Below are 230686 nucleotides of genomic sequence, written 5' to 3' on the forward strand. Positions count from 1 at the left end.
TTTCATCAGATTCTATATAAAAGCGTCCATTATCATTAGTAATGGTCCCTTCAGAAGAGTCTTTAAAAATAATATTGGCAAAAGCTACAGGAGAACCTGTTTCATCCACAACAATACCTCCAACCTTTGTTTGGGAAAAAGCAAAAAAACAAGACGAGAAGAAAAAAATAAAAAGGAAACTTTTCATGTTTTGATATCTGTAGCATTAGGAAATCCACAAGTGGAGTTTCAAAAGTGCATGGTCAATTTGGTTTAAAAGTATTTTCTTATCAAAAACTATTCCTTAAAAAAAGCCTCGTCAACTTTTGTTGAAGAGGCTAATATACTTTACAAATATAAGTCTGTTATTTATATAACACTTTCTTAACAGCTTTGATCACATCTTCATGGTTTGGTAACCATTCAGCTAAAAGCACCGGGGAATATGGTGCAGGAGTATCTGCTGTGTTTATTTTTACAACAGGTGCATCCAAATAATCAAATGCCTTGTCTTGAACTTGATATGTAATTTCAGTAGCAACATTACCAAAAGGCCAAGCTTCTTCCAAAACTACCAGTCTATTGGTCTTCTTGACTGAAGTTAAAATCGCGTCATAATCCATTGGGCGAACAGTACGCAAGTCAATAATCTCACAGCTTATTCCTTCTTTTTCCAACTCATCTGCAGCCTTATATGCTTCTTTTATAATTTTTCCAAAAGAAACAATGGTAACATCGGTTCCTTCTCTTTTAATATCCGCAACACCTATCGGAATTGTAAATTCTCCTTCTGGCACCTCTCCTTTGTCGCCGTACATTTGTTCCGATTCCATGAAAATAACTGGATCATCATCACGAATTGCAGATTTCAGTAACCCCTTAGCATCAGCTGGGTTAGATGGCACAACAACCTTTAATCCTGGGCAATTGGCATACCAACTTTCAAAAGCTTGGGAATGTGTTGCCGCCAATTGTCCCGCAGATGCAGTAGGTCCCCTAAAAACTATGGGACATGGAAACTGGCCTGCAGACATTTGTCTAATCTTGGCAGCGTTATTTATGATTTGATCAATCCCTACCAAAGCAAAGTTAAAAGTCATAAACTCAATGATTGGTCTGTTTCCTATCATTGCAGAACCCACACCAATACCTGAAAAACCTAATTCAGAAATAGGAGTATCAATTACACGTTCTGGTCCAAACTCATCAAGCATTCCTTTAGAAGCTTTATAGGCTCCATTATACTCTGCAACCTCTTCACCCATTAAGTATATGGTATCATCTTTTCGCATCTCTTCGGACATTGCCTGTTGGATAGCTTCTCTGAACTGTAGTGTTTTCATTAAGTAGTACTAAAAAGTTTAGTTAACGTGCATTAAAAAATGCAAGCAAAAATAGCAAAATATACAAGAACAATACGCTCATAAAAACCAAAAAAAAGAACAAAATTTATTATGCATGCATAATAAATATCAGATTTTTATGGCTATCTTTGATGCGTTAAACGTAAAGAAAATATGAAGATTTTAGTTTGCATTAGCAACGTACCGGATACCACTTCTAAAATCAATTTTGCCGAAGGGGATACCAAGTTTGATACAAACGGCGTACAATTTGTTATTAATCCCAATGATGAGTTTGGATTAACAAGGGCCATGTGGTTTAAAGAAAAACAAGGAGCTGCAGTGCATGTGGCTACTGTAGGTGGAGCACAAACTGAGCCCACAATACGTAAAGCTCTTGCCATAGGGGCAGACGAAGCCATACGAATAAACGCAGAACCAACCGATGGTTTTTTTGTTGCAAGACAATTGGCCGAAATAGTAAAAAATGGCGGATACGACCTAGTCATTGCCGGTAGGGAATCCATAGATTATAACGGCGGTATGGTTCCAGGAATCTTGGCCACACTATTGGACATGAATTTTGTAAACACCTGTATTGGTCTTGAAGTTGATGGCACTAGTGCAACTGCCATGCGTGAGATTGATGGCGGAAAAGAAAAAATAAGCACTACTCTTCCTTTAGTAATAGGAGGACAAAAAGGATTGGTTGAAGAAAGTGATTTACGTATCCCTAACATGCGTGGAATAATGATGGCTAGAAAAAAAGCATTGAATGTGGTTGAACCAATTGATGCGCCTAAACTTACCCATGATCAAAAATTTGAGAAACCTGCTGCTAAGGGACCTGTTACATTGGTTGATGCCGATAATGTAGGTGAGTTAGTAAATCTGTTGCATAACGAAGCTAAGGTGATTTAAGAATTAGAATCTATAAAATATGTCAGTATTAGTTTATACCGAATCCGATAAAGGAAAATTTAAAAAAAATGCATTAGAAGTTGCTTCTTATGCCCATAAAGTAGCGCAAGAACTTGGAACAAATGTTACCGCCGTTACTATCAATGCAGATGATGATGCCTCACTTGGTAATTATGGCATATCCAAAGTGCTCAAGGTTTCCAATGAACAATTAGGCACCTTCAACGCCAAGGCTTATGCAAACACTATTGCACAAGCTGTAGAAGCGGAAGGCGCCAAAGTAATTATTATCAGCTCAAGTGCAGACACTAAGTTTTTGGGGCCTATCCTAACTGCAAAATTAAATGCTGGATACGTACCTAATGTAGTGGCCGCTCCAGATAGCACCTCTCCTTTTGTAGTAAAAAGAACGGCTTTCAGTAATAAAGGTTTCGCCCACACTGAAATCTCTTCAGAAACTAAAATCGTTGGAGTCTCAAATAATGCTTATGGTGTTCATGAGAATAATGTTTCAGCGTCAGTAGAAAGTTTTGACCCTACCCTTGGTGATTCAGACTTTACCACAAAATCAGTTGAAATAGATAAAGTTGTTGGTAAGGCCACTATTGCAGATGCAGATGTGGTTGTTTCAGGAGGTCGAGGACTCAAAGGTCCAGAAAATTGGGGCATGATTGAAGAATTGGCAGAAATACTTGGTGCTGCAACCGCTTGTTCCAAACCTGTTTCAGATTTAGGCTGGCGTTCTCATGGTGAGCATGTTGGACAAACTGGAAAGCCCGTAGCCAGTAATCTATATATAGCCATTGGTATCTCTGGAGCTATTCAGCATTTGGCTGGAGTAAGCGCTTCAAAAACCAAAGTAGTCATCAACAATGACCCTGAGGCTCCGTTCTTTAAGGCCGCAGATTATGGGATTGTTGGCGATGCCTTTGAGGTGGTACCGAAACTCATCGAAAAATTAAAGGAATTTAAAGCCCAAAACGCTTAATTTTTGTTAATTTGCCCTTTGCAAGGGGCTGTTCAGATAACTGGTATTGCCGCTTATTTGAACAGCCTTTTTTGGTTTTAGGAAGATAATATGAGCTTAGTACGATTAAAAATAAAGGGGATATCTTACAGCCAGACACAAAACGGCGCGTATGCTCTTATTTTAAATGAAGTTGATGGAGATAGAAAACTTCCAATTGTTATTGGTGCCTTTGAAGCGCAATCCATAGCAATTGCCCTTGAAAAAGAAATAAAACCTCCCAGACCTTTGACGCATGATTTGTTTAAAAACTTTGCCGATAGATATGCTATTGTTATTAAACAAGTTATAATTCATAAGCTTGTAGATGGTGTTTTCTATTCGAGCATTATATGTGAGCGGGATAAGGTTGAAGAAATTGTAGATGCCCGCACAAGCGACGCTATTGCCCTGGCGCTTCGCTTTGATGCCCCAATTTTCACCTATAAAACGATATTGGACAAAGCAGGAATCTTCCTTAAATTCTCTTCAAAGGAAAATGAGGAAAACGAAGATGATGATGATAGTATAGTAGTAGATGAAATTCTCCAAGAAGGTGAAACAGTGGAAATAGAATCCGGAGCATCATCACAAGGATATAGAGAACTTACCCTAGAAGAGCTATACAAAGAATTGGATAAAGCAGTTGCCAATGAAGACTACGAAAAGGCTGTTAAATTAAGGGACGAAATTTCCAAGCGCAAATAAACCTTTTACATGGGTAAGAAAACCAAAAGTTTCCTAATACTTTTATTATTTATCTGTGTCTCATCTTATGGACAAAACACCTTGCCCGTAGACTCTATTAACAGTGTAATAGGCACAACCATAATTGATGACATCACCGTTCAAGAAACACCACAGTTAATTGCTAATCAAGGATTTACTTTTACCACATTGTGGAGGGGAGTATTGGGAATGGCAGTATTGATTTTCATCTCATTCCTTTTCAGTTCCAATAGAAAAGCCATTAACTGGAAAACGGTGGGAATTGGTCTTGGATTGCAATTATTAATTGCAATAGGGGTACTTAAGGTTCCTTTTGTACAATATGCGTTTGAAAAAATTGGACAGGTCTTTGTAAGTATTCTGGATTTTACCCGAGCAGGAAGCCAGTTTCTCTTTGAAGGTTTGGTTGTGGATATGGATACCTTTGGGTTCATTTTTGCCTTTCAAGTATTGCCAACAATCATTTTCTTTTCTGCATTGACCTCCGTCTTATTTTATATGGGGGTGATACAAAAAGTGGTCAGGGCATTGGCATGGTTACTAACAAAATCCTTAGGTATTTCTGGTGCAGAAAGCCTCTCTATAGCAGGAAACATTTTTTTAGGGCAAACTGAAGCACCATTGCTTATCAAAGCCTATTTGGAAAAAATGAATAAGTCGGAAATCCTTTTGGTCATGATTGGTGGCATGGCTACAGTTGCTGGCGCTGTGTTGGCAGCTTACATTGGATTTTTAGGTGGGGATGACCCTGCGCTGCGCTTGATTTTCGCCAAACACTTATTGGCTGCTTCTGTGATGGCAGCCCCTGGAGCTATCATAATTTCAAAAATTCTATATCCGCAGACGGAAAGTATAAATACTGAAGTAAAAGTATCTTCTGAAAAAATAGGTGCCAATTTTTTGGACGCCATTGCCAATGGAACTACTGAAGGTTTAAAACTAGCCATGAATGTAGGTGCCATGCTATTGGTTTTTGTTGCTTTTATAGCCATGATCAACGGAATCTTAGGTTGGGTTGGTGATGTAACCACCCTTAACACCTTGATTGCAGATAATTCGCCCTATGACAGTTTCTCTCTAGAAGCAGTGTTGGGAACTGTTTTTGCGCCATTAATGTGGCTCATTGGTGTAGCAAATGAAGATATCATGCTCATGGGACAGCTGTTGGGAATTAAACTTGTAGCCAGCGAGTTTGTGGGTTATGTTCAGTTGGCAGAGTTGAAAACCATGACCAATAATTTACACTTTACCTATAACAAGTCCGTAATTATGGCCACTTATATGCTTTGTGGTTTTGCCAATTTTGCTTCAATTGGTATTCAAATTGGTGGAATAGGTTCGTTGGCGCCAGGTCAACGTAAAACTTTGTCTGAGTTTGGTATGAAAGCTGTTTTGGGCGGTTCATTGGCCTCCCTCCTATCCGCAACCATTGCAGGAATGATTCTAGGGTAAGTATTCCAATCCGTTGATAAAATCTTTATAAGTCAATCAACATTCTTTTTACATAACTTTATTCTTGAAGTATTTTAGACAGATTTAATTTTTCTGTCGCATCGAGCGCAGTCGAGATGTCTTTTAAAGATTTCTCCATGTTGTACTTGTTCGAAATGACAAGAATTTAACGGATTGATTTTTAGAATAAAAAGATGACAGTTTGAGTGAAATCCTAAAAGGATTTTGCATCGAAAACAAGTCTTTTACCAAAACCTTTTTCTCGATACAATTTCAGTATGCTGAAATCACTCGAAATGACGATTTGTAGAACGAAAGAATATGAAGCAATACCACGACTTACTAAAACATGTATTGGAACAGGGGAACCAAAAGGGCGACCGTACCGGAACAGGAACAAAAAGTGTCTTTGGCTACCAAATGCGATTTGACCTTTCCGAAGGCTTTCCTATGGTGACCACCAAAAAGTTGCATTTAAAATCTATTGTACATGAGCTCCTCTGGTTTTTAAAGGGAGATACCAATATTGGTTATCTGCAAGAAAACGGTGTACGTATTTGGAACGAGTGGGCAGATGAAAATGGAGATTTGGGCCCTGTGTACGGACATCAATGGCGCAATTGGAACAGTGAAGAGATTGACCAAATAAAAGAGGTTATTGCAACCTTAAAAAGCAATCCCAATAGCAGGCGTATGCTAGTATCCGCTTGGAACCCCAGTGTGTTGCCAGATACTTCGGTGTCCTTTTCCAAAAATGTTTCCAATGGTAAAGCAGCTTTACCACCTTGCCATGCGTTTTTTCAGTTTTATGTGGCGGATGGTAAATTGTCTTGCCAATTGTACCAACGTAGTGCGGATATCTTTTTGGGCGTGCCCTTTAATATTGCCTCCTATGCCTTGTTTACCATGATGATGGCTCAAGTTTGCGGATATGAGCCTGGGGATTTCATCCACACCTTTGGTGATGCCCATATTTACAATAACCATATGGAGCAAGTGGAACTCCAGTTAAGTCGAGACCAAAGACCATTGCCCAAAATGCGCATTAATCCTGCTGTAAAGGATATTTTCGAATTTACTTTTGATGATTTTGAGTTGGTGAACTATAATCCGCACCCGCATATTAAAGGGATTGTGGCTGTATAAATCGTATATAATCATACTTTTGGATGCGTTGTGATGTATTCGACTTGCATAAAGGTTGCATGTGATTTTTGCCTAACAAACCAAATTACTTTGATAATTTTCAAAATATGCTTTTTAGAACCCTTTTAGTATTTTTCACTTTATTGACTTTTAATTCACTTTTTTCACAAAAATGTCGGGTAGAAGACGACCCATTCTCTGATGAGAGAGTAGTTTCTTTTAACTATAAAAACAAAACCGTTTTTCTAGAATCGAAAAACAATGAAGTTCGTCTTGATATTGAGTTTTACTATTGGGGAGAGAAAAGTTATGTGTTTGAAAAAGGGGCAAGTCTTTTTTTAAAACTTGAAAACAAAAAAACACTAGAACTTCTATCTTCAAATGAAGCCAGTAGCACACTAGCACAATCTGGGAATATTGCTTTTACACCTAGTGGAATTCAAAACAGTGACGGACGAAATTATAGTATATATATGTTTTCATTTACATTGAATTGGGAGCAAATAAAAAAATTGGCGAATTCTGAAATAACTCATTTAAGAATACCTGACATTGATAAAAGATATATCGATAAAAAAGCAAAAGGAAGAATAAAGAAAAAGACAGTTGCTATTAAAAAAGGAGCTGAATGTATGATTTCTCATTTACAAGGGTGACAAAAATTTAGCGCAACAAGAAGTATAATCAATTACTTCTAATTTCCAAAAACGTAAATCCTTGCTTATTTATTAACTTCGAGCTACGGCGAAAAAGTGTCCTACAAACGTTTTCCGCAACGAAATCATAACTCAATCATTTAAAAACCAATGAGACTAAAATTTGGAAACATCTTTGTTCTGGCATACTCTTGTTTGTCATTGTTTTTCGTTAACGGTTTTGCTCAGGAAAAACCACATCCAAACATTATATTGATAATAACCGATGATCAGGGCTATGGTGACCTTGGTATTACAGGAAACCCACATGTACAAACCCCGGTGATAGACAAATTTGCTACCGAAAGTGTTCGTTTCAACAACTTTTATGTCTCCCCGGTATGCGCCCCAACCCGTTCAAGTCTTTTGACAGGGCGCTATTCCTTGCGCACAGGTATAAGGGATACCTACAATGGCGGCGCAATAATGGCATCAAGCGAGGTTACCATTGCCGAAATGCTAAAACAAGAAGGTTACAAAACAGGGGTTTTTGGCAAATGGCATTTGGGTGATAATTACCCAAGTAGACCAAATGATCAAGGTTTTGATGAATCCTTGATCCATCTTTCTGGTGGAATGGGGCAAGTTGGTGATATCACCACATATTTTAAAGGTGATAGGAGTTATTTTGACCCCGTACTGTGGCACAATAACAATAAAGAAGCCTATAACGGTTATTGCTCGGATATTTTTACAGAAGAAGCTATAGCGTTTGTAGAAAAAAATAAAGATTCGCCCTTTTTCTGTTATCTCTCTTTTAATGCTCCACACACACCTTTACAAGTGCCGGAAAATTATTATCAAAAATATAAGGACATTGACCCGGCATCTAACTTTGAGGATGATAGCAGGCCCTTTTCAAAAATGACAGAAAAAGATAAAGAGGATGCCCGAAAAGTGTATGCCATGGTATCAAACATTGATGACAATTTGGGCAAACTCTTTAAAAAACTGGATGATTTAGATATTTCGGATAATACACTCATTATTTTTATGACTGACAATGGCCCGCAACAAACCAGATATGTGGGTGGTATGCGTGGTCGCAAAGGAAGTGTTTACCAAGGTGGGGTCCGGGTACCATTTTATATTAAATATCCTCCATCTTTTGAGAAGGATATCGATATTGAAACCATGACCTCCCATATTGATGTTTTACCAACAATAGCGAAGGTTTGCAATGTTGATTTACCCAAAGAAAGAGCAATTGACGGTAAAAGTCTGCTGCCATTAATTATGAAAAAAGACGTTGATTGGATAAACCGACCATTGTTTTTTTATTGGACAAGACGTTTTCCAGAACCTTATTTTAATATGGCGTTACAAAAGGGAAATTATAAACTGGTTGGAAAGACAAATTATAATGCTCCAACCAAGGACTTTGAGCTCTTCAACCTTGTAAAAGATCCTTACGAACAAAATAATATTATATCGGAAAATAAAAATCTGGCAAAAGAGCTAAAAGCAGAACTTGATGGAATCTATAATGAATTGATAACTTCCGAAAATCTAATTAATCAACCCCGTATTATTGTTGGAAGCAAACAGGAAAACCCCACAATTCTGAATAGGAACGATGCTGGTGGACAACGCGGAATTTGGGATCAAGAAGAAATATATGGCAAGTGGAGGGTCAGCATGGAAAAAGGGCATTATAACATAAAAATTAAGTTCATTAAGCCCGTTAAAGCAAATGGCAGGATGTATATAGAAGCCAATACCTTGGTCAAACAAATGGTAAACAAAAAAGAGGATACTGACATTATTGAGATGAAGAACGTCTTCTTTCCTAAAATGGACTGCGACTTGATACCCTTCTATGCTATCAACTCAAAAAGAATATTCCCATTTTGGATTGAAATGAAAAAGATAGATTAAACCCCTTCCTGTAAAAACAACTATAGATAATCGAGCGGAAAGTAGTACTTTAGGAACACATGCAATAAACAAAATATCAAACTGATTTCTCCTCTGAAGATTTTAAGTTAAACAACTGCAACCCATACCCGAAAATTAAACTAATCATGTATCGAACATTTACATATTTTCTTGTCCCGATTGTAATGTCTATTCTGTTATCCTGTAAAGGGAATGAACAAGAGCCAACAGTCCCCCCAAATATTCTGTTCATCATGTCAGATGACCATGCCTATCAGGCCATCAGTGCCTATTCTGACCAACTCATACAAACACCAAATATTGACCGTCTCGCAAAAGAAGGGATGCTCTTTACAAATGCAAGTGTGACCAATTCTATTTGTGCACCTTCACGTGCCACTATACTAACGGGAAAACATACCCACCTCAATGGCAAAATCAATAACATCATGCCATTTGACACTACCCAAATTACTTTCCCACAGTTGTTTCAAAAGGCAGGTTACCAAACAGCGATGTTTGGCAAACTACATTTTGGAAATAATCCTAAAGGAGTTGATGACTTTATGATTTTACCAGGGCAAGGAAGTTACATCAACCCAGAATTTATTACTCAGAAAGGCGACACTACCATAATTGGATATGTGACTGATATTATCACTGATATTACTTTGGAATGGCTGGATAAAAAACGAGATACAACCAAGCCCTTTATGTTGATGTACATGCACAAAGCACCCCACAGAGCTTGGTGGCCAAGTGCTGAAAAAATGAAGGAGTTTTCAAAGAAATCCTTCCCTGAACCAGAAACGCTTTTTGATGATTACACAAACAGAGGCACTGCCGCTAAAACAGCGGAAATGAATCTACTTTATCATATGGACTATACACAGGATTCTAAAATTATGCCTGAGACCATCGAAGAGATGGGGGTTGTTGAGCCGGTTATTCCACCAATCATATTTGACGGGGAATATGCGCTAAAACAATCTCGTAATAGAATGACAAAAGAACAAAAAGCCCTATACGACCCTCTATTGGATGCCATCAATGCCGATTTCAAAGCCAATTGGAAAGGGATGACCAATAAGGAGAAAATGAGTTGGAAATACCAACGATACATGCAGGATTATTTGGCGTGTATATCATCTGTAGATGATAATGTAGGTCGAGTCTTGAACTACCTTGATGAAAATGATTTGACTAACAATACTATGGTCGTTTACACCTCCGATCAGGGCTTTTATCTTGGTGAACACGGATGGTTCGATAAGCGTTTTATTTATGATGAGTCTTTTAAAACACCATTGTTGATCAGGTGGCCCAACCAAATCAAAGCTGGTATCACCAATGAAGAAATGGTACAAAACTTGGATTTTGCCCAAACGTTTTTGGAAGCCGCCCAAGTAAAAGCACCAGCTGACATGCAAGGTGAATCTTTAATGCCGCTTTTAAAAGGAGACTCTCAAGGGTGGAATCGTGAGGCCGTTTATTACCACTATTATGAATATCCAGGGTGGCACTCCGTAAAAAGGCATTATGGCATCGTTACTAAGGATTATAAGTTAGCACACTTTTATTACGATATAGATGAATGGGAATTATACGATCGCAAAAAAGACGTGCATGAAATGAAGAATGTTTACGGAGATCCTGAATATAAAGATGTGGTTGTGGAACTAAAAAAAAGACTAGCTAAACTAAGGGTCAAATACGGAGATTCAGATGAGTTGCAGCAAAAATATTTGGACATGACCAAAAACACCAACTCAAATATCAGTGAGTCAGAATTAAAAAAACCGAAACACTAAAAAACCTAGCTGTAGAAATAGTAATGTATTACAAGCAAGCTAAAATGTAACCTTCAGTTACATTTTACAAAAATTATAGCCGAATCTAAGTAGATTGAAGGTTTTTTGCTCGCTACTACGTTCTATTGTCTTGATAGGAAAGTGCAATGCAATCGGGCTACCATTCTTATACTAGCCATTAGCAACAATTGAAAGAATAGAATTCAAAACCTAAATTTTAAGGATATGTTAGAAATGCGTCCTATTTGTGAAAATTGCAGAAAATCACTTCCTAATGAAAGTGATGAGGCAATGATCTGTACTTATGAATGCACTTTCTGCAAAGATTGTGTAGAAAATATTTTAGAAGATGTTTGCCCTAATTGTGGCGGTGGCTTTACCAATAGACCTACTAGACCAACAAAATGTATTACGCAGAATTGTGTCAAAAACCATCCCGTTAGCACAAAAGAAATTTACAAACCAATTGACAAAGAAAAATTTAAAAGAATTTATGACGAATTTGTCTATTTAGAGCCTAGAAAAAGATAAACAACTGCTAACATTCTATATAGCAAATAGGGCGCTTTGGTTAACAAAAGTTCAGTCTTATTCGCAAAGACCGACAAATTTTTAAATTTGGCTTTAGTTTCACCTGAAAAATATCACAGACAACTGCCAAATTTTTTATACTAGACCATTAGCATTTATTAGAATGAAATCCCTAATTGAAAATATTATTCAGCAATATCAAGAAGTCCAAAATGGAAAATTATGGATAGGCAGCACATTTACCAGCAAATTGAATCAAGTTGATGAAAGCATGGTTTTTACAAGACCAATTACAGGCTTGCACAGTATTGCAGAAATAATTTCCCATTTGACATTGTGGAGAAAAGAGACAATCTTGAAAATTCAAACTGGAAGGGGAAGCAAAACAGATGATTGCGAGGAAAACTGGTTGCCCAATGACAAACTCGAATTATTGGGTTGGCAACACATCAAATCTGATTATGATAAAACTCTGACTAAATTGATTGATTTATTAAAATCAAAAGACGACAAATTTCTAAGTGAGGAATATTTTGATACCGATTTCAAGGGAAATTATAAATATAGTTTTGTAATTAACGGAATGCTACATCACGATCTTTATCATTTAGGACAACTTGGAATAATCATAAAATATTTGAAAGAAAATACAGTCCATCAGAAGCGTTAACCCAAATTGCCATAAAACCACATTTTGGATTTCCCTTTTTGGGGGAAAGTATCTTCTCTACATAAAACAACAGTTCCGCGCCCAAATCCAAGATACATTCATCTTTTGTTTTGGGTTGTAATAAATTATGTCTTTTGCTTAACTTGTTCTACTAGAAACTTTAGCATGAACCTAGACATACTCCAACAACCCTTTCCTTTAAGCAAGGCACAAATCGATTTTTACAAGGAAAATGCCTTTATAAAGATTAAAGAAGTATTGCCACCAAAGGTGATTGCCCATATCAATACCGTAATATCTGCCAAAGTGAACGAGCTGAACACACAAACTACTGATCTTAAAGAGCGCGACACTTATGGCAAGGCTTTTTTGCAGATTTTTAATTTATGGACCCAAGATGAGCAGATTAAGGAAATCATGTTTAGTAAACGGTTGGCACAACTAGCTTCTGACCTTATGGAAGTGGATGGCGTGCGCATGTACCATGATCAAGCCCTTTTTAAGGAAGGTGGCGGAGGCATAACCCCTTGGCATGCCGATCAGTATTATTGGCCATTGTCCACTGAAAAAGTCATTACCGCTTGGATTCCCTTGCAAGGAGTACCCATGGAAATGGGTCCGCTTGAATTTGCCGCTGGTAGTCAAAACATTTTAACCGGAAGGGATTTATCTATCAGTGATGAAAGCGAAACCTTAATTGGTGAAAAATTACGATTGACGGATTGCACTAAGATATCTGAGCCTTTTGATATTGGGGAAATCAGTTTTCATTCCGGGTGGATTTTCCATCGGGCGGGCGCAAACAACACCAATCAAACCAGAAAGGTGATGACGGCCATTTATATGGACAAGGATATGATCTTAAAACAACCGGAAAATGATGGCCAAATAAATGACTGGAAAACATGGTGTCCAGGCGTGAAAATTGGTACTATTATAGATTCTCATCTAAACCCCATTCTTTTTGAGCAATAAAGCATACTAGGAAATCCTTTTGATTTTGTTTCTTAACCATTTATCTTGACGAATCATTACCAACCGCTTCCTATGAAAAAGCTACTTTTTTTGGGTTTTATTTTTTGCTTTCATACTGCTATTGCACAACAACAGTATAGGTACAAAGTTAACGAAGTGGATGAACTTCCTATTATTAGCAAAATCGAATGCCAAATTCCTGCTTCGCTAGAATGTTTCACCCTACAGTTAAATGCCCATATCGCGACCAACTTTCAGTATCCTGCAGAAGCCCTAGAAAAGGAAATAACCGGAAAAGCATATGTGCAGTTTTTAGTTGACTCTTTGGGAATGATTTCCAAAATTCAAGTCAGATCCATGGAAAAATCTTTTGAAGAGGAGAGTATTCGAATCATGAAGACTCTACCTCAAATAGTTCCTGCTAAAAAAAATGGAAAACCTGTTGCATTTTCTCATAGTTTTCCCATAGTGTTCAACCTGAAAATGGAAAAAGAGCCTGTATTGGAGAGAATTCCGCCAATAGCCTGTGAAGACGCTGCTGTTCCTCCAGTTTTTATTGGGTGTAGAAAATCCAAAAATGGAAAAAAATGCTTTGAGGAAAAGCTTTTTGAGCTTGTCACCAAGTCCAAAAAACTTTATTTAGGGGATGGTGAAAAATTTAGCGGTAAAGTCAGCGTCTATTTTGAAATCAACAAAGACGGAATTATTTCAAACGCTATTGCAGTAACCACCTTTTCGGAAGCCAAAAAAGCTGTTGAAAATTATCTTACCTCAAAAGAAGTAATACTAGAGCCTGCAAAAAACAAAGAACAACTACCTATAGATTCTTATTTTAAAACTGATTTCAATTTACTTGCGGTTGGACGAACATCTAACCGCTGATGATCAAAACTATGAAAAAGGAACTCTCACTAATTTGTTGTCTGTTTTGCTTTTCCTTTAGTAATGCTCAATCACAGATTGAGTATTTTCCGCAAGAACAGCTGATTCATCCAAATAATTCAACGGAGCAAAATCATAACACCTATTTGTTCAATGATGTAAAAAACAAAATGATCTCCATACTATCTCAAAAAAAGAATTTATCAGCTTTTAAGAAATATAGAAATGATACTATCAACTTTGTTCTGGGTTTTATAGTAGATACCCAAGGCAGGCTAATTCTAGAAAAAAGTGATTTTAATTGTAGCAAGTCAAAACTATTGCAAAAGTTTGATGATGACATGAAAGAAATATTGGCATCGCTTCCAAAATTTGAAATAATCAACAGAAAGCCTGAACCCGTAATCTCCCATCACTTTCTATACTATCGGTTTGCGTTACAGGGCAAAAAAAGTCCAGTTTTAGAATATATTCCTAGTGCAGATGAGTATTTAGGAGGAGTTATTCAAGAAATTCCCATTTTCCCAGGCTGTGAAAATCTTTCACAGGAAGAAACGGCCCAGTGTCTTCAAAGTATGATGGAACAGCATATTGCCAAAAATTTCATTTATCCAAGTGATGCCTATGAAAACAGGATATCTGGGACAGTAAATGTGGTTATGGACATTACTGAAGACGGGATAACTGAAAACCTACGCGTTCTGGGAAGACCGCATGGATCATTGCGAAAAGAAGCTTTTAGGATAATAAAACTTTTGCCCAAAATGCAACCTGGTAAGCGCAATGGAAAACCAGATGAGTTCACGTATTCCATACCCGTGATATTTCAACTATAAAAAAACACCCAAGCTTTCACTTGGGTGCTTAACAAACAATTAAACAAAGTCACTTATTTTCTTTTTCATGTTTGTTTAATGTGGAAGTTCCCTAGTCACTTTTATGGAGTTAGAAAGGTCATAAAAGCCATCCAAGTCAGCAACGTTCATTCCAGCTTCCAATCCTGTTAGTCCTTCCTCATAGGTAATATGCCAGATAAAGCATATTCCAACACCCGCAGCATCAAAATCTACACCTTCAACTGCATCAATTGTTGGTGGTAAACCTAGAATATTATTGTATTCATCTGTAATCACCCAGCCTTGTTTTGATCCAGTCAAATTGGAGTCATCTAAATAAATTCCACTTACCATATCTGGAGTACCATCCACTTTAAATAAAAATGGACCTCCGCCAATATACCCTGCATTTAATGCATTTCTGTTCACCGTTACAAAGTTGGAAAGCGCAAAATTACCTGACAGGTCATTCAAGTTCTGTCCACCTTCCAATCCGGACAATTCACCAGAGTAGGTCAAATGGAATATGTAACAAGAACCTACGCCTGCTCCATCAAAATCTACTCCTTTTACAGCATCCAAAGTTGGGGGCACTCCCAAAATATTTTTGGAATCGTCCGTAATCACATAGGTCTGTACGGCCCCGTTAACTTCTAAGTCATCCAAAGCAATGGCACTTACCATATCCGGTGTACCATCCACAACAAAGTTATACGGTCCTCCAGAGAGGGTGCCAGCATTCAATGCATTTCTGTTGACCGTTACAAAGTTGGAAAGCGCAAAATTACCGGTCATGTCATTTAAGTTCTGTCCACCTTCCAATCCAGCTAGCTCGCCTGAGTAGCTCAAATGAAAGATATAGCAAGAACCTACTCCTGCGCCATCAAAATCAACACCTTTTACAGCTTCCAAAGTAGGAGGAATCCCCAAAATATTTTTAGAATCATCAGTGATTACATAAGTTTGTGCATCACCAGTAATTCCAGAGTCATCCAAGGCAATAGCGCTTACCATATCTGGGGTGCCATCTACAACAAAGTTGTACGGACCTCCAGATAAAGTTCCCGCATTCAATGGGTCTCGGTTGACCACTACAAAGTTTGAAAGGGCAAAATTACCAGACAGGTCGTTCAGGTTCTGTCCACCTTCCAATCCAGATAATTCTCCTGAATAGGTCAAATGAAAGATATAGCAAGATCCTACACCAGCTCCATCAAAGTCAACACCCATCACAGCTTCCAAAGTCGGAGGTATTCCCAAAATATTTTTAGAATCGTCCGTAATCACGTAGGTCTGTGCATCACCGGTAAGCATTGAATCATCCAAGGCAACAGTGCTCACCATATCCGGTATACCATCTACAACAAAATTGTATGGGCCGCCCGACAGCATTCCCGCATTTAAACCATTTCTGGTAACGGTCAACGAATTGGAAAGGTCATAATCACCAGCTAGGCCACTAGTATTTAAACCAGCTTCCAAACCTTGAAGGCCATCTTCATAAACAATATGCCAAATAAGACATACCCCAGCTCCGGCTTCATCAAAATTTACGCCTTCTACAGCTTCCAATGTTGGTGGAAGTCCTAGAATATTTCCAGACTCATCTGTAATTACATAACCTGTATTACTCCCAACAAGGTCATTGGCATCTAAAGTAATTCCGCTTACCATATCCGCAATTCCATCAACAGTAAAGGTAAAAGGGCCACCAGATAGTGTACCTGCATCTAGCACAATGGGATTATCATCATCGGTATCTCCTTTACAGGAAACCAACAGTATTCCAATGCCCATTAGCATCAATAATGATTTTAAGTTGCTCATTTTCGTGTGTTTTTAAATTGTTCCACAAATGAAGGGGGAAGATGTTGCAGAAGTATCACATAAAAATCAAAATTCATTACGTTCTGATTATCAGGTATTTAATATAAAAACATAGTCTTTTTGTAAAGATTTGCGCCAAAAACAGACTTCTTAAGGAGTATCCGATCAAAAAATTGTAGAAAACGGTGAACTTTCCGTGATACTTTACCTTTTAATTCGTTGCATCATGAAAAAAGTACTGATCGTTGAAGACGATATTGAAATCGTTCGTCTTTTGGAAATACATCTTAAAGATTTGGGTTGTCAAGTTTTGACGGCTGATAGAGGAGATGTTGGATTACGAAAGGCCATCAACGAAAATCCAGACCTTATTATTCTAGACGTAATGCTTCCGGGAATGGACGGAATTGAAATCTGCCAGAAGATTAGAGCGAACAATATTAAATCACCAATTATGATGCTTACGGCCCGTTCTGAAGAAATAGATAAGGTATTGGGATTGGAAGTAGGCGCTGATGATTATTTGACCAAGCCCTTTAGCGTTCGTGAATTTATTGCACGAGTGAAAGCTATTTTCAGAAGACAGAAGATGGATATTATGGAGCCATCTTCGGAGAAAAACGCCAAATTGATGGAGTTCGACATGCTTTCTATAGATATAGATATGCGCAAGGTGCTTTTAGATGGCAAGAAAATAGAGCTTTCTCCCAAAGAATTTGAACTCCTGGTGCTTTTATCCTCTAACCCCGGAAAAAGCTATGATCGTTCAAAATTATTGAACATGATTTGGGGGTACGATTTTAAAGGGTATGAACATACTGTGAATTCCCATATTAACCGTCTACGCTCCAAAATTGAACCAGACATGAGCAATCCTAAATTTATTTTGACCACATGGGGGGTAGGATATAAATTCAATGAAGAACTTATGGAGGCCTAACCAAACCGCTACAGATGAAAAACAATATACTTTCCGTTAGATTTATCCTAAAACTCACCCTCTCATTCCTTGCTATTCTATTGCTTGCAGGTATTGGGTACACCATTACGTCCATATATCTATCTAACAAATATTTTTATGAGACCACCCAGCGCTTACATGCCAATCTTGCTCAAGATCTTATTGAGGAGAAATTTAAGGATACGCACCCTTTTGATTCTACTGGAACGGTAAACAAAGCCCTTTTTGGAGACATCATGCATGATATGATGGCCGTGAACCGCGCCATTGAAGTGTATCTATTGGATAATTCTGGAAATGTACAGTACTCTGTTGTCCTTGACCATGACGCTCCTGAGACCAAGCAGAAAAAAGTGAATCTAGAACCAATAAAAAGGTTCATCAATGAAAAAGGGAGTAGTTATACAATAGGTGATGATCCAAAGGATTTATCCAAACAAACCATTTTTTCAGCAGCCCATTTTAACAAGGATGGCCATGAAGGCTATGTATACATTATTCTTGCTGGAGAGGATTTTTTAGCTACCCGTAGCGATTTGTTCAATAGTTATTTTATGCGTTTGGGCCTTGGCGGGTCTGTATTAACGTTAGTTTTTGCCACCCTCTTGGGCATACTTGCTATTTGGTACCTCACCAGAAGCTTAAGGAAGATTATCTATGCCGCCAAGCGGTTTCAACAAGGCGATTTAGAGTATCGGATAGAAAATGCTGAAAAAACAGATCTGGCCAATGTAGCTAGCACCTATAATAGCATGGCTGATACCATTTTATCTGATATTGAAAAAATAAAGTCCGTTGAGCAATTGAGACAAGAATTAATTGCCAATATTTCCCACGATTTGCGAACACCACTATCCATAATACAAGGCTATATTGAAACACTTCACATGAAAAACGATGAGCTTTCTGCTGAGGAACGGGCCGAATATCTAAAAACCGTTACCCGCAGTAGTGAACGTCTTTCCAAGTTGGTCTCCCAGCTTTTTGAATACTCAAAGCTGGAGGCCAACCAAATTCAGCCAGAAAAAGAACCTTTTTTAATTAGTGAATTGGCCAATGATATTCACAGAAATTATTCTTTATTGGCAGAACAGAAAAACATTGATTTAAAACTGTCCATGGCAAAGAGTGTTCCATTGGTTTTTGCTGATATCTCCCTTGTAGAAAGAGCTATCCAAAACTTGATGGACAATGCGTTAAAATTCACCCCAAAAGGCGGAGAGGTTACCGTAAAAATTGAAGCAGAGAATGACCATGTAGAAGTTATAATTCAAGATTCTGGTCCAGGAATTAAAAAGGATAACCAAGCCCTGATCTTTGAGCGTTACAGACAGACCAAAGTTGGTCAGGAAAAGGAGGGCACAGGTCTAGGCCTCGCTATTGTAAAGAAAATAATGGAGATACACGATAGTAAGATTAAGGTGTTCAGTAAACCAAATGAAGGTACTTCCTTTAGTTTTAGTCTTCCAGTTTATGCGGTAAACTAGACCTTATTTTTTATCTTTAAGGTGTAAAACATTTTTATGATTCTTACCGATTCCCTTTTGGATTTCTTTTTGGAAACCAGAAAACATTCCGAAGATATCTGTCAACCTTTAGAAATTGAAGATTACGTGGTTCAACCGGTAATAGATGTAAGTCCACCAAAATGGCACTTGGGCCACACCACGTGGTTTTTTGAAGAATTTATTCTGAAGCCCCATGCCAAGGATTACACCCTATTTGATGAAGATTTTTCTTTTGTTTTTAATAGTTATTATGAGACTGTAGGAAAAAGAGTGGTCCGATCAGATAGGGGAAACTTATCCAGGCCATCCGTGAAAAAAGTCTATGAATATAGGAAGTATGTTACAGAGGGCATTAAAAAGTTTTTAGCAACTGATCAAAACGAAGAGATCAATGCGGTATTAGAAATAGGAATCCATCATGAAAAGCAACATCAAGAATTATTATTGACAGACATCAAATATATTCTTGGAAACAACCCTCTTTTGCCTGAATATTCCAAAGAATTTGAAGACCATCCAATAGAAAACCATCGACAAGACTGGATTGCTGTAGAAGAGGGTGTTTATGAGATTGGACATAATTCATCTGATTTTTGCTACGATAATGAATTGGGAAAACACAAAGTGTACCTACATTCATATGAAATTTCCAATAAATTGGTCACCAATGGAGAGTTCATAGAATTCATTGAAGCAGGAGGCTACCAACGTTTTGATATTTGGCATGCCGAAGGATGGGATTGGGTGAGTCAGAATCAAATTATTGCACCGTTCTATTGGCATAACATTGATGGAGATTGGTACAACTACACAGCTCAAGGCCTTCAAAAAGTAAAAGTGGATGCTTCGTTAACGCATATCTCCTATTTTGAGGCTTTTGCCTATGCACAATGGAAAGGACTTAGGTTACCCACTGAGTTTGAATGGGAAGCCGGACAAGCATTTTTTCCGTGGGGCAAACGTTGGGAGTGGACAGAAAGCGCTTACCTTCCCTACCCCAATTATCAAAAAGCAGATGGTGCATTGGGTGAATACAACGGCAAGTTTATGGTTAACCAAAAAGTATTGAGAGGAGGCTCCGTAGCAACACCCACAAAGCATACAAGACATACCTATAGAAATTTTTTTCACCCCCAATTAAGATGGCAATTTACCGGTTTAAGGTTAGCCAAGTAATTACGACATAACCACTATGCAAAACAATGAAGTCACAACCTTTACCTCAACTTTTGAGCAAGAGGTTTATGAAGGGTTGACCACATATCCCAAACATTTGTCTTCCAAATATTTTTATGATGAAATAGGCGATAAATTATTTCAAGATATTATGGCTATGCCCGAATATTATCTCACGGATTGTGAGTTCAACATTCTTGAAGAAAACAAGACCGAAATCGCAGAACTTTTTGGAAAAAATGATGAACCTTTTAGTCTGTTTGAATTAGGCGCGGGAGATGGAAAAAAGACTAAAATCTTGCTTCGCCATTTTACAGAAAAAAATATTTCTTTTGATTATAGGCCTATAGACATTAGCCAAAATGCACTTGATCAATTGGAAGAGTCCTTGGGGCAAGAAATTCCAGAAGTAGAGATAAACACATTACAAGGCACGTATTTTGATACTTTAAGGGATATTGGAGATGCTAACGAACGAAAAAAAGTAATCCTATTTCTTGGTTCCAATATTGGTAATCTATTACATCCACAAGCTTTGGAATTCTTAAGAAATATGAAGGATTCCATAAATGATGGGGACCTAATTTTTATGGGATTTGACCAGAAAAAAAACCCACAGACCATATTGGATGCCTATAATGACAAAACTGGTATTACCGAAGCTTTCAACAAAAACATTCTAGCCCGCATCAATAAAGAAATGGGCGGGAGTTTTAATCTGGACAAGTTTTCACATTGGGAAGTTTATGATCCAGAGACCGGAACGGCCAAAAGTTATTTGGTATCAAAAGAAGAACAAAACGTTTGGATTGAAAGTTTGGAGTTGGAAATACGTCTTAAAGCTTGGGAAACCATCCATACCGAAATTTCTCAAAAATACGATGATGCTATTGTAGAATGGTTGGCGGAAAAAGCGGACCTCAAAATAGTAACGGAATTCACAGATTCTGAACAACAGTATAAAAATTACGTTTTTAAAAAATAATTTATGAAAGCAATTTGGAATAACACCGTAATAGCAGAAAGTGATGACACTGTGGTTATAGAAAATAATCATTACTTTCCTGAGGAGAGTATTAAAAAGGAGTTTTTTAAACCTAGTGAAACCCACACAACATGTCCGTGGAAAGGTGTTGCTTCTTATTACTCAATAGAGGTAGATGGAAAGCAAAATACTGATGCTGCTTGGTACTACCCAGAAACAAGCGAACTCGCAAAACCCATTAAAGGAAAGGTCGCTTTTTGGAAAGGAGTCACCATTGAGGCCTAAACTTCAATGGCGACTTTAAAAGTTTTATAGTTCTAAAACAGCATTTTCTGTCCCAGCATAATCGTTCCATTGAAAACGATCAGCTTCGGTATCATTAATATATGATCCGTCTACCAAGTATCTAAACTCGTAAGTGTTTTCTTTTGGAAGTTCAAACGTTCCTTTAAAAGTTCCGTTTTTTAGCTTTCTTAAAGTACTTCCCTTTGGGTTCCAATTATTGAAATCGCCAACTACAGCTACTTTCTTTGCTTCTTCTGCAGGCACAGTGAATGTAACTTTACAAACAGGCTTGCTCTTAAGGTATTGTTTTTTTATTGCCATGGTATTTTTCTTTTTAAAATCAGACACAAAACAATACATAAAACAGCTTACTTACAATAAGTTACGTTCGATTTATCATATTGATAAAATGCGCCTAACAATAGGGTTACATCTACAAAATTAGTGTTTGATTTTTCAAAAAAAATGATATTTATCACTTAGGATTTGAGCATATCCGCAATTGCATCAATCTCGTTTTCTGTATTGTAGAAGTGAAAACTTAAGCGAATACCATCACCGCGAAGCGCACAAACAACATTTTGACTCTCAAGCTTATTAAAAAGCTGCTTATCTCCCTTTATATTAAAGATGGTGCTATGCAGGTTTCTGTCCACCACATTTTCCTCTAAAAGATTCAATGCTGAAAATTCTGCTTTGGCTTTGGATGATAATTTTTCCATTTGGGCTGAAATGTGATTCATACCAATGTTTTCTAAAAAATTCAACGAAAATTGCAGACTTCCAAAATTGAATGAATCCAAATGTCCTGGTTCTAAATATTTACAGAAAGGGATATCATTTCTTTTGTCAATTTCTCTATCTACAGAGCCATTACCAATAAATTTAAGATCAAAACGTTCTTTGGCTTCTTCTTTGACCAAAACAAAACCATTTCCATAACCGGACAACAACCACTTGTATGCACTTGCTCCCAAAACATCTATACCAGAATCTTGAAAATTGAATTCTTGAGTACCACAAAATTGAGTGCCATCCACGATAATCAATAGGTTTTTAAAATCGTTTTTTAACTTCTTCAGAAAATTTAAATCTATCTTGACACCGTTCACCCATTGTACAATACTTAGGGCAAGAACATCAATTTTTCCAGTTTGCACTTTTTCGTAGATTCTCTCTTCTAGTTTTTCATCAATTTCAATATATTCTCTATTAAAATCCCTCGTCTCAAAAGGCCAATTTAAAGAGGGATAATCGTCCTTTAAAAGGAGTATATTTTGCTTCTTTGTTAATCCCTCTAAAAGCATATTAAGGCCTAGGGTAAAGTTGGGCACCAATGCTACATTTTCCGTTTTACAACTAAAAAATTTACCCACAGCGTCTCTTACATTTGACATATTGTGAAAACTCTTCATTTTCATCTCGCTCCCCCCTATCAGATAATCCAAATCATGTTCTTGTCTCCATTCTAACAAGTCTTCATACAACAGGCCAGTTGCTGCAGTATTGGCATATATGCATTGCTTTAAAACAGGGAATTTCTTTCTTAAGTTTTGCATTGATAAAATTTTGGATGTAATTCAATTATATTTGCCTATAAAGATAGCCATTCAATGTTATCAAGAAAGAAGGAACAAAACCCAGTTGATATAGAACAGCATGAACTTTTGGAAAATGCCCAAAAGCGAATTCGTCAAAAAAAAAGACTGTTTTCCCATTTTGTAATTTTTCTAATAGGCAGCATTTTTCTTGTCCTCATCAATAAAATCCTAAAGTACGGTGAAGCCTATGATTGGTTTATTTGGGCCATTCTTTTATGGGCCTTTTTGTTCATAATGCATGCATTCAATGTTTTTGTTACCAATAAATTTATGGGGCAGAAATGGGAGCGACAACAACGAGAAAAGTTGGTAAGCAAACAAAAGAAACGTATTGCAGAAATTCAAAAGGAAATTGATACTGATTTTCCACTTTCCAAAATCAATAAAAAAAAAGATTTGTGAGGCAATTGATTATTATTGCGGCAGCAGGAGAAAACAACGCCCTTGGCATAAACAACGATCTTCCCTGGCACCTGCCTGATGATTTTAAGCGTTTTAAGACCTTGACCACTGGACATAAAATAATTATGGGCCGTAAAACTTTAGAAAGTTTCCCAAAGGCGCTCCCAAATAGAGAACATATTGTAATTACACGGGATAAGAACTATACCCCTAAATTTCCCTGTACCATGGCTCATTCTATAGAAAATGCCATAGAATTGATAACTGATGAAGAATCTGCATTTATTATTGGGGGAGGTGAAATTTATAAACAGGCAATGGAATTTGCCACGGATATCGAGTTAACCAGAATCCATGATTCTTTTGAAGCTGATACTTTTTTCCCATCTATTGATACAAATGAGTGGAAGCTAGTTAACGAAGCGTATCATCCTAAAGACAAGAAACACCAACACGATTTTACGTACCTCACCTATCGTAGAAAGTGAAGATTAGAAGTCTAGATGGAAAACTTCAACATTAGCACCATCTACCAAGTTTTTAAGGACCTTCACATTTGAATTGGATAAAAATATGTGTTTTGTATTATTCCCTATTTTGGAGGATAGCTGATTTTTAATCAATATGGTATTTGTTTGTCGTGCCACAGCCTCTCCAGAATCTATTATTGTCACCTTTTGGGGAAGTAGGCCCTTAAGAATAGGTATCAGGTAAGGGTAATGTGTACAACCTAAAACAAGGCAATCAATGTCTTCCTCCAACATTGGATCCATATACTTCTTTAAAAGTTCTGTTGTTGTTTTTGAATAGACCTCCCCTGCTTCAATCAATTCGACCAAACCCGTACCCTCTTGTTCGAGTACCGTAATTCCTTCGGCAAAGATTTTTGAGGTACTATGGAACAAACTACTAGACAGGGTGCCCTTGGTTGCCAAAATACCTACTTTCTTGGTCTTTGTATGGAGCGCCGCCGGCTTTATAGCAGGCTCTATTCCTATGAACGGAACTTTATACGTTGCACGTAAATAATCAATAGCGTTTGTGGTAGCAGTGTTGCAAGCAACTACAATTAACTTGCACTTTTTTTGAAGTAAAAACTCCGTGTTTTTTATGCTAAGATCTAGAATCTCCTCTTTTGATTTAGCACCGTATGGTGCATTCTTGCTATCTGCAAGGTAGATGGTGTTTTCAGTGGGAAGTAACTTTTGTATTTCCTTCCAAATGGATGTTCCTCCAACACCTGAATCAAAAATCCCAATGGGTTGTTGCATGTTCAAAAATAGACACTAATATTAGAAAATAAAAAACCGCTTTATCTAGTAGAGAAAGCGGTTATAATATTGTAAGAGTAAAAGTGTTAGAAGCCTAATTCTTGTTTTACTGCTGGTAATAAATCTTTTCCTTTGGCTACGATAAGACTAAGTCCAGGGCTAGCATCTACTACATAGTCAAAACCTTGTGCAGCAGCAACTTTTTCAATAGCAGTTTTTGCTCTATCAGAAATAGGAGCAAACAATTCTTGTTGCTTCTTTTGCATCTCTTGAACTGCAGCTTGCTCTGCTTCTTTAATGTTTTTCTCAAACCCTTGAAGCTCAACTGCTCTTTTTTGGTTTTCTTCTTCAGATTTTGAAGTAGCCTCGTTAGAGTATTGGGTATATTTATTTTGAAGCTCAGTCATAGAACTCTCTATATCCGCTCTGTACGTTTCTTGTAATTTTTTTAGTTCGCCTTGCGCTGCTTTCATCTCCGGCATTTCAGACAATAATTGCTGCACATTGATGTGGGCAACCTTGCTCTGCGCATTTACAAAACCAGTAGCCGCCACAAATAAGACTAGGGCTACAGCAATCTTCTTTACATTTTTCATGATTCTAAGTTACTATTTGAATGTTAATTTTAGTGTTTCAATATTTATTGTTGTATTGAATCCTTTTGTTGTTCTTGCGTTTTTTTCCTTTCTTCTAATTTTCCTTTTCGCTTGGCCTCGCGCTCTTCCAATAATTTTTTTCTTCTTTCTTCGTATGCCTTCTTCCGCTCTTCTCTAAGTCTTAACTGCTCAGTTCTTCTATCTTCAATTTCTTTAGTCTTAGCATCTCTGGCATCTTCAGCTTTTGCTTGCCGCTCTTTTAACGCCTCACTTATTTCCTTATCGGCTTCAACCTCTTCTTCTTTAAACTTGTCTAAGCGGCTCTTTTGCTGTTCCTTTTTATTGGATTTGCTCACCTTTCTGGTCCGAGCTATCTCCCTTAAAACCAAGTCACTGATATCGTGTCTTTTTTCGGAGTACAACATTACAACATCTGCCGATTTATCAAAAATAAAATCGTATCTTTTATTTCCACCAATTTTTTGGACTTCGTTAAAAACTTGGTCTTGTATTGGCTGAATCAAAAGTTGTTTCTGCAACACCAAATCTCCTTGTGGACCAAAACGATCCTGTTGATAGTCCAGCATTTCTTTCTCCAAAATCTGGATTTCCTCTTCACGTTCAGCAATTAACTCGTCCGTTAAAAGCACTTTCTCCGCCATTAAATCCTTCTTTATCTGCTCAACAACACTTTGTTTAAGCTCAATTTCCTGCTTCCATTTCTGGGCCTTGGTATTTAATTGTTCTGTTGCGTCTCTATATTCCTCAACATTTTCAAGGATATACTCCATGTCCACATACCCAATTCGTACTCCTCTTTGCGAGAAGCCATAAAAGGAAGACATCAAAACAACTAATGACAAAAGAACTTTGGTATTCATTTTTGATTCCGCTTTTTACTAAGAAAATATCGTGCCAAAATAACTAAATAATTTAAAATGAGCTATTTAGAAATTACAAAAACAGTGTTTTTCTTCTGGTTAAAACTGTTGCCCGATGATGAAGTGCGTTTGCCAGCCGCTTGGTCCAACCGACCCTGGTCTGGCATCTGTATCAAAGCCATACCCAAAATCAATACCCAAGAGACCAAATGCCGGCATAAAAATACGTAGCCCCACTCCGGCAGATCTTTTTAATTCAAACGGATTATACTCATTAAAATTGTTAAATGCGTTTCCTGCTTCCAAAAAAGAAAGCGCATAAATGGAAGCTGAAGGTTTCAATGTAAGAGGGTAACGTAATTCTAAAGAGAATTTGTTATAAATAGTACCACCATCTTGCTCCTGTCTGTTTGTTATTGGATTTGTAATAAAAGGAGTCAAAGAACTGTTTTCATATCCTCTTAATTGAACTACATCTCTTCCATCCAGAGTAAAGTTCCCTAGACCATCTCCACCAACGAAGAAACGTTCAAATGGCACGTTACCTATATCATTATTGTAGCTCCCCAAAAAGCCAAATTCTGCATTGGAACGCAATACCAGTTTATCAACCAATCTTGTGTACCAGTCACCTTTAAATTTTATTTTGTAGAATTCCAATAGTTTAAAGCGTTCTTCTTCCAATCTTTCCAACTCATCACTTAGCTCTTCAAATTCCAGCTGTTCTTCAATGTTCGCTGGGGTTGCACCAATCTCAAAAAGCCTTTCTGTGGTCTCGTCGATAGTAGTCCTTATTTCTTTAAAGTTCTTGCCACTAAAAAGTGAATATGGCGGAGTAAACTTTGCTGTAAGTTCAAAATTTGATCCTGTCAACGGAAATATTCTACTGGGACCTTGTGAACTTCTTGATATTCCGAAAGTATAACTTAAAGAGTTGGAACTACCATTACCAAAATTGAAAAGTCCATTATTAAAGTCGTTGAAATCATATAACTGGTAGCTCAAAGAATGGGAAATTGTAAAGAAATCATCTGGCCATTGTACTCTTTTAGCAAGCCCCGCTGAAATCCCTGTTATTGAAAATCCTCTATCTCTATCAACATCCAATCTACCCTGATTGTTAAAATTGGTAGCGAATTGCTGAGTTCTTGACAATGAAAAGTTAAACCTAACAGGTTTTCTGCCACCTAACCATGGTTCTGCAAAATTCAAACTATATACACGGAATGTTCTACTCGCTTGTAAACGGAGTGCAAACGTCTGACCATCTCCCATAGGAACTGGTTTGTAGGCCTCACCATTAAAGATATTTCTTAATGAAAAATTACTAAAAGACAGACCCAGAGTTCCAATAAATCCGCCACCGCCGAAACCGCCTTGCAATTCTATTTGGCTAGAACCAGATTCCACCAAACTATATTTTATATCTACCGTACCGGCATTGGGGTCGGGGTTTTGAATGTCTGGCACTATTTGCTCAGCATCAAAAAATCCTAATTGTCCTAATTCCCTAATACTACGTACAATATTATCCTTGCTGTATTTCTGTCCGGGTCTAGTACGTAGTTCCCTAAAAATTACGTGGTCATTGGTTTTATCATTTCCAGATACGGTAACATGATCTAAGAAGGTTTCTTTACCTTCTATAATACGTATCTCAAAATTGATCGTATCATTTATTGCAGATACTTCAACTGGGTTAATACTTGAAAACAAGTACCCATTGTTTTGATAGAGGTTGGTTAAATCCTCACCATCGGGTTTTGTATCATCGGCTATTCGTTTTTTAAGCAATACTCCATTATACGTAGCTCCTTTACGAATACCCAAGACCTGACTCAACTGCCTGTCCGTATACACTGAATTACCAACAAAGTTGATATCCCCAAAATAATATTTATCCCCTTCTTCAACGCTTATTTTTAAATCGATGTTGTTTTCATCAACTTTCACAAAAGTGTCAGATAAAATTCGTGCATCTCTATACCCCCTCTCGGCATAGGCATCCACCAGACTGGAAAGATCTTCTTTGTAATCAGCTTCTATATATTTGGATTTCTTCCAAAAGCGGTAAATCTTTTTCTTCTTCGTTTTCTTTAATGACTTTGCAAGTCTTTTGTCCGTAAGCTTTTCGTTCCCTTCAAATACTATTTTCCGAATTTTAACCTTGTCACCCTTTTTTACATTGATGACCATACTTTGTGTATTGGTACCAGATGTATCCGCAGCCGTGGCTATATTTACTTTAGCATTTAAAAAGCCTTGCTTTTTATATTTGTTTTGAAGGTAATTTTTAGTGTTGGCAATTAAACTCTCAGTGATTTTTTTCCCCTTTTTAAGGTCTGTATCATTTATAATGTCTTCTACCTTTCGTTTTTTAACGCCATATACCGTAACGTTTGAAAGTGTTGGTCGTTCTAAAATATTTAACTCCAAAAAGATTTTGTCACCTTCTATTTTGGTGTAGTAGATTTCAACGTTGCTGAACAACTCTAAGCTCCATAACTTTTTTATAACGGCGCTAATCTCATCTCCAGGAATGGTAATTGCTTGTCCCACCCGAAGACCGGTATAGGTTTTAACCGTTTGTTCATTATAGCTTTGTAGACCAGTAACCGACAACCCGCCTAAAATATAACTCTTCCCATCTTCAAAGGAAGTATCCTGAGAAAAGCTTTGATTGGTGAAGAGTAGTAGAAGGAGTAGTTTTAGGTATAGTTGGGTGGAATTTTTTATATCCTTAATTGAGTTGTTCGCTAGTTTTTCCAAATCGTCGTTCTCTATTTTGGTAACTTAATATTGCTTCTACCAAATGATGCTCACTAAAATCAGGCCAAAATACATCAATAAAATATAATTCAGCGTATGCAATTTGCCAAAGTAAAAAATTACTTATTCTACGTTCCCCACTGGTACGTATGAGTAAATCTACATCTGGTAAAAAATGCGAGTAAAGATGAGTATTTATAACGGTTTCGTCAATATTTTCGGGTGAAATTATATTATTTTTAACTTTGATGCTTATCTCTTTTATGGCTGTTTTTATTTCTTCCCTAGAGCCATAGCTAAGGGCCAAAGTAAGCATCATGCCAGTATTGTCAGATGTTTTTGAAATAACTTCCGCAAGTTGTTTTTGGGCTTTAGAAGGCAAAGAATCTATATTACCAATTGCATTTAGCCTAATATTATTTTTATTGAGTGTCTTTAGTTCTTTACGTAAAGAAGCCACTAAAAGTTTCATTAAGGTTTCTACTTCTAGTTTGGGGCGATTCCAGTTTTCCGTGGAAAAAGCGTAAAGTGTTAAAAATTGTATTTGAAGTTTTGCGCAGTTCTCAACGGTTTTTCTTACCGCCTCCACTCCATTCTCGTGACCAAAAATTCTGAGTTTACCGCGTTGTTTGGCCCACCTACCATTACCATCCATGATAATGGCAACATGTTTTGGAAGCTTATCCGTGTTTACGTCCTCTAATGTGTGCATTTTTATTCAAAACAATCCTGGCAGGGTTTACGCCCAAAGGTATACGTTAACGTAAAACCTGAAAAGACATACCAGTCATCGCTTAAAATATTTCCAAATCTAAATTGCTCAAAATTAGAACCTTCAGGATTGCTTCCATCCAAATTGTCTGTAAACGTGTACCTAGCCCCAATTTCAGCACCAAGAATCAAGAATTGATTTAATCGATACTTTGCCCCTACCGTCATAGGAATTGCAAAACTACCTTCTTTTTGGTTAATATCCTGCACTTGGAGGGCATCAAAATAATTAAAATCATACCTAAAGTAGGTAAGACCTGTGTAAAGATAAGGGGTAAAGGCCGGTCCAAGCTTGTGAAGATTGTATTCAACAAAGTTAAATTCAATGCCTGCGGAGGCCTCCAAAACAGAATTATCTATTACATATCCGCGTTGTTCTCTTGAAGATTTGCTGGATTTGGAGTCATCAGCTGTAAAGCTTCCGTACATTACACTTGCACGCCATGCATATCTTTTACTTTTATTCCACTTAAAAATACCTCCAAAAGCTGGTCCGGAGGGAAGTATGTAGTTTGTTCTGCCAACATCACCAATTACATTGGCTCCGCCGGCAAAAACACCGATCTCATAGGTCTGGGCATTCACCTTAACCACAAAGCACAAAAAAATAGCCAAAACTATTCGCATACTATCTAAAAGTTATACATGTTAGAGGTAAAGGAAGGTCTATAGGGTATACTGTTATAAATGTTCTCTTTTGTTAAACAGTTTTTAGCTTCTTTTATTGTTTTTGATAGGTTCAATTACGTTTATCTTGTCCCCAAAGCAATTTATTGCGAAGTGTTTTAAAAAAGCTTTCCGAATTGTACTCTATCATTTTAATTGTAAAATCTGATTTTTTAACAATAATTTCCTTGCCGTTGGGGATACTTGCAATCCTAGAATCCAAGGAAACCAAATGGTTTTCTTCCCGTCCAGACACTTTTAATCTTATATAGGTATCATCTGAGATTACTAAAGGCCGTGCATTAAGGTTATGCGGCGCAATTGGGGTTAGAACCAATGATTTTGCCGTTGGGGCAATCACCGGCCCCCCACAACTTAATGAATATCCTGTGGAACCAGTTGGTGTAGAAACTATTAATCCATCTGCCCAGTAGGATGTTAAATACTCATCGTTCAAATAGGTTTCTACCGTTATCATAGAAGTGGTATCCTTTCTACTAACCGTAATCTCGTTTAAAGCAAAATTGATGTTTCCAAATTCATCCAAATCAGAATTTAAATCAACCTCCACCAAACTTCTCTCCTCTATTTTATAATGTCCCGCAACAAATTCAGTTACTATTTTTCTGACATCCTCTTTTTTAAATGTGGATAAAAACCCTAATCTACCGGTATTTACCCCTACTATGGGAATCCCCAAATCTTTTACGTAAGTTACTGCCCTGAGCATAGTACCGTCACCACCAAAGCTTATAAACATATCAAAAGAGCTGTCTAAGCCAGAAGTCTGGGAAAATATTCCGTAATCAAAATTTAAATTGTATTCAGAAAAAAGTCCAATAAACTCTTCTACAACATAAACAGAAGCATTTATCTTTTGAAGTTCCTCCAAAAGTTCCATGACGAAGGTTTTATCCTGCTCTTGAAAAGCTTGACCGTAAACAGCGACTTTCATCTTAAACGTTAAGGTATTTTTCTAAATAATCTGACCGTTGCTTTAAATCTTCCAAAAACTGGTCATCACTATTTCCATAAACTATTGTGTAGTTGTACCTTCTAAAAGTTTGCGCCACTTCATTAAGATTTAGCGTCCCTACCTTTAAAGTTATTTGCACTACATCATTTTGGGAATCGGTAATAAAAGCCCCCAGTAAACGGGCATTGTTACTTTCCACTATTTGAGCTATTTCACTAAAAGAATAGTCCTTTATTCCTGTTGCAATGACAAGAATTCCCCCTGGTTCTTTAAAAAAAGGAGTATTTATAAAAAAAGCGACAATATCCTCCAAATCATAATAACCAATTATTACTTGATTTTCATCTAATACAGGAAGTACGTTTGCCTCGTTTCTAGAAAACATTTCCAACAAATCTAACCAAGCGGTATCTTTTGTTACCGAAAAAGTTTCCAACTCCAATCTCCAATCTTCTATCTTTTTGGCTGGCTCAAAACATGCAAGATCGTTTTCAGACAACAAACCAATGTAAATTCCATTTTCAGTAACCGCAACATGGGAAAAAGTGGTTTCCTCAAAAAACTGGATAACCTCCTTTAAGGTCTCAGACACCTCAAAAATGGGTACAGTAGTGATTATTTGATTTTGGATTTGCATTACATTTCTATTAAGCGCAAAATACTACTTTTAAATCGCAAAAGGCGTGCCTAATTCTTATTTTTGACATTCAAAAAATAGAATCCTATGACAAAATTAAGCGTCAACATCAATAAACTGGCAACATTAAGAAACTCAAGGGGTGGTAACATGCCCAATTTGATTAAATCTGCCAAGGATATTGAGTCTTTTGGGGCACAAGGCATAACCATTCACCCAAGACCAGATGAGCGGCATATTCGCTATAAAGATGCTTATGACCTAAAAGATATTGTCACCACGGAATACAATATAGAAGGCAACCCAATTCCAAAGTTTGTGGACATGGTTCTTGATATAAAACCAACGCAGGTCACCTTGGTGCCAGATGCCGAAGATGCAATTACTTCCAACGCTGGATGGGATACCATTAAACACAAAGATTTTTTGGCAGATGTAATCAAAACCTTTAAAGCTAACGGAATTCGTACTTCCATCTTTGTTGATGCAAATGTAGAGATGGTTAAAGGAGCAGCCCAAACAGGTACAGATAGAATTGAACTATACACAGAAAGTTTTGCTAAAGGATTTTCAGAAGGAAAAAAAACAGAAAGCATTCAATCTTTTATTGATGCGGCCAAAATGGCCAATGAAATGAATTTGGGCATCAATGCCGGTCATGATTTAAGTTTGGATAACATCAAATTTTTCAAGGAACATATTCCCAATCTATTGGAAGTTTCCATTGGTCACGCACTTATTTGCGAATCCCTTTATTTGGGACTGGAAAACGTAGTCAACATGTACCTGCATAGATTAAAATAATGGAACTACTACATTCAAAAATTTTGGGCGAAGGGAAGCCGTTATTAATTCTTCATGGTTTTTTGGGGATGTCTGATAACTGGAAAACTTTAGGAAATCAATTTGCGGAAAATGGCTACCAAGTTCATTTAGTGGATCAACGTAATCATGGAAAAAGTTTTCACTCAACCAATTTTGATTATGAATTGATGAGCGAGGATATTTTATACTATATGGATTCCCATAAAATTGATATTGGTGATTTTATTGGGCATTCCATGGGAGGCAAAACTGTAATGCAGCTAGCCACCGCACATCCAAAACTTGTAACTAAATTGATTGTTGCGGATATCTCCCCAAAATACTATCCTCCACATCATCAACCTATTATTGATGCTCTGGGAAAATTGGATTTTGCAAAAATTTCAAGTAGAAAAGAGGCTGACCAAGAGCTTTCCAATTATTTGACCGATTTTGGAATACGTCAATTCCTTTTAAAAAACCTCCATTGGGTAGAGCCAGGGAAATTGGGTTTACGTTTCAACTATGAGGTTCTCAAAAATAAAATGGATGAAATTGGAGAAAATATAAGTGCCACCGCAAACTATGAAGGTCCTACCCTATTTTTAAGAGGAGATCGTTCAGAATATATTATGCCCAATGACTTTCCTGAAATAAAAAGACATTTCCCAAATGCTGACATTGAAACTGTTGACAATGCTGGTCATTGGCTCCATGCAGAGAACCCAAAACAATTTTTTGAAAAGACGCTTCGCTTCCTAAATTCATAAAATTCAACCCTTTTTATTATGCATGCATAATTTTTTTATCCATTTAATTGTCTGTATAACAAATTTGACATAGTTTTGGTAATACAGGTTTAACTAAAATTTAACCTAAACTAACTCTAACAGATTTTAAAGATGAAAAAGTTTTATGCCCTGCTCCCCTTCTTAGGCTTATTCTTGATAGCATGTTCAGATGATGACGCCCCCCTTACAATGACGCCAACACCAGACCCGGTAGTTTATACTTCTGGATCTGCAGATTTTACAAAATATGTATCCGTAGGAAATTCACTTACAGCGGGATTCTCAGACAATGCCCTTTTTACGGCAGGCCAAGAAGCTTCATTTCCAAATATGCTAGCATCAAATTTTGCTTTAGCAGGAGGCGGAGCCTTTGAAATTCCACTTATGGCGGATAATTTAGGAGGTGCTACGATAAATGGACAAACAGATGCCAACATGGATGGTTCACCTGATATTGGCAATAGATTAATTTTGCAATTCACCGCAGATGGACCTGCCCCAACTCCAAAGGAAGGAACGGGCACAACAGAAATCACAACTAAATTATCTGGACCTTTTAATAATATGGGAATTCCAGGTGCCAAGAGCTATGAGCTTTTAGCTCCAGGGTATGGTAGCTTGGCAGGTTTGGCCGTAGGAGCAGCTAATCCTTATTTTGTTCGTTTTTCTTCTGCTGAAGATGCATCTGTAATTGGAGACGCAGCTGCCCAAGCTCCATCTTTCTTTTCACTATGGGCAGGGTCAAATGATATTCTGCTATATGCAACCAGTGGTGGTTCCGGAACTAATCAATTAGACCCAACGGTTAGCCCGGCATTGTATGCAAGGAACGATATTACAAATCCTCTGGTTTTGACTGGAGCTTTAGATGGAATGTTACAAGCACTCACAGCGGGTGGGGCAAATGGGGTGATTGCCAATATTCCAAGTGTTACTGATATTCCATTTTTTACCACAGTACCGCACAATCCTGTTCCATTGGATGAGGCAACCGCAGCACTTTTAAATGGTGCATATGCAGCTTACAATGGAGGTATTGTTGGAGCTTTTGCTTTTCTTGTTGGTCAATCGGCCATCTCGCAGGAAAACGCTGACCTTGAAATAGCCAAAAGAACTATTTCTTTTGCCGCAGGAGATACCAACGCAGTTGTGCTGATAGATGAAGATTTAACCGATTTAACTGGCATCAATGCAGCTCTTATTAATATGCGCCAGGCTACAGCTGATGATTTAATGGTATTGACTTCAAGGTCGTTCATTGGTACTTTGGCCAACCCTGCTGACCCCACATCTATAAATGGCGTGGCTATACCCTTGGAAGACAAATGGGTTTTAACCCCTGAGGAACAAACAGCAGTTGCTGATGCATTGACCGCATATAATGCAACAATTTTAGCATTGGCCACCCAATATGACTTGGCTTTTGTTGATGCAAACGCGCTCTTAGCAGAGTTAAAAGCCAACGGTTTCCCGCAGGCAGATGGCAGTGTGGTCACATCCACCTTTGGAACAGGAGGAGGTTTTTCTTTAGATGGGGTTCATCCTGCACCAAGAGGGTATGCTATACTGGCCAATGCCTTTGTAGCAGCTATTAACGAAAAATATGGTTCCAATTTACCAGGTGTAAATCCATTGGATTATACCGGGCTATATATTGATTAAACCACACTTAATTTCATTATATTAAGGGCACCGTAACAAGCGGTGCCCTTTTTCATTATAACAAATCATCTCATATGAAACTAATTTTAAAACTGCTCTTAAATGCGCTAGCCGTAGTTATACTTTCGTATGTTCTACCTGGCATAGGCGTAGACTCTTTAACCACTGCCCTCATTGTTGCTTTAGTACTAAGTATACTTAACGTTGTGGTAAAGCCCATACTGGTTATTCTTACCTTACCTATCACCATAGTTACATTAGGTCTTTTCCTGCTGGTCATTAATGCAATTATCATTCTTATTGCAGCTGATTTCATCTCTGGGTTTCAAGTTTCCAGTATTTGGTGGGCCATCATTTTCAGTCTATTACTTTCATTTTTACAGTCTATTCTACACTCAATTATAAAAGAGGATAAAAAGAAATGATTGTGTTCGGTGACCAACACTTTAAAAAAGTTGTTGTCATGCAGAAAATGCATTACTTTTGCCACCCATTTTTGAATAGGAAAATTAAGTAGGAGATGAATATCACAAAAGAGCAGATTGACGAGCTTAATGCGGTTGTAAAAGTTGCCATAAGTAAGGATGATTATCAAGATAAAGTAGAGAAAATCCTAAGGGATTATAGAAAGCAGGCCAATATTCCTGGTTTTCGCAAAGGTCAAGTTCCCATGGGCCTTATAAAAAAGCAATACGGTAAAGCCGTTTTGGTGGATGAAGTAAATAAATTGCTTCAAGACAATCTAAACAAATATCTAACCGAAGAAAAATTGGATGTTTTAGGTAATCCTTTACCAAAACAGCAAGACAATTTTGATTGGGAAAATGACAACCTTGATTTTGAATTTGAACTAGGTTTAGCTCCTAGTTTTGATGTGCAGGTAAAAACTAAAAAAGCGGTTACACAATATAAGATCGTTGCGGATAAAAAGATGATCGAAGAACAAGTAGATCGCATCCAAAAACAATATGGTAAACTAGTTTCAAAAACTGAAGTTGGAAAATCAGATGAAGTAACTGGAACTTTTATAAATGAGACAGAGGAAATAGAACACAAGACCACTGTTGAACTAGATAAAATCAAAAGCAAAAAAGCTATTGATGCCCTTGTAGGTAAAAAAGTTGGAGAGACTGTCTCACTTAAGACAAAGGGTCTTTTTAAAGAGGATTATTTACTTTCAAGTGCTCTTGGAATGGACAAGGAAAAAGCAGAGAAGCTAAATATTGAGGTTTCCTTAAACATTGAGGAAATCAATGAACGTGAACCTGCCGTACTTGACCAAGAATTGTTTGATAAGTTGTTTGGAAAAGACAATGTAAAGACTGAAAAAGAATTAAAAGAGAAAATCAAGGAAGATTCCGAAAAGCAGTTTGAGCAACAATCCGATCAAAAATTATTGAACGATATTACCGAAAAGCTGATAGATAACACCAAATTTGATTTGCCAGCTGAATTTCTACGAAAGTGGATTCAAGTAAGTGGTGAAAACCCACTATCAGATGATGAGGCCAAAGAAGAGTTTGATAAATCAGAAAAAGGGCTTCGTTATCAACTTATTGAAGGTAAGATAATTCAAGAAAACAATCTTCAAGTTCAAATGGATGAGTTGAAGGAATTTTCAAAAGGTTTCATCAAATCTCAAATGGCACAGTATGGTCATTTAGACCCTCAAGAAGAGGAATTGGAAAACATTGCCATGCGTGTAATGAGCAACCAAGACGAGGTAAAAAGGCTTTCAGAACAGCTGATGAGCCAGAAGTTATTGGACTTCTACAAAGAAAAGGCAAACCTAAAAGTAAAAGAGGTAACCTATGACGACTTTGTTAAAGAGGCCTATAGCTAATCTTGAGCTAAAAGAAATTTAAGTATCTTTACGGTGCCGAAAAGTTTAATTTTCGGCACCTTTTTTTTAAGCAAAATCGAAGAAAATCCTATGGATTACGGAACAGAATTCAAAAAATACGCTACCCAGCACCATGGAATAAACAGTATGTACTACGATCAAATCATGAGCAGTATGTACCCCATGAACATGACACCCAATATTATTGAGGAAAGACAACTTAATGCTATTGCAATGGATGTTTTTTCTAGATTGATGATGGATCGTATTATATTTTTAGGAACGGGCATCAACGATCAAGTTGCCAACATAGTCCAAGCGCAATTACTCTTTCTAGAAAGTGCAGATGCTGTCAAGGACATCCAAATTTATATTAATTCCCCAGGAGGAAGTGTTTATGCCGGATTGGGAATCTATGATACCATGCAATTTATTAAACCAGATGTAGCTACCATTTGCACAGGTATTGCAGCATCTATGGCCGCTGTACTTCTTTGTGCAGGACAAGCTGGAAAGAGAAGTGGATTGACCCACTCTAGGGTTATGATTCATCAACCCCTATCTGGAGCTCAAGGCCAAGCAAGTGATATTGAAATCGCAGCAAAAGAAGTCCTTAAGATAAAGGATGAATTGTATCAAATCATATCAAATCACTCAGGACAAACCTTTGATAAGGTATATGAAGACAGTGATCGTGATTACTGGATGAAGGCGGAAGAGGCCAAGAAATATGGTATGATTGATGAAATTTTGGTAAGGGATAAGTCCTAATTCCGAACAAAGAAGTTAAAAAACAATGTTTTAGTATAAACCAAAACATGTTTTTTTACGTTATTAGTGGTTCAACTTTATGTGTTGATTATATATGGCAAAGGAAAATTTGGAATGTTCATTTTGTGGAAGAAAGAAGCCAGAGACCAATCTTTTAATAGCTGGTCTTGATGCTCACATATGCGATAGATGTATAGAACAGGCCCATAGTATCGTTGCGGAGGAGTCTAAACAATCTAAAAATCAAGATCTTTCATCTGAATTGGTATTAAAGAAACCCATGGAAATCAGGGATTTCTTGAACACTTTTGTAATTGGACAAGAACGTACCAAAAAGGTAATGTCCGTTGCGGTTTATAATCATTACAAAAGACTTTTACAAGCCAAAGGCAAGGATGAAGATGTAGAAATTCAGAAGAGTAATATTGTTATGGTAGGACAAACAGGGACAGGTAAAACCCTAATTGCCAAAACTATAGCAAGAATGCTCAATGTCCCCTTAGCCATTGTAGATGCTACCGTACTAACAGAGGCAGGATACGTAGGTGAGGATGTGGAAAGCATTTTAACACGATTGCTACAAGCCGCTGATTACAATTTGGAGAAAGCAGAAAGAGGCATTGTCTTTATTGATGAAATCGATAAAATTGCCCGTAAGAGCGACAATCCATCAATTACCAGAGATGTGTCTGGAGAAGGGGTACAACAAGGGCTTTTAAAGCTTCTTGAAGGAACTGTTGTAAATGTTCCGCCAAAAGGAGGGCGTAAGCACCCTGATCAAAAATTTATAGAAGTAAATACTGAAAACATTCTTTTTATTGCTGGAGGCGCTTTTGATGGTATTGAACGCATCATAACTAAGCGATTGAACATGCAAGCTGTTGGTTATAGTGCATCCAAAGCTGAGGACAGATTGGACAATGAGAATATCCTTCAATACATCATCCCAAAAGATTTAAAAGATTTTGGACTTATTCCCGAAATAATAGGAAGACTTCCAGTGCTTACTCACATGAATCCTTTAGATACAAAAACGTTACGAGCTATTCTTACTGAGCCAAGGAATGCCATCATAAAGCAATATGAAAAATTGTTTGGAATGGATGGAATTACATTTAGCATCACTGAGCAAGCATTGACTTATATTGTAGAAAAGGCCGTGGAGTACAAATTAGGTGCAAGAGGTCTTCGTTCTTTATGCGAAGCAGTATTCACAGATGCCATGTTTACATTACCAAGTAGTGATGAAAAAGAATTTAAGGTTACAAAAGCCTACGCTGAGGAAAAACTCTCCTACGAAACCATTAAAAAATTAAAAGCAGTCTCTTAGACTGCTTTTTTGGTTACTTTTTCTAGAAGATCTAAACAAACTTGCGAAATTATCTTTTCGTCAGAATACAATTGGTGACCAAAATTTGGTATCACATTTAAATCCATTCCAACTTCCTTTTCCCAAGAAGAATCAGGTCTAAATTCATCTCGCTCTCCAAAAATTAAATGTAGTGGAGCATCTGGTTTTTCATCTTCCAATCTTATTCTTGTTGGTGATATGGCTGTTAGCGACTTCATGGGCAGTCCTTTTAAAGCAGCTTTCCAAGCTATGGTTCCTCCTGTACTAAACGCTAGATAGTGACTAGCTTCCGTCTCTTTTTTAAGTAGATGGGCAACCGCGGTATCAATGCCTCCACCAACAAACGCTTTATGAATATTTTCTTCTGTAGTAACTGGAACATCTATATTTCCTAACTGCTGACAATCGTAAAAAACAATGTCATAGTACTGTTGCAAGTATCCAAAATAAGAGGTAATCCAAAGGCCTTTTTTTACGCCCCACATGTCTGATAAGACAACTAATTTTTCTGCCATAACTTTATTTTGTTTGGTTATCAGTTTATATTAAGATCTGGGGAACTCAAAATTTCTGAATCAAACTTCAATCATTAACGGGTAAAATCCATATTTATTTGTCCAAAAGAAAAATTTGTTCGACGAACGGTGAAGTTTTACGAAAACGTTTTCGTAAAATCTAAGGGATAGTTATTTGGTTTGCAAATTCATCTGAAGGAGTTCTTCAATGTATGCTCGTTCATTGGATAACCTTGGAATCTTATGCTGCCCGCCCAATTTATTTTTGGATTTAAGCCAATCATGAAACAAATTCTGTCTGGCTATATGCACTTTAGGCATTTTTAGGGTAATGTTATTGTATCGCTTTGCCTCATAATCCGAGTTCAAAGATTTAAGGGCGTTATCTAAAAACTCTGTAAAATAATTAACGTCTTTGGGTGGTTTTCTAAACTCAATGATCCATTCATGTGCCCCTTTTTCATTTCCAATCATAAAAATAGGAGCTGCTGTATAATCCATAATTTCCGAATCTGTCTTTTGGCATATTTGCCTTAGAGCCTCTTCTGCGTTTTCTATAATAAGTTCTTCACCAAAAGCATTGATATGGTGCTTGGTTCTCCCAGTGATTCTAATTCTGTAGGGACTTGTGGAAGTAAACCGGACCGTATCTCCAATCTTGTATCTCCATAACCCTCCATTTGTAGTAATAACCACCGCATAGTTTACACCTTCCTTAACATCCCAAAGCGGAATCGCTTTCTCTTTATTCCCATAGGAATCCATTGGGATGAACTCATAAAAAATACCGTAGTCCAACATCAACAACAAATCCTCAGAGTTGTTCCTATCCTGAATGCCAAAAAAACCTTCAGAGGCATTATAGGTTTCATAGTAGTTAAAATTCTTCCGTGGTAATAATTTTCGGTATTGATCTTTATATGGTGCAAAACTCACACCACCATGAAAATAAACTTCCAGATTTTCCCAGATTTCAAACAAGTGATTCTTTCCCGTCTTTTCCAAGACCTCATTCAATAATACCAACATCCAAGAGGGAACTCCTACCAAGCTGGTGACGTTCTCATGGATACTTTCTTCAATAATGGCTTCTAATTTGGATTCCCATTCGCTCATTAAAGAAACCTTACTACTTGGTGTGCTACTGTACTCTGCCCATAAAGGCATATTATCAATTAAAATGGCCGAAAGGTCTCCAAAAAAAGTTCCATTATCCTCATAAAGCTCCTTACTGCCGCCCAGTCTAAGGCTTTTACCATTAAACAATTGGGAATTCTCATTATTATTTAGGTACAGACAAAGTAAATCTTTACCTGATTTGTAATGGCAGTCTTCTAAAGCCTCTGCGCTTACTGGAATAAACTTACTTTTTGCATTAGTGGTACCACTGCTTTTGGCAAACCATTTTATAGTCGTGGGCCAAAACAGATTTTGCTCACCCTTACGTGTTCTTTCAATCATACCTGCTACCTCTTCATAACTTACAATAGGAACTCTATTTGCAAAGTCTTCATATTTGTCTATGTCCGCGAACCCGTATTGCTTACCTACCATGGTATCTTTGGAATAGTCAACCAAATGCCTAAGCACCTCATCTTGTACATCCAAAGGATACTTCAGAAAAAGTTCTATTTGGTGATAGCGCTTCTTAAGTAGCCAAGAAGCGATGGAATTAAACAAAGGTATTGGCATTTTTAGGTATCTTTAACCTAGAATATTGTTAGGTGTATTAGCTAAAATAGGCTATCTAACTTTCATTTTCAAATCAGCTTAAAAACATATCTATTCCATCATGCTTTACGAAGGAGTTCTGCGCAAAATGCAAACCGAGATAGGAAATCCAATTCAATACTTTTTGGTTTTTGAAAATGATTTTCTAAACATGAATCAATTATTGAATAAAGAAATACAAATTGATTTTATAAAATTTCAATGTCTTAATTGCGGTAAGGAAAGACCCATTTACCGTATGGGGTTCTGCAAATCCTGCTTTTACGAAACACCCTTGGCAGGAGACTGGATCATGAAACCAGAGTTGAGCACTGCCCATTTGGACAAAGAAGATCGTGATTTGGAATATGAAAAAAAGGTGCAGCTTCAACCACATATTGTTTACTTGGCCAATTCTAGCAATGTTAAAGTCGGTGTTACCAGAAAAACCCAGGTGCCCACCCGTTGGATCGATCAAGGTGCACATGAGGCCATAGAAATTGTGGAAGTTCCCAATAGATATTTAGCCGGAATTACAGAAGTGGCTTTAAAAGATTTTGTAAGCGATAAAACCAGTTGGCAAAAGATGCTTACCAACCGTATTGAAGATGTGGATTTGGTGGAATGGCGTGATAAATTAAAATCCAATATTCCTGAAGAAGCTTCAGAATATTTTTTGGGCGAAAATACCGAGACGCACCTAGATTTTCCCGTGTTACACTACCCAGAAAAAGTAAAAAGCTTAAATCTGGATAAAACTCCATCCTATAAAGGTGTCTTAAAGGGTATCAAAGGACAATACCTCATTTTCGAAGACAGCACTGTTTTTAATATACGTGGGAATGAGGGATATTATGTTGGATTAGGAGTTAGCTGAATATAATGTGAAAAACTAAATTGAAACCGTGAAAACAAATACCGCTCTTTATATTTTGCTTTTCATAAGTTTCTTAACATACGCACAAGAAAAAACAAACCCTAGTAAAGTTCTTTTCGACCCAGGTAACATATCAACCAAACATGTTGAATATGGTGCCACTTTTACCCAAGACGGTACCGAAATGTACTTTGCTCGCAGCATGCAACAATGGGGCAAAAATGATATGAAAAGTAGTATCTATCACTCTTTTTTTGATGGAGAAAAATGGTCCAAACCCCAAATAGTATCATTTTCTGGAACATATGATGATAGTGACCCTCACATTACCTCTGATGGTAAAACCATCTATTTTATTTCAAAAAGGCCATCTTCAGAAAACACAATTTCATCAGACATTTGGATAGTAAAAAGAACATCCAGTGATAACTGGACAGAACCAGAGCGCATGCCCAACCCAATAAATTCAGAAAAAAGCGAATATAGTCCCTTTGTGGACATGTGGGGTAATTTATACTTTGCTTCAAATAGGCCTGGCGGATATGGACAGGGGGATTTGTATATGGCTCCTAATGAGGATGATAAACTTAAAGCACCTGTCAATCTTGGCAGTGTTTTAAATTCTGATACTGGAGAATGGAATTTGGGAGTGAGTGCCGACGGTAAGACCTTAATTTTTGAAGCATCACAAAGAAAACAGAATGTCTCTGCCTATGGTGATCTGTATATCAGTTTTAAAAAGAATAATTCCTGGGCCATTCCACAAAATATCGCGGAATTAAATACTTCTGGAAGCGACCTATATCCATTTCTGACAGACGATTTGAAGTGGTTATATTTTACAAGTAGTGATAGCTTAAAAAGTACGGATACCAATATTTACTTTACAGATTTCACTCCTATTCTTAAGAAATATCAAAAAAGAGCCTTAAACCATTAATTTATGGGACTGATTATTAAAGAAAAAAAACATTATTTGACCAGACTCCCAATATGGTTGGTCATAATTGTATTAATTGGTTTTTCACCTACACTTATTGGGCTATTAGGAGCTTGGATCACCAAACTCAAAACAGGTCAACCTTGTCATGGAGGAGGTTGTGAGTGGTTGACGCTTTCATGGCTAACAATAATCACATTGCCCATTTCAGGTCTGCTATTGCTCGTTTTCTTAATTATAATATTGATTGACTCCTTAAACTTATCCAAGAGCAAATAGTGCTTTCTAGCATTTAGCAGAACTTTATGGTCAAAACAAATTGTTGCTAAATATTTTAAACTAATCCACTGTATCCTTTTTCTTTTTACCAAAAAGTCCACCCAAAACAGAGTTTACAGCTTTTTTCGTCGGGTCTTCTTTTTTTGCGGAAGAATCAACCGTAATGCTATCTTTCTTTGTACCTCCCAATAAAGAACCCAGGGCCTCCTTTACACCAGATGATTGTGTTTTGGTAGAGTCTTTATCATCATTCTTGAACACATCAGAGAGCAGGTCCTTTGCTGTATCCTTTCCTTGGTTCAACAGCTTTTGTTTTTGAATATCTACCAACTGCTTCGTCAATTTAGAAACTCCGGAACTTAAATCCGTGCTTACAGTTGGGCTTGCATAGTTGCCACCTATATTCGCAACAACAGGAATGGTCAGTTCCTCCAAACTGGAATCATCCATTTGGGCGATAAGATTGTTTACTTCGCTTCCCAAATATTTAGCAGGTACATCTAAAGTAGCTTTATACTGTAATTGCTTATCAAACGTATGGCTGCCATCTACGTTTACGGCTATATCTTTATAGTTTATGGTAAATGGCTTCACTTTTACGGAACCATTATCAAAACTCAGTACCGTTTTTAAATCGCTTAAGTCTAAATCTTTAGTATTCAAAAAACTTAGTTTACTGTCCAATGCAGATAATAAGGGAGCATTCTTTGCATCTACTTTTGTAGAAAGTAACTCTGCAAGCAAACCTCCGGAGACTGTTGCCAAATTCGGCGTAAAATCCTCTTTTAAGTTTCCTGAAATTTTAACGTCAGAATTCAACTTTCCTTGAAGCGCATTTGCTAAAGGCGCCAATACTTTGAACAAATCCAACGAGGAGAACGACTCACTTATATTAAAGTTGTTCATTCCCAGGTCCATATTAAATGTAGAGATTTCCTCTTTTGTTGACACCGAGCCGGTGACACCCAGGGTACCACCAAACAGGTCGGATTTTAAATCTTTTACGGTAGCTGTTTCATCCTTAATAATCAGCGTTCCTGCAACATTCTTCAAAGTTAAGTTATCATATAGCACTGTGTTCGCTGTGGCATCAACGGTACAATCCAAGAAAGATGGAATCTTGATTCGCTCGTCTGCTCCCGAAGGAGAAGTCTCCCCTGCCCCCGCCTCACCATCGGCGCCATTTTCCTGGACCATAAAATCATTTAAAGCAAATGTATTGGAGTTAAGTTTAAAATTCCCTTCCACATTTTCATCATTGAACATAAATCCCAGCAAATTGGTCAACGTTCCTGTAGTATTAAAATCTGTACCTCCCGTTTTTCCTTCAAAAGAATTTAAGGTTACAGTTTGCGGATTAAAGGTCACCGCTGCAGCATTTACAACCACGGGGTTCTTTAATTCTTCAGAAGCGTATTCAAAACCTGTGAGTTTCATAGTGCCACTGGTCTTTGTGTTCTGATATTGCTTTTTTTCTAATGAAGCCATATCAAAGGCGGTAGTGACATCAGCATTTAAAATTCCTTTAAGATCGTAACCTGCGGGTATTGGATACGCTTGTGAAATATTTGCAAGGTTTATCTTTCCATCCATATGGGCATTCACTTTGGTGTTGCCCAATAAATCCCTGATTCTGGAATTTAGATTGAATTTGTCTTGGTCAATGGTAAAGGATAACTTCTTAATATCAACATAAGTATCTTCTGTTATCCCTGTCGTGTTGTTGATTTCAGTATCTATAAAAACATTACGGACAGATTTTGGAAGATCTGGGTACTTGAAAGAAGCGTTTTCAGAATTTATTTTGATGTTGAAGGTTGGAATATGTGTATCATCCACAATTCCCTTAAACTGTCCATTAACCTCAAAATTCCCGGTGGTTTGAACGTCTTCAATATTCTTTGAATATGCCTCTGGAATCACCGCTAAAAAATTCTTGAAATCCGATGATGGGGTTTTAAAGGTTATATCCACTTCTTGATTCTCTTCATTCACTTGTATAAATCCATCAAAAACTAGAGATAGTTGGTTTACCAGGGCCTTATTTTCCAAGAAGGAGTATTTGTTATTTTTTAAATCGATACCAATGAGTGCATCCAAAAACAGTTTGTTGTTGTTCAAATATTTGGTGCTGTCCATTTCAAAAGAAACCAAAGCATCAGTAAGGGTTTTTAACTGGGAGTTTTCTAAAGAAAGGTCACCCGTTCCTGAATGGTTCATTTCAGAAATCAACAAGTGCATTCCCGTAGCAAAGTCATCATAAATGATTTCGGTATTGGTGATTTCGTAAGCATCCAATGCCAAGGTGAAGTTGTTGGATGTTTCTTCTGATGAAGTTTCTGCATTACTCTCATCTTCTTGTGCTATATCATAATTAGCATTTTCCGCTTCATCAACTTTAATATGAAGCTTTGCTTTATCAAGTTTTAAGCTTTTAATGACTATTGGTTCCTCGGCAGTTTTAAAAAGTTCTTTAATGGACATTTTTAACTCAATCTGTCCCGAAGCAAACAATGTATCACCTTCAAAAGGAGCTTTGTTGACCAATGACGTGTTGGTAAGTTCAACATTTGCGTTGGGAAAGCTTTTGAGCAGACTTAAACTAGCTTCTTCAAAATCCAATGTTGCATTAATGCTGTTATTGACCTTATTCTTTATAATATCTGCGACTTTGCCTTCCAGAAGTAATGGAAGAGCAATTATTAAGGCAATAAAAATAAGTAGGGTTATTCCAGTAATCTTTAGGACTTTTTTCTTCATACTTGAATATTTTGAAACAAAATAAAGAAGAAGCTTTTAATCCAAACGGATTTCCTCCCCTATTTTTAAGTTAAATCTTTTCCTTAATAGATATACGAAAAGATAGAGCAAAGGGGTGTCCAAGAGGGCAATTAAAATTTTAAAGACGAATCCGCTAATGACCAAACCATAGAATTTATCCCATGGCAGTACTCCAAAAGCGCACAGCAGGCCTACTACTGTCACAGTATCCACAAGTTGTGATGAGAAGGTAGAAAAATTGTTTCGGAGCCATAACATTTTGCCTTTGGTGAGCTTTTTCCAAAAATGATAAAGTGAAATGTCTATGTATTGCGCAAAAAGATATGCCAACATGGATGCCAACACCCCAAGTGGTGACAAACCAAAGACTTTGGTGAAAGTCTTGTCATCAATACCAGAATCCGCTATTGCAGGAACTTCATTGGCAACAAAAATAATGAGCATTGAGAATACTGAGGCAAATATACCAGCCGTAACTACCTGATTGGCCCTTTTCTTTCCATAGATCTCAGAAATTAAATCGGTGATTAAAAAGGTGATTGGATAGGGAAGAATACCAACGGACAATTCAAATAACGGAGCTCCAAAAATGGTAACATCTCCAAAGGGTTCCCAATAGAAAAACTTTTGAAAAATAAGGTTAGACACCACCAAAGAGGTGATGAACAATGCACCCAAATAGAGATAAATGGAAAACGCTACTCTTTTGTCGTTTTGCGTCATCCGGCTACTTAATATTTAAACTGAAAGGCATTTTGGCTTGAATTCCCTTTTGTTTTGTAATCTGCTTGAATTCTTTTAAAAATTGATAGGCTTCCGTGCCAATTTCTTCTTGGATCAAAGCTTCTCCTATTTTTGATTTTGCTCCACCCAAATCTTCCATGAGGCGTGCAAAATCAGACTTATATTTTGGGTATTTTCTAATTCCGTAGGAATCTAAATCTACCATTTCTGCTGCTGCTGCAATAGCATCATCCAAACTTCCCAATTCATCAATAAGTCCATTTTCTTTGGCATCCACACCGCTCCAAACCCTGCCTTGCGCCAAGGAATCTACTTCCGCAACGGTCATATTTCTTCCTGCTGCTACCCGTTCTAGAAAAGTTTCGTACGTATCTTCTATTCCTTCTTGAACTACACTTCTGAATGAATCGCTCATGGGTTCAAATAGGGAATAGTCTATAGAATTCTTGTTCGTACCTACCTGCTCTGCATTTATTCCAATTTCGCTTGCCAATTCATTTATATTGGGAATTGTTCCAAAAACACCGATAGACCCAGTGATGGTAGTTGGTTCAGCAAAAATTTTATCTCCAGCAACTCCAATGTAATATCCGCCTGAAGCAGCTACATTTCCAAAGGAAACCACAACAGGTTTTACCTTTTTCGCCAATTCAACCTCTCTCCAAATTATATCAGATACCAAAGCACTTCCGCCTGGTGAATTTACCCGCATTACTATAGCCTTTACACTTTCATTTTCCACAGCTTTTTGCAGCGCTCTTGTTAACAACCCCTGTCCTATGAAATCTTTGCCACCTTCCCCGTAATAAATTTCTCCTTGGGCATATACCACTGCAATTTTATCCTTCCCTTTTAGCAATCTTTTTTTGCTTGCTACCTGAATATAATCTTCAAAATCCACATAATTAAGCTCTCCATTTTCATCCATTCCCATTCTGTTCTTAAGGAGCACTTCATATTCATCAAAATATACTTTTCCATCAATAAGACCGGACTTAACCGCATATTCTGGCGTTCTGCCGCCCAGAGTATCCGCAATCATATTCAACCTTTGACCGCTCATACCTCTTGAGGTTCCAATTTCACCTAACATTACATCCCAAATAGACGTAATCAACTCTTGTATCTGAGTCCTATTTTCTGGACTCATTTTGTTCGCCAAATATGGTTCTACGGCACTTTTGTACTTTCCATGACGAATCACTTCCATTTTAACACCTGTCTTCTCTTGCAGATCCTTAAAGTAAAGGACCTCTGTGGCCAATCCTTTAAAGTCCATGGCACCAACTGGGTTTAAATACAATTCATCTGCCACAGTAGCCAAATAATAATCTTTTTGGGTATAAAAATCAGAGTGGGCGTAGATGAATTTTTCGCTGGATTTAAAATCCAAGAGTGCCTTTCTTATCTCTTGTACTTGTGCAAGTCCCGCTTGCACAAAGCTTGTGGTTAAGCTAATTCCCTTGATTTTATCATCTGCCTTGGCCACTTTTATAGTGTGTAAGATATCGTCAAGGCCAACCTCATCATCCCATAATCCGGCAAAAGGGTCTGTTTCATCCTTACCAACATAATCCTTAATGGGTTCTGTAAAACTCAGCTCCAAAACAGTGTTATCCTTTACAACCACCCCGTCCTCTGCATTACCAATCAAAGCCACGAATATGAAGAACATTCCCATCAATATTCCGAACGCTACCAAACATCCTAAAATTGCAGCCAATAGATTTCTCAAAAAATTCATTCAAAAAAAATTTTATTATGGCTCAAATATAACCATTGTTGTATTGTTTTGTTTACTTTGTTTCTCTGATTATGAGTCAAAAACAAAAGGCATATCTTTCTTTGGGCAGTAACTTGGGCAACCGCTATCTGACCCTACAAAAAGCAATATTCAGCATCCAAAAGAAAGCAGGAGAGGTTCTGGCCTTGTCATCTGTTTACGAGAATCCAGCAGTTGGTTTTGAAGGTGAAGATTTCTTGAATGCCTGTATGGTTATCATTACGGAGCTACCTCCTACCGAATTGCTCAAAACCCTTCTTCAAATTGAACGAGATTTTGGCCGAGAACGAAACACTCAAGACAATTACCAGTCCAGAACATTGGATATTGACATTATTCTTTATGGAAACGAAATTATCCATACCTCAGAATTAGATATTCCGCACCCTAGAATGGATAGCAGGAATTTTGTCTTGAAACCATTGGCGGATATTGCCCCGCAATACTACCATCCCTTTCTTAACAAGGACATTCGGAATTTGTTACAGGAGTGCAAAGACCGAAGTAAGCTTATCAAAACTAAACATAGACTATTTAAAAATCGATTTGAATTGTTTTCAAAGCTTCAATTCATTTCCATTGAAGGTAATATTGGGGCCGGAAAAACCACTTTATGCAAAATGATTGCAGAAGATTTCAATGCAAAACTAGTCTTGGAGCGTTTTGCGGATAATCCCTTCCTTCCTAAATTTTATGAAGATCAAGCACGATATGCTTTTCCGTTGGAAATGTCTTTTTTGGCGGATCGCTATCAACAGTTTACCGATGACACTTCTCAATTTGACCTTTTTAAGAGTTTTATGGTAAGTGACTATGATATTTTCAAATCCTTGATTTTTGCCAAAATCACCCTGCAGAAAGAAGAGTTTAGCTTGTACAGAAAAGTTTTCAATTTCATGTACAAAGAAGTAAGAAAGCCGCAGATTTATCTTTATCTCTACCAGAATACCGAACGACTTTTAGCAAATATTAAAAAAAGAGGAAGGGATTACGAGCAAAGTATTGATGCGACCTATTTAGAGAAAATAAACCAGGGGTATATGGATTTTATAAAGGGGCACCCAAGCCAAAATAGTATGATTTTGGATATGAGCGATTTAGACTTTGTAAATAATAAATCTGATTATGAATCCATTTTAGAGCAGCTGGATGAGCGAATTCTTTTGTTATAATTTTATGAGAATTTTAGGAAAATGTTTGGATATAACGAATGGTTTTATTTTATTAGACCTCTCTAATGGAGAAACTAACTAACTCAAACTATATGTTTAGCCCTGAAAATTCAGGGCTTTTTTTGTTTTTAAGAGGTTATTTTTGACCAGATGTCCCATACTACGACTCCAGTACTTACAGAGATATTCAAAGAATGCTTTGTGCCAAATTGTGGAATCTCCAATACCACATCACTTGCTGAAACCACCTCTTGAGACACTCCTTTTACCTCATTCCCAAAAATGAGCGCCAAGATTTCGTTTTCATTGATTCCAAACTTATTCAGCATAATAGCATTTTCAGCTTGTTCCACTGCAATTGTCTTTACGCCAACGCGTTTTAGTTCCTCAACCAGTTCCAAGGTACTTTCTCGATACTCCCAGTCCACACTATCTGTTGCTCCCAGAGCGGTTTTCCTAATGTCTTTATGCGGAGGGGTTGCGGTAATACCGCATAAATATATCTTTTGCACCAAAAAAGCATCTGCAGTTCTGAATACAGAACCAATGTTGTTAAGACTACGGATGTTATCCAGAATAATAATTATAGGAGATTTTTCAGCTTCCTTGAAAGCTGCTATATCCAGACGCTCCAATTCGCTGTTTTCTAGTTTGCGCATCATATTTTTCAACTAAAACCCTCAAAATATCAACAAAAATTTTTGAAACATTTGGAAAGCGTTACATTCGTTCTAACCTGATTATTGACAAAAATAAAGGAATAATATCGCTTTGGCAGCTACAACAAAAACAAAGAAAGTAACACCTTTAATGCAGCAATATAATGCTATCAAGACCAAACATCCTGATGCTTTATTGCTTTTTAGGGTCGGGGATTTCTATGAAACTTTTGGAGAAGATGCCATAAAGGCCTCCAAGATATTGGGTATTATCCTAACGCACAGAAACAACGGTGGGGACAAAATGGAGTTGGCCGGTTTTCCACATCACTCTTTAAACACCTATTTGCCCAAGCTTGTAAAAGCGGGTCAGCGAGTTGCCATCTGTGATCAGTTAGAAGACCCTAAACTAACCAAAAGTATTGTAAAACGTGGGGTTACTGAGCTGGTTACGCCTGGGGTTGCATTAAATGATGATATTTTATCCGCCAAAAGCAATAACTTTTTATGTGCCATACACTTTGGCCGCAACAAGTTTGGAATTTCTTTTTTGGATATTTCCACGGGAGAGTTTTTAACCTCCGAAGGGTCTGCGGAGCAAATGGACAAATTGCTGCAGAATTTTGCGCCAAATGAGGTTTTAGTCTCCAAAGCCCATAAAAAAGAATTTTTAGAGCTTTTTGGAACCCGGTTTCATAGTTTCTTTTTGGAGGATTGGATTTTTCAAGAAGATTACGCCAATGAAAGTCTAACCTCTCACTTTAAGACTAAGACCCTTCAGGGTTTTGGTATCAACCATTTAAACAGTGGTATTGTTTCTTCAGGAGCTGTATTGCATTATTTGTCTGAGACGCAACATAGACAATTACAGCACATCAATAAAATACAAAGGATCGCGGAAGAGGAATACGTTTGGATGGATCGGTTTACCATCAGAAACCTAGAGCTCTATCAATCCAACAACCTTAATGCCATTACGCTTATAGACATCATTGACAAGACCATTTCCCCAATGGGCGGAAGGCTGTTAAAACGTTGGCTGGCACTTCCTTTAAAAAATCTGGAGAAGATTCAGCAACGCCATCAAGTCGTTTCTTATCTAACAGCCGAGGAAGAAGAGCTTGAAAAAGTACAACACTGGATAAAACAAATGGGCGATTTGGAGCGCTTGATCTCTAAACTGGCCACGGGAAAAATAAACCCCAAAGAAGTCGTTCAATTAAAGAACTCTTTGGAGGCGGTTGCCCCCATTAGACAACTAGCCCTGAAAAGCTCCAATGCATCTTTAAAAACCATTGGGGAGCAATTGGATGCTTGTGAACTGTTACGCTCAAAAATTAAAGAAGTCCTCAATGAAGAAGCTCCCATAAATCTCCAAAAGGGAAATGCCATAGCCCAAGGGTATTCTGAAGAATTGGATGAACTTCGTGGTTTAGCCTTTTCTGGCAAAGATTATCTGGACAAAATGTTAGCGCGGGAAACGGAATCAACCGGAATTACTTCGCTTAAAATTGCTTCCAACAATGTTTTTGGCTACTATATTGAGGTACGCAATACCCATAAAGATAAAGTGCCGGAAACCTGGATCAGAAAACAAACACTGGTCAATGCGGAACGCTATATTACCGAAGAACTCAAAGAATACGAAGGCAAAATCTTAGGTGCCGAAGAACGTATTTATCAATTGGAACAGCAATTGTTTGAGCAACTTTTGGTTTGGATGCAGGAATACATAGCCCCTGTTCAAAAAAATGCCTATTTAATAGCCCAATTGGATTGTCTTTGTGGTTTTGCCCAATTGGCGAAGGAAAACAATTATGTTATTCCTGAAGTCAACGACTCCACAAAACTTGAAATAAAAGATGGACGGCATCCTGTAATTGAAAAACAGTTGCCTTTGGGCGAAAGTTATGTTGCCAATGATGTTCTCCTAAATAGAGATGAGCAACAGATCATCATGATCACTGGGCCCAATATGAGTGGTAAATCTGCCATATTAAGACAGACGGCCCTCATAGTGCTTTTAGCGCAAATGGGAAGCTTTGTACCTGCTGCTGCAGCCAGCATTGGTGTTGTGGATAAAATATTTACCCGTGTGGGTGCCAGTGACAACATTTCTATGGGAGAATCTACTTTTATGGTAGAGATGAATGAAACAGCTTCTATCCTAAACAATCTTTCTGAACGCAGTTTGGTACTGCTAGATGAAATTGGACGTGGGACGAGCACTTATGATGGCATTTCCATTGCATGGGCCATCTCAGAGTACCTACATGAGCATCCTGCCCGTGCAAAGACCTTGTTTGCCACACATTATCACGAACTTAATGAGATGACCACCACTTTTGGTCGAATTAAAAATTACAATGTTTCGGTAAAGGAACTGAAGAACAATGTGCTTTTCCTTCGGAAACTGGTTCCCGGTGGCAGTGAACATAGTTTTGGTATTCATGTGGCAAAAATGGCCGGAATGCCCCAGCAGGTAATTCAAAAAGCCAATAAAATACTTCAAAAGCTGGAAAAATCGCATTCCAGTGAGGAAATGACAAATAAATTACAGGCCTCCCAAAACGAAATGCAATTGAGCTTTTTTAATTTGGATGACCCTCTTTTAGAAGAAATAAAGGAAGAAATTTTACACCTGGACATTGATACGCTCACTCCTGTTGAGGCACTTATGAAGCTTAATGAAATTAAACGTTTGTTGAGTAAAAAGAAAACAGCATCCTCTTAAAAAAGTTCTTTCTATTTTATAGAAATGTATTAAATTTGCATCCGCATCGGCAAAATATGTTGTTTGCAAATGTTCTTTAAAATGCGAAAATAGCTCAGCTGGTAGAGCATCACCTTGCCAAGGTGGAGGTCGCGGGTTCGAATCCCGTTTTTCGCTCAAGACGCTGGTTGACAGCGTTTTTTTATTTAAGTCCTGCTCGAGTGGTGGAATTGGTAGACACGCCGGACTTAAAATCCTGTGGGCATTAGCCCGTGCGGGTTCAAGTCCCGCCTCGAGTACAAAACCCTGCAAATCAATTGATTTGTGGGGTTTTTGTTTTTATAAATCCACTTTACAAATTTATGCCGATTTCCTCAAGCTAGGCATTCATCAATCAAAACCATGCATGTGTCAATTTCCTTCAAGTTAAAAGGGGCATATACACTACTTTTTTGATTCTAATAGAACTTTTATAAGGATATGAAATTAAATCGATTATTCTCCGCAGCCATAGTTATCCTAACACTATGTTCGGTTTCTTGCTCCACAGAAGATGGGTTGGATGGAGTTAAGGGCGACCCTGGTACTATAGGAGAAACTGGTGCAACCGGTATCAATTGTTGGGATACTAATAGTAATGGCGCAAACGATGACAATGAGGACATTAACCAAGATGGGGAATTCAATGCCTTTGATTGCAGGGGAATGGATGGTGCTGATGGAGCGAACGGAGTTGACGGGGAAAATGGAACAAACGGAAACAACGGGGAAAACGGAGTTGACGGGGTTGGTCTTGAAGACATGATCAAATTCGGATTTATTGAGGTTGAATTACAAGGAACCAGACCAGACGGTGATGCCTTTACAGATAATCAGATTTTTAGATATACCCCTGTCGATGGAGATGATATAGACACATACAACAGTGTAGTATCTAACAATCAAGGGAATGATATTGTATACCAATTTGAATTACGCCGTTTTTTAAGTACACCTGATGAAGTGTATCAGATTGCCTTTGCTGATATTTCATTATCCATAACCAAACCAGGGCAACTTCCATTAGTCTTTAATCAAGCTTCTGTACAAATAAATAACTACGCAGTTATCGGAAATGACAATAAATACTTTGTTTTGGATGATCAGTATGAAGATAATGGTGCCGGGGTCACTGATTTTGTGCTTTCAGATGTATCCTTTGATACCGTCACGAATAATCTCCAATTTTCCTACTCGTTTACCGTCGATGCTGCAAACAACGATTCTAATAACGAACTCAACATATCCGGTAATGTAGATGTATTTGTTTTGGAACTGATAAATTAAGGTTGATTTTTACTGAGATTGAATTTTATACTCACTTTTTTCCAATCCAAAAAGCCAAGGTTTTTCATACTGATTTTTTACACTTTATACTCTTAAGCATTACTTGATTGTTAAACTCAAAATCCTACCGAAAAATTCAAAGTAAGCATAGTTTCTTAAATACAACACATTCTTATAATGTGGCATATTGAGATTGAGCATCTATCAATTCAAACTAGTCGCACATCAATTTTGTCCAAGTTTCTATATAAGGTCAAATTATTTTTGTCACAAATAACAGTACAACCCTTATTAAAACAATACTTATGAAATCACTTAGATTAATAACCTTGACAATACTTGCCTTAACAATTTGTATGGCTTCCTGCTCTGGAGAAGATGGAAGAGATGGAATCAATGGAATGAATGGAGAAGATGGAACTAATGGAGTCAATGGAGTTGATGGCACCAATGGAATAGATGGTGAAAACGGGGTGGGTTTTGACGAACTGACCAAATTTGGATATGTTACCATGGAGATGCAAGGCACAAGACCAGATAATCTTGCATTTATAGATTCTACTTCATTCAAGTTTTTCCCGGTTGGCGCAAATTTTCTTCAAGTTGTTCCACCTGATTTTCCCACAAACTCAGTTCGTTTTTCTCAACAGGGATCAGATACCTTTCATGAATTTGGTATGGCTCGCTTTCTTAGTGCTCCAGATGATTTTTATCAAAATACCGGCCTAGGGTTATTTCTAAATGTTAAGAATTTAGGGCAACCTACGCAGAGTATAGAGTTTGCCTATATAAGTATTGTCAATTACTCCGTAATAGGAGATGACAATATGTATTTTGTAATCAATGACGGATTTTCAAGCACTCCATTTCTAAATGCTGAATTGGCCGATTTTGAATTTTCCAATATTGCCTATGACGCCACTACCCAAATCCTTACCTTATCATATTCGGTTTCAGTTGTTGCACTTAATAATAGTAGTGGTAATGACTTAACTATAACTGGAACAGCAGATGTGACCCTTTTGGTACCAATCACCCCATAAAACACATACATACCAAGACTATTGAATGGTCTTACTGATGATTAACATAAAAGCCAAGGTTTTACCTTGGCTTTTATGTTTTATGTAGTTAACTGCTTAACAAAGTGACATTAAAAGAACCGAGAAATAGTAAAGCGTAAAAAGCTATCTTCCTTAAAGTTTCCTAAAATTAATTCGTCATCCGCAACAGAACTGAAGATTCTAGTTTCTATTTCTGCACGCCAATTAGAACCAAAGCGTCTAGAGGCCTCCAAGCTAAAAATCTTGCTACTAGATTCTAAATCGGCAACTCCTCCAATTAATATAGATGTATCTTGAATATCATTAAAGGCCAATCTGCTCCCAAAGAAAACATCATTTTGCAGCGCATTCAAAGACAATTCATCCCTTTCATCATAAAGGTATTCCCCTAACAAACCAATATCTAATCCATTTCCATCAATATTACTGAACGTATATTCCAATCCTGCTACCAGTGCAACAAAATCTTGGGCATCCGCATTCCTATATATGGATTCAATCTTCCATAGAAAAGCATCATGGGTAATCTGCACATCTATCCCTGTTTGATTTATTACTGGATAAAAGGACTCAATGTTACCAAACGGGTCAAAAATAAAGAGCGGTTCACGCCCAGTTCCATAAAAATGGGAAAGCCCTACATCAAAAATTCCAAAATAATGTTTCCAGCGTACGGCAAAATCCTGTCTCCATTCTTTAGCCCCGCTTTCATACCCTATATCATCTTGATCAATGACAGTCCCAAAACGTAATCTTCCTTTTTCTCCCGTAAAAGTGCGTTTTCTGTTAAAGGGCAAATAGAAAAAATCAAAGGTTCCCATTTTATTGGTAATGTAACTGTACTGAACCATAGGTTGGCCCAATTTTTCTTCACCATCAAAGGTTTCAACAGCATCCGTTTGGTTTATAATATCTACCAAATGATTGCTTTCCGCTACACCCCAATAGATTTTTTTAAGGCCCACACTAAGTTCCCAATTGCTTTTTGCTTTTTGGTAGTAAAGCTCTCGCACATCCCAATGGGTACGTTCGTCATCTCTATCTACTCTAAAAAAGCCAGTAAAATTGATGCTTTCATACCCTTTATTCCATTCTATTGAATAATCTGGACGAAGGGCAATGGATGGATAATGGTCCAACTGTCCGGCAAACTGGGCATCGTTGACAAAATAACGATACCCCGCCTCTAGTTCCAATTCAAATTCCTGATCTGGCTTGGCCATTTCTTTTTGTTGGGCATTGGTTATAAATATGCCCACACAAAGTATAACTGCGAAAATATACAGCTGTTTATTCATTCTTATACCTGTTCAAACATGGTTAAAAAAATCAAGGCCAAGGTATTTACAAGCTTAACACTATCACACCCTAAAGCTCATTTAAAGAGAATACCCTGGCTTTGATACTTTACAATACAATTGATTTGGAACGGACTAGCTTCCTGCTCTTTTTAAAGCTACTTCTGTAAAATCCTCTTCAGCTAGTTCCGCACCAAAATTGTACTCTCCAAATTTTAATAGAGTTTCCTTGTTACTTTGGTGATTGACCATAGTGAGCGTTGCAGCTCTCCAGAATTTATTCTTGTAAAGCTTATAATCACTGTAAGTCAATGTTTTTAGCAATGCATTTTTTCTGTCGTAGAATTCAATTTTCTCCAACCTATAGCCCTTGTTCTTATTGTAGGTTACAATTCTTCTTGTGTAGCCAGATTTAAGGTCCGTTGGATCTTGTTCTACCATCAAAAGGTCACCCTCTTCCTTTACAAACTTATAGGCATACTTCTCTATCTCTTGAGAAGACAAATCCTCGTAGGCAAACTCACTACCTACAAAAGGACCTGATTTGTTGTTAGAAGAAATTCTCTTCACCCTTTTAATAGAGGGCAAGTACAACCATTGATCATCTGCCCCTATTTTATGGGTAAACGTCAGAGTCGCCGTTCCCTTTACATCTTTTGGGCTTTCAAAAACAATTAAAGATTTATCACCATCCGCAGTTAATTCTAGGGTACGGTTGGTTAAAAAACGCTCACTTGTCTGCCCATTTTTGTTTTTTAGGGTCATTTTCAAGTCCACAATTGAACTTCCAAATCCTTCATCCGCTTTTTCAGCTGCTTTAGCGATCTGTAATCCGCGTTCTTCATTTGATTGTGCAGTAACACCTGTGATTGCAAGTACTAAAGCTGTTATTGGGGTAAAAAACTTTACTTTATTCATTTTGTATAATTGTTTGTGTTTATAATTTTTATTTATCCAACTGCACTTGCACTTTGGATGTTTCCATAGTTTCTTCTTTTTCTTTACTGGCCAAAATCAATAAAGAAGGCAAGAGAATAAAATCGATAATCAATGCAGCTATAATGATGATTACCGTAATTCTAGCCATATAACTGTTTAATGCAAAAGAGGACGTTGACAACACAATAAAACCTGCCAATAGCACCACGGTAGTCGTTACCAAAGCTTTGCCTACAGTTTCAAATGCATAAATGATCGCGGCTTTAGCATCATAGCCAAGCTCTCTTCGAGCACGTAAAAATTTACTCATAAAATGAACCGTATCATCCACAATAATTCCCAAAGTCATACCAAAAACAATCACCATTCCCGTATTGATGGTTCCTTTGAGCAGGTACCATAATCCAAAACCTACCAACACCGGAGCAACATTGGGTATAATACTTAATAACCCAAGTTTAAAATTCCTTAAGGCAATCATCAATACCAGGGAAATAAGAATGAGCGCAATAATGTTTCCTTTAAACATACTATCCGCCTGACGGAAACCTAGTTTGGAAAACATTAGCGTTGGACTTACAGCAAGCGCGTGCATGGATTCAGGCGTGTTATCCTTCAACCAATTTTCTGATCTCTCCGCAAAAGCAATCATTTCTACACTTGAATTGTTCTGAAGGGTAACAGTAACTCTAGATTCCGATTTATCTACATTGATTTGATTGTTCAGATCCAGACCAAAAGGAAGCGAAAGCTCATAAAGCAAAAGATATTGTGCAGCTTCTTCCCTATTCTCAGGGACTTTGTAAAAAGATTGATCGTCTCCATGCATTGAGCGATTTACTCTCCTAGCAACTTCACTAAATGCATTTACATGAACTACCTCTGGTTGGTCTTCCAACCAATCTTCAAATTCATTAAGTTTTTGCAGATATTGAGGATTGTTGATTCCTCCACTTTCTCCACTACCCACAGAGAATTCTACATTGTAGAACCCCGTTAGGTTCTCGTTAATAAAGTCACTGTCTTGTCTAAATTGAACAGTGGTATCAAAGTATTCCACAAACTCATCGTTGAACACATTTTTCCTCGCCAAAAAAGTAAGCATTCCAATGACCACTATGGAAATCACCGTTAGCTTAACGGGTTGTCTAACCACGAACATCCCCAAGTTAGTGTACCAACCTATTTTAGCTTCTTTTTGCTCCTTTACCTTTTTAGATTTCCAGATTGGAAAAATAGCCATCAATGCGGGCAATGTAGTAGTGGAAAACAAAAAGGCCATACACATACCAAAAGCGACTATATTTCCTAGATCCCAAAATGGAGGTACATCTCCATAGTTTAAGGTTAGAAACCCAATAACGGTGGTTAAACTGGTAATGAATACTGGCATAAAGTTCAATCGCATGGATTCAACCAAAGCTTCTTTCTTTTCCAATCCTTCCTTACGAACTTTTTGTAAGTATGTAATTAGGATGTGAATACTGTCTGCAACCGCCAAAGTCAATATCATCGTTGGAAAAACGGCCGAGGGTGGTGTCAACTTAATACCATTTAAACCAATAAAGCCAACAGCACTTATAATAGAGAATAGGACAACAAACAAAGTAGCTAGCGTAGCGAAAATATTTCTGGTTAACACCAATGTGACAACAACAACAATCAGCAACATTAACATGGTAAGCATTAAATCTTTTTGGGAGGATTCAAAAAATGCAGTGTTCAACGGAACCAATCCAGTGGTATACACATCGAATTCTGGATGCTTTTCTTGAAACTTGGAAATCATCTCTCTGGTAGCGATAGTTACTTCTGGAATTTCGGCAGCACTATTTTCTCCCGGAAGGCGAACCGTTACATTAATAGCGGTAACACTTCCTTCTACATTGATAATTCTATGAACCAATAAGGGTTCTTTAAGTGCCTTTTCCCTAATCTCAAGAATTTCAGCATCAGTTTTGTTCGCTGAGTCATAGGAAAGATCATCTACATAAAGGTCATCTCCTTTTGCGCTTGTATGCTGAAAGTTCGTTACCGCATCTACTCTAGAAGAGTAAGGAGTGTTCCAGGCTTCTGCGGTTAATTCCTCTATGGCAATGAGGTTCTCTCTGGTAAAAATATTACCGTTTTTAGGTGCTAGGACAACAATTATGTTATCATCTTTTGTGTATTTTTCTTGAAGTGCATCAAATGCTTCCAGTTCTGGATTAGACTCACTAAAAAAAACATGGTAGTCACCATCAAATTCCATTTTTCCTTGAGATCCAAGTCCCATGGCCAATAAAATGGTCAATAGCAGTACGGGCCATTTGAATTTAATTACAAAATTGGCCCAGTTCTTAGCAAATGCATTGGTCGCATTTTTAGTTTTTTGGATTGCGTTCATTTATTTAAGGTTTATTAAGATGTTTTGTTTTAGACGATTTACGTTGTTTTAAATTGGACAATTATTTTTCATTTTTTATTTAATAGTTGGCTGGTCAACTTTAAAATATAGTAGACGATACCATATTTTTGTTTAAATGCCTATAATTAATAGATGACTGGTCATCTATTAATTATTTCAAAAAAAATTACTTAAGTATAAGTGTTCGTATCATTTTCATGAAATTATCAATAGGATACGAACTATCGAGTTCTTTCATGGATATCATGGCCCCTCTTCCTGCATCTTCCATAAAGGCAACTAAATTAGTTGCTTCAATCTCAGAATCAATTTCACCATTTTCTTGTCCCTCAATAACGACTTCTGTTATATAGGAGTTCACAAGTTCAGTCTTCACCTGCACAGCCAAACGAATTTCTTCGTTGTGTTCTGCCATTTCATTCACCATGTTACATCCCAAACATCCCATTTTACAGTCAAACTCCTCCTTCAACACTTTAGCGCGATGCTCATAGAAGTTTAAAATTCGTTGTTTAGGGGAAACTGCCTTGTTCTTAAGAATCTCCAATGCTGGAGGAAACATAGTGTCAAAATATTTACCAATGGCTTTAACTGTAAAATCCTCTTTACTTTTAAAATAGAAGTAAAAAGAACCCTTAGGAACTCCGGCTGCCTGAACAATATCGTTTACACTGGTAGCATTGTACCCTTTTGACCAGAGGATTTCCATCCCTTTTTCAAGGAGTGCATCACTCTTCTGTTCGCCTTTTACTGTTTTAATTTCCATTGAGGAGTCAAATATATGACCAGTCGTCTAGTTTGACAAAAATCTATTCAAACTTTAACAATTTTATTGGATTTCAAGTACTTCCTCAAAAAACTTTTCTGTCTCCATTTTAACCGAAGCCAAATCTTTAGAGGTTATAGAAGAGGTCATTACATGATCTCCAACATTTGAAAAAGCAATTTTTCTTTTTAAATTGGTTGCTGTTCCAAGTCCCCCATACATTTTTAACATGGCAGATACAGATACTACATTGTCCTGTATAGAATCATTTTTATAAAAATATCCCAGAAAGACCGGTTGTGTCACTTTTTTAAAAGTCTCTGGGACCATAGTATTGTCCACTAAGGCTTGCAAGTGTGTAAGGGCCTCTACCCTATATTTGCTTGTCCAGTATTTTTTCTTCGTATCGCTAGCTTCAAATTCATGGTAGTCACTCTTTTTAACCGCTTTGGCCAAATGTACTCCCCATGGGCCGCCTAATAGCTTTGCATTTTTATCGTAAATCTCAATATTTGGCGAGTACAAAAGAATTCCAGCAATATCTGCATCACCTCCGGCAAGATGCAACGCCAGAGTACCTCCAGTTGAAGTGGCCATTATAATCACCTTGTTTCCTAATTGCTTTGCTACAGCAATAGCTTCTTTTGCTGAATCCAATACTTCATTGGCTGTTAAATTGAGCATTGGCTCCTCTTCATTTAATCCGTGCCCTGCCAAACGAGGTAAATATAAATTACAGCCATACCGCTTAGCGGTTTCAATATGCAACGGGTTTCCTTCCATCCTGCTTGCAGACCATCCATGAAGGTAAACAATGCTATATTCTGTTTTTGATGGGATGCTATCAAACCAAATAATTTGCGCATCGTTTTCAGGTTTTATGTTGGCAATTGCCCCTTCTTTTGAATTAATCCATTTTTCCAACTGAACCAAATCCGAACTTACAACAGGAAGTGTTTTATCCAAGTTTGGTTTTTCCACTCTAGGACCCAAAAAATAAATAACAGTAATAATCGCAATGGCAAGGACAAGTCCCTTGAGTGTTTTAAAAAGTATTTTCATTTGAATATTTTTATGTCAATGACACCCCAAAGGATGGATTTTTTAAGGAGTAACATAAATATACTATTTTAGACAGATGTACATTTACCTTTCATGTCAAAACTAAAGATTCTTCTTAAAAACCTAGGGCCAGGGTTATTATTTGCAAGTATGGCCATAGGCACTTCTCATTTAGTACTATCAACCAAAGCAGGCGCACAATATGGCTGGGTTATGGTTATTCCTATAGTATTGGCAAATGTATTAAAATACCCTTTTTTTGAGTTCGGGATACGTTATACTTCAGTTACCGAAAAAAGCTTGGTACAGGGTTACTTAAATTTAGGAAGAAAATATCTTTGGATCTACGCTTTTGTGACCATTGTCTCCACGTTCACAATATTAGCTGCTTTGTATGTAGTTACTGCGGGACTCTTCATGAATTTGTTCAGTATTTCAGGAATAGGTGTAAGCACAATAGCATTATGCCTCTTTGTTTTTATAAGTGCAATTCTCATCATTGGAAGATATCGATTTTTAGAAAACTCTTTGAAAGCTGTTATTTCTATTCTGTTTATTGCTTTGGTTATAACCACGGTTCTAGTGTTACAAAAAGGTCCCGTACCTAATATTCAAGAATACCAAAGACCGGGGATTTTCAATGAAGTGGGGATTCTTTTCTTAATTGGACTTATGGGTTGGATGCCCACGGCTGTTGAAGCTTCAGGATGGGTAAGTCTTTGGAGCATGGAAAGTTTAAAGACAATGAAGGAAAAGCCATCTTTAAAGCTTGCGCTTCAAGAATTTAACGTGGGATACATCTTAACAGCCGTGTTAGCGATTTTCTTTTTGATTATTGGATGGATGACCTTATATGGTACGGGAACCGAGCTTAGCGGAAGTGCTGTGGTTTTTGCCGATCAAGTTGTAAGCTTGTTTACGGTTCATATTGGCAATTGGGCATATATTCTAATCGCAGTAGCTGCTTTTGCCACCATGTTCAGTACTTGTATGACCGCTCATGATGCTGTATCCAGAGTAAGTATAGATGTTCTTGAGAAGCTTTTCCCCCATAAAAAAGAACTTAAAAACAAAAATGCTTTTGTTTTTGCTGTAGTCATAATGGCCTTGGTTAATTGGGTGGTTATTTCTGTATTTGGCGCCAATATGGCCAATCTTGTAGCCTTGGCCACATTTGTCTCATTTGTTATGGCCCCGCTCATTGGATGGATGAACCTTAAAACAGTTATGGGTAAAGACATACCAAAAGAATATAGGCCTAAACTGGGTCTACAAATATTAACGTACCTAGGAATATTCTTCTTATCCCTTTTTGCGTTATACTATTGTTGGGTTGTATTAAATTGATGTTGTTTATTCAAAAAGAACATTGTCGTTAAGAATTACAATCAATGATCTTTGGTTTTGCTTGTGTAATACTTCCAAACAGAAAACTCCGTTTGTACAATTATTCAAAATTTTGTCCTCACCATAACCAATGGAATATAAAATATTGGAAGATGGTACTCCATTTTGAACCAAATATTTTTTAATAGCGTCTGAACGACTTTGAGTCAATCTAAAATTTGTACTACTACCTCCCCTGCTATCTGTATAGGTTTCTATCCTAAGCTGTACGGATGGGAAATCCTGTACAAATGCCACAACCTTATCAAGTTCTGTTTCTATTTCTGGGGTAAGTTGGGATAGGCTTCTTCCAAAGAAGAATTTTTTAAGTTTTACTATGGCTTGCCCTTCTTTCTTTTCTACCAAATCATCATACTCAGAAATTTCAACATCATAATTTATGATTTCCACTTCCCGTAAATCCTCTTCTGTAAAGCGTTTTGCGAAGTTCGAATAACGCTCTTTGGACGATTCCAAAACCAATTCCTTTCGCCAAGGAATCTCTAATCTATAACTTCCTTTTTCATCAGAATAGGTCTCGGCCAATATAGAACCATTTACATCTTGTAAACGAACCGCTACCTTATCTACCAACTCAGATTTTCTATTACGTTTTACAACTTTTCCTTTCAACGTAATTGTCTTAAGACCAGGTTTTTTATCAACCTTAAAACCATATAGATCATCCTTCCCTTTTCCTCCCGGTCTGTTTGATGAAAAATACCCTAAAAGCCCGTCTCCTTCATTCCTCATGATTAAACCAAAATCATCATCCGAAGAGTTTATACCTTTTCCAAGATTAATGGGAATGCTAAATGCACCTACATCAATGTTTGACTTGTAAATATCCATTCCTCCAAGTCCATAAAAAACATCTGAGGAAAAATAAAAACTGTCTTCAAAAATATACGGGGCAATTTCATTCCCAGCTGAGTTTATTCTAGGTCCCAAATTTATTGGAGCTGACATAATCTGACCCCTATTGGTATGCACAAAGTAAATGTCCGTACCCCCAAAACCTTCATCAAAATTGGCTGAGAAATAGAGCTTTTCGGTCTTTTCATCGTAAAAAGGATAATAAAAAGAAGTACTCAAATCTTTAAGCAACAATTGAAACCTACCATCTTTTACCTGCATCCCTATCGCTAATGCGTTTTTTCCATTCCCATCAAAAGAGAGTTCCCCATCCTCGGTATTTGACAACACATAAAAGATACTTCTCAATCCCTCTGAATAATAAGGTGTTGCTTTATGATAATTAGAGCTAGTAATCCCGGTAAAAGGCTTAGCGGCTAAAATTTGACCATTGCTTTGCAACCCTGCTTCATATATGTTTAAATATCCTTCGCCAGCTGGAACATATCTTCTCTTTGTATCCTGTAATCTGCCGCTTGAAAATAACAACTGCCCTCCATAAAACGAAGGTGAAAAATCTGATTGTGGACTATTGCCGTTTAAGTTAAAGATTTGAAAATCCATCTCGCCACCTACATTACTATCCTCCAACAGTTGAGTATTAAATTCCAAATTCTGTAAAAATTCTTTTTGAAAACTCGCAGACATGGTAGCTAAAAATGCTTCTTTTTTCTCTTTATTGGCAGTTTTGGATAAGCTCTGTAGCATTTTATTGAAATGATGGTTGCTCATCAAAGTATCTTTCTTGTACAATGAAAGGTAAGCGTCTGAAGCTTTTTCAAAATTATTTGTCTTGAAGTAAGCATCGGCTAAATTCAGAAATTGTTGCTGCGTTAAGGTGCCTTTTGCTATATCCAGCTCATAAGCACTTATCGCCTTCTGATAGTCATACTGGAAAAAGTAATCGTCCCCTTTTGATTTTTTACTTTGGGCAAAGCAGATGACCATACCTAAAAAGTATACCAGTAGTGCAGCGTTTATTTTTTTTGCTAGTGCCATATTAGAAAAATCTTGGAGAATCTATCTGTTTTGGTTTACCTTTTAATTTTTTGTCTTTACTTTTTGCTTTGGAATTTCCGCTTCCAAAACCACCTCGTCCAATATAAAATTTCAGTATTGCCTCATGTGAGCCTCCACTAAACTCTCCCAGTCCATTTGTATTGTAATCATACGAATATCCTAAAAACAATCCGTTAGAAACCTGAATACCAGCTAAACCACTAACTGCATTGTCAAATCTATATGAAGCTCCTATAGTGAGTGCATCTATAAACTGAAAATTTGCAGATAAATTTACGTTAACAGGAGATCCTTGAAGGTAGTTCACCAAAAATGCTGGCTTAAACTTGGTCCTGTCTGATATCTGAAAAACATATCCTCCAATTACATTGAACTGCATATTATCCTCAACTATGGTTGCTACTTCATCATTGTACAATCCATTGGTTAAAAAATTGGGGATGGAAAGCCCCATGTACCAATCTTCTTCATAAAGGAAAAGTCCTGCGCCAACAGTTGGGTAAAAATCACTTAAATTTTCACCAATAATCGTTGGGTCAGATGGGTCTACAAAAGTACCTTCAGAATAATCCAAACTTAAAAGAGATCCTCCAGCGGACAGCCCAAAAGACAGTTTTGTTATATCTGAAACGTTGATTTGGTAAGAATATGCCAGATTGATAAATGTTTGTCTTGAAGGTCCCAACTCATCATGTACCACATTAAGACCAAGTCCAGTTTTTTCATTAGCAAATGGAACATTCACACCGAACCGCATAGTAGTAGGTGCTCCAGGAATATCTACCCATTGCGCTCGGTACAGACCTGCCAACTCAGGAGACTCAACCGTTCCTACATAGGCTGGATTAAAACTTCCAATATTATACATGTACTGTGTATACTGAGGTTCTTTTTGAGCCATACCAACACTCATAATTCCAATGAGAGTTAGAGCAAGTATTCCGTATGTTCTTAAACCAATTTTATTTGGCATGTTTCATTTATCTTATTATTTGAATCCACCCTTTTACTATTTCGCTTCCATCACCTACAAGATCCAATATATAAAAGTAGGTGCCTTTTGGCACATCACCACTACTACCTGTTCCATCCCATGTGCTATCATAGCCCTGCATCTCAAAAACGCTATTTCCATAGCGATCAAACACCTCTAGTTTATTATTTGGAAAATCATTGTTAGGATCAATAAACACCAGTGTGTCATTTATACCATCTCCATTAGGTGAAAAGATATTACACAAGGTCCCTGGGTCCTGACACGGGCTTTGATTAACTTGAACAGAAACTGTTGCTGTATCATTAGAACTTACGGCATCAGTTGGAAACGAAGAAGCTATAGTTACTGTATTCTGAAGTTGCCCAGAAGTGGTAACCGTAACTGTAATTTCCAAGATGACACTTTCTTCGGGAATTAATTCAGCAATGGACCACATTCCACTAACTTGATCATAAAGCCCTTTTGATGCCGTATGTGAAACATATTCAAATCCATCACCAATCAAATCATTGACAAGAATATCCAACACCCTATCCATTGTTGTGTTCTCAAGGGTAATAGTAAAGGTTATATTGCTTTGCAATAATGGTGTATCATTATCAACTTCTTTTGTAATTGCCAAATCAATAGCTTCAGGGTTACAAGCTGGAGTCAAAAAAGGATCGCAACTATCTAAAGGGTCCGTTGCATTCTCTGGAACCGCCGTTGTACTTGGGTCATCGACCACCAACACTTCTTCACCATCCGTTAAACCATCACCATCTGTATCAGGATTGTTAGGGTTTGTACCTAAATCATTTTCTTCTCCATCTGTTAAACCGTCATTATCCGAATCTACAATACAATTGCTTACTGAAACTGTTACTTGTACCGAACTATTCACACAAGGTGCCACCGCACCATTTGTAGTGTATTCAAATACATAACTACCAGAAGGTAAACTTTCAAAATCCACATTATTATCTGAACCTATTGATAGAGTTCCTCCAGATAGATCAGTAATAATTGCCCATGTTCCCAAATCTTCACCCGTTAGCGTATCATCTAAGTCTATAACCGTTGGTCCTCCATTACCCGCAGCATTACAAGCAATTGTATTAGTTGGGGTTCCTACAGACGGGGTTTCATTCACTGTTGCTACTACTTCTATCCTTTCAGTGCTACAATTATTGGACGTAGCCTCAACAAAAAATGAGGTGGTTGTTGAAATGGTCGGCGTTTCAAACAAAGGCCCGCTGCCCAATACGGCTCCCCCGGTTGCAGTTGCATACCAGTTGAGGGTAATATCGTCGGCCACTGTAGCAGTCAATATCAACGTTCCTTCTCCACATATGGAGTCGCCTGAAGTACTGTCTATATTGGGTGTAAAAAAACGTTCTAAAGATACTGTCAACACGGGGCTAGCGCAATTATTTCCTGCATCAAAAAAGAAACCAAAATAAGATCCTGGAGCCGCCACAATATTGCTTATGTGTGCATTAGTCGCCAAGGGATCAGAACTAGTACTCCAAGTAAGCACACTTCCAGCAGGTGCTGAATTGGTTACATAGGCATTTAAATCGGCAGCGACAACATCACAAAACTCGATAGGTTCAGAGCTATCAAGCACAGGGGCCGTATTTCCTGCATTACAAGGAATTGCGCAATCTATTACGGTAACAGTTAAATCAACTGTTTGGTCAACACAAGGAGCTGTTGCCCCAGATGTTGTATATGTAAAGGTATAATCACCTAAAGGCTGTCCATTAAAGTTTACAATATTGCTAGCGTTAATGGTAATTGAAGCTCCTCCCGGACTGCCAGTTAAAGACCAGTTGCCTGCATCTGCCCCTGTTAATTGGTCATCCAAATCCACCACGCTATCCCCTTCACCTGAATTATCGCAAGTAGCAATGTTTGTTGTTGTACCTGGTGAAGGTGTTGCGTTTTGTGTTAGTGTAACACTGAAAGTAGCGCTAACGCAGTCATTCAAAGCATCATAGAAAAATCCAAAATAAATGTCAGCTGAACTTACCGTGCTTGTTGGCAGATAATCTCCTGTTACACTTGTATCTGAATTAGTACTCCATCTTAAGTCTGATCCTACAGGCGGAATACTTGCAGTATAAGCATCCAAGTCTTGTGTAAATGCATCGCAAAAAGTAATTATTGAACCGCCAATAAAAGTTGGTGCTACATTTCCCGCAGCGCAAGTATCATCATTATTTATCGTTACAGTTGCCGTATCTGATATATCAATTGTTAATGCAGTAGCTCCTAGATTGCTCATTGAAATAGTCAATGTTTCATCTAATTCTATGACGGCATCCGCCGTTGGTATTATTACAAAGTTCTCAATTTCTCCTGCAGTACCAGCAAAAGTAAGAGTCTGTAAAATTCCTGTATAATCTGTATCAGCTAAAGTAGCTGAACCATCAGCAGAAGAAACCTGTACCGTAAAACCTCCTTCAACTGCATTGTTCAACGTTGCTGTAAGTTGGATAGCCCCGTTATCTTCACTGCCATTGACATCTGCAATGGTAACAGCTGCTACATCATCATCGGCATTGTCAACAGATACCGTCTGGTCGGCAAGTGGGTCGAAGGCGTCATCACTGTTCGCATCATCGACACTAACCGTTATATCATATGTCTGGGTGCCGTCGACAAGAGCATCATCGATGCCCGTGACAGTGACCGTCTGAACATCACCAAAGTTTCCAGGGGTAAAGGTCAACGTGCCAAGGTCAACGGTGCCCTCACCAATATCGCCAGAAGTCACCGTAAGGACAACGTTCGTCGCAGGGGCATTGTCCAGAACAACCGTGAAAGTATCCGTCGTGCCCGTCTCAGAGGTGCCCGTAGCACCACCGCTCTCAACTATCGTAAAGCCGGGGACAGCTAAATCATCATCGGCATTGTCAACAGATACCGTCTGGTCGGCAAGTGGGTCGAAGGCGTCATCACTGTTCGCATCATCGACACTAACCGTTATATCATATGTCTGGGTGCCGTCGACAAGAGCATCATCGATGCCCGTGACAGTGACCGTCTGAACATCACCAAAGTTTCCAGGGGTAAAGGTCAACGTGCCAAGGTCAACGGTGCCCTCACCAATATCGCCAGAAGTCACCGTAAGGACAACGTTCGTCGCAGGGGCATTGTCCAGAACAACCGTGAAAGTATCCGTCGTGCCCGTCTCAGAGGTGCCCGTAGCACCACCGCTCTCAACTATCGTAAAGCCGGGGACAGCTAAATCATCATCGGCATTGTCAACAGATACCGTCTGGTCGGCAAGTGGGTCGAAGGCGTCATCACTGTTCGCATCATCGACACTAACCGTTATATCATATGTCTGGGTGCCGTCGACAAGAGCATCATCGATGCCCGTGACAGTGACCGTCTGAACATCACCAAAGTTTCCAGGGGTAAAGGTCAACGTGCCAAGGTCAACGGTGCCCTCACCAATATCGCCAGAAGTCACCGTAAGGACAACGTTCGTCGCAGGGGCATTGTCCAGAACAACCGTGAAAGTATCCGTCGTGCCCGTCTCAGAGGTGCCCGTAGCACCACCGCTCTCAACTATCGTAAAGCCGGGGACAGCTAAATCATCATCGGCATTGTCAACAGATACCGTCTGGTCGGCAAGTGGGTCGAAGGCGTCATCACTGTTCGCATCATCGACACTAACCGTTATATCATATGTCTGGGTGCCGTCGACAAGAGCATCATCGATGCCCGTGACAGTGACCGTCTGAACATCACCAAAGTTTCCAGGGGTAAAGGTCAACGTGCCAAGGTCAACGGTGCCCTCACCAATATCGCCAGAAGTCACCGTAAGGACAACGTTCGTCGCAGGGGCATTGTCCAGAACAACCGTGAAAGTATCCGTCGTGCCCGTCTCAGAGGTGCCCGTAGCACCACCGCTCTCAACTATCGTAAAGCCGGGGACAGCTAAATCATCATCGGCATTGTCAACAGATACCGTCTGGTCGGCAAGTGGGTCGAAGGCGTCATCACTGTTCGCATCATCGACACTAACCGTTATATCATATGTCTGGGTGCCGTCGACAAGAGCATCATCGATGCCCGTGACAGTGACCGTCTGAACATCACCAAAGTTTCCAGGGGTAAAGGTCAACGTGCCAAGGTCAACGGTGCCCTCACCAATATCGCCAGAAGTCACCGTAAGGACAACGTTCGTCGCAGGGGCATTGTCCAGAACAACCGTGAAAGTATCCGTCGTGCCCGTCTCAGAGGTGCCCGTAGCACCACCGCTCTCAACTATCGTAAAGCCGGGGACAGCTAAATCATCATCGGCATTGTCAACAGATACCGTCTGGTCGGCAAGTGGGTCGAAGGCGTCATCACTGTTCGCATCATCGACACTAACCGTTATATCATATGTCTGGGTGCCGTCGACAAGAGCATCATCGATGCCCGTGACAGTGACCGTCTGAACATCACCAAAGTTTCCAGGGGTAAAGGTCAACGTGCCAAGGTCAACGGTGCCCTCACCAATATCGCCAGAAGTCACCGTAAGGACAACGTTCGTCGCAGGGGCATTGTCCAGAACAACCGTGAAAGTATCCGTCGTGCCCGTCTCAGAGGTGCCCGTAGCACCACCGCTCTCAACTATCGTAAAGCCGGGGACAGCTAAATCATCATCGGCATTGTCAACAGATACCGTCTGGTCGGCAAGTGGGTCGAAGGCGTCATCACTGTTCGCATCATCGACACTAACCGTTATATCATATGTCTGGGTGCCGTCGACAAGAGCATCATCGATGCCCGTGACAGTGACCGTCTGAACATCACCAAAGTTTCCAGGGGTAAAGGTCAACGTGCCAAGGTCAACGGTGCCCTCACCAATATCGCCAGAAGTCACCGTAAGGACAACGTTCGTCGCAGGGGCATTGTCCAGAACAACCGTGAAAGTATCCGTCGTGCCCGTCTCAGAGGTGCCCGTAGCACCACCGCTCTCAACTATCGTAAAGCCGGGGACAGCTAAATCATCATCGGCATTGTCAACAGATACCGTCTGGTCGGCAAGTGGGTCGAAGGCGTCATCACTGTTCGCATCATCGACACTAACCGTTATATCATATGTCTGGGTGCCGTCGACAAGAGCATCATCGATGCCCGTGACAGTGACCGTCTGAACATCACCAAAGTTTCCAGGGGTAAAGGTCAACGTGCCAAGGTCAACGGTGCCCTCACCAATATCGCCAGAAGTCACCGTAAGGACAACGTTCGTCGCAGGGGCATTGTCCAGAACAACCGTGAAAGTATCCGTCGTGCCCGTCTCAGAGGTGCCCGTAGCACCACCGCTCTCAACCATCGTAAAGCCTTGTCCAAATCCAAAACTAAAACCAAATACCGTAAATACTATTAAGAGTATTTTCTCTTTACCATAGTTAGAGAAAGATAAAAAAGAAGCTTTTTTTAAGAAGGATGACATCACCTATTTAATGATTTTCAGTATAGTTCTCATTTTGGTTTTGGTCGGTGATTTGGGAAGAATCAATATTACTAAAAAATGAAGGAACACCACAACTTTACAGACTAAATCTATCTTTCTCGGATGAAATACCTTTAAGTCAGAAAAATCCTTATTTATATGGTGCCAGAAGATGTTTCTACACTAGAATCTATCTTTCTAACCAAGCCTTGCAATACTTTACCGGGACCAACTTCAACAAAAGAATTTCCACCATCTTTAATCATTTGTTGTACACTCTGAGTCCATTTTACGGGAGCGGTCAACTGAGAAATCAAATTGGTTTTAATTTCATCTGCACTTGTAACAGCAGTAGTTGGTACATTTTGATATATTGGACAGATAGGTACACTAAAACTTGTTGCTTCTATCGCCGCTGCCAATTCTTCTCTGGCCGGTTCCATTAAAGGTGAGTGAAACGCTCCACCAACGGGAAGTAATAAAGCTCTACGAGCTCCTGCTTCTTTTAATTTTTCACATGCTGCGTTTACAGCTTCAATCTCTCCTGAAATTACCAATTGACCTGGACAATTATAATTTGCAGGGACTACAATTCCTCCTGTTTCTTGGCATATTTTTTCGACCACCTCATCATCCAACCCTAAAACTGCAGCCATAGTGCTTGGTTGAACTTCACATGCCTTTTGCATTGCCAAAGCTCTTTGTGAAACCAATTTTAGGCCATCTTCAAAGTTTAAAGTGCCATTGGCCACCAATGCTGAAAACTCTCCAAGCGAATGCCCCGCAACCATGTCTGGGTTAAAATTTTCTCCAAGAACCTTACTCAAAATAACGGAATGCAAAAAAATAGCAGGCTGGGTTACCTTGGTCTGCTTTAAATCTTCAGGAGTTCCTTCAAACATAATATCCGTAATGGAAAAACCTAAAATATTATTGGCTTGTTCGAATAGTTCTTGCGCTTGGTTGTGATTTTCATAAAGGTCTAGGCCCATTCCCACAAATTGAGCTCCTTGTCCTGGAAAAATATATGCATTCATCTGATTAGTTTTATAGCGGTGCTAAAATAGGGATAATTTAAATTGCCAATACTACTTAAACCAACTTGAATAGGTCACATAGGCGTTAGCAATACGATCTATTTCTCCTGAGCTCAATTCTGGACTTACGTCCTTTATTTTCTTTGCGGGCATTCCTGCATAGATACTTCCTTCCTCTACATGTGTGCCTTGGGTTAGGACTGCTCCAGCAGCAATAATTGAATTACTTTCCACAATACAATCATCCATAATAATACTCCCCATACCAATCAGCACATTGTCCTTTACAGTACAGCCATGCACCAAAGCATTATGGCCAATGGAAACGTTGTTCCCGATTGTGGTAGGTGATTTTTGATAGGTACAATGAATAACAGCACCATCCTGCACATTGACTTTGTTTCCCATTTTTATAAAATGCACATCTCCCCTGATAACTGCATTGTACCAAATGCTGCATTGGTCTCCCATAGACACTTCTCCAACGATAGTGGCATTTTCGGCTATAAAACAGTCTTCTCCTATTTCTGGGGATTTTCCCCTTACGGATCTAAGTATCATATTCTTGAATTGATTTTATTGAAAATAAGATAATAATGCTGCCTTTTTAGATGCAGAAACGGATAGTTCCTTCCCATTTGATAAAACAACACTACCTCCCTTTCCTCTTTTATATTTTACTACTTCCCCTACATTTACCAAATACGATTTATGAATTCTGGCAAAGGCATATTCCGTAAGGGCTTCTTCAAAATACTTGAGTGTTTTGCTCACTACAATTTTCTTATGCTCCAGATATATTTCTGTGTAATTGTCATCGGCTTTACAAAAGAAGATATCCCCTACTTCCAAAACTTGAAAGCCATCCAGTTGCGGCAGGGTTATTTTCCCCTCTGCTTTAATTGTTCTGGCTTTTAATACTTGACCATCCAGAGCATTTTCTTTCTCCTTGATTTCCTTGACATATTCCACCGCTTTTATCAGCTCATCAATATTTATGGGTTTCATAAGATAATATGCGGCATGGTTGTTCAATGCATCCATGGCATATTGGTTATAAGCTGTCACAAAAACTGTTTCAAAAGTTCGATCAGGTATTTTATCCAGTAGATCAAAGGCATTTCCAAAAGGCATTTCAACATCTAAAAACACCAAATCTGGTTGATGCTGTTGAATTAGTTGCAACCCTTCATCAATATTGGAAGCTTCTCCTAAAAGCTTTACTCCATCGCAATATTTGGCAATATAATTTCTTAATATTTCCCTGCTATTTGCCTCGTCTTCTACAATAATAGTCCGTAATTCCATCAATCTTTTTTAAGCTTAAGGGATACTTTTGTTCCTGTTTGGTCTTCATTCAAATTGGAAATTGCAACATCCACCTTGTTCTTATACATATCATTAAGAATTTGGATCCGTTTTTTAATATTACCCATTCCTTTTGATTTTTGTTTCTTTTGGTTGTCCGTCTTTAATGCTGCTGATTTTTTTCTTCCAATTCCGTTATCCACAATTGTAATTTCTAGGAGCTCTTTGTTGATTTGATTTACCTCAATCTTTAAAAAACCTTTTTCTTCTTTATAGCGCAGTCCATGCCAAATAGCATTTTCTATATATGGCTGAAGAAGCATCGGAGGAATTTCAAAGGCATCAATATCTATCTTTTTATCAATGTTGATTTCATAATCAAACTTATCTGAAAAACGGGAATGCTCCAACTTCACGTATAACTCTAAAAGCTCCAATTCTCTGGAAAGAGAGATAAAGTCCTCTTCAGAATTTTCCAGCACGCTTCTCATCAAAACTGAAAAATCACTTAGAAATCGATTTGCACTGCGTTCGTCGCTCTTTGCAATGTAATTGTTGACGGAATTGAGGGCATTGAAAATAAAGTGCGGATTCATTTGTGTGCGCAACGACTTTAATGCCAGTAGATTATTTGCCAACTTCTGTTGCTTGCTATTTCTATAGAACAGGAAGGTGGTCAATGCCATTAGCACTAGCCCAAAAATCAAGGAATAAATAATCCATTTTTGTCGTTTGCTTGTTTCTTCAAACAATTGTTGTTCTGTTACGGCAAGGCTATACTTGCTTTGGGATAACTGTCGTTCTTGTTCCAGACTTGATATACGATTTTGCTTGGTAGCTATCTCACGATTAAATCTGGCCGCTCTAGAAATTTCTTGCTCCTTTCTCACATACAAGCTATCTACAACAGCAACATAATCTTGATAGGATTCCAACGATTTTGAAAAATCTCCTTTGTATTTGTATACTTCTGACAATTTTCTGGTTGCATCTTTTTGTACCACCAAATCATCTTCACTATCTGCCTTAACAATACTTCGTTCCAAATAAGGAATAGCCTCATCCAACTTATCCTGTGCTATATATGCGTTGGCTATTTTATAATTGATGCGTTGTGCCGTTATGGAATCTGAACTTGGCAAGGCCTTATTTTCTCTACCAACTGATTGCCTTGGTAATTGGGATAATCCACTCAAACTCTTTTTTCTTAGTTGAATTTCATCTTCATATCTATTCTCTTGATTATAAAAATCGGCAACTTTTTCATTCTCCTCTATTAATCGTTCTGGAGCTACTTTTTTAGAAAGGTTCAAAGAATTGTTATAAAACCCTTCAGCCTCTACTAAACGATTTTCGCTTGCATAGGCATCTGCTATTTTTGAGTTTAAATCAATGACCTTGGGAGAGATTTGGTTTTTTTGAGCAATTTGAAGCCCCTCCTTATAAAAATCCACTGCTTCATTCAGTTTGGACAAACCCTTGACGGCATCTCCTAAATTTTCATACAGTTCAACCCGTTGAAAGGGAATCATGTTCTTTATATCCAGCAAAGGAGTTAGCATGGTTTTTGCATTTTGAAACTCGCCATTCATCACATAGGCTTTGCCCAATAACAGCTTCGTTTTAGATGATTCTCTATGTTCAAGGGCATCTTTGAAATTTGTAATGGCCAAGTCATATTGTTTATGGTACAAATAAATCTCGCCTAACGTGGTTAAAGAGGAAGAAAGTTCGTTTCTATTTCCCCGTTTGCCCAATTGAGATATGGATTGAGCAATAAAGTCAATACTCTTCTCCAAATCTGTTCTTTTGTAGATGTTGGCGGAATCTAGAAATCTCTGATGATTTGAAATATTCCTTGAGCTGATACTTTTTTCTTTCTTTGAAGCTCTTTTAGATACATAACCCTCCACCAAAACATCTACCTCTTCATCTGATGTTATTCTATGCCGAACCGATTCAAATTCCAAACTTTCAAAAATGAGCATATCACCAATGGAAGCTTTTATTTTGAATTCACCCAGTCCATTGGTTGTTGTATAGGAACCTTTATCCGTAGAAACTTCAACCCCTGAAATTGGGGCAAAGTTTTCCTTTCCCTTAACCGTCCCTGTAATCTCCATGGACAAGCGTTCATTGTTTACTTGGGAAAACCCAGAATAAAACACGATTAGAAAGAAGAACAGTATGTGTATTCCTTTTATCATTTATTCCTAAATACTTAGGTAAACTTAATTCATATAAAGCGTATTAAAAAATGGCTTCTCCTCCAAAAGTCACTAAAAACAGCATCATTTTACCACTTTACAAAACCATTAGTATCACTCACTCATTCTAAGTTCCCGTTCCATCATTCCTGGTTTTAATTAAAAAAAGATGGAAATACTTTTATCCCATACTTTAAAACATTGAACTATGAAACATTTAAAACATTTATTAGGAATAGCACTTTTTACAATCGCAGCCGGAACAGTGTACGGATGCAATTTAAAACCAAGGGAATATAAAAACACCGCCTTGATAACAAGGTCTATCCCAGACAAACCAGCCAAGCAATATGTAAAGGTTGCATTGTTGTTGGACACTAGTAACAGCATGGATGGCCTTATTAACCAAGCAAAGGCACAACTTTGGGATATAGTTAATGAATTTACCCACGCTAAATGCGGGAATGAGGCCAGACCTTCATTACAAATAGCACTTTATGAATATGGCAATGACGATTTAGCTTCTAATGAAGGCTACATTAGACAGGTAATAGGTTTTAGCAGTGATTTGGATGAAATCTCTGAAAAGTTGTTTTCCTTAACCACCAATGGTGGCGAAGAGTATTGCGGCCAAGTGATTCAAACTTCATTAAAGCAATTGGATTGGGGTAAAAATGCAGACGATCTTAAAATGATTTTTATTGCAGGAAACGAGCCATTCACCCAAGGTAAATTAAACTATAGGGATGCTACATCCAATGCTAAAGAAAAAGACATTATTGTAAACACTATTTTCTGCGGTAATTATGAGCAAGGTATTTCCACCAAATGGAAAAGCGGCGCTACACTAACAGGTGGCGAATACATGGCTATAGACCATAACAAACAAGTTGTTCATATTGACACTCCTTATGATGATATAATCATTCGTCTTAACTCTAAGCTGAACACTACGTATATCTCTTATGGTGCTTTAGGCAGGGAAAAGAAAGCATTACAAGGTATGCAAGACAGCAACGCTGCCGAATTGGAAGAGGCTGTTGTAGTAAAACGTGCAGTGAGTAAAAGCTCTAGGCTCTATAAAAATTCTAAATGGGATTTGGTTGATGCTGTTGAGGACGATGAGTTTGAAGTTTCAGAGCTTAAAGACAAAGATCTACCTGCCGAACTAAAGGGTAAATCTGAAAAAGAGATCAAACAATACGTCCAGGACAAAAAAACGGAGCGTGAAAAAATTCAAAAGCAGATTCAGGAGTTAAATACAAAACGTGAGGCTTATATTGCTAAAAACCAAAAAGAAGAAACAGGAGAATTGGAAAATGCATTGTTATCAGCTATAAAAAATCAAGCTGCAAAGAAAAATTATAAGTGGGATTAAATTATTTAAGTGTGAGAAAAAAGGTGGTCCATCATTTTTGATGGGCCATTTTTAATTATTGGCCGCAGGGCAGTAACAATCGTAACGCTTGCCTTGATCACTCTGACCAAAGTCGTACCCTAAAGTAATTTGATGAAAACCTCCATTATCAAAACGGATATCCCCTGATTGGTAGGAATAGTTATAAGAGAACAAGAACTGGTTTACATTAACTCCAATTATTGGCGTAAACAACTGCAAACGCTGCTCCCCAAAACCGCCATTGGTTTGAAACTGCGCTCCATCAAAACTTCTACGATAAGATAATCCGGCCCAAACTGTACCAAAAGCAACATCTTTGTAAACCTTAGCGTTGAAATCAATAGTTTTTTCCTTGGTAAAATCGGTCATTTGAAATAAAACAGAAGGTTCAATTCTGGTTTTCTTTCCAAAAACATATCCTGCAGAAAGCAAGTATCTTCTCAAATTATCAAATTCGGCTGCCGTGTATAAATCACGACCACTTCCTAAGACATTCAAAACAGCAGCGTGTGCATAAAATTCAAAAATATTATATGATACTCCCAAATCCACATTAAAATAGCTTGTGGTATTTTTTGTTCCTGAAACCACCGGATCTGGTATTATAGATCTAAATTCGGTTTCATCTAAACTGCTTAAAATAACTCCAGCACTAAGTCCAAAGGATATTTGGTTCAATGTTCTAAAATCTCCCGCCAACTGTAAATGATGAGCGTAGGTTGCTTTAAAGCCCGTTTGGGAGTGGTATCCGTTAGAATCATTGAATAAGATGCCGCCAACACCGCTTCGTTCACCTACTCTAAAATTAGCATTCAAGGTCTGTAAACTAGGGGCTTCATCAACATTGAACCATTGCTTCCTAGCAGTAAGACGTATTTTTGCTCCTTCGCTAATACCTGCCATAGATGGATACACCAAATAATAGTTATCTGCTAAGTAGTCAAAATATACAGGTATTCCTTCTTGAGCCTTAGTAGTTAGCCCAAAAACTAGGGTAATGATTAGTAGGATTAAATAGCGTCTCATGTATTGATTATGGGGCTAAAGTTGATATTTAAAGGTAATCAAACATTTAGATAACGATTGAAGCGGTACATTATTATATATTTTACCTCTCATGTTTACTTTGTATTTTTGCATCAAATATTTGCTATGAAAGAATTTAACATCACCGTTGTTGAGACCAACAACCCCAAAATACTAAAATTTGAGTCCAATCAATTCTTGGCAAAGGGCAATCATGAGCTTAAAAACATAGATGAAGCGAAGGATTCCCCATTAGCGCAACAGTTGTTTTATCTTCCATTTGTTAAAACTGTATATATCTCTGGAAACTTTATAGCCCTTGAACGATTTGACATTGTTGAATGGGATGATGTAAAAGATGAAGTTGCGCAGCAATTGGTTGAATATTTAAATGCCGGAGAACCTGTGGTAAATGAAGCAGAAACTCAGAAAAAACAACCTATTACCGTTTACGCAGAAGTTACTCCAAACCCTGCGGTAATGAAGTTTGTTTCTAACAAGAAAATAGTTCCCACAACTTACGAATTCAAAAACATTGATGACGCAAAGGATTCACAATTGGCCAAAGAGCTTTTCCACTTTCCATTTGTAAAAGAGGTATTCTTTGATGAGAACTATGTATCTGTTTCAAAATACGAAGTTGCTGATTGGGAGGAAATCACCATGCAATTACGAGAGTACATTAGAGACTTTTTAGCAGATGGAAAAGAAGTAGTTTCCAGTGAAGCAATTCGGAAATCTAAGGAGACTGCAGAGCAAAGCTTGTCACCAACACAATACGATGATACTTCCCAACAAATCATTGATATATTGGAAGAATATGTAAAGCCAGCAGTTGCCAGTGATGGTGGTAATATACTTTTTCAATCCTACGAGGAAGAAAGTAAAACCGTAAATGTGATTCTACAAGGCGCATGTAGTGGATGTCCATCTTCCACTTTTACCCTAAAAAATGGTATTGAGACCATGTTAAAAAACATGATGGGAGATAAAGTAAATGAGGTGGTTGCACTCAATGGCTGATTTTCAACCTTTCTTACAAATAGTATGGTCAAATTTTCATAACTTGAATTAATTTAAAAAACATTAACCATGGCAGTTTTAAAAGTTATTGAAGTATTGGCAAACTCTGATGAAAGTTGGGAACAAGCAACGAAAAATGCAGTAGCCCATGCTTCCAAATCAGTTAAGAATATCCGTTCTGTTTACCTCAACGAGCAAAGTGCTTCTGTTAAGGATGGTAAAATAGATGAATACAGAGTCAACGTTAAGATCACTTTTGAGGTTAAATAACCAAGGGGTGATAAACAAAAAATGCGCCCATCTCGGGCGCTTTTTTTATGTTCAAAATTGTTTACATGCTTAAAAGAATTACCATTTTATCGGTTTTATTGTCTTTAACCCAAGGTTGCACCCAAAAATCAAATAAAGTGACCCATAAACATACAAATGCTCTGATCCATGAGACCAGTCCATACCTATTGCAGCATGCACATAATCCTGTAAACTGGGAAGCCTGGAGCCCTGAGACATTAGAAAAAGCTAAAAAAGAAGATAAACCCTTACTTATAAGCATTGGTTATGCTGCCTGTCACTGGTGTCATGTGATGGAAAAAGAGTGTTTTGAAGATGAGGAAGTAGCGCAAATGATGAATGAAAATTTCATCAACATAAAAATTGATAGAGAAGAAAGACCAGATGTAGACCAAATCTATATGGATGCAATACAAATGATGTCTGGAAATGGTGGATGGCCTCTTAATATAGTAGCCCTGCCGGATGGAAGGCCGTTCTGGGGTGCTACCTATGTCCCGAAAGACAATTGGGTTAAATCCTTGAAGCAACTTACAGATTTATACAAAAACGATAAATCTAAAATTGTACAATATGCCAGTGATTTAGCAAACGGAATCAATGCCATAAACCTTGTAGAGAACAAAGAAGATTCCGATGCGTATACAATGACGCAGCTTGACACTTCCGTAGAAAAATGGTCAACATATTTTGATAGTTATTTAGGTGGATACAAGCGTGCACCCAAATTTATGATGCCAAATAATTGGGATTTTCTTTTGCATTATGCCACTGCTAATTCCAAACCTGAAATCATGGAACATGTTAATGCCACATTGACCCGTATGGCCTATGGCGGTATTTACGATCATGTTGGCGGGGGGTTCTCTAGATATGCCGTGGATACCAAATGGCATGTACCCCATTTTGAGAAAATGCTATATGACAACGGCCAATTGGCGAGCTTGTATGCCAAGGCCTATGCCGTAACAAAGAATGAACTGTATAAAACCGTTGTTGAACAGACCATAGGTTTTGTTGAAAAAGAACTACTTGACGAAAATGGAGGTTTTTATTCTTCTTTGGATGCTGATAGTTTAGATGAGCATGGTGAGCTGGAAGAAGGAGCCTACTATGTTTGGGTTAAAGATGAACTGTCTCAACTATTGGGAGCAGATTTTGACATCTTCAAAGATTATTACAATATAAATTCTTATGGCCTTTGGGAAAAAGGAAACTATGTTTTAATTCGAGATAAAACAGATGAAGAAATTGCAAAAAAACACGATCTTTCAGTAGCTGTCCTAAAAGAAAAATTGAATAATTCCCTCAAAATATTAAAAGAGAAAAGAACTGAACGCTCCAAACCAAGATTAGATGACAAAATACTTACTTCTTGGAACGGACTAATGTTGAAAGGTTTGGTAGATGCCTATCGTTACTTAGGAAACCCAGATTATCTTGAGTTGGCACTTAAAAATGCACAGTTTCTTGAAAAAGAAATGATTAAAAATGATAATTCTCTTTTTCGCAATCACAAAGAAGGGAGCAGCAGTATTAATGGTTTTTTAGAGGACTACGCAACTGTTATTGAAGCATACCTAGCACTTTATGAAGTTACTTTTGATGAAAAGTGGCTTAATCATTCCAAAAATCTTTTGGACTACGCAAAAGTTCACTTTTTAGACAAGAAATCAGGGATGTTCTTTTTCACTTCTGATCAGGACGAATCCCTTATTAGAAGGAGTATCGAGACTAATGATAATGTCATCTCGGCTTCCAATTCCATAATGGCAAAAAACCTTTTGAAGTTTCATAAATTATATACAGAGGAAGATTACGGAATACTTGCCAAACAAATGGTGAAAAATGTGCAAGCAGATTTTGATGAAAGTGCCCAGGGTTATGCAAACTGGATGCATTTGGTACTTTATGAAAATCAAAACTTTCATGAGATAGCCGTTGTGGGGGAAAATTATAAGACTCTAGCAAAGGAATTGAGTAGTCATTATCTCCCTAATAGCATTTTAGTAGGTTCAGAAAAAGAGGGTGGTATTGACCTATTGAAAAACAGGTATAATGAAGGAGAAACTTTAGTCTATGTATGTATAGAAGGGGCTTGTAAGCTCCCAGTTACTTCCACCGAAGAAGTCCTGAATCAATTAAAAAATTAATTAAAATCATTTCCTTCTGGACAAAAGCATCTTAACTTTGCTTTGTTTTATATAAAACAGTTATGGAAGAGCTTCAAAATTTTGAACAACATCTAGAGAAAGCCATTGAATGGTTTTGGGATTTTATGCCCAATCTCATCTTGGCAATTGTTATTCTTTTAGGCGGGTTATGGATTATACGTTTTATTAATCGTTTGGTTCGCAAATTTTTTGAACGTAAAGATTACGACCTTACTCTAGAGAGTTTTTTACAGAGCTTTATAAGTATTGCCCTTAAAGTTCTTCTTTTTACCATAGTTGTGACCCAACTAGGAGTAAAATCATCTTCTCTTGTTGCCATGGTTGGAGCAGCTGGTTTGGCCATTGGTTTGGCGCTGCAAGGTTCTTTGGCCAATTTTGCTGGAGGTGTATTGATACTTCTTTTTAAACCCTTTAAAGTGGGGGATTTTATTTCTGCACAAGGAATAGACGGCAGCGTAAAACAAATCACCATTTTTAGCACCAAATTGAACACCTTTGGCAATCAAGTAGCCATTATACCAAACGGACAACTTTCTAACGGAAGTATCGTGAATTATAATATGGAAGATACCCGAAGGGATAAGTTTGATGTTGGAATTGGTTATGGTTCCAATATAAAACAGGCCAAAGAAATTTTATTGCAGATTTGTGCCGAGCATTCAGATATATTAAAAGAACCTGTACCTGAGGTATATGTTGGCGATTTGGCAGATAGTTCGGTAAATCTCACTCTTCGTTTTTGGGCAAAGAATGAAGTTTTCTGGCCAGCGCACTTTCATGTAATTGAAGAAACCAAACATCGTTTTGATCAGGCCGGAATTGAGATTCCATTCCCACAGAGAGTCGTACATGATGTAGACTAAGAGTTCTTCTTACCCTGAAGAACAAAATCCTTAAGGTAATAGGGCTCAAAATAAGCTACATCTTCAAAAGTGCCTTCCTGAAATTTTCGGAAAGCAATTCTTGCCATTTCCCTGGCGGACGGAACCACAGATGTATTGAATACAAAATTGGAATGTTGTAAGGTTTCCATACATTTTTCCGCACCACTGCCAACAAAATGAACCTTAGGATAAGAACCAAACTCTTTGAACGAATTCTCATCAATAACCTCTGCCCTAGTATCACGAACTTCTTGATAAACCGAATTGTACACTGAGGAATACACTTCCATCCGTCTTGCATCCAGTACAGGAATGATCACTTCTCCTTCAGATGCTTTGATCTGATTGGCCATACTCTCTAAAGTAGGAATTGAAATCAAAGGTAAGTCCAAGGAAAAACACAACCCTTTGGCTGCAGAAACGCCAATACGCAGTCCAGTATATGAACCTGGACCTTTACTAACTGCAATAGCATCCAAATCTGAAAAAGAGAAAGAAGCCTCTTCCAAGGCTTCTTTTATAAAAACATGCAGTTGTTCTGAATGCGAATAATTTACAGCATTGTTCTCCTTAAGACAAATGATATCATTTCCCTCTGAAATACTGACTGAACAATTGGTCGTTGCTGTTTCTAAATTTAGTATTCTGGCCATGGCGGCCACAAAGATACTAGTTTAAAGAAATTGGAATGCCAAAGTAGAACTCCAAAATCTTCAATCGGAAAATATAATCGTATTTAGTACGAATTACAGTTGCTTCGGCATCATCTACCCTTGACTGCGCTTGGCTAAAATCAAAAGCGTTCATTAAACCAACATTAAAACGTTCTTTAGCATAATCATAGGCCAATCTTCTAGCTTCCATCGTCTTCACGGCAGCGTCATATGCCTTGCTAAAAGTAGTGACGTCTACATAGGCCTGTTGAATGTTTGTTTCTAAATCCAATTTATCCTGTTCCAATTGAAGCTTAGCTCTTTCTAAATCGATTTTTGCTCGTTTTACACCATTACGTGTACTCCAACCATTAAAGAAAGGCACATTAAGTTGAAATCCATACGAAAGACCATCAAATCTGTATAACTGCTCTGTAAATGGTATTATAGTTAAATCCTGAGCAGAAACTAAGTTCTGATCACTATATCTAGTGTTATAGTTTATAAAGGCATTTAATGTAGGGTAAAGAGCACCCTTTGCAATTTCAATGTCTTTTTCAGCAAGCTCAACATTTGATTTTGAAAACTTAATATCATTTCTAAAGCCCAATGCCTTGTCAAAAATTACTTTAGCGGAATTGTTCAAAATATCCGAAGGAGGAATTTCGAAAGACTCATCAGCAATGTCAAAATTTTCATAATCCGTTATTTGCAATAATTGGGCTAGATTAATTCTTGAAATCAACACCAAGCCTTCTCCATTAACAATTTGTTGTTCTTGAGAAGCTGCTGTGGCCTCAATTTCCAAAAGATCACCTCTTGGAGAAACTCCTGACTCTACCAATTCCTTAGTTCTTTTTAAATCTTGCTCTGTAACAGCAAACTGAGCTTCTGAAACTTTGAGCGCCTCTTTGTTAGATAGCACTTGCAAGTAAGCGTTTGCCACATTAAGACGAATATCATCTTTTAAATCATCTAAACGGTATTGACTTGCAATTGCATTCATTTTAGCCCTAGTTAGATTTTTGAAATTCCTAAGGCCATCAAATAAAGTTAATGAAGAGGTCAGGTTGCCTGTAAAATTAAGTTGGCTGTTTACTGGCTCTTGAGACGTAGGGTTAAAAGATAGACCTAGATTTTCAGTAAGACGAGCATCTCCATTAAGGTTAGGTATTAAGTTACCTAAAGCATCCCTTTCTTCAATTTGAACAGTTTCCAAATCCAGTTCAAACTGTTCAATCGTTAAATTGTTGTCAATAGCAAAAGTGACACACTCTTGCAATGTCCATTTTTTCATTTGTGCATTGGTGATGAACATAGCACAAATTATCATGAATAATGTGATTCTAAATTTCATTCGTTTATTGATTTTTTGATTGATATAATTGGTTGGTTTATTGATCATCGGAATCATCCTTCTTCTCCAATTTGTTCCATACTTTAATTTTTGCTCCTTCCTCAAGTCCTGAAACCACTTCTACATCTATTCCATCACTAACGCCCAATTCCAACTCTTTACGCTCGAATTCATTCTCGCTTATTTCAATTTCAACAAATGGTTTTTCAGTTTCTTTATCAAATTGCAACAGGGCTTCTTTAAGTGTTAGCACATCCTTTTTTTCTTCTAGTACAATTGATGCGTTGGCACTATATCCAGCTCTGACATATATGCTATCGTTAACTACTAAATCACCTTCAATTTTAAACTGTACAGCACCTTCTGTCTCAACTCCTTTTGGAGCAATGAATTTAAGTTTGGCATTAAACTTGTTTTTTTCCAACGCTCCAAGACTAATCTCCAAAGGCATTCCAATATTCAACTTACCAACTTCTGCTTCATCAACTTCACCTTCAAAAATCATTTTGGACATATCGGCTATAGTGGCAATTGTAGTACCATCATTGAAGTTATTACTTTGGATTACCTGATCACCTTCTTTAACAGGGATTTCTAGAACTGTACCGGATACTGTTGCTCTAATATTGGTGTTTGCGCTTGATGACCCACCTGCTGAACCCTTACGTATAATTTGATAATCTGCACGGGCATTTTTTAATTCTTGTTGGGCTTGATCATAAGTCAACTGTTGGGTATTAAAGTCTTGGCTGGCAATAACACCTTTATCAAACAAAGCTTTGTTTCTGTTATACTCGATTTTTGCATTGTTCAAAGCCAGTTCTGCATTGCGAACTCGACCTGCTGCTTGGTTTAATGATTGTTCATTGGGAACAACTTTTATGGAAGCAATCAAATCTCCAGCTTTAACCTCAACACCTTCTTCCAGATATATATTATCTATAATTCCGGAGATTTGTGGTTTAATATTGATTTCATCCTCTGGAATTACTTTACCCGTTACAATTACTTTGTTTACAATGTCCTTTTTTTCTAAAGACTCTGTTTTATATAATTGGGCCGGAGTACTGTTTTGCTTTAGGAAATACACTACTGCATATAAAATTCCAAGAGTCAGAACTCCTATTATGCCGTACTTTACATACTTATTCATTATAGCTTATTTGATTGTTATCTAATTATTTTTGGTTATTCTTCTCGTAATGCTTCTATGGGCCTAACTTTCACTGCTTTATTTGCCGGAATCAATCCTATCAATACACTAAGACTCACCATCAATAGGAATGAGATTCCAAATTGTGGTATGCTTACCATAGGATTAACAAATGGAAAATCTTCACCACTGCCCCATAAAGAGTTTAAAATTGCCAGGATGCCTACTGAAATAGCAAATCCTATGAGTCCAGCAAAAGCTGTTAAAACAATAGCTTCTACTACAATTTGACGCTTAACGGTCCTTGGAGTAGCACCCAATGCTCTACGCACCCCAATTTCCTTGGTGCGTTCCTTCACTGTGATCAATAGAATATTACTAATGGCAATAACTCCAGCCAATAAGGTAAATATGCCCACAAAGAAGGAAAACCCTTTGAGAACTCCCGTAAATGCTGAGATGTTGTTGAAGATTTCAGACATATCAAAACTACCTATGGCCCTTTCATCATCTGGATGTATATCGTATTTCGTCTTTAGTATCTTCTTTATTTTATTTTCTACTACAGGAACCTTTGTATTTGGTTCTACCGCAATGGCCATCCATCCCATTCGGTCTCCTGTATTAAATGCTTTTTGAAAAGTGGTGAATGGAATAAAAACCGCATTTTCGCCATCAATATTTATATTATTGTTTGGCTTGTAAACTCCCACCACAGTAAAGAACACCCCATTGATTCGGATATCTTTGCCTACGGCATTTTCGCTTTTATCAAATAGTAATTTGTAGGTTTCCTCTCCTATTACACATATTTTTTTGGAATCTGCTATATCTGTTTTGTTCAAAAACCTGCCCTCAACAAGTTTCTTTTTGGTAATGTTATCAATTTCAGGGTAATCCCCATACACAGATGAGCCGCTTGTTCTCCCTTCTCTATAAACAGTAACTGTTTCTCTATGGCTTCCTAGTTCTATTCTGGGTGCCAATACTTCAATCTCAGGTATTTGTTTTTTCAGAATTTCGGCATCTTCAATCTTATAGCGTATTCTTCTACCTCTTTCAAAACCCTTATAAGGTTCAGAAGTAGATTGTCCCCAAACAAATAGACTGTTTGAAGCAGTACCTGCAAAAACTTTATCAAAACCATTGCTCATTCCATTGGCGGAACCTAGCAGCAATATCAAAATAATCATCGCGAAGATGACTCCCAGCATCGTTAAAAATGTGCGGAACATATTCTTTCCCAGCGTATGGAAAATCTCTACCCATAAATCTTTATCGAACAACCACATAGTTACTTATCGCTTAATGCTACAATTGGTTTAACATTTGCTGCTTTAATTGCAGGTATTAAACCCGCCAAAACTCCTGCCACAATTAAAATGATTGTCGCTGTAATAACCGTGGACAGACTAACTGAAGGGTTACTAAATGCCGGGGTATTTATGTTAGGGCCTATCAGGGATAAAATTATCCAAGCGAAAATTAAACCGATAAAACCAGATAGCGTTGTAATAAATGTTGATTCTAAAAGCACTAAATTGATTATCTGTTTAGGCATGGCTCCCAAAGCTTTTCTCACCCCTATTTCCTTTGTTCTTTCTTTTATGGTAAAAACCATAATGTTACCAATGCCCACTATTCCTGCTATCAATATTAAAAAGCCTACGCCAATGCTTATAGTACTCAATACCGCCGAAAAACTGCTAATATCATTAAATGCTTCTGCATAGTTCCAAACATTTATTCCCGCTTGGTCTTCTGGCGAAATCTTGTGCCTCCTTTTCATAATATCCTCCAGGCGCCTAGAAAATTCAAGTGCCTTGGGTAAATCATATGAAGGATTATAGGTAAGGGCTATGGCACTAATATTATTGGTGTTTCCATAAATTCTCTGAAAAGTGCCGATAGGAGCATATATTCTTCTTTCAGCATTATCATCTCCTTCATCTATAAAAACCCCCACAATCCTGAAGAGTGATCCATTGAATTCAACAAACTTACCTACTGGATCTTCTTTTTTAAATAAGTCTTCTGCAACCTTTCTACCAATGACGGCTACTTTTGATTTGTTTGTGAGATCCGCTTCATTAAAATATCTTCCATTGATCACTATAGTCTTTTCAATCATCTGAAACTCTGGATGCACTGCCTGTATTGGATATGATCCTGTTTCACTTTTATATCTGGCAGATGTGCGGCTATAGTATCTAGCGCTTAAGTATTCAATATCATCAGGGAAACTTCGTCTAATGTATTCAACATCGTCATTCTTAAATTGGATACGACGACCAGCTTCAAATCCTGCATATGCTTTCGCCGTTGTTCCAGGTCTTATAAAAATAGAGTTGGTGGCATCGTCATTAAACTGATTGGTGAAACCGTTTTGCATGCCATTAACAGAAGCTAACAGCATCACCAGAATAAAGATTGCCCAACCCACGGAAAAACCCGTCAAAAAGGTCCTAAGCTTATTATTCCTAAGCGTATGAAATATCTCTTGCCAAATATCCCTATCAAACATATTGTTCCGCCCTAACTTGTTTTATCTTTTTATCCTCAACAATAACCCCATCTTTTAGGTGCACTATTCTCTTGCACATGTGGGCAATATCTTCTTCATGCGTGACCACTAAAATGGTGTTGCCTTCATCATTTATCTTTTGGATCAAATCCATAACCTCGTACGATGTTGTACTATCCAATGCTCCTGTTGGTTCATCTGCCAACAGCACTTTAGGCTCTGCGGCCATGGCCCTAGCAATGGCAACCCTTTGTTTTTGACCACCAGATAACTCACTTGGTAAATGTGTGGCCCATTCTTTTAGACCAACTCTATCCAAATAATTCAATGCTTTCTCTTGGCGTTCTTTTCTTGCTACCTTTTGATAGTATAACGGCAGTGCCACATTTTCCAAAGCAGATTTATAATTAATAAGGTTAAATGATTGAAAAACAAAGCCCAAAAATTTGTTCCGATATTGAGCCGCCTTTGTCTCGGTCAAGTCTTTGATGGGAACACCATCTAAAATATATTCACCGCTATCCGCACCATCCAGCATGCCCAAAATATTGAGCAAGGTGGATTTTCCTGATCCTGAAGACCCCATAATGGCCACAAGTTCTCCTGCTTCCGCCGTAAAATTAATTCCCTTTAAAACATGAAGAGAATTGCTCCCCATTTTATAGGATTTGTGAAGATCTTTGATTTCTATCATGATTGGTGATGTTAGCTATCTGGCATGTTAACTCCTGTAATAAGACTTACAAGTTGTTAAAATGTTACAAGATTAATTGAAATTTTATGTTAAATGATTAATTCGCGTTTTCTTCCTCTTCGATTGCATTCCAGACTTTAATCTTATCATCTGCGTTGAGGCCTGATTTTACCTCTACAAAAATGCCATCGCTTATCCCTAATTCTATATCCTTACGCTCAAATTGTTGTTCTGAAGTTTCAATTTCTACAAAGGGTTTCTTGGTTTCATCATCAAATTGAACTAGCGCCTCTTTTAGAGCTAAAACACTATCCGCACGAGCCAAAATAATGGAAGCATTAGCACTTAGACCTGCCCGTATAAAGACAGTATCTTGTTTGTTTAATGTTCCTTTGATTTCAAACTGTATGGCGCCATTCTCTTCTTTTCCTTTTGGTGCTATATAATCCAACACCGCATTAAAAACCTGGTCCTCAATAGCTCCCACTGTGATTTCCAATGGTAAATTCTCTTTGATCTTCCCTACTTCAGACTCATCAACTTTACCTTCAAAAATCATTTTTTCCACATCTGCAATGGCAGCAATGGTAGTTCCCTCGTTAAAGTTATTGCTTTCAATAACCTGATTTCCTACCTCAACAGGAACTTCTAGTACCATACCGCTTACGGTAGCTCGTATTAATGTATTGGCAGCGTTTCTGAAACCACTTGTGGTTCCAGTGTTTACAATATCAAAACGTTTGTTCGCCGCTCTATAAGATTGTTTTGCCTGATCGTTAGTAACCTGGGCACGTTCTAAATCCGCTTTAGAAATTACCCCTTTATTGAAAAGCGTTAACTGACGCTCATAGTTTCTTTTTTGATCATCTAAATTGATTCTAGCTTCATCAATATTGTTTCTTGCATCGTTTAGTGCATTTAGATTGGGCACAACTTTTATCTTGGCCAATAAATCGCCAGATTTTACATAGTCTCCACCCTCCACATAAATTTCTTCTATAACGCCAGAAATATTTGGCTTAATCAACACTTCTTCCAAAGGAAGTATGCTTCCTGTTGCAATTGCTTTTCTAACAATGTTCTGTTTAGAAAGCTTTTCTGTCTCGTATACTATTGGATTTTCAGCGTTCTTTTGATATAAATAATACATTGAGCCACCGAAAACTATCACGATGAGCAACAGGATGATAATGGTTACTGATTTTTTCATTTTACTTGATGTGGTTATTTTGATTGATTTTATTTTTTCATTCTGTTCTTAACGCTTCTATTGGGCGCACGCGAATAGCACTTTGGGCAGGGATAAATCCTGCTAAAAGCCCTGAGACCATTAATATCATAAGGGCGCCACTTACAACTCCTACACTAACACTTGGATTGACAAACATGTCCACTGGACCAACACTATCCAGCAAGGAGTTAATTCCATATATGACAAGAGCGCCAAAAATAATTCCTATCATTCCAGAAATAATTGTCAGGAAAATAGATTCCATTAATATTTGCTTCTTAATAGATACCGGTGCCTCACCTAAAGCCCTGCGAATCCCAATTTCTTTCGTTCTTTCCTTTACCACGATCAGCATAATATTGCTTACTCCGATAATACCAGAAAGAAGTACCATAATCCCAACTAGATATGCAATGGCTTTCAGGCCAAAAAACAAACTTTCTACTCGATTAAACTCTTCGTACAGGTCAAAATACCCTATTGCCCGGTTATCTTCTGGGTGCACTTTATGCCTTTCACGCATTACATTGATAATGCCTTCTTTAAGTTGGGAAATAGAGCTCCCGTCATGTGCTGTGATAGCCATCCAACCTACATCTTCTCCTCTATTGAAGGCTTGTGAAAAAGAAGTAAAAGGCACAAAAATTTCTTTTTGTGCTTCCTCTCCATCGCCATCATTACTATTCTTCTTGTAAGTTCCGATGACCATAAAATTTACTCCTTGAATCTTTATATAAGTTCCTAGTACTTCTTCTCCTTTTTCATACAGCTCTGACTTAACTCCTTGACCAATGATCGCCACTTTTCTTTTTTGCTGGATATCGTTATGGTTTAAAAAACGCCCAGAAGTAACCGTCATAGGGTCTTGGTTAATGATTTGTGGATAATCTCCATAAACATTATATGCGCCAACCCGTATTCCTCTAATTACATTTCCACCTCCCCTAAAGCCTCCCAATTGGTTTCTTGGTGAGATAAATTTAAGATTGGGCACATTGTCCTCTATTGCCTGTACATCGTCTACTTTAAACTCAAAACTTCTTCCCTTTGGCAAGCCTTCAAATGCCTTTGTAGTGCTTCGGGTCCACATGAACATGGTATTTGTTGCAATGTCCCCAAAATCTTTTCGTATTCCGTTTTCAAAACCTTTTCCGGCAGCTAGCAATACTATTAGGATGAAAATTCCCCAACAAACGCCAAAGGCAGTCAATATAGTTCTACCAACATTGCTGGTAAGAACCTCCAAAATTTCTTTCCATCTGTCTCTATTGAACATCACTTCTATTTTGAAAGAATATCTTACTCATCTCTTAACGATTCTATTACCTGCACTTTGGCAGCCCTCCAGGCTGGAACAAACCCAGCAAGGGTCCCTGCTAAAATGAGCACCATTACGGTGGAAAATGCAACATTGAAATTGACTGAAGGGTTAACTATATAATCTATTTCAACATGTGGCCCAACAACTTCAAGCAAGGTCATACTAAAAATAAGTCCGGCAAACCCTGAAATTGCAGTTACAAAAATAGATTCATGCAAAATCATCCCAACAATGGACCAAGGTTTAGCGCCAAGAGCCTTTCTAATGCCAATTTCCCTTGTTCGCTCTTTTACCACTATCAACATAATATTGCTCACTCCAACCACGCCAGCTATGATGGTACAAACACCAACAAACCAGAAAAAAAGTTTCATATTTCCAGTAATACCATAGTACCGTTTGGCCTCTTCCATTGCGCTCCAAACCCTTACACCTGCATCATCTTGAGGCGCAACTATGTGTTCTTCTTTAAGGTAGTTTCTTAAGTTATCCTTGAAGCTTATTGCTTGTGCAACTGCCTCTTCAAAATTTTCTACTGGGGGAAGTGTATATGACAATGTATTGAGTTTGTCATCGCCAATAAAAACTCGTTGGGCCGTTGTTATAGGAATATAGATCCTTTCCTCTTCTCTTTCATTTTGTTCATTGAACACCCCAATAATTGTAAATCTAATTCCAGAAATATCGATTGATTCACCCACAGGAGTATCAACTTTGCTAAAGACATCTTCTTTGATTTTTTTTCCAATGATCGCCACTTTTCCCAGCGAAACCTCATCCTTGTAATTTATGAATCGCCCTTCTGCTGTGCTAAAGCCTTCAATAAACTGGAATTCTGAAGAAACACCCTGTATGCTATAGACCAAAGCTTCATTTCCATAGACTATGTTTACATCTCGGACAAAAACTCTTGGGGATTCATATTCTATTTTTTCTTTGAACAAACGACCTGCCATTTCATAATCGTTGTTCTTAAATCGAATTCTTCTTCCTGGGTTTAGGCCTTTGTGCTCTTTTGAAGTTACTCCAGGCCATGCCCATATACTTGTAGTGGCATCTTGTTTGAACTCTTTTTCAATACCGTTTTGCATTCCTTGGCCAAAACCCAATAAAATAACGAGAATAAAAATACCAGAGGCCACGGATAGCCCGGTAAGAAAAGTGCGTAATTTGTTCTTACGGATGGTGTCAAATATTTCTTGCCACCTTTCAATGTCGAACATAGTGGTTGGTGTTTGATGATTGATGATTGATGAAATACGCGAACGTACTTCAATAAGACATAATCTACATCATATTGTTACACTTCACCGTTAAAAAAAATGTTAAAATTTTAAAAACACCTTAGTTGCGCATCTTTTTGTAGATAAAATAGAACAGCCCGGCCACCAAGATGTAAGGAATTGCCATTAGGTAAACAATGCCGTTGTTAATTCCCTCCGCAGTTTTTCCATCCGCTTCGCTTTCCACAACTGCTCTACACATAGCACATTGCGCATCAAGTGTCTGTGGAAGGGCTAATACGAGAATAAACAGTATGGCAAATCTAAACTTCATGTGGAGTTTCAATGTTGGTAATAAGGCGAAATCATTAAATATACTATTACACCCGTAATAGCAACATACAACCAGATTGGAAAAGTATACTTAGCCCATTTTCTATGAGCTTCAAAATCGCTTAAATAAGCTTTTGCATATGTTCTTAAAACTAAAGGGATTACCGCAATTGAAAGTACAATATGTGTTATTAAAATGAAGTAGTATACATATTGAATTAATCCCTCCTCGCCATATTTTGTGCTTTCTGAGGTCATGTGATAGGCCACATACATTATTAAAAATAATAAGGAAAGTCCAATGCAGGTCATCATCGTTTTTTGATGAAGATTTCTCTTTCCGTTTTTAATGGCCCAAACAGCAAAAATCAATAAAATTGCCGTTATCCCATTGATGGAAGCATACACAGGTGGTAAAAAAGATAACGGTTCTGCATTCGGAATTTTATATCCAAATAGAAGAGCCACTACCAAAGGGATTACAATGGATATTATAGCAATCCATCTATTAAATCGTTTTTCCCTAACCGATATTTCTTTGGTCATTCTTCCAGCAATAATTTTTTAATATCCTCTTTTAACATTGTAATCTGCTGCGGTTCACCTTCCTTATTCACACTTTGTTTTTCGGTAATGGTGCCACGGTAATATATTAATGGGTTTCCGTGTTCATCATCTCTGGAACGAATGTATCCTTCCTTATCAACCAATGCAAACATTCCTGAATGTTCAAAACCACCTGGAGCGTCTTCTGCTTCATTAGCAACAATGTAAAAACCTTCCTGAGCCAATTGATATATTTCATCTCTATCACCAGTCATTAAATGCCAATCTACGTCCGTGATTCCGTAACGTTCCGAATATTTTTTTAATACCGTTGGGGTATCATATCTAGGATTAATAGTAAAAGAAGCTACTCCAAAATCCTCATACTCCTTAAATGTATCCTGGAGTTCTACCAGATTCTTGGTCATTATTGGGCAAATAGTTGGGCAGGTAGTAAAGAAAAATTCAACTACATAGACCTTTCCAAGGTAATCTTTATCTGAAATAAGTAAACTGTCTTGGTTTAAAAATGAGAAAGTTGGGACCCTTCTTTTTTGACCATTGTTTATAATAAAACCAACTTTCTTTTGAAGAGAACGAACACTCATACGGTCATTTTTAACCACTGAACCACTCTTTAACCGATTTACGATTCTTGGAATAAAAATTATCCCGAACACTAGAATGATTAGAGATACCCAGACGTAAGTATATTTCTTTTTGCTATTTGCTCCTGTTGGCATTATTTTTCTTTAAAGCGAGACGGTATTCCGCAAGAATTATTTTAACATCGTCCTCCATTTTATTGTTAAGCTCTGCAACGGAGGTTGTGCTAAAGCCATATTTAATCCCTTCATCCTCATCGTCATTACGTCCTCTAAGGTTTCTGTCCTTATCAATTATAAAAACGTAAGAGGTTCCCAAATTTTCATCTAAGTACAAGCCAGTTTTTAAACCTTGGAAGAAGGTTTTTATTTCTGCTTCACTTCCATATGCAAAATTCCATTTATCAACATCTGAAAGCGCTCCCAGTTCATCCTTTAAAGATTTGACTTTATCTTCAGTTCCTTCAGGAACAATCATTACTATTTGAAAATCGTTGAATTCGCTAAAACGCTTGTAAATTTTCTGATTGAGATTGAATGCATTTCCCTTTTTTTGCTCTATATCACTCCCTAAAAAACCTAAAATGGTAATCTTGTCATCTAGGTTCACTCCATTATCTAGTTCTGATACATTGGGAATATTCTCCGTAAGAATGGGCAATCTTCCAAAGTTGTTGATACCAGATGCAAAAAATAAATAGGCCACCAACGGGAAGATGAACAAAACAACTAAAACAAAGGCCTTTTTCATTTTAATCTTACTAGTGTAAAAATAAAAAAGACGGTCAATAAACCGCCTTTTATTACTGTTAATACTTTCTTAGAAGTCCCAAGCTAGGAAACCATCTTTAAATACATTATAAATATAATCTGCTTCAAAAAGTAGAATAAATATCAAATAACAAACCAAGAAAATTGGAGTCCACACAATTGCTCTTCTTAAAGCGCTTTTCTCATCTCTTAAGTGCATAAAGTCCCAAGCAATATAATAAGCTTTAACCAAGGTAAGGATAATGAAAATCCAGTTAAGGAGTTTCATTCCCAGAAAGTAGTTTTTGGTCAATACTTCTGGTTTTACTATACCCAGACCTACTTCTATCAATGTTACGATGGTTAGAAAAATAAGTACACCCCAAATCTTTTGGATGTTTGACTTGAATTTTACAAGTCCTCTAAAAATTTCCAGTTTATGTTCGTGTGCCATTTAAAACGTTTATGTCCTGACTTCCATTTTTGTGGAAGTGATAATTAAAATTTTATACCAAATAAAAGAATGTAAATACAAATACCCATACTAAATCCACAAAGTGCCAGTACAGACCAACTTTCTCTACCATTTCATAATGGCCTCTTTTTTCATAAGTACCTAAAATCACATTAAAAAATATGATGATATTGATCAATACTCCAGAAAAAACGTGGAAGCCGTGAAAACCGGTGATAAAAAAGAAAAAATCTGCAAATAGTCTACTCCCGTATTCATTGTGGATAAGGTTGGCCCCTTCCACCACTTGGGTAACATCTTTGAGCTTTGCCAAGGATTCTTGACGAGTTAATAGCGTTTTCTCTCCTTCTTCATTAATGGTCTCTGTGCGAATCAAAATATTTGGACTCGCCTTAAAACCTTCAACTACTTCGTTAAGCGAAAAAGATGTCTTATAACCATCTGCTTGATACCAGATACCTGCGTTGTTCTCATGTTTTATTCTATCTTCTGGCAAGGCTTTGGAGAAATCCCTTAAAGCAGCTCGCTCCCCTGTTTCAGCATTTACAAACTGAATAATTCTACCTCCCTTGGTTTCTAATGCTCCATAGTCTCCTTTTATAAAGGTCGCCCATTCCCAAGCCTGCGAACCAACGAAAATTGCACCACCAATAATGGTAGCGAACATATACCAAATGACAGCATTTTTCTTCATTTTATGTCCTGCATCCACAGCAAGAACCATGGTTACTGACGACATTATCAAAATGAAGGTCATGAAAGCAACATAAATCATAGGGTAATTCCCATGGAAAAAAGGTACGTGGGTAAAAACCTCATCGGCAATTGGCCAAGTTTCTATAAACTTAAACCTAGAGAAGCCGTAAGAAACCAAGAAACCAGAAAAGGTCAAGGCATCTGAGACAATAAAAAACCACATCATCATTTTTCCATAACTAGCATTTAACGGGCGGTTTCCGCCTCCCCAAACGCTGTCTTCTGAACCGGTTGTTACCGTTGTATCCATAAAAAAGGTCGTTTTAATAAAACTTTCACAAATTTACATCTTTTGGTGTATTCAAAAAGATAAAGTTGAATGAAAACTGTTTCTCTTAAAATTTATTTTACGAAATACATGAATAGTATTAAGTAAACCCAAAGAAAATCTAAAAAATGCCAAAATGTGGCACCTAATTCCATCCCCAACATATTATTGGGCATATACTTTCTTCTTAGCTGTTGCACTAAGACCACAAGTAGCGAAATTAACCCCGCGAACACATGGACGATATGCACTGCTGCAATTAAAAAAACATAAGACATTTTGATGCTACTGGTAGGTCCAGTAAAATAATATCCGTTTTCAAGCATTTGCGAAAATCCTACAAATTGCAGTACAATAAAAGAGATTCCCAAAACAAGGGTTATCAATAAAAAGATTGTTCCTTGTTTTTGATTATTTTTCCCTACCGCCAACTTGGCCAACAAATAGGTCAAACTACTCAAAATAATTATGGCTGTGCTTATGAAAAAGGCTTGCGGCAGTTCCAAGTCACTAATCCAGTCATCCCTTTTACTACTTACAATGTAAGCACTTGTCCAACCTGCAAAACCCATAATTAGGCTCACAATACCAAACCAAAGCATCATCTTCTTTGAGCGCCTGTTTTTCTCTTCTATACTCCCTTGGGTTAAATCCATATTTTTCTAACTAATAAACTTATCAATAACATAAATTATTTGAATCAATGAAATGTAAGTGACACTGGCCAGCATTAATCTTCTTGCCGAAACATTATCTCTTTTTTCATAGAGCCTAAAGGCAAAAAACAACATAACCAAACCAGATAACAATACTATAACAGCTGCAGGAATGGACAAATGCAATCTTCCTGTAAAACCAAAAGCGGGCATTATGGAAATTACAATCATCCAAATGGTGTACAATATAATCTGTAATGCTGTACCGGTATCTTTCTTTCCTGTTGGCAGCATTTTAAAGCCTCCTCTTTTGTAATCTTCATCCAACATCCAACCTAATGCCCAAAAATGTGGGAATTGCCAAAAAAACTGAATCATAAATAAAGTTCCTGGTTCAATTCCAAAATCATCTGTTGCCGCAACCCATCCCAACATAAAGGGAATAGCTCCGGGAAAGGCTCCAACAAAAACAGAAAGTGGTGTTTTTGTCTTTAATGGTGTATATACACTTGTATAGAGAAATATTGATATGGCCCCAAACATTGCCGTTTTAGGACTTAGTAAATACAACGCCACAACACCAAGGATTGTCAATGCAATGGCGACTGCCATAGCTGTATTAACGGACATACGCCCAGAGGGAATAGGCCGATTTTTGGTACGGTTCATTAACGCATCCAAATCTTTTTCAATAACCTGATTGTAAGCGTTGGAAGCTCCTACCATGCAATAACCGCCAAATGCAAGCAAAAGCAGAGAAATCAAATCTATTTGATAAGCGCCTAAAAAATAGCCCGCAATAGATGAAAAAACCACGCTAACAGCCAGTTTGGCTTTAGTGATTTCCTTAAAATCAGTAAAAATCAAGGACCAGGACGTACTTTTTACGGAACCTACAGCAGACTTCATCTACGTTTTATATTGGCTGGCAAAGATAACGTCAGTGTGCATCTTTTCCAACCTATTGACTGTCTTTATGTTATTTTTGAACCATCATTACGTCTTATTTAAAGCGAATTCAAAATAATAACCATGAACCGAAGATTTTTTTTGCCATTCCTATTTCTTTTTACCCTTTTAGTACAATCTCAAGACCAAGAAGTTAACATTACGGTAGATACCCTAACCCAAAAAGTATTTATGCTTACTGGACGTGGCGGTAATATTGGGATTTATGTTGGAAACGAGAAGGTATTTATGGTTGATGATCAATTTGCTCCGTTAAGTAGTAAAATTAAAGCTACCATTGCCACTCTTACAGATAAACCCATTACCTATTTGGTAAATACCCATATGCACGGTGATCATACTGGTGGGAATGTAAATTTTAATACGGAAGCCACTACATTGGTGGCTCAAGACAATGTGCGCAAGCGTCTAATAGATAAAGGACAGCAAAATTTAGCAGCAAAAAAGATAAGCCAGGAGGAATACGAAAAAAATCTTCCTGAGATTACTTTTTCTGAAGGCCTTACGTTTTATGATGGCGATGAGACTATTATGGCTTTTCACGTGCACAACGCACATACTGATGGAGATGCCATAATTTATTTCGTAAACGAAAATGTACTACACATGGGTGATACCTACTTTTCTGGGCGTTATCCATATATTGATTTAAAGAGTGGTGGAAGCATTGATGGATATATTGCAGCGCATAGAAAGGCATTGCTGGTTATTGATGAAAACACCAAAATTATTCCCGGTCATGGAAGACCATCCAATAAAGCTGAGTTAGAAGTGTATGTTACCATGCTTGAAGATATAAGAACCATTATCCAAAAAGAGCTAGCTGCCGGAAAGTCTTTGGAAGCCGTAAAAACCAATACCGCTTTATTGGCTAAATATGATGCCACGCATGGCAATGGATATATTAACAGTGAAAAAATGCGAGAGGCGGTTTATATGAGTTTGTTCAAAAAAGTGAAGGGTTATTAAATGAATAGGGGAAACCATATGCTACAAATAATATTATCATTTTACTTTATTTATAACAACTCAACACTCATTTAGTTATATCAATAAACTTAAAATATATAGTATCATAAATTATTACAATTTTAACAGTATCATTAGATTTCTTTTTGATAAGTCTGTAAGGGCCGGAAAAATCACCCAATACGGTTGGATTTTTGTTGGTTTTTGCCTTAAACAGCATAGGGCAATTACCTGATAATGAAATACTATCATTTAATAGAACCATTCCCCTTTTATACTTTACTTTTTTTACAAAAATATTTATCTCAGACTCATCTTTAATTAATACATACTCATCAGATAATCTCTCAATAATAATAATTCCGAAAAAAATCAAGACGAGTACAATAAAGAAAATCAAGAATCTAGTAAATTTCATGTATCAAAAATATTAATGAAACGGATTATCATCGTTTTTGGTAATATCCATATTTAAGCTATAACAAAGTCACAGTAACAAAAAAAGCCCTAACGTTTCCGTTAGGGCTTTTTCTTTCCTGCCTCAACAGAAAATAATATTTTACTGAAGTTTAAATGTAATTGGAATACTGAAAGGAACTTTTACCGCTCTACCTCTTTGTTTTCCAGGAGTCATTTTAGGAAGCTTATTGATAATACGTAATGCTTCTTTCTCCAAGTTTTTGTCCGGTCCACGCATTCTAATATTCCCGATACTACCGTCTTTCTGAATAACAAAAATTACGTTTACCCTACCTTGAACACCCATTTCTTGGGCAATTTCTGGATAACGGAAGTTTTTACGGATATGCTTTTGCATCATATCCTGAAAACATTGCTTCTTATTACTTGACCCTTCGCAACCAGGAAATACAGGCACATCTTCAATTACAGCAAAGGGAACCGAAATATCATCATCAATTTCCTCAACCTCAACCTCTTCAACTTCCATTACTTCTTCTTCCTGACTGGTTTCTGTTGATTCGATTACAGTTTCTTCAACTTCTTCTTCATCTTCAACAACCTCTATGATTTCTGGTGCAGCTGGTGGTGGTGGTGGTGGTGGAGTTTTTATCTGCTCCGTCATTGGCACCTCTTCATCCAACTGATCTTCAATATTCATTGAAATATCATATTCATTGGATTTATCATATTTTTTCCACTCCATGGCTCCATAAACCAACCCTAAGACAGCGGCCAGCCCTATGACAAAATAGAGCGAACTGTTTTTTGCTACATCTGCTTTTGGATTCTTTTTTAGTTCCATCGTTTTAATTTTAGTGTTTGCTAATTTAATTATTAATTGGTTAAATAAGCAATTAAATTTTCCATTTTAACGGCCTTTCTTTAGAAAAATACCATTTAATTAAGCCAACTCCTACAAATGCCCCTAATGAATTGGCTAAAACATCACCATATTCAGCCATACGATTTGTAGTAGCCGTGTATTGTAACACTTCAATAAATATGCCATATACAATGCCTATAACCAACATTATTGCAAGAGTTCTACCCAGGCTCATTTTACCTTGTGTTCTTTCTCTTATAAACATGCAACCCAAAACAGCAAAAATCAAATAAAATGAAAAGTGTGTTATTTTATCAGCATAAGGAATGTTGACTGTACCAGTGTCCAATCCAGAAAAAGAAAATAAGCTGAGCATTGTAATGAACAATACCCAGCTTATAAATAATAAGGTAAAAATATGCTTCTTAAGCACCAATCAATGCTTTATAGTCTTCATCACTCATTAAAGCATCTACTTCAGAAGCATTGCTCATTTTTATTTTGATCATCCAGCCTTCCCCATATGGATCTGTATTTACCTTTTCAGGTTCATCTTCTAGGGCTTCATTAAATTCTACAATCTCGCCGCTTAGGGGCAAAAACAAATCAGAAACCGTTTTAACAGCTTCTACAGTGCCAAAAACTTCTTCCTTTTCTAAAGTCTCGTCCAAAGTTTCAACTTCTACATAAACAATATCACCTAACTCTCCTTGAGCAAAGTCCGTGATGCCCACAGTTGCGATATCTCCATCTATTTTGATCCATTCGTGATCCTTAGTATACTTTAATTCTGCTGGTATGTTCATTGTTTAATTTGTATTAGTCAGGTCACAAATGTAAAGGATCAGACATAGCTTTTCAAGTAAACTTGAAAACAAAATCCATGTATTTATAAAATAATCTTTAGGTAAAGAAATGCTAGTTCCCGAAGTTATATCTAAGTGTAAACCCTGTATTGATAGTGGTTTGAGGGAATGCAGTAGATACGGCAAATTGCGAAAAGGAATGATCATAGAAGAATAAGGCATTCAAACTCTTGCTCAAAGCATAATCCGCAGTGAACTTGATCGACATTAGTTGTTGTCCCGAAGTAATCTGATTGTTATCAATATCCAAATTTCTAATTATGGTGATATTATCTCTAAGGGATAAATCAGCTTTAAGATTTAGGTCACCTTTCAATCTCGTTTTTTCACCACCAATATTGGTCACAAATTTTACATCTTTAAAACGGTAACCCAATCCTAAGGTGTATTCCTTTCCATTAATTTCGGTAAGCAAGTTATTATCAAAACTTAAGGACAAGGTTCTATCTGTTCTTACCTCAGCTAAAAAGCTAAAGGAGCTCTTCATTTCAAAGTCTACGCGCATCAATGGATTGAACTGATCGGTAAGTACTACATTATTTATAATGTTCTCTGGAAGGAAATCTCCAGTTTCAGGATCAGTTGTTGTATTCTCTCGCTCTAAATTGGTCTGAAAAGAGTTGATACTATAAGCGGCCCTATATCCATGACTCAATGAAAAACGTTTAAACTTCTTTTTGAACCATCTATTTTTCATCAAACCTGTATACTTAATGTTCCAGTTTGGAATTGGTATTTCCCTGAAAGCATCTAAATTGACACGATTTACATCTTGTCCCGTATAAGCTGCGAAAAATGCAGGGAGCAATACTTCTTGTTGAGTTTTTCCATAACGCTCTGGAAATCCATCCGCATCCAGCGTTCCAGGATTTTGCCCTCGGTCAGAAACCAATCTGTTGGCAATGGCGATTCTATTTTCTTTAAATTTATCGAAGGTTTCAGAATCAAACTCATCACTTTTACTGAATACCGTTCCGATCATTACTGTAGATATACTGAAATTTCCGAAGGTATTGCCCAACAAATTTTCATACTCAAATTCACCACTACCTAAGTCATTTACTTGGAAGTTTTCTTGGTAACTATTGGACAGTTGTCTATCCGCAGTAAAATCTATGGTCAAGTCTTGAGTAGGCTGTGCTGTAGCTGTTATATTTAATTGTTTGTTGGTGTTCTGCATATACTGGGAGTTGAACTCTGTGAATGTAGTCAGCCATCCTCTTCTTGCAGCTTCAAAACGCACATCTGATTGACTTCCAAAAACAAACCCTAAAGTAGGTCTAGCAGTCCCAATAAAACCAATGGATTGTGTATATCCTGGTAATACTTTTCCGTTGTTTTCACTATAATTCACATTGACCCTCTTTACCATGGTCACAATATCAACCAAAGTATTAAAGGCTTTACTTGTCTTTTTGGGTGGTTTTTCATCTTCGGACCCCGGGTTACCCGCCTTATCACGTCTTACCCTGGCCTGGGTTGCCGTCACTTTTCCACTTTTCTTTTTAAGCCCTATAAAATCATAAAAGCGTTGCATGGTCAAATTGGCCGTTATATTATGTGTATTGGCATTTTGAACCGTGTTAATACTTTCTCCCGGATTTTCTAACTGTACCACCTCATTCAAAGCATCACCACCACGTTGCCAGTCAAAATTACTGGTATAGGTGTATTGCGCATTGATAAAATTCAAAAACGGAAATTTGCTAAACGGCAGTTCATAATTCAATTGCATTTGCTGGGAATGCCTATTGGGTTCACCAATGTCAAAAAATCCATCCCATAAATCCAGCGCTTGATTGATTCCTGAATCAGAATCATCGTCAACATTAAAATAATTACGTACTATATTATTGTTAGATGCTGTCAGATTCAATCGCAGCGATTTGGAAATACTATAATTTAATGCATACTGCCAGTTAAATAGGTAATTACGTTGCTGTAGCAATGGCAATTCCAAAGCATCTACACCTGGCTCCAATACATCTCTAAAACGTTGTTGGTTAAATGAACGATTGTAGTTTGCATTTACTGACAAGCTCGTAGGCAATAAATTAAAATTGAGTTCTTTAAGCCATTGCCAGTATTTACTCATAAATAATGAATCCTTCTTAACAAATGGCGCAATTGGAGCTGGTTTGAAATTATGATTGTAAACAAAACCAGTTGTTACGTTTTGGTCGCGTAAATCTGCAACTTCAAAATCTCTATGATTGGTTTCATTATAAGAATAATTGAAAGTGAAATTTTCTACATCAAAAAAGTTCTCTTCTGCCTCATCACCTCTATTTTTACGAACTCCAATAAGGTTGATACTTGTTCTTTTTGTGTAGTCCTCCGCTTGTTTTTGAATGGTTTCAGCGTCTTCTGGCGTAGTTGCGGCTGCAATACGATCATCTAACTTTAAATCATCATAAACGGGATCAAACTCTGGAGTAATCAAACTTTCTGAAATACCATAATTAAACGGAAGTTGGATTCCCCATTTTTTTGGTAACAATTGACCCACATTTACATTGGTAACCACATCATAAGAAATGGCATCTTCACGTGAACGTTCATTAGGCATCTGATCAATGGAACCAAAACCTGAAGTACTTCTGCTTCCTGTTGCGGTAACATTTGCAAAATCTGCCATGTTTGCATCCAATGCAGCAATTGCGGCCCATCCGCCATTGTTATCCAAGCCAGCCAAGCGCAATTCATTAAACCATACTTCTCCCCTTGCAGGTAAATCGTCAATATTTTTAACACCCACCATCATTCCACGAATGCTTCCCAATGATGGATTACCACGAATTCCTATACGTAACCTGCCTAATGTTCTTGGTGCAAATTCATCTACCAAAACCGCCTGCCCATCTATAATCTCATAGTAATTGATATCATTGAGACTCTGCTCTGCAATCCCTCTGGATTTCACCTTGTTCAAATCACTTAGGTCAATATCTATCTGATTTACGTCTGGCCATATTTCATCTGGAGATGTCACATTAAAAGATGTAAATTGAAGTGGTAATTCTATTTGATAAAAGTTCTCTGAGAAATCAGTTCCTATTCGAAGAAAACCAACCAAAGGAGTGTCATCGTCAGAGTAATCCCCATTCAATATTTTTTCGGCATGCATGAACATTTTAATACGCTCATACTGTCGCACATCAATATTGACATTTTTAAAGACCCCTCGAGAATCTTCAGATTCCAAATTTTCCACTACAAAAGACAATGACTGCTCATTCTGTCTAATAATAGTATTGTTATTATTCAATTGTTCTCTTACTACTCCTGGAGGCAACACATATGGTATAGGTTGTCTACCAAAGTTCTCTTCTATATTAACTGTGTTCACATCTGTCACCGTACCGTCATCAGAAGGGTCATTGTCAATATCTGGTTGCAAAGAATTGGTATAAGTCCTCCAATCTCCACGAACAAGGTCCAAAGTAGCAAAACGCAGGGCCACATCATCACTAAACCCGGTAAGGTACATCCGCATAAAACTTATGGAACGAAAATCTGTTATTCCACCAACCGCATCTGTAAAATCACTTAATGGAATTTTATATTGAATCCACCTTCTGTTCAATTGGGTACCATTAGGAAGATCTGGAGTAAGTCCTTCCCTAATATCCGTTACATATTGATCATCGATGGTTGTGTTTGGTCTAATTTGAATACGATATTCATAGTAGCTATTAACCGTGTTCATGGTTAAATCTCTATCAATATCCTCTACATCTGGCAAGGTTGTTGACCCCCTATTTGTGTTACTTACTGCCACCGGGGAGTTGCCGTCTGTGTTGTTAAAATCTAAATAACGCTCCAAAATACCACCTTCTCTATTTAAATAGTATTGATAGTTATCCAAAGCAGGATCTTCACTTGGTCCGTTGTAAATGGTTTGCTCTTCAGCGTCATCCAAACCATCTAGTCCAATATCTTGCAATACCCTGTTTGCTTCATCTGCATCAAAAGCATAAACCAAAGATTGCGTAGAGGGTACTTCCCCCCAAATAGTGGTTCTAGGGACTTCAGTATTAGTACTTGCAGGCAATCCATTTTCATATTGCTTTCTACCATCTCTCAAAATGTCTTCTGATATATTCCCTAAGTTCAACACCAACTCCCCTGCATTTGCATTGTTGGTTTCGCCATCCACATAAGGGTCTAAAACCCAAAATTGAACGAATTCAACATTGGATTGCTCAAAATTGGTACTGCTCAATGGACGCATAATACCAGCCCATTTATCGTCTGGCGTCTCCGTTTCAAAGTTTGGGTTCGCATTATAGGGCCCTTTGTCATTAGGGTAATACACCAAATCTAAAGTTCCTTGTACCTGAGTTTGACCCTGAGCAATATCTGTTTCTGCAAAAACCTCATCTATAAAAACCCTACGAGTAGAGTTTAATGAAATGTCATTATCAGACATCCCCGAAGGTCTTTGATTGGTATAAAAAATTGGATCAATTGTATACCAAGCCATTTTTGCCCGTTCAAAACCGACACCAATATCTGTTCTATCTTCTAAAAACTCTACAGGCGGACTTGCTAAGGTCCACCCTAAAGATGAACGAATATCAATTAAAGCTTGCGCTCCTTCAAAGTCATCTAAATATGTTGTGGTTTCTCCTTGAAAATCTGCATTCTTTGGAGAATTGGGCTTCAAGAACGCAACTTCTCCCCTTACTGATAAATTGGAAGGAACATCTGTATCAATATTAGGTAGCTTATTTGCTAATCTTGTTAAGAATGGTATCTCGGTACTGAAGTTTCCGTTCAACCCAAAAATGGTATTGTTAACCGGTTCAACGCCAAAATTAGATTTTTGTGTCAGTGGTCTTTCGTTCAAATTCAGAAGAGTACCTCCCAGCACAAAGTTCTCATTGAATTTATGTTCCACGTTTATTCCCGTAAATCTTCTAGTTTGTTGACCAAAAACGGCATTGTTCTCAACTGAAATATTGATAGGCGTATTGGAAGCTGCCAAACTAGGGTCTAAAATCTGCACAGTACCTGCTTGATAATTTACGGTGTAATCTATTCCTTCTTGTAATTGACGACCACCGGCCGTAACCCTAACTGAACCTCTAGGTACGTTAAATGCTCCTATTGGAATACCATTATTTCCTTGTGATTTATAGCGCCCTTTAAGTTGGAAGCGATTCTTCTCCGCATCCTGTAAAGAAGCTGCTTTGGTCTTTGCATACATATTACGAAACACGTAACGTTGCTGGTTAACGTTGTAGCCTTGGTCATTATCAACATCATAGGTCCCACCACCCAATTCTTCAAAAAGAAACTCTCCAAATGGCTCCACTTTCGTGAAAATGATACGTCCAGACTGTGTATCTACAGTAATTCCTGGCACGTAATCAAAAAACCCATCTCCACCAGGCTGTACGTCATTGTATACATTTAATCTATCCAAGTTGAAGATGTCGATAAGAATACGTTCTTCATAACCTACTGGCCATCCTGCATTTGGATCAACCGGTGTTATGTAGTTTCTTGGCGTAGGATCAGAGTATAGAATATTTAGTTTAAAATCTTCTTCGCTTAATTGAAATGCTCCCGTGGCATAGATGTTCTTCATCATCAAATCCCAAATAGGATCATCTACGTTGGTAATATTACTTTTCAGTAGTTTTAGAATCAGGGTATTGTTTTCTATAATTGGATTTACTCCTCCAGAAACCGTCGTAGCATCAACTCCTCCATTGGCAAACTCTCCTACTTGGAACACTTCGCCATTAATGGTGTATTGAAACGCTACCCCCAAAACTTCATCATTACTAAGTCGCTGATTTAAAGAAATATACCCTAACTGCGTATCGAACTGATAATCTCTTCCTTGCTCAAGTTTTCTTGCGTTTTCTAATATGGCATAGTCAAAACCTTGATTGGCTTCAACATTAAACCCAGCCTCCACCGTAGCAATATCTCTAATTGACGATGTTAATTGCCCTCCATTTCCAATAAGTGCCGGGTCAAAATCGTTTGCTCCATTTCGTGGTAAAGCTCCTGGTTGTAGAACATTGAAGAATCCTCCTGGAGCATTGCTTTCTTTACCTATCCTAGTCACTTCTCTTCCGTCAGCACCAAGTTCCACTTCTCCTAAATCTTGAATAGCGACTACGTTCCTAACATTTAATGTCTGTTGATTACGGTTGGTCACCCAAACTTCTAATCTAGTAATCTGAACCTGACTTTGAATAAAAGGGTAATTTGTTAATGCACGATCATAATTGTCCCTAAAGTACTGCGCTAAGAAAAAGTGTTTGTCTTCATCATAATCCAAAGCTGTCAAAGCAAATTCATTTACCGTTCCTCCTCCTTGAGCAACTACTGTATTGTTTTGTGACCGTTGTTCCGAAAAAACGGCTGTCACCGTGGTCCTACCAAATTGTAGTTGCGTTTTTACTCCAAACAGACTTTGCGCGCCTGTAATCAAGGAACTGTTCAATGGCATATTTACATTACCAATCTCTATTTTACGAAGAATATCATCTTCGGTTGGCGTGTAATCTATTTTTACCAAATTCTGAAAATCAAAAGTTGCTTCTGTATCGTAGTTGGCAGTTACTTGAAGACGTTCCCCTACTTTACCCAAAAGACTCAAGCTTATTCTTTGATCAAAATCAAAAGAAAGATTGGTTCTGTTTCTAGGCGAAAGGGCGGGGTTATCATTTTTTTGCCATAATACTCCTAAGTCCATCGCTACGGAACCCTGTGGAATTACTTCAATCGTGTTTCCTCCAAAAATGGATTCAAAGAAACTGCTATTCACATAAAAATTGGGCAATAGATTTTTTCTAGCCTCTTGACTTCCTTCCTTTTTCCCTGTAAAAGCGTCAATTTTTTCTTTGAAATATGCTTTCATTCGTTCTTTTCGAACGAGTTCAAAATATTGATCTGGAGTAAGAATAATAGGGTGACTTATATCAAAGTCTCCAACACTTTCTGTGTAGATATATCGATCTAGTTTAGAGTCATAAGAATATTTAGCAATAACGCTATCTGGGTTCTCCAATATCAATTGACCAAGTGCAAAACCGGTTTTTACCGAGTCCTGAACTTGCTCATTGGTCTCCTGGCCTATTAGGTTGGTGGCTATCAGAAAACATACAAAAAAGAAAAAGTACTTAAATCTTAATGATTTAAGCATTGGTTTTGCCCCTCTTTTCAAACTAGTTACAAATTTTTCAGCGCTAATTTTATAATGTCCTCAACGCTTAGTGTAGGATCTTGGGATAATACCTTGTCCACAACCTTTTCTGATTGTCTTCGGACAAAACCAAGAACCTCTAAAGCAGATAACGCTTCTTCTTTGCTTGTATTGTTTGATTGTAGGGAAACTTCACCCATATCGTAGACTTTTAAAATCTTATCTTTTAAGTCGAGGATTACACGTTGTGCAGTCTTGGCTCCTATACCCTTGATTGCCTGTATGGAATGGACATCTCCGTTAGCAATAGCATCCCTTACATGAACAGGTGATAATGAAGATAACATGGTCCTAGCTATGCTTGATCCAATGCCCGAAACGGAAATCAATAACCTAAAAATTTCTCGCTCAGATTTTTCTACAAAACCAAATAGGGTGTGTGAATCTTCTTTGACCTGTAAATGGGTGAAAAGACGAATGTTTTCTTCATCCTTCAATTGCGAAAAAGTATGCAATGAAATATTTAAAAAGTATCCAACACCACCGCATTCAATCACGACGTAGGTTGGATTTTTTTCGACTAATTTTCCATTTAAGTGGGTAATCATAATATAGTAGTTAGGTTTTGGGTAAAATATTAATCACAGCAAACTATTCTCCCATTTTTGCCTTTTTCCGTTTTTCCCTTTCTTGGGCATCAATCACAGCTACGGCTGCCATGTTCACCATTTCATCAACACTGGCACCAAGTTGCAAAATATGTGCTGGCCTACGAAGACCGACCATGATTGGACCTATGGACTCTGCATTGTTTAATCCTTTCAAGAGTTTGTAGGTGATATTGGCCGAATCTAAATTAGGAAATATCAAAGTGTTTACCTTTTTTCCCGCAAGCTTTGAAAACGGAAAATTGTTATGACATAATTCCTGACTCAATGCAAAATCGGTCTGGATTTCACCATCAACCACCAACTCAGGATTACGTTCATGTAAAATTTTAACAGCTTCCCTTACTTTTTGTGCATTTGGATGGCTTGACGAACCGTAATTGGCATAGGACAGCATTGCCATAACAGGATTAAAACCAAAGGTGTTGGCGACATTTGCGGTCATCTGGGCTATTTCTGCCAAATCTTCAGCACTTGGGTCCACATTGATTGAAGTATCTGCTAAAAATAGCGGTCCTCTTTCTGTAATCATAATGTTAACGGTCGAAGCATTTTTTACTCCCTTAGACCGACCCAATACTTCAAAAACAGGTTTCAATACCTTCGGATATGATCTGGAATATCCAGAAATCATTCCATCAGCATCGCCTTCCTGAAGCATCATAGCACCAAAGTAATTGCGCTTACCCATATTAACGTTGGCACTATATTTGGTTTCTCCTTTTCGTTTTCTAGATTCCCATAATTTAAGAGCATACCTAGTTCGCATATCCTTGGACTCATCTGAACGCGGATCTATGATTGGAACTTCAGCATCAAATTCCAGCTCCTTTTTAAGGCTTTCTATAGTCTCTTTGCTTCCCAACAAAATTGGGATGGCAATACCTTCATCATGCACAATCTGCGCAGCCTTCATCACATCTAACAATTCGGCTTCTGCAAAAACAATTCGTTTAGGATTCAATCGAGCTCGATTGTGCATTAATCGTACTGCCTTATTATCGTTACCAGATCTTTGGTAGAGTTCTTCCTCGTACTTCTTCCAGTCAAGTATAGGCACTTTAGCCACTCCGCTTTCCATTGCTGCTTTAGCAACCGCAGGAGGAATTTTTGTAATTAGCCTTGGGTCAAAAGGTTTTGGAATTATATAATCTTTACCAAAAGCCAATCTTGTAGTGTCATAAGCGATATTCACTTGTTCTGGCACAGGTTCTCTTGTAAGATCCGCTAAAGCCCTAACAGCAGCCATCTTCATTTCTTCATTAATTTTTGTTGCTCGAACATCTAACGCGCCCCTAAAAATGAATGGAAATCCTAAGACATTGTTTACCTGGTTAGGATGATCAGAGCGGCCAGTTGCCATAATAATGTCATCCCTTGTCTCACAGGCAATGTTATATTCTATTTCAGGATCAGGATTTGCCATAGCAAAAACAATAGGGTCTTTGGCCATAGATTTGAGCATTTTCGGAGTCAAAATATTTGCAATGGATAAGCCGATAAAAACATCGGCATCTTTCAGGGCCTCGTCCAGAGTATCTATCTTTCTATCAGAAGCAAACTCTAGTTTTTCTTTAGAAAGGCTTTCTCGGTCGCTTCGGATAACCCCTTTGCTATCCAGCATTACAATATTTTCGCTACTAGCACCAAATGCCTTGTACAAACGTGTACAAGAAACTGCAGCAGCCCCAGCCCCACTAACCACAATTTTAACTTCTTCTATTTTTTTACCAGTAATCTCCAAAGCATTTAACAAAGCAGCAGCAGAGATAATTGCCGTTCCATGCTGATCATCATGCATTACTGGAATATCCAGTTCTTCTTTAAGCCTTCGTTCAATCTCAAATGCTTCGGGTGCTTTAATGTCTTCAAGATTGATTCCTCCAAACGTAGGGGATATAATTTTTACGGTCTCCACAAACTTATCTACATCTGTGGTATCCAGTTCAATATCCATTCCATCGATATCCGCAAAAATCTTGAATAAAAGACTTTTCCCTTCCATTACAGGTTTTGAAGCTTCGGGGCCTATATTTCCAAGTCCTAAAACCGCAGTACCGTTTGAAATAACAGCAACAATATTTCCTTTGGCCGTGTATTTATAGACGTCATCTTTATTTTTTTCAATCTCTAAACAAGGTATCGCAACGCCTGGTGAATAGGCAAGTGCCAAGTCTCTTTGGGTAGCATATGGTTTTGTTGGTACAATTTTTATCTTGCCTGGTTGGGGTTTGGCATGGTACAATAATGCTTCTCTGCGTAATTTTTCTTTACTCATTGATTACAATTGAAGATGTAAATTTATAAGTTATTCTTTGGGATACAAGCCCAATGCCTTCAAATAAAAAGACGCCGACTAGATGTGGCGCCTTTTTGAATATTTTATCATTCTAAATTACCAAAAATAACCCACTATAATTGTGGTAACCACCAACAAAATAATAGCCAAATACCTGTAATTTTGATACCATGGCAAAGCCTTAAGTTCTTCTGTCTCCTCAGTAAACAACTCTTTTCTATAGGTGTAATCTGCCACTTTCTGAGCATCTGGTAGTTCCGTTGCCAAACTAACCACTACATGTGTTATTATGCTAATAACAAATAATAGGTTGGCTTTTGCAAGAAAATGGAATTCATTTATATAAGGTGAAATATCATAGCTTGCAGATAGTATCATAAAGACTGCAACTGCGCCACCTACCAACAAACTAACAAAAGCTCCTGTTCCATTTGCTCTTTTCCAAAACAGACCAAGAATAAATGCTGATACAACTGGTGGACTTGTAAAGGCTATCACTAATTGAAGATAACCCCAAAGCGAGTCGCTCACCTTTTCAATAAATGGCACCCATGCTGAAGCTAACACAACCAATACTAATGTGGCAATTTGTCCTGCTCTTACCAATTGCTTACTGGTCATTTCTGGGCGTAATTGTTTTATAAAATCCATTGTAATCAATGTTGAGGCCGAATTAAATGTTGCTGAAACCGAAGACATCATTGCAGCCAATAAACCGGCTACCACCAAACCTAAAATACCCGTAGGCAAAAGCTGGAACAATAATACCGGATAGGTTAGATTGGGGCAATCGATTAGGTTCTCACACATACTCCCATCTGGTAATGGATAGTTTAGGTTTGATATATCCAAAGAGCTAAACAGTAAAAGTGCCAATACCCCAGGCACTACCATAATGAAGATAACAGGAAGTTTTAACAATCCAGCAAATAATGCACCCCATCGTCCGTGGTTTAAATCTTTAGCTCCAAGCACACGTTGCACCATAAACTGGTTATTGGCCCAAAAGTAAAAGCCTAATAGCGGAACTCCTGTAAGCAGACCCCACCATGGCATAAATTCATCGTTGTTGGGCCGGACCAGACTAAATACTTCTCCAGAATTTGAGGGTATGAATTTCCCTTCCGCAGCGCGATCTCCGAAATTGACATCTCCCGAAGCTAATGCAGCATCCAACTTAGACATCATTCCGCTCCATCCGCCACCAAGTTCTTCAAAAGCAAAATAGGTTAGCAAACAGGATCCTATAATCAACAACACCGCTTGAATTACTTCTGTTTGAATAACTGAATTTAATCCTCCAGGAATAGTATATGCAGCAGCTGCAACAGCAAGACCAATGATGATGTATGTAGAATCCACATCTGGAAATAGTAGTTTTAATACGATGCTACCTACATAAAGGCCAGCTGCAGTGTCCACCAATACATTTCCTACAATGGTTATTAGGGAAAAGTAATATCTAGACCTTTTATCATAACGTCTTTGCATAAATTCGGGCATGGTGTAAACGCCAGATTTTAAATAAAATGGCAAGAAAAATATAGCAAAGAAAATCAGGATGACAACAGCATACCACTCGTAGTTATAAACGTTGACATTGGTCTGAAAACCATCAGAAGCCAACCCTACTAAAGTGGAACTTGAAATATTTGCTGAAAAAAGTGCAATCCCCACTATGGGCCATGTCATTGTTCTACCTCCTAAGAAATAGTCTTCCGAACTACTTCTTTTTGATTTTGATATTCCGTAGATAATGATTCCTACCAGATATACCAGAATCACAACAATATCCAAAGTCTGTAATCCACTCATGGTTTTTCTTGATTTAGTTAATTAATTTAAGTTTAGTTAGTTTATGCCCTTGATTCTAAATTTAATAGCTCAAAAGTTTTGATTATAGCAAATTTAGTGGCTAGCTTTTGAGAAAATCACAGTCTGCATAACTACCAATATAGTATTTTTAATTTTTCCTTAAAAAAAACTTAACACCAAATGCCTGTAAGGGCTTAACGAAATCGTTATAGTTGGTTTTCAGGATTTTAAAAACTTGATATTTCGCTGTAAACCAGAGAATTTGGTTCGCTTTACTGCAGATTTTTTGAAGATTCTTTTAAAAACATCTTCCGTTATTTCCTCCCAATCTTTTTTGCTCATTGAAAGTAATTCTGGATTGGGATTAAACAAAGGCTCGTTATGTTGTTTTGAAAAACGGTTCCACGGACAAACATCTTGACAGACATCACAACCAAACATCCAGTCATCAAACTTTCCTTGAAATTCGTTAGGGATTTCATTCTTTAATTCAATAGTAAAATAAGAAATGCATTTACTCCCATCCACTACATAAGGCTCCACAATTGCTTCTGTAGGGCAGGCATCAATGCAGGCGGTACATGTACCACAATGATCAGTAACCGGAGTATCATAATCTAATTCCAAATCAACAATCAATTCAGCAATAAAATAAAAAGAACCTACTTGTTGTGTAAGTAAATTGCTGTGCTTTCCCATCCAACCCAAACCACCTTTGGCTGCCCATGCCTTATCCAAAACAGGAGCGGAATCTACAAACGCTCTACCATGTACCTCCCCAATTTCATCTTGAATAAAATGCAATAGGGATTTGAGTTTGTCTTTTATCACAAAGTGATAATCCGTACCATAGGCATACTTGGACACCTTATAGGTGTTTTTTATTTGATCCTGCTCTGGGAAATAATTGAGTAATAGAGAAATTACCGATTTTGACCCTTCGACTAACTTGGTAGGGTCTAATCGCTTATCAAAATGGTTTTCCATATACTGCATCTCACCATGCATATTTTGGTTAAGCCATTTTTCCAATCGCGGAGCCTCTTCTTCCAGAAATTCAGCTTTGGAAACACCGCAAGACAAAAAACCGAGGCGCTTGGCTTCGGTTTTGATAAGTTCTGTATGGTTAGTTTTTAGATTCAAATTAAAACAACCCTCCTTGCGTTGCCCCTTTGATTCTGCCCAAATGCTTATAGGCGAGTTCTGTAACCTCCCGGCCTCTTGGCGTACGCATAATAAATCCTTGTTGAATCAAAAAAGGTTCATAGACCTCTTCAATGGTTTCTGCACTTTCTGAAACTGCGGTAGCCAATGTTGTAATGCCTACAGGACCTCCTTTGAACTTATCTATAATGGTAGTCAAGATTTTATTATCCATCTCGTCCAAACCATGTGCATCCACATGCAAGGCTTTTAAACTGAATTTGGAAATGTCCATATCTATATTTCCGTTGCCTTTTATTTGGGCAAAATCACGCACCCTTCGTAATAAGGCATTACAAATTCTTGGTGTTCCTCTACTTCTACCGGCAATCTCTATGGCCGCATCATTCGTAATGGGCACTTTAAGTATCTCAGCACTTCGTTCTACAATGGTCGACAATAATTCCGTATTATAATATTGCAATCGGCTCTGAATACCGAATCGAGCTCGCATAGGTGCCGTCAACAATCCTGAGCGGGTAGTTGCACCTATCAAAGTAAATGGACTTAAATTGATTTGAACAGTTCTTGCATTAGGGCCTGTTTCAATCATGATATCAATCTTATAGTCCTCCATCGCAGAATACAGGTATTCTTCTACAATTGGGCTTAAACGATGAATTTCATCTATAAACAATACATCCCTTTCATCAAGATTAGTCAGCAACCCCGCCAAATCCCCTGGTTTATCTAAAACTGGACCTGAAGTAATCTTTATTCCTACTCCAAGTTCATTTGCCAAAATATGGGCAAGTGTAGTTTTCCCCAATCCCGGTGGACCATGAAATAAGGTATGGTCTAGAGCTTCACCACGAAGGTTAGCAGCTTGTACAAAAATCTTCAAATTCTCCAACACCTGCTCCTGACCAGTAAAATCATCGAAGGTAATTGGTCTTAAAGCTCTTTCAATATCAAGCTCTTCTTGAGAGAAATTCTCAGGTGTAGGGTCTAGATTTTCATTCATATCCTAACAAATATAGTTGAAAACCAAATGTACCAGAAACCAATTCTTCTAAAATCTATGAGTCTAAAGATTCCTGCACCATCTTAAAAATCTAAATCTTAAATTAGATACGTCAAAGAAAAAAAATACAATTTCTTCAACTTAGCTTTTTATGGTAAAATCTGATTACTCAATAGGCATTTTACAGTACATTCCATTTTTTTATGTCATCTGGTCAGATGATCTACTTTCGGCCTCCGAAATATCCGTGGTCAAAAAAACCATTGAGCAAGATTCTGTACTTGAACCGGATGAAAAAGAACAACTTTCACTTTGGTTGGATAGGGAAAATCCGCCAGCAGATGAAGAACTTAAACATTGGAAACATACTATTACAAATTCCAATGTTAAACTTATTGAAAGTGATACCTATCCTCTTGCATCATTAAGCCAACGTTTAGGGAATTTGTACTGCGACAGTTGCGATTTCAATGACCATTTAAAACATATTGAAATAAATTTGGGGATACAACCCAACCACTACAATCATTTATTTGATGTTGAAGTCATACATCATAAAACATCTGATTTTTACAACGCCAAAGTACTCGATAGTATTTTAAAAGGCCCACACGATAAAGCCGTTGATAACTTTAGAAACTTTCTGAATCAACCCATTTTTCATTGGGATGTTAGAAGAAATAAGGAAGATTTTAGGAGGAAAGTATTGGAACAAGTTCAGCTCTTGGGTACTAACGGATATGGCGCTATGGCATATGACCTCGAATATGGAGGAACCGGTAATATGCCAGCATACGGAGCAATTTTTGAGCATCTTATGTTTATTGATGGGAGCCTTGCAGTAAAATTTGGGGTTCAATTTGGGCTTTTTGGCGGTAGCATTCAGAAGTTGGGCACCAAAAAACATCACGACCAATATTTGGCAGATACCGGAAAAGCGAAATTATTGGGTTGTTTTGCCATGACCGAAACAGGGCATGGTTCTAATGTAAGAGGCATAAAAACAACAGCTACTTATGACAAGGAAACTGACTCCATCATTATTCATACTCCAGGGCAAAACGATAATAAAGAATACATAGGCAATGCATTGCATTCAACTATGGCGTCCGTTTTTGCACAGTTGATTGTGGATGGTAAAAATGAAGGGGTACACGCTATTTTGGTTCCTGTACGGGATAATAAAAATGATGTGTTGGAAGGTATCACTATTGAAGACAATGGATATAAACTTGGTCTAAATGGTGTGGATAATGGAAAGATTTGGTTTAATCAAGTCAAAGTTCCTCGTGAAAACTTATTGAATAAATATGGGGAAATTAGGAGTGATGGCACTTATTTTTCTGCTATTAAAAATCCGAATAAACGATTTTTCACCATGTTGGGAACCTTGGTTGGTGGTCGTATCTGTGTTGCAAAAGGAGCTGTTGGTGGTGCAAAAATGGCATTGACCATAGCAGTAAAGCATGCATTGAACAGAAGGCAATTTAATGATAGTGTTAAGATTCAGGAAGATCTTATCATGGATTACCCCACCCATCAATTACGACTTACCCCTGCAATAGCGAGCGCCTATGTCTATCATGTTACTTTGGAGGAAATGATGAAACGGTATAGCGATGATTCACAACCGGACAAAAGAAAAGTTGAAACTCAAGTGGCCGGACTTAAATCCATCATCACATGGTTTGCGAACGATACTATTCAAGAATGTAGGGAGGCTTGTGGCGGAAAAGGGTATTTATTAGAAAATAGAATTGCCGACCTAAAAGGGGATGTGGACATATTTACCACTTTTGAAGGGGACAACAATGTTTTACTACAATTGGCGGCCAAAGGGGTTTTATCTGATTTTAAAGCTGAGTTCAATAGTGCTGGGTTTACTTCGGTTTTAAAGTTGTTACGAAGTCAACTTGCAGATAAACTAAGTACCATTAACCCTATCTACTCCAATAAAGTGGATAAGGAACATTTGTACAACCCAAAATTTCATAAGCATGCCTTTAATTATAGAACCCGACGGCTCACCTATACCTTGGCAATGCGAATTAGGAGTTATATAAAAAAAGGAATCCCTTCATATCAGGCCTTTTTAAAAGTACAGACCCACTTGTTAGCCTTGGGAAAATCCTATAGTATAGAATTGGCTTATCATGTGTTCAATGAATTTTGTACTTCCGTTACTGACGAAAAGCATAAGGTATTATTAGAAAAGTTGGGGACACTTTATGCACTGCACCAACTTTATAACGATACTGGCTGGTATTTGGAGCAAGGGTATTTTAGTGGTACAAAGTCTAAAGCTATTAGACAGCGAGTGGAGCGCTTATCCACAGAGTTACGCCCGCATATTGAAGTATTGGTGGATGGATTTGGAATTCCAGAGCATTGTATGACCGCTCCTATTACCAAATAGGCAAAATCACTCTACTTTCTTAATTAATTGTGAAGTATCCAAAAATTCGAGAACCGTAATTTTAGGATTCCCGTAAAGGTAGATTCTTGAATTTCCCTTGGCACTAAGCTCCAAATCTCTATAGGCATATATGCGGGCATTTGCCGCATTTTCTAGTCGGGCCTTAATTGTTCCCGCTTCCATTTTTTCGCCTTTGAATTTTGCATTTCCTGTTAAGTCAACTTCTGTTCTGTCCGAAGTACCTTCATAGGTCAAGGATCCATTTCCTTCCAAATCCACCAAGCTTACTTCATTTACAGAATATATATAAGCTTCGGCCCTATTTTTCAGTCCTATATTGAGTGAATCCACATCAACATTAAAATCTCCTTTGCTGGTATCTTCCAAATTAATATCCATTATCGCGGCATTTGCCTTAATATCCAATTTAGCATCGGCAAAAGCATCTACAAACAATTCATCGCTGCTGATAATATCGTTTGTAACTACACTGCCCTCTTTTACAGTAATTGCTTTGAGTTCAGTGTAATTTATGGTAATATCAAATTGTTTTTTGGCGGTGACATCATAAAAAGAGCTTATTACCAATGTGCTGTCTTCTACTTTGAATTTTAAAATATCTATAAGATTATCATCAGCTACAATTACATATCCAGGGCCAAATGACTTTTTTAATACGATATTTAGGTTATCATTAAGTTGGATTGCATTAAAGGCCGGTAGTTCCTCGTTGACTTCGGTAACAATTCGACTTCCTTTTATCTTTGGTTTACGCTGCGCCATTAACGTCACATGGCACAACAATAAAAGTAGTATTACAAGATTTTTCACAAGTATTCGATTTAAGGTTCTTAAAGATATTACAATTACGGATAACAATTGTTGTACCAAAACGCTGTAAACAAAAAACCCATCCGAATGGGATGGGTTTTTGTTTTATCTAACGTCTTAGTGGTTGAGTTCTTCTTCATTATCCTGAAGCGGAATATTCTGCGGAACAAAATCTTGCCCTGGAATAATGTATTCACCGTTTTCATAGGTTTTACTATAATCGTATGCCCATCGGTGTACATGCGGAATAGCACCTGGCCAGTTTCCATGCATGTGCTCTTGAGGAGCTGTCCATTCCAGTGTATTGGAACTCCATGGGTTTTGAGGCCCTCTTTTTCCGTAAAATATACTTACTACAAAATTATAAACGAAGACCAATTGTGCCGCTCCTGCAATAAGTGCAAATACCGTCATCAATACTTGAACGTTTGTTAATTCATCAAACATTGGGAATGCCGTATTTTCATAATAACGCCTTGGTACACCAGCCATACCCACAAAGTGCATTGGGAAGAATATTCCATAGGCACATATTGCAGTAATCCAGAAATGGACGTAACCCAGGTTTTTGTTCATCATTCTACCCTGGAACATTTTAGGGAACCAATGGTACACTCCAGCAAAAAGTCCATACAGTGCAGAAATACCCATTACCAAGTGGAAGTGAGCTACTACAAAGTAGGTGTCATGTACATTGATATCCAATGTACTATCCCCAAGTATAATACCTGTAAGACCTCCTGATATAAAGGTTGAAACCAAACCTATAGAAAATAGCATACCGGGATTCAGTTGCAGATTTCCTTTCCAAAGGGTGGTTATATAGTTGAAGGCCTTTACCGCGGACGGTATTGCAATCAATAATGTTGTAAATGTAAATACAGAGCCCAAGAATGGATTCATACCAGAGATGAACATATGATGACCCCATACAATAGTAGATAAGAAAGCAATAGCTAAAATGGAAGCTACCATAGCTCTATAACCAAATATAGGCTTCCTTGCATTGGTTGACATTACTTCTGAAGTAATTCCCAAAGCAGGTAGTAAAACGATATATACCTCTGGGTGACCCAAGAACCAGAACAAATGTTCGAATAATACGGGTGACCCTCCTTGATAATGAAGCACTTCTCCTTGAATAAATATATCTGAAAGGAAAAAGGATGTGCCAAAACTTCTATCCATTATCAATAGCAAAGCTGCTGAAAGTAATACCGGGAAGGATATTACACCGATAATTGCTGTAACAAAAAATGCCCAAATAGTCAATGGCAGACGTGTCATTGACATTCCTTTGGTTCTCAAATTGATTACTGTTACAATATAATTTAAGGAACCCAATAACGATGAAGCAATGAATATTGCCATGGATACTAGCCATAAGGTCATACCCATACCAGAGCCTGGCTGTGCCATTGGCAATGAGCTCAATGGAGGGTAAATAGTCCAACCTGCTGCTGCCGGTCCAGCTTCAACGAATAACGAAATAACCATGATTACAGCTGATACAAAAAACATCCAAAAAGAAAGCATGTTCAAGAAGCCGGATGCCATATCACGAGCACCTATCTGCAAAGGAATCAATAGGTTACTAAAAGTACCACTCAATCCTGCAGTCAGCACAAAGAATACCATAATGGTACCATGCATAGTAATCAATGCCAAGTAAACATCGGCATCCATGACGCCCTCAGGAGCCCATTTGCCTAAAAATGCTTGAAAAACTGAAAATGATTCTCCAGGCCATGCCAATTGCATTCTAAACAATAATGACATTGCAATTCCAATAAAGCCCATGATCAAAACACCCGTAATAAGATATTGCTTGGCAATCATCTTATGGTCCTGACTAAAGATATATTTGGTTACAAACGTTTCTTTATGATGATGTCCATGATCTTCGTGTCCGTGTTCAGTAGCTGACATAATCTCTTTTAAAATTTTATTATTTCTTTTCCTAACCTATGTTATTCAGCGGGAGTAACAGTTTCCTTAAAGGTAGTCTGTTCTGCCATCCACTTATTGTATTCTTCTTCGGTCTCTACTATAATCTTCATCTGCATATTATAGTGGGATTTGCCGCAAATCTTATTACAAAGTAGCACATAATCATATTCCCATGGGTCTGAATTAGGCTCACCAGCAGCAGCCCTTTTTGCTCTTATCGCATTTGTTCTTTTTACTTTATCAACCACATCTGGGTTCAATCGAATTTCTTCCGTAGTAACTGTAGGAGTAAATGAGAATTGGGTAATCATACCAGGAACACAGTTCATTTGGGCTCTAAAGTGAGGCATATATGCCGAATGAAGCACATCTTGGGAACGCATCATAAAGTTCACCTTACGGCCAACTGGTAAGTGCAATTCTTTTACGATAACGTCATCTGCAGTATTTGGATCAGATTCATCTAAACCAAGAACGTTTGCTCTATCAATATCTATTAAACGAACACTTGCATCTCCAAGAACATTATCATCCCCACCATAACGTGCTGTCCAATTAAACTGTTGGGCATATAATTCCACAATTAAAGGATCGTCTTCATCATTTATATCCATGATGTTGGTCCATGTATATAATCCCCATAGAATTAAACCAGCAAGTACAATAACCGGTATGATTGTCCATATAAACTCTAAGCGGTCATTATCTGCAAAGAAAAGTGCTTTCTTGCCTTTCTCTCCTCTATACTTATATCCAAAATAATGCAGTAAGGCTTGTGTTATAGTCTGTACAAAAAAGATAATGGCAAATGATACCCACATGAGTTGGTCATACTCACCACCATGAGCCGATGAAGCTTCTGGAAGCAACATCTTATTATATTTTGCAAAACTAAATATGGTAATTCCGTAGATAAAAATCAGGAATCCGAATAACAAATAACCATTGTACTTATTATCTGAATCTGTGGCTATCTCCGTGTTTTCTGATTTTAGTTGGGACAATTCAAAAATCTTGGTCATTTGCCAGATTGCGATTGCTACCAGTACTAAAACAGTCAATGTTAATAATGCAGTCATTGTATATCTTTCTAAGCCTTAATCGTATTAATAATGAAATTGTCTACTTTCCTCAATAAATGGATTGCGCTTTGGCTGTAATGGTTGTTTTGTAAGTGTGTTGAACACCCAGTACACAAACAATCCTCCAAAAAACAATATTCCTCCAATTTCAGGTAATCCTATATACCATTGGTCACCAACAGTAGCTGGCATGATCATATTGAAAACATCCATATAGTGTCCAAAGAGAACTACAATACCTGCCATGATAACAAACCAATTTACTCTTTTGTAATCACTGTTCATCAATACCAATAATGGGAATATAAAGTTCATTGCCAGCATTCCAAAGAATGGCAATTTGTAATCCTCTATTCTTGTGATAAAATAAGTAACTTCTTCTGGGATGTTGGCATACCATATCAACATAAATTGGGAAAACCATAAATATGTCCAGAAAATACTGATACCGAACATGAATTTTGCCAAATCGTGAATATGGCTATTGTTTACATCTTCTAAATATCCTCTTGATTTCAAGTAAATGGTAACCATAGCAATTACGGTTATTCCCGAAACAAACATACTAGCGAACACATACCATCCAAATAGGGTACTGAACCAGTGCGGATCTACACTCATAATCCAATCCCAAGACATCATGGATTCTGTAATCAAATAGAACACTAAGAAGGCAGCAGAGATTCTGAAATTCAATTTAAAGTTTGAATTATCATCAGACTCATCTTGTGCCAAAGAAAGTTTTCTGGAGTACTCACGATAGAAAATCCAACCGCCCAAGAAAATAGCAGCACGAATCAGGAAAAAAGTAGGATTCAAATACCCTGCTTTCCCTTGTAACAATTTATCATGAGCAACAACATCAGCATCCATCCAAACAAACATATGGTTCATGTGCAGTACAGAAAGCAACAAAATGACAAATACAATTATTCCTCCAGGAACCAAATATGCAGTAATACCTTCCATTACCCTGAATAACAAGGGCGACCAACCTGCTTGAGCTGCACGTTGAATGGCATAAAAGGCCAATACACCCAGTGATATCATAAAAAAGAAAAAGGCAGCTACATATAATGCAGACCAAGGTCTATTTTGTAATTGGTGCAACAAATGTTCATCATGTGATGCATCATGCTCTTCTCCATGTGTTGAAGCTTCACCGTGCGCATCTTTTCCTGAATGGTTTTCGGCAGCATGACTTGAAGCTTCTTCGCCATGTCCACCTCCATGACCATCATCATGTGCTGAGGCCACCATTGCCTTAGCTTCTTCCACGGTACTGGGAGCGGATAAAAAACCTGTTGCTAAACAAATCAATCCAACTGCCATTGCAATGAAAGATCCTATTTTTAGTCTGTTTGAAAACGTGTACATAGTATACTCTTATCCAATTATTTTGTTAGGTCTTCCTTTAATTTCATTACGTACTCGGACACTTGCCACATCTCTTCTTCATTAGCAAATTGAGATGCATAAGAACCCATTGAGTTTAATCCATAATAAATTGTATGATATGTGCTACCTACGTTAATGTTACGTGCAACATCATCGTAGCTAGGAACACCCAATATCTTTTCTCTTTTCACCAATGTACCTTGCCCCTTACCTTTTGGTCCGTGACAAATTGCACAATAGATATCATAAAGCTCTTTTCCTATTGCCAAATTGGCCTCGCTTTGCAATGAGTCCAGTGGGCTCACATCCAATCTTGCCAAATCTTTTCCTCCAGGAGTATTCTCAAATTTGTATGGCATATACCCTCTAGGGATAGTGTTTTCTGCAGGGAGCATAGCTTCTGTCCCATTTGGAAACAATCCATTGTCAACTCCCTGATAGGTTTCGTATCCAACAGGTTCATACATATTGGGCATATACTGGTAGTTTGGACTGTTCTTGTCAGCGCAAGCAGCCATAGACAGGACCAAAACTAAGACAATACCTATTTTACCTAAATGCTTCATATTTTTATGACTCCTTTTCTGTAACATTTATTTCCACAGCTCCTGTATCCCACAACAAAGCAGTAAGCTCTTTTTCGTTATTGTGAACTCCTATTTCCATTAAAAAATGGTCATCCGTAGTTCTTACATCTGGGTTTTCCGCCTTTTTGAATGGCCACATTCTACTTCTTAAATAAAATGTGATCACCATTAAGTGGGCAGCGAAGAACACCGTTAACTCAAACATAATTGGCACAAAAGCAGGCATGTTTTCCAAATAAGTAAAACTTGGTTTACCACCAATATCCTGGGGCCAATCATCAATCATGATATAGTTCATCATAACAATGGCCACAATAAGGCCCAAACAACCGTACATAAAAGAAGTGATTGCTATACGAGTATCTTCTAGACCCAATGCCTTGTCTAAACCATGTACTGGAAAAGGTGTATACACTTCATCAATATGATGGTGTTCTGCTCTTACCTTCTTTACGGCATGCATCAACACATCATCATCAGTATAAAGTGCATGTATAACTTTAGATGCCATAACTATTTTTTAGCGTTTAATTTTTTTGCTTGTCCCGCCCAATCATCACGTTGCGCCCTTCCAGGGAACGAACCGGTAATAGAGTCCAACAAATCATATTCTTTTTCGGTCATTTTACTCACTTGCGCGAACGTAAAAATTCCTATCTGGTTCAAGGTCTGTTCCATTTGAGGCCCTATACCTTTTACTTTCTTCAAATCGTCTGCAGTTTCAGTATCCGCATTAAATACACCAATGGTATCTAATAAGGAGGAAACTTTCTTTTCATCAGGATTGTCCTTTTCTACTTTTGGAGCCTTTTCTTTCTTTACCTCACCTTTTACAGCTGGCATTTCGTATAAAGGTTTTCCCGCATCCCTAAGTTTCTTGTACTTCTCTCCTGATGCCTTCAAAATTGATTTAACCTCTGCCTGTGCAATTACAGGGAATGTTCTTGAATATAACAGGAACAAAACAAAGAAGAAGCCTATGGTGCCGATAAAAATTCCAATATCTACAAATGTTGGAGAGAACATGGTCCAAGAAGATGGCAAGTAATCTCTATGTAGAGAAGTAACAATGATTACAAATCGTTCAAACCACATTCCTATGTTTACCACAATGGAAATGAAGAATGAGAACATGATACTTGTACGCAATTTTTTGAACCACATGAACTGTGGCGAAAACACATTACAAGTCATCATAGACCAATAAGCCCACCAATAAGGTCCTGTTGCCCTATTTAGGAATGCATACTGTTCGTATTCAACTCCAGAATACCAAGCAATGAATAGTTCCGTAATATAGGCACACCCCACTATAGAACCTGTAATCATGATTACAATGTTCATTAACTCAATATGCTGAACGGTTATATACGCTTCAAGGCTACACACTTTTCTCATGATGATAAGCAAAGTGTTTACCATAGCAAATCCAGAGAAAATTGCACCTGCAACAAAGTAAGGTGGGAATATGGTGGTATGCCATCCTGGAATTACCGACGTAGCAAAGTCAAAGGATACAATGGTATGCACAGAAAGTACAAGTGGTGTGGCCAAACCTGCCAAAACCAATGAAACTTCCTCAAAACGTTGCCAATCTTTGGCTCTACCAGTCCATCCAAAACTTAGTAAACTATAGATTTTCTTTTGAAATGGCTTAACAGCTCTATCACGAATCATTGCAAAATCAGGTAACAAACCTGTCCACCAGAAAACCAAGGAAACGGATAAATACGTTGAAATTGCAAATACATCCCAAAGCAATGGTGAGTTAAAGTTTACCCATAACGAACCAAATTGGTTTGGAATTGGAAGTACCCAATAAGCCAACCAAGGACGTCCCATGTGAATGATAGGGAACAATCCCGCTTGAATTACCGAAAATATGGTCATCGCTTCTGCAGAACGGTTAATCGCCATTCTCCATTTCTGTCTAAATAAGAGCAATACTGCAGAAATCAGTGTTCCTGCATGACCAATACCTACCCACCAAACAAAGTTTGTAATATCCCAGGCCCAGTTTACGGTCTTATTAAGACCCCAAACCCCAATACCTGTGGAAATGGTATAAATGATACATCCTAGACCCCAAAGGAATGCAACTAAAGCAATGGTAAATACAATCCACCAATGTTTGTTGGCCTTTCCCTCCACAGGAGCTGCGATATCCACGGTAACGTCATGGTATCCTTTATCTCCAAGTACTAAGGGCTTTCGAATAGGTGCTTCGTAATGCGACGCCATAATTTATCTTCTAGTTACTTTCTTATTTATTGATTAAGCCTCGTTCGTATTTCTCACCTTAACATGGTAGAACACATTGGGTTTTGTGCCCACATGCTCTAATAGGTGATACATTCTATCATCTTCCTTCAACTCGGCAATCTTACTTTCTTTATCATTGATGTCTCCAAATACCATAGCTCCACTGCTACATGCAGATGAACAAGCTGTTTGGAATTCTCCATCTTTAATTACACGTCCATCTCGCTTAGCATCTAAAATGGTCTTCTGTGTCATTTGAATACACATGGAACATTTTTCCATTACCCCTCTTGAACGTACATTAACATCAGGATTAATGACCATTTTCCCTAGGTCATTATTCATATTGTAGTCAAACTCGTCATTGTCATAATACAAGAACCAGTTGAATCTACGTACTTTATATGGACAGTTGTTGGCACAGTATCTTGTACCTACACAACGGTTGTATGCCATTTGGTTCTGACCTTGTCTACCGTGAGAAGTTGCCGCTACCGGACAAACTGTTTCACAAGGTGCATGGTTACAGTGTTGACACATAACAGGTTGAAATGCTACTTGAGGATTTGCCGATGCATCTTCCATCTCTCTAAATCCACCCAAGGAGCCATTATCACCCCAAAGGCCATCCATGTTATCCTTTTTCTCATTATCCTGCTCAAAAGATTCTTCAGATGAATAGTATCTATCAATACGCAACCAGTGCATATCTCTTGATTTTCTGATTTCTTCTTTCCCAACAACAGGAACATTATTTTCTGCATGGCAAGCAATAACGCATGCTCCACAACCTGTACAAGAATTTAAATCGATAGATAAGTTAAAGTGATGCCCAATAGAACGATCAAATTCTTGCCATAAATCTGCATCTGGCGAGGTAACAGGAATTTCTTGGTGATCTTTGGATACCTGTGGAACTGCATTCCACTCGTGATGATCTTTGGTGTTGAAGATTTCCAAGGTAGTTTCCTTGATAATATCCCCTCTACCCATTAATGTTTTATGCAACTGAACACAAGCAAATTCATGTGTTCCTTCAGCTTTTTCTATGCTAACCGATTGTACGTTGTTGAAATTGTTGTACAGTGAAAATGCATTTACTCCAGTCGCCATTTCAGCTTTCATTCCAGCTTGTTTACCATAACCAAATGAAAGACCGACTGTACCGGGAGCTTGACCTGGCTGGATGATCACTGCGACATTATCCAAAACAGTACCATCAACAGTTAGTTTTGCATAGCTTCCATTTAAACCTCCATCGGCCACATTAAAGTTTTCCATACCCAAAGCTTCTGCATCTGACTTGGAAACCGTCACATAGTTATCCCATGAAACTCTGGTAATTGGATCAGGGAATTCTTGCAACCATGGGTTATTGGCTTGACGACCATCTCCCATTCCCACTTTAGAATACAAAACCAATTCTGTTCCAGAACTTGTTGTATTCACTAAGGAACGTATAGCTGAAGCAATAGGAACAATGCTTTCTTGCACTTCTTCTACATCAGCAGAAACCGCTACTGGCTGCTCATCGATTTCTGGAGCAACAGGCGCAGTAAATACCCCATCCTGCAATGCTTTATTCCAATCAGATTCTTGCAGCACTTCTGCAGTCCATGTTTCTTTTATGTATTCGTAATATGTTTTTTCGCTACCCATCCATGTAAGCAAAGCTGTTTGAAACTGCCTTGTATCAAAAAGCTCGCGAATAGCAGGTTGTGCTAGACTGTAATGTCCTTTTTTGAATTGCGCATCGCCCCAAGACTCTAAGTAATGGGAAGCAGCTGCAACATACTTGGACGCCTGTGCAGTTTCATCATTATTAAATGCAAAACTTACAGAAACATCAACCTTATCAAGTCCAGATACAAAATCCGCTGAATTTGGTAGCGAATAAACTGGATTTACACCGTCCATAATCAAAACTCCTACACGGCCAGCATTCATATCTGCGACTAACTTTGTCACTTTAGCGCTATCTCCTTGACGAATATATCTAGGGTTCTCCGTATCAAAAGCTTCACTAGCCAACAATTTATTAATTGCAAGCACAACAGTTTGCGCATTGATATCATTTAGTCCAGTAACAACAACAGCTTTACTACCAGCTTTTCTAATTTGAGCTGCGATGCTTTCAACCGCTGCATCAACATCAGAAGTTCCTCCCCCAACGTTACTGCCATTTAATTTTCCATACAACTTTGCCAAAGCAATTTTTTGCTGTGTTGGCGTCATTGGGTAACGCTTGTCTGCATTAGCCCCTGTCAATGACATATTGGATTCTAGCTGAACATGCTTAGACATTTTTCCATGTTTAGGAACACGTCCTCTAGCGTAGCCATCATCATATCCTCCTCCTTGCCAATCTCCTAAGAAATCTGCACCAAAAGAAACTATCAGATCTGCTTTCTCAAAATCATAATCTGGTAAAGCACGCTCACCATAAGCGGTATTAAATGCATTTAATGCGGCATCCTCAGAAATAGCATCATACGCTACATGGTTTACATTTTCACCATAGCTAGCCTTAAACTCAGCAATCAATTTATCAGTAGAAGGGCTTGCATGTGTTTGGGTCAGCAATACAATTTGCTTGTTGGAATCTTTAAGGCTCCCTAATTTTGCTCTAACCGTAGCATCCAACACCTTCCACTCAATAGGCTCACCATTGGCAGAAGGTCCTTGCACCCTTGTGCTATCATATAATGAAAGTACAGAAGCTTGAACTCTGGCATTTGCACTACCACTTACTTTAGCCTCTGTATTATTTTCAATTTTAATAGGTCTTCCTTCTCTGGTCTTAACCAGAATACTGGCAAAATCATGTCCGTCAGCAATTGTAGTCGCATAGTAATTAGCAACTCCTGGTACAATCCTGTCTGGTTGAACAACATAAGGAATAGACTTATGAACAGGTCCTTCACAGGCTGCAACTGTTGCTGCCGCAGTACTGAAACCCACATATTTTAAGAAGTCCCTTCTGTTGGTAGTGGAAGCTGACAAGTTTTCCTTGTCGCCTAAAAACTCATCAACGGGAATCTGTTCTGTAAATTCGTTTTGTCTTAGCGCCTCAACAATGGAATCGTTCGGATTTAACTCCGCTTCGCTTTTCCAATATTTTTTGTTTGATGCCATACGATATATCTGAGATTATCTTCTTTTTAATTCTTAATAGTGACACTTACCACATTCCAAACCGCCCATCATAGCAGCGGTCAACTTATCGACCCCGTACTTTTTGGATAGCTCTTCATGAATGGCCGTATAGTACTCATTGCCCTCCACTTTCACATTGGTATCTCTGTGGCAATTGATACACCATCCCATTGTTAGCGGAGCAAATTGGTACATCACTTCCATTTCCTCTACAGGGCCATGACAAGTTTGACATTCTATTCCTGCTACGGAAACGTGTTGTGAGTGATTGAAATAGGCGAAATCCGGTAGGTTATGGATTCTAACCCATTCTACAGGTTGAGTTTCACCAGTATATTTTTGGTTTTCTTCATCCCAACCAACTGCTTTATACAGTTTTTTGATTTCACCAGTATAGAATTCATTGGTATGACCATTTGCAATATCTTCTGCACTTGGCCCTTCGGGATTGCCTTGATATTCATAAATGGATTTATGACAATTCATACAAACATTTAAAGATGGTATTCCAGAATGTTTTGAAACCCTTGCCGAAGAGTGGCAATATTTACATTCAATTTTATTATCTCCAGCGTGTATTTTGTGCGAATAATGGATGGGTTGCACAGGAGCGTATCCTTGATCAACACCAACTTGCATCATCCAACCGTAAGCAAAGTAAGCACTCGCCAACAGCAAGAAAATAGCACTCACCAAAACCAAAAACTGATTTTGTACGAAAGCTTTCCATATTGGAGTGCGCTTTTCAGCTTTTTCTTTCTCTAACACCACTCCATTGGCTTCAGCAATACGTCTTAATGTATTGTTCACCAAAATCAACATGATGACCAAAAGAGCGAAAACAAGCGTAAGTGCACCTAAAATAATTTCATTTGATACACCCCCGGAAGATCCTCCCTGCTCTCCAACAGAATCAGCGACCGCAGCAACCGCAGGCGCTGGTGGCGGAGCAGCCGTATACGCCAAAATATCATCTATATCTGCATTGGACAATGTTGGAAAAGCGGTCATAGCCGCTTGATTGTACTCCGCGTATGTTTTGACAGCATAAGCATCCCCAGCCTTAATCATTCCAGGACTATTCTTTATCCAAGCATAAAGCCATTCTTTGTCCAAACCTTCATCCTCAGCCAATCTAGCCTCCACATTTGCCAATGCAGGACCTGTCATCTTACGATTCAGAGCATGACATGCGGCACAGTTTTGATTAAACAACTGTTTACCTTTTGCAACATCTCCTCCTGCAGTACCAGCGTCTTCAACAACAACTTCTACTGAAGCAGCTTCTTCTTGTGCATAAAACGAAGTGGGAAAAACTAGGAGGGATAAACCTAAAACTTTAGAAAAAAGATGGCGGTATAAAACCTTTTTCATATTATCGAAATTTCTGTCGAAATCTTTGGCACGATTATTACTACTGATATTGAGAACAATAGGTTTTTACCGTACTAAAATCGGACACAAAAGTACGACATAGACTTATTTTTTAAAATGTTAAGGGATCTATAATATCTAATTTATAAAGATTCTAAATAAAATGAAAACACCTCGTGTAAAACATAAAAATTTACATTTGTATAAAGACAAAAAAGAAAAGCTACCATATATCATGAAAACCCCAGTAATCATAGTATGTTTAATAGGTTTCGCTATTCAACTTTCTGCGCAAGAAGGTAGTATTACTATTGAACAAGACCCGCGTATTGAAGAATTAACAAAACTATATACAGCAGTCAATTCCAAGGCGGATTTTTATCAAATTCAGGTAGGTTTTGGCAGTTACCAAAAGGCTCAAAACTTAAAATCCAAGATAGATGTTGATTTTCCAGGGTGGTATTCAAAAATAGAATTTGAGTCCCCAACATATCGAGTACGTTTGGGTAAGTTTAAAACAAAATTGGAAGCTGAGCGCAAGTATTTGGAAGTGCGTAAAAAATACCCGGATGCCATGCTCCTAAAACCTGAAAATACTTCTAGATAAATAAAAAATCCCGCCGAAGCGGGATTTTTTATTTCAATACATTTTATTAAAGCTTTTTCTTGACTGCTACTTCTTGGAAGGCTTCTACAATATCTCCTTCTCTAATATCATTGTAGTTTTTAACTTGCAGACCACAATCATACCCCTTGGCCACTTCTTTAGCATCATCCTTAAATCGTTTAAGTGATGACAATTCACCTGTGAAGATTACTACGCCATCACGAATCAATCTAATTTGTGAATTTCTAAAGATTTTACCACTGGTGACCATACACCCTGCAATAGTTCCAATCTTGGAAATCTTAAAGGTTTCTCTAATTTCAGCATTACCTGTAATCTCCTCTTTCATCACTGGAGACAACATACCTTCCATAGCATCTTTAAGGTCATTGATAGCATCATAGATAATAGAGTACATTCTGATATCTATTTCTTCTTTGTCCGCTACCATCCGTGCATTCCCCATTGGTCTAACATTAAACCCAATGATAATGGCATCCGATGCACTTGCCAATAACACATCAGATTCTGTTATAGCACCTACACCTTTATGAATGATATTAACCTGTATTTCATCTGTAGATAATTTTTGGAACGAATCTGTTAATGCCTCCACAGAACCATCCACATCCCCTTTAAGGATAATGTTCAATTCTTGGAAATCTCCTAAGGCGATTCGTCTACCAATTTCATCTAGGGTGATATGTCTTTGTGTACGAACAGATTGCTCACGCTGTAATTGTGACCGCTTCGTTGCAATTTGTTTTGCTTCACGCTCATCATTCAATACACTGAACTTGTCACCTGCCTGAGGCGCACCATCCAATCCCAAAATAGAAATTGGTGTGGCTGGCCCTGCTTTTTTAATATTCTTTCCACGCTCGTCCTGCATTGCCTTAATCTTACCACTGCAAGTTCCAGCAAGCACGTAATCACCTATTTCCAAGGTTCCTGTTTGCACCAAAACTGTAGATACGTATCCTCTACCCTTATCCAGGAATGCTTCCACAACAGTACCTGAAGCCAATCTGTTTGGATTTGCTTTCAACTCTAACAGTTCAGCCTCCAACAATACTTTTTCAAGTAATTCTTTTACTCCTTCACCTGTTTTTGCAGAAATGTCGTGGGACTGAATTTTACCTCCCCAATCTTCCACCAATAGGTTCATAGCTGCTAGACCTTCCTTAATTTTTTCAGGGTTAGCGGCAGGTCTATCTATTTTATTAATAGCAAAAACAATTGGAACACTTGCTGCTTGGGCATGACTGATAGCCTCTTTTGTCTGAGGCATTATATCATCATCCGCCGCTACAACAATTATTGCTATATCCGTTACTTGAGCACCACGAGCACGCATTGCCGTAAAAGCTTCGTGACCCGGCGTATCTAAAAATGCTATTTTTTGTCCATCTTGTAATGTAACGCCATATGCACCAATGTGCTGGGTAATACCTCCACTTTCTCCTGCAATTACATTCTCTTCCCTTATATGATCAAGCAGAGATGTTTTACCGTGGTCCACATGCCCCATTACGGTAACAATAGGAGCTCTTGGCTCTAAATCTTCTGGAGCATCTACCTCTTCTTCAATAGATTCCTCAATCTCTGCAGTTATAAACTCAACTTCATATCCAAATTCCTCTGCAACAATAGAAAGCGTTTCCGCATCCAAACGCTGGTTCATGGTCACCATAATACCCAATGACATACATGCAGATATAATTTGGGTCGTAGAAACCTCCATAAGCGTGGCAACCTCATTCACCGTAACAAACTCGGTGACCTTAAGAATTTTGCTTTCCAACTCTTGAATCTCAAGATCTATTTCCGTCTGCTGACGGTGTTGATCTCTTTTCTCTCTTCTATATTTAGCTCCTTTGCCTTTGTTTGATTTCCCTTGAAGTTTTTCTAGGGTTTCACGCACTTGTTTTTGTACTTCTTCTTCTGTTGGCTCAACCTTTGGAGCTGCAGAACGCTGATTTCCTCTTCTACCTGGACCACTATTATTGCCACCACCCGCTCTTGGAGGGCGATTACCACCAGACTGCGAAGGATTACTGCTGATAATACGTTTTCTGCGCTTTCTCCTATCCGCATTGCTATCAGAAGTTGATGCTGCAGGTTTTGGTTTTTTGGGCTCTTCTTTCTTTTTCTTTGGCTTATTAAACTGGGTAAGGTCTATCTTATCACCAGTAATCTTAGGCCCACTAAGTTTTTTGTATTGGGTCTGAATAGCTTCGGGCTCCTTGGCCTCATCCGTTTCTTCTGTTGGGGCCTCAACAACCTTCTCTACAGATTCAACAGCTTCTTTTTCTTTTACTTCAGGCTTCTCTTTTATTTCCTCTGAAACAATTTCAGGAGTAGATTCAGCTTTTACTTTAGGTTGTTCTTCAACCTTAGGTTGCTCTTTAACTTTAGGCTCTTCAGCTTTAGGTTGCTCAGGTTCTTTTACCTTTTCCGCAGCTTTAGGTGCCTTTGGCTTTTTATCCAAGTCAATCTTACCAACCGTTTTGGGACCAGCAAGTTCTGCTTTAGCCTTTATTACTTGTTCGGCATTGCGCTTTTCTCTAGCAAGCCTTCTTTCTTCTTGCTCTTGCTCAATCTGAATTCTTAGGGCTTCCTTTTCCTTTCTTTTTTCCTCACCAACTTCCTTGGAAGCTACCTTTTTACTCTTATCCGTTTGGAATTCATCCAACAGTACTTGATACACCTCATCTGTAATCTTTGTTGTAGGCCTTGCCTCCACCTCATGACCCATAGAAGAAAGGTGGTCTACAGCCCTATCCAGCGAAATGTTCAATTCCCTGAGAACTTTATTAAGTCTTATTGTTGGGTTTCCTGCCATAAATTGTATTTCCTAGCCCTAAAATTTGCTGCTAATATATAGTTTAATCTTCAAACTCTTCCTTGAGAATGCGGACCACATCAAGAACAGTTTCATCTTCTAAATCGGTTCGTTTTATCAAGTCATTGACATCTTGTTCCAGAACACTTCTTGCCGTGTCCAATCCAATCTTCTTAAACTCGTCAATAACCCATGCTTCTATTTCATCAGAGAACTCAGTCAATTCTACATCTTCCTCTACACCTTCCCTAAACACATCAATCTCATAACCAGTTAGTTGACCTGCAAGACGAATGTTATGCCCTCCTCTACCAATTGCCTTGGAAACTTCCTCTGGTTTTAGGTATACTTGGGCCGTTTTTTTCTCGTCATTCAATTTAACAGATGACACTCTAGCTGGACTCAATGCCCGTGTTACCATTAATTGAGAATTGTTTGTCCAATTAATGACATCAATATTTTCGTTTCCTAATTCACGCACAATACCATGAATACGCGATCCTTTCATCCCCACACATGCTCCAACTGGATCAATTCTATCATCATAAGAATCCACAGCAACTTTTGCTTTTTCACCAGGAATTCTAACCGCCTTTTTAATAGTAATCAAGCCATCAAAAACTTCTGGAATTTCTTGGAAGAACAATTGCTCCAAGAAACTTGGTGAAGTCCTTGACATGATAATTGTAGGCTTGTTCCCTTTTAATTCCACACTTTCTATTACACCACGAACGTTATCTCCCTTACGAAAGAAATCTGATGGGATTTGTTTTTCCTTTGGAAGGATGATTTCATTGCCCTCATCATCCAACAAAATAATTGCTTTATGGCGAATATGGTGTACTTCTGCAGTATAAATTTCTCCTTCTAGATCCTTGAACTGCTTGTATATAGTAGTGTTGTCATGTTCATGGATTTTGGAAATCAAGTTTTGACGCAAAGCCAAAATAGCTCTTCTTCCCAAGTCAATCAACTTCACCTCTTCGGACACATCTTCTCCAACCTCAAAATCGGGCTCAATTTTTCTAGCTTCTGTCAAGGAAATTTCTTCATTGGGCTCCTCTACTTCACCATCTTCAACCACTATGCGGTTTCTCCAAATTTCCAAATCGCCTTTATCCGGATTGATAATGATGTCAAAATTTTCATCAGAACCAAACTTCTTTTTAAGGGCATTTCGGAATACATCTTCCAAAATCGCCATAAGGGTTACCCTATCAATAAACTTATCGTCCTTAAACTCCGAAAAGGATTCGATGAGCGCTAGGTTTTCCATTTTTGAATTACAATTAAAATTTTATAATAACTTTTGCTTGATGGATATCAGAAAATGCAATATCCCGCTTTTTCTGAACCGTAACTTTTCCTTTACCAATTGGTTTGGGCTCACGCGCCTTCCACTCTAAGGTAATACTATCTTCAGTGGCATGGGTCAGGTTTCCTTCCAACTCTTCTCCTGCAGTCCTAACCATTAACTTCCTGCCTATATTTTTCTTATACTGACGTGGCAATTCTAACGGAGATGTAGCTCCTGCCGATGTCACTTCCAATGAGAAATCTTGTTCTTCTCGATCTAGGTTGTGTTCAATGGCCCTACTTACATCCATACAATCTTGAAGATTGACTCCTTCATCGCCATCCAAAATCACTCGGATAGTGTTATCGCCACCTATAGAAAAATCAATCAAAAACAAGGATGTATTTTCCTCCAAGGCCTTGTCCAACAATGATTTCACTTTTTCCTTAAACATAAAAATTAGTAATAAAAGAGGGGACTAGAAGTCCCCTCATGAATAACCTTTTATCCGTTCAGTGGCGCAAATATACAATAATTATTACTGTTTTTGCAAGCTGTTTCGCTATAAAAAATCTCAACCTCTTTGGAAAATAGTGAATTATCACAAAAACACAATTCAACCACCCAATACTACATTTCGGTTAAAACAAATTCTTTTTGCAAGTGCTTACTTTTAAAATTGTGGTGTACTATTTTTAATAACCATAAAAACTAAAGATGAAAAAATTACTCCTCTCCCTAAACTTAATCTTCTTTTTGAGCTTATCCGCTCAAGAGAATTTGACCACAACCCAATGGCAAGAAGACCTTCGATTTTTACAAAACACCATAAATGAAGACTATTCTTTTCTATTTGTTAAAACCACTAAAGCGGTTTTTAATTCCGAAGTAGAAACCCTTTATAAGAATATTCCAAACTTACAGGAGCATGAGATTATCGTTGGAATGTCCAGAATAATTTCCCTGTTTAAATATGGCCATACGGACATTAGCCTTAGACAAAAACCTTTTGAGTTTCATTACCTGCCTTTTAATCTTTACGAATACAACGATGGCATTTACCTACAAGGTGTTCATAAAGACTATGCCAAAGCGCTTGGAGCCAAGGTTTTGGAAATAAATAAAACACCAATTGATAAGGCACTGGAATTGATACGTCCTGCTGTAAATGCCGAAAACGAACAGTATTTCAAGGCTTTTGGAATTAATTATTTGGGCATGTTAGAAGTTTTGCATGCACAAGGAATTACTACTACACTACAAAACTCGGTCAAGCTTACCTTGGAGAAAGATGGCAAAACCTTTGAACAGGAGTTCAATGCCCTACCAAAGGGAGAAAGAGTGCCTAGAAAGTACAGTCATATTTTTCAAGATGAGAATTGGCTAGAAGCAAGAGATCAAACCAATACGCCTTTATACCTGAAAAACTTGGATAAGATCTATTTCTTTGAATATCTGCCAGAAGAAAAAACGGTCTACGTAAGGCACAGCCAAATACAGGATGACCCTGAAGAAGACACACCCTCTTTTTATGCTCGTGTTTTTGATTTTATTGAAAACAATGAGGTTGAAAAACTGATATTGGATGTTCGCTTAAATGGCGGTGGAAACAACTACAAAAACAAGACGGTTGTAACTGGTATTATTGAAACCAAGAAAATCAACCAGAAAGGAAAATTATTTGTCATCACTGGTAGACGCACCTTTTCTGCCTGTCAGAATCTGGTAAACGAACTGGATAATTACACCAATGCCACCTTTGTTGGAGAAGCAACCTCAGAAAATATAAATTTCTATGGTGATGCACGCCCTGTAGCTTTGCCCAACAGTAAGATTCCCGTTTACTTATCATATGCTTGGTGGCAAGATAAGCCGGTATGGGAAAATGCGGATGCCACTGTGCCCAATATAGCTGTTGATATGAGTTTTGAGCAATACAGGTCTAATGAAGATCCTGTTTTAGATGCCGCCTTGACTTTTTCAGGAACAGGTTTTCAGCCCGACCCCATGCGTTATATCACCGATTTATATATGGCCGGAAAAATGGAAGAACTGGCCATAGAGGTACCAAAAATGGTTAAAGACCCGCGATATAGTTTCTTTGATTTTGAAACAGAATTGAGCAATACCGCATATCATTTATTAAGCAATAACCAAATTGAACCGGCTATTGGCGTATACTCGTTTGTAGCACAATTATTCCCTGATTCCCCTAGCGCCATAAAAAACTTAGCAGATGCTTATTTTAAAGCAGGTGCCAAGGATAAAACTATTGAATTACTGGAAAAAGTTATTGCCATGGACTCCAAAGGAGCAATTGGTAAAAGTGCCAAAGATATGCTTAAGGAGGTTAGGTAACCCCTACACTGTCAATAAATAAAACCTCTTAGACAAGTTTGTTTGGGAGGTTTTTTTGTTGGCCTATAAGTTGATTACATCTTTATTTTGGATATCACCACCGTTATGGTCAGGTCTATATATCAATAGGCTGTCTGTAATTTAACGAAGGACGGGCAACTTTAATAAAGATATTAAATTTGTTTCCTTACCCTGTGCTTTATCCAATCAACCTTTTTAAATAATAGCGAGATTGCATATAAGAAATGTATTTATAATCGATTACATATTGGATTTGGGCGTATAACGATGTATTTTACATCTATATAAACAAGTTGCTATTAATTTGAATGAAACTAACTGACCAAATAAAAATCCGAGAACTGAAATTCAAACCGAAGGTTGAGATTTTAGAAAATACTGTTGAATTGAACGACATCGAAATTTCAATTCCAATTCCCAACGGATTTACTGTCGATGACGGCGGAATTTTTGAAAACTTTAAAAAGGAATATGTTTTTCCAGAAAACTCGGAATTTTCAAAAAAGGACAGGGAGAGCTTTGAAAACGGGATTTTCCCACCTGTTTTTACACTCAAAAAGAATAATGGAAGACCAATAATTACGTGCTATCTTTTTGACATCAGAGCATTGAAAGGCGGAAGTAACTTGAACATTCGGAGCATAAACAAGTTTGAGTTAATGTGGACACCATATTTAGCGAAAAAGACAAACGAAGTCCCAATGAACGCCAAAAGGATATTGAAAAACGACCTGACTGCAGCACTTTCGACCGAATACGGATTTGACTATAAAACCAAAAATAGAACTGAAACAATATCTTCAAATTTGAGAATTTTGACTTACGAGGTTCGGAATTTTGTACTGATTTTTTATTTGATTTATGATAATACAAACAACTTGGAACAAACCGAATTGGATTCTTTTATTGACGGAATAAAAACTAATGGCAACAATGGCTATAATTCATTGTGGCAAAAAGCTAAATCGATGTTTAATCTATAAATCAAACGGCTGGATTTCGGCGGAATAATCTTTCGGATGATTCCACAACGAAATCATAGCCGAGGCCGTTATGTGCAAGCTGAAAAAAATTCCGAACTATGATTAAACATTGGTTTATAACCATAATACTTCTCTTCAATTTCACGATTGTAATTGGACAATCGGAAATTAAGGTTCCTGAATTTGACGATGATTACAGTAAAACAGTACAAATGCTCGAAAATGGAGAGACTGACATTGACTTTAAATCATTCAGAGAAAGCTTTATAGAAAGTAATCAATTCAAAATTGCGTCTGAAAAAAGTTCTGAATTTAGGGTTTTGAAAAAAGAAATGTATCGCCAAATGTCTGAATCAAAATACGACAGTATTATTGCTACCACGAAAAAAATATTGAGTATCGACTACACGAGTATGACTGCACATAAAATATTGAGACAGACTTATAAAATAGTTGGAGACTCAATAAATGCGGAAAAATATAAAACAATTCAATTTGGACTTTTAATGTCAATAGTAAATAATGGAGACGGAAAGTCTTGCGAAAATGGATGGCCTGTAATCCAAATATCTGAAGAGTATTTTATTTTAGATATGCTCGGAGTTGAATTAAAAACTCAAAGTATAGATGGCGGAATTTGCGACCGAATGGAAGTCGAGGACGAAAACGGAGATACGAAAGTCTACTATTTTGAAATTAGTAACGTTTTTAAAGGAAAAGAAAAACTGAAAGAAAAATAAAGCCAGCACATAACAACGGCTATAGTTCATTGCGGCGGAATTTCCTCTTGGAAATTCCTGCGTGTTTGCTAACTTTGGTTTACGGCGGAATAGTTCTGCCGAACCATTCCGCAACGAAACTATAGCCCAACCGTTGGAGCACAATATCTTTTAGCAAGTTTTCTTGGTTTAACCCATGAATATTTAAATGAGGTTAAAAAAATCTTCTTAAACCAGCTTAATTTTTATCAGATTTTACATAAGTACCTTTGTCCTACTTTTTAAACAAAAGGCGAGTTCAAATTATATTACAATTGATTTGTCAATATTAAAAACAAGAATATGAAAAATGTATTGATGATTTCAACACTATTTTTTGCAGCTATTTTTATTAGCTGTAATAATGAGAAATCAAAAGCTAAGCTCAAAACCGAGCATACCAATCGAGTAGAGTCACCATCTGATACATTAACAAAACACTTGAAACCGTACAAAACTGAATTGCCAACAATAGGCCTTCTTATGTTTAATGGTGTCCTACAAGGTGAGGTTATCGCAACATCAGATGTTTTTGGAAAACCTAATCAAAATTTTGAGCAACTTTTTAATGTGATCACCATAGCGGAAACGGAAAAACCAATCACAACCGAGGAAGGCATGCGTTTTGTTCCTGATTATACATTTGAAAATTGTCCAAAGTTAACAGCGCTATTTGTTCCTAGTGGCTATGATATGTACGCACAAGTCCGCAATGAAAAAATGATAGATTTTATTAAAAAGAAAAACGAAGAAACTAAATACATTGTGAGCAATTGTGCTGGAGCACAGCTTATTGGCAAGTCTGGAATTGCAGACGGACATAAAATCGTCACCTATATTGGCGGGGGAAAACAGCTTCAAAAAGATTACCCAAATTTAAAAGTTCAAAATGACAGTTTAGTAACATTTGTTGAAGATGGAAAATTCAGTTCATCTAATGGAAACTTGACGAGCTATATTTCCGCCCTTAATTTACTGGAAAAAATGACCAGTTCAGAGCACAGAAAATTTGTTGAAAGTTATTTGTACATCGACCGACTTCAAAATTGGAAAGAATAAGTACTATGCCTAACATTGTGTCTAGTTCTTTGCATCTTTAACTACCCATCGAGGGAAAACCAAGCTCTCGGAAAATAAAAAAATCCGTGAGGTGCGCCAACAGCGGCTAAAAGCAATTTGGCCAGATAATTTATACTCCCAATAACATAAAATCTCCAAGATACAAACGCTGCGCGGTCTTCTTGACAAACTATAAAATCAGAGACATAGGAAGTCTAATTCCGATTTCATAGTTAATCGATTTTATTATATTCCCGTAGAAATCATCGAACTGCGTTTAGCAGGTCGTTGGCGATAATTAAAACAAGCCGAAATATTGAAAAATCACATAATTAAATTATCTGTATTCGTATTTGTAATATTTTTAAATGCTTGCAAAACGGAGAAATCTAATAAAAAAGAGAATGATTCTTCAACTGAAGAAAGTTTCTATCTTGGACAAAAACCACCAGGTTTAATTCCTGAAATTTTTGCCCCCGGAATAATTTCTATAAATGGAAGATATGAACATGGTATTTCATTTTCCCCTGATTTAAAAGAATTATATTTTGGAGCTAATTACGAAGATCAAGATCCAAGTATCTATTTCTCAAAACTTGAAGGCAAAAAATGGACAAATCCGAAAAAAGCAAATTTTACAAAAGGCAAAAAAATAGGAGAAATGCATCCATTTGTGAACCCTAATGGTACAACAATTCATTTTGCCGCTCATGATGCTTTTACATTGCCTCATCATAAAGAATCAGTAAAAACCTGGTATGTAAAACGCGTAGGGAATTCCTGGAGCGATGCAAAGCAACTTGACTCACCCATAAATGATGATTTTGTTTTTTATTCGAATGAAGCGAAAAACGGAGATATTTTTTATACAAATATGTCTAAACGGAAAATTTACTATGCTCCTAAAATAAATGACAAATATCCAGAAGTACATGAAGTTGGAACTGAAGGTTTCCACGGTTTTATTTCCCCATCTCAAGATTATTTGCTGGTAAATGCTAGAAACAAGGAAGATAACCAAAGAAAAAGTGATATATATGTATATTTTAAGAAGAAAGAGACTGGATGGTCAAAAGCCATTAACCTTGGAAGTGAAGTAAATTCTAATTTCGCTGAAACATGCCCAAGTATCACTCCAGATGGTAAATATTTATTTTTTGGTAGATATAACGAAGAGCGGGAGCTATCAAACCTTTATTGGGTGAGCACAGAGGTTATAGAAAAACTAAGACCAAAACAATAAAAATATAACTATCGCCAACAATGGCTATAAGTAATTGCTTGTTGTCGCCTACTTTGGAAATTCCGTAGGAATTTCCAACTTGGTGTGTACTTACAAAGTTAAATGCTAACCCACGCAACTACTCATAGCCGAGACCGTTAGCTGCAAGCCGCAAATAAATATGAGCAAACAAAAACTGATTAAAAGATTAAAGAGTTACTATCCTATGGAAAGATTTCACGCTTTTGTGACTTTCCCAGCGATATTAGTTTATCTATTCCTTAATAACTTATTTATAGATATATTTTTTCTGTTGTATGGAGTTTTAGTTTGTATAATAATACTAGTTCAAGGTCAACACTATTGGAAGTTAAAGTTATATAGATTGATGGAAAAGCCCTTTAATCAAGAAAAAAACTTAAATCTTTTCAGGAATTCCAAAAAAATAAATCTGATACTAATTGCTCTGATTCCAATAATATTTGCAATTCAATTGTATCAAAATGACTGGGGAATAATTCCCGAAAACTTGATTTTGTACGGAATCTTATCCAATTTTTTCGCAATTCTTGAACATATAAATTATTATAACCGTCAGTTAATGATTGACAATTCAGCTGATTTAAAATATATAAAACGAAATAAAAAATTAAAAATCGCAAGTTTAGCTAAAGATTTAAAAGAGTCTGAGCTATAAAACCAGCACCTAATAATAGCTATAATTAATACGGGCCTGGGTACTTAACCCAAAGTTTAGGGCTTTAACCAAGTACGCCAAATCTTTTTGATTTGGCTTTATAACAAAAAAGATAAAACAAAATAAAAAGTTTTGGCTAAGTGCTTAATCGAACATAATAGTAAATGAGACCAGAAGATTTTATAAAAGAATATGAAGCTGCCTTAAAAACCCAAGATTGGAAAAATGTTGACCCACTATTTCATGATAATGCCTGTGTTACTTTTTCTAATGGAGCAATTCATATGGGAAAATCAAAAGTTAGAATTGCCTTTGAAAACAATTTTTCAATGATTAAGAGCGAAGAATATTCAATACAAAACGTACGATGGGTTCTTAAAAATGAATCTATAGCTGCTTTTGCATTTGAATTCTATTGGCAAGGAATAATCAATAAAAATCTTACAAAAGGAAACGGAATTGGAACCATAGTTCTAATTAATGAAAATGGGAAATGGATTTTGCTAACTGAAAATCTGAGTAAAAAAACAGCATGATGAATATATTGTGAAAGCAAAAAATAACTGCTGCTTACATTGTATATAAAAAATATCGCAAGTCGTTGCTAACACAATGGGTTGGTTTTTTTTTGGAAATTTGGCTTTTGTATCATCCGAAAAGTTAAAGCCTTTTTTAGCGATACTTTTCATATACGGAGCCGTTATCTCTTATTTTAAAAAAGTATTTGATCTTAAAATTCTAAAATATAAATATTGTAGAATCATTTAAGGTTTTTACTACTAGTATTAATCTCTTTGGCCTCATTTACCAGATTTAATCAAGACAACACAACGCTGATAAATGGCAGAGCTAAAAGCTTTAAAAATGATGTTTCCAATATATTAATTGTTAACCTAAATTCTAAGAAATCAACAATTATTGATTCTTTGGGTTTATTCACTATTGAAGCCAAATTGAAAGAAGTTACAGTTACCCGCACAATCTAACAGGCAAATTAGGCCTTGATGCTGAAAGACTAGGTATTAAACCTGTTGTTACTTCTTCCTCTTTAGATTTGCCAAATGCAGATGTAGAAGTAATGACCCAAAATCAACGATTACTTCTTGAGGCAGATAGAGGGAAATACATACGATTGGCAACAATCGAAGACCAAGGAAGACTAATTGCAGCTCTTGGTTACCTATACCCAACTATTATTATAAACACTTCCATTACTTTAAGGGGAATTAAAAATAAAAAACCTCCTAAACTATCACATTTAGGAGGTCATTTTGTTGGCCTACAAGGACTCGAACCTTGAACGACTGGACCAAAACCAGCTGTGTTACCAATTACACCATAGGCCAGTACCACATTTGAGGGTGCAAATTTAAGACAAACTTTTGTTTAGGCAAATATTTTAATGATATTCCAAGCTATTTTTACTATTGCTTCCCTGTTAAAGCTTTTCCAAAATTGAACAATCTTCTCTACTATATTTACTAAATTCGCCCCAACTTGGTAAACACCAATCTTTATGTTTGCAAAAGACTTTAAGAAATGGGACACTATCTTAGGATGGGCCTCCTTTGCCGTTGCATTTATTGTTTATGCCCTAACTGTTGAGCCTACCGGAAGTTTCTGGGATGCGGGGGAATACATAACCACCTCTGCAAAACTCCAAGTGGGTCACCCACCAGGAGCTCCTCTTTTACAGATGATAGGGGCGTTCTTTTCAATATTTGCTTTTGGAGACAGCTCCAAAATAGCTTTGATGGTCAATGCCGTTTCAGTAGTTTCAAGTGCCTTTGCAGTACTATTTACTTTTTGGACCATTACCAATATGACGGCAAAACTTGCTTCCAAAAAGAAACCCATTACCAATAGCAAGGCCATAGCTATTTTTGGAAGTGGATTGGTAGGGGCTTTAGCCTTTACTTTTTCAGATAGTTTTTGGTTCAACGCCGTGGAGACTGAAGTGTATGCCATGGCCAGTTTTATTATGGCCCTTTTACTTTGGTTAGGGTTAAAATGGACTGACAATTTGGATGATCCAAGGGGAAACAGATGGCTACTGCTTATTTGTTTTTTAGTGGGACTTACATTCGGGATTCAATTTATGGGCTTTTTGGCCATTCCTTCCATTGGCCTTTTGTACTACTTCAAAAAATATAAAACAACTACAGTAAAGAATTTCCTTTTAGCCAATATTATAGTAATTACCCTTTTAATGCTGGTCTATAAATTCTCATTGACCTACGTATTAAAATTATTTGGTTGGAGCGAGGTATTCTTTATAAACAGCATAGGGCTTCCGTTCAACTCAGGAAGTATTATAATGGGCCTAGTTTTTATTGCGGCCTTCTACTTTGGTTTACGTTATACCCGAAAAAACAATTTCTATACTGGAAACACCATTGTACTCTGTTTAATGTTCTTAATTTTTGGTTTTTCATCGTGGTTGATGCTACCCATACGAGCCAATGCAAAAACCGTGGTCAATGAAAATGACCCGTCAGATGCGCGTTCTCTTTTGGCATATTATAACCGAGAACAATACCCTGGGGTAGAGAGTCCGTTTTATGGTGCTTACTTTTCAGATACTTTTGCTCCGGCTGGCGAAGACATAGATGACCGTCCCAAGTATGAGAAAGATGAAAAATTAGGCAAGTACATTATTGTAAATAATTACAAGAATGCTATTCAAGGACCAAACGAAAAACATGTTGGCATCCTCCCAAGACTTTGGAGCGATCAACATGCAGAAAACTACATGCGCTATTTTGGGGAATTGGAATTTCGAATAAAATCCGAATACATTTCCAATAATGACCTAAGAGAAGCAGTAGCACAATTTAAAAGTGCCTACGGCCAAGGCGAATTGGATTCTGACCAATACATTCGCTTTTTAAGGGAGTTTGGTGAGTATATAGAAGTAGAACCACCTACCTTTTTACAAAACATAACCTATCTTTTTGAATTCCAGTTTGGGTATATGTATATGCGCTACTTCATGTGGAATTTTACAGGAAGGCAAAATGATGTTCAAGGTAGATACGATGAAAATGGACACTGGCTCAGTGGTATTGGATTTATAGATAGTCTTCGTTTAGGCAGTCAAAACAATTTACCTAGCGATTGGGAGAATAATAAAGGGCGAAACACCTATTTCTTTTTGCCATTATTATTGGGTATTATCGGAATTGTCTTTCAGGTTTCTAAAAACCCAAAACACTTTTGGGTGCTCTTTGTCTTTTTCATATTTACAGGACTGGCTATTCAGTTCTATACCAACCCATACATCTTTCAACCTAGAGAACGTGATTATTCTCTGGTAGGTTCATTTTATATTTTCTGTATATGGATAGGAATTGGGGTCTATGGTCTTTTTGATGAGTTTAGAAAAATATTGTCAGCAAAAATAGCTGCGCCATTCATCACTGGGCTATGTCTTTTAGCCGTACCCCTATTGATGGCATTTCAAAACTGGGATGATCATGATCGCTCTGGCCGTTATACAGCAAATTCTACAGCCAAAGCATATTTAGATTCCTGCAAGGAAGATGCAGGCGCCATTCTTTTCACCATTGGCGACAATGATACTTTTCCACTTTGGTATGCCCAAGAAATTGAAGAGTACAGAACAGATGTCCGCATTGTTAACACCAGCCTTTTTGCCACAGATTGGTATATTGACCAAATGAAGCGTAAGGCCTACGAGAGCGAACCTATTCCCTCTCAATTAACTCATGACAAGTACCGCTATGGATCAAGGGACGCGGTATATTATCAAGGGGTTACAGAAAACCGTTGGAACATCAAAGATTTTATCAATTGGATAGGAAGTGATAAACCACAGACTAAATTCAAGTATTTATTGGAAAAACAAGGTGCAGACCTCAACAATTATCCAGAAAGCAATTTGGATATTGTGTATTACCCCACCAACAAGATAAGAATCCCTGTCAATAAAAAGAATGTATTGGAAACCGGTTTGGTAAAAGCAAAAGACTCTGCCCTAATAGAAGATTTTATAGATATTGATCTTCCACAAAGTGCTTTGCCAAAAAACAGGATTTTAATGTTGGATTTGATTGCCAATAATGATTGGAAAAGACCCATTTATTTTTCAGGAGGCAGTTTTGATAAGGCTGAATATATTTGGATGAAAGATTATCTTCAATTGGATGGTTTGGTCTATAAATTGGTCCCTATCAAAACAAAAAATCAGAGCTCTTTTGAAATGGGGCGTGTGGACAGTGATTTAATGTATGATATTGTGAAGAAGTGGGACTGGGGAAATTCTGGCAGTGCTGATATCTATCATGACCCTCAAACGCGTTCACAAGGACTTTCTTTTAGAAGTAATTTGGCTCGATTGATGGAAACATTGATTGCGGAGAATAAGATTGATAAAGCGAAGAATATCATTGAAATGAGCTTGACCAACATGCCTGTAGAGCAATACGGCTTTTATGCATTTGTGGAACCCTTTGTGGATGGATATTACAAGGTGGGAGAAACCGAAAAAGCCAGGGCATTGTTTGAAAAACTGAAAAAAGTATATCAAGAACGTTTAGAATATTATTCTGGAATACCACTTGATGAACAGTATGATAAGATTGATGATGTTTTAGCTGATATGCAAGCCTATCGTAGGAATATTGACATTCTTATTGAAAATCAAGATAGAGAGTTGGCAGAATCGGAAACTATAATCTTCAATGAGTATATAGATAAGTTTTCTCAATTTGTAGGTGACAGTGAAGACGTTTTTGAGGAGCCTATTCCAGACCCTGATTTAGAGGATTCAATTTCTCTTGACACCATTGAATCTGTTTCAGATTCTACAATATTGGAACAATAAAAAAAGCGAGGGGGAACCCTCGCTTTAAATATATTCGTTCAGAATACCAATAAGCGTATTGGCATCTTGTTCTCCACTCTGTCGCCAGACCATTTCTCCTTTTTTGTAAATCATCAATGTTGGCAATCCTTTAATGCGTAAAGCTTGTGACAGCTCTTTATTTTTGTCAACATCAATCTTAATTACTTTTCCCTTATCGCCAAGTGCAGCAGCAACATCGCGTAATACAGGATGCATTGAAGTGGACTGATCGTTCCATTCTGCATAAAAGTCCAGCAACACTGGTACTTTTAAATCTATAAGTTCACCAAATTTTGACATGCGTGATTCTAGGGTTTACCAACCAAAAGTAAGAAAATTTGTTAAAATTTAGCTTAATAGCGTACTCAGCAAGGAAAGATCTGCGTTAAAATCAAGTTAAACCTTTCTTTTTAAGTGTAATCACAGAAATCTCGGGCCATATCCCCACCCGTCCTGGATAACCTATAAAACCAAAGCCTCGGTTTACATTTATAAACTGTCCAAGCTCTTGGTAAACACCCGCCCAATATTTATAGCGCCATTTTACTGGACTCCATTTTATCCAGCCAGGAATTTCCACTCCAAACTGCATTCCGTGGGTATGGCCGCTCAATGTTAAATGAAAATGGTAATCATCATTAATAACTACATCTTCCCAATGCGAAGGATCATGACTCATTAAAATCTTGAAGTCATCTTTTGAAACACCCTGTTTCGCCTTTTCTAAATCCCCGGCTTTTTTAAATCCACCACGACCCCAATTCTCCACTCCTAAAAGTGCGATCTTCGCTCCATTCTTTTCCAAATATCGATGCGAATCCAATAACAAGTCAAAGCCCATTTCTTTCTGAAGATTTTTTAAATCCTGTAAATTTTGTGCCTTTAAAGTTTCAGACTCCCAACTAACATAATCTCCATAATCGTGATTTCCCAAAACAGAATACACCCCATCTTTTGCTTTCAGCGTAGCAAACAAATCACTCCAAGGCAACATCTCTTCAGCTTTATTGTTCACCATATCACCTGTAAACAATATCACATCACTCTGTTGTTTGTTGATTAAATCAACCCCGTAAGTTACTTCCTTTCTATTATCAAAACTACCACTGTGCACATCCGAAATCTGGGTGATTTGATAGCCATCAAAAGCGTCAGGAAGATCATCGAATTCCAACTGATATTTAAGCACTTTGTAATTGTACTTGCCTTTGTACATTCCCATTAACAAAGCTCCAAAAGGTAAGGCGGCCACTCCAAGGGCAATGATACTTAAAAAGCGTCTTCTAGAAGGAATACTAAACTCTTTTTGCGTACTAAAGACTTTTTGGTAAACCCCAACAAATAGCCTAAAAATATCTTCGCCAAATAGAAATATAATGGTGATTATCTGAAAAGATAACATAGCCAATAAAAATCCGAAAGCATAGCTTTTTGGTCTACTAAGAACTCTTCCTCCATCTGTGCCAGTAAACTGATATAGAAAATTTCCTATAACAAAAAGAGAAAGTAAGATAAAAAGGTAATGTACCCATGGGTATCTAGAGGCAGTTTTTATGGCTTGTAAAGAATAAAAACCTAAAACCAAATAGATAATAACGAAAATGACCCAACGAAGCATAGCTGTTTTTTTGTAAAGATATTTCTTTAGTTCAGGAACATAATTATTTGACGATTATTTAACGCTCCGCACAATTTGACGAATAGTCTCCATGTTTGTTACAGCCACTTGGTCCTCTTTCAAATGTGCCTCAGAATTCATTGAGATCCTTTTGTTCACATTAATCATATTACCAAAGGAGATGCCGGATAGATGAATGGCTTTTAGCCTCGCATTTTTAAATTTTGTTGCATTATCAATTTTTATTCCCCCACCTGCCATAATGGTGCATTGTTTTGAAATAGCATTGAGTTCTGAAAGTAAATCCAGCCCTTTTTCTGCTGAAGTTTCACCGCCTGATGTCAAAATATAATCCACCCCAAGTTCTTCTAAATGTATTAAGGCCTTCCTTGGATTAGAAACCCAATCAAAAGCACGATGGAACGTAAATTTTAATGGTTTTGAGAGTGCAATCAATTGTTTAGTTTTTTCAATATCCAAACTAAAGTCTGAGTGAAGCACTCCCGAAACAATACCATCAACCCGCATTTCAACACAAAAAGCAATATCCTTTTTCATTACTTCAAATTCTTGCTCAGAATAAGTGAAATGCCCACTCCGTGGCCTAATCAAGACATGAATGGGGATATCCAGTTGCTCTTTTACCAATTGAATCAATCCATGCGATGGTGTAATCCCACCCACTCCAAGTTCGGAACAAAGTTCAATTCTATCAGCTCCAGCTTCTTGAGCATTAAGGGCAGATTCCAAAGAATTGGCACAAACTTCTATAAGCATATTGCTATATTTATCAGGACTAAAAATAAACATCCAAATCATGCAAAGACGTAAGTTTCTCAAAAAATCAAGCCTTACTACTGCCGGCTTATTGTCCGCCCCTATTCTCGCATCGTGCAAAACTGAGAATAAACCTGAAAGTGTTCCAGTAACAATGGCGATCAAAAAACCTGTTGCTATTTGTACTTGGAACTTCATGAACGCAACAGCAAAAGCTTGGGAAGTTCTTGAAAAAGGAGGAAATGCATTGGATGCCGTTGAGCAAGGTGTTATGGTGGAAGAAGCAGATGTAACCAACGAAACTGTTGGTGTAGGTGGCAGACCGGATAGAGATGGAAATGTAACGCTGGATGCCTGCATTATGGATAAAGACGGTAATTGTGGGTCCGTAGTTTATCTTCAAAACATAGCGCACCCCATATCCGTGGCCCGTAAGGTTATGGAAGACACTCCACATATAATACTAGCTGGAAAAGGCGCAGAGCAATTTGCTTATGAAAAAGGATTTAAGAAAACAGATTTATTGACGGAAAGTACCAGAAAACAATACGAGGAATGGAAAAAGGAATCTAAATACGAGACCGTTATCAATATTGAAAATCATGATACCATTGGCATGCTTGCCATTGACTCAAATGGTGATATTGCTGGTGCTTGTACCACCAGCGGTATGGCCTATAAGGTTGCGGGACGCGTAGGGGACTCCCCTATTATTGGTGCGGGACTTTATGTAGACAATGAGGTGGGCGGTGCTACCGCTACTGGAGTTGGCGAAGAAGTCATTAGAACTGTAGGCAGCTTTTTAATTGTAGAATTAATGCGCCAAGGCAAAAGCCCCCAAGAAGCATGCGAAGAAGGCGTAAAGCGAATCATGAAAAAGAATGAGGGTCGTGAAGATTTCCAAATAGGCTTTTTGGCCATTAACAAACAAGGTGAAACTGGAGGTTACTGTGTGCACCCTGGGTTCACTTATAGAGAATATACCCAAGACGGTCACGAGAATCAACCTGTAGAAAGTTTTTATAAAAAATAGCCACTTCATTATAAAAGACAAAAGACTTCTTGAATCTTTGTACTAATTTCTAGACTCTTTTTTCTACTTTTAAAATCTGTCAACTTCTAACGTTAAACTGACAAATAAAAAACATGTCCGAACAAAAAAGACTCTTTCTTCTTGATGCTTACGCCTTAATTTTTAGAGGTTATTATGCTTTGATCAAAAACCCAAGAATCAATTCTAAAGGAATGGATACCTCAGCCATTATGGGTTTTGTAAATTCTCTTTTTGATGTGATAAAACGAGAAAAGCCTGATCATTTAGCAGTTTGTTTTGATAAAGGAGGGAGTGTAGAGCGAACTGAACTTTTTGAAGACTACAAGGCCAATCGTGATGAAACACCAGATGCCATTCGTATTGCGGTGCCATTTATCCAAGACATTTTAAAGGCGATGCACATCCCTGTTGTGGAGCTGAAAGGCTTTGAAGCTGATGACATTATTGGCACCTTGGCCAAACAAGCGGAAAAGGAAGATTACAAAGTCTTTATGGTAACCCCAGATAAGGATTTTGGACAGTTGGTCTCTGAAAATATTTTTATGTATCGTCCGGCTCGAATGGGTAATGGCATAGAAATTTGGGGAATTCCCGAGGTTCAAAAAAGATTTGGTGTTGAACGTCCAGAACAGGTAGTTGACTATCTGGGCATGATGGGAGATGCAAGTGATAATATTCCTGGACTTCCGGGAGTTGGAGACAAAACTGCCAAAAAGTTTATAGCTGATTTTGGAGACATGGAAGGGCTTTTAGCCAACACCGATAAGCTAAAAGGCAAAATGAAGGAGAAGGTGGAAGAAAATGCGGAACTGGGCAGGTTGTCCAGAAAACTGGCAGAAATCAATCTAAATTGCGAAGTTACTTTCAATGCTGAAGACTACAAAATGTCTGAACCTGATAGCCCCAAAGTCCAGCAGATTTTTGAAGAACTGGAATTTAGAAGATTAAAAGACCAGTTTATTAAAATTTTCTCTGAAGAAACTGTTGAGGCAAGCCCTACTTCGAATACTCCTAAAGCTACAGAACAGGCACAGGTAGCTGGTAGTGGTCAATTTAGTCTGTTTGGAGGAAACCCGGTAGATGCACCTGCCACTATAAAAGATGAGAGCAGCAGAAATACAGTGACCAACGTTGTACATCTTTATCAAGGCATAACTCCTGGGTTGGGAATGAAGCTTTTTGTAGATAAATTAATGAAACAGACATCGGTTTGTTTTGATACCGAAACCACTTCCATCAATCCATTAGAAGCTGAATTGGTAGGAATTGCTTTTAGTTGGGAGGCAAAAAAAGGTTTTTATGTCCCCATTACTGAAGATAAAGAAGCAGCTCAAGAAATTTTGGAACAGCTTCGTCCTTTCTTTGAATCTGAGGCAATTGAAAAAATTGGCCAGAACTTGAAATACGACATCAAAGTGATGAAAAACTATGGTGTTGAAGTAAAGGGAAAATTGTTCGATACTATGCTGGCGCATTATCTGATAAATCCCGATATGCGACACAATATGGATGTGTTGGCCGAGACGTACCTCAACTATACTCCAGTTTCCATAACAGAACTTATTGGTAAAAAGGGGAAAAACCAATTGAGCATGCGGCAAGTTCCTTTGGATAAACAGACAGAATATGCCTCAGAAGATGCTGATATTACATTACAATTGGCACATCATTTTAGACCAGAATTGGTAGAAGCCAAGACCCAAAAACTATTTGAAGAGATCGAAGTTCCTTTACTGCGTGTTTTAGCCGATATGGAAACAGAAGGAATAAATCTAAACAAGGATTTCTTGAACTCCCTTTCTGAGGATTTAAACAACGATATCAAAAACCTGGAAGCCAAAATTTATGAAGCCGCAGGTCAAGAATTTAATATAGCATCGCCAAAACAGTTAGGTGAAATTTTGTTTGACAAGCTAAAATTGGTGGACAAACCGAAAAAGACCAAAACAGGGCAATATTCCACTGCAGAAGATGTACTTTCCTATTTGGCAAAAGATCATGAAATAATTCAAAATGTGTTGGATTACCGTGGACTCGCTAAGTTAAAAAGCACCTATGTTGATGCGCTACCTAATGAGGTACAACAACATAGTGGTAGGGTGCACACAGATTACATGCAGACTGTTGCAGCTACAGGCAGATTGAGCAGTAACAATCCTAACCTACAAAACATTCCCATCCGCACAGAACGCGGAAGACAAGTGCGCAAGGCCTTTATTCCTAGAGATGAAAACTATACCCTCTTAGCAGCTGATTATTCACAAATAGAACTTAGAATTATTGCTGCCTTAAGTGAAGAGGACACCATGATAGAAGCTTTTAAAAATGGGGAAGACATTCATGCTTCTACTGCTTCTAGGGTCTTTAATGTGCCTATTGAAGAAGTAACCCGTGAACAAAGGGGCAATGCTAAAACAGTCAACTTTGGAATCATTTATGGCGTTTCCGCTTTTGGGTTGAGCAATCAAACGGACTTAACACGTGCCGAATCCAAAGAACTGATAGAGACCTATTATAAAACCTATCCCAAACTACGAAATTACATGGGTGAGCAAGTAGATTTTGCGCGCGACAATGGATACGTACAAACCGTATTGGGTAGGCGTAGGTATTTAAAAGATATCAATGCTGGTAATGCCGTAGTGCGAGGGGCTGCAGAGCGAAATGCAGTAAATGCGCCCATCCAAGGAAGTGCAGCGGACATCATTAAAATTGCCATGATCAATATCCATAAGAAATTAACTGAAGGTAACTACAAAACCAAAATGTTACTTCAGGTACATGATGAATTGGTCTTTGATGCGTACAAACCAGAATTAGAAGATGTAAAAAGTCTAATTAAAACTGAAATGGAAAATGCTTACATACTTTCAGTCCCATTGGATGTAGAAGTCGGGGTTGGCGATAATTGGTTAGAGGCACATTAATATTTTCACAGAGAATACAATCACAAACATGTCAAAATCAAAATATTTCATAGCGTTTCTGTTGATCAATTGGTTTAGCATAAACCTCATAACTTCACAGATAGATACCATCATGGTCTTCAGCAAATCCATGAGCAAAAATATTCCCAATATTGTTATTACTCCTGATGGCTATGCAAATCAAAATGAGAAGTTCCCTGTTTTGTATTTATTGCATGGTGCTGGAGGAGATTATGCAGGTTGGGCATCTTATGTGCCAGAAGTAAAAGCATACGCAGATAAATTTAATATGATCATTGTATGCCCGGATGGAGGCAGTACAAGTTGGTATTTTGACAGCCCAATCGATTCTAAAATGAAATATGAGACTTATGTTTCTAAGGAATTAGTATCAGCCATCGATAAAAAATACCACACTATCCCTGAAAACAAAGGTCGAGCCATAACGGGGCTAAGCATGGGCGGGCATGGTGCACTGTATCTTGCTTTTAAACACCAAGATGTCTGGGGAGCTGCAGGCAGCATGAGCGGAGGAGTTGACATCAGGCCATTCCCAAATGGTTGGGACATATCCCAACGATTGGGAACATATGCTGAAAACAAACAAAACTGGGAGGACAATACCGTGATGAATATGGTTCATCTACTAAATGGAAATTTGGAAATTATAATTGATTGTGGTTATGACGATTTCTTTTTTGAAGTCAACAGAAGATTGCATGAAAAACTTGTCCTAAGAAATATACCCCATGATTATATTGAAAGGCCTGGCGGCCACAATTATGAGTACTGGGCAAATTCTTTGAAGTATCAGCTGGTTTTCTTCGACGATTTTTTTAGAAGAAAATAATCTATAAGAACAGGTTATGCGGACTCCAAGAATTATTACTTTGATTTTATTGATTTTACTTTTTGCAAGTTCAATATTCTTTTTAAGCCTGCAGTCATTTGGCGCTTTAATAGGTATTGCTACTGGAATTCTTTTTATCTATTATCTACTTCTCTACATTTTTTTAAAAATGAGCTTTAGGCAAAAGCCTTATCCCAAAATTGCATTAATTCTTTTTTGGATATTATTTCTCACCCCAATGGTTTGGGCATTAATAAATCCTGAAGGATTATTTGAGTTTTTATTGCCCAATCTTCATATTGATATGAAATGAAATTAATTGCATTCACAATTCTCCCCAATCTGATTCAAAACCCTTAAAAAGTCTAAAACTCAGCAGTACCCAAGATTTTTATGATTTGTTGTTCATCTATAAGGTTGGATTAGGCAGAACTGGTCAGAGACAAACTAAAACCTGAAAAGGCACCCAATGGGTGCCTTTTCTTATGATACTGTTCGTTTTTGTTTACCAGCCAAAAGCCAATTTAAATTTACTTTCCTTTTTAACTTTTTGTTGTTCTATTTCTGCTTCATGATTCCTAAGACGCGCGTCCCGCTCAAAATGCGCGAACATTTCCATTGAAAACGGTGAAGCTTGCCAAACATTTGGGTAATACTTTAACTTTCTCATATTGAAACAATTTTCAATTAGTACTAAGCAAAATTCTACCAATTAATATCGTTTTAAAACAGCATGTTTTTCCCATTTCTATGCTATCTTACCCCTACAATTACTTTCTGGAAATTAAAAACCCTAGCATCTGATAAGAATCAGAAATTCTCATAATTATCCCCAATCTTATCCAAAACCCTTAAAAAAGTTTCAAACTCATCATTATCCAGGGCTTTTATAGCCTGTTTTCTTAAAACATGGGCATAGGGCTCAACTTTGGCGATAATATCTTGGCCTATTGGGGTTAATTCTAATTTAAATCGTTTTAAATCACCTTCAAAACGAGTCTTGGTAATCCAAGCTTTTCGTTCAAGACCACCAATGACTCTAGAGGTAGTGGCTCTGTTTCTAAAATTGGACTTCACAATATCAGATTGGGATACATCTTCTCCTAACTGATAAATACGATAGAGGATTACCCATTGTTCAATTGTGAGCTCAACACCCAATTCCTTAAACTTTCTAAGATAAGCATCCTGCACTTTTCGTAATACTAAATCCAAATGCAATCCAATACCTGATATTTCGTCTATTTGATGAAGCATATATCACCTTCTTTGTCATTTCCCCACTCCATTCGAAATGATCGTTGTTTTTAACAATTATTTGACCTGAATAACACTAAAGTAATTTCAAAATTACTATTTTTGTTGCATCAACAACAATAATTTCAATTACATCTTAAAATATATTTGTTATGTCCACTTCCACTTTACCAAAATTGCATGATACGGCAAAAGATTTTATGCCTATAAATGGCACCGATTATTTAGAACTTTATGTAAGCAATTCAAAGCAGGCGGCACACTTTTATAAGACTGCTTTTGGGTTTCAATCTTTAGCTTATGCAGGATTGGAAACTGGCTTAAAAGATAGGGAAAGTTATGTGGTGGTTCAAGATAAAATTAGGCTTGTGCTCACCTCTCCTTTAAAAAGCGGTACCGATATCGGCCGTCATATAGACCAACATGGAGATGGAATCAAGGTGGTGGCCCTATGGGTAGATGATGCCACCTACGCATACAATACAGCTATGGAACGTGGTGCAAAATCCTACATGGAACCGCAAGTCGAAGAAGACAACACAGGAAAAATTGTTCGTTCCGGTATTTATACATACGGTGAGACTGTTCACATTTTTGTAGAAAGAAAAGATTACAACGGCACTTTTATGCCCGGGTTTAGAAAATGGGAGACTCCGGACTACAATCCATCTCCCGTTGGATTAAAATTTGTAGACCATATGGTTGGAAATGTTGGATGGAACCAAATGAACGAGTGGGTGAATTTTTACGAAAACGTCATGGGTTTCACCCAAATACTTTCTTTTGATGATAAAGATATCTCTACGGATTTCACTGCTCTTATGAGCAAAGTAATGAGTAATGGTAACGGTCGTATTAAATTTCCAATAAACGAACCTGCAGCTGGAAAGAAAAAATCCCAAGTTGAGGAATATCTTGATTTTTATGAAGGCGAAGGTGTACAGCACATTGCAGTGGCCACAGATGACGTAATTGCTACAGTTAGGCAGCTTAGAAGTAGAGGGGTTGAGTTTCTAAAAGTACCTGATACCTATTATGATGCCGTGTTGGACCGTGTTGGCGAAATTGATGAGGATATTGCTCCATTAAAAGAACTGGGTATTCTGGTTGATCGTGATGACGAAGGCTATTTATTGCAAATCTTTACCCGCCCTGTAGAGCCAAGACCAACCATGTTTTTTGAAATCATTCAAAGAAAAGGCGCACAATCATTTGGAAAAGGTAACTTTAAAGCACTGTTTGAAGCTATTGAGAGAGAACAGGAACTTAGAGGAACTTTGCACTAATTAAAACTTTCAGTTATGCCAATCTATCATAAACTCGGAAAGATTCCGCAGAAAAGACACACCCAATTTACTAAACCAGATGGGAGTCTGTATTATGAACAATTATTTGGCACAATCGGTTTTGACGGCATGTCTTCCCTCCTTTATCATGTGCACAGGCCTACTCAGGTTTCCGCAATTGGTAAAGCAGTTGATCTAAGCCCAAAAATTGCTGTTGAAAAGAATATTGCCTCACGTAAACTTATAGGTTTTGATGTTGCCCCCAATGATGATTTTTTAGAGTCTCGTGAGCCCATGCTTGTCAATAGCGATGTGCATGTGGGTTTAGCAGCTCCAAAAAAATCAATGACCGAGTACTTTTACAAAAACTCGGATGCCGATGAGATGCTTTTTATTCATAAAGGAACTGGCACATTAAAAACTTTTTTGGGTAATATTCCTTTTGAATATGGTGATTATCTAATCATTCCACGAGGGATGATTTATCAAATTGAATTTGACACTGAAGACAATCGCATACTATTTGCAGAATCCTTTCATCCCATCTATACACCAAAACGGTATAGAAACTGGTTTGGGCAATTGTTAGAACATTCTCCATTCTGCGAACGTGACTACAAATTGCCTCAAGATTTGCAAACTCATGATGAGAAAGGCGAGTTTGTAATGAAAATAAAGAAACAGGGTATGTTACATACCCTTGTGTATGCATCGCACCCGTTTGACGTCGTGGGTTGGGATGGATACAATTTTCCCTACGGATTTTCCATTCATAATTTTGAGCCCATTACCGGTCGTGTGCACCAGCCACCACCAGTGCACCAAACCTTTGAGACCAGTGCTTTCGTAATTTGCTCTTTTTGCCCAAGATTGTACGATTACCATCCAAAGGCAATTCCAGCACCATATAATCACTCCAATATAGATTCTGATGAAGTATTGTACTATGTGGATGGGGATTTTATGAGCAGAACAGGCATTGGCCCTGGTTACATCTCCTTACATCCCGCAGGAATTCCACACGGGCCACACCCAGGAACATATGAGGCTAGTATAGGCAAAACCAAAACTGAAGAATTAGCCGTTATGATCGATACGTTCAAACCACTTCAGGTCACAGAAAATGCGTTGAAGATTGATGACGGTACGTATTACAGATCTTGGGTGGAATAAATAGATGGCCTTATGTCAGTTCGAGCGCAGTCGAGAACACATAAGGCATAAATAATTCTCGACTGCGCTCGAACTGACAATTCAATTTTAATTTTCATGATTATAAATATTCCAGAAAACTCCGATTTCTCAATCCATAACATTCCATTTGGGATTTTTTCAACAGCAGATAGAAGCCCTAGAGCTGGCGTTGCCATTGGAGAACATATTTTGGATTTAGCCGCTGTTGCAGAATTAGACGTTTTTGATTTTAATACTGCCGTACTTGAAAAAGATACGCTCAATGATTTTATCTCCTTAGGAAAAACAATTACCAAAAGGGTTAGAACAAATATTCAGCATTGGTTACAACAGGAAGATTCAGCTTTGGCAGACAAACCAGAACTTTTTGTTATGCAATCTGAAGCAAGCATGCACATGCCTGTATCCATTGGGGACTATACAGATTTTTATTCCAGTATAGAACACGCCACCAATGTAGGGACCATGTTCCGCGACCCAAAAAATGCACTGATGCCCAATTGGAAACATATTCCGGTGGGCTATCACGGTAGGGCCTCATCTATCATTGTAAGTGGGGAGTCTATTCATAGGCCAAAGGGACAGGTTTTACCAAAAGATGCTACAGCTCCTGTCTTTCAAGCTTCAGCACGTTTGGATTTTGAATTGGAAATGGGATTTATCACTGGAAAAAGCACAGCTGTAGGGGAATCTATTTCAATCCAAGATGCTGAGGACTACATTTTTGGAATGGTATTGCTAAATGATTGGTCTGCACGTGACATTCAAAAATGGGAGTATGTTCCATTAGGCCCTTTTTTGGCGAAGAATTTTGCCTCACATATTTCACCCTGGATAGTGACCTTGGAAGCTTTGGAGCCTTTTAGAGTGTCAGGGCCAGATCAAGAACCAAAAGTGCTTCCTTATTTAGAATATGAGGGAATTAAAAACTACGATATTAAGCTCGAAGTTGGCATCTCTCCCGATGGCAGTGAAGAGGAAACCGTTTGCCATTCCAATTTTAAATATATGTATTGGAACATGGCACAGCAATTGGCTCACCATACAGTAAATGGCTGTAATATTAATGTTGGGGATCTTTATGGTTCAGGCACCATTTCTGGAAAGGATGAAAATTCTTATGGCTCTATGTTAGAACTAGCCTGGATGGGCACTAAACCCATCAAAATGAAAGACGGGTCAGAACGAAAGTTTATAAATGATGGCGATACCGTAATTATGAGAGGGTCTGCCGAAAAAGATGGTATTAAGGTTGGTTTTGGAGAAGTTTCCGCAAAGGTGCTTCCAGCAAAATAGATCATTATCTTAGCGCAAACTAAAGAAACGGAAATGTCCACCATAAAAACTATAGACCCAACTTCTATTCCTCAACCAGAGCTGCATGCTTATTTACTTTCGGCAGTCGCTCCCAGGCCCATTTGCTTTGCAAGTACAATTGACAAAGCGGGAAATGTGAATTTAAGTCCTTTTAGTTTTTTTAATGTATTTAGTTCCAACCCTCCAATAATGATATTCTCTCCATCAAGAAGCGGAAGGGACAATTCTTTAAAACATTCCCATCAGAATATAAAAGAAGTGCCAGAGGTGGTCATCAACATTGTAGACTATCCTATAGTGGAACAAATGTCATTGTCCAGCACAGCTTATGAAAAGGGTGTGAATGAATTCATTAAATCTGGATTAACTCAAGTTCCCAGTGAAAAAGTAGGACCTCCCCGTGTTGCGGAGGCTCCAGTTTCTTTTGAGTGTACTGTTGAACAAGTTATTGAACTTGCAGACACCCCTGGAGCAGGGAACTTAATCTTGGCAAGGGTAGAGCTCATCCATATCAATGAAAAATACATGGATGAACAAGGAAAGTTGGATCCTTTAAAACTGGATTTAATTGGAAGAATGGGCGGAAGCTGGTATACAAGAGCTAGTGGGAATTCTCTATTTGAAATTCCAAAGCCCATCCGCAATAAGGGTATTGGAGTAGATAAACTTCCTGAAAGTATTCAAAACAGTACTATTCTTACCGGTAACAATCTGGGCAGATTGGGGAATTTGGAAAAACTCCCAACTACAGATGAAATAGAACGTATTGGTTTGGATGACGAGATTCAAATGCTATCTAAAAAATTGGATGGAAATACAGAAAAATTAAAAAAAGAATTGCACTGGTTATCTCAACAAATGCTGAAAGACAACGATACAGAAAAAGCATTGGCTGTACTAATGTATGCTGAAAAATTAGATTAATGAGCAACGGAATAGAATCTATTTTCAAACCCTATTTAGAGCCGAAAGAGGCATATAAGGGGGGTAAAAACATACCTGTCTCAGACAAGAAAATATATAAACTCTCCTCAAACGAAAATCCGCTGGGAGCCTCTCCCAAAGCCATTGCAGCTCTGAAAAAGGCCGCTGAAAATGTGAATCTGTATCCCGATCAAACAGATATTCGTTTAAGAGAAGCCTTGGTAAACGATTTTGATAATCAATTGACCGTAGACCAATTTATTTGCGGCAACAGTGGTTCAGAAATCATTGACATGCTACTTAGAGCATTTATTAGTGAAGGCGACGAAGTAATTTACTCTAATCCATGTTTTCTGCCTTACTCGGTATTTTCAAGATGGTATGGAGCAAAACCAATTGATATCCCTCTGTTAAAACCAAATTACGATTTGGATATGGAAGGGATTTTAAATGCAATCACGGATAAAACGAAAGTCGTCTTTTTAACCAGTCCCAACAACCCAACCGGCAGCTACATTCCAAAGGCAATACTAGATGATTTTCTTAATCGAATTCCTAAAAACATCATCATTGTTTTTGATGAAGTGTATCGACATTTTGCAGATGCTGAAGACTATGTGACTGCATTGCCATATGTAAAATCTGGAAATAATGTAATTGCCATTAATAGTTTTTCAAAAACCTATGGATTGGCAGGACAACGTATTGGGTATTGTTACACTACAGCTGTTATTGCAAATTACATTAGGCAAATTCACAAGCCTTTTTTACTCCCAATCACTTCAATAGAGGCAGCCATTGGCGCATTAAACGATGTTTTATTTGTTGAAAACACTGTAAAAACCGTTCATGATGGAAAGGCATATTTAACCCGTGAATTTGATGAAATCGGAATTACGTATTGGCCCACTCAAGGGAACTTCTTTATCGTTGACCCACCTATTCCTGAATTTGATTTTGCCGACAGACTAATGGAAAAAGGTGTCATGGTAAGGCCTGTCTCGCAGTTTGGGGCACCTGGAAAGGTTAGAATCACCATTGGTGACCAAGAATCAAATGAAGCATTGATAAACGCCTTGAAAAAATAAACCCCATTAAATAGTACAACAGAACTAAAGCTCTCTAAAGCACAAATCTATAAGTTGCCTTTAATAAAAAGATGTTTTGAGGTTTTTGCCCAAAAATATTATCCCCTAAACTAGATAGTAATCCTGCTGATGGATCACCATCTTGGGATACATCTTGAGACCATACCAGAAAAATTTCCGATCCCGGAATATACTCCCACCGTATTACCAAATTGGAACGAAATTGGACAAAGGAAAAATCTGGATTATCAAAACTAAAATCTTCAACTCCGTTTAAATCCTCATCTACGGAATACGTATCGTCTGCCAAAGAAAGTTGATCAAGGTTATAACCAGTAAATCGATTTTCAAATAGTTTTGCCGATGCATCTGTAACATGTTTAAAATTGGAATATCGACCTCTTGATATAAAGGGTTGTCCCCAATATTGAATGGTTAGATTCGGATTGATAGTGTAGTTTAACCGAAATGACATACTTAAGGTTCGTTGATTAATTTCGCCATTAAGGTATCTTGGCGAACCGTTTACATCATCAAAATTATCAATGAATTGCAACCTATCATTATTGATTCTTACGGAGGGAAATGCAGAAATACGTATTGCGTTTATGGGTTGATAGGTAACTCCAGCTTCAACAAAATAAGACCTATATGAATTGTCCACTGCCTTTTCTCCCCTATGAAATACATTAAAACGAACCTTTTTACGACTATCCGTTCTAATACTGTTCCAGAAGCTAATTTCTGGTGACTGTCTCAATCTTGGACCTCCCCTTAGCGCAAAATTGGAATATTGAATAGGCGCATAGTTAAATCCAAAGTTAGAAAACCAGTTGTTTTCCCAGTTTTGCCAGCTATTCGTATTAAAACGCAAACTGTTATGGTTACCGTTAAAATCCCAGGCACTCCAGTGATTATAATTTATTCCCACTCTTCTAAACGTGCTATCTGGCTTTAATGTTTGATAGCCAATCCAAGTATAATGTCTGATATCATCAGCTTGCCGTTGAAAACCCAAATCGTTTAATTCCAGTTCCGGAGACCGCCATGTACCTCCAGTTTCAAACTTCCAATGACCATTTCCAATCTTACCAATTTGAACATTACCTCCACTCCCAGTCAACGACGTTCTAGTAGAATCTAATGCAACGTGGTTAGCGTCCACACGTTGAAATAGATGGGTAATAGACTCTTGCGTATTTTTTATAGCCTCCTCACTCCCATTAACACGGCTTAAAATGACATTACCTTCCACATACCAATCCCTGTTATTCCATTGATGTTTAAAATCAACACCTCCTGTGTAAGCGGATTTATGTAAAAAATTAAGCTCTTCCGTTAAATTATCTCTATTTGCAGCGGTAAAAATTACTCCCAAATAGGAGTTTCTGTCATTAAAGTCTTTCTGAGCTCTCCCAACAAAATAATTGGTTAAGGGTTCCACCATTTCTCGTCGGCGATCCCCGTTCTCACTACTAATAGTTGCATATCTTTTTGAAGTCACGCTTTCCAGCACACCTAAAGCCCAGCCATTTTTTGTTTTGCCACTAAACTTTGCTGCGCCAATTATTGGGGTATTATCTGGCTGATTTACAAATTCGTTATCTTCCGTATCCGGCGAACCTTGGGGACTGCGGCCTATTCGCCTAGAATAGAAAACATTGTCAAAACCAAAAGTGTTACCTGCCTCAGATTCTGAAACACTGAAATCAAAAATATTCTTGTTCTCCACAAAAAAAGGTCGTTGTTCCCTGAAGAAAATCTGAAAGCCATCTAAAGCTATTGCTGATGGATCAGCTTCAACTTGTCCAAAATCAGGGTTAACCGTTAAATCCAACGTCAGATCATTGGTGACCCCAATTTTAGCATCAAGACCTACGGCAATATCGTTTTCGCTGCCATCTCTAAAAGGGTTTCCTTCTTCTGCTTCATAGGTTTCACCACTGGTAACCGTATAAGGTTGAATCTCCAATTGTTTTTGAGGCTCTATGTTTTTAAGACCATGAAGCTCTCCAAATTCACTTACCCACCCTGGCGTATCTATTGGTTTTCGTTGCCAAAGTGAGCGCTCTTCAGCTCTAAAAAATCTTCTGGTAGATTGTAATCCCCAAACTTGATTCTCCTCCCCTCCAAACTTTAACTGACTCAAAGGAATCCTTAATTCAGCTGTCCAGCCTTCTTCGTCTACATTTGTTTTGGTATACCATATTGGGTTCCAGCTACCATCCCAATCATTTCCATTGTTAGAAACAAATTCATCACCTTTAACCCCAGCTACTGTGGCGGTAAAAGAGAACGCAGTTCGTTTATCATGATAACTATCTATATTAAATTCTATCCAATCTCCTTCAAAACCATCTCTACGCGATAAGCGTTTCACAATTTTATCCGGTTCAGCATCATAACAACGTACCCCTATATATAGGTTCTTATTATCATATATAATTTTAAATTTGGTCTGATAACTAGGTGAGGTATTCTCATCTGGCTGAAATTCCACATACTCTCCAGCCCACTCCACAAGATTCCATGCTTCATCATTTAATAAACCATCTACAAGCGGGGGAGTTTCGTTTTCAATTGGTTTTGTAACATAAATTTTTTTTGGCACAACTTCAGTTGAGTCTTGGGCGTTTAGATAAACAGAAAAAATTAAGAGCGTGAAGAGAATGGTTGATTGTTTCACTTAATTCGTTTTTTGATTTGATTAGGTAACTTAAAGACCTAAGAAAAATGAAACAGTTACAGTACCGTTAAATTTTATGCCTTTTTTAACAGAAACTCACCTTGAAAATAGCCTCTTCCTTTTGACAAATATGGACCAACAGAAAAAGTAGAAAATATTCCCAATCAACCATTTGGAATTCAATCTAATAATCGTACATTTGCAGCCCGTTTATCGGGATAGGTGTTTAAATCAATAATATTCAAGAAGTGGATACATTAAGTTATAAGACTATTTCTGCCAATAAATCTACCGTTGACAAGCAATGGTTGTTAGTTGATGCTGAAGGAGAAACGTTAGGAAGGTTCGCGTCAAAAGTAGCCAAGTTACTTAGAGGGAAACATAAACCAAATTTTACTCCCCATGTTGATTGTGGTGATAATGTAATAGTTATCAATGCTGAGAAAATCACCATGACAGGAAACAAGTGGGAAGATAAAACGTATTCAAGGTATACTGGTTATCCAGGTGGACAGCGTTCCACTACTGCCCAAGAATTATTGGACAAGCACCCAGAGAGAATTATTGAAAAATCTATTAAGGGAATGCTTCCGAAAAACAAACTTGGTGCTGAGTTGTTCAGAAACCTAAAAGTATATGTCGGTGCAGAGCATGGACAAGAAGCACAAAAACCAAAAGCAATAAACTTAAACGACTACAAATAATGGAAGTGGTTCATAAGATTGGTAGAAGAAAAACAGCTGTAGCAAGAGTTTATGTTTCTGAAGGAAAAGGAAACATTACCATTAACAAAAAGGACTTAAAAGAGTACTTTACAACAGCTACATTACAATATAAGGTGAAGCAACCTTTTGCATTGACCAATACTGAAGACAGTTATGATGTAAAAGTAAATGTATTTGGAGGTGGTATCACTGGCCAAGCTGAAGCTATTCGTTTAGCACTAGCAAGGGTAATGTGCGAGATTGATGAAGAGAATAGAATTGTTCTTAAACCAGAAGGTTTGTTGACAAGAGATCCAAGAATGGTAGAGAGAAAGAAATTCGGTCAGAAGAAAGCCCGTAAGAAGTTCCAGTTCTCTAAACGTTAATATTACAGGTACGTTTGTACCTATTATATAAAGTTCATTGAAAACCCTGAAATTGTTTCAGGGTTAATATTTTAACCAAGTTGTCGTTGTTCCAAAGAGCAAAAAACCGACTTTTTGGAATTTAGTTTAGCATCTAAATGAGTAGGGCGAACATATTTTGTGACCACCAATTCATTGCTAATACAACGGAACGTAAACTAATTTACAAGAAATGGCAAGTAAAATTGAAGTCAAAGACTTACTAGAAGCAGGTGTGCATTTTGGGCACCTAACAAGAAAGTGGAATCCGAACATGTCTCCTTACATCTACATGGAGCGTAACGGAATTCACGTTATCAATCTCTACAAAACTGTAGCAAAACTTGATGAGGCCAACGAGGCTCTTAAAAAGATTGCTGCATCAGGAAGAAAAATTCTTTTTGTAGCTACAAAGAAACAAGCTAAGGACATTGTTGCGGATAAAGTATCCAATGTAAACATGCCCTACATTACTGAAAGGTGGCCAGGTGGTATGTTGACCAACTTTGTTACCATTCGTAAAGCTGTTAAGAAAATGGCGGCCATTGACAGAATGAAAAAGGATGGCACGTTCAAAACACTTTCCAAAAAAGAAAGACTACAGGTTGACCGTTTAAGAGCCAAATTAGAGAAGAACTTAGGTTCTATTTCTGATATGACCAGACTTCCTGGCGCTATTTTTATAGTTGACACCATGCGTGAGCACATTGCTGTAAAAGAAGCTCAAAAACTGAATATCCCAATTTTTGCAATAGTGGATACTAACTCTGACCCAAGACCAATAGACTATGTGATTCCTGCAAATGATGACGCTGGAAAGTCTATTGAAGTGATTATGACAGAGGTGACCAATGCAGTAGCAGAAGGTCTATCTGAACGCAAAAATGACAAACAAGACGAAGCCAAAGATGCTCCAGTAGCAGAAGGTAAAGCTCCAGCAAAAGCAAAAGAACCTGCTGTTGCCAAAGAAGAAGCTGAACCTGTTGCAGAAAAAACAGAAAAGGCAAAAGAGCCAGTTGTAGAAAAAGTAGCTGAACCTGTTGTAGAAAAAGTAGAAGAAGTTGTTGAGGAGGTTAAGGAAGAACCTAAAGCTGAGGAGAAAAAGCCAAAGAAAGCTGCAAAGTCTAAAGCTGATGATTTGACTAAGGTTGAAGGTATTGGTCCTAAAGCCGCAGAGGCTTTGACCAATAGTGGTATTGCCACTTTTGGTGATCTTGCAAAAGCAGATCCAGAAAAGATAAAAGAAACCTTGACGGAGGCCAGCTCAAGAATGGCACATTTAGACCCAACATCTTGGCCAAAGCAAGCTCAAATGGCTGCTGATGGCAAATGGGATGAATTAAAAGAATGGCAAGACAACGCCAAAGGCGGTGTTGAATAACCCAATAATTAATTTAACGTTATCCTAAAACAAAACACTCGCGCAGTGTTTTACTTTACATAAATTTTTAAAAAGAGAAAAAATGGCAAAGATTACCGCCGCAGAAGTAAATAAATTAAGAAAAGCTACTGGAGCCGGAATGATGGATTGTAAAAATGCATTAGTTGAAGCTGAAGGTGACTTTGATAAAGCAATTGAAATTCTTCGTAAAAAAGGACAAAAGATAGCTGCCAAAAGAGCAGATAGAGATTCTTCTGAAGGTGCAGCAATAGCAAAAGTAAACGCTGATAAAACTGTTGGTGTTGCTATAGTATTAGGCTGCGAAACAGATTTTGTTGGAAAGAACGAAAAATTTATTGCCTTAGCTAACGAGTTAGCAGAAAAAGCTCTAGACCATAACACAAAAGAAGAATTTTTAGCTTCTGATTTTGGAGGAATGACCGTAACCGATAAGTTAATAGAACAGACTGGTGTCATTGGCGAAAAACTAGATATTACAGCTTTTGAAAAATTGGAAGCTCCATATGTTGGCAGTTATGTACACATTAACAAAATTGCTGCCCTAGTTGGTTTATCCACTACAGTGGACACTGCTGATGTTCTTGCAAAAGATGTTTCCATGCAAGTTGCTTCTATGGGTGCCACAACTTTGTCTTATAAAGATTTTGACGCTGAATTTGTTACTGCTGAAACAGAGGCAAGAATTGCTGTAATTGAAAAGGACAATATAGAACTTGGACGTTTAGGGAAAACACTCAAAAACGTTCCGCAATACATCTCAATGGCTCAACTGACTGATGAAGTTATGGCTAAAGCCGAAGAAGATGCTAAGGCACAATTAAAGGCCGAAGGAAAACCAGAACAGATTTGGGACAAAATTCTTCCAGGTAAAATGGAAAGATTTATTTCTGACAACACTACACTTGATCAAGAACAATGTCTTTTAGATCAGAACTTTATTAAAGATGAGAAAATCAATGTTGCAAAATACGTTGAGTCTCACGGAGATGTTTCAGTAACAGGTTTTAAACGTGCTACTGTAGGATAACATACAATATCTTAATTTAAAAAGTCCGTTTCTTAAAAGAAACGGACTTTTTGTTTATATCGCTATGATGTCTTTATTATTTTGACTTTATCAAAATGTCACCATTAAAAGTCTTAAACAACATCTCTGGGCCACCACCATTAATTTTACCCCTCACCCACTGCTCTATCTTAACCTTATAAGTCCCTGAAGAATTATTTTTATTCACCTCAGGTTTATTTGCTGCAATTTGCATATCAAAATCGGTGAAAATTTCACCCATATCAGATTTCGCTTTTACATCAGCTTTAAGAGAACTGGGGAAAGTAATATCCACGTCTCCATTCAAACTACTAAAGGCCATATTAGCATCTTTCGTAATACTATCAAAGTAAACCTTAATATCTCCATTCACCGTATCTGTAGAAGCTGAACCACTTACTGATTCCAATGTTATTTCTCCGTTGACATTACTTATCTCCATTTCTCCATTAACCCCTTTTACCGAAATATCTCCATCATTGATAGTAGAAAGCTTAAGGGAAAAATTCTTAGGAACCTTTACTTCTAAATTGGTCACTTTGTTCCATTGCTCATTAATTACTTGAACAACATTGTTCTTTTCTTCTGCGCTTATGGCCAAAGAAGATCCTTCGATACGCTTCATGCCATCATGCTTGTTTTTTTCTTTATAATGTCCCTTTTCGCTTCCAAAAGAAGCTTTTATCACCACCTCATTACCTTCATAAGCTTCAACATGGATTGAACCGGATATTTGATCTATAACCAACTTTCCTGGACTACTTGGGTTACTTAAAGGAACCGAAAACAAATCGATGCTCTTTTCTTGGGCAACTATACTGTACGCCATAAACATTGCTATCAATACCGTAATTAATCTTATATTTTTCATGACTCTATATTTTTTTGATGAATACATTTCCGTTTAGTGTTTCAAATTCAAAATCCACCTGGCCATCTCCAATCTGAACTATTGGTTTGGCTTCGTATTTATATTTTGCCCTATTTTTATTATCAGCTTCTTTGTCAGCTTTCATAAATTGTTTGTTGATGTCAAAATCAGTGTACATTTCGCCATTCATACTTTTAAATGAAATATTGGCTGAAAGTGCTTTTTGGTATGAAATATTGATATCACCATTTAATGAGTAGTACCTAGATGGGCTTTTAGGGTTGTCGGCATATGAAATATTTACACCTCCGTTAATACAGTCCACCTTCGTTTTACCTGTGATATTGGTCAAAGTGATTCCTCCATTAATGTTTTCAGCAATTACCATTTCACCTTTGGTGTTTTTCACTAAAACCTCTCCATTATTTACAGTACTGACATCAATGTTGATTGAATTGGGAACCTTAAGATTAAAGTTTAAATTATGCTCATATTGAGGTTCTTCATAGTTATTGCACCAATTATACCTAAGGTTATCCTTGTCAAATTGAATATATGGTGCATCTGGATGCAATACCACCCTATTTGCCTCTTGAATAATTTTGAGCTCAAGCTCTTGTTTCCCCAACTCTAAACCTGCAGCATTATCAGCAGTTATTGTTCTTTCTACTTCTAAAATAATTTGACCCCCATTATATCCTTCAACTGATATTGAGCCAAAGACATTCTTAATAATCAAGGTATTTTCTGAATTATTAGAAAAAGGAATTTCTTTTTTGATTTGCTCCGTAAACTTTTCTTGTTGTGCTTTTGTGCATTGTATCCCTATCAACAAGGATAGACACACCATAAAAATTAATTGTTTCATCGTTTCTAAATTTGACTATTCGTGATTTGATTTATCCCAAAATAGGATGGATTGATAAATAAACTAGATTATTGATTCTATAGAATTCTCTATTTTTTTCTGCACCGTAGTGTCCAATTGCTTTTCCTTTAACAATTGTTTAAAAGGTTCAATCGAAGCTTTTTCTTGTAATGCAACCATCAGATTTGCCAATGTTATCTGTAAAATCGGGGACTCTTGATTTGGAATGGACTTCACCAACCCTTGTCTAACCAAAGGTTTATCCACATAATTTGTCAAAGATTCAATGGCCGCCAATCTTACATTTACATTAGAATCTTTATTTAGTGTTTGCAATAATGCTTTGATCACCATTTCATCTACATCCTCAAACTTATTTGCCTCACTTACACCCTGCAATCTTTGGTTTGCAGATGGTTGTTCCAGTAAGGTCAATACCAATTTTTGTCTAACATCTTCGGTTTCTTGATTGGATACAATGTTCTGGGTTGAGTTAGTATTGTCCGATGAGTTCATATAGTACCCTACTCCCAATCCTATTCCCAATAATAAAATACCGTAGGCCAATTGAGGTTTAAAAACCATCATCAACCCTTCCATAAGGGTTTCCCAACCATTTTTCTTATTCGTTTTTTCAACCTCACCAGAAAGCATCTCAAAGAAGGCTTCATCCATTTTTGAGGAAGGTTCTGGAGTATCCAGTACATTTATCATTTTCCACGTACTTGCCAATTCATCAAATTGATTTGTATATTCTGGGTTCTCATCAAGAAACTTCATGAAATCTCTTTTCTCTTCTTCAGACATTGTTCCAGACATATAATTTATCGACCGCGTTTCAAAGTTTTCCTTGTTCATATTTTATGCAATTTCCAATTGTGAAAAAATTGTTCTTAACTCTTTAAGCGCCCTGTGCACCCTTACTTTGGCTGCATTCTCTGTACATCCTACGATCTGCGCTATTTCACTAAACTTCAATTCTCTGTATTTACTCAGAATCAGTAATTCTCTTTTTTCTTCGGGCAGCTTGGCCAAGGCTTGTTTTAGCAAAACAGTGTTTCCCTTCTTTTCAATTTCCTCATTAATATGATCTTCCGTCCCTGCCTTTACATCTTCCGGAGAAACACCAGTTGATATATTCTCTTTTGAAACTTTTTTATGATAATCGTAATTTACATTTCTTGCCATTCTAAACATCCAAGCGGTAAATGCCCCCTCTCCTATATATGATCCTCTATATTTTAGAATTCTTACAAATACGTTTTGAACCAAATCCTCGCTCACCGAAGGATTGTTGCCCAAATTATAAAAGAAACCGAACAACCTTTTCTTATGTCGCTCATACAGTAACCCCAATTTATCCAGGTCCCCATTTTTTACTTTGAGCATTAGGGCGTTATCAGTTAGGTCTTGCAATTTGGTGTCGTTTTTTGTGACTTGTTGAAGGATATACTTTGGTTTTTTGAAAAGGTTACAAAATGTATAACTTTTTTGTTCATTTTATTCTTGAATCATTGCTTTTTCAAGTAATTCACCATAAATAATTTTGATTATTTTTGTCCGGACTTCAACACATCCTAAATGCAATACAAAAGAATTCTTTTAAAACTTAGCGGCGAAGCCTTAATGGGCGAACAACAATACGGTATTGATCCGCAGCGCCTATCTGAATACGCTGAAGATATTAAAGCTGTAATCGCAAAGGGAATTGAAGTAGCCATAGTTATCGGGGGAGGCAACATTTTTAGAGGACTTTCCGGTGCCGGTCAAGGAATGGATCGTGTACAAGGTGATCATATGGGCATGCTGGCAACCGTCATCAATGGTTTGGCCCTGCAAAGTGCTTTAGAACTTCAAGGAGTGGAAACAAGGCTTCAATCAGCCATTAAGATCAATGAAGTTGCTGAGCCTTTTATTAGGAGAAGGGCTATCCGCCATTTAGAAAAAGGAAGAGTTGTTATTTTCGGTGGAGGAACAGGAAACCCCTATTTTACCACAGATTCAGCAGCAGTTTTAAGAGCAATTGAAATAAAGGCTGATGTTATCTTAAAAGGAACGCGAGTAGATGGCATCTATACATCTGACCCCGAGAAGGATAAAAATGCTACCAAATTTGATAGCATATCTTTTACCGATGTCCTTTCTAAAGGTCTAAAGGTCATGGATACAACAGCTTTTACACTAAGTCAAGAAAACGAACTTCCTATTGTGGTCTTTGACATGAACACAAGAGGCAACCTTATGAAAATAGTTTCTGGAGAAAATATTGGAACCGTAGTGAATGTTTAAATTGGCATACGCTTTGATGCCGATCATTAAAATTTTAAAATTATGAACGAAGAAGTAACATTTGTAATTGATAGTGCTAAAGAAAGCATGGATGGCAGCATTTCCCATTTAGAAAAAGCTTTGGTTAAGATTCGTGCAGGCAAGGCAAGTCCTGTAATGTTATCTACTGTTATGATAGAATATTACGGCTCAGTAACTCCACTTTCACAAGTTTCAAATATTAATACCCCAGATGCAAGGACCATTTCTGTTCAACCATGGGAAAAAAGTATTCTTCAAGATATAGAGACAGCCATTACAAATTCAAACTTGGGCTTTAACCCTATGAACAATGGCGAAATGATTATTATTAATGTTCCTCCCTTAACAGAAGAGCGCAGAATACAGTTGGTAAAACAAGCCAAGGCAGAAGCTGAAGATGCAAAAGTTAGTATTAGAAGTGCAAGGCAAGAAGCTAACAAGGAAATCAAGGTTCTAGATATATCTGAAGACTTACAGAAGAATGCTGAAGTTGATATACAGGAACTTACAGATACTTACAGTAAAAAAGTTGATGACATCCTTGCTGTAAAGGAAACGGAAATTATGAAAGTATAAATCTCTATAGATTATCAATTTGCTTTCCTTAGGAACACAGCCGATCATTTTCTACCTTTGCGCCGAATAAAACCCATATGGTAGCTAAGCTCACTAAAGGATTTTGGCCAAAGGTCGCAAGAATTATACTTCGTAACAGAATCCTTATTCTACTTGGGGTCGCTGCTTTTACGGTTTTTTTAGGGATGCAATGGAAAAACATGCAGTTTTCCAATACAGAAGCAAATATTCTCCCTGATGATCATCCTGCTACCGTTCAATACAACGCTTTTAAAAAAATATTTGGAGAAGAAGGAAATGCCATAGTTCTTGCAATTAGGGATTCATCGCTTTTTACACCAAGTAAGTTTAATCGATGGAACAAACTCAGCAAACAACTTGAGGCATTTCCAGAGATTGATTTTGTAGTATCTACCGAAAATCTTAAGGTTTTAATCAAAGATGATGAAAAGCAAGAATTTGTTATGGAGCCATTTATCAAGGATGCTCCAAAGACTAAAGATGAAGTAGACCAACTTAAAAACCATCTTTTTAAAGAGCTCCCCTTTTATGATAATTTAATTTATAATCCAGAAAGCGGAACTATACAAACCATTGCCTACTTGGACAAGGACATTATGAATACCGCTGTGCGGAACGAATTCATACTGAATGATCTTGCGGACCTTGTAAAAAACTTTGAAGAAGAGACCAATCTCGATGTACGGGTATCTGGCATGCCCTATATACGTACATGGAACACAAAGTCCATTGTAGATGAAATTGGAATTTTTATTGGCGCCGCCTTGCTGGTCACCTCCATTATTTTCTTTTTCTTCTTTAGAAGTTTTAGGGCTACGTTAATATCAATGTTCGTTGTAATCATTGGGGTAATGTGGGCTTTTGGTATTTTGGGGCTTTTTAGGTATGAAATTACCATCCTCACCGCGCTAATTCCACCTTTGATTATTGTAATTGGAATTCCCAATTGCATCTTTTTGATCAATAAATATCAGCAAGAAGTCAAAAAACACGGAAACCAGGCGTTATCGCTGCAACGCGTTATTTCTAAAATTGGGAATGCAACGCTTATGACCAATATCACCACGGCTTCAGGCTTTGCTACCTTTATTATTTTAGATAGTGATTTGCTCAAAGAATTTGGTATTGTAGCCTCCCTCAACATTATTGGAATTTTTATTTTATCCTTGTTGATTATTCCGATTGCCTATAGTTTTATGCCGCTTCCTAAAACCAAACATTTAAAGCACCTGAACAAAAAATGGATTGACTTTTTTGTCGACTGGATGGAGCGAATGGTTAGACACCATAGAATAGGCGTTTATATTACTTCAATAATTGTTCTTATTTTAAGCATAATAGGTATTTATCAAATAGAGATTACAGGAAGTAGGATTGAAGATTTACCCAAAGACACACATTATTTTAAGGACATACGCTTCTTTGAAGAAGAGTTTGATGGAATAATGCCCATGGAAATTGTGGTGGACACCAAACGAAAAAATGGAGCCATTAAACCGGCTACCTTAAAAAGGATGGATCAATTGGGAACGGTCATTGAAGAGACCCCAGAATTATCAAAGTCCATTTCGTTGGTCAATTTGGTGAAGTACTCCAAGCAGGCCTTTTACAGTGGAATTCCAAAATATTACCAATTACCCACATCTCAAGAAAACACCTTCATTATGGATGTGGTCAGGAAATCATCTAATGATGGGAATCTTCTGGAAAGTTTTGTAGATAGTACAGGTCAAACCGCTCGGATAACCACTTTTATGCGTGATGTAAAAATAGATCGCATGGAAGAAATTGAGCAAGATATGTTACAATCCATATCCAAGTTTTTTCCAGAAGAACGGTATAATGTCTTTATGACCGGCAAGGCATTATTATTTTTAAAGGGCACCAAATATCTTGTAAAAAATCTTTTGCTTTCATTGGCCTTGGCCATAGGATTGATTTCCCTATTCATGGCTTATTTATTTCGTTCTTTTAGAATGATCATAATTTCTTTGGTCCCCAACCTTCTCCCATTAGTTATTACCGCGGGATTAATGGGTTATCTTGGAGTTCCAATAAAACCATCCACTATTCTTGTGTTTAGTATTGCCTTTGGAATTTCCGTGGACGATACAATTCACTTTTTAGCCAAATACCGGCAAGAATTGGCTGCAAATCGTTGGCAAATAAAAAAATCTGTCTATGCGGCGCTAAGAGAAACTGGGGTAAGTATGTTCTATACTTCCATTGTACTCTTTTTTGGGTTCTCCGTTTTTATCATTTCCAGTTTTGGAGGAACCAAGGCTTTAGGAGGATTGGTATCGGCCACATTGCTTTTTGCCATGCTTGCCAATCTTATTTTACTTCCATCATTATTGCTTTCATTAGAAAGAAGCATAGCTAACAAGGAAGTATTGAAAAAACCGCAGATAGATATCCTACCAAAAGACGAGATCAACCTCAAAGACAAATAGCACTTCTGGCCCCTATATAAATATGCCAATTCCATTGCTATCGTTTTTGATCAAAAACCTATCTTTACCGCTTAATTTACGATAGCCAGAAATGAATTCTCTTTCTATAAAAGAACTACTTAACAAGCAACCCATTGGAGATACTGTTGAAATAAATGGTTGGGTAAAAACATTTAGAAGTAACCGATTTATTGCCTTGAACGATGGCTCAACAATACACAATCTGCAATGCGTTGTCGATTTTGAAAACTTTGATGACAATTTGCTCAAACAAATTTCTACCGGTGCTGCTTTAAAAATTTCGGGCATCCTTGTGGAAAGTCAAGGAAGAGGACAAAGTGTTGAAATACAAGCAACAGATGTCTTTGTTCATGGTACGGCTGATCCAGAAACATATCCTATCCAGCCTAAAAAGCATTCTTTAGAATTTTTAAGGGAAAAAGCACATCTTAGGGTACGCACAAATACATTTGCGGCAGTTATGCGTGTTCGTTCAACGTTAGCGTTCGCAATCCATAGCTATTTTCAGCAAAATGGATTTTATTATATGCATGCCCCTATTGTTACAGGTTCAGATGCAGAAGGCGCTGGAGAAATGTTTAAGGTAAGTATGTTGGATGCAAAGAATCCGCCTTTAGATGAAAATGGAGAAGTGGATTATTCTAAAGACTTCTTTGGAAAAGAGACCAATCTTACCGTTTCTGGGCAGTTGGAAGCAGAAACTTACGCAATGGGACTTGGCAAGGTATATACCTTTGGCCCTACGTTTAGAGCAGAAAATTCAAATACATCCAGACACTTAGCCGAGTTTTGGATGATAGAACCAGAAATGGCATTCCATGATTTGGACGCCAATATGGATTTATCCGAAGATTTTATCAAGTGGACGCTCCAATATGTTTTAGACAACTGTCAAGATGATCTAGAGTTTTTGGAAAAACGACTTTTAGACGAAGAAAAATCCAAACCACAAATTGAGCGATCTGAAATGGCGCTTATAGAAAAACTCAAATTTGTTGTAGAGAACAATTTCAAAAGAGTAACTTATACAGAAGCTATTGATATTTTAAAGAATAGCAAACCAAATAAAAAGAAAAAATTCCAGTTTCCAATTGATGAATGGGGAGCTGACCTACAAAGTGAGCACGAACGTTTCTTGGTTGAAAAACATTTTAAATGTCCTGTGATCCTTTTTGATTATCCAGCTAAAATCAAGGCATTTTATATGCGATTGAATGAAGATGAAAAAACTGTTCGAGCTATGGATGTCCTTTTTCCAGGTATTGGAGAAATTGTAGGAGGTTCTCAGCGTGAAGAACGTCTAGACGTTCTTCAACAAAAAATAGAAGAACTGAATATCGATGAGAAAGAACTTTGGTGGTATTTGGATCTAAGACGATTTGGCACCGCGGTTCACAGTGGATTTGGCCTTGGTTTTGAACGTTTGGTTCAGTTTGCAACTGGAATGGGTAATATTAGGGACGTTATCCCTTACCCCAGAACTCCGCAAAATGCAGAGTTTTAAATTGAATTCTTAAATTTATAAGAAGGAAGATCATTAATCCTTATGCTAAAACAACATCTACAGTTTAAGCTTTCCCAGAAACTGTCTCCGCAGCAGATACAGCTCATGAAGCTAATTCAGTTGCCGACACAGGCTTTTGAACAACGCTTGAAACAAGAACTTGAGGAAAATCCTGCTCTTGAAAGTGGAAAAGATGAAAGTGAAACCATGGATGACGGTTTTGAGGACACTTACGACGACTCTGATGATAGTGAGACCATTGCGGCAGAAGAAATCAATATTGATGATTATTTAAGTGATGATGAGATTCCTGACTATAGAACCCAGACAAGTAATTATAGCGCCGATGATGATGAAAAAAGCATCCCGTATGCCTCTGGGACTTCTTTTAACCAATACTTGATCAACCAACTTAATACGGTTTATCTGGATGATGAAGAATGGGCCATTGCCGAATTTTTGGTGGGCAGCGTAGATGAAAGTGGTTATATACGCAGACCACTTTCTGATATTATGGATGATCTTGCTTTTACTCAAAACATTTATGTTGAGGAAAACAAGATTGAAAGTGTACTTAAAATGGTTCAAGAATTGGACCCACCAGGAGTAGCTGCCAGATCACTTGGGGAATGTCTTATCATTCAATTAAGGCGCAAAGAAAAAACTCCGTCTGTTGAATTAGCCATTTCCATATTGGAAAAGTCCTTTGAGCAATTCACCAAAAAACACTATACCAAGTTAATTCAGAAACATCATATTAATGAAGAGCAGCTTAAAGATGCTATTTCAGAAATTGAAAAACTAAATCCCAAACCAGGAGGGTCTTATGCAGGCAATACAAGAATCATTGAACATATTGTTCCAGATTTCTCCATTAAAATAGTTGAAGGCGAACTGGAATTGACCTTAAATGGGAGAAATGCTCCTGAACTTCATGTTTCAAGGGATTATAATAACATGCTGGAGGGATATAAAAATTCTAAAGAAAAATCAAAATCCCAGAAAGACACGGTTCTCTTCATAAAACAAAAATTAGATTCCGCAAAGTGGTTCATAGATGCCATTAAACAGAGACAGCAGACTCTGTACATCACAATGAGCACCATCATGGACTATCAACAGGATTATTTTTTAAGTGGTGATGAGCGCAAGCTTCGCCCTATGATCCTAAAGGATATTGCTGATCAGATACATATGGACGTATCTACAGTGTCTAGGGTTGCCAATAGTAAGTATGTTGACACACCTTACGGAACAAAGTTGATAAAAGAGTACTTTTCTGAGTCCATGAAAAATGAACAGGGAGAAGACGTATCAACCAAGGAAATTAAAAAAATACTGGAAACTGTTATTGGAGAAGAGCAAAAGAAAAAACCTCTAACAGATGATAAGTTGGCAAAAATCCTTAAAGAACGTGGTTATCCAATAGCGAGGCGAACCGTTGCTAAATATAGAGAGCAATTGGGAATCCCTGTGGCCAGGCTAAGAAAGCAAATCTAATGCGCCATTTCCATAATATTGTCTCCTACATTTTCCATCCTTTGTTTATACCCATTGGAGGAACACTACTTTATTTTTTGGTGACACCGAAATACAGTTCGTTAGAAATTCAAAGCGGGAATATTCTACCCATTTTTATCCTTACCGTAATCATTCCAATAATTTTTTTTCTTATTCTTAAAAACCTGGGGGTAATCAGTTCCATTTTTTTGCCTACCGTAAAAGAGCGAAAATATCCTCTTTACATCAGTTGTATATTATTATTGATGGTTTTGTATAAGGTCATCCCAAACAACTACATACATGAGTTGTTCTATTTTTTTACAGGGCTTTTAACCGCTACGGGGGCGGCACTCATATTACTGTTCCTCAAGTTTAAAACAAGTATTCACCTTTTGGGAATGGGCAGTCTTTTAATGTTTATGATAGGCTTGAGTATTCACTTTGAAATAAACATTACTTTGGCCATAAGTGTATTTACCTTATTGACAGGACTAGTGGCCACATCAAGATTATACCTCAATGCACATAGTAAAAATGAGTTGTTGATTGGGTTTCTTATTGGAACATGTTCACAACTAATAATTCTAAAGTACTGGTTATAGGATGTAGAAAATTATACCAATTCGCAATACACGAATATCAATAGCTTCCCCATTTTCAAGTGCAGTTCCATCCTTTAACAACGGATTTAGGCCATAATAGGCTTGAACATTCCAGGTGTTATAGCCAAAATTTAATTGTAATCCATATTGAAAGTTCTGAATGTCATCATTAGAAAAGCGCATTGTATTAGCATCGCTGACCATCCTGGAACTTCCAGAAAAAACATACCCTAATTTAGCTCCTGCATAGATTCTCCAAAATTTATACTCATCAGCTGTAGATGTACGCCACCTTAACTCCAATGGAATCTCAATAGCATGGGTTTCCAATTTGTTTCTTTCAAAATCTGAAGTGTTTGAAACACTATAAACTATAGCATTGTCAACTTTACTAGCCACAATATTACTATAATAAGAATTTGTGGCATAACCCAAACCAATTCCAATACCAAAATTCCTTCTTTGATTAAAAGGAATATCCTTAATAAATCCGGTTTGCAGATTATACGATAAACTTCTCTGGACTACATCAGATGGTTTTTCCAGTAGAAAATTATATCCAAAACCAATGTAAAATTGATCTTCAAGATATTTATTAGCTAATGGTTTAAGCTTTTGGTTTTCTTGAGAATTAGCACCAAAACAAAAGAGTATTAATGGTATTAAAACAAAATGGTTTCTCATTTGTAATTATCTTATAATAAAAACAATCCAAATTACACATTTGGATTGTTTTTCACCTTACTCTATTCTTCTTATTGTGTATTTAAGAAAGCATCACCTTGATACGTTGTGTAATTTACTTTTAGTAAATTAACTCGCCTTAGTTCCTCCTTAATATCTGAAACAACACCTACCTTAACGTTTTTATCAACTTTGAGCGAAACTGTGACCAAATTTCTAATTGCTTCAGACTTTTTTGCCAACTCTGATAAAACATACGGCGCAACCTCATTTATTGTTGCAAGTCTGTTGTCTAATTGAATTTTTGGTTCAGAACCAAGAACTTGAGCTAACTCAGGTGAAGGTTTACCAACAAATATTTCAATAACTCTATCCCTTTTCTCTATTTTTTTTACCTGATCTGCATTTGGCAAACGATTATCAACCAGAAGTGTATTGTCTTTAATCGTTGTGACCGTCATAAAAAAGAACAACAACATAAAGACAATGTCAGGTAATGAAGCAGTTGAAACCGCTGGCAATCTATTCTTTGAATTTCTATAGTTTCTCATTGTGACTGTATTATAGATTAATGTTTGTTTCAGCTTCGGACAGTTGCATGGGATACATAGTGCGTATTTGATTAATCTTGACCTTTAACTCTGATTTGACTTCTGCGGCAGTTTCAGGATTAAAATATGCTTCTTCCATTTCTGCATAGTTTAAATTAAAAAGTCGTTTTGCCTCTCTACTCCTAAGTTCATTATAAGCAGCGGTCAACTCATTTTGTACAAGTATATAAACTCCGTATGCAGCTTCCCTATCACTGTTTAGAGACACTATTGCCACAACAGGGCTGTCCGACGCATTCGTGCTCCTATCTCCTTGGCAATAATCACAAAAACTACTATCTCCGCTAGGGATTCCACCATTATCTAAAAAAGCTATAGTGGCAGATTTTAAATCCTCTAAAGCAAGAGTTTCATTCTCTACAAAAAGTTCGTTGTTTTTGTTAAGGCTTACTCTAAAAATATTTCTCTCCTTAACCCTAATAGGCGGAGTTGAATCTTTAGGTGGTAATTTTCTATCCAAACCAACATCGGTCTGGATTGTAGTGGTAACTAAGAAAAAAATCAATAGCAAAAAAGCAATATCTGCCATTGAACCCGCATTGACTTCTGGGATTTCATTGTTTCTGGCCATAATAAAATGTTTTGTTGGAATTAATGATTCTATTATACCTGTAAAAGGTAAATAACAACAACTATTCCAAAACATTATACTATGCTGAAAACAAAATGATTATAAAATTGATTGCATAAAAAACGTCCCAAATTTATAATTTGGGACGTTTTCACTAAATCTAAGTTATTGCCTACTGCAAATTATTAAAAGCATTTCCTTCGTAAGTCGTATAGTTGACTTTTAGGGCATTTACTTCTCTTAATTGTTGTTTAATATCAGCGATAAGACCCATATTGGCCTCTTTATCAACCTTTAAAGCAGTAGTTAATACATTTTGTATTTCTTGAGGTTTCTTAGCACGCTCTGCAAGAATATAAGAACCTACTTCATCCACACTGGCATATTTATCATTCAATTGAATTTTTGGCTCTGTTCCAAAAACCTTTTGATATTCTCTTGTGGGCTTACCCACATAGATATAAATCACCCTGTCCTTCTTCTCCAATTTCTTAATTTCCGTTGCATTAGGAAGCGTGTTTTCAACCATCAAAGAACTATCTTTCATCGTAGTAACCGTCATAAAAAAGAACAGTAACATAAACACGATGTCTGGCAATGAAGCAGTTGAAACTGCTGGCAAATCACCATCTTTCTTTTTTGCAAACTTTGACATATGTTTATACTTTAGTTAGTTGATGTTTCTGCTTCGGAAAGTTTCTGAGGAAACATTTCTTGAATGCGCTTTACTTTGTCCTTAAGATCATCACGTACAGCTTTGGATGTTTCTGGATTCAAATATTCTGCCTCCATACTCGTGAAATCATCACCATACAAACGCTGAGCCTCACGGTTACGCAGGTCATTATATGCGCCAACCAACTCATTTTGTACAGTTATATAAGTAGCATACTTGGTTTCCCTATCGTTCTTTAGAGAAATAATTGCTTTTTCCGGATTATCCGATGAAGCTAAATCCTTTCTACCTTTACAATAGTTACATGATCCGTCACCGCCATTTTCTAAAAAAGCAACAGCAGCAGCTCTAAGATCTTTTAAATCCATCAAATCATCTTCTACCAATAACTGACCATTTCTATTGATGTTAACAGTAAAAATGTTCTTCTGCTTAATAACCACATCAATATCTTCTGGCGGATCCATTGGAGGCAACATACGATCTAATCCTGCATCTGTCTCAATGGTTGTAGTAACCAGGAAAAAGATAAGTAATAAGAAAGCTATGTCTGCCATAGAACCGGCATTCACTTCTGGTGCTCCTTTTCTTCTAGGCATAATTATATATTTTTACTTAACAAACATTTTTTTCAATCCTGGAAGCACCATAAGTGCAACAGCAATAACAGTAAGGATAAAAAATACGTTTAATCCCATACCTATATTCTTAACTGTACCTTCCGTAGCTCCTAGATTGGACATAGATTCTGCAACTTCTTTAGCTTCTTCACCAGAAGAAAGTCCGTAAGAAATGGCAACAACAATTGCCAATCCACCAATACCAAATAATGCCTTTTTAAGACTACCTGGTGTGGCCAACAATTTTTGAAGTCCAAAAAACACTGTTGCAACCACTGCGATGGCCAACAGAATATACATGATAATGAACATGAAGTTCATCGCGCCACTATTTATTGCATCTGGATCATCTGCAGATGGCATAAAGAACCACAATGCTGCAGCTATCAACCCAATGGCAATAAGCGCTATTTTTATTAATTTATTCATGACTCTCGATAGTTTTAAATTTCGTAATTACTTTTTGTGTGCTGCCAACATATCTATTAAAGATATAGAGGAGTCTTCCATGTCATTTACGATACTATCGATTTTTGCAATAATATAGTTATAGAAAATTTGAAGAATAATCGCAGTGATCAAACCAAATACCGTTGTCAATAACGCTACCTGAATATCACCTGCAATCAAAGATGCACTCAAGTTACCTACTGCAGCAATTTTCTGGAAGGCCGCAATCATACCGATTACCGTACCCATAAACCCAAGCATAGGTGCAATAGCGATAAATAAAGACAACCAAGAAACGTTTTTCTCTAATTGACCCATTTGAACTCCACCGTAAGCAACAACAGCTTTTTCTGCAGATTCCAATCCTTCTCCAGCTCTATCCAATCCTTGGTAGAAAATAGAAGCAACAGGACCTTTTGTGTTTCTGCATATTTCTTTTGCAGCTTCTATACCGCCAGAAGCTAATGCATCTTCCACTTGTTGCTTGAGCTTAGCCGTATTGGTACTGGCCAAATTCAAATAAATAATTCTTTCAATCGCAACTGCTAATCCCAAAATCAAACATAAAAGTACAATTCCCATGAAAGCAGGGCCTCCTTGGATAAACTGTTCTTTTAACACTTGAGTGAAACCTTTGCTAGCTTCAGCCGCAGCTTCTTCTTGTAACATAGCTGCTGATGCAGTCGTAGTTCCCAAAACAAACATTCCGGCTACAGCCAGAGTAGAGGATATTTTTTTCATCTCTTTCAAACTTAAATTTAGTTAGTTAATAATGTTAAAGATATAAAAATTTTATAATTGAAAAATTAAAATACCTAGCAGAGAGGAAGGGATTCGAACCCTCGATACACTTTTGGTGTATACACACTTTCCAGGCGTGCGCCTTCGACCACTCGGCCACCTCTCTATTATTATAGTTAGGCTGCCCAATAAACAAAAAAATAATTAGTAAATAAAATTTGAGGCGTTAATTTTAGTGCATTTCACCGCGGAGCGATGTTTCAAAAATTGTCTTAAAGAGTTTACGGGAAACATTACTGCCCAAAAGGTACATAGCTTTGGTAATGGCAGCCTCCGTCGTAATATCCTTTCCGTTAATCAATTGCATCTCTTTTAGCTTTTCACTGGTCTCGTAATGCCCCATTGAAACACCACCTCCAGAACATTGTGTTACATTAATAATATGTAATCCTCTGTCAATGGCCTCCTTAAGTTCATTTAGAAACCAATTATCCATTGGTGCATTTCCTGCTCCATAGGTTTCCAATACCACCGCTTTTAATCCAGATATATTCAAAATATCCTTTAACACAGACCTATTAAGTCCTGGAAAAAGTTTTAATACTGCTATATTATCATCCATTTTCTTATGGACTTGCAAGGGTTTTATTTTATGGGACCTTTTAACAAGGTATGAATCATGAACTTTTAAATGCACACCCGATTCAACCAAAGGTGGGTGATTTAAGGAAGCAAAAGCTTCAAAATGCTCTGCATTAATCTTGGTTGTCCTATTTGCTCGATACAATTTATATTCAAAATACAGTCCTACTTCTTGCACAACCGGCTTTCCTTTTTCCTTTAAGGCTGCTATTTGAATGGATGTGATCAAATTCTCTTTTGCATCAGTCCTCAAATCACCAATAGGAAGTTGAGATCCCGTAAAGATCACTGGTTTTGAAAGGTTTTCCAGCATAAAACTCAATGCAGAAGCAGAGTAACTCATGGTATCGCTACCATGCAGCACCACAAAACCATCATAGAGCTTATAATTATCTTCAATCATTGACGCTATTGTTGCCCAATGATCGGGATTCATATTAGAAGAGTCAATAGGTTCTTCAAAAGATATTCCCTTTATACTACAGTCCAATTGATTCAGTTCTGGAATATTTCCGACCAACTCATCAAAATTAAAAGCTTTTAACGCTCCTGTTTTATAATCTTTAATCATACCGATGGTACCTCCGGTATAAATGAGCAGAATGTTTGTTTTGTTTTTCATATGAATTCTAAATACCGAAAACCTTTTTGGAATTATTCGTTGTTATTGAAGCTATCTCCTCTTCATCTATTCCATACACTATAGCAAGTTTTTCCAACACCTTAATTATATAGGAACTTTCGTTTCGTTTTCCCCTATGCGGAACCGGAGCCAAATAAGGAGAATCTGTTTCTAGCACAATATGTTGCAACCCTACTTCATTTAAAAATGTATCAATTTTTCCATTTTTAAAGGTAACCACTCCACCAATACCCAACTTCATGTTATAGAATATGGCTTTATGCGCTTGTTCCAAAGTACCGGTAAAACAATGAAAAATTCCGTAAAGGTCTTCCCCTTTTTCCTGTTCTAAAATCTCAAAAATTTCATCAAAAGATTCCCGACAATGAATTACGATAGGAAGTTGGTATTTTTTTGCAAGTTGAATCTGGCGCACGAAAGCATCCTGTTGTTGCCTTAAAAAAGTTTTGTCCCAATACAAGTCAATACCAATTTCCCCAACAGCACAAAAATTTCTTTCTGAAAGCATCTTCTCCACATGGGCCAATTCCTCTTCATAGTTTTCTTTGACATGGGTAGGGTGAAGCCCCATCATTAAATGAACGTTTTCTGGATACGTAGCTTCCAAATCCAACATAGCCTGTGTATAGGTGGAATCTATTGCAGGGATAAAAAAGCGTTTCACACCAGCTTCAATTGCTGCTTTTATCATTGTATCACGATCCTCATCAAAAGCTTCACTATATAAATGTGTGTGCGTATCCGTTATAACCATAAAGCAAAAATAGGTTTATCTTTAATAAAAATAGTTGATGAAATCCCTCAAAAAATTTCTGTCTTCCAAAAGCTATGTTCGTATCCCTTTGGTCTTGACGGAAACCAATCATTTTGAAATAGTGGCTAAAATTAATGGTGTTTCTGGTCGATTTATTCTAGACACCGGAGCTTCCAACACATGCGTTGGCATGGATAAAATTGATTTTTTTAAAATGATTTCTGAAGTTTCTGATATTAAGGCAGCTGGGGCTGGAGCCACAGAAATGGAAACTTTGGTATCAAGTAAGAACAAAATTCGGATTGGAGATTGGAAAAAAGGCAAGCAAAAAATAGTCTTGTTCGATTTGGTCCATGTCAACGAAGCATTAACCTCTCATAATTCCTTACCTGTTGATGGGATAATAGGTGGTGACGTCCTTAAAAAAGGGAAAGCGGTAATTGATTACGATAAAAAGTGTTTGTTTTTGAAAAACAAGTAAGACCTCACAAGCCCTCCTTCTACAAGCTCAGGATGACAGTTTGAGGAAATGTCACTATAGTTCCAATGCTTTTTTTACATTTCCATCCATCAACAATTCTTCTGGACTCTCCAAAGCTTCTTTAACCGCTACTAAGAACCCTACGGATTCTTTACCGTCTATGATTCTATGATCATAAGAAAGCGCCACATACATGATAGGTGCAATGACCACTTGCCCATCCTTAGCAATTGGGCGTTCCACAATATTGTGCATTCCTAAAATAGCACTTTGCGGTGGGTTTATAATAGGTGTGGACAACATAGAACCAAATACACCACCATTGGTTATGGTAAAGGTACCTCCTGTCATCTCATCTACGGTAATTTCCCCTTCTCTAGCTCTAATCGCTAAACGTTTCACCTCAGCTTCAACGCCTCTAAAGGTTAAATTCTCTGCATTCCTAATAACTGGAACCATAAGTCCTTTTGGACCGGAAACAGCTATACTGATATCACAAAAGTCATAAGACAGCATTTCTTTGCCATCTATCATAGAATTTACGGCAGGATACAACTCCAATGCACGAACAACCGCTTTTGTAAAGAAGGACATAAAGCCTAAGCTTACTCCATGCTTTTCTTTAAAAGTCTCTTTGTATTGCTTACGCAACTCAAAAATTGGCGACATGTCAACCTCATTGAAGGTAGTCAACATGGCGGTTTCATTTTTCGCTGCAACCAAACGTTCCGCAACCTTTCTTCTTAGCATTGAAAGTTTAGAACGAGACTCTCCTCTACTCCCTCCTGTTGGTGACCCCATGGATGGAACCGCCTTCACAGCATCTTCCTTGGTTATACGACCATCTCTCCCTGAGCCAGAAACCGTAGCGGACTCAATTCCTTTTTCATCAAGAATTTTCTTTGCAGCTGGTGATGGAGTTCCTGATGCATATGTCTCTTTCTTAACTTCAGCTGGTTTTGAAGCTTCTACCTTTACCGGTTCTTCCTTGGCTTCCTGTTTAACGGCAGGCGCTGCACCCGAATCTCCTTCTGGTTTAGCGGCGCTAGTATCTATAAGGCATACTACCTCACCCACGGCAACAGCGTCACCTTCTTCTGCTTTTAGTGTAATAATTCCACTTTCTTCCGCAGGAAGTTCTAAAGTTGCTTTATCTGAATCCACTTCAGCTATTGCCTGATCTTTTTCCACATAGTCTCCATCTTGCACCAACCATTCTGCAATTTCTACTTCTGTAATGGATTCCCCTGGTGAGGGGACTTTCATTTCTAAAACCATCTTATTCTAGTTTTAATGCTTTTGTAAATTATCTTCTAACCATGTTGTCTTTGGTCTTGTCAAAGACATATTCTATAACTTGGGCATGCCTTCTTTGGGAACGTACTGCACTTCCCGCAGCTGGAGCTCCGTAAAATCTTCTGGATGCCACCCTAAATTGTTTTGCTTCATCTAAATGCATCAATAAATGACCCCAAGCTCCCATATTTCTTGGTTCTTCTTGAGCCCAAACCACATCATTCGCATTTTTATATTTTTTGATAATGCTGCGTATTTCTTCTGATGGCAATGGGAATAATTGTTCTAATCTAACCAATGCCACATCATCTCTTTTTAACTCTTCTCTCTTGCTCAATAAATCATAGTAAAACTTACCGGTACAGAAGACCAATGTTTTTACTTTGGCAGCCGCGGCCTTATCATCGTCTATAAGTGGTTGGAAACTTCCATTGGCCATTTCTTCCTTAGTTGACAATACTTTTGGATGCCTCAATAAACTCTTGGGTGTAAAAACAATCAGTGGTTTTCTAAAACCAGCTTTCATTTGTCTTCGCAACAAGTGAAACAAATTGGCCGGAGTGGTTACATCCGCCACATACATATTATCCTTTGCACATAACTGAAGATATCTTTCCATTCTCGCTGAAGAATGCTCTGCTCCTTGCCCTTCATATCCATGCGGCAATAAGAGTACTAATCCATTTTGCAGTTTCCATTTATCTTCTGCGGAAGAAAGGTATTGGTCAATTACGATTTGGGCACCATTACTGAAATCCCCAAATTGCGCCTCCCAAATAGTCAAGGTTTTTGGACTTGCCATGGCATAACCATAATCAAACCCCATTACTGCATATTCTGAAAGTAGGGAATTATAAATATGGAATTTCCCATTTTGGTTATCACCCAATTCATTTAGTAAGACCACTTCCTCTTCATGCATTTCTGTTTTGATAACTGCATGACGGTGAGAAAAGGTTCCTCTTTCCACATCTTGACCTGTCATCCGGACATTATATCCTTCCTCAATCAGCGAACCATAGGCCAATAGTTCCCCCATGGCCCAATCCAATTGATTGTCCTCAAAATACATTTTGTTTCGTGCGCTTACCAAGCGTTCCAATTTTCTCAGGAATTTTTTTCCTTCTGGAAGACCTGTGATGCTTTTGGCTATTTGGTCCAGTTTCTTCAGCTGATATGAAGTATCTATTGAATCCAACATAGCATCTTCAGCCATTTGACTAAATCCCTCCCACTCATCTTGCATGAATGGTGTTATTTTTGTTTTTTCAACCTTCCGCGAATCCAATAAATCCTCTTCAAGATTTTTCTTATATTCGGCTTCTAGATTCTTTACATAATCCTTATCAATAATTCCTTCAGAAATAAGCTTCTCTGCATAAATATCCCTTGGATTCGGATGCTTGGATATGGACTTGTACAATAATGGCTGTGTAAACTTAGGTTCATCTCCTTCATTGTGCCCATATTTACGGTACCCCAATAAATCCAAAAACACATCTCGTTTGTAGCGCATTCTATATTCCAAAGCAAAGGTAGCGGCATGCACCACAGCTTCTGCATCATCTGCATTTACATGTAAAACCGGGGATAAGGTCACTTTACCAACATCCGTACAGTATGTGGAAGACCTTGCATCCAAATAATTGGTAGTAAAACCTATTTGGTTATTGACAACAATGTGAATGGTTCCTCCTGTGTGGTATCCATCTAAACGTGCCATTTGCACAATCTCGTAAACTATGCCTTGCCCTGCAAAGGCAGCATCCCCATGCACCAAAATTGGAAGTACTTCTGAAACATTGTCCTGATGGTCATGGTCCTGCTTTGCACGTGCGATCCCTTCAACAATACCATTAACAGTTTCTAAATGAGACGGGTTGGGGGCAATGTTCATATTGACCATTTTCCCAGAATCCGTTTCACGTTTGGATGTCCATCCTAAGTGATATTTCACATCCCCGTCAAAGATGGTTTCCTCATAATCCTTTCCATCAAATTCGCTAAAAATATCTTTTGGTGATTTACCAAAAATATTGGTCAAAACACTTAAACGTCCGCGGTGGGCCATACCCATCACAAACTGCTTTACTCCTGCATCTGCCGCTTTTTCAATAATGACATCTAGAGCAGGAATCAACGACTCCCCGCCCTCTAGAGAAAAACGCTTTTGCCCAACATACTTGGTATGCAAAAAGCTCTCAAAAGAAACTGCTTCATTTAGCTTGCTAAGTATATTTTTCTTTTCATCTGGAGAAAAAGTAGGTCGATTGTCATTTACATTAAGCCAATTTTGAATCCATTGAATGCGCTCTGGCGTGCGTATGTACATATACTCCACACCTATTGCATCACAATAAATACGTTCTAAATGGGCTATAATATTTTTAAGGGAACTTGGGCCAATGCCAATAATTTTACCGGCATCAAAAACAGTATCCATATCCCCATCTGATAATCCAAAGTTGGATATTTCCAATGATGGGTCATATTTTCTTCTTTCTCTAACGGGATTGGTTTGCGTAAACAAATGCCCACGAGAGCGGTATCCGTCAATTAAACGAATCACCTGAAATTCTTTCTGCAAAGATTGCGGAATTTCTACTTCTTGACCATTAGCCAATGTTACGGACCTGTTTTCGGAAGCCAAATCCAACTCGTCCAACGAACTCTCCAGTCCAAAATCAAATCCTTGAAAGAAAGCCCTCCAACTGGGTTCAAGACTATCTGGGCTCGTTAGATATTTATCATATTGCTCCGCAAAAAATGAAGTATGCGCAGCATTTAAAAAAGAATATTTATCCATGGACAGTTTCTAGCTAAAACCTATCTGAAAATTTAATCAAAAATACAACAATTACCATAGGTAGGTCAACAAACTTAAGCATAATCGAAAAAATCTTTCAGGAGCCATATTTGTCTTTGAACCAAACTTTCTGCAACTCCCTTTTTAAAAGCAAAAAGCATACTTGGGCAGAAACATCCACCACATCATCAGCTTCGATTTTCTTTACTGCGGTTTCTGGAATATCCACAACATACAACAGGTTTAGATATTCTTGAAACTTTTCCAAAATCAAGAAATAGATTTTCTCATGCAGAATGCTTCTAAGCTCATTGGGCTTTATATCCATATTGAACTCCAGCCCTACATTGGCCATCTCAAAATCCTTTTTTACTTGCGTGAGCAGTTTTTGATAGAGCAGCTTTTTTTGAGCCACTTCCAATAATTCTTGACTGTTATTGAAGTTGATCAGCATATCGTATTTACGTCCAAACTTCTAGAGAAAGACTTATTCAGATTTATATATTTTTCCTTCTTTCATCACAAATACAACATTTTTCAATGTCTCTACATTATCCTTCGGATTTTCATCCACAGCAACAATATCTGCTAAAAAACCTTCTTTTAATTGACCTAGATTACTCCCCATTCCCAAAAGCTCCGCATTGGTTACAGTGGCAGATTTCAACGCTGCCATTATAGGCATTCCAGCTTCAACCATATAACTAAATTCTCTTGCATTTTCGCCATGAGGAAAAACCCCAGCATCTGTTCCAAAAGCAATTGGCACTCCTTTTTTATAAGCTCTTTGGAACATCCCTTGTATTTTAGGCCCTATATCTCTTGCTTTTTGCGCTACCACTTCTGGAAAATATCCAGGGATTTTAGCTTTTTCCGTCACTTGTTTCCCTGCCGTAATGGTAGGTACTAAAAACGAGTTGTATTGAATCATTAAATCCATGGTTTCTTCACTCATTAATGTCCCATGTTCTATAGTTTTGATTCCACCCTTTACAGCGCGTTGCATTCCTTCATCCCCATGCGCATGAGCAGCCGTAAGCATATTATAATCCTTGGCAGTTTCAGTGATTGCTTTTATTTCCTCAATCGTGAATTGTGGATTTTGACCACTCTTGGCTACACTCAACACTCCGCCCGTTGCAGTGATTTTGATAACATCAGCTCCATCTTTATACCGTTGTCTTACTGCTTTTTTTCCATCCTCTGGTGAGTTGACCACTCCTTCTTTTGGTCCAGGATCTCCCATCAAAGATTTCTTCATTCCATTGGTTGGATCTGCATGTCCACCAGTTGTTCCAATCGCTTTACCTGCAGTAAAAATTCTAGGACCTACAACACTTCCTTTATTTATAGCTTTTCTAAGTGCAATATTTACTCCACTTCCTCCTAGGTCACGCACCGTTGTAAACCCTGCCATTAAGGTATTTTTGGCATATACTGTGGACTGAAAGGCCACATCCGCTTCATTATCCGTAAGTCTTTGTATATAGGCACTGGGACTGGATTGTCCTTCTATATGAATATGCAAATCGATAAATCCAGGAAGTACCGTTTTGTTTTTTAGGTCGACGACTTTGTCTTCAGCAGCACCTGTTTTATATCCGTTTTGAATGGATTTGATACTATTCCCCGAAACCACAATCGTCTTTTCCGAAAGAACTTTTCCAGACTGCACATCAACTATTTTACCACATTGAAGATAGGTTTCCTGAGCAAAGAGCATTGAAGTAAATAATGAGATAGATACTAAGAGAATGTTTTTCATTTTTTTTGAATTAGCTAATTTGTGTCTTAAAAATAAGCATACATTCCTTCTCTGCAATAAGAAATTCTACCACCTCAAATAATTTCAATAAAAAAGCCCATCTAAAGATGGGCTTTCATTTATGTTTTGTATTTCTAACTTCTAAGCTTTAGTTCCCAATCCCATGCAGATTTCATAGAATCATCCAATGTCGATTGAGCTTTCCAACCAAGAACCTGGTTGGCTTTTTTGGTATCTGCATAAGCTTGAATTACATCTCCTGGTCTTCTGTCCACTACTTTATAGTTCAAATTTTTTCCAGATACTTTCTCAAAACTATGAATTACCTCTAACACAGAACTACCTTTTCCCGTGCCCAGATTGAATACTTCATAATTGCCTTCGTTTTTTTGATCTAGCAATCGCTTTAGAGCTACTACATGCGCTTTTGCCACATCAACCACATGAATATAATCCCGAATACAGGTACCGTCCTCCGTTGGGTAATCATCACCAAAAACAGACAATTGCTCTCTAAGACCTATTCCCGTTTGTGTTATATACGGAAGTAAATTTTGGGGAACACCTATAGGTAACTCTCCTATTTCAACAGTAGGATGAGCTCCTATTGGATTAAAGTACCGAAGCGCAATTGCCGCTAGTTGCGGATTTACATTACACGTATCTTTTATAATCTCTTCACCAACTTGTTTTGTATTTCCATAAGGTGATTCAGCAGGTTTTACTGGAGCATCTTCAGTAATGGGAAGTTTATCTGCCTGTCCATACACAGTACAGGAAGAACTAAATATAAAATTGGACTTATCTTGTTTTGTAAGCTCTTGAAGCATATACACTAAAACCCCAAGGTTGTTTTCATAATACAAAAGTGGATTTTCAACACTTTCTCCAACCGCTTTGGAAGCTGCAAAATGAATTACACCATCAATATTGTTATGTTTTGCAAAGAATTGTTGAACATCGGGCTTATTCCGAAGATCCATTTTCTCAAAAATGGGTTTCTTACCCGTAATGGTTTCAATACCTACCAGAACATCTTCAGAAGAATTGGATAGGTTATCAATGATTACTACTTCAAAACCCTCATTCTGAAGTTCAACTACAGTATGAGAACCTATAAATCCCAAACCTCCCGTTACAAGTACTTTCATGCTTAATTATTGGTTAACAAAGTCTATGACCAAGTTGGTTATAAATTGAATTTGCTCATCATCCAGTTCTGTATGCATAGGAAGTGAAATCACTTCTTTTATCAATTGATTGGTCACTAGAAAATCAGCCTCATTGTAGCGTTCATCCACGTATGCTTTTTGACTGTGCAAAGGAATTGGATAATACACTCCACAAGGAACGCCTTTATCATTTAAATGTTGCACCAATTCGTCTCTTTTTTCGTTCAATATCCGTAAGGTATATTGATGAAAAACATGACAATCACATGGGTCACAGATTCCATCACAACCATTTACTGTCTTAGGTACCACTATATTACTATGCCCTTTAAAGGCCTCTGAATATTTTCTTGCAGCCTCTCTTCGTTTTTTGTTGTAGCTATCCAAATTCGGAAGTTTTGCTCTCAAGACAGCTGCTTGGATAGAATCTAATCTGGAATTTACACCAACAACATCATGATGGTACCTCTTGTACATACCATGATTTACTATTCCCCGAATGGTGTGAGCCAAATCGTCATCATTCGTGAAAATGGCACCACCGTCTCCATAACATCCAAGGTTTTTTGATGGAAAAAAGGATGTAGAAGCAACGTGTCCAATAGTTCCTGCTTTTCGTTTTTCTCCACTTGGAGAAGTATACGTTGCGCCAATAGCCTGAGCATTGTCTTCAATCACATATAAATTATGCTTTTCGGCCAATTTCATTATTGCATCCATATCGGCACATTGTCCAAACAAATGCACTGGAACTATAGCTTTTGTTTTTGGTGTAATTGCTTTCTCAATGGCTTTTATATCGATATTGAAAGTATCAGGCTCAACATCAACTAAAACAGGAGTAAGATTTAAAAGTGCAATGACCTCAACTGTAGCTGCAAATGTAAAGTCAGCTGTGATCACTTCATCTCCGGGTTGTAGACCAAGACCCATCATACATATTTGAAGTGCATCTGTTCCATTTGCACATGGAATTACATGCTTAACATCCAAATACTCTTCCAATTCTTTTTGAAAAGCATGAACTTGAGGCCCATTGATAAAAGCTGAAGAATCTAGAACTTCCGAAATGGAATTGTTCACTTCGTCTTTTATACCATCATATTGACTTTTTAAGTCAACCATTTGTATTTTCTTCATCCAAGATATATTATGGCATAAAATTAAGAAATTAAGGTACCATAACCACCTATTCATGAAAGAATGTATTTTAGCGGAAATATGATGTTTGTGCGCTTCGTTTACAACTTTTTAATTACGCTCTCTTGGATTGTTTTAAAGATCATTGCCCTTTTTAACACTAAGATGAAGTTGTTTGTTTCTGGGAGAACAGGAGTGTTTCAGCATTTAAGCGAAAAAATCTCTAAAAATGATCGATTTATCTGGATGCACGTTGCATCTTTGGGAGAATACGAGCAGGGGCTTCCTATTTTAGAAAAAATAAGATTCAACTATCCATCCCACAAAATTGTACTTACCTTTTTTTCGCCATCCGGTTACGAAGTAAAAAAAAATACTCCCATTGCTGACATTGTTATCTATCTTCCTATGGATACCATATCCAACGCAAAAAAGTTTCTTGATGACATTAAACCAGAGCTCGCAATTTTTGTGAAGTATGAAATTTGGCCAAACTATCTTTATGGGTTAAAGCAAAGAAACATTCCGACGGTATTGGTTTCTGCCATATTTTCCAGTAGACAAATCTTTTTCAAACCCTTTGGTAGCTTTATGAGAAATAGCCTAAAAACTTTTTCTCACTTTTTTGTTCAAGACAAAAACTCAAAAGACCTCCTATCATCCATAGGCTTTAAAAATGCAACTATTAGTGGAGACACTCGCTTTGATCGTGTTTCTGAAATCTTGAAACAAGACAATCACTTGGGTTTTATGAGTGAGTTTAAAAAAGATAATCTCTGCTTAATAGCTGGAAGCACATGGCCGGAAGATGAAGAAATCTTGGTCGATTGGATTAACGCAACTGACAAACAAATAAAGTGTGTTCTAGCACCTCACACTATAAAAGAAACTCATGTTGAAAAATTAAAAAACAGTATTTCCAAAAAATCGATTTGCTTCTCAAAAATAGAAGGAGAAAACCTCTCCAATTTTGATGTAATCATCGTAGACACCATCGGGCTTTTGACAAAAATCTACAGCTATGCTGATATAGCTTATGTGGGCGGTGCTTTTGAAACCGGGTTGCACAATACTTTGGAACCTGCAGTTTATGGCATACCCGTAGTGATTGGCCCAAAGTATAGTGGATTTAAGGAGGCGGAAGATTTAGTCGATAAAAAAGGAATACACGTTATTACGCGCAAGGAAGAGTTTAAAGAACTGATGAAACGCTTCATTATTGATAGTGACTTCAGAGAAAGCACTGGTGAAATCAATTCAAATTACATCAACAAAAATATAGGTGCTACAGAGCAGATAATAACCTACATTAAAACTATTCTTTAATTTTTCCCTAGTTTTAAAGAAATCAACTTACCATGAACAATCGCATATTTAAAATTTCGCTCACCGCTGCTTTGGCGGGTTTTTTATTTGGTTTCGACACGGTTGTAATTTCTGGTGCCAATCTACCAATTAAGGAACTTTGGGATACCTCTCCTCTTTTTCATGGGGTTTTTATTATGAGTATGGCCTTGTGGGGAACTGTTTTAGGTTCACTATTTGGAGGAATCCCCTGCGATAAATTAGGTAGAAAAAAGACCTTAATATGGATTGGGATACTTTATTTTATCTCTGCTCTTGGTTCCTCTGTAGCCCAAGACCCTTATCTTTTTTCATTCTTCAGATTTATTGGCGGTGTAGGGGTTGGAGCTTCATCTGTAGCAGCACCTATTTATATTTCTGAAATCTCCACACCGGAAAACAGAGGGAAACTTGGAGCCATGTACCAGTTCAATATCGTATTTGGGATTTTCATTGCTTTTATATCCAACTATTTATTAAAAGGTTTTGACGGAGCTAATGATTGGCGATGGATGCTAGGCATTGAAGGTATTCCTGCTCTAGCATATACGGCAATGGTTTTTTACATTCCAAATAGCCCAAGATGGCTTATTACAAAAAAACAAGATGAGAAACGGGCTCTTAAAGCTTTGGAATTTATTACCAATGCAGAAGTCGCCAAACTTAGATTACAAGAAATTAAGGACGCGCTAGGGAAAACTTTTTCTAAAGAAAAACTATTTTCAGGAAAGTATAAGAAACAATTGTTGTTAGCGTTTTTTATAGCTTTTTTCAATCAGCTATCCGGTATAAATTTTGTTCTTTATTATGCACCAGAAATATTGGAACGTGCCGGTCTGGCATCAAAAGAATCTTTGTTCAGTTCTATTTCTATTGGCATCGTTAACCTGGTTTTCACGCTTATAGGCATTCGTTTAATTGATCGTTTGGGGAGAAAACAATTAATGAAAATTGGTTCCCTAGGTTATATCATAAGCTTAGCTATGGTAGGTTGGTGTTTTTATGCAGATGCCAACTCGACCCTGTTACTGACTTTTATTTTGGTTTTCATCGCCTCTCATGCTATTGGGCAAGGAGCAGTAATATGGGTCTTTATTTCAGAGATATTCCCAAATAATGTAAGAGCCTCCGGCCAATCTTGGGGTACTGGGACACATTGGGTTTTTGCTGCTGTTATCACTTTGGTCACCCCTGTTTTTTTAGATGCCGATAAAGGAATTTTTAGAGAGAATCCTTGGCCTATTTTCCTATTTTTCGCCTTAATGATGGTGCTCCAACTCTTATGGGTGATTTTTAAAATGCCAGAAACCAAAGGAGTGTCTTTGGAAGAACTGGGAAGAAAATTAAGTTCCAATAAGTCAAAACCCAGTTAATCTGTACAGGACGTACTTAAAAGTTGCCCGTTAATCGAATAACAATGCGGAATTTATAATTGATAAATGAATAATTTCTTACATTGTTAGAAATTACACTATTATGACTGATGAAATTTCTTTTGGCAATAAAATGCTAGTTGGCTTTTTGCGACTAATGGTTATTGTCCTTGTAATTATTCTAGTTGCTATTCCTATCTGTATTTTACTTGATTTTATAGGAATTCTTTAATTAACCATATCACTTCTGGGGTTTTATCTCCTAAAGCTGATTAATCTATAGAATACGGATTATAGTTAAAAAATTACATCCTGTTCTCCCATTTTATTTGCGATAAGCCTAATGTATGATTCAATTGTTTTTTCCATTTTCATAGGCTCTAAAACATCTATATCGCTTCTCCAGATAAGCTCTCTTTCTTTATCAACACATATGCAATACAATGAAGTTTCTACTGTATAGATATTGAATGTCTCATAGTATTCTGAATTGTAATAAATGTCTTGATGCTCAAGGTAATCCGTGCTGAAACGAGTATACATTTCATTAAGGTTATTCATTCTTTCTCTAAATGTCCTTCTGTTTTCCGTACCAACTACTTTAGTAAAAAGAATAGCATCAAAACCTTTGTCCAATAGCTGTTCCTCAACTTCTGAAAGTTCTTCTTCTGACTTTTCTGAAGATGTAAACTCCACATCAAAAAGATCCATACTACGCATTGCCTCGACTCCCTTCTCATTTAACCTCTCGGTAAGTCTCGTCTCAAACTCCGTTCTCAAATTTTCATCTTGGGTCATTCCTACCACAAGCACTTTGTACGCATCAAATAAAACTATATCAGGGTTTTTCCAAGTACTTACAAGCTTTGTAGAGGAACACCCTAATAAAAGCAACATACCAAGACATACTATTTTTGTTTTCATTGGAAAAAAGTTTAAAAATTATTCTAGCTATTCAACTATATGGCAATAGCTAATGTCTCACAAAGACGCTTTGCCTTTTTTCTAACTGCCTTTTCAGTTCTTCAATCGTTTCAACCATCGCTTTTTCAAAATTATTTGTTTTGGATTTTGCAAAAAGTCTAGGTCCGGGAGCACTAAGTTCTATCTCGCAAACTTTATCTTCTCCTGCTTTATCGTTCTCAATCTTAAAAAGTACATTGGCGTTAATAACCCAACTATATCTCCATCCTAATTTATCAAGTTTCTTTAATAGAATCTTATTCAAAGATTCACTGACTTCCATTTTTTGATATTGAATGTTAACTACCATAACAGATTTACTTTTTAATTATATATCAAAACTAGATACCTGACCAAAGGAATAAAATGACATTTGTCAGTATTTAACTATTGTTCATAATCCAACGCTCTTTTTAAACCAAAAAATCATCAAGGTTCCTTCCTCTTCATATGCAAAAACACAGAACATGATGCATATCATTTATAAAATGGCAAAGGCACAATAATTTTACCCAGAATTTTAGGCCATACCTATTTGGCGTATTATAAACTAAAAGAAATGAAAAATCTCAAAGAATTTTTGATTTTCATATTATTTGCAATTGGTCTCTCTTTACTTTTCGCAGTTTGGTACAATCAAGAGTTTTTGGCGAAAGTAGAGTCAATAGAGATAAATAATCCAGCGTTGGAATCCAAACTTCTTATTGCTTGTACCGAAGGGAACTTTCCTGAAAAAATTGGGCATGGAATACTGGATCACTACAAAAACAAGTATAACCTAAATTTGATAGATATTTCTGATCTATCTGAAATAGCCCCAGAAAATTATGAGGGAATCTTTCTGATTCATACTTGGGAAAAATGGAATCCTCCACCAGATATGGTTGAGTTCATGGACGTTTTTAAAAAGTTTAATGACAACACCGTAATTTTGGCTACGTCCAGTGGTGGGTCTTCACAAACAGATGATGTTGATGGGATTTCAGGTGGCAAAGAATCTGAAAATGTACAGTTTTACGTAAAAGAAGGCATTACCAAGATGAATCTCATTCTAGATACTCAGAAGTAAATGTTTCCAGTAAAATCATTAAAAGAAACGGTTGTATTAATCTGTTATTTTATTGAGAATGGTTGGCCTGTACTTTGCAAAACAGCAAACCAGAATCCGCTTTCCAAATCAATTTTCTTTCTTTTGGAAACAACAGCAGAAATTGGTAGATAAACAAATTTGTCGTTGACCTTACCAACAACAAATTGTGTTTTTCCGCTCATTGCACCATGCACGGCCTGATAAGCCAAACTGCTACAAAACACACTATCCCCAGAATTAGCCGCGGCACTTCTAATAATATAACTTGGATCAATATACTTGATGGTCACAGGAAAAACTTCTGAGAAATATTCCTTTATTTTTTGTTTTAAGAATAGACCTATATCATCGTGCTGTACATTACCAGAAGCATCGGTTACAATATCATCCTTCTCAAAAAGATGTTGCCCTGCACCTTCCGCAACTACAATAACTGCATGATGTTTGGTTTCCAATCTATTCTTTAAAATTTCCAAAAAACCATTTTCGCCATAAAGGTTAAAGTCCATCTCTGGTACAAGAACAAAGTTCACTACGGGCATTGCGAGTGAGGCAGATGCAGCAATAAAACCGCTGTCCCTACCCATTAACTTTACAATGGAAATACCGTTGTAAGCTCCATGAGCTTCATTATGTGCATCCTTTAAAATTGGACTTGCAATATCAAACGCTGTTTCAAAACCAAAAGATTTATCAATAATATCAACATCGTTGTCTATTGTTTTTGGAATCCCAACAACGCTAATATCCAAGCCTCTTTTCATAATTTCTTCACCAATGGCATTACACCCTTTTAGAGTACCATCACCTCCGATAGTAAAGAGCATTTGAATATCATTCTCAACCAAAGTATCAACCATAAGAGAAACGTCTTGCGCTCCTCTTGAAGAACCTAAAATTGTACCACCAAACTGGTGAATGTCTTTTACTTTATCAGGAGTGAGTTCTATAAAACCATGTCCCATTGCTGGGTTTAACCCTTCAAATCCATATGGGACTCCTAAAATCTTTTTGACATCGTAAAAATAATGTAGTGCCATTACAATTCCCCGAATCACATTGTTGATACCAGGACAAAGTCCGCCACAGGTGACTATAGCGGCATTAAAGTTTTTTGGCTCAAAATGGATGTTTTGTCTTGGACCTGCCTTTTCAAGGCACAAAGGCTCTTCATTATTGGCAAGACATTGGGTATAACCTTCTAAAGAGGTATCGAAAACCAATTTATCCGTTTCACTTATAAAAGTGAATATATTATCTCCCCTAACAGTACTTAACTGAAGGGGAGATTTGAATTTAGGAACTCCTAAGTTTTTTATTTGGAATTCGATTTTATCGCTCACTTTATTTTAAAAATTAAAAATGTTCATTTAAGCTGTGATGAGAATCAATTAGCGGACCTCCGTTCAATATCTCTTCTGATGCTTGATTAGCAAACTTATCAAAATTAATATGAAATGAGTGTGCCAATTGTATTGCTTTACTCACATATGCCCCTTTTTGCAGCCATGTATTCATTGGGTCCAATATTTCTGTTGGGACTCCTGGACAATACTTTGGCATGTGCAATCCAAAAATTGGGTGCGCATCAAAATCAACCTTTTCCAGTTCTCCTTCTAAGATTGCTGAAATCATTGCTCTGGTATATTTCAATTTAATCCTAGAACCCACTCCATAAGGACCACCGCTCCATCCAGTATTGATCAACCAAACGTTAACCCCTGCTTCTGTCATCTTTTTGCTCAGCATTTCAGCATAAACCGTTGGGTGCAATGGCATAAATGGTTCGCCAAAACAAGCTGAAAAAGATGGTACAGGCTCTGTAATACCCGCTTCTGTACCGGCAACTTTTGCCGTATACCCGGAAATAAAATGATAGGCGGCCTGACCAGGCGTTAATTTAGACACTGGAGGCAAAACGCCAAAGGCATCACAGGTTAAGAAAAAGATGTTTTTTGGGTTTGAAGCATAAGAAGGCACTTGAATATTATCAATGTTCTCAATAGGATAGCTCACCCTTGTATTTTGCGTAATGGTGCTGTCAAAGTAATCCACTTCCTTTGTTCCTTCTTTAAAAACAACATTTTCCAACAAGGCCCCTGGTCGTATTGCCCTATAAATATCCGGTTCCTTTTCCTCGGTAAGGTCAATGACCTTGGCATAACATCCTCCTTCAAAATTAAAGATGGTGTTTTCTGCTGTCCAACCGTGTTCATCATCACCAATCAGTTTTCTGTTGGGGTCTGCGGACAAGGTAGTCTTTCCTGTACCAGAAAGTCCAAAGAAAATAGCGGTGTCCCCGTCTTCACCAACATTGGCAGAACAGTGCATGGGCAATACATTCTTTTCAGTTGGCAGAATCAAATTTAAAGCAGAGAAAATCCCTTTTTTCATTTCACCTGTGTAAGCTGAACCACCCACTAAAGCAATTTTCTTGGTAAAGTTGAGAATGGAAAAATTACCATCCAAAATTCCCACTGCCTTTGGGTCTGGCGCCAAATATCCAGGAGCACACAATACCAACCATTCCTCTTCAAAATCTTTCAACTCTTCTTCTGAAAGTCTTAAGAACATATTTTTGATAAAGTAATTGGACCAGGGATATTCTGTGATTGTACGTACATTCATTTTGTATTTAGGATCGGCACAAACTGCAGCATCCCTTACATAAACCTCCTTATCTGAAAGGTAATTTACCATACCTTGATGAAGTACTTCAAAATTTTCCGGTGAGATTGGCTTGTTGATTCTACCCCACCAAACTGTATCTTTAGTGTAGTCATCTTTGACCAAAAAACGATCTTTTGGAGAACGGCCCGTAAACTTACCTGTGTTTATGGATAATGTACCATTTTCTGTTTCTGTGCCCAATCCTTTTTCAACAGTCATTTGTTGTAGAGTTTCAGCATCTAAGTTCCAATGTATATGCTCCGTTTTGAGACCATACTTTTCTAAAGTTTTTGATTTTTCCATAATTTTTTCCATGTTTATTGTTTTAAGATTAAAAGCTCCATATCAATGGAACCAATACTAGAGTTGCTATAAAGAATAGCAGGAGGAGTGGCCCTCCCACTTTTATATAATCTATAAACTTGTACCCCCCAGAAGACATCACCATTGCATTGGTAGTAGTCCCAACAGGGGTTAAAAATGCAGTTGATGCACTAACGGCAACTGTTATCAAATAGGGTTTTGGTGAAACACCAAGAGATGTTGCTGCCAATAAGGCAATAGGCGCCATTAAAACCGCAGTTGCTGAATTATTTATTGTTTGACTGAAAGCTGTTGTCAATAAAAAGATACCGCCCAGAAGAACTGTTGGGTGTATGCTTCCCAGCACTTCCACCAACCCATTGGCCGCCATCTCAGCAACCCCTGTTTTCTGCAAAGCTGTTCCCATGGGTATCATCGCAGCTATCATTACCACACTTGTCCAACTGATTCCCTTATACGCTTTTGATATAGGTACACAACGAGTCAACAACATAATACCAGCGCATATCAATGCTGTTATTGCGCCAGGAAAAACTTTAAACACCAAAAGCAATATCATCAAGATTAGCGTGCCCATTGCTATATAGCTTCGTGTACTCAGAGTTGCAACATTTTTAGATAATGCTTCTGGACTACCAGAAATTACAACGTTCTCATAAAGTGCTTTTAGGTTTTCAATGTTTTCCCATGGCCCTCTTATCACAAAAGCATCTCCCGCTTCTATTTTAATTTTTCCAGTAAGCGGGCGGTTATTTCTTGAAGCTGCCAACAACTGTACCCCTGCACGTTTTAGGTAGTTCCCCAAATTGATTGTTTTTCCAACAAAAATTGAATTTGGAGTAATGAGCATTTCAGCCATACCAACTTCTTGATTGATCAACTCATTTTTTAATCTGTCTTTTTCCGCTGTTGTAGGAATGATCCCCAAACTAAACTTTAGAACCAACTTATCTACATCTTCAGGGGTGCCCTTTACTGTGATGATATCATGATATCGCATCTCAGTATCAGGCTCTGGAAGTTCAACAAATTGAGGCACTTTTTGCTGTAGTGGACTTGGATGCCTACGTTTTAAACGCATCACGGCTATTTGATGATTTGATTCAAAGTTCCAATCACCCATTTTGGTATTGATTAAAGGTGACATGGAACGAATACGTAACCGATAAAGATTATCACCAATACTATAACTTGAAATCCATTTGTGCATTTCGGCATCAATATCTGCAGGTCTTTCATTGGTTTGACGTTTGGGCAACAAACGATATCCTATATATCTGAAATAGACTATGGCAATTATCAACAGTGGTAAGCCTATCAATCCAAATTCAAAGAATGAGAACCCTTCTAGATTATTCTCAATCAAAGTATTACTGGCAATAATGTTGGGTGGTGTACCTGTTAAAGTCAGCAAGCCCCCTGTATTGGACCCAAAAGCAACCGGCATCAATAATTTTGATGGTAGCGTACCAGCACTCCATGCTGCAGAAACTGTAACAGGAAGTAAAGCAGCTACCGTTCCCGTGTTGCTTACAAAACCTGAAAGAACGCTAGCTCCCAAAGTAACAATGACCAATAGTTTTGGAATGCTTCTGCCCGCCCAACTTACAAAACGTTTGCCTGCAAGTGCGGTCCAGCCAGTCCTTGAAAGTCCCTCTCCAATGATGAACAGAGCTGCAATCATGATTACTGTTGTATTGCTAAAGCCACTGAGCGTTTCTTTAACGTCGAGTATTCCTGTTAAATACAATGTCAACATAGACATTAGAGCTACAACATCTGGCGGAAATTTCCCCCAAATAAACAGGGCTATTGTAACACCTAGTATTACGAGTAGTGTGAACATAGCTGTATGGTTGAAATGGTCATCAATCCAAGGTTAAAACCGGAATCTCTGAATGCAAGGTCAACAGCTTTGTTAAACGCCCCTCAGAAGGAGAACTCAATCTTGTGTGGTTTCTTGGCAAAATTGCCAAAAGATCTATGTTTTTCTTGTTGATGTAATCTAAAATTCCTTCTTCTACATCTTGATTTTTGCTAAATGCGTGCTCCACATAGAAATGTTCCAAATAATACTCTAACAGGCTCTCTGTACTCTCGACAACAGATTCCTCTTCATAAACAGACTCTTTATAAATGGTCAGTACATGAACCCTTGAATTAAAAGTACGGGCAACATCCAATAGTGTTTTCAACACTTCTTTATCGTCAATTTTTTCATTCCCCATTACCAAAGCAATGTCCTTAGGCTCCTTTATTGAACACCCAAAAGGAATAGATACAACAGGACAATTAGCTTCTAAAACAAGTCTTGAAGTATTGGTTATGGCCTCATCGGTACTTTTATCGCCCATAGTTCCCATAAGAATCAGATGGGTTTTATGTTGTTCTTGAGCAGTAAGAATTGTTTCAATAACTTCTCCTTCTGCAGTAATAAATGCAGGTGGGGTTTTTGTCTTTTTCTTAAAGGACTTTGCAATTTTGGTGAAATCAGCTTTTAACGTATTTTTTTCAGATTCTACCGTTGGCATAGCTGACACATAGAGTGCAAGAATATCTATAAGCCTATTTGGACCTACAAAATTAACCGCATATTCTAGAGCATTAATAGATGCCTCGGAAAAGTCAAATGGGACTAAAATCTTATCAATGTTACTCATACCTAAAAATTTAAATGATTAAAATCTTCAGTTCAAAAGTAGAACTGGTCTATGACCTAAAATATGACAGAAATCAGGTTTTCAACTTTTGGTAGAATAAAACACTCCGCTATTGCTTTTTTTCACCCCTGCCAACTGGAAAATTGTATTCGTATTAGCTATCTTTAAATAAAGTTACAAAAACCCTCTGGAACATGGATATTGTTGTTGGAATAGACATTGGTGGCACTAAAACTAAAATTGGATTGGTGGATAAAAATGGAAAGTGCCATATCAAGACATTTTTCAGAACTCGGGAGTTTCCAGATTTAGATGACTATCTAGATAAAATAAAGAGTGTTTCAGATGAGCTTATTGAAAATCTTGATGAAAAAATAAACATTTTGGGGTGTGGTATTGGAGCACCCAATGCATCCAGTAAAAAAGGAACCATAGAAAGTGCCAGTAATTTGATTTGGAAAGGAAGCGTACCCATTCTTGAAAAGCTAAAAGAAAGGATGAATATGCCCATGCGAATTATGAATGATGCAAGCGCTGCAGCTTTAGGTGAAATGCTTTTTGGGGGAGGAAAAAAAATGACAGATTTCATTGTAATAACCTTAGGTACAGGCTTTGGAGCAGGTATTGTAGCCAACGGACAGTTGATAGATGGCTACGATGGTTTTGCTGGTGAGTTGGGCCATGTGGATATGACTATTGGAGATGGCAGATTGACAGGATTAGGTGTACGCGGAGGATTAGAAGCTTACGTATCTGCTACAGGATTAAAACGCACCATTATGTATATGCTGAGTAAGTATCTGGTAGACAGCAAATTTAGAAGCATTGCATATAATGATTTACATGGAGAGGATATTACAAAGGCCGCAGAAGATGGGGATGAAATTGCCCAAAGAGCTTTTGATTATACCGCTAAAATGATGGCACAGGCTTTGGCAAACTTTACCGCTTTTACTCAGCCCGAAGCTTTTATTCTAATGGGCGGCCTTACCAATAGCGGAAAGTGGATTATGGACCCACTTGAAAAATATTTCAATGAATATCTTTTGGATGTGTACAAAGGCAAAGTCAAATTATTGGAATCTGGAATGGATGGCAAAACAGCCGCTATCTGTGGAGCAGCTGCCCTTATTTGGGAAGTTGAAAAGCCCTAGTTTGCCTTAAAATCACCATCCATTTTAATACAAATTTCTCTGGTTAAATCCCAAAGCTGACAAGTATCATACTTTTTTGCGCTAGTAAAAACAAAACTTTGCATATCAATATTCAAAGCTACTTACTATGGGATGCGCCAAGCGATTTCCTTGTTTTGTTTTTTTTGTAGCATTCTTTTTAAGTACCACAATCTCCTACACCCAAACCAATAATGAAAACAGATCAGGTTCATGGCTTGTTCTTCATGGCAATAACAAAATACATGAAAACTGGAGCATTCCTATTGTTGGGATTCTTAGACATCATGATCTGTTTGAAAAGCATGAATTTGCCTTTGTAAGAACCGGGGTATCTTATAAATTAAATGAATCATCAACTTTTACTACAGGCGTTGCTTTTTTAAGCTCAAAAAACTATACCGGATCTCAGGAATTTAAAAATGCAACCCAGTTTTGGGTATATGAGCAGTATACCTTAAAATCAAAATCTAAAACCAACATTATTTCCCATAGATGGCGATTAGAGACACGATGGAAAAAAAGCACTAACGACCTACACATAAATAATAGGGTAAGGTACCGCTTCCAATACATTAAACCCATATACAAGAATGTTCACATTAAATCTTTTAACGAACTCTTTTTAAATTTAGAAAGCCCTTTATTCAATCAGAACAGATTCTATATAGGTTTGGGACAAACACTTTCTCCATCAGTTAAAATAGACATTGGGTATTTGAAAAATCATTTTAAAAATGATGACCATGATGTTGTTAGAATGTCCTTGACCTTTAAAACTGACTTTACAAAAAGGGAAGTCGCTGAGTTTGTAGACTAAAACAGTTCAACTTTTTAAAAGACTATTTACCTATCTGAACTGATTATTATCATATTTTTTGATATCTGTCCTATCTAACTTTATATCAGTTAAATAAGAAAAGTCATGAAACCAAAAAAGAATCCAAACGCAGATATAGGGCGCAATAGCGGTCTCTATTTTATGATAGGTCTTACTTCTATATTGTTTGTAACATGGCAATCATTTGAAGTGAAGACATACGAGAAAGAATCCAAAGTTTTGGAAATAGCTCAGGTAACGGATGATCTTAAAGAGGACGTTCCTATAACTGAAATTGTAAAAACCACACCTCCCCCGCCACCCCCATCCGCTCCAGATGTAATTGAAATTGTAGAAGACGTAGAGGATGTGGAAGAAACTGTTATTGAAAGCACAGAAAGTAGTCAAGAAATTTATATTGAAGATGCTATCAGCGTAGATGATGTAGAAGTGGAAGAAGTAGAGGAAGAGGAGATAGTCCCTTTTGCAGTCATTGAAAATGTTCCCGTATTCCCAGGATGTGAAAATTTACAAACTGAGGAGGAACGTAAGGCATGCTTTAGCAAGAAAGTGCAAGAACACATCATAAAAAACTTCAAATATCCGCCAACGGCCCTTGAAATGCGAATATCAGGGAAGGTATATGTCCAGTTTGTAATAGACTCTCAAGGAAGAGTGAAAAACATTCAAAAAAGAGGGCCTGATCGATTGTTGGAAAAAGAAGCAGCACGTATCATTGCGGCTTTACCAACTGTAAAACCTGGAATACAACGTGGAAAACCGGTTAAGGTAAAATATGCCATTCCTATAAATTTTGTATTGCAATAAACCTTTAAAGAAAAAAGGCGGTTCATGATTATTAATGAACCGCCTTTTTATATTTAAAACCAATCTGTATTTAGGTATTCTTCATTCTTGGAAGCAATTTCCCTGCTTTTAACCACCAAATGCGTTTTATCCAGTTGTCTTGCTCTATAACCAAGTAAATGAAAAATAGATTTAGCTAGAAATCTAGCAACTCTTTGGTCAACCAACATGGCATCCTTTTTAAGGGATTCCCATTTAATACCGGGGAATTTTACCAAAAGATGATCTGCCTTTAATTTTCTAAGTCCTTTTGAAGCCCATAAAAGCATTGTAGGGATTGACCTTATATAATAAAAACCTTCACTGCCCTGATTCTGATATAGGGGCATAAAAATTTGTCTATTCCCTTTTGCTTTTAAAATGCAGTAATTATCCATGGCAACATCTCTTCCATTTGGTATTTTTTGAAAGTTGACAAATCCAGGTAACATCTTAAAATCGCTCCCTTTCTCTATATTGTATTGATAGTAGATTTCGTAAAATTTATTAGATACTTTTCCTGATTTCAAAACCATGCTTTTGAGAATGGTCTGCTCACTTTTAGATAAGTTAACTGACTCTGTAAGACCTAAGGTAAAGTGGATAAAATCAATACAATTTTTGATAGCGCTTACCTCATCATGTTGACCACTCTCATACCCCAAGGAGACATACCCCAATTCATTTATAAAACTCAACAGAGCACCTTCTAAATATTCCTCAATCCCTAAAACAATAGGCAGTGGGTAGTTTGAGGCAAACTTTCTATTCAAAAGGCTATCATTTAAAACAACAAAAGGAGATGTTTCGCTTGAAGTGGTATGCAGGTCTATAAAATAAAGAGGAGAAGCACTCTTCTTAAGTATTTCACTCAATAACTCATGTAATTCAAACAATTCATTTTCATCACCTTTAAGCCCTTCTTTTTTTTGTTGGATATGCTTCACTTTTTCTGGAGACCAAATCCTATTTAAGTCTTCATCGAGAAATCTAACATTTTTTTCCAGTGCTCTTAGATTTCCCGCTATGGCATAAACTTCGCCCAGAATAGACCTTTGTTGAAGCTTCAATTCACGCATAACATGTTTAAGCGCAAATATTCCGGCTGGTTCATTCCCATGTATCCCCGCAAAAAAAACTACCGTTGGGCCTTCTTTTTCACCCTTTAAATGGTCTATAATCCGCCCTATTTCCAATGTCTCATCAAGGGCCGTGCTATACACTTTTGACATGTTATATATCTACTTTACTGATGATTCCCACCAAATTAGAGCCTACACAAACTGGCAAACAGCCAATTTGATAATCATCCATTAACTTTTTTGCCGTTTCTATTTTAGTTCTTGGTTGCACAGTCACCACTTTTTTGATCATAAGGTCGGAAACCCTGGAATTTCTTTTTTTATGGTTCTTATCCAAGCCCTCAATATGACTCCAAGTTAAAAGACCCGCCAATTCTCCTTTTTCATTTTCAACTGGGATATGATGAATGTTGTTCCATTTCATTATGGACATAGCCAAATTGATGTAATCGTCCTCGTAAAGTTTCATCAGTTTTGTGGACATAATTTGCCCTACCCATTGAAAGGTCTCTTTTGGTTTAATTGCCTCTTTTACAGATGGCCATGTATGCACCGGTTTATTGGATTGTTGATTAGCGTACATAGCTTTTGTTAATTCTACCAAAACGCTGTCCAACTTCATTTGCTTTTTTAAACCTCTAAAATTCTCAACTTGCCATTCCGCTCCAGTACCTTTCTTAGTTCTAGCCTCTATAATCCCCAGTAATCTATTAATATCCTTAACGTCAACATTACATTTTTTTAAACCTTCATAAGCTATTGGAAGAAATTCATTAATGATTAGCTTTTTTAGGGTTATTGGCTTACCTAACCAAGAAAGTACAGTTTGTCTGCCCGTTCTCGCGGATTTTATAAAATTCAGTTTTACCTCTTCAAAGTCCATAATACTGGACATGTCATCAAACTTTTTGGGCCTACCCATCATGAGGCCTACCCAAAAGGCGAAATTGGCTATTTCATCTATCACCGTGGGACCTGATGGAATGTACCTATTCTCAATACGTAGATGAGGTTTTCCATTACCAACTCCATAACAAGGACGGTTCCAGCGATATACTGTTCCGTTGAAAAGGTTCAATGCTTCTAATTTTGGGATAGTGCCATTTTCAAAAACCTGCAATGAGCTTTTTTCTATAGGTTTTGTCAAAATAATGCGATGACTGGAAATATCTTCCTTAAAAATTTCTGCTACAGAATCTTTCTGCCAATGGCTACCAAAACCTACTCTGGCAACTTGTTCCTTTAATGCATAGCTCCACTTTCTGGTATCTAAACTTTGTTGAAACAGCGCTATGCGAGTCTCCTTCCATAGTTCCCTACCCATTAATAGCGGAGAATTACAACAAATTCCCAAGACTGATCCAGCAATGGCCTGGGACCAATTATAACTCTTGATAAAATCTCCCGGAGGAATCTGTAAATGAAGTTGAAAACTAGTGTTACAAGCCTCAAAAAGAACAGAATCATGACGAAGTGTCAACTCATCTACCCCTCTTATTTTAAGAGAAAAATGGTCTCCCCTGCAAGATTTTAAAACTTCATTGAGTTTATAATATCGAGGGATAGGGGTCATAAAATCTATTCCTAGTTCATTCTTACTAATAGTGGGTAGAATTCCGGTCAACAGAATATTTGCTCCAAGTTCGTTTGCCTTTGTTTTTGCTTTGTTGAGCAACGTTCTTAATTGTTCCTCAACTCTTGAAAAGCAATCATTCTTTAATTCAAATGGATCTAAGTTTATTTCAAGGTTATAACTCGCCAATTCTGTTGTAAAATGGGAGTCATCAACTGCTTTTAGCACATCTAGAGATTTTCCAGAAGGCCTAAAGTCATTGTTCATTAGGCACATTTCCTGTTCTGCGCCTATTCTTACAATGCCACCCTCAATTAAATCTTGTTCAATAAGTAATTCCAGAGCTTTAATGTCATTAAGCAAATGTTGTACAAATGCTTTACGCTCTGCCTGATCAAACTTGCTTTTGGCAATATGTTCTCCCATATTTAGGAACTTGGTATTTAGTATGAATAAAGCTACGAAGTGCCTAAAACTTAAAATATGATACTTGTCATATGCAAGATTTGCAGCCATACTGATAATTATCATGTTTTTTATTGATGTCCAAGGCTAATTTTGACCTATATCATTATACAGTTATGTGCGGACTTGTTCAAAAATATAATGTGCCGGGGCCTCGGTACACCAGTTATCCCACTGTTCCTTATTGGGACTTGGAGAGTTTCTCTGGCAAACTTTGGAAGGAAAGCATTTTAAAGGCCTTTCAAGAGAATCCAGAAGATGGAATAAGCATATACATACATCTTCCATTTTGTGAAAGTATGTGCACTTTCTGTGGCTGTCATAAACGAATTACAAAAAGACACGAACTTGAACTGCCCTATATAAAAACAATTCTTAAAGAATGGCAGCTGTATTGCGAACTATTTAGTTCTAAACCAACAATAAAAGAGATACACCTTGGTGGGGGCACCCCTACCTTTTTCTCCCCTGAGCATTTAAAACTGCTGGTAAATGGTATCCTGAGGCATGGAAAAAAAGCTGAAGATCCTGAGTTTAGTTTTGAAGGGCACCCAAACAACACAACAAAAGCACACTTGCAGGCTCTTTTTGATGTAGGGTTCAGAAGAGTCTGTTTTGGAGTGCAAGATTATAATGAAACTGTTCAAAAGGCCATCAATAGAATACAGCCTTTTGAAAATGTAAAAAAAGTAACTGAATGGGCTAGAGAAATAGGGTATACTTCTGTTGGACACGATATTATTTATGGTCTTCCTTTTCAAAACATTGATGACGTTAAGGAAACCATTTTAAAGACCAATATTCTTAAGCCAGATAGAATTGCCTTTTATAGTTATGCCCATGTTCCCTGGTTGAAAGGTAATGGCCAACGTGGTTATAAGGAAACGGATTTACCGACTTCCCACGATAAAAAAAGGCAATACGAATTAGGGAAGAGAATGCTTACGGATTTTGGATATAAGGATGTGGGCATGGACCATTTTTCCCTTAGTACGGATAGTTTGTACACTGCTATGGCAAATGGAACGTTACACCGAAACTTTATGGGCTATACATCCTCTAAAACAAAATTAATGATAGGCCTGGGAGCCTCAAGCATAGGTGATAGTTGGTACGGATTTGCGCAAAATGTAAAAAGTATCGAGGAATACGAACATTTAGTATCTCATGGTGTCATCCCAATTTTTAGAGGCCATATCTTGACCGATGAAGACCAAATTATAAGAAAGCATATTCTTAATCTTATGTGCCAGTTTGAAACAAGCTGGGAATTGGGAGAAACAAGAATAAACGATTTTCAAAAAATCATTGAGAACTTATCAGAACTAGAGTCTGACGGCCTAGTTGAAATTGGAGCAAATCAAATTAAAGTGACCGAAAAAGGAAAGCCTTTTATTAGAAATATAAGCATGGCCTTTGACTTAAAACTGCATCGAAAAAAACCAGAGACACGTTTGTTCTCTATGACCGTTTAATCCTTAAATCTAAAAAAAATGAAAAGTATCATAGTACCTATAGATTTTTCAGAACAATCAGAAAAAGCCCTAAAAGTAGCAGCGGACATTGCAAAACAGCAAGATGCCGAGTTGTTCATATTGCACATGCTGGAACTTTCTCCTTCCATCATGAGCGAGTCTGGATATGTTGCCCAAGAACAAGTGGTACACCTAATAAAAATGGGAGAGCAACGATTTGTTGATTTTTTGGACAAACCATATCTCAAAGGAGTAAAAATGACCCCTATTATAAAGCACTACAAAGTTTTTAGTGAAGTAGATGAGATAGCGAGAAAGCACAATGCAGATTTAATTGTAATGGGATCTCATGGCACTGATGGATTACAAGAGATTTTTATAGGTTCCAATACGGAACGTGTGGTACGTAGCTCAGAAATTCCTGTGCTAGTCATTAAAGGTGATATCGAAAAATTCCAAGCAGATCGATTCGTTTTCGCTTGTGATTTTAAAGAAGAAAACGTTCCCGCATTAAAAAAGGCTGTCGACATTGCCAAACTTTTTAAATCGAAACTATACCCCGTTTATATTAATACACCAGGAGACGAGTTCTTAAGCACGGAAGACACCTATACTAGAATTTCAAAACTTCTGAATATCGCCAAATTAGGACTGGAAGTAGAAATCTATAATGACTATACTGTTGAAAAAGGAGTTCTAAATTATGGCGAGACTATCGCAGCGGATCTTATTGGAATTCCAACACATGGTAGAAAAGGGCTGTCTCACTTTTTCATGGGAAGTATTGGTGAGGACATAGCCAACCATTCCAATACCCCGGTAATAACTTTTAAAATTTGATTGATTGTATTTTTTGATTGGTTTTTTTATGCAATTAAAGAAGAAAGGGAAACTGTTGATAGTTTCCCTTTCTTCTTACTTTTTAGCCTTTTTAATTAGTTTATGGGCCCAATCGTAATGGCTTGATAAAACTCCAATAATATAAGCTCCCATTGCATTATTGCCTGTCCAACCATAATGTTTGCGCACAAATAATTCTATATTGGAATGGCTAACCACTAAGTCCGTTATTTTGGCATGAGAGGTATAGAATCTTTCCCTAACCTCATCCAAACTCAAACTCATATACTTTTCATAGATTTTCTTATTTAAAGCGGGTAACGTACGCCAATTATAACCTTCCGAAGGAATACTCGGCTTCTCGCCTTTCATTCCAACCTCGTACCAATTCAAAAACATTAAATGCCAATGATGTAGATGTCCTAGAACATCCCTTATATTTCTGTTCATTGTTCCTTTAGGAAAATCTTTCTCTTGTTCCGTTTTGGAGAAAGAATGGATAAAATCATTCAGCTTTTGGTAGTTAGCAAGGCTCAACTCCAGCAACTCTTCCTTTGTCTTAGGTCTTGGCATTGTACTATACTTTATCCTCTTCCATTAAATCTTTCATACGCGGCCTTCTCCAAGACTTCTTGATGGTCTGGATGAGCAATTGAAATCAATGCTCGTGCACGCTGCTGTAAATTTCTCCCATAAAGGTTTACCACTCCATGTTCTGTAGCAACATGATGGATGTGGGCACGAGTTGTAGTTACCCCTGCACCTTCTTTCAAAAAAGGAACAATTTTAGAAGTCCCCTTTTTAGTGGCGGACGACATAGCAAAAATGGGTTTCCCCCCATCAGAAAGTGAAGCTCCTCTAATAAAGTCCATTTGACCTCCCACTCCAGAAAATTGATAACTTCCAATAGTATCAGCACATACTTGACCTGTCAAATCAATCTCAATAGCACTATTTATAGCGGTCACTTTTGGGTTTCTTCTTATTCTTGCTGTATCATTTGTGTATCCAGAATCCCTAAAATCACATATGGGGTTATCATCAATGAAATCATATAATTTTCTAGAGCCTACGGCAAAACAGCTTACAATCTTCCCATTCTTCACCACTTTCTCCTCCCCGGTTATCACACCACTTTCAATCAGTGGCAGCACACCGTCAGAAAACATTTCCGTATGAATTCCCAAACGTTTGTGATTATTTAAATTAGCGAGTACTGCATTGGGAATGTTACCGATACCCATTTGTAATGTGGCACCATTTTCAATTAAAGAGGCCACATTTGATCCTATCTTATGTTCTAAATCTGAAATAATCCCTGCTTCATGCTCATGGATGGGTCTATTTACTTCAGTAGCGCATTCAATTTGATCAATATGAATTATTCCTGTTCCATGTGTTCTTGGAACATACGGGTTAATCTGAGCAATAATTTTTTTAGCCGTTCTAATGGCTGGCAGGGCCACATCCACAGAAACTCCTAAAGAACAATATCCATGTTTATCTGGACTTGAAACTTGCACAATAGCAACATCCAATGGCAAAATATTTCTTTTGAACAACCATGGAATCTCACTCAAAAAAATAGGAATGTATCCCGCATTAGGGGTATTTACACTTTTTCTTACATTACCACCCACAAAGCAGGAATTTAAAGTAAAGGCTTTGGTATATGGTTCTTGGGTGTATTTGGCGTCTCCCTCAGTATGAATTGAAATAATCTCAACATCATTTAACTCCTTATAGCGCTCACAAAGTGCGTTGATAAGTTCATTGGGGGTCATGGCCGCTCCCTGTAAAAAGACACGGTCACCTGATTTGACCACATTTACCACTTCTTCTGCTGATGTTATTTTCACTTGTAATTATTTTAAGGTTGATGACATTCTATAGTTGCTGATACAGAATCTGCCGGAGCGGCTTTGGGTGAAACATAGGGAATTCCCAATCCAAGCCCCCTGATTATAAATAGTGCTCCTACAAGCATCACAAACACGGGAACCAATTTTTTTATTTTTGATTTGATAGGGTTGCTAAACAATCCCTTGGAATAGACGACCAAACTCATTAACGGAATAGTTCCTGCCCCGAACAAAACCATATATAGACCTCCTTGCAACGGGTTTCCAAAAGCTACAGCTCCCAATAGCGCCATATAAACCAACCCACAAGGTAAAAATCCATTTAGAAAACCGATAGTTAAAAATGCATCTGGAGTTTTCTTTTTAAGTTCTGCACCAAGTTTTGATTTCACTTTTCCTAAAACCGCATATATAGGTTTTGAAAGACTGTATTGATTAAAGTATTTACCTGGAACAATCACCAAAAGAATCATAACTACTCCTACACCAATGGACAATTTTTGCTGCATACCAAAAATAGACAGGCCCTTACCCAAAAAACCAAAAAGTACTCCAATTATACCGTATGCAAGGAGTCGACCGGTATGATAAATAAACAGCTGTGTTGCTTTTTTAACTCTATTATCTCTATCCAACGGCAGTAAAAAAGCAATGGGTCCGCACATGCCCAAACAGTGCAAGCTTCCCAAAAACCCCAATACCATTGCGGATAACAACATATTCTAATAGACTAATTTCTCTTTATGTAAAAAAGTTTTACCTTGATATTGCCATTTTACAGTAATGTCCCAGCGACCGTCCAGCAAGCTATTGTCAGGTATGAGCAAATGTGTTTTGGACAAACTTATAGGAAAGTCAATATCCAAATGCTTGTTAGACGGTCTGTAAAGGGACACTATACCTGTGATTTGTTTAGGGTCAAACTTTTCTGGGAAAAAAATGGTCATTCCCTCTTCAGATTTTACAAATTTTAGTTTTGCTTGCATCTCCAATGCGGATTTAGATGCGTCAATTTCGTTTTGATATGCCAATTCCTGTTTGTAATACTCTTCAGTAACCAAATCATGATTGGCGCTATTATCTGTGCTCATTCTTACTACAAAATATAATATGAAACTAATGAATGCCACAAAAGCCAATACTATCCCTGTTCCCCAATTTATTTTCATAGTAATCTGTTTTAATGATAACTTCTTGGTGCTAAAAATTGAGTGGTAGTTGTCTCAATAAGTTTTTCTCCATTGTAAACTCCAATTTTCAACTTATCCTTATCTCCAGTTAATGCAGAGCTATTAATTTCTATAAACAAAGTCCCTTCAGCAATTTCCTCTGCAGGAACCTTGAAGCTATCCTGAGATACCATTTTAATCTTTCCTTTATGGGATAATAATTTAAAACTAACACTATCTACATCCTTGGATGTTTTGTTTACCAATTTATATGTGTATACATTGCTGATATCGTTATTTGCCTTTCTTTCATACAACTGCCCAGGTAACCTCAAAATATTTGCTTCCAACTCATTTCTAAGAAAAAGCATGCCTATCAAAACCCCAGTTAGAATAAACAGGACTGCTGTATACCCTTTCATTCTAGCCGTAAACTTGAACTTTGTTTTTTTGTTTATTTCATCTTCACTTGCATAGCGAATCAAGCCCCTAGGCTTTTGAATGCTATCCATAATATGATCACATTCATCAATACATGCTGTACAATTGACACATTCTAATTGAGTGCCATTCCGAATATCTATTCCTGTTGGGCAAACGTTTACACATTGAAAACAATCTATACAATCTCCATGACCCAAGGCATCTCTATCTTCGTTTTTACGAAACTTTTTACGTCCATTATCTCCTTCTCCGCGTTTGTGATCATAAGCAACCACTATAGATTTATCATCCAGAAGCACTCCTTGCAATCTTCCATAGGGACAAGCGATTATGCAGACCTGTTCACGAAACCATGCAAACACAAAATAGAAAACTGCTGTAAAAATCAACAATGGAATCATTGTTCCCATATGGGCCAAAGGTCCATCAAAAACATACCTAATCAACTTATCGCTCCCTATTAGGTAGGCTAGAAAAACATTGGCTATCAAAAATGAAATGATAAAAAAGATAATCCATTTCAATACTCTTTTTCGAATCTTTTTACCGTTCCATGGTGACCTATCCAATCGCATTTGTGCGCCGCGATCACCATCTATCCAATATTCAATTCTTCGGAATACCATTTCCATAAAAATGGTTTGAGGGCACATCCATCCGCAGAAAATGCGTCCATAGGCTACAGTAAAAAGGGCAACGAAAATTACACCTGCCAGCATTGAAACCACAACAAGGTGAAAATCCTGTGGCCAGAAAGGAAATCCAAAAATATTGAACCTTCTTTCCAATACATTGAACAACAAAAACTGATTGCCATTTATCTTAACAAAAGGCGAAGCAATTAAAAAAAATAAGAGTACATAGCTTACATATTTGCGGTACTTAAAAAACCGACCACTTGGCTTTTTAGGAAAAACCCAAGCTCTTTTTCCATCTTCAGCTATCGTTCCTATGGAATCCCTAAAATTCTCCTCCATTGCAATTTATTTTAACCTCTCCCGTACTGCTTAATCAGCGCTTATTCTTTAAAGATAAGGCGCCATTTTCTTTAATTCATTGCCACATCAGTAGAATCAGAAACTTGCTCCATTGGTGCCTCATTTGTTTCTTCTGATTCAGGAGCATCTGGATCTACCCAGATTTCTCCTTCAGCTGCTTTTGGGTTTGCAGCTGTAGTGCCACCCAAGGTTAATATGTAACTGGCCACCTGAGCCATTTCCAATGGTTTTAGACTTTGTTTCCAGGCTATCATACCCTTTCCATCTCGTCCGCCTTCTGATATGGTGTTGAAAACATTTTTGATTCCTCCGCCCAAAATCCAGTATTCATCTGTTAGATTAGGGCCAATTCCTCCACCTCCATCAGCCATATGGCAGGCTACACAACTTGTGGCAAATATTTTTTCTCCAGCACTTAAATCTGCAGCTTCTGACAAAAACTCAACCGTATTCACATCTACTAAATCCTTCGCCGTTTTTTTGTATTCTTCTATAGCAATTTTAGCAGCGGCTACTTCTTGTTCGTATTCCAGTTTTTGGTCATAATCGCCAGCAACATGAAAACGTATAAGGTATACCACCCCAAAAATGATAGTTGCGTAAAAGAGATAGACCCACCAGGGTGGCAAAACATTGTCCAGCTCCCTAATACCATCATAATTATGATCTAGGATTATTTCCCCTTCTTTCTCAATTTCCCTTGTTTTGGTTAGGCGTTTATATATATTGTTAGCCCATGTCCATTCTCTTTTCTTGGCTTTGGATTCCAAGTAACGCTCTTTTGCCTCCGGTGAAAGTGTTTGGAACATTACATTTTCAATGGAACTTAAAATTAGTTCTATCGCAATTAATATCATCAATACCATTAGCATAAAAAACTGCGTAATTGGATATTCGATAATCGCTGGTTTTTCGCCAGAATCTATAAAGTATTCCATTAATCCGAAGATTATGAAGAATAGCAGTGGAATACGTATCCACCAAGGTGTTCTTGTGCTCATAATGCTATAGTTTGTTATGTTGATCGTTATCTAAAGGCAATTCCCCCATTTCTTTTATGTGTGCTTTGCTGGCTGTAAAAACCCACCAAAACAACAGAACAAAAAACACGAAGAATATTAACAAGGATATCATGGGATAACTTGCAATCCCTTCTATACTTTCCATATGGTTTTTTACAAATTTCAACATGGCTATTTGTTTTGAGATAATATTTCTTCTGTTTCTTTAATCTTAATATCCGTGCCCAATCGTTGCAAGTAGGCAATCAATGCAACAATTTCCCTATCACGCATTTCTATAAAATCCTCTCCGTTTTCTTGAGCATATTTTTTATCTGCTTCATAAGTTTTTTCAAACTCAGGATCTGTATATAGGTTCTTTTCAATTTGGGTGGCCTGTTCTGCCATAGACTGCGGTGCATTGGCTATATCTTCATCAGTATAAGGCACGCCCAGTTTAACCATAGCTTCCATTTTACTCTGCGTAGCACTTCTATCATGTTCATTAATAACCAACCACTGATACGCCGGCATAATTGAACCTGATGATGTACTTTGCGGATCGTACATATGGTTTAAGTGCCAGTTGTCTGAGTACTTTCCACCTATTCTATGTAAATCAGGGCCTGTTCTCTTACTTCCCCAAAGGAACGGATGGTCGTAAACAAATTCCCCTGCTTTTGAATACTCTCCGTAACGTTCTACTTCACTCCTAAAAGGTCTTATCATTTGAGAGTGACAACCTACACAGCCTTCTCGGATGTATAAATCCCGTCCTTCCAACTCTAAAGGTGTATATGGTTTTACGCTGGTAATGGTGGGAATATTGGATTTTACCAAGATGGTAGGAACAATCTGAACGATTCCACCTATTAAAATAGCGACGGTTGCCAAAATAGTCAACTGTACTGGTTTTCTTTCTAACCAGCTATGAAAGGTCTCTCCAGCAACTCTTCTTTTAGAAACTCTTGTCAAGGCAGGTGCTTCGGCCAATTCATCTTCCACAGAGCTTCCTTTTCTAATGGTGATAATGACATTGTAGACCATAATCAACATACCTACAAGAAACATGGTTCCTCCTATAGCCCTCATCCAATACATAGGAATGATTTGGGTAACGGTTTCTAAGAAGTTTCCGTAAACCAATGATCCATCTGGATTGAATTCTTTCCACATTAGGGCTTGGGTAAACCCTGCAACATACATTGGCAATGCATAAAGGATAATCCCCAAGGTTCCTATCCAGAAATGCAAATTTGCCAACCCTTTGGAGTACAGTGTAGTCTTAAACATTTTAGGAACCAACCAATAAATCATACCAAAGGTCAAGAACCCGTTCCAAGCCAATGCTCCAACGTGCACATGGGCAATAATCCAGTCGCTAAAGTGAGCAATGGCATTTACATTTTTTAGTGATAGCATAGGGCCTTCAAATGTGGCCATACCATAACCTGTGATGGCAACAACCATAAACTTTAAAGTGGCATCAGTTCGTACCTTATCCCAAACACCTCTCAAGGTTAATAATCCGTTTATCATACCACCCCAAGATGGCGCAATGAGCATCACGGAGAAAGCAACACCAAGATTCTGTGCCCAATCTGGTAAAGAAGAATACAATAAATGGTGAGGTCCCGCCCATATATAAATGAATATCAATGACCAGAAATGGACAATGGAAAGGCGATAAGAATATATAGGTCTGTTAGCAGCTTTGGGAACAAAATAGTACATCAACCCCAAAAACGGTGTAGTTAAAAAGAAAGCCACAGCATTATGTCCGTACCACCATTGCACTAAAGCATCTTGCACACCAGCGTATACAGAATAACTTTTTAAAGCGGCCACAGGCAGCTCCAAACTATTAAAAATATGAAGCACCGCAACAGTAACAAATGTTGCCAAGTAGAACCAAATTGCAACATACAGATGGCGTTGTCGTCTCTTTAGAATAGTTCCTATCAAATTCCAACCGAAAACAACCCAAACTATTGCTATAGCTATATCTATGGGCCATTCCAATTCTGCATATTCTTTTGAGGTAGTGTACCCCAAAGGCAATGTAATTGCAGCTGCCACAATAATTAATTGCCAGCCCCAAAAATTAAAATTGCTCATAAAATCACTGAACATTCGTGCTTTTAACAATCGTTGGGTGGAGTAATAGACCCCAGCAAAGATGGCGTTCCCTACAAATGCAAAAATTACAGCATTGGTGTGCAATGGACGTAGCCGTCCAAAACTCAACCACGAAATACCATCCGTAATGTTAGGGAACAAAAACATAAATGCCAGTAGAAGTCCTACCAGCATTCCAACAACGCCCCATAGCATGGTGGCATATAAAAACTTTTGTACGATTTTATTATCGTAGCTAAATTGTTGTATTTCCATATTTATTGGTTTGTACTTTTAGTTAGTTCGATTTCTTTATTTTCTGGTTCGTTTTCATCTAAATCAGGCAATAATTCATCCTCAAAGAGCATGCGGACAGATGGTGTATATGAATCATCATACTGCCCTCTTTTGACTGAAAAGACAAAGGCAGCAAAAAAGACCAGCGCAACTGAAATACTTATGGCCAATAACACATATATAACACTCATACCTGGTTTAATTAAGCGTAAAACTACATTGCCGCTCTTGCGAAAAAAATGACATATATCAGCTTTTGTTATTTATTCTTTTCTTTTCCAAAGGCACTTTTTTTGCCATGGTTATCAAGGCCGCAACAATGACAAAATTCTTACCAATGTATTGACCCAGAAGTGTTGGAACCAATGGAGGTTCTTGAAATGATTCCAAGGGAAACAACAGTAAAGGTGTAAATGTCAAGGCCATATGACAAAGAGCGATGATAACAATAGTTCTTCTCCAAAGATTGAATAGCAATAAAGCACCAATTCCCACTTCTAGAATGGCAAGAAGCACTATCGACAAGGAATCAGAAATAAAGCCAAATGTTAGTTCATGAATTGTGTTCTTAGCCAAATTTTCTGCTGGACTTAAAGCCGGAAAGAACTTTAAACCCCCAAACCACAAATAAATAATGCCTATGCTGATCGCCAACAAATTTGACTCAATCACATTCTTAAAACTTCCGAGTATTTTCTTTGCCAAAACCATCAAGATTTATTGTTTTAATCTTTTTCCAATTATATTGGTCATTAAGGTAGTAAAGATTACAATACTGATAGAACTTAAAGGCATAAGTATTGCAGCAACAACAGGTTCTAACTGACCTGTGACTGCGAAATACAACCCAACTACGTTATAGCACAATGAAAGAAGGAAACTGAGTTTTATGACCTGGATCGATTTTCTAGCCAACTTCATAAAAATCGGAAGTTTGGTCAAGTTTGAAGCATCCAAAATGGCATCGCAGGCCGGTGAAAAAACATTAATGTTTTCGGAAATGGAGATACCCACATTACTTTGAGCCAATGCACCAGCATCATTAAGTCCATCACCTACCATAAGCACACTGTGGTCTTTTTGTAGGTGCTTTATATAATCCAGTTTATTCTTAGGCTTTTGATTGAACAGTAAATTGGTTTTAGATGGAAGTATTTTCTGTAACTGTTTTTTTTCGCCATCATTGTCCCCAGACAGGATTCCAATGTTCATGGTTTTGCCCAGAGTGACAAAAAGGTCTTCCACCCCATTCCTATATTTATTTTTGAATACAAATCGTCCTTTAAAATCCTCATCGGAACTTACATACACCGCCGTATCGGATGCAGCGTTTGGCATAGACTCCCCAATGTAATTAGCAGAACCCACCTTAATGGTATGTGCATTCAATTTCCCTTCTATTCCCATGCCAGTGTGCTCTTGAAATTCATCAAGAGTCATAATGGCGTTGGACTTTAATATCTCATACAATGATCTACTTAATGGATGATTGGATGCCCGCAGCGTAGTTTTCAGCAATGCCGTCTCCGCTTCTGTCAGCTCAACCCCTTCATACAAAATAGCATCTTTTGTAGTTGTAGTTATAGTACCCGTTTTATCAAATATGGCTGTATCAATTTTTGATAATCGCTCTATAACGTTTGTGTTTTTTAAGTAGAATTTGTGTTTGCCAAATATGCGAAGCATATTACCCAACGTGAATGGAGCTGCAAGAGCAATTGCACAGGGACAAGCAATGATAAGAACAGCTGTAAAAACATTAAGTGCCATACCTGGCATATAAAACAACCAAAATGCAGTTGCTAGAATAGCAACGCTCAACACCCCAATGGTAAAACGCTTCCCAATACTATCTGTCAATGTTTGGAAGGCAGTAATCTTATCTTGCCCAAAAACTGAATTCCCCCATAATTGGGTGAGGTAACTTTGTGAAACCGATTTTACAACCTCAATCTCTAAAACTCCTGAAAGTTGTTTTCCACCTGCAAAAAGTTTTTCTCCCGACTCTTTAAAAACAGCATTGGATTCTCCGGTTACAAAACTGTAATCTATTTCTGCATTACCCTTTATTAAAATACTATCTACAGGAATAATTTCCATATTCCTGATCAGGAGCCTATCACCAGCTTTAATCTTATAAATTTGAATATTATCTTCCTCTCCATTTGTATTCAATCTTGTTACCGCAATTGGAAAATAGGATTTATAATCCCGTTCAAATGAGAGAAATGAATACGTCTTTTGTTGAAAAAACTTTCCCAATAAAAGGAAAAAAACCAATCCCGTTAGACTATCAAAAAAGCCTGAGCCCAAATCAAAAATAATATCTACAGTACTCCTCAGAAATAAGGTTAAAATTCCCAGTGCTATGGGGACATCAATGTTCAGTAATTTAGAACGTAGTCCTTTGTATGCTGAAATAAAATAATCCTTCCCCGCATAAAACACAACTGGTAGCGAAAAAGCAAACATTAACCAACGGAATACCGGTTTATATTGATCCAACCAAAATTCCTCAACCTCAAAATACTCTGGAAAAGAGAACAACATTACATTGCCAAAGGCAAAACCCGCAACACCAAGTTTATAAATTAGTGAACGGTCCACCTTAGTCTTTTTCTTGCTGTATTCTTCTAAAGAAATATAAGGCTCATAACCTATGGCACTCAATAACAGTACAAGACCTTTTAAGGAAAAATCTTCAATTTTATAGGTGACTCGGATGGTCTTTTTTGGAAAATCAACCTGTGAATTCGAGATAGATGAATGCAGACGATTTAGGTTTTCCAACACCCAAATACAAGAACTACAATGGATGGACGGAATGCTCAAATTGACCACTTGCACTCCTTCTTCATTAAACTCAACCAGTTTTTCAACGATATCCTGATTATCAAGGAAATCATATTTTTGTCGAATTTCGTTAGGAGCTGTGCCAGCCCTTGCTTCTATATCGTAAAAATTGGATAAGCCGTTTGAAGTAAAAATCTCATAGACGGTTTTGCAACCATTACAACAAAACTCCTTTTCATCAAAAAGAACCTTTGTGCGATTGCAATCATCACCACAATGATAACATCTTGTGCTTGTCATTTACATTTGCTTTACCCAAGGCAAAATTGTGTTACAATTTGTTTTAAAAATATGACATTTATCAGTTCTTTTTCAATACCTTAAGCTTAATTTTGAACCATCAGGTAAATCAATCAGTTATGGAGAGCAGGTGTGAAAATTGCATCGTTAGACAATTCAATTCGCTAAGAGCCATGAGTAAAGACGAATTGAAGCAAGTATCCGACTCTAAAACCACAAAAAAAGTCAAAAAAGGGGAGCCTCTTTTTGAGGAAGGTGAAAAATTAAATGGGGTGTTTTGTGTTCGCGATGGAGTTTCTAAACTCTCTAAACTTAGCGCTAATGGCAAAGATCAAATCGTAAAACTTGCAACCAAAGGCGAAGTTCTTGGACAGCGATCCGTAATAGCTGAAGAATGCACCAATCTTTCTGCAATAGCTGTTAACGATATGGAGGTCTGCTTCATTCCTAAAGAAAGTATCAACAATACATTACAAAAGAATCCGAACTTCACCCTTGAGGTGTTGCGGCATATGGCACATGATTTAAAGGAAGCTGATGATGTCATCGTAAACATGTCTCAAAAAACGGTAAAACAGCGTATTGCCGAAGCTTTCTTGTACTTAAAAAATAATTTTGGCGAAGATGATGAGGGTTTCTTGGCTCTTACACTTTCCAGAGAAGACATATCAAATGTTGTTGGCACAGCTACTGAATCCGCAATCCGAATTATTTCAGAGTTCAAGAAGAAAGGACTCATTCATACCTCTGGTAAAAAAGTAGGTATAAAGAATGAACGTAAGTTGGTAGAATTGGTGGAAGGCTTCTAAAGCCAAGCTGTTCAAAAACCTGATATTTGTCATAGTATCCCCTTCTGCATAGCACTAATTTTATTCCATCTTATTTTTAGTAGAATGCAAAGAATTTTAATACCTACAGACTTTTCAGAAAACGCATGGAATGCCATTAATTATGCCATGCAGTTGTTCCGCAATAAACAATGCACTTTTTATTTACTGAACACATATACCCCTGTAATTCCCAGTAGCCGGTTTATGGCTAAAATGATAGACGGAGTAAGTATAGTAGATGCCGTGCGAAATTCTTCGGAGCAAGGTTTATTGAATACTGTTGACAGAATTAAAACCAAATACGGCAATAGCAATCACAGTTTTGAAACGATTTCTTCTTTTAATTTATTGGTTGAAGAAGTAAAGGACATTGTGGATGCATATGACATTGATTTGGTAGTTACAGGAACCAAGGGCGCCTCCGGAATAGACGAGGTTTTTATGGGCAGCAATACTGTTCGTATTATAAAGAACAGTAAAAAATGTCCAGTCCTGGCCATTCCACAACATTTTGATTTTGTCACGCCATCAGAGATTGCTTTTGCAACTGATTTTAATAGATTCTACACAGCTTCTGAATTAAATCCATTAATGGAATTAGCAGAAATGTTCCAGGCGACCATTAGAATAGTTCATGTACAATATGGAATAAAAGCTTTATCAGAATTGCAGCAGTTTAACCTAAACATGCTTAGAAGGTATTTAAACCAGTCTGAACATTATGTACACACAGTTTCTGAGCTTAACTCAGTATCGCAAACACTGGAAATGTTTACAGAAGAGCTAGACATTCACCTACTGGCGCTCTTGAACTACCAGCATAGTTATATGGAAAAAATGACTCGTGAGCCTATAGTGAAGCGTACTGCGTTCCATACTCAAATCCCTTTATTGGTCATCCCAGAACTGGGGATGGAAGGCGTCTCAAAAAACGTTAAAAAAAAAGAGAAGGCAATGACTGGTTAGAATCCTAACCCCTATTTCTAAGTTAACTTTGGTATAATTTGAAAGGTGTATTTTCAAGTTAATTAGTTCACCATTCCTATCTTTATGTATTGTTTTTAAATTCAAAGCATTTCACATAAAGAGGATTAATGGACAAGCTACAACTTATTGAATGCCATAACAGAATAAAACCATTTGTTCACAATACTCCTGTGCTTACTTCAAGGTTGATTGATGCCATGGTAGGGGCCAGCCTTTTTTTTAAGTGCGAGAATTTCCAAAAAATGGGGGCCTTTAAAATGCGAGGTGCCGCAAATGCCATTATGCAGCTTTCGGAGAAGCAAAGACAAAAAGGGGTTGTAACACATTCTTCAGGAAATTTTGCCCAAGCACTTTCTTTAGCTGCCCAGAGTTTGGGTATTAAAGCATACATTGTTATGCCCTCTAATGCCCCACAAGTAAAAAAAGATGCCGTTAAGGAATATGGCGGAAATATAATAGAATGTGAGCCTACAATTGCCGCAAGAGAAAATACCACCAAACAAATAGAAATAGAAAAGGGTGCTGTATTTATTCACCCATCTAATGATGATGCTGTTATTTTGGGTCAAGGCACTGCATGTAAAGAATTACTGGAACTTTATCCAGATTTGGATTATGTATTTGCGCCTGTGGGCGGGGGCGGTTTAATTGCTGGAACAGCTTTAGCCGTAAAATATTTTGGAGACAACTGCAACGTAATTGGAGGAGAACCTTTTGAAGTTGACGACGCCTATCGTTCTTTACAAAGTGGCATTATAGAAACAAACCAAACTACCAATACCATTGCCGATGGACTAAGAACCCAGTTGGGTGATAGAAACTTCCCTATTATCAAACAAAATGTCCAAAGAATCATTAGGGTAAAAGAAGATGAGATTGTAAAAGCCATGCGAATTATTTGGGAGCGGTTAAAAATTATTTGCGAGCCATCTTGCGCAGTTGCTCTAGCAGCCATTCTTAATGAAAAAGAACAGTTTGCTGGTAAAAAAATTGGTGTGATTTTATCCGGTGGAAATGTTGATTTGAACAACTTACCTTTTTAGAAATTTCATTGAAGACCAACAACAAATTGATGAATACACTGCTCAAAAAAGAATTCGGAATTGATGTATTGCATTTTAAAAAACTGAATGGGTATGACAATTTCAACTATCATGTTAAAACGTCATCAAACAGCTATATTTTTAAAATATACCCACATACTGAAGAACTATTTAATCTAATTGAAGCTGAAACCAAAGCCCTATTATTTCTTGACCAAGATAAAACGCAGGCCTTTCCTATTCCAATTCCATTTATCAATGGGGATTACACCAAAATTCTTGAGCTAGATGGGAAAGCCACCATTTGTAGAATGCTCTCCTTTATTAATGGCAGTTTTATAGGAGATATCAATCCAACAAAAAATACATATACTTCTTTAGGTGATTTTCTTGCTCGTTTAGACATTAAACTACAAGGGTTCAACAATTATACACTTAGGGCTAGAAAGTGGGAATGGGACCTCCAATACCTACATTTAAACAAGAAATACATTTCCGATATTCCCAATGCACACGACAGGAGTCTGGTGAGTTATTTTTTTCAGCAATTTGAGGAAATTGTGGTTCCAGTATTACCAGAGCTAAGAAAGCAAACAACATATAACGATGCCAACGAATGGAATATCTTGGTAAACAATGAAAATGTTTCCGGATTAATAGATTTTGGAGACATGGCCCACACACCATTAATAAATGAATTGGCCATAGCTATAACTTATGCCTGTTATGATAAAGAAAATCCATTAGAATGGGCAATACCTATCCTAGAATCATATCATAAAATACTTCCCCTTGAAGAAAAAGAATTAAAAATCCTCTATTATCTAATAGCGGGAAGACTTTGTACAAGCATATGCAATTCTGCCCATTCCAGAAAAACCGATCCAGATAATATCTATGCCACCGGAAGCGAGAAATTTGCTTGGAGCATGCTTTACAAACTATTGGCCACAAGCCCCATTGGTGCAGAAAATATGTTTAGAAAAGCTGTTGGGATGCCAATTCCCAAAATAAAATCAGAAGCTGAGGAAATCACTAGAAGGCATAAGCACGTTAGTCCTATTTTATCGTTAAGCTATGAAAAACCCATTTTTATGGTGGGTGCTGCATTTCAATATATGTATGATAACCATGGCAACACCATTTTGGATGCTTACAACAACATTCCGCATGTAGGGCATTCACACCCAAAAGTGGTTGAAGCGGGACAACGACAAATGGCAAAACTGAACACCAATACACGGTATCTGTACGATTTGCTTCCAACCTATTCAGAAAAGTTATTATCAAAATTCCCAAAATCACTAAACAAGGTATACTTTATTAACTCTGGAAGTGCAGCAAGTGATTTGGCCATGCGTTTGGCACATGCCCATACCAAACACAAAAAACTAATGGTGATGGAGCATGGCTATCATGGGAACACGCAAATGGGAATTGATGTAAGCGATTATAAATTTAATAACCCCAAGGGTGCCGGGAAAAAAGAATATATTCTAAAAACACCTATTCCAGATACTTACAATGGAAAACACAAGAAGAAAAATGCTGGGTCTTTGTATGCCAAAGAGGCCATTGAGCAAGTATCAAATTCTATAGAGCCCGTTGCTGCCTTTATATCTGAACCCGTGGTGGGTTGTGGAGGGCAAGTACCTTTGGCAGATGGATATTTAAAAGAAATTTACCCAGCAATACGAAAACAAGGAGGAGTTTGCATAAGCGATGAAGTACAAACTGGCTTTGGTCGTTTGGGTGATCATTTCTGGGGCTATGAAGCACAAGATGTAATTCCTGATATTGTTATTTTGGGAAAACCAATGGCAAACGGGCATCCTATGGGCGCCGTAGTTACAACAGATGAAATTGCAGAATCTTTTAGTAAAGGAGTAGAGTTCTTTAGTTCTTTTGGAGGCAATCCTGTTTCTTGCGCCATTGCATTGTCTGTTTTAGAGGTTATCGAAGAAGAACAGTTACAAGAGAACGCCAAAGTGGTTGGAAATTATTACAAATCTCTTTTGTTGGAGCTTAAAAAAGAGCACAAATGTATAGGAGATGTAAGAGGTTCTGGCTTGTTCTTGGGTGTAGAAATCATTGACGAAAAAAATCAAAAAACAAATAATAAACTAGCTCATCATATTAAAAATGAACTACGCAATAGGAATATACTAATAAGCACCGATGGCCCTGATGACAGTGTCCTAAAAACAAAACCTCCCCTTTGTTTTACAAAAGAAAATGCAAAAACTGTCGTATATGCAATAGACAATGTGTTGAAGAATTAGGCTTATTTTATTTTATACACCCTTCCTTTGTTTTCCAATAAAATTAGAGCTTCTTTCCAATTCGGTAATTCATTGGCATCAATAGTAAGCGTCTTAATCTCTTTTGCTATGGATCTTGATTTTTTCATGGCATCTAAATGAGCTCCACTATGTGCAAATGCCTTCATATCTTCTTCATTTCTCCAAAGCGTCATGGTATAATGCTTTGTCCAGAAACCTTTATTCCTAAACTCAACATAGTTAGATGTTTTTAATTGATTGGATACATGCAACGCAAAAACAGATAGTTTAAAGAATTTTAAAGGGGATTTTAGGGTAATAGATGTAATTACTGCTTTCATTATTTATATATTTTAATCATTTGTTTTCTTCTGTCCTGTCAAAATTGATACATCACACCTAAGCCAAGGTCGGTTTTATTTTCCACATTAATATTGGTTTCCAAATCTCCGTAATCCACATCAACACGACCTACAGTTGCTTTCAAGTGGAAGTTTCCGGAAACGGGTATTTCAAATCCAATACCGTACCTAAGAAAACGTTGCCCATCTTCCTGCATAAAAGTTGTACCGCCAACCTCTGAAATAGTTATGTCAAAGTTTCGTTTTGTGACAATACCATAAGTATACAACAAAGCTTTTTTCCTCTTACCCAGAACCATTCCAAGGTTTATTCCATATCCAAACTGACTGTTGTTTTTGTAATCAATTTCCATTTGATTCCTGGTATCCATTTGTTCTAAATCACCATCTATAATTCCAAATTGAAGTTCCGCTCCAATAAGAAGTCTATCATTTGCAAGCTGCTTTCTATACCCTGCTGAAAACTCGGTCACAAAGCCTGATTTCTGCCCAAGCACATCTAGATTATCAATAAAAGCACCTCCAAATATGTTTTGTACCCCCATACTTATTCCCAGATGGAAACCATCAAAGTATTTTTCAGTTTTGGATGTATCAGCGTCCGGGTTTTGTGCAATCAAACTTGCACAGGTTAAAAGAAAAAATAGTAGAAAAGAACTTGTGAATATTATGTTTTGTTTCATGGTTTATTTTTAATGATTAAGTGAATTTTAGGTTATACATCATTTTAGAGACGGCAAAAGATGTATTAGGTTCAAAATATAATTATCCATCTCCTTAAAGGATTGTTAGCATGTATATCTATTTGATATTATCGATGCGATTCGAACAATTCAAACACATCATTACCAGGGATAGCGCTCAAATATTACGTATCGGTTCCATTAACTAGTCCATCTCTAAATTCTGAAGTATATAAGTCTTGTGGGTTTTGGGCGATATCGGCATTTATATAATCAAACGGGTAGGATTAGAATAAGGTCATCTATAAACCCAAGGTTTTCTTTAACCGCCATGATCATATCAAAAGATGTACTTGCCAAGGTTTCTCCATGCTCATAAGGGTGTGGATAATTGCTAGAAGCCTCATATCCCAAATAATCGGGCATAATAACAACATAGTTGTTGGAAGCCA

The 230686-nt window shown here is 37.5% G+C and carries 201 protein-coding genes and 4 tRNA genes (1 of these 205 running past the window's edge); 85 read left to right on the forward strand and 120 right to left on the reverse strand.

Annotated elements, in window-relative coordinates; genetic code table 11:
* Positions 1-187: the 5' end (the start) of a DUF5686 family protein gene (locus SJY44_RS16730; RefSeq protein ID WP_396590584.1), read on the reverse strand. It extends 2309 nt beyond the left edge of the window; 187 of the gene's 2496 nt are visible here — the first part of the coding sequence; it begins with the start codon at positions 185-187; the stop codon falls past the left edge of the window.
* A gap of 157 nt (positions 188-344) precedes the next feature.
* Entirely contained in the window at positions 345-1322 is a 978-nt protein-coding gene (locus SJY44_RS16735; protein WP_396590585.1) for a pyruvate dehydrogenase complex E1 component subunit beta, read from the reverse strand.
* Positions 1323-1496: 174 nt separating this feature from the next.
* On the opposite strand from SJY44_RS16735, the gene SJY44_RS16740 reads away from it, so the two are divergent.
* The 13 genes from SJY44_RS16740 to SJY44_RS16800 all read left to right on the forward strand — a co-directional run bounded on the left by SJY44_RS16740 (position 1497) and on the right by SJY44_RS16800 (position 14854).
* Complete coding sequence (locus tag SJY44_RS16740; RefSeq protein WP_396590586.1) at positions 1497-2243, forward strand: electron transfer flavoprotein subunit beta/FixA family protein; 747 nt, start codon at positions 1497-1499, stop codon at positions 2241-2243.
* Positions 2244-2262: 19 nt separating this feature from the next.
* Positions 2263-3231, forward strand: coding sequence for an electron transfer flavoprotein subunit alpha/FixB family protein (locus SJY44_RS16745; protein WP_396590587.1), 969 nt, complete (start codon positions 2263-2265; stop codon positions 3229-3231).
* 90 nt (positions 3232-3321) lie between these two features.
* A complete protein-coding gene (locus tag SJY44_RS16750; protein WP_298930519.1) occupies positions 3322-3957 on the forward strand; it encodes a bifunctional nuclease family protein in 636 nt (211 codons plus the stop codon).
* 9 nt (positions 3958-3966) lie between these two features.
* The gene (locus SJY44_RS16755; RefSeq protein WP_396590588.1) at positions 3967-5430 is read left to right on the forward strand and encodes a NupC/NupG family nucleoside CNT transporter; all 1464 of its coding nucleotides are present in this window, start codon (positions 3967-3969) and stop codon (positions 5428-5430) included.
* Positions 5431-5751: 321 nt separating this feature from the next.
* Positions 5752-6576, forward strand: a complete 825-nt coding sequence (locus SJY44_RS16760) for a thymidylate synthase (protein WP_298930525.1) — start codon at positions 5752-5754, stop codon at positions 6574-6576.
* 143 nt (positions 6577-6719) lie between these two features.
* The gene (locus SJY44_RS16765) at positions 6720-7232 is read left to right on the forward strand and encodes a hypothetical protein (protein ID WP_396590589.1); all 513 of its coding nucleotides are present in this window, start codon (positions 6720-6722) and stop codon (positions 7230-7232) included.
* A 150-nt stretch (positions 7233-7382) separates the two neighbouring features.
* A complete protein-coding gene (locus tag SJY44_RS16770; protein WP_396590590.1) occupies positions 7383-9149 on the forward strand; it encodes an arylsulfatase in 1767 nt (588 codons plus the stop codon).
* A 146-nt stretch (positions 9150-9295) separates the two neighbouring features.
* Entirely contained in the window at positions 9296-10960 is a 1665-nt protein-coding gene (locus tag SJY44_RS16775) for a sulfatase (protein ID WP_396590591.1), read from the forward strand.
* 225 nt (positions 10961-11185) lie between these two features.
* The gene (locus SJY44_RS16780) at positions 11186-11491 is read left to right on the forward strand and encodes a DUF1272 domain-containing protein (RefSeq protein WP_396590592.1); all 306 of its coding nucleotides are present in this window, start codon (positions 11186-11188) and stop codon (positions 11489-11491) included.
* 163 nt (positions 11492-11654) lie between these two features.
* Positions 11655-12161, forward strand: coding sequence for a DinB family protein (locus SJY44_RS16785; RefSeq protein ID WP_396590593.1), 507 nt, complete (start codon positions 11655-11657; stop codon positions 12159-12161).
* A 165-nt stretch (positions 12162-12326) separates the two neighbouring features.
* On the forward strand, positions 12327-13136 hold the full coding sequence (locus SJY44_RS16790) for a phytanoyl-CoA dioxygenase family protein (protein WP_396590594.1): 810 nt from the start codon (positions 12327-12329) through the stop codon (positions 13134-13136).
* Positions 13137-13208: 72 nt separating this feature from the next.
* Positions 13209-14018, forward strand: a complete 810-nt coding sequence (locus tag SJY44_RS16795; protein ID WP_396590595.1) for an energy transducer TonB — start codon at positions 13209-13211, stop codon at positions 14016-14018.
* 11 nt (positions 14019-14029) lie between these two features.
* Positions 14030-14854, forward strand: coding sequence for an energy transducer TonB (locus SJY44_RS16800; protein ID WP_396590596.1), 825 nt, complete (start codon positions 14030-14032; stop codon positions 14852-14854).
* A 75-nt stretch (positions 14855-14929) separates the two neighbouring features.
* Here SJY44_RS16800 and SJY44_RS16805 read toward each other — a convergent pair whose 3' ends face one another.
* Entirely contained in the window at positions 14930-16681 is a 1752-nt protein-coding gene (locus tag SJY44_RS16805; RefSeq protein WP_396590597.1) for a hypothetical protein, read from the reverse strand.
* Positions 16682-16907: 226 nt separating this feature from the next.
* On the opposite strand from SJY44_RS16805, the gene SJY44_RS16810 reads away from it, so the two are divergent.
* From SJY44_RS16810 to SJY44_RS16830, 5 genes are read left to right on the forward strand one after another with little or no spacing between them, the layout of a single operon-like run.
* A complete protein-coding gene (locus SJY44_RS16810; protein ID WP_396590598.1) occupies positions 16908-17621 on the forward strand; it encodes a response regulator transcription factor in 714 nt (237 codons plus the stop codon).
* A 14-nt stretch (positions 17622-17635) separates the two neighbouring features.
* On the forward strand, positions 17636-19129 hold the full coding sequence (locus tag SJY44_RS16815) for a HAMP domain-containing sensor histidine kinase (protein WP_298930549.1): 1494 nt from the start codon (positions 17636-17638) through the stop codon (positions 19127-19129).
* Positions 19130-19165: 36 nt separating this feature from the next.
* Complete coding sequence (egtB, locus tag SJY44_RS16820; RefSeq protein WP_298930551.1) at positions 19166-20326, forward strand: ergothioneine biosynthesis protein EgtB; 1161 nt, start codon at positions 19166-19168, stop codon at positions 20324-20326.
* A gap of 16 nt (positions 20327-20342) precedes the next feature.
* Positions 20343-21311, forward strand: coding sequence for an L-histidine N(alpha)-methyltransferase (locus SJY44_RS16825; protein WP_299169250.1), 969 nt, complete (start codon positions 20343-20345; stop codon positions 21309-21311).
* Positions 21312-21314: 3 nt separating this feature from the next.
* Positions 21315-21596: a DUF427 domain-containing protein gene (locus tag SJY44_RS16830; RefSeq protein ID WP_396590599.1), complete on the forward strand. Its 282-nt coding sequence runs from the start codon at positions 21315-21317 to the stop codon at positions 21594-21596.
* A gap of 24 nt (positions 21597-21620) precedes the next feature.
* Here SJY44_RS16830 and SJY44_RS16835 read toward each other — a convergent pair whose 3' ends face one another.
* The gene (locus SJY44_RS16835) at positions 21621-21917 is read right to left on the reverse strand and encodes an isoamylase early set domain-containing protein (RefSeq protein WP_298930561.1); all 297 of its coding nucleotides are present in this window, start codon (positions 21915-21917) and stop codon (positions 21621-21623) included.
* A 158-nt stretch (positions 21918-22075) separates the two neighbouring features.
* A complete protein-coding gene (locus SJY44_RS16840) occupies positions 22076-23155 on the reverse strand; it encodes an aminotransferase class V-fold PLP-dependent enzyme (protein ID WP_396590600.1) in 1080 nt (359 codons plus the stop codon).
* 54 nt (positions 23156-23209) lie between these two features.
* Between SJY44_RS16840 and SJY44_RS16845 the strand changes: the two genes are divergently transcribed.
* Positions 23210-23599, forward strand: a complete 390-nt coding sequence (locus SJY44_RS16845; RefSeq protein WP_396590601.1) for a 2TM domain-containing protein — start codon at positions 23210-23212, stop codon at positions 23597-23599.
* Positions 23596-24087 (forward strand): dihydrofolate reductase, encoded by a 492-nt coding sequence (locus SJY44_RS16850; protein WP_396590602.1) that lies wholly within the window; start codon positions 23596-23598, stop codon positions 24085-24087. Before SJY44_RS16845 ends, SJY44_RS16850 begins: the two co-directional genes overlap by 4 nt.
* Before the next feature lie 3 nt (positions 24088-24090).
* Here SJY44_RS16850 and murI read toward each other — a convergent pair whose 3' ends face one another.
* The 8 genes from murI to SJY44_RS16890 form a co-directional block, all read right to left on the reverse strand.
* Positions 24091-24870, reverse strand: coding sequence for a glutamate racemase (murI, locus tag SJY44_RS16855; RefSeq protein ID WP_396590603.1), 780 nt, complete (start codon positions 24868-24870; stop codon positions 24091-24093).
* An 86-nt stretch (positions 24871-24956) separates the two neighbouring features.
* A complete protein-coding gene (locus tag SJY44_RS16860) occupies positions 24957-25466 on the reverse strand; it encodes an OmpH family outer membrane protein (protein WP_298930576.1) in 510 nt (169 codons plus the stop codon).
* Between the two features lie 44 nt (positions 25467-25510).
* A complete protein-coding gene (locus SJY44_RS16865; RefSeq protein WP_396590604.1) occupies positions 25511-26347 on the reverse strand; it encodes an OmpH family outer membrane protein in 837 nt (278 codons plus the stop codon).
* 99 nt (positions 26348-26446) lie between these two features.
* Positions 26447-29116 carry a POTRA domain-containing protein gene (locus SJY44_RS16870; protein ID WP_298930581.1) on the reverse strand — a complete coding sequence of 890 codons (2670 nt, stop codon included), beginning with the start codon at positions 29114-29116 and terminating at the stop codon, positions 26447-26449.
* Positions 29088-29828 carry an isoprenyl transferase gene (locus SJY44_RS16875; RefSeq protein WP_298930584.1) on the reverse strand — a complete coding sequence of 247 codons (741 nt, stop codon included), beginning with the start codon at positions 29826-29828 and terminating at the stop codon, positions 29088-29090. Before SJY44_RS16875 ends, SJY44_RS16870 begins: the two co-directional genes overlap by 29 nt.
* A 2-nt stretch (positions 29829-29830) precedes the next feature.
* Positions 29831-30514, reverse strand: coding sequence for a DUF6089 family protein (locus SJY44_RS16880; RefSeq protein WP_298930588.1), 684 nt, complete (start codon positions 30512-30514; stop codon positions 29831-29833).
* A gap of 112 nt (positions 30515-30626) precedes the next feature.
* The gene (locus SJY44_RS16885) at positions 30627-31508 is read right to left on the reverse strand and encodes an NAD kinase (protein WP_396590605.1); all 882 of its coding nucleotides are present in this window, start codon (positions 31506-31508) and stop codon (positions 30627-30629) included.
* Position 31509: 1 nt separating this feature from the next.
* Positions 31510-32166, reverse strand: a complete 657-nt coding sequence (locus SJY44_RS16890; RefSeq protein ID WP_298930594.1) for a CBS domain-containing protein — start codon at positions 32164-32166, stop codon at positions 31510-31512.
* Between the two features lie 87 nt (positions 32167-32253).
* Here SJY44_RS16890 and SJY44_RS16895 point away from each other — a divergent pair, with 87 nt between their 5' ends.
* The 7 genes from SJY44_RS16895 to clpX all read left to right on the forward strand — a co-directional run bounded on the left by SJY44_RS16895 (position 32254) and on the right by clpX (position 39367).
* Positions 32254-32970 (forward strand): pyridoxine 5'-phosphate synthase, encoded by a 717-nt coding sequence (locus tag SJY44_RS16895; RefSeq protein WP_396590606.1) that lies wholly within the window; start codon positions 32254-32256, stop codon positions 32968-32970.
* The gene (locus tag SJY44_RS16900; RefSeq protein ID WP_396590607.1) at positions 32970-33740 is read left to right on the forward strand and encodes an alpha/beta fold hydrolase; all 771 of its coding nucleotides are present in this window, start codon (positions 32970-32972) and stop codon (positions 33738-33740) included. The genes SJY44_RS16895 and SJY44_RS16900 overlap by 1 nt, the downstream gene beginning before the upstream one ends.
* A gap of 132 nt (positions 33741-33872) precedes the next feature.
* The gene (locus SJY44_RS16905) at positions 33873-35423 is read left to right on the forward strand and encodes a G-D-S-L family lipolytic protein (RefSeq protein WP_298930602.1); all 1551 of its coding nucleotides are present in this window, start codon (positions 33873-33875) and stop codon (positions 35421-35423) included.
* A 74-nt stretch (positions 35424-35497) separates the two neighbouring features.
* Positions 35498-35848, forward strand: coding sequence for a phage holin family protein (locus tag SJY44_RS16910; protein WP_298930605.1), 351 nt, complete (start codon positions 35498-35500; stop codon positions 35846-35848).
* Positions 35849-35943: 95 nt separating this feature from the next.
* On the forward strand, positions 35944-37266 hold the full coding sequence (gene tig, locus SJY44_RS16915; protein WP_298930608.1) for a trigger factor: 1323 nt from the start codon (positions 35944-35946) through the stop codon (positions 37264-37266).
* A 90-nt stretch (positions 37267-37356) separates the two neighbouring features.
* Complete coding sequence (gene clpP, locus SJY44_RS16920) at positions 37357-38037, forward strand: ATP-dependent Clp endopeptidase proteolytic subunit ClpP (RefSeq protein ID WP_298930612.1); 681 nt, start codon at positions 37357-37359, stop codon at positions 38035-38037.
* 94 nt (positions 38038-38131) lie between these two features.
* On the forward strand, positions 38132-39367 hold the full coding sequence (gene clpX / locus SJY44_RS16925; protein ID WP_298930615.1) for an ATP-dependent Clp protease ATP-binding subunit ClpX: 1236 nt from the start codon (positions 38132-38134) through the stop codon (positions 39365-39367).
* Here clpX and SJY44_RS16930 read toward each other — a convergent pair.
* Together SJY44_RS16930 and SJY44_RS16935 are read right to left on the reverse strand one after the other, a co-directional pair.
* On the reverse strand, positions 39364-39903 hold the full coding sequence (locus tag SJY44_RS16930; protein WP_396590608.1) for a hypothetical protein: 540 nt from the start codon (positions 39901-39903) through the stop codon (positions 39364-39366). The genes clpX and SJY44_RS16930 overlap by 4 nt on opposite strands.
* Before the next feature lie 171 nt (positions 39904-40074).
* Positions 40075-41595: a GH3 auxin-responsive promoter family protein gene (locus SJY44_RS16935; RefSeq protein WP_396590609.1), complete on the reverse strand. Its 1521-nt coding sequence runs from the start codon at positions 41593-41595 to the stop codon at positions 40075-40077.
* 100 nt (positions 41596-41695) lie between these two features.
* Here SJY44_RS16935 and SJY44_RS16940 point away from each other — a divergent pair, with 100 nt between their 5' ends.
* The 3 genes from SJY44_RS16940 to SJY44_RS16950 are packed head-to-tail and all read left to right on the forward strand — an operon-like array spanning position 41696 to position 43709.
* Positions 41696-42490: a DUF2797 domain-containing protein gene (locus tag SJY44_RS16940; protein ID WP_396590610.1), complete on the forward strand. Its 795-nt coding sequence runs from the start codon at positions 41696-41698 to the stop codon at positions 42488-42490.
* A 28-nt stretch (positions 42491-42518) separates the two neighbouring features.
* Complete coding sequence (locus tag SJY44_RS16945) at positions 42519-43430, forward strand: hypothetical protein (RefSeq protein WP_396590611.1); 912 nt, start codon at positions 42519-42521, stop codon at positions 43428-43430.
* A 3-nt stretch (positions 43431-43433) separates the two neighbouring features.
* A complete protein-coding gene (locus tag SJY44_RS16950; protein ID WP_396590612.1) occupies positions 43434-43709 on the forward strand; it encodes a hypothetical protein in 276 nt (91 codons plus the stop codon).
* 60 nt (positions 43710-43769) lie between these two features.
* Here the strand turns inward: SJY44_RS16950 and SJY44_RS16955 are convergent, their stop codons facing one another.
* From SJY44_RS16955 to sppA, 3 genes are read right to left on the reverse strand one after another with little or no spacing between them, the layout of a single operon-like run.
* The gene (locus SJY44_RS16955; RefSeq protein ID WP_396590613.1) at positions 43770-46469 is read right to left on the reverse strand and encodes an AsmA-like C-terminal region-containing protein; all 2700 of its coding nucleotides are present in this window, start codon (positions 46467-46469) and stop codon (positions 43770-43772) included.
* Positions 46470-46505: 36 nt separating this feature from the next.
* Positions 46506-47213 (reverse strand): queuosine precursor transporter, encoded by a 708-nt coding sequence (locus SJY44_RS16960; RefSeq protein ID WP_298930634.1) that lies wholly within the window; start codon positions 47211-47213, stop codon positions 46506-46508.
* A gap of 4 nt (positions 47214-47217) precedes the next feature.
* On the reverse strand, positions 47218-48978 hold the full coding sequence (gene sppA / locus SJY44_RS16965; protein ID WP_396590614.1) for a signal peptide peptidase SppA: 1761 nt from the start codon (positions 48976-48978) through the stop codon (positions 47218-47220).
* 71 nt (positions 48979-49049) lie between these two features.
* On the opposite strand from sppA, the gene folK reads away from it, so the two are divergent.
* A complete protein-coding gene (gene folK, locus SJY44_RS16970; RefSeq protein ID WP_396590615.1) occupies positions 49050-50189 on the forward strand; it encodes a 2-amino-4-hydroxy-6-hydroxymethyldihydropteridine diphosphokinase in 1140 nt (379 codons plus the stop codon).
* Between the two features lie 128 nt (positions 50190-50317).
* On the opposite strand, the gene SJY44_RS16975 is transcribed toward folK, so the two are convergent.
* Entirely contained in the window at positions 50318-50848 is a 531-nt protein-coding gene (locus SJY44_RS16975; RefSeq protein ID WP_396592100.1) for an RNA methyltransferase, read from the reverse strand.
* Between the two features lie 151 nt (positions 50849-50999).
* Between SJY44_RS16975 and mutS the strand changes: the two genes are divergently transcribed.
* The 5 genes from mutS to SJY44_RS17000 all read left to right on the forward strand — a co-directional run bounded on the left by mutS (position 51000) and on the right by SJY44_RS17000 (position 55930).
* Positions 51000-53582 carry a DNA mismatch repair protein MutS gene (gene mutS / locus SJY44_RS16980; RefSeq protein ID WP_396592101.1) on the forward strand — a complete coding sequence of 861 codons (2583 nt, stop codon included), beginning with the start codon at positions 51000-51002 and terminating at the stop codon, positions 53580-53582.
* A gap of 83 nt (positions 53583-53665) precedes the next feature.
* A tRNA-Gly gene (locus SJY44_RS16985) sits at positions 53666-53738 on the forward strand.
* Between the two features lie 38 nt (positions 53739-53776).
* Positions 53777-53860: transfer RNA gene (locus SJY44_RS16990), tRNA-Leu, on the forward strand.
* A gap of 181 nt (positions 53861-54041) precedes the next feature.
* Complete coding sequence (locus SJY44_RS16995) at positions 54042-54887, forward strand: hypothetical protein (protein ID WP_396590616.1); 846 nt, start codon at positions 54042-54044, stop codon at positions 54885-54887.
* Positions 54888-55192: 305 nt separating this feature from the next.
* Complete coding sequence (locus tag SJY44_RS17000) at positions 55193-55930, forward strand: hypothetical protein (RefSeq protein WP_396590617.1); 738 nt, start codon at positions 55193-55195, stop codon at positions 55928-55930.
* A gap of 110 nt (positions 55931-56040) precedes the next feature.
* On the opposite strand, the gene SJY44_RS17005 is transcribed toward SJY44_RS17000, so the two are convergent.
* The 5 genes from SJY44_RS17005 to SJY44_RS17025 all read right to left on the reverse strand — a co-directional run bounded on the left by SJY44_RS17005 (position 56041) and on the right by SJY44_RS17025 (position 62423).
* Positions 56041-57249 (reverse strand): hypothetical protein, encoded by a 1209-nt coding sequence (locus tag SJY44_RS17005; RefSeq protein ID WP_396590618.1) that lies wholly within the window; start codon positions 57247-57249, stop codon positions 56041-56043.
* Between the two features lie 135 nt (positions 57250-57384).
* Complete coding sequence (locus SJY44_RS17010; RefSeq protein ID WP_396590619.1) at positions 57385-58167, reverse strand: outer membrane lipoprotein-sorting protein; 783 nt, start codon at positions 58165-58167, stop codon at positions 57385-57387.
* A gap of 28 nt (positions 58168-58195) precedes the next feature.
* Positions 58196-60574 (reverse strand): RND family transporter, encoded by a 2379-nt coding sequence (locus SJY44_RS17015; protein ID WP_396590620.1) that lies wholly within the window; start codon positions 60572-60574, stop codon positions 58196-58198.
* A 187-nt stretch (positions 60575-60761) separates the two neighbouring features.
* On the reverse strand, positions 60762-61361 hold the full coding sequence (locus SJY44_RS17020; protein WP_396590621.1) for a TetR/AcrR family transcriptional regulator: 600 nt from the start codon (positions 61359-61361) through the stop codon (positions 60762-60764).
* A 63-nt stretch (positions 61362-61424) separates the two neighbouring features.
* Positions 61425-62423 carry an alpha/beta hydrolase gene (locus SJY44_RS17025; protein ID WP_396590622.1) on the reverse strand — a complete coding sequence of 333 codons (999 nt, stop codon included), beginning with the start codon at positions 62421-62423 and terminating at the stop codon, positions 61425-61427.
* A gap of 93 nt (positions 62424-62516) precedes the next feature.
* Between SJY44_RS17025 and SJY44_RS17030 the strand changes: the two genes are divergently transcribed.
* Positions 62517-63770, forward strand: a complete 1254-nt coding sequence (locus tag SJY44_RS17030; protein ID WP_396590623.1) for an NRAMP family divalent metal transporter — start codon at positions 62517-62519, stop codon at positions 63768-63770.
* 6 nt (positions 63771-63776) lie between these two features.
* On the opposite strand, the gene SJY44_RS17035 is transcribed toward SJY44_RS17030, so the two are convergent.
* The 7 genes from SJY44_RS17035 to SJY44_RS17065 form a co-directional block, all read right to left on the reverse strand.
* Entirely contained in the window at positions 63777-65723 is a 1947-nt protein-coding gene (locus SJY44_RS17035) for an OmpA family protein (RefSeq protein ID WP_396590624.1), read from the reverse strand.
* A 1-nt stretch (position 65724) separates the two neighbouring features.
* Positions 65725-66717 carry a type IX secretion system membrane protein PorP/SprF gene (locus SJY44_RS17040; RefSeq protein ID WP_396590625.1) on the reverse strand — a complete coding sequence of 331 codons (993 nt, stop codon included), beginning with the start codon at positions 66715-66717 and terminating at the stop codon, positions 65725-65727.
* A 7-nt stretch (positions 66718-66724) separates the two neighbouring features.
* Entirely contained in the window at positions 66725-72181 is a 5457-nt protein-coding gene (locus tag SJY44_RS17045) for a gliding motility-associated C-terminal domain-containing protein (protein ID WP_396590626.1), read from the reverse strand.
* Between the two features lie 155 nt (positions 72182-72336).
* A complete protein-coding gene (fabD, locus tag SJY44_RS17050) occupies positions 72337-73218 on the reverse strand; it encodes an ACP S-malonyltransferase (RefSeq protein ID WP_396590627.1) in 882 nt (293 codons plus the stop codon).
* A 51-nt stretch (positions 73219-73269) separates the two neighbouring features.
* On the reverse strand, positions 73270-73779 hold the full coding sequence (locus SJY44_RS17055) for a gamma carbonic anhydrase family protein (RefSeq protein WP_396590628.1): 510 nt from the start codon (positions 73777-73779) through the stop codon (positions 73270-73272).
* A gap of 15 nt (positions 73780-73794) precedes the next feature.
* Positions 73795-74526, reverse strand: coding sequence for a LytR/AlgR family response regulator transcription factor (locus tag SJY44_RS17060; protein WP_396590629.1), 732 nt, complete (start codon positions 74524-74526; stop codon positions 73795-73797).
* Positions 74526-76733 carry a histidine kinase gene (locus SJY44_RS17065; protein WP_396590630.1) on the reverse strand — a complete coding sequence of 736 codons (2208 nt, stop codon included), beginning with the start codon at positions 76731-76733 and terminating at the stop codon, positions 74526-74528. The genes SJY44_RS17060 and SJY44_RS17065 overlap by 1 nt, the downstream gene beginning before the upstream one ends.
* A gap of 208 nt (positions 76734-76941) precedes the next feature.
* Between SJY44_RS17065 and SJY44_RS17070 the strand changes: the two genes are divergently transcribed.
* Positions 76942-78111, forward strand: a complete 1170-nt coding sequence (locus tag SJY44_RS17070; RefSeq protein WP_396590631.1) for a VWA domain-containing protein — start codon at positions 76942-76944, stop codon at positions 78109-78111.
* A gap of 51 nt (positions 78112-78162) precedes the next feature.
* On the opposite strand, the gene SJY44_RS17075 is transcribed toward SJY44_RS17070, so the two are convergent.
* A complete protein-coding gene (locus SJY44_RS17075) occupies positions 78163-79158 on the reverse strand; it encodes a type IX secretion system membrane protein PorP/SprF (RefSeq protein WP_298929217.1) in 996 nt (331 codons plus the stop codon).
* Between the two features lie 126 nt (positions 79159-79284).
* Here SJY44_RS17075 and SJY44_RS17080 point away from each other — a divergent pair, with 126 nt between their 5' ends.
* The 4 genes from SJY44_RS17080 (at position 79285) to SJY44_RS17095 (ending at position 83509) form a co-directional block, all read left to right on the forward strand.
* Positions 79285-80181, forward strand: a complete 897-nt coding sequence (locus SJY44_RS17080) for a NifU family protein (protein ID WP_298929220.1) — start codon at positions 79285-79287, stop codon at positions 80179-80181.
* 69 nt (positions 80182-80250) lie between these two features.
* Positions 80251-80451 carry a dodecin family protein gene (locus SJY44_RS17085; protein ID WP_163421476.1) on the forward strand — a complete coding sequence of 67 codons (201 nt, stop codon included), beginning with the start codon at positions 80251-80253 and terminating at the stop codon, positions 80449-80451.
* A gap of 65 nt (positions 80452-80516) precedes the next feature.
* The gene (locus SJY44_RS17090) at positions 80517-82625 is read left to right on the forward strand and encodes a thioredoxin domain-containing protein (RefSeq protein WP_396590632.1); all 2109 of its coding nucleotides are present in this window, start codon (positions 80517-80519) and stop codon (positions 82623-82625) included.
* A gap of 62 nt (positions 82626-82687) precedes the next feature.
* Complete coding sequence (locus tag SJY44_RS17095) at positions 82688-83509, forward strand: mechanosensitive ion channel family protein (protein ID WP_396590633.1); 822 nt, start codon at positions 82688-82690, stop codon at positions 83507-83509.
* Here the strand turns inward: SJY44_RS17095 and tsaB are convergent.
* The 17 genes from tsaB to cyoE form a co-directional block, all read right to left on the reverse strand.
* Entirely contained in the window at positions 83506-84183 is a 678-nt protein-coding gene (gene tsaB, locus SJY44_RS17100; protein ID WP_396590634.1) for a tRNA (adenosine(37)-N6)-threonylcarbamoyltransferase complex dimerization subunit type 1 TsaB, read from the reverse strand. The two genes, SJY44_RS17095 and tsaB, sit on opposite strands and share 4 nt — an antisense overlap.
* 16 nt (positions 84184-84199) lie before the next feature.
* Positions 84200-85540: a TolC family protein gene (locus SJY44_RS17105; RefSeq protein ID WP_298929243.1), complete on the reverse strand. Its 1341-nt coding sequence runs from the start codon at positions 85538-85540 to the stop codon at positions 84200-84202.
* Between the two features lie 37 nt (positions 85541-85577).
* Positions 85578-86693, reverse strand: coding sequence for an efflux RND transporter periplasmic adaptor subunit (locus SJY44_RS17110; protein ID WP_298929246.1), 1116 nt, complete (start codon positions 86691-86693; stop codon positions 85578-85580).
* 35 nt (positions 86694-86728) lie between these two features.
* Positions 86729-87985 (reverse strand): ABC transporter permease, encoded by a 1257-nt coding sequence (locus SJY44_RS17115; RefSeq protein WP_396590635.1) that lies wholly within the window; start codon positions 87983-87985, stop codon positions 86729-86731.
* Between the two features lie 2 nt (positions 87986-87987).
* Positions 87988-89217, reverse strand: a complete 1230-nt coding sequence (locus SJY44_RS17120; RefSeq protein WP_396590636.1) for an ABC transporter permease — start codon at positions 89215-89217, stop codon at positions 87988-87990.
* Positions 89210-89911 carry an ABC transporter ATP-binding protein gene (locus SJY44_RS17125; protein ID WP_298929254.1) on the reverse strand — a complete coding sequence of 234 codons (702 nt, stop codon included), beginning with the start codon at positions 89909-89911 and terminating at the stop codon, positions 89210-89212. Before SJY44_RS17125 ends, SJY44_RS17120 begins: the two co-directional genes overlap by 8 nt.
* Before the next feature lie 97 nt (positions 89912-90008).
* Positions 90009-91121 carry an efflux RND transporter periplasmic adaptor subunit gene (locus SJY44_RS17130; RefSeq protein ID WP_298929256.1) on the reverse strand — a complete coding sequence of 371 codons (1113 nt, stop codon included), beginning with the start codon at positions 91119-91121 and terminating at the stop codon, positions 90009-90011.
* A gap of 37 nt (positions 91122-91158) precedes the next feature.
* Positions 91159-92418, reverse strand: a complete 1260-nt coding sequence (locus SJY44_RS17135; protein ID WP_396590637.1) for an ABC transporter permease — start codon at positions 92416-92418, stop codon at positions 91159-91161.
* Between the two features lie 23 nt (positions 92419-92441).
* Positions 92442-93686 carry an ABC transporter permease gene (locus tag SJY44_RS17140; RefSeq protein WP_396590638.1) on the reverse strand — a complete coding sequence of 415 codons (1245 nt, stop codon included), beginning with the start codon at positions 93684-93686 and terminating at the stop codon, positions 92442-92444.
* A 121-nt stretch (positions 93687-93807) separates the two neighbouring features.
* Positions 93808-94020: a hypothetical protein gene (locus SJY44_RS17145; RefSeq protein WP_396590639.1), complete on the reverse strand. Its 213-nt coding sequence runs from the start codon at positions 94018-94020 to the stop codon at positions 93808-93810.
* An 8-nt stretch (positions 94021-94028) separates the two neighbouring features.
* Complete coding sequence (locus SJY44_RS17150; RefSeq protein ID WP_396590640.1) at positions 94029-94565, reverse strand: DUF420 domain-containing protein; 537 nt, start codon at positions 94563-94565, stop codon at positions 94029-94031.
* Positions 94562-95308, reverse strand: a complete 747-nt coding sequence (locus SJY44_RS17155) for an SCO family protein (protein ID WP_298929271.1) — start codon at positions 95306-95308, stop codon at positions 94562-94564. The genes SJY44_RS17150 and SJY44_RS17155 overlap by 4 nt, the downstream gene beginning before the upstream one ends.
* Positions 95289-95921, reverse strand: coding sequence for a hypothetical protein (locus tag SJY44_RS17160; RefSeq protein ID WP_396590641.1), 633 nt, complete (start codon positions 95919-95921; stop codon positions 95289-95291). Before SJY44_RS17160 ends, SJY44_RS17155 begins: the two co-directional genes overlap by 20 nt.
* A gap of 69 nt (positions 95922-95990) precedes the next feature.
* On the reverse strand, positions 95991-96374 hold the full coding sequence (locus tag SJY44_RS17165; protein ID WP_298929277.1) for a cytochrome C oxidase subunit IV family protein: 384 nt from the start codon (positions 96372-96374) through the stop codon (positions 95991-95993).
* Between the two features lie 52 nt (positions 96375-96426).
* Positions 96427-97401: a cytochrome c oxidase subunit 3 gene (locus tag SJY44_RS17170; protein ID WP_298929280.1), complete on the reverse strand. Its 975-nt coding sequence runs from the start codon at positions 97399-97401 to the stop codon at positions 96427-96429.
* Positions 97402-97493: 92 nt separating this feature from the next.
* The gene (locus SJY44_RS17175) at positions 97494-98075 is read right to left on the reverse strand and encodes a cytochrome c oxidase subunit 3 (RefSeq protein WP_298929283.1); all 582 of its coding nucleotides are present in this window, start codon (positions 98073-98075) and stop codon (positions 97494-97496) included.
* A 6-nt stretch (positions 98076-98081) separates the two neighbouring features.
* Positions 98082-98984, reverse strand: coding sequence for a heme o synthase (cyoE, locus tag SJY44_RS17180; RefSeq protein ID WP_298929286.1), 903 nt, complete (start codon positions 98982-98984; stop codon positions 98082-98084).
* Positions 98985-99107: 123 nt separating this feature from the next.
* On the opposite strand from cyoE, the gene SJY44_RS17185 reads away from it, so the two are divergent.
* Positions 99108-100013: an MBL fold metallo-hydrolase gene (locus tag SJY44_RS17185; RefSeq protein ID WP_396590642.1), complete on the forward strand. Its 906-nt coding sequence runs from the start codon at positions 99108-99110 to the stop codon at positions 100011-100013.
* Positions 100014-100080: 67 nt separating this feature from the next.
* Here SJY44_RS17185 and SJY44_RS17190 read toward each other — a convergent pair whose 3' ends face one another.
* From SJY44_RS17190 to ruvB, 10 genes are all read right to left on the reverse strand, one after another.
* A complete protein-coding gene (locus SJY44_RS17190) occupies positions 100081-100431 on the reverse strand; it encodes a hypothetical protein (protein ID WP_396590643.1) in 351 nt (116 codons plus the stop codon).
* A gap of 141 nt (positions 100432-100572) precedes the next feature.
* Positions 100573-101277: an energy transducer TonB gene (locus SJY44_RS17195; protein WP_298929293.1), complete on the reverse strand. Its 705-nt coding sequence runs from the start codon at positions 101275-101277 to the stop codon at positions 100573-100575.
* Between the two features lie 52 nt (positions 101278-101329).
* On the reverse strand, positions 101330-101731 hold the full coding sequence (locus tag SJY44_RS17200; RefSeq protein WP_396590644.1) for a VanZ family protein: 402 nt from the start codon (positions 101729-101731) through the stop codon (positions 101330-101332).
* Entirely contained in the window at positions 101724-102104 is a 381-nt protein-coding gene (gene gcvH, locus SJY44_RS17205) for a glycine cleavage system protein GcvH (protein ID WP_298929299.1), read from the reverse strand. The genes SJY44_RS17200 and gcvH overlap by 8 nt, the downstream gene beginning before the upstream one ends.
* Before the next feature lie 112 nt (positions 102105-102216).
* The gene (sprA, locus tag SJY44_RS17210) at positions 102217-109332 is read right to left on the reverse strand and encodes a cell surface protein SprA (protein WP_396590645.1); all 7116 of its coding nucleotides are present in this window, start codon (positions 109330-109332) and stop codon (positions 102217-102219) included.
* Between the two features lie 26 nt (positions 109333-109358).
* Complete coding sequence (gene ruvA / locus SJY44_RS17215; protein WP_396590646.1) at positions 109359-109940, reverse strand: Holliday junction branch migration protein RuvA; 582 nt, start codon at positions 109938-109940, stop codon at positions 109359-109361.
* Between the two features lie 43 nt (positions 109941-109983).
* A complete protein-coding gene (locus tag SJY44_RS17220; protein ID WP_298929307.1) occupies positions 109984-112278 on the reverse strand; it encodes an NADP-dependent malic enzyme in 2295 nt (764 codons plus the stop codon).
* Between the two features lie 117 nt (positions 112279-112395).
* Positions 112396-114114: a sodium:solute symporter gene (locus SJY44_RS17225; protein WP_298929310.1), complete on the reverse strand. Its 1719-nt coding sequence runs from the start codon at positions 114112-114114 to the stop codon at positions 112396-112398.
* A gap of 219 nt (positions 114115-114333) precedes the next feature.
* The gene (queG, locus tag SJY44_RS17230) at positions 114334-115257 is read right to left on the reverse strand and encodes a tRNA epoxyqueuosine(34) reductase QueG (protein ID WP_298929312.1); all 924 of its coding nucleotides are present in this window, start codon (positions 115255-115257) and stop codon (positions 114334-114336) included.
* A 1-nt stretch (position 115258) separates the two neighbouring features.
* Complete coding sequence (ruvB, locus tag SJY44_RS17235) at positions 115259-116281, reverse strand: Holliday junction branch migration DNA helicase RuvB (protein WP_298929315.1); 1023 nt, start codon at positions 116279-116281, stop codon at positions 115259-115261.
* Positions 116282-116432: 151 nt separating this feature from the next.
* Here ruvB and SJY44_RS17240 point away from each other — a divergent pair, with 151 nt between their 5' ends.
* A complete protein-coding gene (locus tag SJY44_RS17240) occupies positions 116433-118697 on the forward strand; it encodes an acyl-CoA dehydrogenase (RefSeq protein ID WP_396590647.1) in 2265 nt (754 codons plus the stop codon).
* A 6-nt stretch (positions 118698-118703) separates the two neighbouring features.
* Here SJY44_RS17240 and SJY44_RS17245 read toward each other — a convergent pair whose 3' ends face one another.
* The 9 genes from SJY44_RS17245 to SJY44_RS17285 all read right to left on the reverse strand — a co-directional run bounded on the left by SJY44_RS17245 (position 118704) and on the right by SJY44_RS17285 (position 131337).
* The gene (locus SJY44_RS17245) at positions 118704-119528 is read right to left on the reverse strand and encodes a GIN domain-containing protein (RefSeq protein WP_396590648.1); all 825 of its coding nucleotides are present in this window, start codon (positions 119526-119528) and stop codon (positions 118704-118706) included.
* Between the two features lie 117 nt (positions 119529-119645).
* Positions 119646-121457 carry a cbb3-type cytochrome c oxidase subunit I gene (locus SJY44_RS17250; RefSeq protein ID WP_298929323.1) on the reverse strand — a complete coding sequence of 604 codons (1812 nt, stop codon included), beginning with the start codon at positions 121455-121457 and terminating at the stop codon, positions 119646-119648.
* A gap of 41 nt (positions 121458-121498) precedes the next feature.
* Positions 121499-122557, reverse strand: a complete 1059-nt coding sequence (locus SJY44_RS17255; RefSeq protein WP_298929325.1) for a cytochrome c oxidase subunit II — start codon at positions 122555-122557, stop codon at positions 121499-121501.
* A gap of 27 nt (positions 122558-122584) precedes the next feature.
* A complete protein-coding gene (locus SJY44_RS17260) occupies positions 122585-123937 on the reverse strand; it encodes a quinol:cytochrome C oxidoreductase (protein WP_396590649.1) in 1353 nt (450 codons plus the stop codon).
* A 17-nt stretch (positions 123938-123954) separates the two neighbouring features.
* A complete protein-coding gene (locus tag SJY44_RS17265) occupies positions 123955-124524 on the reverse strand; it encodes a cytochrome c (protein ID WP_298929330.1) in 570 nt (189 codons plus the stop codon).
* 4 nt (positions 124525-124528) lie between these two features.
* Positions 124529-125056, reverse strand: a complete 528-nt coding sequence (locus tag SJY44_RS17270) for a DUF3341 domain-containing protein (protein WP_298929332.1) — start codon at positions 125054-125056, stop codon at positions 124529-124531.
* A gap of 2 nt (positions 125057-125058) precedes the next feature.
* A complete protein-coding gene (nrfD, locus tag SJY44_RS17275) occupies positions 125059-126786 on the reverse strand; it encodes an NrfD/PsrC family molybdoenzyme membrane anchor subunit (protein WP_396590650.1) in 1728 nt (575 codons plus the stop codon).
* A 33-nt stretch (positions 126787-126819) separates the two neighbouring features.
* Entirely contained in the window at positions 126820-129942 is a 3123-nt protein-coding gene (locus tag SJY44_RS17280; RefSeq protein ID WP_396590651.1) for a TAT-variant-translocated molybdopterin oxidoreductase, read from the reverse strand.
* A gap of 33 nt (positions 129943-129975) precedes the next feature.
* The gene (locus tag SJY44_RS17285; RefSeq protein WP_396590652.1) at positions 129976-131337 is read right to left on the reverse strand and encodes a c-type cytochrome; all 1362 of its coding nucleotides are present in this window, start codon (positions 131335-131337) and stop codon (positions 129976-129978) included.
* A gap of 235 nt (positions 131338-131572) precedes the next feature.
* Between SJY44_RS17285 and SJY44_RS17290 the strand changes: the two genes are divergently transcribed.
* Positions 131573-131944, forward strand: a complete 372-nt coding sequence (locus SJY44_RS17290; RefSeq protein WP_299169168.1) for an SPOR domain-containing protein — start codon at positions 131573-131575, stop codon at positions 131942-131944.
* 46 nt (positions 131945-131990) lie between these two features.
* On the opposite strand, the gene infB is transcribed toward SJY44_RS17290, so the two are convergent.
* Genes infB through rimP form a run of 3 tightly spaced genes read right to left on the reverse strand, consistent with a single transcriptional unit; the run spans position 131991 to position 136540 of the window.
* Positions 131991-134789, reverse strand: a complete 2799-nt coding sequence (gene infB, locus SJY44_RS17295; RefSeq protein ID WP_396590653.1) for a translation initiation factor IF-2 — start codon at positions 134787-134789, stop codon at positions 131991-131993.
* A gap of 43 nt (positions 134790-134832) precedes the next feature.
* Positions 134833-136065, reverse strand: coding sequence for a transcription termination factor NusA (nusA, locus tag SJY44_RS17300; protein WP_298929347.1), 1233 nt, complete (start codon positions 136063-136065; stop codon positions 134833-134835).
* A 13-nt stretch (positions 136066-136078) separates the two neighbouring features.
* On the reverse strand, positions 136079-136540 hold the full coding sequence (gene rimP / locus SJY44_RS17305; protein WP_298929350.1) for a ribosome assembly cofactor RimP: 462 nt from the start codon (positions 136538-136540) through the stop codon (positions 136079-136081).
* A gap of 263 nt (positions 136541-136803) precedes the next feature.
* Between rimP and SJY44_RS17310 the strand changes: the two genes are divergently transcribed.
* The 8 genes from SJY44_RS17310 (at position 136804) to SJY44_RS17345 (ending at position 144484) form a co-directional block, all read left to right on the forward strand.
* Complete coding sequence (locus tag SJY44_RS17310) at positions 136804-138444, forward strand: hypothetical protein (RefSeq protein WP_396590654.1); 1641 nt, start codon at positions 136804-136806, stop codon at positions 138442-138444.
* A gap of 329 nt (positions 138445-138773) precedes the next feature.
* Positions 138774-139448 carry a hypothetical protein gene (locus tag SJY44_RS17315; protein WP_396590655.1) on the forward strand — a complete coding sequence of 225 codons (675 nt, stop codon included), beginning with the start codon at positions 138774-138776 and terminating at the stop codon, positions 139446-139448.
* Between the two features lie 98 nt (positions 139449-139546).
* Complete coding sequence (locus SJY44_RS17320; RefSeq protein WP_396590656.1) at positions 139547-140188, forward strand: DUF4919 domain-containing protein; 642 nt, start codon at positions 139547-139549, stop codon at positions 140186-140188.
* A gap of 321 nt (positions 140189-140509) precedes the next feature.
* Entirely contained in the window at positions 140510-141265 is a 756-nt protein-coding gene (locus SJY44_RS17325) for a DJ-1/PfpI family protein (protein ID WP_396590657.1), read from the forward strand.
* A 316-nt stretch (positions 141266-141581) separates the two neighbouring features.
* Positions 141582-142508 carry a hypothetical protein gene (locus tag SJY44_RS17330; protein WP_396590658.1) on the forward strand — a complete coding sequence of 309 codons (927 nt, stop codon included), beginning with the start codon at positions 141582-141584 and terminating at the stop codon, positions 142506-142508.
* A 160-nt stretch (positions 142509-142668) separates the two neighbouring features.
* Complete coding sequence (locus SJY44_RS17335) at positions 142669-143184, forward strand: hypothetical protein (protein ID WP_298929365.1); 516 nt, start codon at positions 142669-142671, stop codon at positions 143182-143184.
* Positions 143185-143348: 164 nt separating this feature from the next.
* Positions 143349-143720 (forward strand): nuclear transport factor 2 family protein, encoded by a 372-nt coding sequence (locus SJY44_RS17340; RefSeq protein WP_299169155.1) that lies wholly within the window; start codon positions 143349-143351, stop codon positions 143718-143720.
* Between the two features lie 518 nt (positions 143721-144238).
* Positions 144239-144484 (forward strand): hypothetical protein, encoded by a 246-nt coding sequence (locus SJY44_RS17345; protein WP_299169152.1) that lies wholly within the window; start codon positions 144239-144241, stop codon positions 144482-144484.
* Here SJY44_RS17345 and SJY44_RS17350 read toward each other — a convergent pair.
* Positions 144459-144530, reverse strand: a tRNA-Gln gene (locus SJY44_RS17350). The two genes, SJY44_RS17345 and SJY44_RS17350, sit on opposite strands and share 26 nt — an antisense overlap.
* A 170-nt stretch (positions 144531-144700) precedes the next feature.
* Between SJY44_RS17350 and SJY44_RS17355 the strand changes: the two genes are divergently transcribed.
* Positions 144701-148030: a DUF2723 domain-containing protein gene (locus SJY44_RS17355; protein ID WP_396590659.1), complete on the forward strand. Its 3330-nt coding sequence runs from the start codon at positions 144701-144703 to the stop codon at positions 148028-148030.
* A 24-nt stretch (positions 148031-148054) separates the two neighbouring features.
* Here SJY44_RS17355 and SJY44_RS17360 read toward each other — a convergent pair whose 3' ends face one another.
* From SJY44_RS17360 to SJY44_RS17370, 3 genes are all read right to left on the reverse strand, one after another.
* On the reverse strand, positions 148055-148351 hold the full coding sequence (locus tag SJY44_RS17360; RefSeq protein WP_097046517.1) for a co-chaperone YbbN: 297 nt from the start codon (positions 148349-148351) through the stop codon (positions 148055-148057).
* 91 nt (positions 148352-148442) lie between these two features.
* Positions 148443-149669 carry a metallophosphoesterase gene (locus SJY44_RS17365; RefSeq protein WP_396590660.1) on the reverse strand — a complete coding sequence of 409 codons (1227 nt, stop codon included), beginning with the start codon at positions 149667-149669 and terminating at the stop codon, positions 148443-148445.
* Between the two features lie 54 nt (positions 149670-149723).
* Positions 149724-150446, reverse strand: a complete 723-nt coding sequence (locus SJY44_RS17370; RefSeq protein WP_396590661.1) for a copper homeostasis protein CutC — start codon at positions 150444-150446, stop codon at positions 149724-149726.
* 40 nt (positions 150447-150486) lie between these two features.
* On the opposite strand from SJY44_RS17370, the gene SJY44_RS17375 reads away from it, so the two are divergent.
* From SJY44_RS17375 to SJY44_RS17385, 3 genes are all read left to right on the forward strand, one after another.
* A complete protein-coding gene (locus tag SJY44_RS17375) occupies positions 150487-151479 on the forward strand; it encodes an isoaspartyl peptidase/L-asparaginase family protein (protein ID WP_396590662.1) in 993 nt (330 codons plus the stop codon).
* A 113-nt stretch (positions 151480-151592) separates the two neighbouring features.
* Complete coding sequence (gene polA, locus SJY44_RS17380) at positions 151593-154427, forward strand: DNA polymerase I (protein WP_396590663.1); 2835 nt, start codon at positions 151593-151595, stop codon at positions 154425-154427.
* A gap of 28 nt (positions 154428-154455) precedes the next feature.
* On the forward strand, positions 154456-155277 hold the full coding sequence (locus SJY44_RS17385) for an alpha/beta hydrolase (RefSeq protein WP_396590664.1): 822 nt from the start codon (positions 154456-154458) through the stop codon (positions 155275-155277).
* Positions 155278-155782: 505 nt separating this feature from the next.
* Here SJY44_RS17385 and SJY44_RS17390 read toward each other — a convergent pair.
* A complete protein-coding gene (locus tag SJY44_RS17390) occupies positions 155783-155947 on the reverse strand; it encodes a hypothetical protein (protein ID WP_396590665.1) in 165 nt (54 codons plus the stop codon).
* Positions 155948-156087: 140 nt separating this feature from the next.
* A complete protein-coding gene (locus SJY44_RS17395) occupies positions 156088-156534 on the reverse strand; it encodes a MarR family winged helix-turn-helix transcriptional regulator (protein WP_396590666.1) in 447 nt (148 codons plus the stop codon).
* Between the two features lie 152 nt (positions 156535-156686).
* On the opposite strand from SJY44_RS17395, the gene hppD reads away from it, so the two are divergent.
* The 5 genes from hppD to SJY44_RS17420 all read left to right on the forward strand — a co-directional run bounded on the left by hppD (position 156687) and on the right by SJY44_RS17420 (position 162343).
* On the forward strand, positions 156687-157820 hold the full coding sequence (hppD, locus tag SJY44_RS17400) for a 4-hydroxyphenylpyruvate dioxygenase (RefSeq protein WP_396590667.1): 1134 nt from the start codon (positions 156687-156689) through the stop codon (positions 157818-157820).
* A 15-nt stretch (positions 157821-157835) separates the two neighbouring features.
* A complete protein-coding gene (locus tag SJY44_RS17405; RefSeq protein WP_396590668.1) occupies positions 157836-158993 on the forward strand; it encodes a homogentisate 1,2-dioxygenase in 1158 nt (385 codons plus the stop codon).
* A gap of 96 nt (positions 158994-159089) precedes the next feature.
* A complete protein-coding gene (gene fahA, locus SJY44_RS17410) occupies positions 159090-160310 on the forward strand; it encodes a fumarylacetoacetase (RefSeq protein WP_396590669.1) in 1221 nt (406 codons plus the stop codon).
* A gap of 33 nt (positions 160311-160343) precedes the next feature.
* Positions 160344-161255 (forward strand): flavin reductase family protein, encoded by a 912-nt coding sequence (locus SJY44_RS17415; RefSeq protein WP_396590670.1) that lies wholly within the window; start codon positions 160344-160346, stop codon positions 161253-161255.
* Entirely contained in the window at positions 161255-162343 is a 1089-nt protein-coding gene (locus tag SJY44_RS17420; RefSeq protein WP_396590671.1) for a pyridoxal phosphate-dependent aminotransferase, read from the forward strand. The genes SJY44_RS17415 and SJY44_RS17420 overlap by 1 nt, the downstream gene beginning before the upstream one ends.
* 34 nt (positions 162344-162377) lie before the next feature.
* Here the strand turns inward: SJY44_RS17420 and SJY44_RS17425 are convergent, their stop codons facing one another.
* Positions 162378-165029 carry a DUF5916 domain-containing protein gene (locus tag SJY44_RS17425; protein ID WP_396590672.1) on the reverse strand — a complete coding sequence of 884 codons (2652 nt, stop codon included), beginning with the start codon at positions 165027-165029 and terminating at the stop codon, positions 162378-162380.
* Between the two features lie 248 nt (positions 165030-165277).
* On the opposite strand from SJY44_RS17425, the gene rplM reads away from it, so the two are divergent.
* The 4 genes from rplM (at position 165278) to tsf (ending at position 168566) form a co-directional block, all read left to right on the forward strand.
* Entirely contained in the window at positions 165278-165733 is a 456-nt protein-coding gene (rplM, locus tag SJY44_RS17430; protein WP_163421416.1) for a 50S ribosomal protein L13, read from the forward strand.
* Complete coding sequence (gene rpsI, locus SJY44_RS17435) at positions 165733-166119, forward strand: 30S ribosomal protein S9 (protein WP_298929415.1); 387 nt, start codon at positions 165733-165735, stop codon at positions 166117-166119. The genes rplM and rpsI overlap by 1 nt, the downstream gene beginning before the upstream one ends.
* Before the next feature lie 211 nt (positions 166120-166330).
* The gene (gene rpsB / locus SJY44_RS17440; protein ID WP_298929418.1) at positions 166331-167518 is read left to right on the forward strand and encodes a 30S ribosomal protein S2; all 1188 of its coding nucleotides are present in this window, start codon (positions 166331-166333) and stop codon (positions 167516-167518) included.
* 82 nt (positions 167519-167600) lie between these two features.
* A complete protein-coding gene (gene tsf / locus SJY44_RS17445; protein WP_298929421.1) occupies positions 167601-168566 on the forward strand; it encodes a translation elongation factor Ts in 966 nt (321 codons plus the stop codon).
* A gap of 76 nt (positions 168567-168642) precedes the next feature.
* On the opposite strand, the gene SJY44_RS17450 is transcribed toward tsf, so the two are convergent.
* The 4 genes from SJY44_RS17450 to SJY44_RS17465 form a co-directional block, all read right to left on the reverse strand.
* Positions 168643-169458, reverse strand: coding sequence for a DUF4097 family beta strand repeat-containing protein (locus tag SJY44_RS17450; protein WP_396590673.1), 816 nt, complete (start codon positions 169456-169458; stop codon positions 168643-168645).
* Between the two features lie 4 nt (positions 169459-169462).
* On the reverse strand, positions 169463-170326 hold the full coding sequence (locus SJY44_RS17455; RefSeq protein WP_396590674.1) for a DUF4097 family beta strand repeat-containing protein: 864 nt from the start codon (positions 170324-170326) through the stop codon (positions 169463-169465).
* Between the two features lie 63 nt (positions 170327-170389).
* Entirely contained in the window at positions 170390-171184 is a 795-nt protein-coding gene (locus SJY44_RS17460; protein ID WP_396590675.1) for a HEAT repeat domain-containing protein, read from the reverse strand.
* A 3-nt stretch (positions 171185-171187) separates the two neighbouring features.
* Entirely contained in the window at positions 171188-171742 is a 555-nt protein-coding gene (locus SJY44_RS17465; RefSeq protein ID WP_396590676.1) for an RNA polymerase sigma factor, read from the reverse strand.
* A gap of 165 nt (positions 171743-171907) precedes the next feature.
* Here SJY44_RS17465 and pyrH point away from each other — a divergent pair, with 165 nt between their 5' ends.
* From pyrH to SJY44_RS17495, 6 genes are all read left to right on the forward strand, one after another.
* The gene (pyrH, locus tag SJY44_RS17470; protein ID WP_298929434.1) at positions 171908-172615 is read left to right on the forward strand and encodes a UMP kinase; all 708 of its coding nucleotides are present in this window, start codon (positions 171908-171910) and stop codon (positions 172613-172615) included.
* 42 nt (positions 172616-172657) lie between these two features.
* Positions 172658-173212, forward strand: a complete 555-nt coding sequence (gene frr, locus SJY44_RS17475; protein WP_298929437.1) for a ribosome recycling factor — start codon at positions 172658-172660, stop codon at positions 173210-173212.
* A gap of 77 nt (positions 173213-173289) precedes the next feature.
* Complete coding sequence (locus SJY44_RS17480) at positions 173290-175686, forward strand: MMPL family transporter (RefSeq protein WP_298929439.1); 2397 nt, start codon at positions 173290-173292, stop codon at positions 175684-175686.
* 91 nt (positions 175687-175777) lie between these two features.
* The gene (gene asnS / locus SJY44_RS17485) at positions 175778-177211 is read left to right on the forward strand and encodes an asparagine--tRNA ligase (RefSeq protein ID WP_396590677.1); all 1434 of its coding nucleotides are present in this window, start codon (positions 175778-175780) and stop codon (positions 177209-177211) included.
* A gap of 42 nt (positions 177212-177253) precedes the next feature.
* The gene (gene rpoN / locus SJY44_RS17490) at positions 177254-178711 is read left to right on the forward strand and encodes an RNA polymerase factor sigma-54 (protein ID WP_298929444.1); all 1458 of its coding nucleotides are present in this window, start codon (positions 177254-177256) and stop codon (positions 178709-178711) included.
* On the forward strand, positions 178711-179316 hold the full coding sequence (locus SJY44_RS17495; protein WP_298929446.1) for a hypothetical protein: 606 nt from the start codon (positions 178711-178713) through the stop codon (positions 179314-179316). The genes rpoN and SJY44_RS17495 overlap by 1 nt, the downstream gene beginning before the upstream one ends.
* Here SJY44_RS17495 and SJY44_RS17500 read toward each other — a convergent pair.
* The 10 genes from SJY44_RS17500 to SJY44_RS17545 form a co-directional block, all read right to left on the reverse strand.
* Complete coding sequence (locus tag SJY44_RS17500) at positions 179311-180000, reverse strand: porin family protein (RefSeq protein WP_396590678.1); 690 nt, start codon at positions 179998-180000, stop codon at positions 179311-179313. The genes SJY44_RS17495 and SJY44_RS17500 overlap by 6 nt on opposite strands.
* A gap of 71 nt (positions 180001-180071) precedes the next feature.
* Entirely contained in the window at positions 180072-180551 is a 480-nt protein-coding gene (locus tag SJY44_RS17505; protein ID WP_396590679.1) for an ExbD/TolR family protein, read from the reverse strand.
* A 10-nt stretch (positions 180552-180561) separates the two neighbouring features.
* Positions 180562-181182: an ExbD/TolR family protein gene (locus tag SJY44_RS17510; RefSeq protein ID WP_396590680.1), complete on the reverse strand. Its 621-nt coding sequence runs from the start codon at positions 181180-181182 to the stop codon at positions 180562-180564.
* 172 nt (positions 181183-181354) lie between these two features.
* Positions 181355-181837: a biopolymer transporter ExbD gene (locus tag SJY44_RS17515; protein ID WP_298929451.1), complete on the reverse strand. Its 483-nt coding sequence runs from the start codon at positions 181835-181837 to the stop codon at positions 181355-181357.
* An 11-nt stretch (positions 181838-181848) separates the two neighbouring features.
* Positions 181849-182457: a biopolymer transporter ExbD gene (locus SJY44_RS17520; protein WP_298929454.1), complete on the reverse strand. Its 609-nt coding sequence runs from the start codon at positions 182455-182457 to the stop codon at positions 181849-181851.
* A 12-nt stretch (positions 182458-182469) separates the two neighbouring features.
* Complete coding sequence (locus tag SJY44_RS17525; RefSeq protein WP_298929456.1) at positions 182470-182907, reverse strand: hypothetical protein; 438 nt, start codon at positions 182905-182907, stop codon at positions 182470-182472.
* 27 nt (positions 182908-182934) lie between these two features.
* Positions 182935-183669 carry a MotA/TolQ/ExbB proton channel family protein gene (locus tag SJY44_RS17530; RefSeq protein WP_298929459.1) on the reverse strand — a complete coding sequence of 245 codons (735 nt, stop codon included), beginning with the start codon at positions 183667-183669 and terminating at the stop codon, positions 182935-182937.
* 78 nt (positions 183670-183747) lie between these two features.
* Positions 183748-183835: transfer RNA gene (locus SJY44_RS17535), tRNA-Ser, on the reverse strand.
* Between the two features lie 66 nt (positions 183836-183901).
* A complete protein-coding gene (locus tag SJY44_RS17540; protein ID WP_396590681.1) occupies positions 183902-184933 on the reverse strand; it encodes an asparaginase in 1032 nt (343 codons plus the stop codon).
* Positions 184934-184940: 7 nt separating this feature from the next.
* Positions 184941-185708 (reverse strand): TatD family hydrolase, encoded by a 768-nt coding sequence (locus SJY44_RS17545; protein ID WP_299214863.1) that lies wholly within the window; start codon positions 185706-185708, stop codon positions 184941-184943.
* A gap of 37 nt (positions 185709-185745) precedes the next feature.
* Here SJY44_RS17545 and SJY44_RS17550 point away from each other — a divergent pair, with 37 nt between their 5' ends.
* Positions 185746-186189, forward strand: coding sequence for a TIGR02281 family clan AA aspartic protease (locus SJY44_RS17550; RefSeq protein WP_396590682.1), 444 nt, complete (start codon positions 185746-185748; stop codon positions 186187-186189).
* A gap of 54 nt (positions 186190-186243) precedes the next feature.
* Here SJY44_RS17550 and odhB read toward each other — a convergent pair whose 3' ends face one another.
* The 6 genes from odhB to SJY44_RS17580 all read right to left on the reverse strand — a co-directional run bounded on the left by odhB (position 186244) and on the right by SJY44_RS17580 (position 194368).
* Positions 186244-187467 (reverse strand): 2-oxoglutarate dehydrogenase complex dihydrolipoyllysine-residue succinyltransferase, encoded by a 1224-nt coding sequence (gene odhB / locus SJY44_RS17555; protein WP_396590683.1) that lies wholly within the window; start codon positions 187465-187467, stop codon positions 186244-186246.
* A 28-nt stretch (positions 187468-187495) separates the two neighbouring features.
* The gene (locus SJY44_RS17560) at positions 187496-190291 is read right to left on the reverse strand and encodes a 2-oxoglutarate dehydrogenase E1 component (RefSeq protein ID WP_396590684.1); all 2796 of its coding nucleotides are present in this window, start codon (positions 190289-190291) and stop codon (positions 187496-187498) included.
* 97 nt (positions 190292-190388) lie between these two features.
* On the reverse strand, positions 190389-190745 hold the full coding sequence (locus SJY44_RS17565; RefSeq protein ID WP_396590685.1) for a hypothetical protein: 357 nt from the start codon (positions 190743-190745) through the stop codon (positions 190389-190391).
* A 33-nt stretch (positions 190746-190778) separates the two neighbouring features.
* Positions 190779-192056, reverse strand: coding sequence for an amidohydrolase family protein (locus tag SJY44_RS17570; RefSeq protein ID WP_396590686.1), 1278 nt, complete (start codon positions 192054-192056; stop codon positions 190779-190781).
* 134 nt (positions 192057-192190) lie between these two features.
* Positions 192191-193207, reverse strand: a complete 1017-nt coding sequence (galE, locus tag SJY44_RS17575; protein WP_396590687.1) for a UDP-glucose 4-epimerase GalE — start codon at positions 193205-193207, stop codon at positions 192191-192193.
* A 6-nt stretch (positions 193208-193213) separates the two neighbouring features.
* Positions 193214-194368, reverse strand: coding sequence for a DegT/DnrJ/EryC1/StrS family aminotransferase (locus SJY44_RS17580; RefSeq protein WP_396590688.1), 1155 nt, complete (start codon positions 194366-194368; stop codon positions 193214-193216).
* Between the two features lie 165 nt (positions 194369-194533).
* Here SJY44_RS17580 and SJY44_RS17585 point away from each other — a divergent pair, with 165 nt between their 5' ends.
* Both SJY44_RS17585 and SJY44_RS17590 read left to right on the forward strand, forming a co-directional pair.
* Positions 194534-195694 carry a 3-deoxy-D-manno-octulosonic acid transferase gene (locus tag SJY44_RS17585; protein ID WP_396590689.1) on the forward strand — a complete coding sequence of 387 codons (1161 nt, stop codon included), beginning with the start codon at positions 194534-194536 and terminating at the stop codon, positions 195692-195694.
* Positions 195695-195726: 32 nt separating this feature from the next.
* A complete protein-coding gene (locus tag SJY44_RS17590) occupies positions 195727-197085 on the forward strand; it encodes a sugar porter family MFS transporter (protein WP_298929485.1) in 1359 nt (452 codons plus the stop codon).
* Between the two features lie 297 nt (positions 197086-197382).
* Here the strand turns inward: SJY44_RS17590 and SJY44_RS17595 are convergent, their stop codons facing one another.
* Both SJY44_RS17595 and SJY44_RS17600 read right to left on the reverse strand, forming a co-directional pair.
* Positions 197383-198009 (reverse strand): hypothetical protein, encoded by a 627-nt coding sequence (locus SJY44_RS17595; protein WP_298929488.1) that lies wholly within the window; start codon positions 198007-198009, stop codon positions 197383-197385.
* Positions 198010-198058: 49 nt separating this feature from the next.
* Positions 198059-198358, reverse strand: a complete 300-nt coding sequence (locus SJY44_RS17600; RefSeq protein WP_298929489.1) for an HPF/RaiA family ribosome-associated protein — start codon at positions 198356-198358, stop codon at positions 198059-198061.
* Positions 198359-198607: 249 nt separating this feature from the next.
* Here SJY44_RS17600 and SJY44_RS17605 point away from each other — a divergent pair, with 249 nt between their 5' ends.
* A complete protein-coding gene (locus tag SJY44_RS17605; RefSeq protein ID WP_396590690.1) occupies positions 198608-199117 on the forward strand; it encodes a hypothetical protein in 510 nt (169 codons plus the stop codon).
* A 44-nt stretch (positions 199118-199161) separates the two neighbouring features.
* Here SJY44_RS17605 and SJY44_RS17610 read toward each other — a convergent pair whose 3' ends face one another.
* The 4 genes from SJY44_RS17610 to SJY44_RS17625 are packed head-to-tail and all read right to left on the reverse strand — an operon-like array spanning position 199162 to position 204792.
* Positions 199162-200481, reverse strand: coding sequence for an ATP-dependent 6-phosphofructokinase (locus SJY44_RS17610; RefSeq protein WP_298929495.1), 1320 nt, complete (start codon positions 200479-200481; stop codon positions 199162-199164).
* 13 nt (positions 200482-200494) lie between these two features.
* The gene (pckA, locus tag SJY44_RS17615) at positions 200495-202123 is read right to left on the reverse strand and encodes a phosphoenolpyruvate carboxykinase (ATP) (RefSeq protein WP_298929498.1); all 1629 of its coding nucleotides are present in this window, start codon (positions 202121-202123) and stop codon (positions 200495-200497) included.
* 16 nt (positions 202124-202139) lie between these two features.
* Positions 202140-203978 (reverse strand): SLC13 family permease, encoded by a 1839-nt coding sequence (locus tag SJY44_RS17620; protein ID WP_396590691.1) that lies wholly within the window; start codon positions 203976-203978, stop codon positions 202140-202142.
* A gap of 22 nt (positions 203979-204000) precedes the next feature.
* Positions 204001-204792 carry a universal stress protein gene (locus tag SJY44_RS17625; protein WP_298929504.1) on the reverse strand — a complete coding sequence of 264 codons (792 nt, stop codon included), beginning with the start codon at positions 204790-204792 and terminating at the stop codon, positions 204001-204003.
* 194 nt (positions 204793-204986) lie between these two features.
* On the opposite strand from SJY44_RS17625, the gene SJY44_RS17630 reads away from it, so the two are divergent.
* From SJY44_RS17630 to SJY44_RS17640, 3 genes are all read left to right on the forward strand, one after another.
* Positions 204987-205946, forward strand: coding sequence for an ROK family protein (locus SJY44_RS17630; protein WP_396590692.1), 960 nt, complete (start codon positions 204987-204989; stop codon positions 205944-205946).
* Between the two features lie 127 nt (positions 205947-206073).
* Entirely contained in the window at positions 206074-206784 is a 711-nt protein-coding gene (locus SJY44_RS17635; protein ID WP_396590693.1) for a DUF2490 domain-containing protein, read from the forward strand.
* Positions 206785-206889: 105 nt separating this feature from the next.
* On the forward strand, positions 206890-207612 hold the full coding sequence (locus tag SJY44_RS17640; protein WP_396590694.1) for an energy transducer TonB: 723 nt from the start codon (positions 206890-206892) through the stop codon (positions 207610-207612).
* A gap of 53 nt (positions 207613-207665) precedes the next feature.
* Here SJY44_RS17640 and SJY44_RS17645 read toward each other — a convergent pair whose 3' ends face one another.
* Together SJY44_RS17645 and SJY44_RS17650 are read right to left on the reverse strand one after the other, a co-directional pair.
* Positions 207666-208862 (reverse strand): succinylglutamate desuccinylase/aspartoacylase family protein, encoded by a 1197-nt coding sequence (locus SJY44_RS17645; protein ID WP_396590695.1) that lies wholly within the window; start codon positions 208860-208862, stop codon positions 207666-207668.
* A 1-nt stretch (position 208863) separates the two neighbouring features.
* Positions 208864-210711, reverse strand: coding sequence for a CBS domain-containing protein (locus SJY44_RS17650; protein ID WP_396590696.1), 1848 nt, complete (start codon positions 210709-210711; stop codon positions 208864-208866).
* 155 nt (positions 210712-210866) lie between these two features.
* Here SJY44_RS17650 and hemN point away from each other — a divergent pair, with 155 nt between their 5' ends.
* Together hemN and SJY44_RS17660 are read left to right on the forward strand one after the other, a co-directional pair.
* Positions 210867-212225, forward strand: a complete 1359-nt coding sequence (hemN, locus tag SJY44_RS17655; RefSeq protein WP_396592102.1) for an oxygen-independent coproporphyrinogen III oxidase — start codon at positions 210867-210869, stop codon at positions 212223-212225.
* An 18-nt stretch (positions 212226-212243) separates the two neighbouring features.
* On the forward strand, positions 212244-213065 hold the full coding sequence (locus SJY44_RS17660) for a universal stress protein (protein ID WP_396590697.1): 822 nt from the start codon (positions 212244-212246) through the stop codon (positions 213063-213065).
* A gap of 75 nt (positions 213066-213140) precedes the next feature.
* Here SJY44_RS17660 and SJY44_RS17665 read toward each other — a convergent pair whose 3' ends face one another.
* The 11 genes from SJY44_RS17665 to SJY44_RS17715 all read right to left on the reverse strand — a co-directional run bounded on the left by SJY44_RS17665 (position 213141) and on the right by SJY44_RS17715 (position 224047).
* Complete coding sequence (locus SJY44_RS17665; RefSeq protein WP_396590698.1) at positions 213141-213638, reverse strand: ClbS/DfsB family four-helix bundle protein; 498 nt, start codon at positions 213636-213638, stop codon at positions 213141-213143.
* A gap of 11 nt (positions 213639-213649) precedes the next feature.
* Complete coding sequence (locus tag SJY44_RS17670; protein ID WP_396590699.1) at positions 213650-214924, reverse strand: acetyl-CoA hydrolase/transferase family protein; 1275 nt, start codon at positions 214922-214924, stop codon at positions 213650-213652.
* Between the two features lie 11 nt (positions 214925-214935).
* A complete protein-coding gene (locus SJY44_RS17675) occupies positions 214936-215646 on the reverse strand; it encodes a sulfite exporter TauE/SafE family protein (RefSeq protein ID WP_396590700.1) in 711 nt (236 codons plus the stop codon).
* A gap of 3 nt (positions 215647-215649) precedes the next feature.
* Positions 215650-216096, reverse strand: a complete 447-nt coding sequence (locus tag SJY44_RS17680) for a FixH family protein (protein ID WP_396590701.1) — start codon at positions 216094-216096, stop codon at positions 215650-215652.
* A gap of 11 nt (positions 216097-216107) precedes the next feature.
* Positions 216108-217517: a cytochrome c oxidase accessory protein CcoG gene (gene ccoG / locus SJY44_RS17685; protein WP_396590702.1), complete on the reverse strand. Its 1410-nt coding sequence runs from the start codon at positions 217515-217517 to the stop codon at positions 216108-216110.
* 71 nt (positions 217518-217588) lie between these two features.
* Positions 217589-218539, reverse strand: a complete 951-nt coding sequence (locus SJY44_RS17690; protein WP_298929537.1) for a cbb3-type cytochrome c oxidase N-terminal domain-containing protein — start codon at positions 218537-218539, stop codon at positions 217589-217591.
* A 4-nt stretch (positions 218540-218543) separates the two neighbouring features.
* The gene (locus tag SJY44_RS17695) at positions 218544-218729 is read right to left on the reverse strand and encodes a CcoQ/FixQ family Cbb3-type cytochrome c oxidase assembly chaperone (RefSeq protein WP_136467587.1); all 186 of its coding nucleotides are present in this window, start codon (positions 218727-218729) and stop codon (positions 218544-218546) included.
* A 2-nt stretch (positions 218730-218731) separates the two neighbouring features.
* Entirely contained in the window at positions 218732-220933 is a 2202-nt protein-coding gene (gene ccoN / locus SJY44_RS17700; protein WP_396590703.1) for a cytochrome-c oxidase, cbb3-type subunit I, read from the reverse strand.
* Positions 220934-220935: 2 nt separating this feature from the next.
* The gene (gene ccoS / locus SJY44_RS17705; protein ID WP_298929542.1) at positions 220936-221145 is read right to left on the reverse strand and encodes a cbb3-type cytochrome oxidase assembly protein CcoS; all 210 of its coding nucleotides are present in this window, start codon (positions 221143-221145) and stop codon (positions 220936-220938) included.
* Positions 221146-221203: 58 nt separating this feature from the next.
* Positions 221204-221659 carry a hypothetical protein gene (locus tag SJY44_RS17710; protein ID WP_396590704.1) on the reverse strand — a complete coding sequence of 152 codons (456 nt, stop codon included), beginning with the start codon at positions 221657-221659 and terminating at the stop codon, positions 221204-221206.
* Between the two features lie 12 nt (positions 221660-221671).
* Positions 221672-224047, reverse strand: coding sequence for a heavy metal translocating P-type ATPase (locus tag SJY44_RS17715; RefSeq protein WP_396590705.1), 2376 nt, complete (start codon positions 224045-224047; stop codon positions 221672-221674).
* A gap of 173 nt (positions 224048-224220) precedes the next feature.
* Here SJY44_RS17715 and SJY44_RS17720 point away from each other — a divergent pair, with 173 nt between their 5' ends.
* The 4 genes from SJY44_RS17720 to SJY44_RS17735 all read left to right on the forward strand — a co-directional run bounded on the left by SJY44_RS17720 (position 224221) and on the right by SJY44_RS17735 (position 229189).
* Positions 224221-224856 (forward strand): Crp/Fnr family transcriptional regulator, encoded by a 636-nt coding sequence (locus SJY44_RS17720; RefSeq protein WP_299169094.1) that lies wholly within the window; start codon positions 224221-224223, stop codon positions 224854-224856.
* Between the two features lie 84 nt (positions 224857-224940).
* Positions 224941-225843, forward strand: coding sequence for a universal stress protein (locus SJY44_RS17725; protein WP_396590706.1), 903 nt, complete (start codon positions 224941-224943; stop codon positions 225841-225843).
* A gap of 128 nt (positions 225844-225971) precedes the next feature.
* Positions 225972-226907, forward strand: a complete 936-nt coding sequence (locus SJY44_RS17730; protein WP_396590707.1) for a pyridoxal-phosphate dependent enzyme — start codon at positions 225972-225974, stop codon at positions 226905-226907.
* Positions 226908-226936: 29 nt separating this feature from the next.
* A complete protein-coding gene (locus SJY44_RS17735; RefSeq protein ID WP_396590708.1) occupies positions 226937-229189 on the forward strand; it encodes an aminotransferase class III-fold pyridoxal phosphate-dependent enzyme in 2253 nt (750 codons plus the stop codon).
* A 2-nt stretch (positions 229190-229191) separates the two neighbouring features.
* On the opposite strand, the gene SJY44_RS17740 is transcribed toward SJY44_RS17735, so the two are convergent.
* The 3 genes from SJY44_RS17740 to SJY44_RS17750 form a co-directional block, all read right to left on the reverse strand.
* Positions 229192-229530 (reverse strand): DUF3291 domain-containing protein, encoded by a 339-nt coding sequence (locus SJY44_RS17740; RefSeq protein WP_396590709.1) that lies wholly within the window; start codon positions 229528-229530, stop codon positions 229192-229194.
* Between the two features lie 38 nt (positions 229531-229568).
* Positions 229569-230234, reverse strand: a complete 666-nt coding sequence (locus SJY44_RS17745; RefSeq protein WP_396590710.1) for an outer membrane beta-barrel protein — start codon at positions 230232-230234, stop codon at positions 229569-229571.
* Between the two features lie 273 nt (positions 230235-230507).
* Positions 230508-230660 carry a hypothetical protein gene (locus tag SJY44_RS17750; RefSeq protein WP_396590711.1) on the reverse strand — a complete coding sequence of 51 codons (153 nt, stop codon included), beginning with the start codon at positions 230658-230660 and terminating at the stop codon, positions 230508-230510.
* Positions 230661-230686 lie beyond the last annotated feature (26 nt).

It is taken from the genome of Allomuricauda sp. R78024 (assembly GCF_044596045.1).
Taxonomy (GTDB): Bacteria; Bacteroidota; Bacteroidia; order Flavobacteriales; family Flavobacteriaceae; genus Flagellimonas.

Bases quoted from the DNA above. Each gene is read 5' to 3' on its own strand.
- SJY44_RS16735 (WP_396590585.1), bottom strand. From the start codon at position 1,322: ATGAAAACACTACAGTTCAGAGAAGCTATCCAACAGGCAATGTCCGAA.
- SJY44_RS16740 (WP_396590586.1), top strand. From the start codon at position 1,497: ATGAAGATTTTAGTTTGCATTAGCAACGTACCGGATACCACTTCTAAA.
- SJY44_RS16745 (WP_396590587.1), top strand. From the start codon at position 2,263: ATGTCAGTATTAGTTTATACCGAATCCGATAAAGGAAAATTTAAAAAA.
- SJY44_RS16750 (WP_298930519.1), top strand. From the start codon at position 3,322: ATGAGCTTAGTACGATTAAAAATAAAGGGGATATCTTACAGCCAGACA.
- SJY44_RS16755 (WP_396590588.1), top strand. From the start codon at position 3,967: ATGGGTAAGAAAACCAAAAGTTTCCTAATACTTTTATTATTTATCTGT.
- SJY44_RS16760 (WP_298930525.1), top strand. From the start codon at position 5,752: ATGAAGCAATACCACGACTTACTAAAACATGTATTGGAACAGGGGAAC.
- SJY44_RS16770 (WP_396590590.1), top strand. From the start codon at position 7,383: ATGAGACTAAAATTTGGAAACATCTTTGTTCTGGCATACTCTTGTTTG.
- SJY44_RS16775 (WP_396590591.1), top strand. From the start codon at position 9,296: ATGTATCGAACATTTACATATTTTCTTGTCCCGATTGTAATGTCTATT.
- SJY44_RS16780 (WP_396590592.1), top strand. From the start codon at position 11,186: ATGTTAGAAATGCGTCCTATTTGTGAAAATTGCAGAAAATCACTTCCT.
- SJY44_RS16785 (WP_396590593.1), top strand. From the start codon at position 11,655: ATGAAATCCCTAATTGAAAATATTATTCAGCAATATCAAGAAGTCCAA.
- SJY44_RS16790 (WP_396590594.1), top strand. From the start codon at position 12,327: ATGAACCTAGACATACTCCAACAACCCTTTCCTTTAAGCAAGGCACAA.
- SJY44_RS16795 (WP_396590595.1), top strand. From the start codon at position 13,209: ATGAAAAAGCTACTTTTTTTGGGTTTTATTTTTTGCTTTCATACTGCT.
- SJY44_RS16800 (WP_396590596.1), top strand. From the start codon at position 14,030: ATGAAAAAGGAACTCTCACTAATTTGTTGTCTGTTTTGCTTTTCCTTT.
- SJY44_RS16805 (WP_396590597.1), bottom strand. From the start codon at position 16,681: ATGAGCAACTTAAAATCATTATTGATGCTAATGGGCATTGGAATACTG.
- SJY44_RS16810 (WP_396590598.1), top strand. From the start codon at position 16,908: ATGAAAAAAGTACTGATCGTTGAAGACGATATTGAAATCGTTCGTCTT.
- SJY44_RS16815 (WP_298930549.1), top strand. From the start codon at position 17,636: ATGAAAAACAATATACTTTCCGTTAGATTTATCCTAAAACTCACCCTC.
- egtB (WP_298930551.1), top strand. From the start codon at position 19,166: ATGATTCTTACCGATTCCCTTTTGGATTTCTTTTTGGAAACCAGAAAA.
- SJY44_RS16825 (WP_299169250.1), top strand. From the start codon at position 20,343: ATGCAAAACAATGAAGTCACAACCTTTACCTCAACTTTTGAGCAAGAG.
- SJY44_RS16830 (WP_396590599.1), top strand. From the start codon at position 21,315: ATGAAAGCAATTTGGAATAACACCGTAATAGCAGAAAGTGATGACACT.
- SJY44_RS16835 (WP_298930561.1), bottom strand. From the start codon at position 21,917: ATGGCAATAAAAAAACAATACCTTAAGAGCAAGCCTGTTTGTAAAGTT.
- SJY44_RS16840 (WP_396590600.1), bottom strand. From the start codon at position 23,155: ATGCAAAACTTAAGAAAGAAATTCCCTGTTTTAAAGCAATGCATATAT.
- SJY44_RS16845 (WP_396590601.1), top strand. From the start codon at position 23,210: ATGTTATCAAGAAAGAAGGAACAAAACCCAGTTGATATAGAACAGCAT.
- murI (WP_396590603.1), bottom strand. From the start codon at position 24,870: ATGCAACAACCCATTGGGATTTTTGATTCAGGTGTTGGAGGAACATCC.
- SJY44_RS16860 (WP_298930576.1), bottom strand. From the start codon at position 25,466: ATGAAAAATGTAAAGAAGATTGCTGTAGCCCTAGTCTTATTTGTGGCG.
- SJY44_RS16865 (WP_396590604.1), bottom strand. From the start codon at position 26,347: ATGAATACCAAAGTTCTTTTGTCATTAGTTGTTTTGATGTCTTCCTTT.
- SJY44_RS16875 (WP_298930584.1), bottom strand. From the start codon at position 29,828: ATGCACACATTAGAGGACGTAAACACGGATAAGCTTCCAAAACATGTT.
- SJY44_RS16880 (WP_298930588.1), bottom strand. From the start codon at position 30,514: ATGCGAATAGTTTTGGCTATTTTTTTGTGCTTTGTGGTTAAGGTGAAT.
- SJY44_RS16885 (WP_396590605.1), bottom strand. From the start codon at position 31,508: ATGAAAGTCGCTGTTTACGGTCAAGCTTTTCAAGAGCAGGATAAAACC.
- SJY44_RS16890 (WP_298930594.1), bottom strand. From the start codon at position 32,166: ATGCAAATCCAAAATCAAATAATCACTACTGTACCCATTTTTGAGGTG.
- SJY44_RS16895 (WP_396590606.1), top strand. From the start codon at position 32,254: ATGACAAAATTAAGCGTCAACATCAATAAACTGGCAACATTAAGAAAC.
- SJY44_RS16900 (WP_396590607.1), top strand. From the start codon at position 32,970: ATGGAACTACTACATTCAAAAATTTTGGGCGAAGGGAAGCCGTTATTA.
- SJY44_RS16905 (WP_298930602.1), top strand. From the start codon at position 33,873: ATGAAAAAGTTTTATGCCCTGCTCCCCTTCTTAGGCTTATTCTTGATA.
- SJY44_RS16910 (WP_298930605.1), top strand. From the start codon at position 35,498: ATGAAACTAATTTTAAAACTGCTCTTAAATGCGCTAGCCGTAGTTATA.
- tig (WP_298930608.1), top strand. From the start codon at position 35,944: ATGAATATCACAAAAGAGCAGATTGACGAGCTTAATGCGGTTGTAAAA.
- clpP (WP_298930612.1), top strand. From the start codon at position 37,357: ATGGATTACGGAACAGAATTCAAAAAATACGCTACCCAGCACCATGGA.
- clpX (WP_298930615.1), top strand. From the start codon at position 38,132: ATGGCAAAGGAAAATTTGGAATGTTCATTTTGTGGAAGAAAGAAGCCA.
- SJY44_RS16930 (WP_396590608.1), bottom strand. From the start codon at position 39,903: ATGGCAGAAAAATTAGTTGTCTTATCAGACATGTGGGGCGTAAAAAAA.
- SJY44_RS16935 (WP_396590609.1), bottom strand. From the start codon at position 41,595: ATGCCAATACCTTTGTTTAATTCCATCGCTTCTTGGCTACTTAAGAAG.
- SJY44_RS16940 (WP_396590610.1), top strand. From the start codon at position 41,696: ATGCTTTACGAAGGAGTTCTGCGCAAAATGCAAACCGAGATAGGAAAT.
- SJY44_RS16950 (WP_396590612.1), top strand. From the start codon at position 43,434: ATGGGACTGATTATTAAAGAAAAAAAACATTATTTGACCAGACTCCCA.
- SJY44_RS16955 (WP_396590613.1), bottom strand. From the start codon at position 46,469: ATGAAGAAAAAAGTCCTAAAGATTACTGGAATAACCCTACTTATTTTT.
- SJY44_RS16960 (WP_298930634.1), bottom strand. From the start codon at position 47,213: ATGACGCAAAACGACAAAAGAGTAGCGTTTTCCATTTATCTCTATTTG.
- sppA (WP_396590614.1), bottom strand. From the start codon at position 48,978: ATGAATTTTTTGAGAAATCTATTGGCTGCAATTTTAGGATGTTTGGTA.
- folK (WP_396590615.1), top strand. From the start codon at position 49,050: ATGAGTCAAAAACAAAAGGCATATCTTTCTTTGGGCAGTAACTTGGGC.
- SJY44_RS16975 (WP_396592100.1), bottom strand. From the start codon at position 50,848: ATGCGCAAACTAGAAAACAGCGAATTGGAGCGTCTGGATATAGCAGCT.
- mutS (WP_396592101.1), top strand. From the start codon at position 51,000: ATGCAGCAATATAATGCTATCAAGACCAAACATCCTGATGCTTTATTG.
- SJY44_RS16995 (WP_396590616.1), top strand. From the start codon at position 54,042: ATGAAATTAAATCGATTATTCTCCGCAGCCATAGTTATCCTAACACTA.
- SJY44_RS17000 (WP_396590617.1), top strand. From the start codon at position 55,193: ATGAAATCACTTAGATTAATAACCTTGACAATACTTGCCTTAACAATT.
- SJY44_RS17005 (WP_396590618.1), bottom strand. From the start codon at position 57,249: ATGAATAAACAGCTGTATATTTTCGCAGTTATACTTTGTGTGGGCATA.
- SJY44_RS17010 (WP_396590619.1), bottom strand. From the start codon at position 58,167: ATGAATAAAGTAAAGTTTTTTACCCCAATAACAGCTTTAGTACTTGCA.
- SJY44_RS17015 (WP_396590620.1), bottom strand. From the start codon at position 60,574: ATGAACGCAATCCAAAAAACTAAAAATGCGACCAATGCATTTGCTAAG.
- SJY44_RS17020 (WP_396590621.1), bottom strand. From the start codon at position 61,361: ATGGAAATTAAAACAGTAAAAGGCGAACAGAAGAGTGATGCACTCCTT.
- SJY44_RS17025 (WP_396590622.1), bottom strand. From the start codon at position 62,423: ATGAAAATACTTTTTAAAACACTCAAGGGACTTGTCCTTGCCATTGCG.
- SJY44_RS17030 (WP_396590623.1), top strand. From the start codon at position 62,517: ATGTCAAAACTAAAGATTCTTCTTAAAAACCTAGGGCCAGGGTTATTA.
- SJY44_RS17035 (WP_396590624.1), bottom strand. From the start codon at position 65,723: ATGGCACTAGCAAAAAAAATAAACGCTGCACTACTGGTATACTTTTTA.
- SJY44_RS17040 (WP_396590625.1), bottom strand. From the start codon at position 66,717: ATGCCAAATAAAATTGGTTTAAGAACATACGGAATACTTGCTCTAACT.
- SJY44_RS17045 (WP_396590626.1), bottom strand. From the start codon at position 72,181: ATGTCATCCTTCTTAAAAAAAGCTTCTTTTTTATCTTTCTCTAACTAT.
- fabD (WP_396590627.1), bottom strand. From the start codon at position 73,218: ATGAATGCATATATTTTTCCAGGACAAGGAGCTCAATTTGTGGGAATG.
- SJY44_RS17055 (WP_396590628.1), bottom strand. From the start codon at position 73,779: ATGATACTTAGATCCGTAAGGGGAAAATCCCCAGAAATAGGAGAAGAC.
- SJY44_RS17060 (WP_396590629.1), bottom strand. From the start codon at position 74,526: ATGGAATTACGGACTATTATTGTAGAAGACGAGGCAAATAGCAGGGAA.
- SJY44_RS17065 (WP_396590630.1), bottom strand. From the start codon at position 76,733: ATGATAAAAGGAATACACATACTGTTCTTCTTTCTAATCGTGTTTTAT.
- SJY44_RS17070 (WP_396590631.1), top strand. From the start codon at position 76,942: ATGAAACATTTAAAACATTTATTAGGAATAGCACTTTTTACAATCGCA.
- SJY44_RS17075 (WP_298929217.1), bottom strand. From the start codon at position 79,158: ATGAGACGCTATTTAATCCTACTAATCATTACCCTAGTTTTTGGGCTA.
- SJY44_RS17080 (WP_298929220.1), top strand. From the start codon at position 79,285: ATGAAAGAATTTAACATCACCGTTGTTGAGACCAACAACCCCAAAATA.
- SJY44_RS17085 (WP_163421476.1), top strand. From the start codon at position 80,251: ATGGCAGTTTTAAAAGTTATTGAAGTATTGGCAAACTCTGATGAAAGT.
- SJY44_RS17090 (WP_396590632.1), top strand. From the start codon at position 80,517: ATGCTTAAAAGAATTACCATTTTATCGGTTTTATTGTCTTTAACCCAA.
- SJY44_RS17095 (WP_396590633.1), top strand. From the start codon at position 82,688: ATGGAAGAGCTTCAAAATTTTGAACAACATCTAGAGAAAGCCATTGAA.
- tsaB (WP_396590634.1), bottom strand. From the start codon at position 84,183: ATGGCCAGAATACTAAATTTAGAAACAGCAACGACCAATTGTTCAGTC.
- SJY44_RS17105 (WP_298929243.1), bottom strand. From the start codon at position 85,540: ATGAAATTTAGAATCACATTATTCATGATAATTTGTGCTATGTTCATC.
- SJY44_RS17110 (WP_298929246.1), bottom strand. From the start codon at position 86,693: ATGAATAAGTATGTAAAGTACGGCATAATAGGAGTTCTGACTCTTGGA.
- SJY44_RS17115 (WP_396590635.1), bottom strand. From the start codon at position 87,985: ATGTGGTTGTTCGATAAAGATTTATGGGTAGAGATTTTCCATACGCTG.
- SJY44_RS17120 (WP_396590636.1), bottom strand. From the start codon at position 89,217: ATGTTTGATAGGGATATTTGGCAAGAGATATTTCATACGCTTAGGAAT.
- SJY44_RS17125 (WP_298929254.1), bottom strand. From the start codon at position 89,911: ATGATAGAAATCAAAGATCTTCACAAATCCTATAAAATGGGGAGCAAT.
- SJY44_RS17130 (WP_298929256.1), bottom strand. From the start codon at position 91,121: ATGAAAAAATCAGTAACCATTATCATCCTGTTGCTCATCGTGATAGTT.
- SJY44_RS17135 (WP_396590637.1), bottom strand. From the start codon at position 92,418: ATGTTCAATAGAGACAGATGGAAAGAAATTTTGGAGGTTCTTACCAGC.
- SJY44_RS17140 (WP_396590638.1), bottom strand. From the start codon at position 93,686: ATGTTCGACATTGAAAGGTGGCAAGAAATATTTGACACCATCCGTAAG.
- SJY44_RS17145 (WP_396590639.1), bottom strand. From the start codon at position 94,020: ATGAAGTTTAGATTTGCCATACTGTTTATTCTCGTATTAGCCCTTCCA.
- SJY44_RS17150 (WP_396590640.1), bottom strand. From the start codon at position 94,565: ATGACCAAAGAAATATCGGTTAGGGAAAAACGATTTAATAGATGGATT.
- SJY44_RS17155 (WP_298929271.1), bottom strand. From the start codon at position 95,308: ATGCCAACAGGAGCAAATAGCAAAAAGAAATATACTTACGTCTGGGTA.
- SJY44_RS17160 (WP_396590641.1), bottom strand. From the start codon at position 95,921: ATGAAAAAGGCCTTTGTTTTAGTTGTTTTGTTCATCTTCCCGTTGGTG.
- SJY44_RS17165 (WP_298929277.1), bottom strand. From the start codon at position 96,374: ATGGCACACGAACATAAACTGGAAATTTTTAGAGGACTTGTAAAATTC.
- SJY44_RS17170 (WP_298929280.1), bottom strand. From the start codon at position 97,401: ATGGATACAACGGTAACAACCGGTTCAGAAGACAGCGTTTGGGGAGGC.
- SJY44_RS17175 (WP_298929283.1), bottom strand. From the start codon at position 98,075: ATGGATTTAACCCAAGGGAGTATAGAAGAGAAAAACAGGCGCTCAAAG.
- cyoE (WP_298929286.1), bottom strand. From the start codon at position 98,984: ATGAAGTCTGCTGTAGGTTCCGTAAAAAGTACGTCCTGGTCCTTGATT.
- SJY44_RS17185 (WP_396590642.1), top strand. From the start codon at position 99,108: ATGAACCGAAGATTTTTTTTGCCATTCCTATTTCTTTTTACCCTTTTA.
- SJY44_RS17190 (WP_396590643.1), bottom strand. From the start codon at position 100,431: ATGAAATTTACTAGATTCTTGATTTTCTTTATTGTACTCGTCTTGATT.
- SJY44_RS17195 (WP_298929293.1), bottom strand. From the start codon at position 101,277: ATGGAACTAAAAAAGAATCCAAAAGCAGATGTAGCAAAAAACAGTTCG.
- gcvH (WP_298929299.1), bottom strand. From the start codon at position 102,104: ATGAACATACCAGCAGAATTAAAGTATACTAAGGATCACGAATGGATC.
- sprA (WP_396590645.1), bottom strand. From the start codon at position 109,332: ATGCTTAAATCATTAAGATTTAAGTACTTTTTCTTTTTTGTATGTTTT.
- ruvA (WP_396590646.1), bottom strand. From the start codon at position 109,940: ATGATTACCCACTTAAATGGAAAATTAGTCGAAAAAAATCCAACCTAC.
- SJY44_RS17220 (WP_298929307.1), bottom strand. From the start codon at position 112,278: ATGAGTAAAGAAAAATTACGCAGAGAAGCATTATTGTACCATGCCAAA.
- SJY44_RS17225 (WP_298929310.1), bottom strand. From the start codon at position 114,114: ATGAGTGGATTACAGACTTTGGATATTGTTGTGATTCTGGTATATCTG.
- ruvB (WP_298929315.1), bottom strand. From the start codon at position 116,281: ATGAATGAAAATCTAGACCCTACACCTGAGAATTTCTCTCAAGAAGAG.
- SJY44_RS17240 (WP_396590647.1), top strand. From the start codon at position 116,433: ATGGTAAAATCTGATTACTCAATAGGCATTTTACAGTACATTCCATTT.
- SJY44_RS17250 (WP_298929323.1), bottom strand. From the start codon at position 121,457: ATGTCAGCTACTGAACACGGACACGAAGATCATGGACATCATCATAAA.
- SJY44_RS17255 (WP_298929325.1), bottom strand. From the start codon at position 122,557: ATGACTGCATTATTAACATTGACTGTTTTAGTACTGGTAGCAATCGCA.
- SJY44_RS17260 (WP_396590649.1), bottom strand. From the start codon at position 123,937: ATGTACACGTTTTCAAACAGACTAAAAATAGGATCTTTCATTGCAATG.
- SJY44_RS17265 (WP_298929330.1), bottom strand. From the start codon at position 124,524: ATGAAGCATTTAGGTAAAATAGGTATTGTCTTAGTTTTGGTCCTGTCT.
- SJY44_RS17270 (WP_298929332.1), bottom strand. From the start codon at position 125,056: ATGGCATCTAAAGTTATACATGCACTTTATACTGATGATGATGTGTTG.
- nrfD (WP_396590650.1), bottom strand. From the start codon at position 126,786: ATGGCGTCGCATTACGAAGCACCTATTCGAAAGCCCTTAGTACTTGGA.
- SJY44_RS17280 (WP_396590651.1), bottom strand. From the start codon at position 129,942: ATGGCATCAAACAAAAAATATTGGAAAAGCGAAGCGGAGTTAAATCCG.
- SJY44_RS17285 (WP_396590652.1), bottom strand. From the start codon at position 131,337: ATGAAAAAGGTTTTATACCGCCATCTTTTTTCTAAAGTTTTAGGTTTA.
- SJY44_RS17290 (WP_299169168.1), top strand. From the start codon at position 131,573: ATGAAAACCCCAGTAATCATAGTATGTTTAATAGGTTTCGCTATTCAA.
- infB (WP_396590653.1), bottom strand. From the start codon at position 134,789: ATGGCAGGAAACCCAACAATAAGACTTAATAAAGTTCTCAGGGAATTG.
- nusA (WP_298929347.1), bottom strand. From the start codon at position 136,065: ATGGAAAACCTAGCGCTCATCGAATCCTTTTCGGAGTTTAAGGACGAT.
- rimP (WP_298929350.1), bottom strand. From the start codon at position 136,540: ATGTTTAAGGAAAAAGTGAAATCATTGTTGGACAAGGCCTTGGAGGAA.
- SJY44_RS17310 (WP_396590654.1), top strand. From the start codon at position 136,804: ATGAAAAAATTACTCCTCTCCCTAAACTTAATCTTCTTTTTGAGCTTA.
- SJY44_RS17315 (WP_396590655.1), top strand. From the start codon at position 138,774: ATGAAACTAACTGACCAAATAAAAATCCGAGAACTGAAATTCAAACCG.
- SJY44_RS17320 (WP_396590656.1), top strand. From the start codon at position 139,547: ATGATTAAACATTGGTTTATAACCATAATACTTCTCTTCAATTTCACG.
- SJY44_RS17325 (WP_396590657.1), top strand. From the start codon at position 140,510: ATGAAAAATGTATTGATGATTTCAACACTATTTTTTGCAGCTATTTTT.
- SJY44_RS17335 (WP_298929365.1), top strand. From the start codon at position 142,669: ATGAGCAAACAAAAACTGATTAAAAGATTAAAGAGTTACTATCCTATG.
- SJY44_RS17340 (WP_299169155.1), top strand. From the start codon at position 143,349: ATGAGACCAGAAGATTTTATAAAAGAATATGAAGCTGCCTTAAAAACC.
- SJY44_RS17355 (WP_396590659.1), top strand. From the start codon at position 144,701: ATGTTTGCAAAAGACTTTAAGAAATGGGACACTATCTTAGGATGGGCC.
- SJY44_RS17360 (WP_097046517.1), bottom strand. From the start codon at position 148,351: ATGTCAAAATTTGGTGAACTTATAGATTTAAAAGTACCAGTGTTGCTG.
- SJY44_RS17365 (WP_396590660.1), bottom strand. From the start codon at position 149,669: ATGCTTCGTTGGGTCATTTTCGTTATTATCTATTTGGTTTTAGGTTTT.
- SJY44_RS17370 (WP_396590661.1), bottom strand. From the start codon at position 150,446: ATGCTTATAGAAGTTTGTGCCAATTCTTTGGAATCTGCCCTTAATGCT.
- SJY44_RS17375 (WP_396590662.1), top strand. From the start codon at position 150,487: ATGCAAAGACGTAAGTTTCTCAAAAAATCAAGCCTTACTACTGCCGGC.
- polA (WP_396590663.1), top strand. From the start codon at position 151,593: ATGTCCGAACAAAAAAGACTCTTTCTTCTTGATGCTTACGCCTTAATT.
- SJY44_RS17385 (WP_396590664.1), top strand. From the start codon at position 154,456: ATGTCAAAATCAAAATATTTCATAGCGTTTCTGTTGATCAATTGGTTT.
- SJY44_RS17390 (WP_396590665.1), bottom strand. From the start codon at position 155,947: ATGAGAAAGTTAAAGTATTACCCAAATGTTTGGCAAGCTTCACCGTTT.
- SJY44_RS17395 (WP_396590666.1), bottom strand. From the start codon at position 156,534: ATGCTTCATCAAATAGACGAAATATCAGGTATTGGATTGCATTTGGAT.
- hppD (WP_396590667.1), top strand. From the start codon at position 156,687: ATGTCCACTTCCACTTTACCAAAATTGCATGATACGGCAAAAGATTTT.
- SJY44_RS17405 (WP_396590668.1), top strand. From the start codon at position 157,836: ATGCCAATCTATCATAAACTCGGAAAGATTCCGCAGAAAAGACACACC.
- fahA (WP_396590669.1), top strand. From the start codon at position 159,090: ATGATTATAAATATTCCAGAAAACTCCGATTTCTCAATCCATAACATT.
- SJY44_RS17415 (WP_396590670.1), top strand. From the start codon at position 160,344: ATGTCCACCATAAAAACTATAGACCCAACTTCTATTCCTCAACCAGAG.
- SJY44_RS17420 (WP_396590671.1), top strand. From the start codon at position 161,255: ATGAGCAACGGAATAGAATCTATTTTCAAACCCTATTTAGAGCCGAAA.
- rpsI (WP_298929415.1), top strand. From the start codon at position 165,733: ATGGAAGTGGTTCATAAGATTGGTAGAAGAAAAACAGCTGTAGCAAGA.
- rpsB (WP_298929418.1), top strand. From the start codon at position 166,331: ATGGCAAGTAAAATTGAAGTCAAAGACTTACTAGAAGCAGGTGTGCAT.
- tsf (WP_298929421.1), top strand. From the start codon at position 167,601: ATGGCAAAGATTACCGCCGCAGAAGTAAATAAATTAAGAAAAGCTACT.
- SJY44_RS17450 (WP_396590673.1), bottom strand. From the start codon at position 169,458: ATGAAAAATATAAGATTAATTACGGTATTGATAGCAATGTTTATGGCG.
- SJY44_RS17455 (WP_396590674.1), bottom strand. From the start codon at position 170,326: ATGAAACAATTAATTTTTATGGTGTGTCTATCCTTGTTGATAGGGATA.
- SJY44_RS17460 (WP_396590675.1), bottom strand. From the start codon at position 171,184: ATGAACAAGGAAAACTTTGAAACGCGGTCGATAAATTATATGTCTGGA.
- pyrH (WP_298929434.1), top strand. From the start codon at position 171,908: ATGCAATACAAAAGAATTCTTTTAAAACTTAGCGGCGAAGCCTTAATG.
- frr (WP_298929437.1), top strand. From the start codon at position 172,658: ATGAACGAAGAAGTAACATTTGTAATTGATAGTGCTAAAGAAAGCATG.
- SJY44_RS17480 (WP_298929439.1), top strand. From the start codon at position 173,290: ATGGTAGCTAAGCTCACTAAAGGATTTTGGCCAAAGGTCGCAAGAATT.
- asnS (WP_396590677.1), top strand. From the start codon at position 175,778: ATGAATTCTCTTTCTATAAAAGAACTACTTAACAAGCAACCCATTGGA.
- rpoN (WP_298929444.1), top strand. From the start codon at position 177,254: ATGCTAAAACAACATCTACAGTTTAAGCTTTCCCAGAAACTGTCTCCG.
- SJY44_RS17495 (WP_298929446.1), top strand. From the start codon at position 178,711: ATGCGCCATTTCCATAATATTGTCTCCTACATTTTCCATCCTTTGTTT.
- SJY44_RS17500 (WP_396590678.1), bottom strand. From the start codon at position 180,000: ATGAGAAACCATTTTGTTTTAATACCATTAATACTCTTTTGTTTTGGT.
- SJY44_RS17505 (WP_396590679.1), bottom strand. From the start codon at position 180,551: ATGAGAAACTATAGAAATTCAAAGAATAGATTGCCAGCGGTTTCAACT.
- SJY44_RS17510 (WP_396590680.1), bottom strand. From the start codon at position 181,182: ATGGCCAGAAACAATGAAATCCCAGAAGTCAATGCGGGTTCAATGGCA.
- SJY44_RS17515 (WP_298929451.1), bottom strand. From the start codon at position 181,837: ATGTCAAAGTTTGCAAAAAAGAAAGATGGTGATTTGCCAGCAGTTTCA.
- SJY44_RS17520 (WP_298929454.1), bottom strand. From the start codon at position 182,457: ATGCCTAGAAGAAAAGGAGCACCAGAAGTGAATGCCGGTTCTATGGCA.
- SJY44_RS17525 (WP_298929456.1), bottom strand. From the start codon at position 182,907: ATGAATAAATTAATAAAAATAGCGCTTATTGCCATTGGGTTGATAGCT.
- SJY44_RS17530 (WP_298929459.1), bottom strand. From the start codon at position 183,669: ATGAAAAAAATATCCTCTACTCTGGCTGTAGCCGGAATGTTTGTTTTG.
- SJY44_RS17540 (WP_396590681.1), bottom strand. From the start codon at position 184,933: ATGAAAAACAAAACAAACATTCTGCTCATTTATACCGGAGGTACCATC.
- SJY44_RS17545 (WP_299214863.1), bottom strand. From the start codon at position 185,708: ATGGTTATAACGGATACGCACACACATTTATATAGTGAAGCTTTTGAT.
- SJY44_RS17550 (WP_396590682.1), top strand. From the start codon at position 185,746: ATGAAATCCCTCAAAAAATTTCTGTCTTCCAAAAGCTATGTTCGTATC.
- odhB (WP_396590683.1), bottom strand. From the start codon at position 187,467: ATGGTTTTAGAAATGAAAGTCCCCTCACCAGGGGAATCCATTACAGAA.
- SJY44_RS17560 (WP_396590684.1), bottom strand. From the start codon at position 190,291: ATGGATAAATATTCTTTTTTAAATGCTGCGCATACTTCATTTTTTGCG.
- SJY44_RS17565 (WP_396590685.1), bottom strand. From the start codon at position 190,745: ATGCTGATCAACTTCAATAACAGTCAAGAATTATTGGAAGTGGCTCAA.
- SJY44_RS17570 (WP_396590686.1), bottom strand. From the start codon at position 192,056: ATGAAAAACATTCTCTTAGTATCTATCTCATTATTTACTTCAATGCTC.
- galE (WP_396590687.1), bottom strand. From the start codon at position 193,207: ATGAAAGTACTTGTAACGGGAGGTTTGGGATTTATAGGTTCTCATACT.
- SJY44_RS17580 (WP_396590688.1), bottom strand. From the start codon at position 194,368: ATGAAGAAAATACAAATGGTTGACTTAAAAAGTCAATATGATGGTATA.
- SJY44_RS17585 (WP_396590689.1), top strand. From the start codon at position 194,534: ATGAAGTTGTTTGTTTCTGGGAGAACAGGAGTGTTTCAGCATTTAAGC.
- SJY44_RS17590 (WP_298929485.1), top strand. From the start codon at position 195,727: ATGAACAATCGCATATTTAAAATTTCGCTCACCGCTGCTTTGGCGGGT.
- SJY44_RS17595 (WP_298929488.1), bottom strand. From the start codon at position 198,009: ATGAAAACAAAAATAGTATGTCTTGGTATGTTGCTTTTATTAGGGTGT.
- SJY44_RS17600 (WP_298929489.1), bottom strand. From the start codon at position 198,358: ATGGTAGTTAACATTCAATATCAAAAAATGGAAGTCAGTGAATCTTTG.
- SJY44_RS17605 (WP_396590690.1), top strand. From the start codon at position 198,608: ATGAAAAATCTCAAAGAATTTTTGATTTTCATATTATTTGCAATTGGT.
- pckA (WP_298929498.1), bottom strand. From the start codon at position 202,123: ATGGAAAAAATTATGGAAAAATCAAAAACTTTAGAAAAGTATGGTCTC.
- SJY44_RS17620 (WP_396590691.1), bottom strand. From the start codon at position 203,978: ATGTTCACACTACTCGTAATACTAGGTGTTACAATAGCCCTGTTTATT.
- SJY44_RS17625 (WP_298929504.1), bottom strand. From the start codon at position 204,792: ATGAGTAACATTGATAAGATTTTAGTCCCATTTGACTTTTCCGAGGCA.
- SJY44_RS17630 (WP_396590692.1), top strand. From the start codon at position 204,987: ATGGATATTGTTGTTGGAATAGACATTGGTGGCACTAAAACTAAAATT.
- SJY44_RS17635 (WP_396590693.1), top strand. From the start codon at position 206,074: ATGGGATGCGCCAAGCGATTTCCTTGTTTTGTTTTTTTTGTAGCATTC.
- SJY44_RS17640 (WP_396590694.1), top strand. From the start codon at position 206,890: ATGAAACCAAAAAAGAATCCAAACGCAGATATAGGGCGCAATAGCGGT.
- SJY44_RS17645 (WP_396590695.1), bottom strand. From the start codon at position 208,862: ATGTCAAAAGTGTATAGCACGGCCCTTGATGAGACATTGGAAATAGGG.
- SJY44_RS17650 (WP_396590696.1), bottom strand. From the start codon at position 210,711: ATGGGAGAACATATTGCCAAAAGCAAGTTTGATCAGGCAGAGCGTAAA.
- hemN (WP_396592102.1), top strand. From the start codon at position 210,867: ATGTGCGGACTTGTTCAAAAATATAATGTGCCGGGGCCTCGGTACACC.
- SJY44_RS17660 (WP_396590697.1), top strand. From the start codon at position 212,244: ATGAAAAGTATCATAGTACCTATAGATTTTTCAGAACAATCAGAAAAA.
- SJY44_RS17665 (WP_396590698.1), bottom strand. From the start codon at position 213,638: ATGCCAAGACCTAAGACAAAGGAAGAGTTGCTGGAGTTGAGCCTTGCT.
- SJY44_RS17675 (WP_396590700.1), bottom strand. From the start codon at position 215,646: ATGTTGTTATCCGCAATGGTATTGGGGTTTTTGGGAAGCTTGCACTGT.
- SJY44_RS17680 (WP_396590701.1), bottom strand. From the start codon at position 216,096: ATGAAAATAAATTGGGGAACAGGGATAGTATTGGCTTTTGTGGCATTC.
- ccoG (WP_396590702.1), bottom strand. From the start codon at position 217,517: ATGGAGGAGAATTTTAGGGATTCCATAGGAACGATAGCTGAAGATGGA.
- SJY44_RS17690 (WP_298929537.1), bottom strand. From the start codon at position 218,539: ATGAGCACAAGAACACCTTGGTGGATACGTATTCCACTGCTATTCTTC.
- SJY44_RS17695 (WP_136467587.1), bottom strand. From the start codon at position 218,729: ATGTTGAAATTTGTAAAAAACCATATGGAAAGTATAGAAGGGATTGCA.
- ccoN (WP_396590703.1), bottom strand. From the start codon at position 220,933: ATGGAAATACAACAATTTAGCTACGATAATAAAATCGTACAAAAGTTT.
- ccoS (WP_298929542.1), bottom strand. From the start codon at position 221,145: ATGAGTGTTATATATGTGTTATTGGCCATAAGTATTTCAGTTGCGCTG.
- SJY44_RS17715 (WP_396590705.1), bottom strand. From the start codon at position 224,047: ATGACAAGCACAAGATGTTATCATTGTGGTGATGATTGCAATCGCACA.
- SJY44_RS17720 (WP_299169094.1), top strand. From the start codon at position 224,221: ATGAGTAAAGACGAATTGAAGCAAGTATCCGACTCTAAAACCACAAAA.
- SJY44_RS17725 (WP_396590706.1), top strand. From the start codon at position 224,941: ATGCAAAGAATTTTAATACCTACAGACTTTTCAGAAAACGCATGGAAT.
- SJY44_RS17730 (WP_396590707.1), top strand. From the start codon at position 225,972: ATGGACAAGCTACAACTTATTGAATGCCATAACAGAATAAAACCATTT.
- SJY44_RS17735 (WP_396590708.1), top strand. From the start codon at position 226,937: ATGAATACACTGCTCAAAAAAGAATTCGGAATTGATGTATTGCATTTT.
- SJY44_RS17740 (WP_396590709.1), bottom strand. From the start codon at position 229,530: ATGAAAGCAGTAATTACATCTATTACCCTAAAATCCCCTTTAAAATTC.
- SJY44_RS17745 (WP_396590710.1), bottom strand. From the start codon at position 230,234: ATGAAACAAAACATAATATTCACAAGTTCTTTTCTACTATTTTTTCTT.
- SJY44_RS17750 (WP_396590711.1), bottom strand. From the start codon at position 230,660: ATGCCCGATTATTTGGGATATGAGGCTTCTAGCAATTATCCACACCCT.